219 protein-coding genes, 5 tRNA genes, 23 pseudogenes and 1 riboswitch (2 of these 248 cut by a window edge) are annotated in these 224,831 nt (G+C 67.5%); of the genes and pseudogenes, 123 read left to right on the top strand and 124 right to left on the bottom strand.

Annotated elements, in window-relative coordinates:
* Positions 1 to 249: the 5' end (the start) of a TetR/AcrR family transcriptional regulator gene (locus tag K9U37_RS07710; RefSeq protein WP_243071193.1), read on the bottom strand. Its footprint begins 399 nt before the window's first position; 249 of the gene's 648 nt are visible here — the first part of the coding sequence; the start codon lies at positions 247 to 249; its stop codon lies off the left edge, out of view.
* A 2-nt stretch (positions 250 to 251) separates the two neighbouring features.
* On the opposite strand from K9U37_RS07710, the gene K9U37_RS07705 reads away from it, so the two are divergent.
* Positions 252 to 1,151 carry an SDR family NAD(P)-dependent oxidoreductase gene (locus tag K9U37_RS07705; RefSeq protein WP_243071192.1) on the top strand — a complete coding sequence of 300 codons (900 nt, stop codon included), beginning with the start codon at positions 252 to 254 and terminating at the stop codon, positions 1,149 to 1,151.
* 176 nt (positions 1,152 to 1,327) lie between these two features.
* On the opposite strand, the pseudogene K9U37_RS07700 reads toward K9U37_RS07705, so the two are convergent.
* Positions 1,328 to 1,745: pseudogene (locus K9U37_RS07700) on the bottom strand (ExeA family protein); the annotation flags it as partial.
* Here K9U37_RS07700 and K9U37_RS07695 point away from each other — a divergent pair.
* Together K9U37_RS07695 and K9U37_RS07690 are read left to right on the top strand one after the other, a co-directional pair.
* Positions 1,725 to 2,168: a hypothetical protein gene (locus K9U37_RS07695; RefSeq protein WP_243073492.1), complete on the top strand. Its 444-nt coding sequence runs from the start codon at positions 1,725 to 1,727 to the stop codon at positions 2,166 to 2,168. The pseudogene K9U37_RS07700 and the gene K9U37_RS07695 overlap by 21 nt on opposite strands.
* Positions 2,117 to 3,363 (top strand): annotated as a pseudogene (locus K9U37_RS07690) (IS1380 family transposase); the annotation flags it as partial. The gene K9U37_RS07695 and the pseudogene K9U37_RS07690, both read left to right, overlap by 52 nt.
* A 78-nt stretch (positions 3,364 to 3,441) precedes the next feature.
* Here K9U37_RS07690 and K9U37_RS07685 read toward each other — a convergent pair.
* The 4 genes and pseudogenes from K9U37_RS07685 to K9U37_RS07670 form a co-directional block, all read right to left on the bottom strand.
* Positions 3,442 to 3,639, bottom strand: a pseudogene (locus tag K9U37_RS07685) (nitroreductase/quinone reductase family protein); the annotation flags it as partial.
* Between the two features lie 22 nt (positions 3,640 to 3,661).
* Positions 3,662 to 4,795: a YncE family protein gene (locus tag K9U37_RS07680; protein ID WP_243071191.1), complete on the bottom strand. Its 1,134-nt coding sequence runs from the start codon at positions 4,793 to 4,795 to the stop codon at positions 3,662 to 3,664.
* 703 nt (positions 4,796 to 5,498) lie between these two features.
* Positions 5,499 to 6,284 (bottom strand): superoxide dismutase[Cu-Zn], encoded by a 786-nt coding sequence (sodC, locus tag K9U37_RS07675; RefSeq protein ID WP_243071190.1) that lies wholly within the window; start codon positions 6,282 to 6,284, stop codon positions 5,499 to 5,501.
* Between the two features lie 84 nt (positions 6,285 to 6,368).
* Entirely contained in the window at positions 6,369 to 6,623 is a 255-nt protein-coding gene (locus K9U37_RS07670) for a PNPOx family protein (protein WP_243071189.1), read from the bottom strand.
* A 249-nt stretch (positions 6,624 to 6,872) separates the two neighbouring features.
* Here K9U37_RS07670 and K9U37_RS07665 point away from each other — a divergent pair, with 249 nt between their 5' ends.
* Complete coding sequence (locus K9U37_RS07665) at positions 6,873 to 7,376, top strand: DUF3060 domain-containing protein (protein WP_243071188.1); 504 nt, start codon at positions 6,873 to 6,875, stop codon at positions 7,374 to 7,376.
* A 73-nt stretch (positions 7,377 to 7,449) separates the two neighbouring features.
* Here the strand turns inward: K9U37_RS07665 and K9U37_RS07660 are convergent, their stop codons facing one another.
* On the bottom strand, positions 7,450 to 7,920 hold the full coding sequence (locus K9U37_RS07660; RefSeq protein ID WP_243071187.1) for a hypothetical protein: 471 nt from the start codon (positions 7,918 to 7,920) through the stop codon (positions 7,450 to 7,452).
* 91 nt (positions 7,921 to 8,011) lie between these two features.
* The gene (locus tag K9U37_RS07655; protein ID WP_243071186.1) at positions 8,012 to 8,785 is read right to left on the bottom strand and encodes a hypothetical protein; all 774 of its coding nucleotides are present in this window, start codon (positions 8,783 to 8,785) and stop codon (positions 8,012 to 8,014) included.
* Between the two features lie 250 nt (positions 8,786 to 9,035).
* Here K9U37_RS07655 and K9U37_RS07650 point away from each other — a divergent pair.
* Together K9U37_RS07650 and K9U37_RS07645 are read left to right on the top strand one after the other, a co-directional pair.
* Positions 9,036 to 9,470: pseudogene (locus K9U37_RS07650) on the top strand (ISAs1 family transposase); the annotation flags it as partial.
* 3 nt (positions 9,471 to 9,473) lie between these two features.
* Positions 9,474 to 10,544: pseudogene (locus K9U37_RS07645) on the top strand (IS1634 family transposase); the annotation flags it as partial.
* A 150-nt stretch (positions 10,545 to 10,694) separates the two neighbouring features.
* On the opposite strand, the gene K9U37_RS07640 reads toward K9U37_RS07645, so the two are convergent.
* A complete protein-coding gene (locus tag K9U37_RS07640) occupies positions 10,695 to 11,705 on the bottom strand; it encodes a hypothetical protein (RefSeq protein ID WP_243071183.1) in 1,011 nt (336 codons plus the stop codon).
* Positions 11,695 to 13,284 carry an Eco57I restriction-modification methylase domain-containing protein gene (locus K9U37_RS07635; protein ID WP_243073272.1) on the bottom strand — a complete coding sequence of 530 codons (1,590 nt, stop codon included), beginning with the start codon at positions 13,282 to 13,284 and terminating at the stop codon, positions 11,695 to 11,697. The genes K9U37_RS07640 and K9U37_RS07635 overlap by 11 nt, the downstream gene beginning before the upstream one ends.
* On the opposite strand from K9U37_RS07635, the gene K9U37_RS20165 reads away from it, so the two are divergent.
* Positions 13,168 to 13,464, top strand: coding sequence for a hypothetical protein (locus K9U37_RS20165; protein WP_243073491.1), 297 nt, complete (start codon positions 13,168 to 13,170; stop codon positions 13,462 to 13,464). The two genes, K9U37_RS07635 and K9U37_RS20165, sit on opposite strands and share 117 nt — an antisense overlap.
* A 337-nt stretch (positions 13,465 to 13,801) precedes the next feature.
* Positions 13,802 to 14,766 (top strand): annotated as a pseudogene (locus K9U37_RS07625) (IS256 family transposase); the annotation flags it as partial.
* Positions 14,767 to 14,779: 13 nt separating this feature from the next.
* On the opposite strand, the gene K9U37_RS07620 reads toward K9U37_RS07625, so the two are convergent.
* On the bottom strand, positions 14,780 to 16,084 hold the full coding sequence (locus K9U37_RS07620; protein ID WP_243071182.1) for an IS701 family transposase: 1,305 nt from the start codon (positions 16,082 to 16,084) through the stop codon (positions 14,780 to 14,782).
* A 127-nt stretch (positions 16,085 to 16,211) separates the two neighbouring features.
* On the opposite strand from K9U37_RS07620, the pseudogene K9U37_RS07615 reads away from it, so the two are divergent.
* The 3 genes and pseudogenes from K9U37_RS07615 to K9U37_RS07605 form a co-directional block, all read left to right on the top strand.
* Positions 16,212 to 16,457 (top strand): annotated as a pseudogene (locus K9U37_RS07615) (transposase); the annotation flags it as partial.
* 178 nt (positions 16,458 to 16,635) lie between these two features.
* Positions 16,636 to 17,223 (top strand): site-specific integrase, encoded by a 588-nt coding sequence (locus K9U37_RS07610; RefSeq protein WP_308197426.1) that lies wholly within the window; start codon positions 16,636 to 16,638, stop codon positions 17,221 to 17,223.
* Positions 17,224 to 17,243: 20 nt separating this feature from the next.
* Positions 17,244 to 17,317, top strand: a tRNA-Leu gene (locus tag K9U37_RS07605).
* 28 nt (positions 17,318 to 17,345) lie between these two features.
* Here K9U37_RS07605 and K9U37_RS07600 read toward each other — a convergent pair.
* Positions 17,346 to 18,227, bottom strand: a complete 882-nt coding sequence (locus K9U37_RS07600) for a site-specific integrase (RefSeq protein ID WP_308197354.1) — start codon at positions 18,225 to 18,227, stop codon at positions 17,346 to 17,348.
* A 308-nt stretch (positions 18,228 to 18,535) separates the two neighbouring features.
* Positions 18,536 to 19,105, bottom strand: a complete 570-nt coding sequence (locus K9U37_RS07595; RefSeq protein WP_243071179.1) for a Fic family protein — start codon at positions 19,103 to 19,105, stop codon at positions 18,536 to 18,538.
* 122 nt (positions 19,106 to 19,227) lie between these two features.
* Here K9U37_RS07595 and K9U37_RS07590 point away from each other — a divergent pair, with 122 nt between their 5' ends.
* The 4 genes from K9U37_RS07590 to K9U37_RS07575 all read left to right on the top strand — a co-directional run bounded on the left by K9U37_RS07590 (position 19,228) and on the right by K9U37_RS07575 (position 25,052).
* Complete coding sequence (locus K9U37_RS07590; RefSeq protein WP_243071178.1) at positions 19,228 to 19,452, top strand: helix-turn-helix domain-containing protein; 225 nt, start codon at positions 19,228 to 19,230, stop codon at positions 19,450 to 19,452.
* A 107-nt stretch (positions 19,453 to 19,559) separates the two neighbouring features.
* Positions 19,560 to 22,142, top strand: a complete 2,583-nt coding sequence (locus K9U37_RS07585) for an ATP-binding protein (RefSeq protein WP_243071177.1) — start codon at positions 19,560 to 19,562, stop codon at positions 22,140 to 22,142.
* 124 nt (positions 22,143 to 22,266) lie between these two features.
* Positions 22,267 to 24,546, top strand: a complete 2,280-nt coding sequence (locus tag K9U37_RS07580) for a phage/plasmid primase, P4 family (RefSeq protein WP_243071176.1) — start codon at positions 22,267 to 22,269, stop codon at positions 24,544 to 24,546.
* A gap of 125 nt (positions 24,547 to 24,671) precedes the next feature.
* The gene (locus K9U37_RS07575; protein ID WP_243071175.1) at positions 24,672 to 25,052 is read left to right on the top strand and encodes a hypothetical protein; all 381 of its coding nucleotides are present in this window, start codon (positions 24,672 to 24,674) and stop codon (positions 25,050 to 25,052) included.
* Here the strand turns inward: K9U37_RS07575 and K9U37_RS07570 are convergent.
* Positions 25,047 to 25,214, bottom strand: a complete 168-nt coding sequence (locus K9U37_RS07570; RefSeq protein WP_243071174.1) for a hypothetical protein — start codon at positions 25,212 to 25,214, stop codon at positions 25,047 to 25,049. The genes K9U37_RS07575 and K9U37_RS07570 overlap by 6 nt on opposite strands.
* Here K9U37_RS07570 and K9U37_RS20425 point away from each other — a divergent pair.
* The 5 genes and pseudogenes from K9U37_RS20425 to K9U37_RS07550 form a co-directional block, all read left to right on the top strand.
* Complete coding sequence (locus tag K9U37_RS20425) at positions 25,148 to 25,486, top strand: WhiB family transcriptional regulator (RefSeq protein WP_372489424.1); 339 nt, start codon at positions 25,148 to 25,150, stop codon at positions 25,484 to 25,486. The genes K9U37_RS07570 and K9U37_RS20425 overlap by 67 nt on opposite strands.
* A 147-nt stretch (positions 25,487 to 25,633) precedes the next feature.
* Complete coding sequence (locus K9U37_RS07565; RefSeq protein ID WP_243071173.1) at positions 25,634 to 25,930, top strand: hypothetical protein; 297 nt, start codon at positions 25,634 to 25,636, stop codon at positions 25,928 to 25,930.
* Positions 25,927 to 26,634, top strand: coding sequence for an HK97 family phage prohead protease (locus K9U37_RS07560; RefSeq protein ID WP_243071172.1), 708 nt, complete (start codon positions 25,927 to 25,929; stop codon positions 26,632 to 26,634). Before K9U37_RS07565 ends, K9U37_RS07560 begins: the two co-directional genes overlap by 4 nt.
* A 180-nt stretch (positions 26,635 to 26,814) precedes the next feature.
* Positions 26,815 to 27,186: a terminase gene (locus tag K9U37_RS07555; protein ID WP_243071171.1), complete on the top strand. Its 372-nt coding sequence runs from the start codon at positions 26,815 to 26,817 to the stop codon at positions 27,184 to 27,186.
* 741 nt (positions 27,187 to 27,927) lie between these two features.
* Positions 27,928 to 28,578: pseudogene (locus K9U37_RS07550) on the top strand (ISAzo13 family transposase); the annotation flags it as partial.
* Positions 28,579 to 28,644: 66 nt separating this feature from the next.
* On the opposite strand, the gene K9U37_RS07545 reads toward K9U37_RS07550, so the two are convergent.
* Together K9U37_RS07545 and K9U37_RS07540 are read right to left on the bottom strand one after the other, a co-directional pair.
* Positions 28,645 to 29,040, bottom strand: a complete 396-nt coding sequence (locus tag K9U37_RS07545; RefSeq protein ID WP_308197353.1) for a type II toxin-antitoxin system VapC family toxin — start codon at positions 29,038 to 29,040, stop codon at positions 28,645 to 28,647.
* Between the two features lies 1 nt (position 29,041).
* Complete coding sequence (locus tag K9U37_RS07540) at positions 29,042 to 29,410, bottom strand: type II toxin-antitoxin system Phd/YefM family antitoxin (protein WP_243071169.1); 369 nt, start codon at positions 29,408 to 29,410, stop codon at positions 29,042 to 29,044.
* Positions 29,411 to 29,526: 116 nt separating this feature from the next.
* Here K9U37_RS07540 and K9U37_RS07535 point away from each other — a divergent pair, with 116 nt between their 5' ends.
* Genes K9U37_RS07535 through K9U37_RS07510 form a run of 6 tightly spaced genes read left to right on the top strand, consistent with a single transcriptional unit; the run spans position 29,527 to position 37,641 of the window.
* The gene (locus tag K9U37_RS07535) at positions 29,527 to 29,616 is read left to right on the top strand and encodes a potassium-transporting ATPase subunit F (protein ID WP_243071168.1); all 90 of its coding nucleotides are present in this window, start codon (positions 29,527 to 29,529) and stop codon (positions 29,614 to 29,616) included.
* Positions 29,616 to 31,289 carry a potassium-transporting ATPase subunit KdpA gene (kdpA, locus tag K9U37_RS07530; RefSeq protein ID WP_243071167.1) on the top strand — a complete coding sequence of 558 codons (1,674 nt, stop codon included), beginning with the start codon at positions 29,616 to 29,618 and terminating at the stop codon, positions 31,287 to 31,289. Before K9U37_RS07535 ends, kdpA begins: the two co-directional genes overlap by 1 nt.
* Complete coding sequence (gene kdpB, locus K9U37_RS07525) at positions 31,286 to 33,469, top strand: potassium-transporting ATPase subunit KdpB (RefSeq protein WP_272888019.1); 2,184 nt, start codon at positions 31,286 to 31,288, stop codon at positions 33,467 to 33,469. Before kdpA ends, kdpB begins: the two co-directional genes overlap by 4 nt.
* 1 nt (position 33,470) lies before the next feature.
* Complete coding sequence (locus tag K9U37_RS07520; protein WP_243071166.1) at positions 33,471 to 34,346, top strand: potassium-transporting ATPase subunit C; 876 nt, start codon at positions 33,471 to 33,473, stop codon at positions 34,344 to 34,346.
* Positions 34,347 to 34,391: 45 nt separating this feature from the next.
* Positions 34,392 to 36,929 carry a DUF4118 domain-containing protein gene (locus K9U37_RS07515; protein ID WP_243073270.1) on the top strand — a complete coding sequence of 846 codons (2,538 nt, stop codon included), beginning with the start codon at positions 34,392 to 34,394 and terminating at the stop codon, positions 36,927 to 36,929.
* A gap of 25 nt (positions 36,930 to 36,954) precedes the next feature.
* On the top strand, positions 36,955 to 37,641 hold the full coding sequence (locus K9U37_RS07510) for a response regulator (RefSeq protein WP_243071165.1): 687 nt from the start codon (positions 36,955 to 36,957) through the stop codon (positions 37,639 to 37,641).
* Between the two features lie 468 nt (positions 37,642 to 38,109).
* Here K9U37_RS07510 and K9U37_RS07505 read toward each other — a convergent pair whose 3' ends face one another.
* From K9U37_RS07505 to K9U37_RS07485, 5 genes are all read right to left on the bottom strand, one after another.
* A complete protein-coding gene (locus K9U37_RS07505; RefSeq protein WP_308197352.1) occupies positions 38,110 to 39,060 on the bottom strand; it encodes a Ppx/GppA phosphatase family protein in 951 nt (316 codons plus the stop codon).
* The gene (locus tag K9U37_RS07500) at positions 39,057 to 39,548 is read right to left on the bottom strand and encodes a DUF501 domain-containing protein (RefSeq protein ID WP_243071163.1); all 492 of its coding nucleotides are present in this window, start codon (positions 39,546 to 39,548) and stop codon (positions 39,057 to 39,059) included. Before K9U37_RS07500 ends, K9U37_RS07505 begins: the two co-directional genes overlap by 4 nt.
* Positions 39,541 to 40,200 (bottom strand): FtsB family cell division protein, encoded by a 660-nt coding sequence (locus tag K9U37_RS07495; RefSeq protein ID WP_243071162.1) that lies wholly within the window; start codon positions 40,198 to 40,200, stop codon positions 39,541 to 39,543. Before K9U37_RS07495 ends, K9U37_RS07500 begins: the two co-directional genes overlap by 8 nt.
* 14 nt (positions 40,201 to 40,214) lie before the next feature.
* Positions 40,215 to 41,501 carry a phosphopyruvate hydratase gene (gene eno, locus K9U37_RS07490; RefSeq protein ID WP_243071161.1) on the bottom strand — a complete coding sequence of 429 codons (1,287 nt, stop codon included), beginning with the start codon at positions 41,499 to 41,501 and terminating at the stop codon, positions 40,215 to 40,217.
* A 106-nt stretch (positions 41,502 to 41,607) separates the two neighbouring features.
* Positions 41,608 to 42,336 (bottom strand): lytic transglycosylase domain-containing protein, encoded by a 729-nt coding sequence (locus K9U37_RS07485; protein ID WP_243071160.1) that lies wholly within the window; start codon positions 42,334 to 42,336, stop codon positions 41,608 to 41,610.
* A 179-nt stretch (positions 42,337 to 42,515) separates the two neighbouring features.
* On the opposite strand from K9U37_RS07485, the gene efeU reads away from it, so the two are divergent.
* The 3 genes from efeU to efeB are packed head-to-tail and all read left to right on the top strand — an operon-like array spanning position 42,516 to position 45,872.
* Entirely contained in the window at positions 42,516 to 43,478 is a 963-nt protein-coding gene (gene efeU, locus K9U37_RS07480; protein WP_243071159.1) for an iron uptake transporter permease EfeU, read from the top strand.
* Entirely contained in the window at positions 43,475 to 44,641 is a 1,167-nt protein-coding gene (gene efeO, locus K9U37_RS07475) for an iron uptake system protein EfeO (protein ID WP_243071158.1), read from the top strand. The genes efeU and efeO overlap by 4 nt, the downstream gene beginning before the upstream one ends.
* Positions 44,622 to 45,872 (top strand): iron uptake transporter deferrochelatase/peroxidase subunit, encoded by a 1,251-nt coding sequence (gene efeB, locus K9U37_RS07470; protein ID WP_243071157.1) that lies wholly within the window; start codon positions 44,622 to 44,624, stop codon positions 45,870 to 45,872. Before efeO ends, efeB begins: the two co-directional genes overlap by 20 nt.
* Positions 45,873 to 45,944: 72 nt before the next feature.
* Here the strand turns inward: efeB and K9U37_RS07465 are convergent, their stop codons facing one another.
* Genes K9U37_RS07465 through K9U37_RS07455 form a run of 3 tightly spaced genes read right to left on the bottom strand, consistent with a single transcriptional unit; the run spans position 45,945 to position 51,288 of the window.
* Complete coding sequence (locus K9U37_RS07465; RefSeq protein WP_243071156.1) at positions 45,945 to 46,904, bottom strand: nucleoside triphosphate pyrophosphohydrolase; 960 nt, start codon at positions 46,902 to 46,904, stop codon at positions 45,945 to 45,947.
* Positions 46,901 to 50,593, bottom strand: coding sequence for a transcription-repair coupling factor (gene mfd, locus K9U37_RS07460; RefSeq protein ID WP_243071155.1), 3,693 nt, complete (start codon positions 50,591 to 50,593; stop codon positions 46,901 to 46,903). Before mfd ends, K9U37_RS07465 begins: the two co-directional genes overlap by 4 nt.
* Before the next feature lie 59 nt (positions 50,594 to 50,652).
* Positions 50,653 to 51,288, bottom strand: a complete 636-nt coding sequence (locus tag K9U37_RS07455) for a TetR/AcrR family transcriptional regulator (RefSeq protein WP_243071154.1) — start codon at positions 51,286 to 51,288, stop codon at positions 50,653 to 50,655.
* Positions 51,289 to 51,339: 51 nt separating this feature from the next.
* On the opposite strand from K9U37_RS07455, the gene K9U37_RS07450 reads away from it, so the two are divergent.
* The 7 genes from K9U37_RS07450 to pth all read left to right on the top strand — a co-directional run bounded on the left by K9U37_RS07450 (position 51,340) and on the right by pth (position 56,577).
* Positions 51,340 to 51,411: transfer RNA gene (locus tag K9U37_RS07450), tRNA-Gln, on the top strand.
* 83 nt (positions 51,412 to 51,494) lie between these two features.
* Positions 51,495 to 52,961 carry a bifunctional UDP-N-acetylglucosamine diphosphorylase/glucosamine-1-phosphate N-acetyltransferase GlmU gene (glmU, locus tag K9U37_RS07445; protein ID WP_308197350.1) on the top strand — a complete coding sequence of 489 codons (1,467 nt, stop codon included), beginning with the start codon at positions 51,495 to 51,497 and terminating at the stop codon, positions 52,959 to 52,961.
* A 91-nt stretch (positions 52,962 to 53,052) separates the two neighbouring features.
* Positions 53,053 to 54,033: a ribose-phosphate diphosphokinase gene (locus K9U37_RS07440; protein WP_243071153.1), complete on the top strand. Its 981-nt coding sequence runs from the start codon at positions 53,053 to 53,055 to the stop codon at positions 54,031 to 54,033.
* A 9-nt stretch (positions 54,034 to 54,042) separates the two neighbouring features.
* Entirely contained in the window at positions 54,043 to 54,390 is a 348-nt protein-coding gene (gene arsC, locus K9U37_RS07435) for an arsenate reductase (glutaredoxin) (protein ID WP_243071152.1), read from the top strand.
* Positions 54,387 to 55,034 carry an LpqN/LpqT family lipoprotein gene (locus K9U37_RS07430; protein ID WP_243071151.1) on the top strand — a complete coding sequence of 216 codons (648 nt, stop codon included), beginning with the start codon at positions 54,387 to 54,389 and terminating at the stop codon, positions 55,032 to 55,034. The genes arsC and K9U37_RS07430 overlap by 4 nt, the downstream gene beginning before the upstream one ends.
* A gap of 295 nt (positions 55,035 to 55,329) precedes the next feature.
* Complete coding sequence (locus K9U37_RS07425) at positions 55,330 to 55,989, top strand: 50S ribosomal protein L25/general stress protein Ctc (RefSeq protein ID WP_243071150.1); 660 nt, start codon at positions 55,330 to 55,332, stop codon at positions 55,987 to 55,989.
* Positions 55,990 to 55,998: 9 nt separating this feature from the next.
* Positions 55,999 to 56,577 (top strand): aminoacyl-tRNA hydrolase, encoded by a 579-nt coding sequence (gene pth, locus K9U37_RS07420; RefSeq protein WP_243071149.1) that lies wholly within the window; start codon positions 55,999 to 56,001, stop codon positions 56,575 to 56,577.
* Positions 56,578 to 56,625: 48 nt separating this feature from the next.
* On the opposite strand, the gene K9U37_RS07415 is transcribed toward pth, so the two are convergent.
* The 5 genes from K9U37_RS07415 to K9U37_RS07395 form a co-directional block, all read right to left on the bottom strand.
* Positions 56,626 to 59,487, bottom strand: coding sequence for an MMPL/RND family transporter (locus tag K9U37_RS07415; RefSeq protein WP_243071148.1), 2,862 nt, complete (start codon positions 59,485 to 59,487; stop codon positions 56,626 to 56,628).
* Positions 59,484 to 59,930 (bottom strand): MmpS family transport accessory protein, encoded by a 447-nt coding sequence (locus K9U37_RS07410; RefSeq protein ID WP_243071147.1) that lies wholly within the window; start codon positions 59,928 to 59,930, stop codon positions 59,484 to 59,486. The genes K9U37_RS07415 and K9U37_RS07410 overlap by 4 nt, the downstream gene beginning before the upstream one ends.
* A gap of 211 nt (positions 59,931 to 60,141) precedes the next feature.
* Positions 60,142 to 60,273, bottom strand: a complete 132-nt coding sequence (locus K9U37_RS07405) for a TetR family transcriptional regulator C-terminal domain-containing protein (protein WP_243071146.1) — start codon at positions 60,271 to 60,273, stop codon at positions 60,142 to 60,144.
* Between the two features lie 69 nt (positions 60,274 to 60,342).
* Positions 60,343 to 61,977: a fatty acyl-AMP ligase gene (locus K9U37_RS07400; protein ID WP_243071145.1), complete on the bottom strand. Its 1,635-nt coding sequence runs from the start codon at positions 61,975 to 61,977 to the stop codon at positions 60,343 to 60,345.
* Between the two features lie 328 nt (positions 61,978 to 62,305).
* Positions 62,306 to 63,250: a 4-(cytidine 5'-diphospho)-2-C-methyl-D-erythritol kinase gene (locus tag K9U37_RS07395; protein WP_243071144.1), complete on the bottom strand. Its 945-nt coding sequence runs from the start codon at positions 63,248 to 63,250 to the stop codon at positions 62,306 to 62,308.
* Between the two features lie 37 nt (positions 63,251 to 63,287).
* On the opposite strand from K9U37_RS07395, the gene K9U37_RS07390 reads away from it, so the two are divergent.
* Entirely contained in the window at positions 63,288 to 64,163 is an 876-nt protein-coding gene (locus K9U37_RS07390; RefSeq protein WP_252393949.1) for a serine/threonine-protein kinase, read from the top strand.
* On the opposite strand, the gene rsmA is transcribed toward K9U37_RS07390, so the two are convergent.
* The 3 genes from rsmA to K9U37_RS07375 form a co-directional block, all read right to left on the bottom strand.
* Positions 64,091 to 65,002 carry a 16S rRNA (adenine(1518)-N(6)/adenine(1519)-N(6))-dimethyltransferase RsmA gene (rsmA, locus tag K9U37_RS07385; protein ID WP_243071142.1) on the bottom strand — a complete coding sequence of 304 codons (912 nt, stop codon included), beginning with the start codon at positions 65,000 to 65,002 and terminating at the stop codon, positions 64,091 to 64,093. The genes K9U37_RS07390 and rsmA overlap by 73 nt on opposite strands.
* Entirely contained in the window at positions 64,999 to 66,120 is a 1,122-nt protein-coding gene (locus tag K9U37_RS07380; protein WP_243071141.1) for a resuscitation-promoting factor, read from the bottom strand. The genes rsmA and K9U37_RS07380 overlap by 4 nt, the downstream gene beginning before the upstream one ends.
* Before the next feature lie 118 nt (positions 66,121 to 66,238).
* Positions 66,239 to 67,039 carry a TatD family hydrolase gene (locus K9U37_RS07375; RefSeq protein WP_243073268.1) on the bottom strand — a complete coding sequence of 267 codons (801 nt, stop codon included), beginning with the start codon at positions 67,037 to 67,039 and terminating at the stop codon, positions 66,239 to 66,241.
* A gap of 52 nt (positions 67,040 to 67,091) precedes the next feature.
* On the opposite strand from K9U37_RS07375, the gene metG reads away from it, so the two are divergent.
* The 4 genes from metG (at position 67,092) to K9U37_RS07355 (ending at position 72,210) form a co-directional block, all read left to right on the top strand.
* Positions 67,092 to 68,648, top strand: a complete 1,557-nt coding sequence (gene metG / locus K9U37_RS07370) for a methionine--tRNA ligase (protein WP_243071140.1) — start codon at positions 67,092 to 67,094, stop codon at positions 68,646 to 68,648.
* Positions 68,649 to 68,792: 144 nt separating this feature from the next.
* Positions 68,793 to 69,962, top strand: coding sequence for an NAD(P)/FAD-dependent oxidoreductase (locus K9U37_RS07365; RefSeq protein ID WP_243071139.1), 1,170 nt, complete (start codon positions 68,793 to 68,795; stop codon positions 69,960 to 69,962).
* The gene (locus tag K9U37_RS07360) at positions 69,959 to 70,852 is read left to right on the top strand and encodes an RNA polymerase sigma-70 factor (protein ID WP_243071138.1); all 894 of its coding nucleotides are present in this window, start codon (positions 69,959 to 69,961) and stop codon (positions 70,850 to 70,852) included. Before K9U37_RS07365 ends, K9U37_RS07360 begins: the two co-directional genes overlap by 4 nt.
* A 119-nt stretch (positions 70,853 to 70,971) precedes the next feature.
* On the top strand, positions 70,972 to 72,210 hold the full coding sequence (locus K9U37_RS07355) for an aminodeoxychorismate synthase component I (RefSeq protein WP_243071137.1): 1,239 nt from the start codon (positions 70,972 to 70,974) through the stop codon (positions 72,208 to 72,210).
* On the opposite strand, the gene rsmI is transcribed toward K9U37_RS07355, so the two are convergent.
* On the bottom strand, positions 72,177 to 73,052 hold the full coding sequence (rsmI, locus tag K9U37_RS07350; protein ID WP_243071136.1) for a 16S rRNA (cytidine(1402)-2'-O)-methyltransferase: 876 nt from the start codon (positions 73,050 to 73,052) through the stop codon (positions 72,177 to 72,179). The two genes, K9U37_RS07355 and rsmI, sit on opposite strands and share 34 nt — an antisense overlap.
* A 24-nt stretch (positions 73,053 to 73,076) precedes the next feature.
* On the opposite strand from rsmI, the gene K9U37_RS07345 reads away from it, so the two are divergent.
* Entirely contained in the window at positions 73,077 to 74,627 is a 1,551-nt protein-coding gene (locus K9U37_RS07345) for a dolichyl-phosphate-mannose--protein mannosyltransferase (RefSeq protein ID WP_243071135.1), read from the top strand.
* Between the two features lie 2 nt (positions 74,628 to 74,629).
* Entirely contained in the window at positions 74,630 to 74,767 is a 138-nt protein-coding gene (locus K9U37_RS07340; protein ID WP_243071134.1) for a hypothetical protein, read from the top strand.
* A gap of 53 nt (positions 74,768 to 74,820) precedes the next feature.
* Here K9U37_RS07340 and K9U37_RS07335 read toward each other — a convergent pair whose 3' ends face one another.
* Genes K9U37_RS07335 through K9U37_RS20420 form a run of 3 tightly spaced genes read right to left on the bottom strand, consistent with a single transcriptional unit; the run spans position 74,821 to position 76,714 of the window.
* Complete coding sequence (locus tag K9U37_RS07335; RefSeq protein WP_243071133.1) at positions 74,821 to 75,015, bottom strand: hypothetical protein; 195 nt, start codon at positions 75,013 to 75,015, stop codon at positions 74,821 to 74,823.
* Complete coding sequence (gene arcA, locus K9U37_RS07330) at positions 75,012 to 76,208, bottom strand: arginine deiminase (RefSeq protein WP_372489561.1); 1,197 nt, start codon at positions 76,206 to 76,208, stop codon at positions 75,012 to 75,014. Before arcA ends, K9U37_RS07335 begins: the two co-directional genes overlap by 4 nt.
* 14 nt (positions 76,209 to 76,222) lie before the next feature.
* Positions 76,223 to 76,714: a hypothetical protein gene (locus K9U37_RS20420; protein WP_372489560.1), complete on the bottom strand. Its 492-nt coding sequence runs from the start codon at positions 76,712 to 76,714 to the stop codon at positions 76,223 to 76,225.
* 62 nt (positions 76,715 to 76,776) lie between these two features.
* Between K9U37_RS20420 and K9U37_RS07320 the strand changes: the two genes are divergently transcribed.
* Both K9U37_RS07320 and K9U37_RS07315 read left to right on the top strand, forming a co-directional pair.
* Entirely contained in the window at positions 76,777 to 76,935 is a 159-nt protein-coding gene (locus K9U37_RS07320) for a MerR family transcriptional regulator (protein ID WP_372489417.1), read from the top strand.
* A gap of 70 nt (positions 76,936 to 77,005) precedes the next feature.
* Positions 77,006 to 77,602: an alpha-ketoglutarate-dependent dioxygenase AlkB gene (locus tag K9U37_RS07315; RefSeq protein WP_243071131.1), complete on the top strand. Its 597-nt coding sequence runs from the start codon at positions 77,006 to 77,008 to the stop codon at positions 77,600 to 77,602.
* 2 nt (positions 77,603 to 77,604) lie between these two features.
* Here the strand turns inward: K9U37_RS07315 and K9U37_RS07310 are convergent, their stop codons facing one another.
* Complete coding sequence (locus tag K9U37_RS07310) at positions 77,605 to 78,258, bottom strand: DUF5642 family protein (protein WP_243071130.1); 654 nt, start codon at positions 78,256 to 78,258, stop codon at positions 77,605 to 77,607.
* A gap of 28 nt (positions 78,259 to 78,286) precedes the next feature.
* Positions 78,287 to 78,946, bottom strand: coding sequence for a DUF5642 family protein (locus K9U37_RS07305; protein WP_243071129.1), 660 nt, complete (start codon positions 78,944 to 78,946; stop codon positions 78,287 to 78,289).
* A 62-nt stretch (positions 78,947 to 79,008) separates the two neighbouring features.
* Between K9U37_RS07305 and K9U37_RS07300 the strand changes: the two genes are divergently transcribed.
* From K9U37_RS07300 to K9U37_RS07290, 3 genes are all read left to right on the top strand, one after another.
* A complete protein-coding gene (locus K9U37_RS07300; RefSeq protein ID WP_243071128.1) occupies positions 79,009 to 79,977 on the top strand; it encodes a bile salt hydrolase in 969 nt (322 codons plus the stop codon).
* Positions 79,978 to 80,285: 308 nt separating this feature from the next.
* Entirely contained in the window at positions 80,286 to 80,972 is a 687-nt protein-coding gene (gene lpqN, locus K9U37_RS07295; RefSeq protein ID WP_243071127.1) for an envelope biogenesis lipoprotein LpqN, read from the top strand.
* Positions 80,973 to 81,119: 147 nt separating this feature from the next.
* Complete coding sequence (locus tag K9U37_RS07290; protein WP_243071126.1) at positions 81,120 to 82,028, top strand: hypothetical protein; 909 nt, start codon at positions 81,120 to 81,122, stop codon at positions 82,026 to 82,028.
* Here K9U37_RS07290 and K9U37_RS07285 read toward each other — a convergent pair.
* The 5 genes and pseudogenes from K9U37_RS07285 to K9U37_RS07270 all read right to left on the bottom strand — a co-directional run bounded on the left by K9U37_RS07285 (position 82,019) and on the right by K9U37_RS07270 (position 86,351).
* Positions 82,019 to 82,381, bottom strand: a complete 363-nt coding sequence (locus tag K9U37_RS07285) for a heme-binding protein (protein ID WP_243073267.1) — start codon at positions 82,379 to 82,381, stop codon at positions 82,019 to 82,021. The two genes, K9U37_RS07290 and K9U37_RS07285, sit on opposite strands and share 10 nt — an antisense overlap.
* A 35-nt stretch (positions 82,382 to 82,416) precedes the next feature.
* Positions 82,417 to 82,755 carry a hypothetical protein gene (locus K9U37_RS07280; RefSeq protein ID WP_243071125.1) on the bottom strand — a complete coding sequence of 113 codons (339 nt, stop codon included), beginning with the start codon at positions 82,753 to 82,755 and terminating at the stop codon, positions 82,417 to 82,419.
* Positions 82,756 to 82,804: 49 nt separating this feature from the next.
* Positions 82,805 to 82,910 (bottom strand): annotated as a pseudogene (locus tag K9U37_RS20415) (shikimate 5-dehydrogenase); the annotation flags it as partial.
* 2 nt (positions 82,911 to 82,912) lie between these two features.
* A complete protein-coding gene (pat, locus tag K9U37_RS07275) occupies positions 82,913 to 83,869 on the bottom strand; it encodes an acetyltransferase Pat (RefSeq protein ID WP_243073266.1) in 957 nt (318 codons plus the stop codon).
* A gap of 253 nt (positions 83,870 to 84,122) precedes the next feature.
* Complete coding sequence (locus tag K9U37_RS07270; RefSeq protein ID WP_243071124.1) at positions 84,123 to 86,351, bottom strand: MMPL family transporter; 2,229 nt, start codon at positions 86,349 to 86,351, stop codon at positions 84,123 to 84,125.
* A gap of 265 nt (positions 86,352 to 86,616) precedes the next feature.
* Between K9U37_RS07270 and K9U37_RS07265 the strand changes: the two genes are divergently transcribed.
* From K9U37_RS07265 to K9U37_RS20670, 3 genes are read left to right on the top strand one after another with little or no spacing between them, the layout of a single operon-like run.
* Positions 86,617 to 87,192: a hypothetical protein gene (locus K9U37_RS07265; protein WP_243071123.1), complete on the top strand. Its 576-nt coding sequence runs from the start codon at positions 86,617 to 86,619 to the stop codon at positions 87,190 to 87,192.
* A gap of 16 nt (positions 87,193 to 87,208) precedes the next feature.
* Positions 87,209 to 87,424, top strand: a complete 216-nt coding sequence (locus K9U37_RS20410; protein ID WP_372489414.1) for a hypothetical protein — start codon at positions 87,209 to 87,211, stop codon at positions 87,422 to 87,424.
* Entirely contained in the window at positions 87,403 to 87,534 is a 132-nt protein-coding gene (locus K9U37_RS20670; RefSeq protein WP_443627155.1) for a CDGP domain-containing protein, read from the top strand. Before K9U37_RS20410 ends, K9U37_RS20670 begins: the two co-directional genes overlap by 22 nt.
* Positions 87,535 to 87,657: 123 nt before the next feature.
* On the opposite strand, the gene K9U37_RS07255 is transcribed toward K9U37_RS20670, so the two are convergent.
* Positions 87,658 to 88,284: a class I SAM-dependent methyltransferase gene (locus K9U37_RS07255; RefSeq protein WP_243071122.1), complete on the bottom strand. Its 627-nt coding sequence runs from the start codon at positions 88,282 to 88,284 to the stop codon at positions 87,658 to 87,660.
* Positions 88,285 to 88,532: 248 nt separating this feature from the next.
* Between K9U37_RS07255 and K9U37_RS07250 the strand changes: the two genes are divergently transcribed.
* The 3 genes and pseudogenes from K9U37_RS07250 to K9U37_RS07240 all read left to right on the top strand — a co-directional run bounded on the left by K9U37_RS07250 (position 88,533) and on the right by K9U37_RS07240 (position 89,840).
* Entirely contained in the window at positions 88,533 to 89,204 is a 672-nt protein-coding gene (locus K9U37_RS07250; protein WP_243071121.1) for a universal stress protein, read from the top strand.
* A gap of 58 nt (positions 89,205 to 89,262) precedes the next feature.
* Positions 89,263 to 89,514 (top strand): annotated as a pseudogene (locus K9U37_RS07245) (type II toxin-antitoxin system antitoxin MazE5); the annotation flags it as partial.
* A complete protein-coding gene (locus K9U37_RS07240) occupies positions 89,511 to 89,840 on the top strand; it encodes a type II toxin-antitoxin system PemK/MazF family toxin (protein WP_243071120.1) in 330 nt (109 codons plus the stop codon). The pseudogene K9U37_RS07245 and the gene K9U37_RS07240, both read left to right, overlap by 4 nt.
* Before the next feature lie 47 nt (positions 89,841 to 89,887).
* Here the strand turns inward: K9U37_RS07240 and K9U37_RS07235 are convergent, their stop codons facing one another.
* The 7 genes from K9U37_RS07235 to K9U37_RS07205 all read right to left on the bottom strand — a co-directional run bounded on the left by K9U37_RS07235 (position 89,888) and on the right by K9U37_RS07205 (position 98,227).
* Positions 89,888 to 90,712, bottom strand: coding sequence for an SWIM zinc finger family protein (locus tag K9U37_RS07235; protein ID WP_252393947.1), 825 nt, complete (start codon positions 90,710 to 90,712; stop codon positions 89,888 to 89,890).
* A complete protein-coding gene (locus K9U37_RS07230) occupies positions 90,702 to 93,722 on the bottom strand; it encodes a DEAD/DEAH box helicase (RefSeq protein ID WP_243073265.1) in 3,021 nt (1,006 codons plus the stop codon). Before K9U37_RS07230 ends, K9U37_RS07235 begins: the two co-directional genes overlap by 11 nt.
* Positions 93,723 to 93,977: 255 nt before the next feature.
* Positions 93,978 to 94,053, bottom strand: a tRNA-Ala gene (locus K9U37_RS07225).
* Between the two features lie 47 nt (positions 94,054 to 94,100).
* On the bottom strand, positions 94,101 to 95,195 hold the full coding sequence (sepX, locus tag K9U37_RS07220; RefSeq protein ID WP_243071118.1) for a divisome protein SepX/GlpR: 1,095 nt from the start codon (positions 95,193 to 95,195) through the stop codon (positions 94,101 to 94,103).
* Between the two features lie 144 nt (positions 95,196 to 95,339).
* Positions 95,340 to 95,993, bottom strand: coding sequence for a GNAT family N-acetyltransferase (locus K9U37_RS07215; RefSeq protein ID WP_243071117.1), 654 nt, complete (start codon positions 95,991 to 95,993; stop codon positions 95,340 to 95,342).
* Positions 95,994 to 96,009: 16 nt separating this feature from the next.
* The gene (gene glp / locus K9U37_RS07210; RefSeq protein ID WP_243071116.1) at positions 96,010 to 97,257 is read right to left on the bottom strand and encodes a molybdotransferase-like divisome protein Glp; all 1,248 of its coding nucleotides are present in this window, start codon (positions 97,255 to 97,257) and stop codon (positions 96,010 to 96,012) included.
* Positions 97,258 to 97,306: 49 nt separating this feature from the next.
* Positions 97,307 to 98,227: a UTP--glucose-1-phosphate uridylyltransferase gene (locus K9U37_RS07205; protein ID WP_243073264.1), complete on the bottom strand. Its 921-nt coding sequence runs from the start codon at positions 98,225 to 98,227 to the stop codon at positions 97,307 to 97,309.
* A 24-nt stretch (positions 98,228 to 98,251) separates the two neighbouring features.
* Here K9U37_RS07205 and K9U37_RS07200 point away from each other — a divergent pair, with 24 nt between their 5' ends.
* The 4 genes from K9U37_RS07200 to mscL all read left to right on the top strand — a co-directional run bounded on the left by K9U37_RS07200 (position 98,252) and on the right by mscL (position 100,686).
* Positions 98,252 to 98,899: a 5-formyltetrahydrofolate cyclo-ligase gene (locus tag K9U37_RS07200; RefSeq protein WP_243071115.1), complete on the top strand. Its 648-nt coding sequence runs from the start codon at positions 98,252 to 98,254 to the stop codon at positions 98,897 to 98,899.
* 170 nt (positions 98,900 to 99,069) lie between these two features.
* Positions 99,070 to 99,375: an FmdB family zinc ribbon protein gene (locus K9U37_RS07195; RefSeq protein ID WP_243071114.1), complete on the top strand. Its 306-nt coding sequence runs from the start codon at positions 99,070 to 99,072 to the stop codon at positions 99,373 to 99,375.
* 64 nt (positions 99,376 to 99,439) lie between these two features.
* Positions 99,440 to 100,093, top strand: coding sequence for an SAF domain-containing protein (locus tag K9U37_RS07190; protein WP_243071113.1), 654 nt, complete (start codon positions 99,440 to 99,442; stop codon positions 100,091 to 100,093).
* Positions 100,094 to 100,242: 149 nt separating this feature from the next.
* Entirely contained in the window at positions 100,243 to 100,686 is a 444-nt protein-coding gene (gene mscL, locus K9U37_RS07185) for a large-conductance mechanosensitive channel protein MscL (protein ID WP_243071112.1), read from the top strand.
* A gap of 34 nt (positions 100,687 to 100,720) precedes the next feature.
* On the opposite strand, the gene mspA is transcribed toward mscL, so the two are convergent.
* From mspA to rpmF, 7 genes are all read right to left on the bottom strand, one after another.
* Positions 100,721 to 101,359: a porin MspA gene (mspA, locus tag K9U37_RS07180; RefSeq protein ID WP_243070720.1), complete on the bottom strand. Its 639-nt coding sequence runs from the start codon at positions 101,357 to 101,359 to the stop codon at positions 100,721 to 100,723.
* Between the two features lie 364 nt (positions 101,360 to 101,723).
* Positions 101,724 to 101,879 carry a hypothetical protein gene (locus K9U37_RS07175; protein WP_243071111.1) on the bottom strand — a complete coding sequence of 52 codons (156 nt, stop codon included), beginning with the start codon at positions 101,877 to 101,879 and terminating at the stop codon, positions 101,724 to 101,726.
* A gap of 149 nt (positions 101,880 to 102,028) precedes the next feature.
* Positions 102,029 to 102,583: a MogA/MoaB family molybdenum cofactor biosynthesis protein gene (locus K9U37_RS07170; protein WP_243073263.1), complete on the bottom strand. Its 555-nt coding sequence runs from the start codon at positions 102,581 to 102,583 to the stop codon at positions 102,029 to 102,031.
* Positions 102,584 to 102,606: 23 nt separating this feature from the next.
* The gene (locus tag K9U37_RS07165; protein WP_243071110.1) at positions 102,607 to 104,052 is read right to left on the bottom strand and encodes a S1C family serine protease; all 1,446 of its coding nucleotides are present in this window, start codon (positions 104,050 to 104,052) and stop codon (positions 102,607 to 102,609) included.
* Between the two features lie 63 nt (positions 104,053 to 104,115).
* Positions 104,116 to 105,657, bottom strand: coding sequence for a HAMP domain-containing sensor histidine kinase (locus K9U37_RS07160; protein WP_308197349.1), 1,542 nt, complete (start codon positions 105,655 to 105,657; stop codon positions 104,116 to 104,118).
* Complete coding sequence (locus tag K9U37_RS07155; protein WP_243071109.1) at positions 105,657 to 106,343, bottom strand: response regulator transcription factor; 687 nt, start codon at positions 106,341 to 106,343, stop codon at positions 105,657 to 105,659. Before K9U37_RS07155 ends, K9U37_RS07160 begins: the two co-directional genes overlap by 1 nt.
* 82 nt (positions 106,344 to 106,425) lie before the next feature.
* Complete coding sequence (rpmF, locus tag K9U37_RS07150; protein WP_243071108.1) at positions 106,426 to 106,599, bottom strand: 50S ribosomal protein L32; 174 nt, start codon at positions 106,597 to 106,599, stop codon at positions 106,426 to 106,428.
* A gap of 290 nt (positions 106,600 to 106,889) precedes the next feature.
* Between rpmF and K9U37_RS20405 the strand changes: the two are divergent.
* From K9U37_RS20405 to K9U37_RS07125, 7 genes and pseudogenes are all read left to right on the top strand, one after another.
* A pseudogene (locus K9U37_RS20405) lies at positions 106,890 to 107,078 on the top strand (acyclic terpene utilization AtuA family protein); the annotation flags it as partial.
* Positions 107,079 to 107,089: 11 nt separating this feature from the next.
* Positions 107,090 to 107,311 (top strand): annotated as a pseudogene (locus K9U37_RS20665) (AtuA-related protein); the annotation flags it as partial.
* Complete coding sequence (locus K9U37_RS07145; RefSeq protein ID WP_243071107.1) at positions 107,242 to 108,471, top strand: acyl-CoA dehydrogenase family protein; 1,230 nt, start codon at positions 107,242 to 107,244, stop codon at positions 108,469 to 108,471. The pseudogene K9U37_RS20665 and the gene K9U37_RS07145, both read left to right, overlap by 70 nt.
* A pseudogene (locus K9U37_RS07140) lies at positions 108,468 to 109,612 on the top strand (acyl-CoA carboxylase subunit beta). The gene K9U37_RS07145 and the pseudogene K9U37_RS07140 overlap by 4 nt, the downstream one beginning before the upstream one ends.
* 5 nt (positions 109,613 to 109,617) lie before the next feature.
* Positions 109,618 to 109,785, top strand: a pseudogene (locus K9U37_RS07135) (biotin carboxylase N-terminal domain-containing protein); the annotation flags it as partial.
* Positions 109,784 to 110,017 (top strand): annotated as a pseudogene (locus tag K9U37_RS07130) (enoyl-CoA hydratase family protein); the annotation flags it as partial. The pseudogenes K9U37_RS07135 and K9U37_RS07130, both read left to right, overlap by 2 nt.
* A 65-nt stretch (positions 110,018 to 110,082) precedes the next feature.
* Complete coding sequence (locus K9U37_RS07125) at positions 110,083 to 110,685, top strand: DUF1707 SHOCT-like domain-containing protein (RefSeq protein WP_243071106.1); 603 nt, start codon at positions 110,083 to 110,085, stop codon at positions 110,683 to 110,685.
* A gap of 75 nt (positions 110,686 to 110,760) precedes the next feature.
* Here the strand turns inward: K9U37_RS07125 and K9U37_RS07120 are convergent, their stop codons facing one another.
* From K9U37_RS07120 to K9U37_RS07110, 3 genes are all read right to left on the bottom strand, one after another.
* Positions 110,761 to 112,095 (bottom strand): hypothetical protein, encoded by a 1,335-nt coding sequence (locus tag K9U37_RS07120; protein WP_243071105.1) that lies wholly within the window; start codon positions 112,093 to 112,095, stop codon positions 110,761 to 110,763.
* A gap of 400 nt (positions 112,096 to 112,495) precedes the next feature.
* Positions 112,496 to 114,523 carry a vWA domain-containing protein gene (locus tag K9U37_RS07115; protein WP_243071104.1) on the bottom strand — a complete coding sequence of 676 codons (2,028 nt, stop codon included), beginning with the start codon at positions 114,521 to 114,523 and terminating at the stop codon, positions 112,496 to 112,498.
* Complete coding sequence (locus tag K9U37_RS07110; protein ID WP_243071103.1) at positions 114,516 to 115,898, bottom strand: sigma 54-interacting transcriptional regulator; 1,383 nt, start codon at positions 115,896 to 115,898, stop codon at positions 114,516 to 114,518. The genes K9U37_RS07115 and K9U37_RS07110 overlap by 8 nt, the downstream gene beginning before the upstream one ends.
* A 99-nt stretch (positions 115,899 to 115,997) precedes the next feature.
* Here K9U37_RS07110 and K9U37_RS19980 point away from each other — a divergent pair, with 99 nt between their 5' ends.
* Together K9U37_RS19980 and K9U37_RS07105 are read left to right on the top strand one after the other, a co-directional pair.
* Positions 115,998 to 116,270 carry a type II toxin-antitoxin system Phd/YefM family antitoxin gene (locus tag K9U37_RS19980; RefSeq protein WP_272888018.1) on the top strand — a complete coding sequence of 91 codons (273 nt, stop codon included), beginning with the start codon at positions 115,998 to 116,000 and terminating at the stop codon, positions 116,268 to 116,270.
* A 3-nt stretch (positions 116,271 to 116,273) separates the two neighbouring features.
* Positions 116,274 to 116,672 carry a type II toxin-antitoxin system VapC family toxin gene (locus K9U37_RS07105; RefSeq protein WP_243071102.1) on the top strand — a complete coding sequence of 133 codons (399 nt, stop codon included), beginning with the start codon at positions 116,274 to 116,276 and terminating at the stop codon, positions 116,670 to 116,672.
* A 7-nt stretch (positions 116,673 to 116,679) separates the two neighbouring features.
* On the opposite strand, the gene purH is transcribed toward K9U37_RS07105, so the two are convergent.
* The 7 genes and pseudogenes from purH to sucC all read right to left on the bottom strand — a co-directional run bounded on the left by purH (position 116,680) and on the right by sucC (position 123,715).
* Positions 116,680 to 118,263, bottom strand: a complete 1,584-nt coding sequence (gene purH / locus K9U37_RS07100; RefSeq protein ID WP_243071101.1) for a bifunctional phosphoribosylaminoimidazolecarboxamide formyltransferase/IMP cyclohydrolase — start codon at positions 118,261 to 118,263, stop codon at positions 116,680 to 116,682.
* Positions 118,260 to 118,889, bottom strand: a complete 630-nt coding sequence (gene purN / locus K9U37_RS07095) for a phosphoribosylglycinamide formyltransferase (RefSeq protein ID WP_243071100.1) — start codon at positions 118,887 to 118,889, stop codon at positions 118,260 to 118,262. Before purN ends, purH begins: the two co-directional genes overlap by 4 nt.
* Before the next feature lie 84 nt (positions 118,890 to 118,973).
* Positions 118,974 to 120,359 (bottom strand): cell division protein PerM, encoded by a 1,386-nt coding sequence (locus K9U37_RS07090; RefSeq protein ID WP_243071099.1) that lies wholly within the window; start codon positions 120,357 to 120,359, stop codon positions 118,974 to 118,976.
* Positions 120,360 to 120,405: 46 nt separating this feature from the next.
* Positions 120,406 to 121,209, bottom strand: coding sequence for a DUF5336 domain-containing protein (locus tag K9U37_RS07085; protein WP_243071098.1), 804 nt, complete (start codon positions 121,207 to 121,209; stop codon positions 120,406 to 120,408).
* A 168-nt stretch (positions 121,210 to 121,377) separates the two neighbouring features.
* Positions 121,378 to 121,604: pseudogene (locus K9U37_RS07080) on the bottom strand (dimethylsulfone monooxygenase SfnG); the annotation flags it as partial.
* Positions 121,605 to 121,634: 30 nt separating this feature from the next.
* Positions 121,635 to 122,537 (bottom strand): succinate--CoA ligase subunit alpha, encoded by a 903-nt coding sequence (gene sucD, locus K9U37_RS07075; RefSeq protein ID WP_243071097.1) that lies wholly within the window; start codon positions 122,535 to 122,537, stop codon positions 121,635 to 121,637.
* 14 nt (positions 122,538 to 122,551) lie between these two features.
* Positions 122,552 to 123,715, bottom strand: coding sequence for an ADP-forming succinate--CoA ligase subunit beta (gene sucC, locus K9U37_RS07070; protein WP_243071096.1), 1,164 nt, complete (start codon positions 123,713 to 123,715; stop codon positions 122,552 to 122,554).
* Positions 123,716 to 123,960: 245 nt separating this feature from the next.
* On the opposite strand from sucC, the gene K9U37_RS07065 reads away from it, so the two are divergent.
* A complete protein-coding gene (locus K9U37_RS07065; protein ID WP_243071095.1) occupies positions 123,961 to 124,797 on the top strand; it encodes a M23 family metallopeptidase in 837 nt (278 codons plus the stop codon).
* A gap of 76 nt (positions 124,798 to 124,873) precedes the next feature.
* Positions 124,874 to 125,422, top strand: a complete 549-nt coding sequence (locus K9U37_RS07060) for a hypothetical protein (RefSeq protein WP_243071094.1) — start codon at positions 124,874 to 124,876, stop codon at positions 125,420 to 125,422.
* Here K9U37_RS07060 and K9U37_RS07055 read toward each other — a convergent pair.
* Together K9U37_RS07055 and pcrA are read right to left on the bottom strand one after the other, a co-directional pair.
* Entirely contained in the window at positions 125,346 to 126,302 is a 957-nt protein-coding gene (locus K9U37_RS07055; RefSeq protein ID WP_243071093.1) for a phosphatase PAP2 family protein, read from the bottom strand. The two genes, K9U37_RS07060 and K9U37_RS07055, sit on opposite strands and share 77 nt — an antisense overlap.
* A 2-nt stretch (positions 126,303 to 126,304) precedes the next feature.
* A complete protein-coding gene (gene pcrA / locus K9U37_RS07050; RefSeq protein WP_243071092.1) occupies positions 126,305 to 128,635 on the bottom strand; it encodes a DNA helicase PcrA in 2,331 nt (776 codons plus the stop codon).
* A gap of 241 nt (positions 128,636 to 128,876) precedes the next feature.
* On the opposite strand from pcrA, the gene K9U37_RS20400 reads away from it, so the two are divergent.
* Positions 128,877 to 129,140 (top strand): chorismate mutase, encoded by a 264-nt coding sequence (locus K9U37_RS20400; protein ID WP_243071091.1) that lies wholly within the window; start codon positions 128,877 to 128,879, stop codon positions 129,138 to 129,140.
* A gap of 52 nt (positions 129,141 to 129,192) precedes the next feature.
* On the opposite strand, the gene K9U37_RS07040 is transcribed toward K9U37_RS20400, so the two are convergent.
* Both K9U37_RS07040 and K9U37_RS07035 read right to left on the bottom strand, forming a co-directional pair.
* Positions 129,193 to 131,226, bottom strand: a complete 2,034-nt coding sequence (locus K9U37_RS07040; RefSeq protein WP_372489412.1) for an SGNH/GDSL hydrolase family protein — start codon at positions 131,224 to 131,226, stop codon at positions 129,193 to 129,195.
* A gap of 147 nt (positions 131,227 to 131,373) precedes the next feature.
* Positions 131,374 to 132,831, bottom strand: coding sequence for an NAD-dependent succinate-semialdehyde dehydrogenase (locus tag K9U37_RS07035; RefSeq protein WP_243071090.1), 1,458 nt, complete (start codon positions 132,829 to 132,831; stop codon positions 131,374 to 131,376).
* 50 nt (positions 132,832 to 132,881) lie between these two features.
* On the opposite strand from K9U37_RS07035, the gene pgi reads away from it, so the two are divergent.
* Positions 132,882 to 134,531, top strand: a complete 1,650-nt coding sequence (pgi, locus tag K9U37_RS07030; protein WP_243071089.1) for a glucose-6-phosphate isomerase — start codon at positions 132,882 to 132,884, stop codon at positions 134,529 to 134,531.
* A gap of 60 nt (positions 134,532 to 134,591) precedes the next feature.
* Here the strand turns inward: pgi and K9U37_RS07025 are convergent, their stop codons facing one another.
* From K9U37_RS07025 to K9U37_RS07005, 5 genes and pseudogenes are all read right to left on the bottom strand, one after another.
* Positions 134,592 to 135,455, bottom strand: coding sequence for an Fpg/Nei family DNA glycosylase (locus K9U37_RS07025; RefSeq protein ID WP_243071088.1), 864 nt, complete (start codon positions 135,453 to 135,455; stop codon positions 134,592 to 134,594).
* Positions 135,456 to 135,470: 15 nt separating this feature from the next.
* Positions 135,471 to 135,872, bottom strand: coding sequence for a phage holin family protein (locus K9U37_RS07020; RefSeq protein ID WP_243071087.1), 402 nt, complete (start codon positions 135,870 to 135,872; stop codon positions 135,471 to 135,473).
* Positions 135,873 to 135,897: 25 nt separating this feature from the next.
* A complete protein-coding gene (cobF, locus tag K9U37_RS07015) occupies positions 135,898 to 136,632 on the bottom strand; it encodes a precorrin-6A synthase (deacetylating) (protein WP_243071086.1) in 735 nt (244 codons plus the stop codon).
* 10 nt (positions 136,633 to 136,642) lie between these two features.
* The gene (locus tag K9U37_RS07010) at positions 136,643 to 137,812 is read right to left on the bottom strand and encodes an MFS transporter (protein ID WP_243071085.1); all 1,170 of its coding nucleotides are present in this window, start codon (positions 137,810 to 137,812) and stop codon (positions 136,643 to 136,645) included.
* A pseudogene (locus K9U37_RS07005) lies at positions 137,809 to 140,123 on the bottom strand (heavy metal translocating P-type ATPase). The gene K9U37_RS07010 and the pseudogene K9U37_RS07005 overlap by 4 nt, the downstream one beginning before the upstream one ends.
* A gap of 30 nt (positions 140,124 to 140,153) precedes the next feature.
* Between K9U37_RS07005 and K9U37_RS07000 the strand changes: the two are divergent.
* The 5 genes from K9U37_RS07000 (at position 140,154) to K9U37_RS06980 (ending at position 145,462) form a co-directional block, all read left to right on the top strand.
* Complete coding sequence (locus tag K9U37_RS07000; RefSeq protein WP_243071084.1) at positions 140,154 to 140,648, top strand: DUF2231 domain-containing protein; 495 nt, start codon at positions 140,154 to 140,156, stop codon at positions 140,646 to 140,648.
* A gap of 199 nt (positions 140,649 to 140,847) precedes the next feature.
* Entirely contained in the window at positions 140,848 to 142,719 is a 1,872-nt protein-coding gene (locus tag K9U37_RS06995; RefSeq protein WP_243071083.1) for a propionyl-CoA synthetase, read from the top strand.
* 28 nt (positions 142,720 to 142,747) lie between these two features.
* Entirely contained in the window at positions 142,748 to 143,497 is a 750-nt protein-coding gene (locus K9U37_RS06990; RefSeq protein ID WP_243071082.1) for a phosphatase PAP2 family protein, read from the top strand.
* 102 nt (positions 143,498 to 143,599) lie between these two features.
* Positions 143,600 to 144,064 carry a ribonuclease HI gene (gene rnhA / locus K9U37_RS06985; RefSeq protein ID WP_243073261.1) on the top strand — a complete coding sequence of 155 codons (465 nt, stop codon included), beginning with the start codon at positions 143,600 to 143,602 and terminating at the stop codon, positions 144,062 to 144,064.
* A 42-nt stretch (positions 144,065 to 144,106) separates the two neighbouring features.
* Positions 144,107 to 145,462, top strand: coding sequence for an HNH endonuclease signature motif containing protein (locus K9U37_RS06980; RefSeq protein WP_243071081.1), 1,356 nt, complete (start codon positions 144,107 to 144,109; stop codon positions 145,460 to 145,462).
* 3 nt (positions 145,463 to 145,465) lie between these two features.
* Here K9U37_RS06980 and K9U37_RS06975 read toward each other — a convergent pair whose 3' ends face one another.
* Positions 145,466 to 147,745 (bottom strand): ATP-dependent DNA ligase, encoded by a 2,280-nt coding sequence (locus K9U37_RS06975; protein WP_243071080.1) that lies wholly within the window; start codon positions 147,743 to 147,745, stop codon positions 145,466 to 145,468.
* 41 nt (positions 147,746 to 147,786) lie between these two features.
* On the opposite strand from K9U37_RS06975, the gene K9U37_RS06970 reads away from it, so the two are divergent.
* The 8 genes from K9U37_RS06970 to K9U37_RS06935 all read left to right on the top strand — a co-directional run bounded on the left by K9U37_RS06970 (position 147,787) and on the right by K9U37_RS06935 (position 151,680).
* Positions 147,787 to 148,005: a hypothetical protein gene (locus K9U37_RS06970; protein ID WP_243073260.1), complete on the top strand. Its 219-nt coding sequence runs from the start codon at positions 147,787 to 147,789 to the stop codon at positions 148,003 to 148,005.
* 36 nt (positions 148,006 to 148,041) lie between these two features.
* Positions 148,042 to 148,950 carry a non-homologous end joining protein Ku gene (gene ku, locus K9U37_RS06965; protein WP_243071079.1) on the top strand — a complete coding sequence of 303 codons (909 nt, stop codon included), beginning with the start codon at positions 148,042 to 148,044 and terminating at the stop codon, positions 148,948 to 148,950.
* A gap of 123 nt (positions 148,951 to 149,073) precedes the next feature.
* Positions 149,074 to 149,391 (top strand): SDR family oxidoreductase, encoded by a 318-nt coding sequence (locus K9U37_RS06960; RefSeq protein WP_243071078.1) that lies wholly within the window; start codon positions 149,074 to 149,076, stop codon positions 149,389 to 149,391.
* Positions 149,392 to 149,399: 8 nt separating this feature from the next.
* Complete coding sequence (locus tag K9U37_RS06955) at positions 149,400 to 150,476, top strand: NAD(P)H-dependent amine dehydrogenase family protein (protein ID WP_243071077.1); 1,077 nt, start codon at positions 149,400 to 149,402, stop codon at positions 150,474 to 150,476.
* Between the two features lie 24 nt (positions 150,477 to 150,500).
* Positions 150,501 to 150,824, top strand: a complete 324-nt coding sequence (locus K9U37_RS06950; protein WP_243071076.1) for a hypothetical protein — start codon at positions 150,501 to 150,503, stop codon at positions 150,822 to 150,824.
* Positions 150,825 to 150,856: 32 nt separating this feature from the next.
* The gene (locus K9U37_RS06945) at positions 150,857 to 151,096 is read left to right on the top strand and encodes a hypothetical protein (RefSeq protein ID WP_243071075.1); all 240 of its coding nucleotides are present in this window, start codon (positions 150,857 to 150,859) and stop codon (positions 151,094 to 151,096) included.
* Between the two features lie 146 nt (positions 151,097 to 151,242).
* Positions 151,243 to 151,560 carry a hypothetical protein gene (locus K9U37_RS06940; RefSeq protein WP_243071074.1) on the top strand — a complete coding sequence of 106 codons (318 nt, stop codon included), beginning with the start codon at positions 151,243 to 151,245 and terminating at the stop codon, positions 151,558 to 151,560.
* Positions 151,561 to 151,607: 47 nt separating this feature from the next.
* Positions 151,608 to 151,680: transfer RNA gene (locus tag K9U37_RS06935), tRNA-Arg, on the top strand.
* Positions 151,681 to 151,707: 27 nt separating this feature from the next.
* Here the strand turns inward: K9U37_RS06935 and K9U37_RS20395 are convergent.
* Both K9U37_RS20395 and K9U37_RS06915 read right to left on the bottom strand, forming a co-directional pair.
* Positions 151,708 to 153,741 (bottom strand): annotated as a pseudogene (locus tag K9U37_RS20395) (glucose PTS transporter subunit IIA).
* Positions 153,742 to 153,864: 123 nt separating this feature from the next.
* A complete protein-coding gene (locus K9U37_RS06915; RefSeq protein WP_243071071.1) occupies positions 153,865 to 154,011 on the bottom strand; it encodes a hypothetical protein in 147 nt (48 codons plus the stop codon).
* A gap of 51 nt (positions 154,012 to 154,062) precedes the next feature.
* Here K9U37_RS06915 and K9U37_RS06910 point away from each other — a divergent pair, with 51 nt between their 5' ends.
* On the top strand, positions 154,063 to 154,248 hold the full coding sequence (locus K9U37_RS06910; protein ID WP_243073490.1) for a hypothetical protein: 186 nt from the start codon (positions 154,063 to 154,065) through the stop codon (positions 154,246 to 154,248).
* Between the two features lie 69 nt (positions 154,249 to 154,317).
* Positions 154,318 to 155,202, top strand: a complete 885-nt coding sequence (locus K9U37_RS06905) for a winged helix-turn-helix transcriptional regulator (RefSeq protein WP_243073259.1) — start codon at positions 154,318 to 154,320, stop codon at positions 155,200 to 155,202.
* Here K9U37_RS06905 and K9U37_RS06900 read toward each other — a convergent pair.
* The 3 genes from K9U37_RS06900 to K9U37_RS06890 all read right to left on the bottom strand — a co-directional run bounded on the left by K9U37_RS06900 (position 155,195) and on the right by K9U37_RS06890 (position 156,748).
* The gene (locus K9U37_RS06900) at positions 155,195 to 155,785 is read right to left on the bottom strand and encodes an LpqN/LpqT family lipoprotein (RefSeq protein WP_243073258.1); all 591 of its coding nucleotides are present in this window, start codon (positions 155,783 to 155,785) and stop codon (positions 155,195 to 155,197) included. The two genes, K9U37_RS06905 and K9U37_RS06900, sit on opposite strands and share 8 nt — an antisense overlap.
* Positions 155,786 to 155,920: 135 nt before the next feature.
* On the bottom strand, positions 155,921 to 156,352 hold the full coding sequence (locus tag K9U37_RS06895; protein WP_243071070.1) for a hypothetical protein: 432 nt from the start codon (positions 156,350 to 156,352) through the stop codon (positions 155,921 to 155,923).
* 9 nt (positions 156,353 to 156,361) lie between these two features.
* The gene (locus tag K9U37_RS06890) at positions 156,362 to 156,748 is read right to left on the bottom strand and encodes a hypothetical protein (protein ID WP_243071069.1); all 387 of its coding nucleotides are present in this window, start codon (positions 156,746 to 156,748) and stop codon (positions 156,362 to 156,364) included.
* Between the two features lie 238 nt (positions 156,749 to 156,986).
* On the opposite strand from K9U37_RS06890, the gene K9U37_RS06885 reads away from it, so the two are divergent.
* Entirely contained in the window at positions 156,987 to 157,433 is a 447-nt protein-coding gene (locus K9U37_RS06885; RefSeq protein WP_243071068.1) for a cupin domain-containing protein, read from the top strand.
* 194 nt (positions 157,434 to 157,627) lie between these two features.
* The gene (locus K9U37_RS06880; protein ID WP_243071067.1) at positions 157,628 to 159,352 is read left to right on the top strand and encodes an NAD-binding protein; all 1,725 of its coding nucleotides are present in this window, start codon (positions 157,628 to 157,630) and stop codon (positions 159,350 to 159,352) included.
* Here K9U37_RS06880 and K9U37_RS06875 read toward each other — a convergent pair.
* Together K9U37_RS06875 and K9U37_RS06870 are read right to left on the bottom strand one after the other, a co-directional pair.
* Positions 159,324 to 159,461: a hypothetical protein gene (locus K9U37_RS06875; protein WP_243071066.1), complete on the bottom strand. Its 138-nt coding sequence runs from the start codon at positions 159,459 to 159,461 to the stop codon at positions 159,324 to 159,326. The two genes, K9U37_RS06880 and K9U37_RS06875, sit on opposite strands and share 29 nt — an antisense overlap.
* 78 nt (positions 159,462 to 159,539) lie before the next feature.
* Positions 159,540 to 160,427: a universal stress protein gene (locus K9U37_RS06870; protein ID WP_243071065.1), complete on the bottom strand. Its 888-nt coding sequence runs from the start codon at positions 160,425 to 160,427 to the stop codon at positions 159,540 to 159,542.
* Between the two features lie 129 nt (positions 160,428 to 160,556).
* Between K9U37_RS06870 and K9U37_RS06865 the strand changes: the two genes are divergently transcribed.
* The 3 genes from K9U37_RS06865 to K9U37_RS06855 all read left to right on the top strand — a co-directional run bounded on the left by K9U37_RS06865 (position 160,557) and on the right by K9U37_RS06855 (position 162,417).
* On the top strand, positions 160,557 to 161,198 hold the full coding sequence (locus K9U37_RS06865; RefSeq protein WP_243071064.1) for a response regulator: 642 nt from the start codon (positions 160,557 to 160,559) through the stop codon (positions 161,196 to 161,198).
* 131 nt (positions 161,199 to 161,329) lie between these two features.
* On the top strand, positions 161,330 to 161,812 hold the full coding sequence (locus tag K9U37_RS06860; RefSeq protein WP_243071063.1) for a GAF domain-containing protein: 483 nt from the start codon (positions 161,330 to 161,332) through the stop codon (positions 161,810 to 161,812).
* Positions 161,773 to 162,417 (top strand): GAF domain-containing protein, encoded by a 645-nt coding sequence (locus tag K9U37_RS06855; protein ID WP_243071062.1) that lies wholly within the window; start codon positions 161,773 to 161,775, stop codon positions 162,415 to 162,417. The genes K9U37_RS06860 and K9U37_RS06855 overlap by 40 nt, the downstream gene beginning before the upstream one ends.
* Here K9U37_RS06855 and K9U37_RS06850 read toward each other — a convergent pair.
* Positions 162,383 to 162,607, bottom strand: coding sequence for a three-helix bundle dimerization domain-containing protein (locus K9U37_RS06850; RefSeq protein WP_243071061.1), 225 nt, complete (start codon positions 162,605 to 162,607; stop codon positions 162,383 to 162,385). The two genes, K9U37_RS06855 and K9U37_RS06850, sit on opposite strands and share 35 nt — an antisense overlap.
* Before the next feature lie 143 nt (positions 162,608 to 162,750).
* Here K9U37_RS06850 and K9U37_RS06845 point away from each other — a divergent pair, with 143 nt between their 5' ends.
* The gene (locus K9U37_RS06845; RefSeq protein ID WP_243071060.1) at positions 162,751 to 163,131 is read left to right on the top strand and encodes a hypothetical protein; all 381 of its coding nucleotides are present in this window, start codon (positions 162,751 to 162,753) and stop codon (positions 163,129 to 163,131) included.
* Positions 163,132 to 163,133: 2 nt separating this feature from the next.
* On the opposite strand, the gene K9U37_RS06840 is transcribed toward K9U37_RS06845, so the two are convergent.
* From K9U37_RS06840 to K9U37_RS06815, 6 genes are read right to left on the bottom strand one after another with little or no spacing between them, the layout of a single operon-like run.
* Entirely contained in the window at positions 163,134 to 163,580 is a 447-nt protein-coding gene (locus K9U37_RS06840) for a type II toxin-antitoxin system Rv0910 family toxin (protein WP_243071059.1), read from the bottom strand.
* Positions 163,581 to 163,583: 3 nt separating this feature from the next.
* The gene (locus tag K9U37_RS06835) at positions 163,584 to 163,808 is read right to left on the bottom strand and encodes an antitoxin (protein WP_243071058.1); all 225 of its coding nucleotides are present in this window, start codon (positions 163,806 to 163,808) and stop codon (positions 163,584 to 163,586) included.
* Positions 163,808 to 166,246: a cation-translocating P-type ATPase gene (locus tag K9U37_RS06830; RefSeq protein ID WP_243071057.1), complete on the bottom strand. Its 2,439-nt coding sequence runs from the start codon at positions 166,244 to 166,246 to the stop codon at positions 163,808 to 163,810. Before K9U37_RS06830 ends, K9U37_RS06835 begins: the two co-directional genes overlap by 1 nt.
* A complete protein-coding gene (locus K9U37_RS06825) occupies positions 166,243 to 167,643 on the bottom strand; it encodes a serine hydrolase (protein WP_243071056.1) in 1,401 nt (466 codons plus the stop codon). Before K9U37_RS06825 ends, K9U37_RS06830 begins: the two co-directional genes overlap by 4 nt.
* An 18-nt stretch (positions 167,644 to 167,661) precedes the next feature.
* On the bottom strand, positions 167,662 to 168,771 hold the full coding sequence (locus tag K9U37_RS06820; protein ID WP_243073257.1) for an MBL fold metallo-hydrolase: 1,110 nt from the start codon (positions 168,769 to 168,771) through the stop codon (positions 167,662 to 167,664).
* Position 168,772: 1 nt separating this feature from the next.
* Positions 168,773 to 169,504: an enoyl-CoA hydratase gene (locus K9U37_RS06815; RefSeq protein WP_243071055.1), complete on the bottom strand. Its 732-nt coding sequence runs from the start codon at positions 169,502 to 169,504 to the stop codon at positions 168,773 to 168,775.
* 34 nt (positions 169,505 to 169,538) lie between these two features.
* Between K9U37_RS06815 and K9U37_RS06810 the strand changes: the two genes are divergently transcribed.
* Complete coding sequence (locus tag K9U37_RS06810) at positions 169,539 to 171,047, top strand: carboxyl transferase domain-containing protein (RefSeq protein ID WP_243071054.1); 1,509 nt, start codon at positions 169,539 to 169,541, stop codon at positions 171,045 to 171,047.
* A gap of 28 nt (positions 171,048 to 171,075) precedes the next feature.
* Here the strand turns inward: K9U37_RS06810 and K9U37_RS06805 are convergent.
* The 3 genes and pseudogenes from K9U37_RS06805 to K9U37_RS06795 all read right to left on the bottom strand — a co-directional run.
* Positions 171,076 to 171,702: pseudogene (locus K9U37_RS06805) on the bottom strand (phosphoribosyltransferase); the annotation flags it as partial.
* Between the two features lie 103 nt (positions 171,703 to 171,805).
* Positions 171,806 to 173,626 carry an ABC transporter ATP-binding protein gene (locus K9U37_RS06800; RefSeq protein WP_243071053.1) on the bottom strand — a complete coding sequence of 607 codons (1,821 nt, stop codon included), beginning with the start codon at positions 173,624 to 173,626 and terminating at the stop codon, positions 171,806 to 171,808.
* Complete coding sequence (locus K9U37_RS06795) at positions 173,623 to 175,515, bottom strand: ABC transporter ATP-binding protein (protein WP_243073256.1); 1,893 nt, start codon at positions 175,513 to 175,515, stop codon at positions 173,623 to 173,625. Before K9U37_RS06795 ends, K9U37_RS06800 begins: the two co-directional genes overlap by 4 nt.
* Positions 175,516 to 175,793: 278 nt before the next feature.
* Between K9U37_RS06795 and prrA the strand changes: the two genes are divergently transcribed.
* Positions 175,794 to 176,495, top strand: coding sequence for a two-component system response regulator PrrA (gene prrA, locus K9U37_RS06790; protein ID WP_243071052.1), 702 nt, complete (start codon positions 175,794 to 175,796; stop codon positions 176,493 to 176,495).
* Positions 176,496 to 176,713: 218 nt separating this feature from the next.
* Positions 176,714 to 177,067: pseudogene (locus tag K9U37_RS20390) on the top strand (sensor histidine kinase); the annotation flags it as partial.
* A gap of 83 nt (positions 177,068 to 177,150) precedes the next feature.
* Here the strand turns inward: K9U37_RS20390 and K9U37_RS06780 are convergent.
* Genes K9U37_RS06780 through K9U37_RS06765 form a run of 4 tightly spaced genes read right to left on the bottom strand, consistent with a single transcriptional unit; the run spans position 177,151 to position 180,144 of the window.
* Positions 177,151 to 177,513 carry an FKBP-type peptidyl-prolyl cis-trans isomerase gene (locus K9U37_RS06780; protein ID WP_243071051.1) on the bottom strand — a complete coding sequence of 121 codons (363 nt, stop codon included), beginning with the start codon at positions 177,511 to 177,513 and terminating at the stop codon, positions 177,151 to 177,153.
* A gap of 10 nt (positions 177,514 to 177,523) precedes the next feature.
* On the bottom strand, positions 177,524 to 178,327 hold the full coding sequence (locus K9U37_RS06775) for a GntR family transcriptional regulator (RefSeq protein WP_243071050.1): 804 nt from the start codon (positions 178,325 to 178,327) through the stop codon (positions 177,524 to 177,526).
* A 3-nt stretch (positions 178,328 to 178,330) separates the two neighbouring features.
* Positions 178,331 to 179,107, bottom strand: coding sequence for a 3-oxoacyl-ACP reductase FabG (gene fabG, locus K9U37_RS06770; RefSeq protein ID WP_243071049.1), 777 nt, complete (start codon positions 179,105 to 179,107; stop codon positions 178,331 to 178,333).
* A gap of 23 nt (positions 179,108 to 179,130) precedes the next feature.
* Positions 179,131 to 180,144 carry a phosphotransferase enzyme family protein gene (locus K9U37_RS06765; protein ID WP_243071048.1) on the bottom strand — a complete coding sequence of 338 codons (1,014 nt, stop codon included), beginning with the start codon at positions 180,142 to 180,144 and terminating at the stop codon, positions 179,131 to 179,133.
* A 280-nt stretch (positions 180,145 to 180,424) separates the two neighbouring features.
* Here K9U37_RS06765 and K9U37_RS06760 point away from each other — a divergent pair, with 280 nt between their 5' ends.
* Positions 180,425 to 181,993: an APC family permease gene (locus K9U37_RS06760; protein WP_243071047.1), complete on the top strand. Its 1,569-nt coding sequence runs from the start codon at positions 180,425 to 180,427 to the stop codon at positions 181,991 to 181,993.
* 39 nt (positions 181,994 to 182,032) lie between these two features.
* On the top strand, positions 182,033 to 183,352 hold the full coding sequence (locus tag K9U37_RS06755) for an aspartate aminotransferase family protein (RefSeq protein WP_243071046.1): 1,320 nt from the start codon (positions 182,033 to 182,035) through the stop codon (positions 183,350 to 183,352).
* A 116-nt stretch (positions 183,353 to 183,468) separates the two neighbouring features.
* Here the strand turns inward: K9U37_RS06755 and K9U37_RS06750 are convergent, their stop codons facing one another.
* Positions 183,469 to 184,761, bottom strand: coding sequence for a citrate synthase (locus tag K9U37_RS06750; protein WP_243071045.1), 1,293 nt, complete (start codon positions 184,759 to 184,761; stop codon positions 183,469 to 183,471).
* Positions 184,762 to 185,058: 297 nt separating this feature from the next.
* Complete coding sequence (gene pdxH, locus K9U37_RS06745; RefSeq protein WP_372489410.1) at positions 185,059 to 185,724, bottom strand: pyridoxamine 5'-phosphate oxidase; 666 nt, start codon at positions 185,722 to 185,724, stop codon at positions 185,059 to 185,061.
* A gap of 63 nt (positions 185,725 to 185,787) precedes the next feature.
* Here pdxH and K9U37_RS06740 point away from each other — a divergent pair, with 63 nt between their 5' ends.
* Together K9U37_RS06740 and K9U37_RS06735 are read left to right on the top strand one after the other, a co-directional pair.
* The gene (locus tag K9U37_RS06740; RefSeq protein ID WP_243071044.1) at positions 185,788 to 186,912 is read left to right on the top strand and encodes a citrate synthase 2; all 1,125 of its coding nucleotides are present in this window, start codon (positions 185,788 to 185,790) and stop codon (positions 186,910 to 186,912) included.
* A gap of 81 nt (positions 186,913 to 186,993) precedes the next feature.
* A complete protein-coding gene (locus tag K9U37_RS06735; protein ID WP_243071043.1) occupies positions 186,994 to 187,443 on the top strand; it encodes a VOC family protein in 450 nt (149 codons plus the stop codon).
* 3 nt (positions 187,444 to 187,446) lie between these two features.
* Here K9U37_RS06735 and K9U37_RS06730 read toward each other — a convergent pair whose 3' ends face one another.
* Complete coding sequence (locus K9U37_RS06730; RefSeq protein ID WP_243071042.1) at positions 187,447 to 187,596, bottom strand: DUF2795 domain-containing protein; 150 nt, start codon at positions 187,594 to 187,596, stop codon at positions 187,447 to 187,449.
* 69 nt (positions 187,597 to 187,665) lie between these two features.
* Between K9U37_RS06730 and serC the strand changes: the two genes are divergently transcribed.
* Positions 187,666 to 188,784 carry a phosphoserine transaminase gene (gene serC / locus K9U37_RS06725; RefSeq protein WP_243071041.1) on the top strand — a complete coding sequence of 373 codons (1,119 nt, stop codon included), beginning with the start codon at positions 187,666 to 187,668 and terminating at the stop codon, positions 188,782 to 188,784.
* 82 nt (positions 188,785 to 188,866) lie between these two features.
* Entirely contained in the window at positions 188,867 to 189,634 is a 768-nt protein-coding gene (sepH, locus tag K9U37_RS06720) for a septation protein SepH (RefSeq protein ID WP_243071040.1), read from the top strand.
* A gap of 10 nt (positions 189,635 to 189,644) precedes the next feature.
* Here the strand turns inward: sepH and K9U37_RS06715 are convergent, their stop codons facing one another.
* The gene (locus K9U37_RS06715) at positions 189,645 to 189,914 is read right to left on the bottom strand and encodes a DUF2537 domain-containing protein (RefSeq protein ID WP_243071039.1); all 270 of its coding nucleotides are present in this window, start codon (positions 189,912 to 189,914) and stop codon (positions 189,645 to 189,647) included.
* Between the two features lie 47 nt (positions 189,915 to 189,961).
* Positions 189,962 to 190,798 carry a TrmH family RNA methyltransferase gene (locus tag K9U37_RS06710; protein ID WP_243071038.1) on the bottom strand — a complete coding sequence of 279 codons (837 nt, stop codon included), beginning with the start codon at positions 190,796 to 190,798 and terminating at the stop codon, positions 189,962 to 189,964.
* Positions 190,799 to 190,914: 116 nt separating this feature from the next.
* Between K9U37_RS06710 and K9U37_RS06705 the strand changes: the two genes are divergently transcribed.
* Both K9U37_RS06705 and K9U37_RS20385 read left to right on the top strand, forming a co-directional pair.
* Complete coding sequence (locus tag K9U37_RS06705; RefSeq protein ID WP_243071037.1) at positions 190,915 to 191,205, top strand: DUF2530 domain-containing protein; 291 nt, start codon at positions 190,915 to 190,917, stop codon at positions 191,203 to 191,205.
* 39 nt (positions 191,206 to 191,244) lie between these two features.
* Complete coding sequence (locus K9U37_RS20385) at positions 191,245 to 191,409, top strand: SRPBCC family protein (RefSeq protein ID WP_372489408.1); 165 nt, start codon at positions 191,245 to 191,247, stop codon at positions 191,407 to 191,409.
* Here the strand turns inward: K9U37_RS20385 and K9U37_RS06700 are convergent.
* A pseudogene (locus K9U37_RS06700) lies at positions 191,399 to 192,280 on the bottom strand (DUF3027 domain-containing protein); the annotation flags it as partial. The gene K9U37_RS20385 and the pseudogene K9U37_RS06700 sit on opposite strands and share 11 nt — an antisense overlap.
* 70 nt (positions 192,281 to 192,350) lie before the next feature.
* On the opposite strand from K9U37_RS06700, the gene K9U37_RS06695 reads away from it, so the two are divergent.
* Complete coding sequence (locus tag K9U37_RS06695; RefSeq protein WP_372489407.1) at positions 192,351 to 194,057, top strand: MFS transporter; 1,707 nt, start codon at positions 192,351 to 192,353, stop codon at positions 194,055 to 194,057.
* Positions 194,054 to 194,545: a DUF2771 domain-containing protein gene (locus K9U37_RS06690; RefSeq protein ID WP_243071034.1), complete on the top strand. Its 492-nt coding sequence runs from the start codon at positions 194,054 to 194,056 to the stop codon at positions 194,543 to 194,545. Before K9U37_RS06695 ends, K9U37_RS06690 begins: the two co-directional genes overlap by 4 nt.
* 99 nt (positions 194,546 to 194,644) lie before the next feature.
* Here the strand turns inward: K9U37_RS06690 and K9U37_RS06685 are convergent, their stop codons facing one another.
* Entirely contained in the window at positions 194,645 to 195,055 is a 411-nt protein-coding gene (locus K9U37_RS06685) for a cold-shock protein (RefSeq protein ID WP_243071033.1), read from the bottom strand.
* Between the two features lie 149 nt (positions 195,056 to 195,204).
* On the opposite strand from K9U37_RS06685, the gene K9U37_RS06680 reads away from it, so the two are divergent.
* The 5 genes and pseudogenes from K9U37_RS06680 (at position 195,205) to K9U37_RS20655 (ending at position 198,570) form a co-directional block, all read left to right on the top strand.
* Positions 195,205 to 195,597, top strand: a complete 393-nt coding sequence (locus K9U37_RS06680; protein WP_243071032.1) for a YccF domain-containing protein — start codon at positions 195,205 to 195,207, stop codon at positions 195,595 to 195,597.
* Positions 195,594 to 196,649, top strand: coding sequence for a GTP 3',8-cyclase MoaA (gene moaA / locus K9U37_RS06675; protein WP_243071031.1), 1,056 nt, complete (start codon positions 195,594 to 195,596; stop codon positions 196,647 to 196,649). Before K9U37_RS06680 ends, moaA begins: the two co-directional genes overlap by 4 nt.
* Positions 196,642 to 196,920: a MoaD/ThiS family protein gene (locus K9U37_RS06670; protein ID WP_243071030.1), complete on the top strand. Its 279-nt coding sequence runs from the start codon at positions 196,642 to 196,644 to the stop codon at positions 196,918 to 196,920. Before moaA ends, K9U37_RS06670 begins: the two co-directional genes overlap by 8 nt.
* Before the next feature lie 249 nt (positions 196,921 to 197,169).
* Positions 197,170 to 197,354, top strand: a riboswitch (cyclic di-AMP (ydaO/yuaA leader).
* 9 nt (positions 197,355 to 197,363) lie between these two features.
* Positions 197,364 to 197,645, top strand: a pseudogene (locus K9U37_RS20660) (transglycosylase family protein); the annotation flags it as partial.
* Between the two features lie 418 nt (positions 197,646 to 198,063).
* Entirely contained in the window at positions 198,064 to 198,570 is a 507-nt protein-coding gene (locus K9U37_RS20655) for a hypothetical protein (protein WP_243071029.1), read from the top strand.
* A 4-nt stretch (positions 198,571 to 198,574) separates the two neighbouring features.
* Here K9U37_RS20655 and K9U37_RS06655 read toward each other — a convergent pair whose 3' ends face one another.
* The 4 genes from K9U37_RS06655 to K9U37_RS06640 are packed head-to-tail and all read right to left on the bottom strand — an operon-like array spanning position 198,575 to position 200,149.
* Positions 198,575 to 199,000 (bottom strand): molybdenum cofactor biosynthesis protein MoaE, encoded by a 426-nt coding sequence (locus tag K9U37_RS06655; protein ID WP_243071028.1) that lies wholly within the window; start codon positions 198,998 to 199,000, stop codon positions 198,575 to 198,577.
* Positions 198,997 to 199,476: a MogA/MoaB family molybdenum cofactor biosynthesis protein gene (locus K9U37_RS06650; protein ID WP_243071027.1), complete on the bottom strand. Its 480-nt coding sequence runs from the start codon at positions 199,474 to 199,476 to the stop codon at positions 198,997 to 198,999. Before K9U37_RS06650 ends, K9U37_RS06655 begins: the two co-directional genes overlap by 4 nt.
* Complete coding sequence (gene moaC / locus K9U37_RS06645) at positions 199,473 to 199,904, bottom strand: cyclic pyranopterin monophosphate synthase MoaC (RefSeq protein ID WP_243073254.1); 432 nt, start codon at positions 199,902 to 199,904, stop codon at positions 199,473 to 199,475. The genes K9U37_RS06650 and moaC overlap by 4 nt, the downstream gene beginning before the upstream one ends.
* Positions 199,905 to 199,963: 59 nt before the next feature.
* The gene (locus K9U37_RS06640) at positions 199,964 to 200,149 is read right to left on the bottom strand and encodes a hypothetical protein (RefSeq protein WP_243071026.1); all 186 of its coding nucleotides are present in this window, start codon (positions 200,147 to 200,149) and stop codon (positions 199,964 to 199,966) included.
* A gap of 65 nt (positions 200,150 to 200,214) precedes the next feature.
* On the opposite strand from K9U37_RS06640, the gene K9U37_RS06635 reads away from it, so the two are divergent.
* Complete coding sequence (locus K9U37_RS06635; RefSeq protein WP_243071025.1) at positions 200,215 to 202,473, top strand: helicase-associated domain-containing protein; 2,259 nt, start codon at positions 200,215 to 200,217, stop codon at positions 202,471 to 202,473.
* Between the two features lie 7 nt (positions 202,474 to 202,480).
* Positions 202,481 to 204,133, top strand: coding sequence for a DNA repair helicase XPB (locus K9U37_RS06630; RefSeq protein ID WP_243071024.1), 1,653 nt, complete (start codon positions 202,481 to 202,483; stop codon positions 204,131 to 204,133).
* A 69-nt stretch (positions 204,134 to 204,202) separates the two neighbouring features.
* Here the strand turns inward: K9U37_RS06630 and K9U37_RS06625 are convergent, their stop codons facing one another.
* Positions 204,203 to 204,547, bottom strand: a complete 345-nt coding sequence (locus K9U37_RS06625) for a cupin domain-containing protein (protein WP_243071023.1) — start codon at positions 204,545 to 204,547, stop codon at positions 204,203 to 204,205.
* An 86-nt stretch (positions 204,548 to 204,633) separates the two neighbouring features.
* On the opposite strand from K9U37_RS06625, the gene K9U37_RS06620 reads away from it, so the two are divergent.
* Positions 204,634 to 204,858 carry a hypothetical protein gene (locus K9U37_RS06620; protein ID WP_243071022.1) on the top strand — a complete coding sequence of 75 codons (225 nt, stop codon included), beginning with the start codon at positions 204,634 to 204,636 and terminating at the stop codon, positions 204,856 to 204,858.
* On the opposite strand, the gene K9U37_RS06615 is transcribed toward K9U37_RS06620, so the two are convergent.
* Positions 204,839 to 205,828: an LLM class F420-dependent oxidoreductase gene (locus K9U37_RS06615; protein ID WP_243071021.1), complete on the bottom strand. Its 990-nt coding sequence runs from the start codon at positions 205,826 to 205,828 to the stop codon at positions 204,839 to 204,841. The genes K9U37_RS06620 and K9U37_RS06615 overlap by 20 nt on opposite strands.
* Positions 205,829 to 205,889: 61 nt before the next feature.
* Between K9U37_RS06615 and K9U37_RS20380 the strand changes: the two genes are divergently transcribed.
* From K9U37_RS20380 to K9U37_RS06600, 3 genes are read left to right on the top strand one after another with little or no spacing between them, the layout of a single operon-like run.
* Positions 205,890 to 206,249, top strand: a complete 360-nt coding sequence (locus K9U37_RS20380; RefSeq protein ID WP_372489405.1) for a hypothetical protein — start codon at positions 205,890 to 205,892, stop codon at positions 206,247 to 206,249.
* A gap of 48 nt (positions 206,250 to 206,297) precedes the next feature.
* A complete protein-coding gene (locus K9U37_RS06605; RefSeq protein WP_243071020.1) occupies positions 206,298 to 206,723 on the top strand; it encodes a pyridoxamine 5'-phosphate oxidase family protein in 426 nt (141 codons plus the stop codon).
* Positions 206,724 to 206,725: 2 nt separating this feature from the next.
* Positions 206,726 to 207,319, top strand: a complete 594-nt coding sequence (locus K9U37_RS06600; RefSeq protein WP_243071019.1) for a class I SAM-dependent methyltransferase — start codon at positions 206,726 to 206,728, stop codon at positions 207,317 to 207,319.
* 162 nt (positions 207,320 to 207,481) lie between these two features.
* Here the strand turns inward: K9U37_RS06600 and K9U37_RS06595 are convergent, their stop codons facing one another.
* Both K9U37_RS06595 and K9U37_RS06590 read right to left on the bottom strand, forming a co-directional pair.
* A complete protein-coding gene (locus K9U37_RS06595) occupies positions 207,482 to 209,617 on the bottom strand; it encodes a 3-hydroxyacyl-CoA dehydrogenase NAD-binding domain-containing protein (RefSeq protein ID WP_243071018.1) in 2,136 nt (711 codons plus the stop codon).
* A 30-nt stretch (positions 209,618 to 209,647) separates the two neighbouring features.
* Positions 209,648 to 210,859, bottom strand: coding sequence for an acetyl-CoA C-acetyltransferase (locus K9U37_RS06590; protein WP_243071017.1), 1,212 nt, complete (start codon positions 210,857 to 210,859; stop codon positions 209,648 to 209,650).
* 209 nt (positions 210,860 to 211,068) lie between these two features.
* On the opposite strand from K9U37_RS06590, the gene K9U37_RS06585 reads away from it, so the two are divergent.
* A complete protein-coding gene (locus K9U37_RS06585; RefSeq protein WP_243073253.1) occupies positions 211,069 to 212,577 on the top strand; it encodes an Hsp70 family protein in 1,509 nt (502 codons plus the stop codon).
* Positions 212,578 to 212,655: 78 nt separating this feature from the next.
* Positions 212,656 to 213,840, top strand: a complete 1,185-nt coding sequence (locus K9U37_RS06580; protein ID WP_243071016.1) for a pyridoxal phosphate-dependent aminotransferase — start codon at positions 212,656 to 212,658, stop codon at positions 213,838 to 213,840.
* On the opposite strand, the gene K9U37_RS06575 is transcribed toward K9U37_RS06580, so the two are convergent.
* From K9U37_RS06575 to fabG (K9U37_RS06540), 8 genes and pseudogenes are all read right to left on the bottom strand, one after another.
* On the bottom strand, positions 213,814 to 214,728 hold the full coding sequence (locus K9U37_RS06575) for an LLM class F420-dependent oxidoreductase (protein ID WP_243071015.1): 915 nt from the start codon (positions 214,726 to 214,728) through the stop codon (positions 213,814 to 213,816). The genes K9U37_RS06580 and K9U37_RS06575 overlap by 27 nt on opposite strands.
* Positions 214,725 to 215,030 carry a hypothetical protein gene (locus K9U37_RS06570; protein ID WP_243071014.1) on the bottom strand — a complete coding sequence of 102 codons (306 nt, stop codon included), beginning with the start codon at positions 215,028 to 215,030 and terminating at the stop codon, positions 214,725 to 214,727. Before K9U37_RS06570 ends, K9U37_RS06575 begins: the two co-directional genes overlap by 4 nt.
* Positions 215,031 to 215,104: 74 nt before the next feature.
* The gene (locus K9U37_RS06565; protein ID WP_243071013.1) at positions 215,105 to 215,497 is read right to left on the bottom strand and encodes a type II toxin-antitoxin system VapC family toxin; all 393 of its coding nucleotides are present in this window, start codon (positions 215,495 to 215,497) and stop codon (positions 215,105 to 215,107) included.
* Complete coding sequence (locus K9U37_RS06560; protein WP_243071012.1) at positions 215,484 to 215,714, bottom strand: FitA-like ribbon-helix-helix domain-containing protein; 231 nt, start codon at positions 215,712 to 215,714, stop codon at positions 215,484 to 215,486. The genes K9U37_RS06565 and K9U37_RS06560 overlap by 14 nt, the downstream gene beginning before the upstream one ends.
* A 294-nt stretch (positions 215,715 to 216,008) precedes the next feature.
* A complete protein-coding gene (locus tag K9U37_RS06555; protein WP_243071011.1) occupies positions 216,009 to 216,692 on the bottom strand; it encodes a GntR family transcriptional regulator in 684 nt (227 codons plus the stop codon).
* A 1-nt stretch (position 216,693) separates the two neighbouring features.
* On the bottom strand, positions 216,694 to 217,887 hold the full coding sequence (locus K9U37_RS06550) for an acyl-CoA dehydrogenase family protein (protein ID WP_243071010.1): 1,194 nt from the start codon (positions 217,885 to 217,887) through the stop codon (positions 216,694 to 216,696).
* Between the two features lie 67 nt (positions 217,888 to 217,954).
* Positions 217,955 to 218,053, bottom strand: a pseudogene (locus tag K9U37_RS06545) (thiolase family protein); the annotation flags it as partial.
* A gap of 18 nt (positions 218,054 to 218,071) precedes the next feature.
* Positions 218,072 to 218,812 carry a 3-oxoacyl-ACP reductase FabG gene (gene fabG / locus K9U37_RS06540; protein WP_243071009.1) on the bottom strand — a complete coding sequence of 247 codons (741 nt, stop codon included), beginning with the start codon at positions 218,810 to 218,812 and terminating at the stop codon, positions 218,072 to 218,074.
* Positions 218,813 to 218,911: 99 nt separating this feature from the next.
* On the opposite strand from fabG (K9U37_RS06540), the gene K9U37_RS06535 reads away from it, so the two are divergent.
* Together K9U37_RS06535 and K9U37_RS06530 are read left to right on the top strand one after the other, a co-directional pair.
* A complete protein-coding gene (locus K9U37_RS06535; protein ID WP_243071008.1) occupies positions 218,912 to 220,075 on the top strand; it encodes an acyl-CoA dehydrogenase family protein in 1,164 nt (387 codons plus the stop codon).
* Between the two features lie 478 nt (positions 220,076 to 220,553).
* Complete coding sequence (locus tag K9U37_RS06530) at positions 220,554 to 221,069, top strand: helix-turn-helix domain-containing protein (RefSeq protein ID WP_243071007.1); 516 nt, start codon at positions 220,554 to 220,556, stop codon at positions 221,067 to 221,069.
* 369 nt (positions 221,070 to 221,438) lie between these two features.
* Here K9U37_RS06530 and K9U37_RS06525 read toward each other — a convergent pair.
* Positions 221,439 to 221,506, bottom strand: a tRNA-Phe gene (locus K9U37_RS06525).
* 543 nt (positions 221,507 to 222,049) lie between these two features.
* On the bottom strand, positions 222,050 to 222,247 hold the full coding sequence (locus K9U37_RS06520; RefSeq protein WP_243071006.1) for a hypothetical protein: 198 nt from the start codon (positions 222,245 to 222,247) through the stop codon (positions 222,050 to 222,052).
* Positions 222,248 to 222,319: 72 nt separating this feature from the next.
* On the opposite strand from K9U37_RS06520, the gene K9U37_RS06515 reads away from it, so the two are divergent.
* From K9U37_RS06515 to K9U37_RS06505, 3 genes are all read left to right on the top strand, one after another.
* A complete protein-coding gene (locus K9U37_RS06515; protein ID WP_243071005.1) occupies positions 222,320 to 223,165 on the top strand; it encodes a rolling circle replication-associated protein in 846 nt (281 codons plus the stop codon).
* 172 nt (positions 223,166 to 223,337) lie between these two features.
* Positions 223,338 to 224,306: an AAA family ATPase gene (locus tag K9U37_RS06510; RefSeq protein WP_243071004.1), complete on the top strand. Its 969-nt coding sequence runs from the start codon at positions 223,338 to 223,340 to the stop codon at positions 224,304 to 224,306.
* Positions 224,299 to 224,831 carry the 5' portion of a S8 family peptidase gene (locus K9U37_RS06505; protein WP_243071003.1) on the top strand. 2,029 nt of this gene lie beyond the right edge of the window, so 533 of the gene's 2,562 nt are visible here — the first part of the coding sequence; it begins with the start codon at positions 224,299 to 224,301; its stop codon lies off the right edge, out of view. Before K9U37_RS06510 ends, K9U37_RS06505 begins: the two co-directional genes overlap by 8 nt.

Below are 224,831 nucleotides of genomic sequence, written 5' to 3'. Positions count from 1 at the left end.
GCGGGATTGGATCACGGCGGCCAGCAGGTCGCGTTTGTTGTCGAAGTAGTGATACAGCTGCGAGGCGCTGACGCCGGCGGCGAGCTGGATCTGCTCCATGGTCGTGCGGTCGATGCCATGCTCTAACAGCAGCTGCGCTGCCGCCTCGATGATGCGTTCCCTGGTGCGCCGCCCCTTGGCGGTCAGGTCGGTGTGTGTGGTCGGCACGTGAGTTCCCCCCATTGCCGGATTTTGGTATTGCCATTCCATTCTTGCCGACCACAATCGAATCCATGCAACCGCGCACAGAGAACGACGGCGGCCCGTTGTCGCCGACAGCGTTGGTGACTGGCGCGACGGCTGGGATTGGTGAAAGTGTCGCTCGTGGGCTGGCGCAACGAGGCTGGCGGGTGCTGGTGCATGGTCGTACACCCGAGACTGCCGCTGCTGCCGTGCGCCGGCTGGGCGCGTTCGGCGACCGCTGCGTGCCGATCGCCGCTGATTTGGAGGCGCTCGACAACGTCGCCGACCTCACTCGGCAAGTTCGCGTCCATGCCCCGTCGGGTCTGGCGGCACTGGTAAACAACGCCGGTGCCGCTTTCCCCGCGCGTCGACTGAGCTCCGACGGAGTCGAACGCACCATCGCCGTGAATCACCTTGCTGCTGCGGCACTTACCGTCATGCTCGAACCCTTGCTACGCAAGTCCGACGTCCGGGGCGAACCAGCCCGCGTGGTGATGGTGACGTCGTACCTTGAAGCGCGGGCACAACCCGTCTCGGACTGGACCTATGCGAAAGGCTGGGGCCAGCTTCGCGCCTACGCGTACAGCAAGCTGGCCAACCTCGCCTTCGCCTACCTACTTGCTCGGCAATGGTCCGACGAGATCGGCGTCTACATGGTCGATCCGGGTGGTGTCCGCAGTAATTTCCAACGCCGGGCGGGCGGCCCGCTGCGAGCTATCGGAGCGTTGGGCGGCGCGTTCATGTCGTCTCCGCAAGAGGCGGCGCGCGGCGTCGTTGACGCGGTAGCGCTTGCACCGATCGGGCCCACCGGCTCCTACATTCGGGCCGGACGCGTCCGCACCTCCTCAAAGAGGTCGCGCGATCCAGAATTTCAGAGCGACATCGCGCAGCAGACAAACCGTCTGATTGACGCGCGGCAAGCTCGATAGTGCAGCCGGTCTTAGCTTAGGACGCCCGCCAGCAGGAATTACTTCTGCTTCCTGGCTGTTGACCGGCACTCAGGATGAACACGATGGCGGCGTTGATGGTGAGGATGTGCGGGTGTGAAATGACCCCCGGGAGATGTCCGGCGGGGTCGGTGGTGTTCGGGGTGTCGGGGTGGTGTTCAGTCCGCTGTGACTTCGGCAACGGCGGTGCGGGTGGAGGATTCGTCGACGATGGCCTCGTCGGCGGCGAACGCGGCGACGAGGGCTTGCAGGGCGAGGTTGTTGACCGCGCGCGGGTAGCCGCGGCTGATCTGGTGGATCAACCCGAGGGCATCGTCGGAGAACAGGGCATCGTCGCGCCCGGCCAGCTTTAGATGGTGACGCAGGTAGCTGGCGGTCTTCTGTGTCGGTCATGGACGCCATCGTGTAGTGCAGCGCGATGCGTTGGTCGAGCGCGGCGAGCACGCCGAGTTTCATCCGCCGCCGCAGGGTGGATTGGCCGACGAACAGGCAGGCGAACGGGCTGGACGAGTCGAGGTCGTGATTTGTCAAGAGCCGCAACGCTTCTAATTGGTCGTGGCCGAGGAGGTGGGCCCTCATGAGCTCGGCGGCCCGCACGGGCTGTGCCGCAATCGCTTTGGCACCGAGCAGCACATCGAACAGCACTTTGGTGATGAAGCGGTTCGCGCCCGTCAGGCGGTAGAGCAGTGCCAGTGGATACGTTTGCGTCCAGCGTTGGCGACGGCTGACCGGGGTGAGGGGTGCGGCGATGGTCACCAGGCTGCGCAATCGGCGTGGTTGGCTGACCGCCAGCGTGATGCCCACATGCCCGCCCCACGCATTGCCCACTCAATCCACCGGCTCGGTGATACCGAGGTGATCGAGCACCTCGCCGGCGGCTTGCGCGCATTCATCGAGTGTGAAGTCGCGGTGTATAGGACTGCTGCGGCCGTATCCGGGACCGTCGATTGTCACAACGTGCCGGTGCGCGGCGAACGCGTCGACCACGTCCACGGGTGAAAGTGTCGGCCGACGGAGCGGGTGTCGTGTCGCACGCCGGGACGGCGATGCTGCGTGAGGTCGCCGACCTGACCGGCCTGACGTCGCAGGTCACCGGGGCGTTGGCCGATACCTACGGTGACCCGTGGACTCATGCCCCGGGTGCGGTGTTCGCCGATCTGGCTGCCGCGGTCGGGTGCGGGGCGGACTGCATCGACGGGGTCGGACAACGCTGCGGGGATGGTGAGCATGCCTTCGGTGCGGCGGCGTCGACGACCACGATGTGGCGGCTGGTCGACGACAAGATCGATGCCGCCCATCTGCCCGGGATCCGGGCGGCCCGTGCCCGGGCCCGGGCGGCGGCGTGGGCGGCCGGTGCCGCCCCGGCACAGGGGCAGTGGCTGCACGTCGACATCGATGCCACCATCACCATCGACCATTCCGACCGCAAGCAGCTGGCCGCGCCGACGTGGAAGAAGACCTTCGGTCATCACGGTTTGTTCGCGTTTCTGGATCGACCCGCGATCGCCGGCGGGGAGGGGTTGGCCGGGCTGCTGCGCCGCGGAAACGCGGGCTCCAACACTGCCGCTGACCATGTCAGCGTGCTGGATTCGGCGATGGAGTCGCTACCGCCAGATTGGCGGCCCACCCCACCCCCGACGATCCGGACGGGCCCAAGATCCTGGTGCGCTGCGATGCCGCTGGGGCCACCCACACCTTCGCCGAGCACTGCCGGACGGTCGGGGTGGAGTTCTCCTTCGGCTACGCCGTGGACGTCCGGGTCCGCGACGCGGCCGAGATCCTCAACGAGGGCCGATGCTGGTATCCGGCGATCGAGTCCGGTGACGGCCTGCGCGAGGGTGCCTGGGTCGCCGAGGCCACCGATCTGGTCGACATGAGCCCATGGCCAGCCGGGACTCGGTTGATCCTGCGCAAGGAACGCCCCCACCCCGGCGCACAACTGAACTTCACCGACGCCGACGGCCACCGAGTCACCGCGTTCATCACCGACACGCCACCCGGGGTCATCGCCGGTCAGCTCGCCGGACTCGAGTTACGCCACCGCCAACACGCCCGGGTGGAGGACCGCATCCGCCAGGCCAAGGCCACCGGGCTGCGCAACCTGCCCTGTCACCGCGCCGAAGCCAACGCCGCGTGGCTGGAAATCATCCTGGCCGCAACCGATCTGATCGCATGGGCACAGCTGATCGGGTACCCACCAACGACAATCAAGCCCCACAATCAACCAACACCGAAATCATCCCACCCAGCCAAGTCGCACGAAAAATCGAGGCTGAGACCGCTCGCCGAATTCGGAGACCAGCCAGAAGGTGTTGCCGTCGAGCTTGCCGCCGACCGGAGTGCGGCGCGGTTCACCGGACTTGCGGCCGGTGGTCTCGATCAGGGTCTGGATCGGCACCGCCCGCATGACCGGGTTTGCGACGTGACGCTGGACGAAGTTGACGATGCGCTGCCGGGGAGTCGTGGTCATGACTCCATGGTGGCAGGCGCACTCAGGACGCGGCGACCGCCAGCTGCGGCAGTTCGGCGCTCATCAGTTCACGCAGCGCCGAGTCCGTCGCGGAGCCGACCTGCAGCACGCTGATCACTCCCGAGAAGTCGGCCGCATAGAGGCGACCGTCGGGACCGGCGGCCAGGCAGGACAATTCGCCGCGAGCGGCGATGGTGTCGACGATCTCGTTGGCCGTGGTGCACAGCACCACTATCTGGTCACGATCGACGACGTAAGCGAGCTCGCCACCGCGACCGAGCACCAGCTGCGTGGGCATGCCGCCGATACCGATGGTGTCCGTGATCCGGGCGGCGGCCACGTCGATGACGTTGACCACACCACCGAGCTCGGCGTCCCATCCGGTGGCGAAAGCCTTGCGGCCGTTGGGCATAGCGGCAATGTCACCGATGGAGCCGGGGATCGCCACCGAACGCTCGACGGCGCGGGACCTGGTGTCGATGATCAGCAGCGTGCCGCCGGTAGCGGTGGACAGTGCCGCGAACAGCCGGGCACCGTCGGCGCTGACGCGCAGGGCCTCGACGGAGGCGCCGGGGGCCGCCGGGATGGCGATGACGCCGATGACACCACTCTCGATGTCGATGGCCGCGATGTCGGCGAGCTCATCACCGGTGCGGGCGACATACAGCACGTCGCCGACCGGGCTCACCGCGAGGGCGCGTGCGCTGGAGTCGATGTTCTTGGCCGCGAACGGGACACCGGTAGCGGTGTCGATGGCCACCACGGACTCGTCCTCGGTCTGTGCGGCACTGACGTAGGCGCGGTCGGCCACGACCACGGCGTACGGCTCGGCCACGCCGCTGGCAGTGGCCGTCACCGACATGGTGGCGGTATCGATGATCGACACCGCATCGGCCCCGTAGTGCGCGGCGACCAGACGGCGACCGTCAGGGCTGACAGCCATGTCGCTGACCGGGCCGTGCCCGGGAGTCACTGCGCCGGCAGCGGTCACCACGGGCGCCGTGATCGGCTCGGCAAGCGGCACCAGTTCGGCAGACGGTGCGCGCCGGATCGTCGGCAGCGTCGAGAGCCACAGGGAGTGCGCTGCGGCGACCCGCTCGGCCACCGCGACACCTGCGGTGCCGGAAACCTCGTTATGTCGCGCCGTGTTTGCCATGATCCTCGTACCTCCGTCAGCCTGAACCAGGCCGAACTTTGCGTTGGGCTTGCTCGCGACGCTCGGGGCGATCGCTCGTCATCGAGTGTACCGAGACAGTTAACGTCGAATTTGCTTTGTTTCGAGAGCAATTCCCTCCCGCCACGCTGGTCTCAGGTCGCACTCAGGCAGCGATCGTTATCAATTCGTTGCATGGGTTCGGGATAGCGCTTAAAAAAGCGTTTGACATGCCGTTTCATTTGGAATGAATAACGCCGTCGAGGCCTGAACGAAACGCGCTGGCTCAGAATTTCTCACCCGACGGAAGGCGAAAGAGGTCAATGTCACATTGCCCTGGTGGCGTCTAAAATTTTAAGGAAATTCCTTACTAAATTGACGGCGGCTGCGGTGCCGCAGCTCACAATGGGCGCCGATGCCGTCCTGGTCGGCCGGAATGTTCGCTGGTGGCGACCGTATTGAGCGCGGCTCGAAAATTACTGGTGGCACAAATCACAGCAGCTGTTCGACCTTGTCCCGGCAGCGGACCGGACCCTACCCAAGACGTCAGGTCGACTGGGCGTTACCGACGATGGTGCCGTTGGCCACGCGGCGACGTGCTTGCTGGAACACCGGTAGCTGACCCACGGCCGCGCGGGTTCCGTTGATGGCTGTTCACCGAAGCCCGCACCAGCCGCGCGGTGCGGCTGCTCATACCGCGCTGAGGTCAGGCTCCGGGGGCGGCCGTCGTGGTCGTGACCGGCGCAGGCGTGTACGTGGTGGTCGCGGCGCCACCGGGTGCGGGCACCGCCGTCACGGTCATCGAGGTGACCGTCGAGGTGCTCGTGGACATCGAGGTCCCACTCGCGCTGGCCGGCGCGACGACCGCGCACGCCACCCGCTCGCCGGCGTCACCGGTGGACATGGTCTGCTCGTCGGGGCCGGGCTTGCCGCTGGCGGAGTAGCGCGGCGGGATGTTGGCGAAGTTGTCCGCACCCTCGTGGATGATCAGCGCGCTGCCCTCGGGACCGCTGAGGTCGGCTTTGGTGAAGGAGCTACTCGTGGTGACCAGTTTGGCTGAGCCGTCCGAGCGGACCTCCAAAGACGTCAGGTCACCGCTGGCCGGGTGGTCCGTGTGCCCCGGCACCTGCAGGTGCCCGCCCGCCGAGTTGAAGTTGCCCGGCGCCCCACCGCTGGGCGCCACCGAGTCGGGCTCGCACTTGCCCACCGAGTGGATATGCAGTCCGTGGAACCCGGGCGACAGGATGCCCCCCGCGACGGTCTCGACCGTCACCGTCGCGTAGCCGTCGGACCAGTCGAACGTAGCATTGGCCACCGGTGTGCCGTCGGCCGTCTTCAGTTGCGTAGTAATGGTTTCCGCGCCGGACGCCGCGGTACCGGACGTGGACGACGAGCTGGTCTGATTCTTCGAACCTTGGTTGGACGAACAGCCGCTGACAAGCACGACGGGAATAAGCAACACGGCAGCGCCGACGGTCACACGAGTCAACATCTCGGCAGCGTACCCCCGGGCGCACGTCGACAAACTGTCAGTTAGCTGGGCGAAACCCGATCAGCGGGGTAGCGTTTCGCCTAGCTAGGCGGCGACGACGGCCGCAGCTTCGGCGGGGCCCAGCACCCGGTACTCGGTGGCGAAGCCGACCTTCCCGACCTCGACGTAGGCGCTGGAGCTGGCGCGCAGGTTGCGAAACCAGTCCGACGAGCGTCCCAGTCCCGCGATGACGATCACCTCCTCGCCGGTCAGGCCGACGACCCCCAGCACCGTCCGGTACGGGGGGCAGACCTGCGGCCCACATGACACGGCGCGGAGCACACAGTTGGGGCAGGCCATGCAGTTGGTGATACCCCGGGCGCGGCGGTCGCCGACGCGAGATAGTGAACCCCATGAATCCTGAGGACGACCCCGAGAAGCGGATCCAGGAACTCGAGCGCCCCCCGACCGAGGTGGCCCGGTCGACGGAACTGGGAACCACCCCGCTTCCGCCGCCGCCAGGTGGGTGGGCTCCCCCGGCCACGCCGCCGCAGGGCTACTACGGCCCGCCGATACCACCGCCCGGCCCTCCCCGTCGCCCTCCCCGGTATGCGCGTGGGCTGGATTGTGCTGGGACTGTTGGTGGTTGGGCTGGTCATCGGCGGCGGCGCGATCATGGCCAGCACCGTGTTCTCCACCCGGTCGACCACCACCACGCCGACCACGTCGGGTGTCTCCGGCGGCGGTGGTCCGTTCACCCCGTCCACCGGCCGGGCGTCCACACCGTCGGCCAGCGCGGCTCCGGAGGCACCGTCGACCTCGGCCGCGACCGTCGAGCAGCCCGCACCGGGTGAGCGTGTGAGCGTCTCCGGGGTCGGCGGGAACAGGTCCATCGCCTGCAACGGCAACGTGGTGAGCATCAGCGGCGTGAGAAACACGGTCGTGATCACAGGGCACTGCTCACGTCTGGAGGTGTCCGGCATGGACAATCAAGTGACGGTCGATTCCGCCGACACCATCAACGCGTCCGGCATCGACAACAAGATCACCTACCACTCCGGTTCGCCGAGCATCGACAAGTCCGGCTTCGACAACATCGTCGGGCAGGGCTAGGTGACCAGCCTCGGCACGTAGGCCGGCGAGATGGACAGGCGGTCGGGAAGCGTCGCTCGCGGTCGGCTGTCGGTCACCGACCATGTGAGGGTTCGTCGAGTCCGAGCAGTCGCACGTCGGTCAGTGCGCCCGCGTCTAGGCCGCGAATCCCAAACTCCCGCATCGAGACCTCCAGAACCGCGCGTACAAGGCGCCGTCGCGCAGGGTGAACCCGACGGCGCCTCGCTGCGGTTGGCGCCGACGGAGTGTCCGACGCCGCGTATGACTGCCCGATCGCCTGACGCGTGGTTGGTCCCCGACGGACCAGTTCGATTGCGTCACCGATGTCGACGCTCACGACATCCTCGAGTGAGCCTGCAAGGAATGGAATCTGGAGCAGACCGTAGAAGTCGTCGGTGATGACAAAGGTGTGCGCGCGGGCGAACAGCGGTTGCGTGTCGAACACCCGGACCCGTAGCTTCTCCCGGCTCAGTCGACCCAGGTCCCGTCCGGATTCCGGATCGGTGATCACTGGACCCGTGCTGGCTTTCACCGCGAAAACCATGCCTACCACCACCCCGGCCTCGCTGCCGCGGTTGATGACCAGTGCGTGGTCATCCTCGATCAGCGCAACCTGCCCCCTACGGTCCCTCCCGTCACGATGCCGCCAGCGAATTGCTTTCTCGCAAGGCCGATGTCGTGTCGGAGCCGGCTCGAATCCGCGGGCGCAGACCGTAGTCATCGGCACGCAATGGCACGTCGACGTAACTCTCGGTGTCCTGCTCGGTTCCCAACGTAAGTTCGACGGCCGTCTTCGCCTGGAAGAGGGCCACCACCGCCTGCTGGTGGCGGTCGGTGCCGAACGTAGTCAGGGCCAGCGCGAGCTTCTTGTCCACGTACTCGACCGACCGTTGCAGATCCGAGGCGGCGGACGCGGCCGGGTGCGCAATCGCGCGCGGCTGCACCGAGGCGCCGAGGCCGCTGTACCAGCGGTGTCCGAGAGCACCGAGGATGCTCGCGCAGACCGGGATGATCACCACGGTGCATATCAAGCCGAGGGTGTTGTGCAGGGCGATCGCCCCGATGACACCTAGGAGCATGCCGACGGCCGCGACACCTGACCCCTGCACAGCCGGGGGGACGGCCTCGACCACGCGCCAGATCCGTCTGACGACTCCCGCGCCGAATCGAGCGACGACGGCAACGGCTCTGCCGATGGCGGTCAGCGCCTTCACAACGGTGCGGCCCAACTGGTCGACTTGCTGGCGGGTGACCGGGGACTTCGGCACCGACAACGACCGCGGCGGCGTCGCGGTGGCGGTGGTGTGGGGTTCCGCCGTCGGCTCGGGCGTCACCGGTTCCGCCGTCGTGGGTGCGGCGGGTTGCCCCGCCAGCACATCCTCGCTAGTCACATTGGCATCAGTAGTCACGTTTGTATCATCGCTCCTGCTGCCTCAATCCCGGCCCTGGCGCGCCGGGGTGAGCGAGATTCGCGGGCGCAACTGCCGTCCTGCAGCGGCCCGTACCCAGGGTCCCGGAAAGGTCGGTGCGCGGCCCTTGACCTCGGGATTCATCACCGTGTGACCGGCGTGGCGGCTGTGGCGGGTGTGACCAACGGGTTTGGATGCAGGTTGCGAAGCCAGCCACCCGAACCCGAGGTCGATCACCCGCCGCCGGCCGATGGTGAAGGTACGCGTCCACATCCATGCGCCCAGCGTCCGGTCCGCCTTGGACGGAAAGACCGTTCGAGGTGCGCGCACCCGCCCCGACGGTAAGGCGCCGCACCTGGTCGCCGCATTCGACCACGGCGCCGGAGTCGTCCTGGGACAGGTGGCCGTCGATGCGAAGAGCAACGAAATACCCGCTGTCCGAACACTGTTGGGACACCTCGATCTCGACGGCGCGGTAGTCACCCTCGATGCGACACACACCCAGACCGACACCGCCACAACCATCACCGGCGCAGGCGGCGACTACGTGTTCACGGTGGAGGCGAACATGCCCACCCTGCACCAGAAACTCAAGAAGCTGCCGTGGAAGGACATGCCCGCCCACACGGAGACGGCCACCGGCCGTGGCCGGCGGATCACCCGCACGATCAAGATCACCGAGGTTCAGCGTCGGTTCGGCAAGTCCAAGGACCACCGCGACGACCTGCCCTAGGTGGTGATCGCGATGGCGGTCACTCGCGACGGAATCCCGGTGCGCTGCTGGACCTTTCCCGGCAGCGAGAGCGACCAGAAGATCATCCGCACGGTCAAAGACGACCCGGGATCGTGAAACCTGCACCGGCTGGTGTGGGTCGCCGATGCCGGCTTCGCCTCGGCCGCCAACCGCGCCTACCTCACCCGCGGCGGCGGGCACTACATCCACGCCGAGAAGCTGCGCCACACCAACGCCGAGGCCGCCGCCGCGCTGGCCCGCCCCGGCCGCTACCACGACGTGGCCGACAACCTGCGGGTCAAAGAGGTCCGGGTGGCACCCGGCGGCGGCACCGCCGAGGGGGCGCGCACCGAACGGTTCGTGGTGTGCCACAACCCCGATGCCGCCGCCCGCGACGCCGCGGTGCGCCAACGGCTTATCGAGCACCTCGAGGGCCTGATCGCCGGCTCCGACGCCTGGCCCAAACGCCGCCGTGACGAGTTCGTCGACTCCCTCAAGGGCAAGCCCGGGCTGCGCAGGCTGGTGCGGCGCACCACGACCGGGCTGCTGCGCATCGACCGCGCCGCCGCCGCGCGTGAAGCCCACCACGACGGCAAGTGGCTGCTGCGCACCTCCGATCTCACCCTGACCGCCGAGGATCTGGCCGCCGCCTACAAGCAGCTACTCGCCGTCGAACGTGGCTGGCGCGACGCCAAAACCAGCCTCGGGCTGCGCCCGGTCTACCACCACCGCGAACACCGCATCCGCGCCCACGTCCAATTGTGTTGGCTGGCACTGATTCTCATCCGAGTCGCGGAAACCCGCACCGGCCACACCTGGCGCAACCTGCGCCAGGAACTCGACCGCATGCACCTGGTCACCTTCGCCACCGCCGACGGCCGCGTCGCGCAACGCTCGGCCCTCACCGACAACCAGCAGACCATCCTGGCCGCGCTCGAGCTGCCCGAACCCCCAAATACCTCAACTTCACACCCAGCATCGCCGCCGCCGACTGACGAACCCGCCCGCATCTCCGGGGTCGTGTAGTAACACGACCCAAATCAGCTCAATTCACATCTGCGCTGGTCAACGCACAAATTCGGCGACCCGTGTGCCCACCATCTGCGGAAGTCAGGTCTGAAGTGTGCTCAGCCGGGCTAGCGGCGCGCGAGCCCACGAGTCGGGCCGATTCACCGATTACCCATCTGCCGCCGGGCCCTGGCTGGCAGCTTCGCTGCGCCGCATGCGCGCCTGCTCGTGCTGAGTGACGCTCGAGTTCGCCAGAACAATGGTCAACAGCACGGCGAAAAAGCGCGCCGGGCTGAGTTCGTCGGGCACGAGATCGTGTCGCAGGGCAACATTTGGCAGAGACGCAATCTGGTTGGCGAGGTTCGCGGTCGACTCCTCGTCGACGTCCTCGACGTCAACGTCATCGGGTTCGATGATGACATCGTCGGCCCCCGATGCGGTGTCGGGAGGTGCCTCACCTACCCATTCGGGGACGATGAGAGCGCAGGCGTCGTACGCGTCATCTTCTCGCCCGAGCTTTATGAGTAGGTCGACAATCCAATCGAACTGTCGTCGTTCTTCCGTGTACGCGGTCGAGCGTAAGGAGTAGGCGAACCCGAGCGCAGCCAAAGGATGGCGCAACGCGAGATTCTTTGCGTCGCCGTACGATTCCTCAACACGATTTGCAGCATTCTTGCCAAATGACGAATCCATGCGTTTTGTCGAGATGAGCAGTTCCGGCCCGGTCTGCCACGAAGACATGATGACGTCGACTTGTTTGAAGTAGTTCTTGCCAGCGATGTTGGCCGAGGCAGTCCCTACTCCGCCTGTGCCCCCGCCCTTCCGTAATCGCGACAACAACTTATCGCGCCCCAACGTCTTTGGGACGGCTCGAACGAAGTTGAGCACGTCGCGATCTATGACTCGGGGTGCCTCCGCTCGTGGCCAAACGGCGTCTGGGTCGAGGCCCGCGCGTCGCAGTTCGTACGCGATCCATACGTCAATGGCGAGCGCTGGAACGCCTGAACGGGTCTCGGCACCGAGGTGAAGTGGCACCGCAAGCAACTGGCGCAACGTTTCGTAGTCAGGGGCGAATGTATTGTCCGGCGTCCACGGGTTTACGTTCTTCAGCGGAGATTGGTGCACAATCGCGTCGAACAGCGGCCACGCTTGTGCCTTTGCGTTGGCTTTATTTGCCACCGTTGGTCTTTCCCCGCGCAACGCGACGGCCAGCGAGGTCCGCACGGTCTTGTCGTATGGCCCGAAGACACTTCCCGTTTAAGCCCATCGATCCAGTAAGCAGCACCTCATCGACTAACGCAACTGCGTCGAGTAGGCGCCCCGCGCGAAGCTGAGCTGCAACGGCAGTCCGAATACGGCGCAGATCGTCTGCGCATCGGCGGACCAAAGTTGGCGACGGCACTGGAAGGTGATCGGCTTCTCGGGGCTCGATCTTTAACATGCCTCCCCCGTAAGCTCGGCCCACAGTCTCAGCGCCCAGCAAGGTAATCGAATTAAGCGATGCGATCGGCAGGAGGCTCATGCCGTCTGCCTTCAGGCCGTCGCGAAGGTATACGCCGTGGACGGAGTTCAAATGGTGAGCGCGAGCTCCATTGTTTGTCAGTCGCGGCGTATCAGCATTCATGTATGTCAAGAAGAGGTCGGCTGGGCGAAGATACGGGACGCGCCACCATGGACTGCGAACTCGACATTTGTAGGCTTGGTGGACGTCTAGATCCTCGCCCGACTGGATATAGCTCCAAGCCGCCGCTGATGGTTCATCGGTCGGCCTGAAGAGATTGGTCGATTGGCCGCTCGCGCCCAGCTCGCACAACGCCTTCTCCGTCAACCCCAGACCTCGCAAGTGACGCGAGCCTGGAGGCGACAGGGAGATCAGATCAGTGGCTTCTAAGCCAAGCGCCTGTGTTTTGGCTGGGGACAAAGTGAAGAACTGGTTGCTGCCGGTGACCATCCCGAGGGTTGTGTCACCCCAGGTCTCCAACTGGGTGAACCCGTCGCTACCCACAACGGCGTCGAATGCACGCGTGCCGGCTGCAGACATCAGTCCAGCCGACCATTTTGCCCCCTTGCTCGGCGGCGTCCATCGTCGCGAGGCTGAAAGTTGCGCCAGACCTTCAGCATCTCGTACTTGCCACAGATGCATATGGCGCGGATCCCCAAAGTGACTGTCTGGGATATAACTCTCGGCGAGAAGGAGAACGACCTCCTCTAACACGCCCGGGAACACCCGCTCATGGAAAAGCACAAGACCCACCGAGCGGAAATGGTCCATCAAGTACTGCCGAACTCCGGCTGCATAGTTGACCGTCAGAAGTTCGGCCGGTAGAACGAGCCCTAACCGCCCGCCGCTCTTTAGGTGCAACGCAGCGTGGACCGCGAACGCCGCCCACGAAGATGCGAGGTTAGACAGTGCGACGCCCGCGCGGAGGGCGGCCTCTCGGGCACGTGCACGTGATTCTCCAGAAAAAGCTTGGTACCGAACGTAGGGAGGGTTTCCGACCACCGCGTCGTACGCGCCAAGTTCTGAGTGAGCGAAGAAGTCACCCGCATGGACGGTCGCATCGATTCCGCTAGCGCGCAGGGTTCGCTCCGATTCCGCGGCGGAACTCTTGTGTAGCTCGACTCCAACGAGAGGGCCAGAATGGTCACCTCGTCGGCCGACTTCGTGCAGGAAGACAGCCTCTCCGCAGGACGGCTCCAGAACGGCGTCATCCGGGCTCTGAACGGCCCAGTCGACGAGGAAACGCGCTACGGGAATTGGCGTAAAGAAGGCGCCGCGTGCCTTCCGCTGCGAAACGCTGTCACCGGGAAGCATGCGCTTATCGTGCCCGAGCGCACCGACAATCTGGAGCTGACCCGCCGCTTCGCGGTCTCGACTCAGTTAAGTGCACCGCCTGCGAGCGTGCGGGTCTTCAACCGCGCTGAAGCCGCGCCGTGATTAACGAGAGAGTTGAGGTGCATCCTTGGTAGGGCCGTGGGACCGCGAGGCAGGCCGATAGGACGGTCGAGACGTCGCGCCGCCGAACGACTGGCTTGCATGCCGCCGACGACTACCCTGCGTTAGATGCGTGCCAAGGAGGGGACCTTCCGGGATCTGATGACGCAGGACCCGCGCGTCCGTCAGGGGTAAGTCCCCTGGGGTGGTGGGGTTTCGGGACTGAGGCGGACGGCCGGGGTGTGTGCCCGGGCGTGTCGTTGCCGGTGTTGGGGTGGGCCGTCGCGTAGTGGTCAGTGAGTTACCGATGAAAGTGACTCATGAAAGGACCATCTACGCGATGACCCAGGACCATTCTGTCTTGCTCGCCCAGCTCGACGCGCTGAAGTCCGCTGATGCCGGCGCGGTGTTCGCCGAGCTGATCCGGGCCGGGCTGCAGGCGTTGATCGAGGCCGAGGCCACCGAGGCGATCGGCGCCGGCCGGTATCAACGCACCGGCGGGCGCGGCACGCACCGCAACGGGCACCGACCCAAGACGGTGTCGACCACCGCCGGCGATATCGAGGTGCAGATCCCCAAGCTGCGGGCGGGGTCGTTCTTCCCGTCGCTGCTGGAGCGGCGCCGCCGCATCGACCGCGCGTTGCATGCGGTGATCATGGAGGCCTACGTGCACGGGGTGTCGACCCGCAGTGTCGATGACCTGGTCGCGGCGATGGGGGTGGAGTCCGGGATCTCCAAATCCGAGGTCTCGCGGATCTGCGCGGGCCTGGACGCCGAGATCGAGGCGTTCCGCACCCGTAGCTTGGCTCACACGCAGTTTCCGTACGTGTTCTGCGACGCGATCTTCTGCAAGGTGCGGGTGGGTGCGCATGTGGTGTCTCAGTCGCTGGTGGTGGGGGTGACAGCGAGTCCTATGAGTTCTGGCGTGAGTTTCTGGCGTCGCTGAAAGCGCGTGGCCTCTCGGGGGTGCATCTGGTCATTTCTGACGCCCACGCCGGATTGAAAGCTGCTGTGGCACAACAGTTCACCGGATCTTCGTGGCAGCGCTGCCGGGTGCATTTCATGCGTAACCTGCACACCGCAGTGTCAGCGAAGCATGCCCCGGCGGTGACGGCGGCGCTCAAGACCATCTTCGCCCACACCGACCCCGACGAGGTCGCCGCCCAATGGGACCGCGTCGCCGACACCCTGGCCGGCAGCTTCCCGAAAGTGGCCGACATGATGGCCCAGGCCAAGGCCGACGTGCTGGCCTTCACGGCGTTCCCGACGGCGCATTGGCAGAAGATCTGGTCGAATAATCCTATCTTGAGTTTCGCAGTTACGCGGCGGCTGCCGCGCAGGCCAGTTCGTAGTCGCGGTATTTGTGTGGATCGGGCTGAGCTGCGGCAACGCCCGTAATTCGGGATGCGACCAGGGTTTTGCGGAGTTTGGCGAACATGTCTTCGAAGGCGGGCTCGTCTTTGTGGGGGTACCAGGGCTGGACCTCGCGGCGTGCGGCGAGGTCGTCTCGGTGGTATCCGTGCAGCGCGTACCAGACGATGACCAGGCTGTAGACGCAGAAGCCAAGCGGCACGGTGCGTTCCACCGCGCGCCGCAGTCGGTTGCGGGCTTGGCCGATGCCGAGTAGTTGTTTGCCGGCGGCGATGGCGGTCTCTATCGGCCAGCGGTGGGTGTAGCGTTCCACGATGGTCTGCGCGTCGCTGTCGGTGTCGGTGGTGAAGATCGCCAGGACCCTGTCGGCGGCGGGGTCGCGGACCAGGACGGTGCGGCCTGCGGTGTTGCCGAACGCGCCGTACCAGATCGTGTCGCACAGGGCGATCTCGACGGTGTTGGTGTGGCCGTAGCGGGTCAGGGTGACCGGTCGCCAGTCGGCGTGTGCGGCGAGGTCGGCGGGGTGGCCGAGCCGGTTTCCCTTGAGCCGGGGTCGGCCGCGTCGGCCGGTGTGCGGCGGGGCGGGCGCGTAGAGCGCGGCGTTGACCGGCAGCCGGGTGGTGATCGTGGTGTGCTCGACCAGCAGGGCCTTGCCGTGGTAGGCGGCGTCCCCGACGGCGTGCAAGCGGCGGTTCGGAAATGCTTGGGCCAGAAGTGAAATCATCTGCCCTGCCAGCGCCACCGGGGAGGCGGTGCCCTTGCCCCGCCACAACCGCAACAACACCGGCAGGCACACCGGGCGGGTACAGAACCGCAGCGTGACGACGATGCCGACGATCACCCACCGGTTGCCGCGGCCCAGCGCGTTGGGGTCCTGGGCGGAGCCGTCGTGGGTCCAGTACGCGGCGTGCACCTTGGGCCCCCAGCGGCGGAATAGGGTGTCGTCGACGACCACCGTGATCGGTGCCCCATCGGGCAGCAGCCGATCCACGATCAGCCGGGCCAGCACCAGCCCGATCGGGTCGACGTCCCAGGCGTGGTGGGAGAAGAACCGGCACGCCGAGTGGAACGACACCGCCGCAGCCATGCCCGCTCCGGCGAGCATCCCCACCACCGTGCGCCGGGTGGTCCGCGCCGCCAGCCCGGTAGCCAGCAGCGTGAACAACGCGAACGTCGATCCGCGGCGAAACGCGGGCCGAAACAGGTCCAACAGCGAACGCCACGATGTGGGTAGGGTCAGGCCCGGAAGCATCGGCGGAACTCCATCTCGGGGTTGACTTTTCACAACCGCCGATGCTTCGTCATGCTTGCCACCGGATCACGGCGACACGCCGGACAACGCCACAACAGCCCCAGAAATCACAGGTGTCACAGGCGTCAAACTGCGAAACTCAAGTCCTATAGAGCGTCTAAATAAAGAGATCAAGCGTCGGGCCGACGTCGTGGAGATCTTCCCCAACCCCGCGGCGTTCCTGCGCCTGGCCACCGCGGTGGTCATCGAAGCCCATGACGAATGGCAGGTCACCCGCCGCTACCTCTCCGATGTCTCCATGGACGAACTGCGCGCCGTCATCGCCATGAAACACGCCGCCGCGGCACTTGCCAAACAACACCAAATCGCATAGCGTTCAACACGACTCGTTGATCACAACGCGTGAACCACGCCAGATCCGAAGTCCACCAAACCATGGGACGCTATCGGGCAAGGTCGCCAGGAACGTCGCATTGGAGATCAAGAGGGACCAAGATCTACCCGAGCAAGCCGAGCGTGAACGGCGCTACCTGACCCATGCCGAACTGTTGATGCTGGCGAAGGCCGCAGGCCGATTCGAGACGCTGACGTTGGTCCTGGGCTACTGCGGCCTTCGGTTCGGCGAGGCTGTGGCACTGCGGCGCCGGCATGTGGGCGATCGAGTTCTCACGGTCAGAGCATCCGCGACTGCAGTCGCGGGCAAAGGCATCGTGGAGTCTACGACCAAGACGAAGCGGGATCGCCACGTGCCTGTTCCCGAACCGGTCTGGCTGAGACTCGAAGCCGACCTGCCCGCGGACCCGAACGCGCTGGTGTTTTCCAGTCGCAAAGGCGGATTCTTGCCGTTGGGTGAGTATCGCTGGGCGTTCGACAACGCGTGCGCGGAAGTCGGCATCGAAGGGTTGGTGCCTCACGGTCTGAGGCACACCACGGCGTCGCTGGCGATCAGTGCAGGCGCTAACGTCAAGGTCGTGCAGAGACTGCTGGGGCACGCGACCGCCGCGATGACACTCGACCGCTACGGCCATCTCCTCAACGAGGATTTGAGTGGTGTAGCCGCTGCACTAGGCAAGGCCATCGACAGCACTGCGGTATCACTGCGGCATTCAGGACGTGAGGGCGAACCAGAAACAGTCTGAAGTACGCTCTGAGCTGCAGAGCTCCCATAGCCCAATTGGCAGAGGCAGCGGACTTAAAATCCGCACAGTGTCGGTTCGAGTCCGACTGGGGGCACCGACCTAGCTGCCGATATGCGCTCTCATCACCGCTCCGAGCCGGGCTCGATGTCACGAGATGTCACAACACGCCCGAAACTGCTCGCAGCCGCCTTCAGCGCGTCGTCCTGGCTGTGGGCATACACCGACATGGTGAATGCCGCGCTGGCGTGCCCGAGCCACGCCGCGATCACCGCGATCGGCACACCACGCAGGTGCATCAACGTCGCACACGAGTGCCGGGCGTCATGCAGCCGGACGCGCTCGATCTTGAGGCCGTCAAGCATCTTGCCCCACCGGTAGGTGAGCAAGTTCGGATGATAGGGCCGGCCGGCCTCATCGCTGGCGACGTACTCGCCCGATCCGCAGCCCGCCCCGAACGCCAACCGCTCCTCGGCCTGCCGTTTACGCGCGGCCTTCAGCACCGCTACAACATCATCGGGCATGGGCAACGTCCGGCTACTCGCCTTCGACTTTGGTGTGCCCCCCACGATGTCCTTGCCTACCGCAACCCGGTTCTCCGTGATGGTGACCGTCTTGGCCTTCAGGTCGACGTTGGCCCACCGAAGGCCGGCGATCTCACCCCTGCGCAGCCCGTACAGCGCCAGCGTCCACAGGTGCCGGTCGCGGCATTCGCGGTCGAGGATGCGGAACATCTCGCTATCAGTCAGTGTGCGGAACTTCTCCGCATCACCGGCTACCCGGTCCACCAGACGTGCGACGTTACGGACCACGTTGCCCTGGGCTACCTGGTCGTCCAGTACGGCCGTCGCCAGGTACAGCATGTAATTACATGAGCGGGCCGACCACTTCTTGCGGCCCTCGACCTCGCCGCGCCGCAACCGGCCCACCAAGGAGTCGAGGTCGGCCTTCGACAGCTTCTGGACTTCGACCTGACCCAACTCGTCGCGTAGTGGGCCGAGCGACACCCGATGCCCGCGAAGTGTCGACGGCTTCAGCGAGTGCTTCGACGCTAGCCATCCCTCACATGCCTGGTCCACCGTCAACTTGCTGGAGGGGACATAGGTGCCTGCCCTCACACCCCCCTGCACTGATGCGAGCCCATCGCGGGCGGCAGCTTCGGTGACGAATCGCCGCCTGATCTGCCGCCGTCTCCCCGACTCCGGGTCATGACCGGCATCGACTGTGAGTTGATACCGCACAACGCTTTTCCCGGTGCTCCGGTCCTTCACCGTGATCTTCTTGATCTGGGGCGGCAATTGCTGTCGCTTGGTCATCATGCCTTCTTCTTTCCTGGTGTCGTCGCGGGCAGGAGTCCCGCGTCCCGCGCCTGTTGGACATAACGCGCGGCCGTCCTGTGTGATACGTCAAAAGCGCGTTCCACCGCCTCGGTGGGCCGGGCGTCGATGTGTTCTCGGTAGACCTCTACGACCTTCAACAGCCGTTCCCTCGACATCCGCGTGCGACCTGACCTGTAACGTCGAATGTCACTCACCGCGGTGCGGTCGTTCACCGGCTTTGACCATCCGAAGCCGTACCCCCCGACGCGGCCTATGGGCTTTACCGACGCTCGTGCAACGATCTGCTCAACGAGCCAGCCCACGCGGACTTGCGCCAGATCCTTCTCTCGCACTTCCGGTCCGTCCGGTCGGGAGCGCAGGCAGACTTCAGTGCAGACCGGGATACCTTGGCGCACTTCGATCTTCATTGACAAGTCGGGCTGTGATGCGCTGCCGGCGATCTCTACGAATATCTCCGATGGGACGACGCGGTCGCCGACCATGGCGGAATCCGCGCTGTAAGTCGCGCGTCCCTGGCCCTGCCAGAAATTGAGCCATCGCTCCATGCGGCACCCGTCCTAGTCAGATAAATCCTTGTCAGTGACGAGGACAGCCTAGTCACTATCCATTCATGCTGTCAATGGCGCTGGAACACCAGCGGAACTCAACGAATGAGAGCGGATGAGAGATGGACAGCACAGGAAAGCGATTGGTGGCGATACCCGACGCCCGACACAACCTCGGCGGAATCGGCCACACGACGATCTACGACCTGATCAACCGCGGGGAGCTGACCAAAGTGAACATCGGCCGAAGGTCGTTCATCACCGCAGAATCCATTGCGGCATACGTGGATCGCCTAAACGATGCCAACACGATGCGGCACACCGACGACCCCCGAGGTGCAGCTTGATCGACCAACGAAGAAGCCCGGGCACCCAGGCCCGGGCAACCACGTCAACCGCCACAGCCGACAGCATCGAGAATACCCGCCGCAACAGGCAGGCAGTAACGCGCACCGTGTTCGCCACGCCGCGCGCCGCCGAATTCCTGGAGCTCCGCGCACTGCAAGCCCAAACCGGTCAGCCAGCCGGCGCGTTCGGCGACGTCGTCATCAAAGAACTGCTCGACAACGCCCTCGACGCAGCCGAATCAACCGGCCGGGCACCGGCCATCACCATCACCACCCGCGAGGGTGACGACGTCACGTACATCACCGTGACCGACAACGGCGACGGGATCGCCCCCGCCACCGTCGACCACATCTGCGACTTCAACGTCCTAGTGTCCGACAAAGCAAAATACCGGGGCCCGGCGCGCGGAGCGCAAGGCAACGCACTCAAAACCCTGCTGGGTATCCCGTACGCGTTCGACATCACCAAGCCGGTGGTCATCGAATCGGCCGGCGTCCGCCACGAGCTGCAAGTGACAGTCGACCGATGCGGCGATGTGGTTGTCACCCACGAAACCACCGGCAGCGGCCGCACAGCCGGCACATCGGTCACAGTGCCGTTACCCGGGCCAGATCACCTCGATGCCGATGCGAGCTGGTGGGCGTGGCGCACGGCGCTTGTAAACCCGCACGCCACCATCACCGTGGTTGACCATGCTTACAGCGGCAGCGGAGACGACACCACCGTTTACAAGCCGTCCGATGTGGTGTGGTCGAAGTGGACCCCATCGGCGCCGTCGTCACCGCACTGGTACGACGCGACCGCGTTCACGGCGTTGGTGCATTCCCACATCCACAGCGCCCGCAACGGCCACCCCGACAAGCCGCTCGGCGAGTTCATCCGCGAGTTCGACGGACTGTCCGGCACCTCCAAGGCCAAGGCTGTGCGGGCCGCCGCACCCGATGTCACTCACCTGTCGGGGCTCGACGGCCGAGACGACCTGATCGCCGCGCTACACGCCACGATGATCGAGCACGCCAAACCCACCCCCGCCAACCGGCTCGGCCCGGTCGGCGAAGACCACTACCGCAGGATGCTCCACGACACCTACGGGGTGAACCGGTTCTGGTACAGGAACGGCTCGGCAACCGTCAACGGGGTGCCGTGGATCATCGAGGTGGCGGTCGCCGACACCGACGAGCCGGGCGACACCTGGTTCGCCTTCAACCATGCACCCGCGTTCGGTGACCCACTCGGGCGCACATACCTGCCCGCAAGCGACATCAATACCTTTGGGGCCGCATCATTCCTGGCGGCCGCGTACGCCAACAACACCAGCAGCGGCGGGAACAGGGCCGCCGTCGTGCACATCATTTGCGCCGCACCACAATTCGTGGACAAAGGCAAAGTAGCCCTGGTCGTCCCCAAGGCGGTCGCCGAGACTGCCGCCAAAACACTTGACGCGGCCACTAAAACCTTGCGGCGGGAGGCTGAGCAGCGCCGCAAAGACGCGGTCAAAGCTGAACGCGCCCACCAGCAAGCCATCAAGGCTGAACGCGAAAACTTGTGGAGCATCAAAGACGCCGTGTTCGAGGTACTCGCCGAAGCCAAGGCGTCAGCCGGTGACGTGTGCGCCGCCCGCACCCTGTTCTACAAGGTGCGACCACTGCTCCAGAACTACACCGACAAAGAACTGGGTTACGCCTACTTTTCGCAAACCCTGCTACCCGAATACGAGCGGACCGTCGCACCACTGCCCGGCCTGTACTACGAGCCGCGCGGCGAACTTCACCACCCGCACGACGATGATGTGATCCCGCTGGGCACCCGCGAAGTCGAGGCCTACACGCCGCCGCCGTGGCAGTTCGACAAGGTGCTGTACGTCGAGAAGAAAGGACTCGCCGCGCAGTTGGCGCCGTACCGGCTCGGCGAACGCTACGACATGGCAGTAATTTTCGGGCAAGGTTATGCGCCGACCGCGTGCCGGAACCTGCTGGCACGGTCCGATGTTCGGGATATGAAACTGTTCGTCGTGCACGACGCAGACCCCAGCGGCTACGACATCGCCCGCACACTCGCAGAAGCAACCCGGCGGATGCCCGACCACACCATCGACGTGATCGACCTAGGTCTCACAGTGCCGCAAGCCATCGCCCACGGTTTAGAAACCGAGAAGTTCACCCGCAAAAAAGAGCTCCCCGCCGATTTGGAACTCGACGCGGCCGCACTGGAATGGTTCACCGGCACACCAACATCAGCCGGGTACGGCAGCTTCCATCACGAATGCCGGCGCTGCGAACTGAACGCGTTCTCCGCCGACCAGCTCGCCGAATTCATCGAAGCCGGTCTGCAATCAGCCGGCGCCACCACGAAACTGGTGCCACCCGCCGAGGTGCTTGATGGGTATGTGCGGGCGGTCCGCGACGAGACGCTCACCGAACTTGTTTGGGCGGAGCTGGCGGGCATGGTCGACGTAGACGCTGTGGTGCGCCAACTGATCGACAACCATCCCGAACTGGCCGACGCTCGCGAAGCCCGCGTACGCGAAAGCTTCACCGGCGACCCATACCAGTCGTGGCGGTCGGCGACCGAACACCTCGTCCGCGACGACATCAACGCCGCCGACGACCTAGACGGGTCTGTCCGTGCCCTACTCGCCGAGCAGCTAGCCGCACCGGCCGGCGACAGCGAGACGGGAGACGACGCGTGAGCGCCACCCAATCACGTTCCGGCGCATGGTGCCCCCACCTTCTTGGAGTCTTGTGGGGAATTTCCCCACAACCGCATCCCGTACACGAATACGTCACCGAGCTGGCCGGCCGACACGGTGCGGCGTGAACCTAGAGATTCCGGTCGTCACCGGACTGGACACCCTGTCAGCGGCCCTGGCCTACGCGCAGTCCGGGTGGCACATCCTGCCAGTTCGGCTCGACACCAAACATCCGGGCAGTGTCGTGGGAAAAGCCTGGCCGTCGAAGTCGAGTCGCGAGCCGGAGCAGCTGGTCGCCTGGTTCGCCGGCACCAGCTTTGGGATCGCCCTGCATTGCGGCCGATCCGGTGCTCTGGCAGCCGACGTCGACCGGACCGAAAAGATGCCGGAGGTCCTGGCCAGGCACTGCGTGTCGGCACCCTTCCAGGCGACCCGCCCCGACACTCCCGGCCGCGGGCACTACGTGTTCGCGCAGCCGCCGGGCCGAACCATCGGAAACGGTGGCGGCCGGTTGGGTAGCTCGTTCGGCGAAATCCGCGGCTTGAACGGTGTCATCATCGTCGAACCATCCACCCATCCCAATGGGGGCGAATACCGTTGGATACGAACAGGTCCCGTGCCTGTACTGCCCGACGAGCTGGCTGTTCTGCTCGACGACGCGTCACCCGGTGAGGACGCCGCAACCGACACGCAAGTCGCCGAATTCATTGCGGCGCACACCGATTCGGTGCGTCCAGAGATCCTGCACGGATGGACTCGTGCGCTGGCGGGGAAGATTGAACGCGGAGAATCCAGCCACACAAGCCTGTCGTCAGTGCTCACCGGGGCGATGAAAGAGGCACGCGCCGGCTTCTTCCCGGCCGCCGAAGCGATCAAGCAACTCAAACCGATATTCGTGAATTCCGTTGCGCTCGGCGGATCGACAGGGGTGGTCCGTGTCGGTGCGAGGGCTGAAGCGGAATTCAACTCGATCCTCGCCTGGTCTGTCGCACAAGCCCAAGCCGCAGACCTCGACGCCATCCGTGAACGAACCCAACGAGAAATGCCGGACAACGTGACCGATACCGATCGAAGCGAATGGAAAACCGGCGACACCGGCGACCCCGGTAAGTTTTTCGACAAGCAGACAGGACTACTCGCCCTCAACCTCGCGGAAACCGTGATGGAATCCGTAACTTGCGGATTCAACGACATAACCGAACAGTTCTACACCTACAGCGGCGGCGTATGGAAAACCAACCGCGGCCATATCGAACACCACATCGCACGACTACTCGGCAACCGCTACCGAAACGCCCACGCCCGCAACACACTCGACCTGATCCGCTACAGCACCGACACCGCGCGAATCACATGCGAGCCGCAACCCGACTACATCAACGTCGAAAACGGAATGCTGAACTGGCGGACAGGGGAACTCTCAGAACACCACCCCGACCACCTATCCACCGTTCAACTCCCGACCGCATACGACCCCGACGCCGAATGCCCACGATTCGACACATTCCTTTCCGAGGTACTACCACCCGACTGCATAAACCTCATGTGGGAAATAATCGGATACACCACATACTCGGGCAATCCGCTGCACGCGGCGATCCTCCTATTCGGGAAAGGCCGCAACGGGAAAGGGACACTCATCAGAGTGTTGGAAAAACTTCTCGGCAGACACAACTGCTCGTCAGTCGGATTGCATGAACTGACCGACAACAGGTTCCGCGCCGCATCGCTCTACGGGAAACTCGCCAACCTAGCAGGCGATCTCGACTCCAAATGGATCGCCAACACAGCCATGTTCAAGTCAATCACCGGCGGTGACCTGATCCAAGCCGAACACAAATTCGGCGCCCCGTTCGACTTCACCCCGTGGGCGTTGCCGTTCTACTCCGCGAACAAAGCGTTCGGTTCGGCCGACTCGTCGGAAGGGTGGGTAGCCCGCTGGACCGTCGTCCCATTCCCCAACGACTTCTCCGACAGCAAAAACATAAAACTGGACGCCGACCTGCAAACCCCATCGGAGTTGCGTGGAGTCCTCCGGCGCGGCCTCCAATCACTGCCCGGCCTGCTGGGAAGGGCCAGATTCCTCGAACCGGATTCTGTGCACGACGCGAAAGCAGATTTCATAGCGGCGTCAGACGCGGTCCGCTCATGGATAGGCGAACAGTGTGAACTCGACTCCGATAGCTGGACTGCGCGCACCGACCTGTTCCGCGCGTATCAGAGTCATGCCTTCGCGGACGGGTCGAAGGCCCTGTCGGCGCGGGAGTTTTACAACCGCATCGAGCAGATACGAGGGCTTTGGCGTGCCACCAGGAACGGTGCACGCGGGTTCCGCGGGATACGACTACTCGAACAGGGTGCAGGTTCAGGTGCACATAAAAACTTCGAAAACGCGAGGTGGTAGCCAGTGAGGGTGCATAAGGTGCAGGTTGCCTCTACTACCTATCGCACGCGGTACACAGGGGTAGAGGTAGACAAACCTGCACCTACTGCACCCTGTGCACCCTACGGTCGCACGGAGGGCAACTCGTGACGACCATCCACATCCGCGAAACAGACGGCCGATACGAATTCCGATTCCCCTACAGTCCGGACGTCATCGGCATCATCAAGACCGCGCCGGCCTACTCACGAGAATGGGACCCGGCACGGAAACGGTGGCTCATCGACATCGGACCCGACGCCAGCGCCGTCATCGACCTACTCGTAGACCACGGACACACAGTCGTCGGACTCCCCGAGCAGCGCCGAACCGCAGACTCCGCCACATGGGCGGAGGAACTGCTCACAGCCTGCCCACCACACATCCGGGAACAGGTCTACCGCGCCCTGACGAAAGTTCTACACCCAGACGCCGGAGGCACCACGAAACTGCAGCAGGAGCTCAACGACGCAAGGCAACACCTATGACGAACGGAACTGCCGGTCCCACAAATAACGCACCGTCTCCGCCCGCTGCACCTCAGACATCGCCAAAGGATCAACGACAAGCTGCGCCGCCGAACGTGCCCAAAAAGTCGGCCCAACCGGACCCGGATCAAACGACGAGGAAGCAACGACGTGGTCGGTCATTCCGCGATCGTACGACGCGGGACGGCCGGCTGGAACCAGGCTGGCTTCACCTGCTGGCACACATCCTCTCCGGCACCACGCGGCTCCCCGAAGCGGCCTGCAAAAACCATCCACACACGTTCGACGGACACAGCGAGGAGTCCCGTAACGCCGCGCAGGCCATCTGCAGCACATGCCCAGCCCTAACGCCATGCCAGAACTGGTACACCGCCCTACGACCCACACAGCGGCCCGCAGGTGTGGTCGCAGGACAGGCAGCGAAACACCGCTGAACAACACAACAAAGAAAGGAACACACCGAATTGCCCGGAAACCGGAAGTCCCGCAGAGCCGCCACATACAAACGTGACACCACACGCCGCACCGAACACAAAGAAACCGTTAGACAATCAATGCAACACCAACACCAGGAGGAACCAATGAACACGATCCCCATCGCCACCATCAGCGCCGAAACAGGTGTTCCGATACAAACCATCGCCGAACAGCTATGCGACGCCATACGTCTCAACGAGGCAGGCCTGAGGTCGGTCCCAACCGCGGTGTCCCGCCGATACCTCGATGATCTGCGGGCCGCCAGACAAGCGCAGGCGGACCAGCATCGCACCTTCATGGCACGTATGGCTGAACTCGCAGCCCGACACCCAGCACGCGGCGGCATCCCAGCCAGCTCAGGTTCAGCGTTCGCCGACATGCTCGGAGCAGACCAACGATGAACACCGACACCCCCACCACCTGGATCGACCGACTCCCCGACTGGATCATCGACCACGAAATACGTTGGCTCACAAGACACCCCTGGATCGCAGGCTTCATCCAACCAGGCGACTACAGCATCGACCCAGCGGTCGCCCGATTCGAAAACTCCCAACGCCGCTTCACACGCCGCAACCCACCAAACGAACTCCTCGAAGTACGCGGATACGAGACAACAAGCCTCCGAAGCGGCAACGCCACCACCGACATCCGTAGAACAGTGCACGTACACACAACCGAAGCCCAGCACTTGGAAGGCTTGGCCGTCCCATACGGGCAGCCGTCGACACCTGTGGAAATCGGCGGGCTACTCGGAGTCGAACAATTCGATCGACACTCAATCACCCTCATGCCCACAACTGTGCCGTTGCATGTCGACCACGACCCTGACCACACGATCGGCCGCGCAACACCACGACACACCACGACCGGACTACGCATCGACGCCACCATCACCACCACCGACAAGCAGACGTGGCTACAACGATGGATACGCGGCGAGTACTCGAGTCTGTCCATCGCCTTCAAAGCCGCGCCACTCCACGACGACTGGTCGACTTACGACGGACTGCCACTGCGGATCGTGCGCGGCGCTGAACTCGTTGAAACGTCGGTGGTCCGCGCCGGCGCCTACACCCAAGCACGAATCGAAACCGTCACATGAACCCCGGACGTGGTTGGTGTACGAAAGTTGTTGCGGCACAAGGTGATTCTTTTTGATAGGGACTCGCGGAGACCACCGGTGGCCAGCTTTTTATCCATGTCATCCGAAACGTATCCAATTGCGGCACAACACAATTGGGTTCAACGAAAACGTAACTGATTCAACAAGATTGGAGCGATTATGACGAAGAAGTCTGCGGTACCCGCGCCGCCGTCCGGGACGGGGCCGTCCGGCCGTGCCCTGTGGAACGACGTACTCGGAAAGTACATTCTCGAAAACCACGAACTGCTGTTGCTTAAGGAAATGGTGCGCACCGTCGATTTGCTGGACAAGTTGCACGCGATTGTGCAGCGTGAGGGGTTGATGGTGGAGGGTCCGCACGGGTCGAAGCCGCATCCGGCGGTTGTGGAGGCCCGGCAGTCCAAGATCGCTTTGGCGCGTCTGGGGGCTGCGTTGCGGCTACCTGCGGGGGATGAGGATAGTGCTGGTGTGCGTCGCCCGCAGCGCCGGGCCGGTGCGCGTGGCGTATACCAGTTGCGGGATAGCGTGTGAGGTTGTGAGGCGACGAGTTGATGATGCTAGGCCGCCGTCCGCTGCGCTCTGGTTTGACGGGTCTGCGGTGGTGCCGTTCTTCCCTGGCCGGCACCGTGACGATCCGGTGGTGGTGGCGGCTGTTGAGGAGTTCGGTAGGCGGTTGGGGAGGTGGCGGGCGGCGCGGGCTGGGTGGTCGCGTGTCCATGGTTGGCCTGGTGGTGATGCGGTTCGGCTCATGGAGGAGGAGCGGATGGTCGGCGAGTTCGAGTCGCTGGATCCCACGGTGATCTGACTGGAAGGTCGCGGAGCGCCGGGGCCATCCCAGGGTCGGTAGCGCCCCGGTGTCACGTCGGTGTCACAACTCACGCAATACGCCCACGAACAACTACGGACACATACGGACGAATTGTGCTGCACCGCAAGGAAAAGCGAATGTCGGCGAACAGCCGCGAACAGGCAGCAGTGGACTTAAAATCCGCACAGTGTCGGTTCGAGTCCGACTGGGGGCACGAAAGCTTTTTGCAGGTAGAAACACCTAATGAGCCAGACCAGCAAGATGACCACCACCCGCCCTGGCTGAGTCTCAACAGCAGTCCAAGGGGTAGTACAAAATCCAGCAAACTCGGCGGTTGCTTAGCCCTCGGGCCAGTCGGACCGCGCGATACACCGGGCGAACTCAGACTCCCACCACGCTTCTCGCATGGCTCTGCGGGTGGCCGAATCCTCGGGGTGGTGGCGCCAACGCGTGCACAACGTCCGCACCGCACCGTGGGCCGGGAGTGGCAGCCCGCGGGGCATCCCGAGCAGGTCAAGGTCCATGACTTCATCGACCGGGAGCTGGGCAAGGCCAACCCCTACGGGGTGTACGACGTGGGCGCCAATACCGGGTGGGTGTCGGTGGGTACCGACCACGACACCGCAGCGTTCGCGGTCAATACCATCCGAGCATGGTGGCAGAACGCTGGAAAGAGCCTGCACCCCAACGCTTCCCGACTGTTGATTAGCGCTGATGGCGGCGGCTCCAACGGCTATCGCACCCGACAGTGGAAAACCGAACTCGCCACACTGGCCGCCGATACCGGCCTGACGATCACCGTCTGCCACCTGCCGCCGGGCACCAGCAAGTGGAACACGATCGAACATCGCTTGTTCTGCCACATCTCGATGAACTGGCGCGGCAGACCGTTGACCAGTCACGAAGTCATCGTCGAAACCATCGCCGCGACCATCACAAGCACTGGACTGACCGTCCACGCCGAACTTGACCGCGCGACCTATCCCACCGGCGTCAAGATCCCCGACCAACAAATGAAAGACCTTGAAACCAAACAGATCCTGACCCGACATGACTTCCACGGCGAATGGAACTACACCCTCCACCCGCAACCACGACACGCCGAACCGAACTAAATTAATTTATCACAATCCCTTAGTTAGTGCCGCGCGTCGGCGCCACGACACCCGGGCGAGGGGTGGTCATACGGCGATGACGCGGACGAGTTCCCCCAGCCCAGTGAAGTCATCGGCGTTTCGGGTGTAGAGATCGAGTTGATTGGCATGCGCGGTCGCGGCGATCAGCAGGTCGGCGAATCGGCTTCGAGGTGTCCTTCCCTCACCGACAACGGCGGCAACGATGAGTCCGTAGCTCCGCGCGGTGGCTCCGTCGAACTGGATCGGCTCCAGCAACGATTCAATTTCCTGCAGTCGAGCCTGCCGCTTCGCGGCCTCCATTGGGTCGGTGGCAAGGCGTGGTCCGGCCGCCAATTCTGCCGCGCTGATAGCCGATATAGCCATCTCGTCGGGCAGTGCGGCGATCACGGCCGGGTCGTACCAGTCGACGATGACGGATGTGTCGAGAAGACCAGACCTCACTTCAGAGTCCTTGGTCGATTAACCGGTCGAGGTCGGCGCGGAACTGACGATGGTCAATGCGCACGCCGGCCGCCGCCAGCGCCACTACTTCGTCGCGGGCGATAAACGTGCGGCGGTCGGCTCTGATCGGGCGAAGCTCGGCCACCGGTTCGCCGTTACGGGTGACGATGAAGGTTTCGCCCGCCGCTACCGCTTCGATCACCTTCGCGTTCTGGTTGCGCAGCTCGCGCTGCGCAATAGTCTTGGCCATCGCCCGATTGTAGCAAGGAGTGCTACAGTCAGCTACGCGCTGGGTGGAGATTCGTCTTCCGCCGCAGACGAAATCCGTCAAGACGACGAGGCGCAACCGTAAAGAAAGCGTCAACGACACCCACTATCCACCCACGACCGACTTAGCGTCGCCGACATGGGAATCATCGTCTTTCTGCTGCTGACAGTGGCGATCTTCGCCTTGCTCGGACTGGTGCAGAAGTTGGTCGAGCGGTTGTGAGCTACGAGAACATCGTCGGCCTCGTCCTCGCGGTGCTCCTGGCGCTGTTCGTCACCGCCGCACTGCTCTTCCCCGAGAGGCTCTAGTGACCACCACGACGGCGGGGATCGTGTTCCTCGCCCTACTCATCCTTGCCCTGGCTGCCGTGCACGTGCCGCTGGGCGACTACATGTACCGCGTCTACACCTCGGACAAGGACTCCCGGGTGGAGCGCGCCGTTTACCGCCTGATCGGTGCCGACCCGAAAGCCGAGCAGACGTGGGGCGCCTACGCACGCAGCGTGCTGGCGTTCTCGGCGATTAGCGTGCTGTTGCTGTTCGTCTTCCAGCTCGTGCAGGGCAGACTGCCGCTGCACCTGCACGACCCGGCCACCCCGATGACACCGGCGCTGGCCTGGAACACCGCGATCAGCTTCGTCACCAACACCAACTGGCAGGCCTACTCCGGTGAGTCCACCCAGGGCCACCTGGTGCAGATGGCCGGGCTGTCGGTGCAGAATTTCGTCTCGGCGGCGGTCGGCATGGCCGTCGCAGTCGCTTTGATGCGCGGCTTCGCCCGCCGAAACTCCTTGGAGCTGGGCAACTTCTGGGTCGACCTGGTGCGTGGCACGCTACGCATCCTGCTGCCGATCTCGGTGGTCGCCGCGATCGTCCTCGTGGCCGGCGGAACGATCCAGAACTTTCACCTGCACGACCAGGTGGTCAACACCCTGGCCGGTGCGCAGCAGACCATCACCGGCGGTCCGGTCGCCAGCCAGGAGGTCATCAAGGAACTCGGCACCAACGGCGGCGGGTTCTACAACGCCAACTCGGCGCACCCGTTCGAGAACCCGACCACCTGGACCAACTGGGTGGAGATCTTCCTGCTGCTGGTGATCAGCTTCTCGCTACCGCGCACGTTCGGCCGGATGGTCGACAGCAAGAAGCAGGGCTACGCGATCGTCGCCGTGATGGGCGTGCTGGCAGTGATCAGCGTTTCGCTGATGCTGCGGTTCCAGCTGCAGCACCACGGCACCGTGCCGACCGCGATTGGATCGGCCATGGAAGGTGTGGAACAGCGTTTCGGCGTCGCGGACTCCGCGGTGTTCGCCGACGCCACCACGCTGACCTCCACCGGCGCGGTGGACTCCTTCCACGACTCCTACACGAGCCTGGGCGGCATGATGACGTTGTTCAACATGCAACTCGGCGAGGTGGCGCCCGGCGGCGCCGGATCGGGCCTGTACGGCATGCTGATCCTCGCGGTCATCACCGTCTTCGTCGCCGGCCTCATGGTCGGGCGCACCCCGGAGTATCTCGGCAAGAAGATAACCCCCCGCGAGATCAAGCTCGCCGCAAGCTATTTCCTGGTCACCCCGCTGCTGGTGCTCACCGGTACCGCGATCGCGATGGCCCTACCGGGGCAGCGAGCGGGCATGCTCAACACCGGAGCGCACGGCTTGTCCGAGGTGCTCTATGCCTTCACCTCGGCAGCCAACAACAACGGGTCGGCCTTCGCCGGTCTGAGCGTCAACACCGACTGGTACAACACCGCACTCGGCTTGGCGATGGTGTTCGGCCGATTCCTGCCCATCATCCTGGTGCTCGCCCTCGCCGGCTCGCTGGCCCGACAGGGCCACACCCCCGAGTCGATCGGCACCCTTCCCACCCACCGTCCCCAGTTCGTCGGAATGGTCGCCGGGGTGACACTCATCCTGGTCGCCCTGACGTTCCTGCCCATGCTCGCGCTCGGACCCCTCGCCGAAGGAATCCACTCATGACCGCCGACGCATCCCCACTTCCCGCCGAAGGTCACACTGGCGCAACGCTGGTCGCCGAATGTCACTCTGGTGTGACGGCCGGCGGAAAGAAGTCCGTCAGGGGCGGCCTGCTGGACCCCAAGATGCTGTGGATGTCGCTGCCCGAGGCCCTGCGCAAACTCGACCCCCGCACGCTCTGGCGCAACCCCGTCATGTTCATCGTCGAGATCAGCGCGGTGTGGAGCACCACCCTGGCCATCGTCGACCCGAGTTGGTTCGGCTGGTTGATCGTGTTCTGGCTGTGGCTGACGGTGGTGTTCGCCAACCTCGCCGAGGCCGTCGCCGAGGGTCGCGGCAAGGCGCAGGCCGAGTCGCTGCGAAAGACCAAGGCCGACACCATGGCCCGTCGGCTGACCGGATGGTCGCCGGGCACCCCGGGCCGTGAGGAGGAAGTCGCTGCACCACTGCTGCAGCAGGGCGACATCGTCGTCGTCGAAGCCGGGCAGGTCATTCCCGGCGATGGCGACGTGCTGGAAGGCATTGCCTCGGTGGACGAGTCGGCCATCACCGGCGAGTCCGCCCCAGTGATCCGCGAATCCGGCGGCGACCGCTCCGCGGTCACCGGTGGCACCACCGTGCTGTCGGACCGCATCGTCGTCAAGATCACCCAGAAGCCCGGCGAGAGCTTCGTCGACCGGATGATCGCCTTGGTGGAAGGCGCCAACCGGCAGAAGACACCCAACGAGACCGCACTGAACATCCTGCTGGCCGCGCTGACGATCATCTTCATCTTCGCCGTCGCCACCCTGCAGCCGCTGGCGATCTACTCCAAGGCCAACAACCCCGGTGTCCCGGACTCGCTGTCGCTCACCGGCAATGGTGTATCCGGCATCGTGATGGTCTCGCTGCTGGTGTGCCTGATCCCCACCACCATCGGTGCGCTGCTGTCGGCGATCGGCATCGCCGGGATGGACCGGCTGGTGCAGCGCAACGTGCTGGCCATGTCGGGCCGCGCCGTGGAGGCCGCCGGCGACGTCAACACCCTGCTGCTGGACAAGACGGGCACCATCACGCTGGGCAACCGGCAGGCCTCGGATTTCGTTCCGCTGCCCGGGGTTACGCCCGACCAGCTCGCCGACGCAGCGCAGCTGTCCAGCCTGTCCGACGAGACGCCGGAAGGCCGCTCGATCGTGGTGTTCGCCAAGGAGAAGTTCGGCCTGCGCGCCCGCACCCCCGGTGAATTGGTCAACACGCACTGGGTCGAGTTCTCCGCCGCCACGAGGATATCCGGCGTCGACCTGGAGAACGGACACCAGTTGCGCAAGGGCGCTGCCAGTTCGGTGACGCAGTGGGTGCACGAGCAGGGCGGCAGCGTTCCCGCGGAGCTGGGCACCCTTGTCGACGGGATCTCCGCCGGCGGCGGCACTCCCCTGGTGGTCGGCCAGAAAGTCGACGGAAAAGCCGAAGTGCTCGGCGTCATCCACCTCAAGGACGTCGTCAAGCAGGGCATGCGCGAACGCTTCGACGAGATGCGCAAGATGGGCATCCGCACGGTCATGATCACTGGTGACAACCCGTTGACCGCCAAGGCCATTGCCGACGAGGCCGGGGTGGACGACTTCCTCGCCGAGGCGACCCCCGAGGACAAGCTCGCACTCATCAAGCGCGAGCAGGAGGGCGGCAAGCTGGTCGCGATGACCGGCGACGGGACCAACGACGCACCGGCGCTGGCGCAGGCCGACGTCGGGGTGGCGATGAATACCGGCACCTCGGCGGCCAAAGAGGCCGGCAACATGGTGGACCTGGACTCCGACCCGACCAAGCTCATCGAGATCGTCGAGATCGGCAAGCAGCTGCTGATCACCCGCGGCGCGCTGACCACCTTCTCGATCGCCAACGACATCGCCAAGTATTTCGCGATCATCCCTGCGATGTTCGTCGCGCTGTTCCCTGGATTGGACCTGCTCAACGTGATGCGGCTGCACAGCCCGCAGTCGGCGATCCTGTCCGCGGTGATCTTCAACGCGATCATCATCGTCGCCTTGATCCCGCTGTCGCTGCGCGGTGTCCGCTACACCCCCAGCAGTGCGTCAAAGCTCTTGAGCCGCAACCTCTACGTCTACGGTCTCGGCGGCATCGCGGCCCCGTTCATCGGGATCAAGCTCATCGACCTCGTCGTCCAATTCTTGCCGGGAATGTGACATGAACCTGTCTTCCGTACTCCGCCAACACTGGGCGGCGCTGCGCGCGTTGCTGGTGCTCACCGTCATCGTCGGCGTCGGCTATCCGCTGTTCGTCTGGCTGGTCGCGCAGCTTCCGGGACTGAGGGACAGGGCCGACGGGTCGATCGTCGAGCTCAACGGAAAACCGGTGGCCAGCAGGCTCATCGGCCAGTTGTTCACCGACGACAAGGGCAACCCGCTGCCGCAGTACTTCCAGAGCCGCCCGTCGGCCGCCGGCGCGGGATACGACCCGCTGTCAACGTCGGCGTCGAACCTGGGGCCGGAGAGCATTGCCGATGCTCCCGGCAAGCCGAGCCTGCTGACCCAGGTCTGCACCCGCAGCAAGGCGGCCGGGGAGCTCGACGGCGTGGACGGCTCGCGGCCGTTCTGCACCGGTGACGGCGTCGGTGCGGTGCTGTCGGTCATCGGGCCCCGCGACGCCCGCGGCATCGTGGTGCACCCCGTCACGGTCATCAGCGTCAACCAGCCGTGCGACACCACCAAGCGCCCCTTCCTGGACACCTACGAGGGGGTTCGGGTCGAGTGCGCCAAGTCCGGCGAGGATTACTCGATGGGGCAGATCGTGCCGATCCGCGGCGCGGCTCCGGCCGACCCGGCGGTGCCCGCCGACGCTGTGACGGCCAGCGGCAGCGGCCTGGATCCGCATATCTCACCGGCGTACGCCGACCTGCAGGTCACCCGCGTCGCCAAGGCCCGCGGCGTCAGCCTCGAGGTCGTCCGCGCGCTCGTCGCCCGATACACCGACGGCCGCACGCTGGGGTTCCTCGGCGAACCGCGGGTCAACGTGGTGGAACTCAACCTCGCACTCGACCAGAAGTACCCGCTCAAGAGCTGACCGTCGGTGAATGATGAACAGGTGGATACCGTCCAGCCGCCGCGGGTGACCAGCGGCGGTGCGCAGCCCGCCGCGCCCGGCTCGGGGCCTAAGCGCGGCGAGTTGCGCATCTACCTCGGTGCCGCCCCCGGCGTCGGCAAGACGTTCGCAATGCTAGGCGAGGCGCACCGCCGGCTCGAGCGCGGCACCGACCTGGTGGCCGCCGTGGTCGAAACGCACGGCCGCAAGAAGACCGCCGAACTGCTCGACGGCATCGAGATCATCCCGCCGCACTTCATCGACTACCGCGGTGGTCGTTTCGCGGAACTCGACGTGCCCGCTGTGCTGGCCCGCAACCCGCAAGTGGTCCTCGTCGACGAGCTCGCCCACACCAATACACCCGGCAGCAAGAACCCGAAGCGGTGGATGGACGTCGAGGAACTGCTGGACGCGGGCATCAGCGTGATCTCCACCGTCAACGTCCAGCATCTGGAGAGCCTCAACGACGTCGTCGCGCAGATCACCGGCATTGAGCAGCAGGAGACCGTGCCCGACGAGATCGTGCGCCAGGCATCCCAGCTCGAACTGGTCGACATCACCCCGGAAGCGTTGCGGCGCCGGCTGTCCCACGGCAATGTGTACGCACCCGAGAAGGTCGACGCGGCGCTGTCCAACTACTTCCGGCGCGGCAATCTCACCGCGCTGCGCGAGCTGGCACTGCTGTGGCTGGCCGACCAGGTCGACGCCGCGCTGGCGAAGTACCGCGCAGACAACAAGATCACCGCGACGTGGGAGGCCCGCGAACGCGTAGTCGTCGCCGTCACCGGCGGACCCGAGTCGGAGACGTTGGTGCGCAGGGCTTCCCGCATCGCCTCGAAGTCCAGCGCCGAGCTGATGATCGTCCACGTGGTCCGCGGTGATGCGCTGTCGGGGATCTCGGCGCCGCAGATGGGTAAGGTGCGCGAGCTGGCCACCAGCCTGGGCGCGACCGTGCACACCGTCGTCGGAGATGACCTGCCGAAGGCGCTGCTGGACTTCGCCCGCGAGATCAACGCCACCCAGCTGGTGATCGGCACCTCGCGGCGGTCGCGCTGGGCGCGGATCTTCGACGAGGGCATCGGTGCGGCGATCGTGCAGGACTCCGGCAAAATCGACGTGCACATGGTCACTCATGAGGAGGCCAGACGCGGGTTGTCCGTGCGCGCGGCGGCACCCCGCGACCGCCGTGTGATCTCGTGGGTGGCCGCGGTGGTGGTGCCGTCGGTGATCTGCGCGATCACCGCCCTGTTCCTGGACAGGTATTTGAAGATCCCCGGAGAGACCGCGATCTTCTTCGTGGGGGTGCTTCTCGTCGCGCTGCTGGGCGGCGTTGCACCGGCCGCGGTGTCGGCGGTGCTGTCCGGCTTGCTGCTGAACTACTTCCTGACCGAGCCGCGCCACACGTTCACCATCGCCGAACCTGACGCCGCGATCACCGAGGTGGTTCTGCTGGTGATGGCAGTCGCGGTGGCGGTCCTGGTGGACCGCGCCGGCAGCCGGGAGCGGGAGGCCAGGCACGCCTCGGCCGAAGCCGAGTTGCTGACGCTGTTCTCGGGGTCGGTGCTGCGTGGCGCCGACCTGGAGACGCTGCTGGAACGGGTGCGCGAGACGTACTCGCAGCGCAGTGTGAGTGTGCTGCGAGTACGCGGTGACGACGAGCAGATCGTCGCGTGCGTGGGCAAGGATCCCTGTGAGACAGTGGATTCCGCCGACACCGCCATCGAGGTCGGCGACGACGAGTTCTGGATTCTGATGGCCGGGCGCAAGCTACCCGCGCGGGACCGGCGGGTGCTGGCCGCGGTGGCAAAGCAGGCGGCCGGCTTGGTGCGTCAGCGTGAGCTGGCCGAGGACGCCGGTAAGGCCGCCGCCATCGAGAAGGCAGACGACCTGCGCCGCTCCCTTCTCTCGGCGGTCAGCCACGACTTGCGAACCCCACTAGCGGCCGCGAAAGCGGCGGTGTCCAGCCTGCGATCGGACGACATCGGCTTCTCCGAGGAGGACACCGCAGAACTGCTGGCCACCGTCGAGGAGTCGGTCGACCAACTGACCGCGCTGGTGGACAATCTGCTGGACTCGTCGCGGCTGGCGGCCGGGGTGGTGCGGCCTGAGCTCAAGCGGGTCTACCTCGAGGAGGTCGTGCAGCGCGCCCTGCTCGGCATCGGCTGCGGCGCAACCGGTTTCGTCCGCTCCGGACTGGACCGGATCAAGGTCGACGTCGGGGACACGGTGGCCCTGGCCGATGCCGGACTGCTCGAACGTGTGCTGGCCAACCTCATCGACAACGCGCTGCGCTATGCCCCGGACAGCGTGGTGCGGGTCAACGCCGGCCGGGTGGCCGACCGCATCCTGATCAACGTCGTCGACGAGGGCCCCGGTGTGCCGCGCGGGGTGGAAGACCAGATGTTCGAGGCCTTCCAGCGCCTCGGTGACCGCAACAGCAAATACGGTGTGGGTCTTGGCCTTTCGGTCGCCAAAGGATTCGTCGAGGCAATGGGCGGCACCATCTCGGCCACCGACACCCCCGGCGGTGGGCTGACCGTGATCGTCGACCTGGCGGCGCCATGACCAAGGTCGTCGACCTGGCGGCGCCATGACCAAGGTCAAGGTGTTGGTGATCGACGACGAGCCGCAGATCCTGCGCGCGCTGCGGATCAACCTCAGCGTACGCGGCTACGAGGTGATCACCGCCGCAACCGGTGCCACCGCCCTCAAAGCCGCGGCCGAGCAACGTCCGGACGTGATCGTGCTCGACCTCGGTCTGCCCGATATGGAGGGTATCGAGGTGCTGGCCGGACTGCGCGGTTGGCTGCGCGCACCGGTGATCGTGCTCTCGGCGCGCACCGACTCCACCGAGAAGGTGGAGGCGCTCGATGCCGGCGCCGACGACTACGTCACCAAACCCTTCGGTATGGACGAGTTCCTGGCCCGGCTGCGGGCGGCGGTACGCCGCGGTGCCGCGGCCTCGGAGACCGACGAGCCTGTCGTCGAAACCGGTTCATTCACAGTCGATTTGGCGTCCAAGAAGGTGACCAGGAACGGTACGGAGGTGCACCTGACGCCTACCGAGTGGGGCATGCTCGAAACGCTGGTCCGCAACCGCGGCAAGCTGGTGGGCCGTGAAGAGCTGCTCAAGGAGGTGTGGGGCCCGGCCTACGCCAAGGAGACGCACTATCTGCGGGTGTATCTGGCCCAGCTGCGCCGCAAACTCGAGGATGACCCCTCGCATCCGCGCCACCTGCTGACCGAAGCCGGGATGGGCTACCGCTTCGAGGCGTGAGGGTTGCCGAGATTGAACTCACGCAGTCACCACTCGCACGTTGCCTGCGTCGGTTCAGTCTCGCGGTGACCTACGGCGCGATGGCTGACGTCTGCGTGGTGAGCACGGACTCCGCCGAGGCGCGTACGCCGACATGCACACCGGCATCAATCTGCGTGGCCTGATCCGGTTCTGATCGCCCGCGCGTGTTTCGGCTGACGCGCCCGTCAAAAGCGCACTATCGTGGGCGCAGGGCCCTTCCGCCGGGCCGCGAAGGAGATGATCTGACATGCAAGTTCCCGAGACCAAGCACACCGGTGGCTGCACCTGTCGCTGCAATGCCTGCGACGGTGGCCACCACTGCCACAACATCAGCAGCGGCTGCCGCGTCAAGCTGTAATTCCCGAACACCGCAAGTAGGGCGCCGGGAGATCGACGGCGTCCGATTTGCCGTTTAGCGGGTACCGCCAGGTGGTCAAGGCCCACCCCTCAGCCGATCGACAGCGCGATGCCGTCCAGGATGTCGTGCTCGCTGACCACGAGTTCATCGATCCCGGCCCGCCGACCGAGCGCACCGGCCAACTCCTCGACCACGATCGAACCGCCGCCAATGACGTCGACGCGGCCCTCGTGCATCGGCCCCAGCGCCGCGCGCTGCTTGCGCGTCATGCCGATCAACTGCTCGCACACCGGCAGAAGTTCACCGAAGCCGACCCTCGACAGATGGATCGCCTCCGAGTCGTAGGTGGTCATGTTCTGCGCCAGTGCGGCCAGTGTGGTGAACGTCCCCGCGACGCCGACCCACGTCCTGGCCCGGTCGACGGGCACCACCCGCAGCGCCTCCCCGAGCCGTTCGCGGACCACCTCGCGTGCTGCCGCCACCTCGGCCGCCGTCGGCGGATCGGAGTGCAGGCAGCGCTCGGTCAACCGCACACACCCGATGTCCGCCGAGTAGCTGGCCTGCACCCGACCCTCGCCGCGGCCGTTGCCCAGCACTACCTCCGTGGAGCCACCGCCGAGGTCGACGACGACGAAAGGCGCTGCCGCAGAATCCAGTTCACCGACCGCGCCGTTGAACGAGAGTTCGGCCTCCTCGGTCCCGCTGATCACCTCGGCGATGGCGCTGGGAACCACCCGGCCCAGCACGTCGGCGGTCATGTCGAAGAACACCTGGCGGTTGGCGGCATCCCGGGTGGCCGAGGTGGCCACCATCCGCACCGCGCCGACCTCGAAGCGGTCCAGCAGGGCGGCGTAGTCGACCAACGCGGCACGGGTGCGCGCCAGCGCATCGGGCGCCAATTGCCCTGTGGCGTCGACACCCTGACCCAGACGCACGATGCGCATCTCGCGGTGGATGTCGTGCAGCCGGCCCTCAGTGAGGTCGGCGATCAGCAGGCGGATGGAGTTGGTGCCGCAGTCGATGGCCGCCACCCGATTCACGTCCACTCCTCCTTCACCAGAATGCCTGCCATCCCCGGTTCACCGGCCAGTACGGCCAGCGCCTGGTCACCGAACGGATTGACCCCGCGACCCTTGGCCAGCGAATGCGCGATCAGCACATGCAGGCACTTGACCCGATCCGGCATACCCCCGCCGGAGAAGTCCGTACCCAACGACTCGACGGCATCACGCTCGGCCAGATAGGACTCGTGGGCGCGCCGATAGGCCTCGGCCGCCGGCGGGTCGGTGTGCAGACGTTCGGTCATCCCCCGCATCAGGCCCTCGGACTCCAGCCGGCTCGCCGCGGCCGTCAGCGCCGGATGGGTGAGGTAGTACAGCGTGGGAAACGGAGTGCCGTCGGGCAGCCGCGGCGCCGTCTTCACGACTGCCGGTTCGCCATTGGGGCAGCGATAGGCGATCTCCAGGACACCGCGCGGCTCGCGCCCCAACTGCCGCGCCACCGCGTCGAGATCGGCGGGATCAACCACCGGGCGGTGCCGGGACGGGTTCGGGCGGCGACAGCGGAAGCGTGGGCGGCGCCGCGTCGGTGGTCGGCGCAGGCGGCGGCCCGTGCGGCGCATCGGCGATGGTGTGCCACAGCGAGGTGTACCAGGGGTCGTTGCTGCGCACGGCCTCGACCTTGGGCCCGGCGGTCGGCGGCGCGGCAGCACCGGGCGGCAGCTGCACCTGATAGGGGATGTCGCCGGGCATCACGAACCCGAGCCGCTCGCGCGCCTGCGCGGCGATGAACACCGGGTCGGCCAGTTTGGCCTTCTGCGACTCGAGTTCGGCGATCTGCTGCCGCAGCGCCGCCTCAGTGGCGGCGAGCTGCTTCATCTCGGTGCGCTGAGCGAAGTAGGTGCGCACCGGCCCGGCGATGGTCAGCGTCAGCACGCACACCACCGCGGCCAGGATCGCCGCCCGGCGGGCGGTGAACCCGAGCCGCTGCTCGCTACGCTGTTCCACCGAAGCCGCGATCGCCCGTCGGATCGGTTCGGTGACGCTGCGCGCGACGGGTTCGGCCTGCGGGCGGGCGTCACGCTTGGCTGCGGGTGAGGTACGCGGGCGGGTCCGCCCCGACGCCCCCGGCCGGGGGGCCGGTGCGCGTCGCTTCGGATCAGGCCGCTTACTCTCCGCCACAACAGGTTTCGCGTCTAGTCGGGAACGGCGAACCGCGGGAACGCCAGATCGCCGGCATAACGGGCGGCGTCACCGAGGGCCTCCTCGATGCGCAGCAGCTGGTTGTACTTGGCCACCCGTTCGCTGCGCGCGGGAGCGCCGCTCTTGATCTGGCCGCAGCCCATGGCCACGGCGAGGTCGGCGATCGTGGTGTCCTCGGTCTCGCCGCTGCGGTGGCTCATCATCGTTCGGTAGCCGCTGTTGTGGGCCAGAGCGACTGCGTCCAACGTCTCGGTTAGCGTGCCGATCTGGTTCACCTTCACCAGAAGGGCATTGGCCGCGCCGCGCTCGATGCCTTCCTCGAGGCGCTCGGGGTTGGTGACGAAGAGGTCGTCGCCGACGATCTGGACCCGCTCACCGATCGCAGCGGTCAGGTCCACCCAGCCGTCCCAGTCGTCTTCCGAGAGCGGGTCCTCGATGGACACCAGCGGGTAGGAATCGAGCAGTTCGACGTAGAACGCGGTCATCTGCTCGGCGGTGCGCGTCTCCTTCTCGAAGCTGTATCCCGCGCCCGCGGTGTGGAACTCGGTGGCAGCGACGTCGAGGGCCAGCGCCACGTCGGTGCCCAGCTTGAAGCCGGAGGCCTCGATGGCCGAGCTGATCAGATCCAGCGCCGCCCTGGTGCCGGCCACGTCGGGCGCGAAACCGCCCTCGTCACCCAGCCCGGTCGCCAGGCCCTGCTTCTTGAGCACTGCCTTGAGCGCGTGGTAGACCTCGGCGCCCCAGCGCAGCGCCTCCTTGAAGCTCGGCGCGCCGAACGGGGCGACCATGAACTCCTGGACGTCCACGCCGGTATCGGCGTGCGCGCCACCGTTGAGGATGTTCATCATCGGCACCGGCAGGATGTGCGCGTTCGGTCCGCCGATGTAGCGGAAGAACGGCAGTGCCGCCGAGTCCGCGGCGGCCTTGGCCACCGCCAGGGACACGCCCAGGATCGCGTTGGCGCCCAGCCGCGACTTGTCCGGCGTGCCGTCGAGGTCCAGCAACGCCTGGTCGACCAGGCGCTGGTCGTCGGCGTTGAGCCCGATCACGACCGGGGCGATCTCGTCGAGCACCGCCTCGACGGCCTTCTCGACGCCCTTGCCGCCGTAGCGGGCAGCGCCGTCGCGCAGCTCGACCGCCTCGTGTTCGCCGGTCGACGCACCGGACGGCACGGCAGCCCTGGCGAAGGTCCCGTCGATCAGGGCCACCTCGACCTCGACGGTCGGATTGCCTCGGGAATCGAGGATCTCGCGAGCCGAAACCTGCTCGATGATGGGCACTGGCTTCTCCTTGCGTCCTGGTGTGCGACGAACGTCCTCGTCCGGCGGATGGGCTGCTCGCCCGCTGACCGCTCATAGCCTAGATGGTCGCCAAGCTGCGGGCGTGTTAGAGCGGGTGTCCCTGCGCGTACGCCGTCGCCCAGTCCCGCACCGTGCGGGCGTACTGGTCGGAGTGGTTGTAGGCGTGCAGCGCGTTCATCCAGCCGCGCGGTGAGGCTAGATCCTTGCCGCGGAAGCATAGATACCCCGCCGCCGAGAGCGCCGCGTCGTCGAAGTTGTCCGGGCTGATCACGCCGTCGTTGTTGGCGTCGACGCCGTAGAGCCGCCAGGTCTCGGGGATGAACTGCATCGGGCCCATCGCCCGGGCGTAGACCGGGTCACCGTCCGTCGACTCCTCGCTGTCGACGATCTCGAGGTTGCCGTTGGTGCCGTCGAGGCGCACCCCGCGGATCGGCGGACTGACGTCGCCGTTGGGCGCGATCGTCGCGTCGCGGTACGTGCCGTGGCGGCTTTCGACCATCCCGATACCGGCCAGTGTGGTCCACGCCAGATGACACTTCGGGTTCTCCACCTCGGCCACCCGCGCGGCGTAGGCGTAGGCCTCCAGCGCCTGCACGGGAATGCCGAGCGAAGGCGCCCGTTCGCCCGCCCACTGGCGCAACTGATCGGCGGGCCGGCCCTTGGCGTGGGTGTCGATCGCCGGTACCGAGTCGCCCGCCGATGGCGGGACCCCTTCCGGAATCGGGGTGCCCAGCTGCCACGAGCAGCTGGATGCCAGCAGCACGGCGGTCGCCGCAACCACGGCGCCGGCCCGCACCCAACGCGAAGACGACACAACTACCCCTCGAACCAATAATTCGGTCTCTACATCGTCCCATGGGAGAACGGTCGTTAGCCCCTGGCAAACGCCACGAGGGGGGTGGCAACGTCGTCAGCCATCATCTGTTAAGGTGAGCCACACCTTTGTTTGGTAAGGCAACACTTTCTTCGGCTCCGGACCAGTGAGGACAGCTCATGACCGACGTAGCGGCCGTTCCGATCGGCATCCACTCGACGCTCGCCGCGGCCGCTCCGACCGTGCCCGCCCAGCTGTTCGGCAGTGGGCTGATCGGTCTGCGGGAAGGGCTCGAGGCAGGGATCGTCGTCATGGTGCTGGTGGCCTTTCTGGTCAAGTCCCAGCGCCGCGACGCTCTGAAATGGGTGTGGCTGGGCGTCGCCGCCGCGGTGGCGATGACGGTCGGCGTGTTCCTGGCCATTCAGTACGGCACCTACACCGTCAAGGACCTCGCGGCCGAAGCCATCGCCGGCGTGGCCTCGCTCGTGGCGGTGGCGATCGTCACCTCGATGGTGCTGTGGATGCGCAAGGCGTCGGCGGGCCTGTCCAGCGAATTGCGCGACGGCATGTCCCGCGCCCTGGAAACCGGTGCGCTGGCGGTGTTCATGCTGGCCTTCCTGGCGGTGGGCCGGGAAGGCTTCGAGACCGCACTGTTCATGGTTGGCTATGCCGAAGCCGAGACCGCCTGGCCACTGCTCGGGCTGTTCGCGGGGGTCATGGTGGCTGCCGTGATTGCGTGGGGGATGTACGCCGGCGCGGTGCGCATCAACCTGGCCAAGTTCTTCAAGTACACCGGCGTCTTCCTGATCGTGGTGGCCGCCGGGATCCTGTCGTACGGGATCGGCGCCCTGCAGACCGTCGGGTGGTTGCCCAACCTCGGCGGCCGGGCCTTCGACATCAGCTTCTGGTTCAACTGGTCGTCCTGGTATGGCGAGATCATCCGGGGCGTCTTCAACATCACGCCCACGCCGACGGTGCTGCAGCTGGTGTGCTGGCTGGCCTACCTGGCGATCGTGCTGACCGTGTTCCTGCGGCCCACCCAGGGCACCGGCAACAAGCCGGCCCCCTCGACCGACGTTCCTCCCGACACTGCCTCCGACGACGCGGGGCGCTCCCCCCTCACCGAAAGGTCGACCACGTGACACTCACCAACGGCATCAAGACCGGTACCGCGGCGCTCGCCGCGATCCTGGCCGGTGTCTCCCTCGCCGGCTGCACGGCCAAGGAGTCCACGTCGTCCTCGTCCTCCGCGAAGAGCTCGACGGAAGTCACCGTCGACGCCACCGATACCGGCTGCACGCTGTCGGCCACCGAGGCCGGCACTGGGCCCACCACGTTCGTCATCACCAACAATGGCACCAAGGTGACCGAGTTCTACGTCTACGGCGAGGGCGACCGGGTGCTCGGTGAAGTGGAGAACATCTCACCCGGGCTGCAGCGCAAGCTCGTCGTACAGCTGAGCGAGCCCGGCACCTACAAGACGGCCTGCAAGCCCGGCATGATCGGCGACGGCATCCGCACCGACTTCGTCGTCAAGGGCGCCTCGTTGCAGACCGACAAGACGGGCAAGTTCACGCAAGCCTCCGCGGAGTACAAGAAGTACGTGGACGGTCAGACCGACGAACTCGTCACCGCCACAACCGCTTTCGTCGCCGCGATCAAGGCCGGCGACATCGCCTCGGCCAAGGCGCAGTATCCCACCACCCGCACCTACTACGAGCGCATCGAACCGGTCGCCGAGTCGTTCCCCGACAACCTCGACCCGCGTATCGACCTGCGGGAGGCCGACATCGAGCCAGGTCAGGCGTGGACCGGATTCCACCGCCTGGAGAAGGACCTGTGGGTCAGCGGGCTGCAACCCGACACCAACGCCATCGCCGACCAACTGCTCGCCGATGTCACGGAGCTGAACCAGAAGGTGAAGTCGCCGGACTACGCTATCGACTCGACCCAGATCGCCGGTGGTGCGCAGGGTCTGCTCGACGAGATCGCGGCCAGCAAGATCACCGGTGAGGAAGACATCTTCAGCCACACCGACCTGTGGGACTTCTACGCCAACGTCGAGGGCTCCCGCACCGCGGTGGCCTCCGTGCGCCCGATCCTCGACGAGCGCAACGCCGAACTGGGCAAGCGGGTCGACCAGCGCTTCGAGGCCGTCGACGAGCTGCTGGACAAGTACCGCAAAGGTGACGGCTTCGTCTCCTATGACACGGTGAGCGAGCCTGCGCGCCGAGAGCTTTCACGGGCGATCGACGCACTGGGTAAAGACGTGAGCCAGGTGCAGGGTGTCACCGCTCCCCAGTGACCCCGACACCGTCCCGGTCGAGGCCCAGCGCCACTGCCTGTCCCGGCGCGAGCTGTTCGGCGTCGCCGGCGTCACCGCCGCCGTCGTCGGCGCGGCCAGCGCGGGCGCCCTGGCCGGACGTGCATCGGCGGCCGCCACCGCGACCGGCGGCTTGGACGAGCCCGTGCCGTTCCGCGGCGAGCGGCAGGCTGGCATCATCACCCCGGCCCAGGACCGGGTGCACTTCTGCGCGTTCGACATGACCACGGACTCCAGGGCCGACGTGGTGGCGATGCTCAAGGAGTGGACGGGCATGGCCGAGCGGATGACCGCAGGCCACGAAGCCGTGCACGACGGCGCGGTGGGCCTCAATCCCTATGCCCCGCCATCGGATACCGGTGAAGCGCTGGGCCTGGCGGCCGCCCAGCTGACGCTGACCATCGGGTTCGGGCCGGGCTTCTTCGTCAAGGACGGCAAGGACCGCTTCGGGATCGCGCGGCAGAAGCCCATGCTGCTCACCGACTTGCCGAAGTTCCCCAACGAGACGCTGGACCCAGCCCGCTGCGGCGGCGACATCGTGGTGCAGGCGTGCGCGAACGACCCGCAGGTGGCCGTGCATGCAATCCGCAACCTGGCGCGCGTGGGGTTCGGGACGGTCGCGGTGCGCTACTCGCAGCTGGGATTCGGCCGCACCTCGTCGACCACCCGCGAACAGACCACACCCCGAAACCTCTTCGGGTTCGAGGACGGCACCAACAACATCAAAGCCGAGGACACCGGCACGCTCGACGACCAGGTGTGGGTGGCCAAAGGTGACGGGCCGGACTGGATGACCGGCGGCACTTATCTGGTCAGCCGCCGGATCCGGATGCGCATCGAGGCATGGGACCGCACAACGCTTCTCGAGCAGGAGCGGGTGATCGGCCGGCAGAAGGGCAGCGGCGCCCCCAACGGGTTGATCGACGCCAACGCGCATGTACGGCTGGCCTCGCACCAGCATCAGAATGGGATCCGGATCCTTCGCCGCGGCTACAACTTCACCGACGGCAGTGATGGGTTCGGGCATCTGGACGCCGGGCTATTCTTCATCGCGTTCATGCGCAACCCGCGCACCCAGTTCATCCCGATGCAGTCCGAGCTGGCTCGGCACGACGCCCTCAACGAGTACATCACCCACACCAGCAGCGGGATCTTCGCCTGCCCGCCGGGCCTGCGCGACGGTGAGTTCTGGGGTTCGACGTTGTTCGGCTAGTCACCGGCGCCGACCGTGGGCCCTGTGCAGGTAGATTCGCCAATTCGCCTGCATAAGGCCCACAGTCGAGGGCTAGTCGTCCGGCTCGGCACTGCCGGCATGAGGCCAGTGCCGCCGCCATTCTTCCTCGCTGACGGCACACAGCGGCGCCGCGGCGTCGAGCCCGGTCGGCGCATCGGCGTCGCGCCGGCTCGCCGCAATGGCCGCCTCGGTGCGACGCACGGTGTCCATGAACTTCAACAGCGCTGTCCGTAAGTGATTTTCGGCGTCGAACTCGGCGGCGACCGTCACCGTGGTGATCGAGGCCGGAATAAGGTCAGTCGGCAAGCCGGCGTTCTGCGCCCGGGCGATCACCTTCTGGGCCAGCAGCAGCGCAGGCTGGCCGGTCGGGATGTCGTCCATGCACGACACCCGGGCGGCCTTCTCCAGCGACTTGCGCTGTTCCCACTGCGCGATCTGGTCCTCCAGCGAGATCGACTCCCCCGCCAGCACCGCGGGCACCCGATTGCCGAGCTTGCGCACCAGGGTGTCGGCGACGTCGTCGATCGAAAATGGCTGCGCCAGCGCCTCTTCGGCGATCCGCGCGTGGAACAGCACCTGCAGCAACACATCGCCGAGTTCCTCACGCAACTCGTCGGCATTGCCGCCGTGCACGGCGTCGAACAGCTCGTAGGTCTCCTCTAGCAGGTACCGCCGCAGCGAGTCGTGCGTCTGCTCGCTCTCCCACGGTCCGGCGGTGCGCAGCCGGTCCATCACCGCGACCGCGTCGACCAGCCGCTCACCGGGCTGCGGCGCGGGCACTGAGAGCAACTGTTCCCCGGCGGCCAGCCTGGCCCGCACCTCGGGATGCTCGCGGTCGGAGGACAACAGCACCGGGGCGTCCGCACCGGTGAGCACCGGGCGCGCCGACGGCAGTGACCACGGGATCTTGACCGGCATCTCCTCGGTGTACTGCACGTCGCCGCCGAGCAGTTCGACCGCCTCGACCGGGACCAGCGACGGGCGGCGCGGATCGACCAGGATGACGGTCATCGGCCCAACTTCTCGCCGGATACGGGCGTGAACGTCGTGACATCAACCTCACCCTGCGGGCGTCCGTCGAGCGCCAGAAGTAGGTCGGCAACCATCTGCACCAGTTCCAGATCGCGGATCCGCGGTGCGCCCACGCCACTGCCCGCACGCGGGATCGGCACCTGCACCGTCGAGGTCGTCGCGCGGTAACTCGCGCCCGGGTATACCCGCTTGAGCCGCAGTTGCGCCGAGTCGGGCAGCGTCAACGGTGACACGCGAAGCGTTGTGGGAGAACCGGTTCCGGTGGCGGCGAGCTCGGTGACCCCGTACTGGCGGCACAGCAGCCGCAGCCGGGCCACTGCCACCAGACGCTGCGCGGGCTCGGGCAGCGGGCCGTAGCGGTCGATCAACTCCTCGATGACCGCGGCCACGGCCGCATCGTCACTCGCGGCGGCCAGGCGCCGGTAGGCCTCCAGCCGCAGGCGGTCGCTGGCGATGTAGTCCGGCGGCAGATGGGCGTCGACGGGAAGGTCGATCCGGACGTCCTTGGGTTCCTCGGCGGTGGTCACCATCTTGCCATCGGCGGCGGCGCGATAGGCCTCGACGGCCTCACCCACCAACCGCACGTACAGGTCGAAACCCACCCCGGCGACGTGCCCGGACTGCTCGGCGCCGAGCACATTGCCCGCACCACGAATCTCCAAGTCCTTCAACGCAACTGCCATACCGGCGCCCAGCTCGTTGTTCTGCGCGATGGTGGCCAGCCGGTCGTAGGCGGTCTCGGTGAGCGGCACCTCCTTGGGATACAGGAAGTAGGCGTAGCCGCGCTCTCGGCTGCGGCCCACCCGACCGCGGAGCTGGTGCAGCTGGGACAGCCCGAAGGTGTCGGCCCGCTCGACGATCAACGTGTTGGCGTTGGAGATGTCCAGACCGGTCTCGACGATCGTGGTGCAGACCAGGATGTCGTAGTCGCGGTTCCAGAATCCCTCGACCGTGCGCTCGAGCTGTTCTTCGGGCATCTGCCCGTGTGCGACCACCACCCGGGCCTCGGGCACCAACTGCTTGACCCGCGCGGCGGCGGCGTCGATGCTGCTGACCCGGTTGTGGATGTAGAACGCCTGCCCGTCGCGCAGCAGCTCGCGGCGCAGCGCGGCGGCGACCTGCTTCTCGTCGTGCGGGCCGACGTAGGTCAGCACCGGATAGCGCTCCTCGGGCGGGGTGAGGATCGTCGACATCTCCCGGATGCCGGCCAGGCTCATCTCCAGGGTGCGCGGAATCGGGGTGGCGCTCATGGTCAGCACGTCGACGTGGGTGCGCAGGCTCTTGATGTGCTCCTTGTGCTCCACCCCGAAGCGCTGTTCCTCGTCGACGATCACCAGGCCGAGGTCCTTCCAGCGCACGGCGGTCTGCAGCAGCCGGTGCGTGCCGATGACGATGTCGACGCTGCCGTCGGCCATCCCCTCGATCACCGCCCGCGACTCGGCCGGGTCGGTGAACCGCGACAGGCCCTTGACTGTCACCGGGAAGCCGGCCATCCGCGCGGTGAACGTCTGCAGGTGCTGGTCGGCCAGCAGCGTGGTGGGCACCAGCACCGTGACCTGCTTGCCGTCCTGCACCGCCTTGAATGCCGCGCGCACCGCGATCTCGGTCTTGCCGTAGCCCACGTCACCACAGATCACCCGGTCCATCGGGACCGGCTTCTCCATGTCGTTCTTGACTTCCTGGATCGCGGTCAGCTGGTCGACGGTCTCGGTGAACCCGAACGCGTCCTCCATCTCGGCCTGCCACGGGGTGTCGGGCCCGAACGCGTGGCCCGGTGCGGCCTGCCGCTTGGCGTAGAGCGCCACCAGCTCGCTGGCGATCTCGCGAACGGCCTTGCGCGCCTTGGTTTTCGTGTTCGTCCAGTCGCTGCCGCCGAGCCGGCTCAGGCTCGGTTCCTGGCCGCCGACATAGCGGGACAGCTGATCGAGGGAGTCCATCGGCACGAACAGCTTGTCGGCCGCCTGGCCGCGCTTGGAGGAGGCGTACTCGAGCACCAGGTATTCGCGCCGGGCCCCGCCGACGGTGCGCTCCACCATCTCCACGAACCGGCCGATGCCGTGCTGGTCGTGCACCACCAGATCACCGGCTGTCAGCGCCAGCGGGTCAACGATGTTGCGGCGCTTGGCCGCCAGCCGCTTGCCGTCCGGAGCGGTGACCCGGTTACCGGTCAGGTCGGTCTCGGTGATCACCACCAGGTTGGCGCCGGGGACCACGATGCCGTCGTGCAACGGCCCCTTGAGCACGCCCACCACACCAGCCTTCGGGGCGTCGCCGGGTTCGAGCATCGCAGCCGGGGTGTCACGTTCGCCGAGCTGTTCGACGACGCGGTGGGCGGTCCCGGTGCCGGGTGCGAGAACAGCGGCGTACCCGCCGGTCAGGACGTGGGCGCGCAGCATGGCGAAGATCTCGTCGACGTTGCTCTGCTGGCCGCGGGCCGTCGGTGCCGCGCGCACGTCGAGTTCGACGGCGTCTTCGGCAGCCAGCTGGCTCAGCGTCCACCACGGGTGGTCGCCGGCCCGGGCGGCCTCGCGCACCTCGGCGAGTTCGCGGAAGCCCGAGCCGCCGAGCTGCTCGAGATCGATCGGGGCGTCACCGCCGATGGCGGCCACCGACCACGACGCCTCCAGGAACTCGCGGCCGGTCTTGATCAGGTCGGCGGCGCGAGTGCGCACCTTCTCCGGATCGCACACCAGCAGCGGGGTGCGCTCGGGCAGGTGGTCGATGAGTAGGGTCAGCTCGTCGGGACGCAGCACCGGCTGCAGCGCCTCCATGCCGTCGACGGGTATCCCCTCGGCCAGCTTGGCGAGCATGTCGCCGACGCCGCCGCTGATCCGGTTCTGGTCGTCGGTCGGCCGGTCGGCCACCAGCTTGGCGGCGCGGGCCCGCACGTCGTCGGTGAGCAGTAGCTCCCGGCAGGGCATCGCGACCACGGTCTGCACGTCGATCTCGGGGATCGAGCGCTGGTCGGCGACCGCGAACATCCGCATCTCGCTGACCTCGTCGCCCCAGAACTCCACCCGCACCGGGTGCTCGGCGGTCGGCAGGAACACGTCCAGGATGCCGCCGCGCACGGCGAACTCACCGCGCTTGCCCACCATGTCCACGCGGTTGTAGGACAGCTCGACCAGGCGCGCCGCGAGGTCGTCGAAGTCGAACTGCGCACCGGTATCTGATGTCGCCGCCGGAGCGGCTCCGACCTGCAGCGTCACCGGCTCGATGTCGGCCACGTCGGGCGCCATCGGCTGCAGCAGCGACCGCACCGTGGTGACCACCACCCGCACCGGCGGGCCCAGGCGGGCGTCGTCGGGGTGGGCGAGCCGGCGCAGCAGCATCAACCGCGCGCCGACGGTGTCCACGCCGGGGGAAAGGCGTTCATGCGGCAGCGTTTCCCAGGACGGGAACATCGCCGCCGCGTCGCCGAACACCGCCCGCAGCTCGGCGGTCAGATCGTCGGCCTCGCGGCCGGTGGCCGTCACGACCAGAAGCGGACCGCCGCGCGCCAGTGCGCACGCCGCGTAGAGCTGGGCGCTGGCCGGGCCGACGAGGGCGAGTTCGGCGGGACGCTGGGCCGCGCGCTCGGCGAGATCGGTGAACGTGGGGGCCGACAGCGCCAACTCCACCAGACCCGCGATCGGGGTCTGAACATACTGGTGCCCCGGTGCGGTCATGATGTGTCCATTCTAGGCAGCATGGCCGAAGACGTTGCGGCGGGCCACGATTCGGAGGGCTACTCGGCCCCCAGCTGCGGGTCCGCCTCGAGATGGGTCAGCCCGTTCCACATCAGGTTCACCAGGTGGGCGGCCACCACTTCCTTCTTCGGCTCGCGGGTGTCCAGCCACCACTGCGCAGTCATCGACACCGAGCCGACAAGCGCCTGCGCGTACAGCGGCGCTAGTTCCGGATCCAGACCGCGGCGGGCGAAATCGCCGGCCAGGATCGACGACACCTGGTTGACGGCGTCGTTGAGCAGGCTCGAGTAGGTCCCCGAACTGATCGCGGCGGGCGAGTCGCGGATCAGGATCCGGAAGCCGTCGGTGCGCTCCTCGACGTAGGTCAGCAGGGCCAGCGCCACCCGCTCGACGCGAACCCGGGAGCGGTTGTTGGTCAGCGACGAAGTGATGCCGTCGAGCAGGGCCGACATCTCCCGGTCGACGACCACCGCGTAGAGGCCCTCCTTGCCGCCGAAGTGCTCGTAGACCACCGGCTTGGAGACATTGGCGCGCTGGGCGATCTCCTCGATCGAGGTGCCTTCGTAACCGCGTTCGGCAAACAGCGACCGGGCGATGTCGATGAGCTGGCGGCGTCGCTCGGTGCCCGTCATGCGGGCCCGCGGCGCGCGCGGCTCCTTCTCCGGTGCTGCCATCAGGTCAGCGTACGTGCTTGCATTAGAGTCTCAGGCGAACATTTCAGCCAGTCCGTCGTGGTGTAATCGGCAGCACCTCTGATTTTGGTTCAGATAGTTCAGGTTCGAGTCCTGGCGACGGAGCTCGCAGCGAAAAGGCGCGACTGTGCGGTTCATACGGTGCGGACGGCGTGGCGCGTTTTGAAACCGCACACTGGGGAGGTCCGGTGACCACACACGACCAGGCAGCCGTCTTGGTCCTGGCAGCAGGCGCCGGAACCCGCATGCGTTCCGACATTCCCAAGGTGCTGCACACCCTGGGTGGGCGCAGCATGCTCTCGCACGCCCTGCACGCGGTGGCCAAGGTGGCCCCCGACCAGATCGTGGTGGTACTCGGCAAGGATCGCGAGCGCATCGCCCCGGTGGTCGACGAGCTGGCCGACTCGCTGGGCCGGCGCATCGAGGTCGCGGTGCAGGACCAGCAGCTGGGCACCGGACACGCGGCGCTGTGCGGCTTGTCGGCACTGCCCGAGGATTTCGACGGTGTCGTCGTCGTCACCTCGGGTGACATTCCCCTGCTCGACGCTGACACCCTCGCCGAACTCATCGAAAGCCACCGTGGCGAGCCGGCCGCCGTCACCGTGCTCACCACCACCCTGCCCGACTCGAGAGGCTACGGCCGCGTTCTGCGCACCCAGGACGGCGAGGTCATCGCGATCGTCGAGGAAACCGACGCCACTCCGCAGCAGCGCGCGATTCGCGAAGTCAACGCGGGTATCTACGCCTTCGACATCGCCGCCCTGCGCTCGGCGCTGAGCAGACTGTCGTCCGACAACGCCCAGCAGGAGCTCTACCTGACCGACGTCATCTCGATCGTGCGCGCCGACGGGCAGATCGTGCACGCCAAGCACGTCGACGACTACGCCATGGTGGCCGGCGTCAACGACCGGGTGCAGCTCTCGGATCTGGCCCGCGAACTCAACCGGCGGATCGTCGCCGCCCATCAGCGCGCCGGCGTCACCGTCGTCGACCCGCTGAGCACCTGGATCGACGTCGACGTCGTGATCGGCCGCGACACCGTCATCCGGCCCGGTACCCAGCTGCTGGGCGCCACCCGGATCGGCGGGCGCTGCGAAATCGGCCCGGACACCACGTTGACCGACGTCAGCGTCGGCGACGGCGCCTCGGTGGTGCGCACCCACGGCAGCGAGTCGGCGATTGGGGACGAGGCGACGGTCGGGCCGTTCACCTTCCTGCGGCCGGGCACCGAGCTGGGCGCCAAGGGCAAGCTGGGCACCTTCGTCGAGACCAAGAACGCCGTCATCGGCACCGGCACCAAGGTGCCGCACCTGACCTATGTCGGTGACGCCGAGATCGGCGAGCACAGCAACATCGGCGCCTCCAGCGTGTTCGTCAACTACGACGGCGAGAACAAGAACCGGACGACCATCGGCTCGCACGTGCGCACCGGCTCGGACACCATGTTCATCGCCCCGCTCACAGTGGGCGACGGTGCATACACCGGTGCGGGCACCGTGCTGCGCGAGGACGTGCCGCCCGGGGCGCTGGCGGTTTCGTCCGGAACGCAGCGCAACATCGAAGACTGGGTGCTGCACAAGCGGCCGGGCAGCGCGTCGGCCAAAGCCGCCGAGAAAGCCAAGAAGGCCCGGTCGGACGACGACTCCGGGGAGTGATCCCCGTCGCCAGATGTTGCCTTTTTGGTAACCTGGCGACCCGGCACCGTACGATTAGCCCGTATCGACCTCCGACCGGCAAGGGCGCACAGTGGGCACGGACTGGACCGACAATCGCAAAAACCTGATGCTCTTCTCGGGCCGCGCACACCCTGAACTGGCCGACCAGGTCGCCAAGGAACTCGACGTCCAGGTCACCGCGCAGACCGCACGGGACTTCGCCAACGGCGAAATCTTCGTCCGGTTCGACGAGTCCGTCCGCGGCTGCGACGCCTTCGTGCTGCAGTCCCATCCCGCACCGCTGAACAAGTGGTTGATGGAACAGCTGATCATGATCGACGCGCTCAAGCGCGGCAGCGCCAAGCGGATCACCGCGATCCTGCCGTTCTATCCCTACGCCCGCCAGGACAAGAAGCACCGCGGCCGCGAGCCGATCTCGGCCCGACTGGTGGCCGACCTGTTCAAGACCGCCGGCGCCGACCGGATCGTCTCGGTCGACCTGCACACCGATCAGATCCAGGGCTTCTTCGACGGCCCGGTGGACCACATGCGGGCACAGCCGCTGCTAACCGGCTACATCCGGGACAACTACAACTGCGAGAACGTCGTCGTGGTCTCCCCCGACTCCGGTCGCGTCCGCGTCGCCGAGAAGTGGGCCGACGCCCTGGGCGGCACCCCGCTGGCCTTCATCCACAAGACCCGCGACCCGAAGGTGCCCAACCAGGTGGTGTCCAACCGGGTCGTCGGCGACGTGGCGGGTAAGACCTGCGTGCTGACCGACGACATGATCGACACCGGCGGCACCATCGCCGGGGCGGTCAAACTGCTGCACAACGACGGCGCCAAGGACGTCATCATCGCCGCCACGCACGGTGTGCTGTCGGATCCGGCCCGCGAGCGGCTGGCAGACAGCGGTGCCCGCGAGGTGATCGTCACCAACACCCTGCCCATCGACGACGCCAAGCGCTTCCCGCAGCTGACCGTGCTGTCGATTGCCCCGCTGCTGGCCAGCACGATCCGCGCGGTGTTCGAAAATGGCTCGGTGACAGGGCTTTTCGACGGAGACGCATAGGGAGCCTCGTTGCCTGCCACACCCGTCATCTACCACAATCCCCGTTGCAGCACCTCCCGCAAGACCCTCGACCTGTTGCGCGACAACGGCATCGAGCCGACGATCGTCGAGTACCTGAAGACGCCGCCGTCCCGCGCCGAGATCGCCAAGCTGATCTCCGACGCGGGCATCGATGTGCGCACCGCCGTCCGCAAACGCGAATCCCTTTACGGTGAACTGAATCTCGCCGATGCCAGTGATGACGAGCTACTCGACGCGATGGCGGCCAACCCGATCCTGATCGAGCGTCCGTTCGTGGTGACCGCCAAGGGCACCCGCCTGGCCCGGCCGATCGACGCGGTGCACGAGATTCTGTGAAGGCACGCGCCGCAGTCCTGCCCCTTGCGCTGGTCTTGACGGCGTGCGGGTCGAATCCGCCCGACTACTCGTCGATCTGGACGTCCTCGACGACGCCCACCACCACGACCACCAGCAATTCGGACAAGCCGCAGCCCATCGCGAAGTACCTCTACGGCCTCGGCGTCACCGGCGAGCAGATCCCGCTGGACAAGCTGACCGACCTGACGGTGACGCTGCCCAAGCCGCCGGGCTGGACCAAGTACTCCAACCCGAACTTCTCCCCCGGCACCGAGATGATCGCCAAGAACAACACCTACCCGACGGCGATGGTGGTCGTGTTGCGGCTGACCGGGAACTTCGACGTGGGCGAAGCGCTCAAGCACGCCAGCGTCGACGCCGAGATGTCGAAGAACTTCACCAAGCTCAACTCCTCGAGCGACCCCTTCGACGGCTTCCCCTCGGCGATGATCGAGGGCAGCTACGACGCCGCCGACGGCGAGCGACTGCATACCTACAACCGGGTGGTGATCCCGGTGACGCCCGCGCCGAAGTTCCAGCGCTACCTGGTGCAGTTCACCGTGACCACCCTTGCCGACCAGGCCGCCGCGCAGTCCGACGACATCGAGGCAGTCATCAGAGGCTTCAGCGTCACGGTGAAGTAGGTCGTCGCCTTTCCTCCCGCGAGCAGACGCAAAGGTGTCTGAAACAACGGCGTGTCGGGGCCTTTTGTGTCTGCTCGGCAGGAGTGGACGGCCCACCGCCAGGGGACTCTGGCAGCTGTCCGAGCAGCTCACAGGCACTGAATTTCCGCTCTGAGCGCGCTATCGGCTAACCTTGAGGCCGCGTCACGGCGAGGGTGGTCCGGCCACCGTTATCGACGAGGCCTTCGCGTAAGCGATCTGGTGCCTGCCTTTGCCGTGCGGAGTGACCCACGACAGGCAACACAGGAGCACCGAAATGGCCAAAGGCCTGACCGTCAACAAACTCAGCGTCGCTGTGCGCACCAAGACTGGTAAGGGTGCTTCTCGGCGCGCGCGCCGCGAGGGCCTGGTGCCCGTGGTCCTCTACGGCCACGGCGCCGACCCTCAGCACCTCGAGCTGAACGCCCGCGACTTCGCCGCGGTGCTGCGGCATTCCGGCACCAACGCGGTGCTCACCCTCGACATCAACGGCAAGGAGCAGCTGGCGCTGACCAAGGCCATCGAGGTGCACCCGGTCCGCCGCAACATCCAGCACGCCGACCTGATCGTGGTCCGTCGCGGCGAGAAGGTGACCGTCGAGGTGAACGTCGTCCTCGAAGGTGACGCCGCTTCGGGCGCCCTGGTCACCCAGGATGCCAGCAGCATCGAGATCGAGGCCGACGCCATGTCGATCCCGCAGCAGCTGACCGTGTCGATCGAGGGCGTCGAGGAGGGCACCCAGATCACCGCCGGCCAGGTCGAGCTGCCCGCGGGCGTCACCCTGATCAGCGATCCCGACCTGCTGGTCGCCAACATCGTCGCTGCGCCGTCCGCCGAGGAACTCGAGGCCGAGGGGGGCGGCGAGTCGCTGCAGGAGCAGGCGGAGGCCGCCGAGGAGACCGCGGCCGCCGGGGGAAAGTCGGCCGAGGCCGAGTAAGCGCCCGCCATGGCCGAGCCACCACTACTGGTCGTCGGCCTGGGCAACCCGGGACCGCAGTACGCCAAGACCCGGCACAACGTCGGGTTCATGGTGGCCGACCTGCTCGCAGGCCGCATGGGTGCGGTGTTCAAGGTGCACAAGAAGTCCGGCGCCGAGATCGCCACGGGCCGGCTCGGCCACCGGCCGGTCGTGCTGGCCAAGCCCAGGACCTACATGAACGAGTCGGGCCGCCAGGTCGGACTGCTGGCGAAGTTCTACTCGGTGTCGCCGGCCGACGTGATCGTCATCCACGACGAGCTCGACATCGACTTTGGGCTGATCCGCCTGAAGCTCGGTGGCGGCGAGGGCGGCCACAACGGCCTGCGCTCGGTGGCTAATGCGTTGGGCACCAAGAACTTTCAGCGGGTACGCATCGGGATCGGCCGCCCGCCGGGGCGTAAGGACCCAGCGGCCTTCGTGCTGGAGAGCTTCTCGCCCGCCGAGCGCACCCAGGTGCCGACCATCTGCGAAATGGCCGCCGACGCTACCGAACTGCTGATCGAACTAGGCCTGGAACCGGCGCAGAACCAGGTGCACGCCTGGTGAACAAGCCGTCACCCGCGGCGCACCGCTTTGTCCTGCAACGGTCGAAGGCTAGAACAGCGACAGCTGACGGGTGGCTGCGCCGCCGAAGGTCTGCGGCGCCGGCCGCTGGCGCACCCGCACCGGCCACCAGAACCACCGGCCCAGCAACGCCGCGAGCGACGGCGTCATGAACGATCGGACGATCAGCGTGTCGAACAAGAGGCCCAGGGCGATCGTCGTTCCGATCTGGCCGAGCACCCGCAGGTCACTGAAGATGAACGACGCCATCGTGAACGCGAACACCAGTCCCGCCGCGGTCACGACCGACCCGCTGCCGGCCATGGAGCGGATGATGCCGGTGTTGACACCGGCTTGGATCTCCTCCCTGAATCGGGAGACCAGCAGAAGGTTGTAGTCCGAGCCTACCGCTAACAGCAGGATCACCGCCAAAGGCAATATCACCCAATACAATTGGATTCCCAGGAGATGCTGCCAGACCAGGACCGACAGGCCGAACGATGCCCCTAGTGACAGCGCAACGGTGCCCACGATGACGAACGCTGCGACGAGGCTTCGCGTGATGAACATCATGATCAGCAAGATCAGGCTGAGCGAGGCGATGCCGGCGATGAGCAGGTCGTAGTGTGCCATGTCCGCGATGTCCTTGTACGTCGCGGCCGTACCACCGATGAAGATCCTCGACCCAGCCAACGGCGTGCCCTTGACCGCCTCCTTAGCCGCATGCCGGATGGCGTCGATATGCGAAATACCTTCCGGCGTAGCGGGATCGCCGCTATGAGTGATGATCATGCGCGCGGCCTTGCCGTCCGGTGACAGGAACAGTAGCAAGCCGCGTTGGAACTCGGGGTTGTCGAATGCTTCCGGCGGCAGGTAGAAGGAATCATCCGTCTTCGATGCGTCGAAGGCCTGGCCCAGAGCGGTCGCATTCTGCAACGCCGCCGCGCTCTGGTCATAGATCCCCGATAACGTGGCGTAGTTCGTCATCGTCAAATCGCGGTTGGTCTGCTGATTCTCGATCTGCGGCGGAATCAGCGCCAACAACTTCGGCTGGAGTTCGTCGAGCTTGGTGATGCTGGCCGAGACGTTGGCCAGCTGATCGGTCAGTGCGTCGAGGCCGTCCAGCGCGTCGAACAGTGACCGGATCGCCCAGCAGATGGGGATGTCGAAACAGTGCGGTTCCCAGTAGAAATAGTTGCGGATCGGCCGGAAGAAGTCGTCGAAGTTCGCGATCTTGTTGCGCAGGTCCTGGGCGATGGCGACGGTGTCCCTGAACGCCTGTGCCTGCTCGTCGGTGATGGCGCTCGACTGCTGCTGCAGCACATACTGCTGTCGCAGGATGTTGATCGAATCGTTGATGACCTTCACCTGCTTGACCAGATCAGCCGCGCGGTCCTGCTGGAAGGGCAGACTGTTGATCTGTGCCGCGCTGCCGGCGCTGATCTGAAACGGAATCGAGGTGTGGTCCAACGGTGTGCCCAGTGGCCGGGTGATCGACTGCACCTGCGCGATGCCGTCGGTGTGGAAGACCGCCTTGGCCACCCGCTCCAGCAAGATCATGTCGGTGGGATTCCGTAGATCGTGATCGGATTCGATCATCAGGAGTTCGGGATTGAGCCGCGCCTTCGAGAAGTGCCGCTCCGCGGCGGCATAGCCCACGTTGGAGGGCGCGCTGGCCGGCATGTATTGACTGACGTCGTAACTGACCTTGTAGCCGGACAGTGCAGCCACCCCTACGATCGCGAGCGCGAGCGTGGCGATAAGGATTGGCCCCGGCCATCGGACGATTGCCGTGCCGATCCGTCGCCAACCTCGTTTGGCCGTCTTGCGTTTGGGGTCCAGCAAGCCGAACCGGCTGCCGATGACCAGCACCGCGGGCGCCAGCGTCAACGACGCGATCAGCGCGACGGACACCCCGATGGCGGCGGGGATCCCGAGGCTCTGGAAGTACGGCAGGCGGGTGAAGGACAGGCAGTACACCGCGCCGGCGATGGTCAGTCCGGAACCGAATATCACGTGCGAGGTCCCGCGGTACATGTCGTAGAACGCGACCTCGCGGTCGTCACCGTCGTTGCGTCTCTCGTGATAGCGACCGAGCAGGAAGATGACGTAATCGGTTCCGGCAGCGATGACCAGCAGCGTGAGGAGGTTGGTCGAATAGGTCGACAGGCCAATGAATCCAGCGTTTGCCAGGAACGCAACGATGCCGCGGGCCGCCGACATCTCGATGAGTACCGTGACGAGCGCGAGGATCATCGTGATCGGCGAGCGGTAGACGATGAGCAACATCGCCGCGATCACGCCGATCGTCAGCAGCGTGACCGTTTCCGTGCTTTGGTTTCCGACTTCGAACTGATCGGCGATCTGGGCTGCCGAGCCGGCGACGTAGGCGTGCACGCCCGGCGGTGCCGGAGTATTCGCGATGATGTGGCGCACCGCGTCCACAGACTCCAGCGACGGCGCCTCACCCTGGTTGCCGGCAAGGAACACCTGGACATAGGCGGCCCTTCCGTCCGGGCTCTGCGAGCCCGCGGCGGTGAGCGGATCACCCCAGAAGTTCTGTACGTGCTGGACGTGCTTGGTGTCGGCCTCCATCCGCTTGACCAGGTCGTCGTAGTAGCCGTGGGCGTCGGCGCCGAGCGGCTGATCGCCTTCGAGCACCACCATCGCGGCGCTGTCGGAGTTGAATTCGCCGAACACCTTGCCGATGCGCTGAAAGGCCTGCAGCGAGGGCGAGTCGGGAGAACTCAACGCCACGTTGTGTTGTTCACCGACGGCCTCGAGTTGTGGCACGAGCACGTTCGTCATTGCGGCGATCGCCACCCAGAACAAGACGATCGGCACACACAGCCGACGCACCCATCTGGCGATGTGGTCGGTGCGCGTCGGGCGTCCAGCGAGCTGGGTGCTCATCCCGACTTGTCCAGGCAGTAGGTGAAGGCGTTCAGCGTGTTGACGGTTCGTTCGTCCTTGACGACGTCGTCGATCTCGATGCGGCAGCCGATGGCGTCGCTGTCTCCCTGCGCCGAGACGTTGACGAAGACCGCGGGCTGGGTGGTGGTCGCGTCATAGGCCCACGGCAGGGCCGCTTCGTCGACCCGCTGCGGCTGGGCGTTCACGTCCGTGAAGGTGATGGTGGCGACGGTGCCGGGAGGGCCGAACACCTGCATGACGACATGCTTGGGATTGAACGGCACGATCTCGTTCGCGGCCCCGCTCGGGGTGGATGTGACGTCTTTGGAGCCGAAGATGCCGTTGAGCCGGTACACCGCGAACCCCGCCACCGCCACCACGAGCACCGCAACCAGAAGCATCCACCGCCGCATCAACCGGCTTGCGATCGAAATCCGCCGCATCCGTTGCCCTTTCGACAAGCGGTGAATCGTTGACCTACTGTGTGACCATCGACAGGTGGATATCAACTAGGTTGACGGTACGGTACGGGACCGGACCGCACAACCCGTAGCTCAGGCCTCGTGGCGGGTGAGGCTGGGATGAGCACATTGTCGACGAAGTCTGCGACAGTTTGGCGCGACGGAGCCCGACCGGTGAGCACCGAGCGGTAGATCAGGTAGCCGGCAACACGTCCCAGAGGTCATCGGTGACGGCGGAGGCGCTGATCTCCCCGCGGTCGACGGCCCTCGTCAGGAGGTGGCCCATCAGCGCTTTGCGTTGCGTCAGGAACCGTGGCTGCATCATGGCGTCGAGTGTGCTTGTAGGGCGGGAAAACTCGCGAGATCCCGCCCTGGACGCACACTCGAAGCGGAATTAGGTGACCAGCGCGACCGAGTTGGCTCGGCGCAGCTTGCCCGACGGCGTCTTCGGGATGGTACCCGGACCGAGGACCACGACGTTGCGGGGCCGCACGTCGACCTCGGCGACCACCTCGTGCGCGACCTGATGCTCGATCCGGCGCACCTCGATGGGGTCCCGCCAGGCGTTGGACTCCACGGCCACCGCGAAGGTCTCGCGGGAATGGCCGGCATCCAGGCGCACCGCCACGGCACAGCCGGGGCGCACGCCCTCGACCCGCCCGGCGGCCCGCTCGATGTCGGTCGGGTAGATGTTGCGCCCGGCCATGATGATGACGTCCTTGACGCGGCCGCAGACGACGACGTGACCGTTGTCGGTCAGGTAGCCGAGGTCACCGGTGTCATACCAGCCGTTCTCGTCCTGCGCGGGCACGAATCCGCCCATCGTGATGTAGCCCGGGGTCAGCGACTCGCCGCGCAGCTCGATGATGCCGACGCCGCGCGCGGGCAGGACGTTGCCGTCCTCGTCGACGATGCGGGCTTCCAGGTCCTTGAGCAGCGGCCCCAGGGTGGCCAGCCGGCGGGTGTTGCCCTTCGAGGCCGGGACGGCACGGCGCAGCGCGGCCAGTAGGTCGGCGTCGACCTCGTCGACCACCAGGCCCGCGCCGCACTCCGAGAACGACACCGCCAGTGTGGTTTCGGCCATGCCGTAGGCCGGCAGGATGGCCTCCGGACGCAAACCGAACGGGCGACCGGCGTCCAGCAGGTCCTCGACGTCGGCCGGCTCGACCGGCTCGGCGCCGGAGAGCGCGAAGCGCAACGTGGACAAGTCGAACTCACCGGGCTTGGCCTGCCGGCGCAGCCGCTTGGCGAGCAGCGCGTAGGCGAAGTTGGGCGCGGCGGTCATCGTGCCCTTGTACTTGTCGATGAGCTTGGCCCACAGCAGGGTGTCGCGCAGGAAGTCCATCGGCGTGACCTTGACCAGCTCGGCGCCGAAGTACATCGGGATGGTCAGGAAGCCGACCATGCCCATGTCATGGAAGCAGGGCAGCCAGCTGACCATGACGTCGCTGTCGATGTCGTACTTGGCGCCGATGAACATCGCCTCGGCGTTGGAGTGGATGTTGCGGTGCGTGATGACGACTGCCTTCGGCGAACCGGTCGAGCCGGACGTCAGCTGCATCAGCGCGACGTCGTCTTCGGTGGTCTCGACGGGGTCGATGGGTTCGGCGGCCAACAGCTCCTCGACCGTGAGAACCTTCACGCCGCGCTCCTCGAGAACCGGCGCGGCGACCAGGAACGGATCGGAGATGATGATGGCCTTGGCCTCGATCATGTCGATGACGTTGGCGGTGTCCTTGGCCCAGTGCTCCAGGTCGGTCCGCGGGGTGGGCTGGTGCAGCATCGTGAGGCTGGCGCCGCGCATCCACAGGCCCTGTGCGGTGGGGGCGATCTCCACCGGAGCGCCGGCCAGCACGCCGACCGCGTCACCGAGGCCGACTCCGGCGGCGGCCAGGCCACCCGCGATACGTCGGGCGCGTTCGTGGACTTCCAACCAGGTGTGCCGGACCGGCTCGTGCGGCTCGCCGGTCACCATGCCCTTGCTGCTGGTCATGGCGCTGTGGAACATCTTGTCGGTGAAACGGCTCACGACGACCTCCTCGGCATCCGGAGCTGGCTGGTCCCCGCCGCTGGGCACGGCGCGAAAGCCCGGAATTTCATGCTCCACCTGCACGTACGACCTGCATAGGAGGCACGCGGGTACGAGTGGGGCGCTTTTCGGTCTCGAATCGGTGATGCTTCGGGGGCGCCGGGCCACCGCCCGACCCGAATCCGGGTGGGCGATCCGCACGCGTGCAGGTCCTGGCCGCTAGTCATCACCGCCGATTATCTTAAACTTTCCTTAAGTTACCGCCAAGTTTTCATAGTAAATGAGGGCCGCGTCACACCCGACGGGGTTCGGCGTCGCGGTCGCCGCGCTACGACGGCACGACGCGGGCGCCGTGGACGGGCCCGCTGGCCACCCGGACCGTGCGGCACACGCCGGCCCCGGCCAGCTCGGTCCCGATGTCGAGGGCCGCTGCGGCCGAGTCGCACAGGAACGCGCACGTGGGTCCGGACCCGGACACGATGCCGGCCAGCGCACCGGCCTCGATCCCGGCCCGCAGTGTCCGACGCAGGTCGGGCCTCAGGCTCAGGGCGGCCGGTTGCAGGTCGTTACCGAGCAGCGGGGCCAGTTCGCGGGGATCACCGCCGGCCAGCGCGCCCAGCAGCGGCTCGGGATCCGCCAGCCGCGGTGGTGTGCCGGCTTCCCGCAGCCGGTCGATCTCGCCGTACACCGCCGCCGTCGACAGGCCGCCGGCGCCGAAGGCCAGCACCCAGTGGAAAGTGCTGCGGGCCAGTACGGTCGCCAGTTCCTCGCCGCGGCCGGTCCCCAGCGCGGTGCCGCCGTGCAGTGCGAAGGGGACGTCGCTACCCAGTTCGACAGCCAGCGCGTGCAGGTCGCGGCGCGGCGCGCCCAGTTCCCACAGCGTGTTCATGGCGACCAGCACGGCGGCCGCGTCGGCACTGCCTCCGGCCATTCCGCCGGCCACTGGGATCGACTTGTCGATGACGATCTCCACGTCGGGCGCGCGCCCGACGTGCTCGGCCATCAGCTCGGCAGCCCGCCAGGCCAGGTTGCGGGCGTCGGCGGGCAGCTCCTCGGCGCCCTCGCCGACGGTTTGCAGGGACAGCACGTCAGCATTGCGCACGGTCACCTCGTCGACTAGCGAGACGGCATGGAAGACGGTGGTGAGCTCGTGGAACCCGTCGGCACGCCGGTCGCCGACGCCGAGGTAGAGGTTGACCTTGCCCGGCACCCGCACAGTCACCGATCCAGTCGGCACCCACTCCGGGGCGACGCTGCCGTTGGACCGAGACACCGCACGAGACTATCGCGGAATCTAAGGTCGAATAGTGATGCATCCGGGGCAGTCGTTCGAGAGCTACCTCGTCGAAACCGTGCTGGGACGCGGCGGCGAGGCGGCGGTGTACCGCGCCCGCGGCGGCGGTCCCGCCCATCCGGTGGTCGCATTGAAGGTGCTCGACGACGCCCACCGCGATCAGGGCTGCACCGGCCGGCTGGCCCGTGAGTTCCGGCTCGCCGACCGGCTGCGGCACCCGCACATCGTGGAGGTCTACGACCACGGCCCGTTCTGGATCGCCATGCAGTACGTCGACGGTGGCAACGTCACCACCCTGACGACCCTCGACTACCGGCTGCAAGCGCTGGGGCAGATTGCCGCGGCGCTCGACCACGCACATCACGACGGCATCGTGCACGCCGACGTGAAGCCCACCAACATCCTTGTCCACCAACATTTTTCGCAGGACGGTGCGGTGCTCATCGATTTCGGTGTGGCATACGCGCTGGCCGAGGACGTGTGGCATCGCCCGCCCCACGTGCTGGCATCGCTGCCCTACGCCGCCCCCGAACTCCTGCAGGGCCGGCTACCGCAGGCCGCGACTGACGAATACGCGCTGGCATGCACCGCACTGGAAGTGCTCACCGGCCGCACCCCGTTCGCCGGTGACAGTCCACTAGCCCTCGTCGACGCGCACCTACACCTGCCACCACCGGAGGTCTCACACGCGATCTCCTGGCTGTCCAGGAGTTTCGACGTGGTACTGGCAAGAGCGATAGCCAAGGACCCCGACCGGCGCTATGAGTCGTGCACCGAGATGATGCGCTACGTCACCGACGCGGTACGCAGAGGGGTTCATCAGACCTCGGCCGTCCGAGTGGTGCCCTCGGAGGACTCGCTCGACGGGGTGAAATCTCCGGAGCGCTGGTAGAGCCGGACGAAGTCGGCGACGCCGAGCGTCTCACCCCGGCGCGCCGGGTCGATGCTCGCGGCCAGCAGACGCTCGGCGGACTCGTTGCCGGTACCGGCCCACTCCAGGAAGGCGTTGCGCACAGTCTTGCGCCGCTGGGCGAAGGCGATGTCGATCAGTTCGAAGACTTTGTCGCGGAAGCCGTCGGCGGTAGGCCACGGTGAGGTCTCGTAGCGGTCGATGCGGACCAGACCGGAGTACACCCGCGGAATGGGCCAGAACACCGTGGGCGACACCATCCCGTAGCGGCGCGCCTTGCCGAAGAACCGGACCTTCACGCTGGGGACGCCGTAGTCCTTGCCGCCGGGCTCGGCGGCAAGCCGCTCGGCGACCTCGGCCTGGACCATCACCATGACGGTGCGGATCGACGGGAACTCGGCCAGCAGGTGCAGCAGCGCGGGCACGGCGATGTTGTAGGGCAGGTTGGCCACCACGGCGGTCGGCAGTTCGGCCAGGTCGGACCGCTCGAGGGCGAGAATGTCCTGGTTGAGCACGGTCAGCCGGTGGATCTCGCTGTGCGAGTGCTCAGCGATGGTCCTGGGCAGCCGCTGCGCGAGGACGGGATCGATCTCCACGGCGGTCACCGTCGCGCCGCGGTCCAGCAGCGCCAGCGTCAGCGAACCCAGGCCCGGCCCAACCTCGAGGACGTGGTCGTGTTTGTTGACACCCGAGGCCGACACGATCCGGCGCACCGTGTTGGCGTCGTGGACGAAGTTCTGTCCGAGCGACTTACGGGGCCGGAAATCGAGCTCTTTGGCCAGGTTCCTAATCTCTGTGCGTCCGAGGAGACGAATTGTCATCCTGCGCCCCTTCCACACACCGGCCACGCTCCCCAGCCTTGACGCGCGCGTGTGACTTCAGCAATTGCTATTTGCTCTTCTCTGGTTGCCAGATCGGCACGGCCAGCATACCTCAGACCACCGTTTCTTTCCCAGGTGCTCTGATCAAACTGCACGCCCCCATAAAAGCCGTTCCCAGTGTTGATCGCCCAGTTGTTACCCGATTCGCACCTGGCAATGGCGTCCCAAATGGGTCCATTGCTCACCGGAGGAACCTCAGTTCCCGGTTTTGCCCCGACCCGCAGAACCGCGTCACGGGCCGGCACAATAACGGTACTGGCAACGGGCAATCGGCCAGTTTCCACTCCATTGACTTTCGCGACAGCAAAAATCACGTCCTGCACACCCGGCGTTCCCGGATCTTCGACAACCTGACGGCTCACATTCATCGTCGGGTCCTCGATCCGCTTGGCCACCGGAACCAGCGGCACCTGCTGGGTGACCTTTTCGATGCGAATCCTGGTGACCTGGATCTGCATTCCGGCGATCACCGGCGACCACGCGGTGGGAACGACGGTGTCGGCCTGCTCGAGGGGCGCGCCGGCGGCGGCGAGCAGAGCGCCCACATTGGGCGCGGCCAGGTGCACCGTGTCGACCACGCCGCCGTCGTTGATCTGCACGGTCTTCGCGCTGACCACGGGCAGTGCCATGCCCTCAAGCGGAAGGCGGCTGCCGCGGGACGCAGCCGCGGGTGCGGTGTCGGTCATCCGCAGCAGGTCGAGGGCCTCGTCGACGGTCGACGCCGTGGTCCACACCTGCTTGGGGTCCTGGCCGTCGAGCGAGATCTGCAGCGGCCGGCTGCGGCGCAGCACGATGGTGTCGGCGTCGCGCACAGCCTGGTCGGCGGCTGGGAGAAGGTCGTCACGATCGGCGACGGAGTAGCCGTTCTCCTGGACGATGTCCAAAACCCGCGACTTCATCGTGGTGACCTTGACTTGCGCGCCGTCGACGTCGAGGGTGACGGTCTTGTGCGCGGTGACCGCGAAGATGCCGGCGCCGGCGAGCGTGACCAGCAGTGCGGCGACGACGAGGCGAAGTGCGGGCGACGGCGACTGCTGGAGCTTGGTCAACGCATTCAAGTGTTTTCAGTCCCGCCTCGGCTACAACAGACAGGGGCCAGACTGGACCCTTTGATCACAAGACGGTAACGAATAGGGCTACAACGGGCAACTTCAAGATCAGGCTCTCAACAGATCCTTAGAGACCGTAGACGCGCCGCGCCGTCTGCGACGATTGCTCGGCGACCAGCTGGGCGGGGCGGTCGACGACCTCGGCCAGCGCGCGCACCGTGTACGGCAGGCAGTAGGGCTCGTTGGGTGCTCCGCGGAAGGGGTGCGGGGTCAGAAACGGCGCGTCGGTCTCGACCAGCAGCTGCTCGGGCGGAACGAGGGCGGCCGCCGCCCGCAGGTCGGTGGCGTTCTTGAAACTGACCGTGCCGGACAGGCTGATGACCCAGCCGGCGTCCACGCAGGCGCGTGCCATCTGCGGGCCCGAGGAGAAGCAGTGGAAGATCACCGTCTCGGGTGCGCCTTCGGCCCGCAGCACGTCGAGCACCTCCGCGTCAGCCTCCCGGTTGTGGATCATCAGCGGCTTGCCGGTTCGTTTGGCCAGGTCGATGTGCCAGGCGAACGACTCGCGCTGGCGGCCCGGGTCCGCGCAGCCGTCCAGCTTGCCCGGCCAATACAGATCCATCCCCGTCTCGCCGATCGCCACCACCCGCGGCTGGGTCGCCAGCCGCTCGAGTTCGGCGCGCGCAAACTCGATCAGCGCGTCGGCGCGGGTCGGGTGCAGTGCCACCGCGGCGTAGACCCTCGGGTCCCAGGTGGCGGCCTCGGCGGCCCAGCGGGCGGCGTCGAGGTCGTCGGCGACGGTGACCGCCGCGAGCACACCGGCGGCCTCGGCGCGGTCGAGCATGGCGCGGACGTCGTCGACGTCGCGGGCGCCGCAGGCGTCGAGATGAGTGTGGGCATCGATCAATGGTGTGAGGGCCTCCGGCATGGGTGGCGGCTCGCGGCGAGAACTCACGCCCACACCTTAGGGTGAACCTCAAATGAGTGAGCCCTTCTACATCACCACGGCGATCGACTACCCCAACGGTGCACCCCACATCGGGCATGCCTACGAGAAGATCGCGACCGACGCGTTGGCGCGCTTCAAGCGACTCGACGGTTTCGACGTGCGCTTCCTGACGGGCACGGACGTGCACGGCCTGAAGATGGCGGAGACCGCCGCGGCCCGGGGCATCCCCACCGCCGAGCTGGCGCGGCGCAACTCAGACGTCTTCGAGCAGATGCAGCAGCGCCTGAACATCTCGTTCGACCGGTTCATCCGGACCAGCGACGCCGACCACTACGAGTCGTCGAAGGCCATCTGGCGCCGCATGAACGACGCCGGCGACATCTACCTCGGCAGCTACCAGGGCTGGTACTCGGTGCGCGACGAGCGCTTCTTCACCGAAGACGAGACCGAGGTCCGCGACGACGGTGCGCGCTACGCGATCGAGACCGGAACCCCGGTCACCTGGACCGAGGAACAGACCTTCTTCTTCCGGTTGTCCGCCTATGCCGACCGGCTGCTCGCCCACTACGAGGCCAACCCGGATTTCATCGGCCCCGATGTCCGGCGCAACGAGGTGGTCAGCTTCGTCTCGGGGGGCCTGCGCGATCTGTCGATCTCCCGCACCACCTTCGACTGGGGCGTGCCGGTGCCCGATCATCCCGAACACGTCATGTACGTCTGGGTCGACGCCTTGACCAACTACCTCACCGGTGTCGGTTTCCCGGACACCGACTCGGCGATGTTCCAGCGCTACTGGCCGGCCGACCTGCACGTGATCGGCAAGGACATCGTGCGGTTCCACACCGTGTACTGGCCGGCGTTCCTGATGTCGGCGGGCATCGAACTGCCCAGGCGGGTGTTCGCCCACGGATTCATCAACGTCAAGGGCGAGAAGATGAGCAAGTCGGTCGGCAACGTCATCGACCCGATCGCCCTCGTCGACGAGTTCGGCACCGATCAGGTGCGCTACTTCTTCCTGCGAGAGATCCCGTTCGGGCAGGACGGCAGCTACAGCGAGGACGCCATCATCGGCCGGATCAACGCCGACCTCGCCAACGAGTTCGGCAATCTCGCGCAGCGGTCGCTGTCGATGGTGAACAAGAACCTCGACGCCCAGGTGCCCACCCCCGGCGAGTTCACCGCTGAGGACGCCGAACTGCTGGCGATTGCCGACGGCCTGTTGGCGAGGGTGCGGGCGGCGTTCGACGAGCAGGCGATGCACCAGGCGCTCGAGGCGATCTGGCTGATGCTCGGCGCGGCCAACCGCTATTTCTCAGCCCAGGAGCCGTGGGTTCTGCGCAAGTCCGAGGCGCAGGCCGACCAGGACCGCTTCCGCACGGTTCTGTACGTGAGCCTGGAGGTGGTGCGGGTGGCCGCGCTGCTGGTGCAGCCGGTGATGCCGGCGTCGGCGGCCGCGCTACTCGACCTGCTCGGCCAGCCGGAGTCGCAGCGCGACTTCACCGCCGTGACAACATCGATCGCGCCCGGCACGACGTTGCCCGCGCCCACCGGGGTCTTCCCGCGCTATCAGATCGCCGAGCAGACGTAAACGTCGCCCGACACGCCGAGGTTCGGGCACTTTTGCGTCTGCTCGCGCGGGGAAAGGGTGACCTGCGGCACGTAAGGTCACATTCAGAGCATCTGGGGTGTCTCGAGGTCGAACGGCTCAAAACGACCTCAAAGGAGAGATGTGATGACTGAGCACACGACCCGAGTCGTCGTCATCGGCGGCGGCTACGCCGGGGTGATCGCGGCCAACCATCTGCGACTGCGGCCCGACGTCCACATCACCCTGGTGAACCCGCGCCCGCAGTTCGTCGAGCGGATCCGTCTGCACCAACTGGTCGCCGGATCCGACGACGCCGTCGTGGACTACGCCGAGATCCTCGGCCCGGGCATCGAGTTAGTGGTCGACGCGGCCACCGGCATCGACACCGGCGCGCGAGAGGTGGCGCTGTTCAACGGGGCGCCGCTGTCCTACGACTACCTGATCTACGCGGTGGGCAGCGGCTCGGGCGGCCCCACAGCGCCCGGCGTCGACGAATTCGCTTATCCCATCGCCGATCTCGAGGAAGCCAAGCGCCTCAACGCCGCCCTCGACGAGCAGCACTACGCCGCGCCGGTGTGCGTGGTCGGTGCGGGCCCGACGGGCATCGAGACCGCTGCCGAACTCGCCGAGCAAGGTAGAAGGGTCACCCTGGTATGCGGACCCGTCTTGGGGCCGTACCTGAGCACCCCGGGGCGCCGGTCGGTGGCCAAGCGGCTGGGCCGCCTCGGTGTCGAGATGCTCGACGGTCCCGGCTCGATCGTCACCGCGGTCGCCGCCGACGCGATCACGCTTGACGACGGCCGACGGCTGCCGAGCTTGGTGACGATCTGGACCGCCGGGTTCGGCGTGCCGGATCTGGCGTCGAGGTCCGGGCTGCGCACCGACGCGATCGGCCGGCTGCTCACCGACGAAACCCTGACGAGCATCGACGACGGACGCGTCGTGGCCGCCGGGGACGCCGCCGCACCGTCGGGCGAGCCGTTGCGGATGAGCTGCCAGGCTGCGATCCCGCTGGGCGCCCAGGCAGCTAACACCGTGCTGTCCCGCATCGCCGGCGAGCAGCCCGCCGTCCTCGACCAGGCCTTCAACGGCCAGTGCGTCAGCCTGGGCCGCGGCGCGGGCATCATCCAGTTCGCCCACAAGGACGACACGGCGATGCCGCTGTACATCGCGGGCTGGACCGCCGCGAAGCTCAAGGAGGCGGTGTGCAAGGGCACGATCGCCGGCCTGCGCCGTGAGGCGCGCAAGCCCGGTTCGGTGTTCTGGTTCAAGGGTGGCCGCCACGTCGTCGGTGCGGCGGTGTCGACACCATGACCGCCAGCGACGAGCACGCCGAGCGATTCACCCTGCTGCGCCCACTGCTGTTCACGATCGCCTACGAGATCCTGGGCTCGGCCACGGAGGCCGACGACGTGCTGCAGGACAGCTACCTGCGGTGGGCCGGGGTCGACCTGGCCGAGGTGCGCGACACCAAGGCCTACCTGGCCCAACTGGTCACCCGGCAGGCGCTGAACACGCTGCGGGCCCAGGCTCGGCGCCGGGAGGACTACGTCGGCCCGTGGCTGCCCGAGCCGCTGCTGCTCGACGAGCACGACGGCGCCGCGGACGTGGTGCTGGCCGAGTCGGTGTCGATGGCGATGCTCGTGGTGCTCGAGACGCTGACCCCGGACGAACGCGCGGTGTTCGTCCTGCGCGAGGTGTTCGGCTTCAGCCATGACGAAATCGCCTCAGCCATAGGCAAATCCACGACCGCAGTGCGTCAGATGGCACACCGCGCCCGCGAGCATGTGCACGCACGGCGCAGGCGCTTCGAACCCGTCGACGCCCAGCAGTCCGAGCAGATCACCACCCAGTTCCTGATGGCGGCGGCCACCGGCGATCTGGAGGGGCTGATGGCGATGCTGGCGCCCGACGTGGTGTTCACCTCCGACAGCGACGGCAAGGTCAGCGCGGCCCGGCGCCCGGTGCTCGGGCCGGAGAAGGTGGCCAGGCTGCTGATCGGCCTGCTGAGCCGGGCCGGCTCCGAGTACCGCATCGAGCCCGCGACCTACAACAGCACACCGGCGATGATCGTCTACCGCGACGAGAAGCCGGACAGCGTGTTCCTGATCGAGATGAGCGACGGCAAGATCACCAACTTCTACGCGATGCGCAATCCGGAGAAGCTGGCGTCGGTCACCGTCCGCCGGGAGATCAGCCGCTAAACCCGCTCTCCTCCGCCCGCGAGCCCCCTCCTCTCCCCGCGAGCAGACGCAGAATCGCGCGATTCGGGCCTCATGCGGGCGACTTTGCGTCTGCTCGCGGCAGGCGTCAGGCTTAGGCGATGCGCATCGAGCGGCTCGGCGACGGCGGCACCGCCGCCGACGTTCTGCGCTCGCTCGCCGGCGCCACCGGCCGCTTGGGTCTGCCGCCGCCGGCCGCGTTCGTCGGCGACTGGTTCGGCTCGGCCGCGGTGGTGGCACCCAGCGTCGCCGTCCTGCCCACCGACCCCGCCGACGCGTTCGCCGTCGCACCGGGCGCACGCAGCGACGCGGTCGGCGGTGGGTGGATCGGGTACCTGTCCTACCCCGACGCCGCCGCCGACGGCGGCGGGCCGCGGATCCTGGAGGCGGCCGGCGGGTGGACCGACTGCGCGTTACGCCTGGATGCGGACGGGTGCTGGTGGTACGAAAGCGTCTCCGGCGCAACCATGCAGCCCTGGGTGAGCGCCGCCCTGGCCGCTCCGCCGCCGCGTGGTGTGTGCGACATCGACTGGAACGAACCGGATTTCGCAGCACATCAGGCCGGGGTGCTGGACTGCCTGGCCGCGATCGGTGCGGGCGAGTGCTACCAGGCCTGCGTGTGCACCCAGTTCACCGGCGCGGTCACCGGGTCACCGGTGAATTTCTTCGCCGACGCGGTGGCCCGAACCGCCCCCGCCCGGGCGGCCTACCTCGCCGGCGACTGGGGTGCGGTCGCATCGCTGTCACCGGAATTGTTCTTGCGACGCAATGGAACTCAGGTGACATCCAGTCCGATCAAGGGCACGTTGCCATTGCACGCCACACCCGCGCAACTGCGGGCGTCGGTCAAGGACGTCGCCGAGAACATCATGATCGTCGACCTGGTGCGCAACGACCTGGGGCGGGTGGCCAACACCGGAACCGTGACCGTTCCCGAACTGCTGGCGGTGCACGCCGCGCCCGGGGTGTGGCACCTGGTGTCGACCGTGTGCGCGACAGTGCCGGCCGATCTGCCCACCGCGGCGCTGCTGTCTGCGGCGTTTCCGCCCGCATCCGTCACCGGAACGCCGAAAACCCATGCCCGCAAGCTTCTCTCGCAGTGGGAGCCGCACCGGCGCGGGGTGTACTGCGGCAGTGTCGGCATGGCCTCGCCGATTGCGGGCACAGAACTCAACGTGGCTATCCGCACCGTCGAGTTCGACACCGACGGCGGCGCGGTGCTCGGCGTGGGCGGCGGCATCACCGCCGACTCTGACCCGCTGGCCGAATGGCAGGAGTGCCTGCACAAGGCCGCCACGATCGTGGGTCACGAGTCCCGGGCACGCAGCACGGCATCGTAGAGTTCGCGCCGCGACGGCGCGCCGGGATGGGCGTCCACGACCTGCGCGCAGGCGTCCTTGACCCGAAGGCCCTCGGCGACCAGCGCATCGACCTCAGCCACCAGCGTCGGCAGGTCGGCCACCGGCCGCGCACCGTCGAGGACAACGGTGATCTCACCGAGCACCTTCTCATCGGCCCACTCGGCCAGCTCGGCCAGCGACCCGCGCAGCACTTCCTCGTGGACTTTGGTCAGTTCGCGGCACACCACCGCCCTGCGCTCGCCGCCCAGTTCGCCGACCGCGTCACGCAGACACTCGGCGAGCCGGCGCGGGGACTCGAAGAACACGGTGGTTCGCGGCTCGGCGGCCAGGCCGGCCAGCCAGGCCCGGCGCGCGGACTGCTTGCGCGGCGCGAAGCCCTCGAAGCAGAACCGGTCGGACGGCAGGCCCGAGACGGCCAGCGCGGTGGTCACCGCCGATGGACCGGGCAGGCAGCTCACCGGCAGGCCGGCCTCGACACAGGCGGTCACCATGCGGTAGCCGGGGTCGTTGATCAGTGGCATGCCGGCGTCGCTGACCACCAGCACGGTGGCCCCGCCCTTGATGTCGTCGACCAGGGCCGGGACCCGAGCCGCCTCGTTCTGGTCGAAGAGGCTGACCACCCGGCCGGCGATCTTCACCCCGAGCGCTGAAGCGAGCGTGCGCACCCGCCGGGTGTCCTCGGCGGCCACGATGTCCGCGCTGGCCAACGCGTCGACCAGCCGTTTCGAGGCATCGGAAGGCTGGCCCAGCGGCGTGGCACCGAGCAGGAGTCGGCCAGTGGGCTCCGGCGGGTAGGAGCGAAGCGACTCGGGGATCGGCACAGCCACACCCTACGATCGACATCGATGACTGCTACCGCCGACGACCTCGACGCGCACCCGCGCGGGGTCCCCGTCATCAGCCCCGCGCCGCTGGTGCCGGTCGCCGACTTCGGCCCGACCGACCGCATCGAGGGCTGGGCCGCGACCGCGATCGTCGCCGCGCTGGCCGCGCTGACCCGCCTGATGAACCTCGGCTCGCCCACCGACGCGGGTACACCGATCTTCGACGAGAAGCACTACGCGCCGCAGGCCTGGCAGCTGCTGTACAACTACGGCGTCGAGGACAACCCGGGCTTCGGCCTGGTGGTGCACCCGCCGGTCGGCAAGCAGCTCATCGCGATCGGCGAGGCACTGTTCGGCTACACCGGCGTGGGCTGGCGGTTCAGCAGCGCGGTGCTGGGCGTGCTGCTGGTGGCGCTGGTAGTCCGGATCGTGCGTCGCATCAGCCGGTCGACGATGCTCGGCGCGATCGCCGGGTTGCTTCTCATCGCCGACGGCGTCAGCTTCGTCGCGGCCCGCACCGCGCTGCTGGACAGCTTCCTGACGTTCTTCGTGGTCGCGGCCTTCGGCGCGCTGATCGTCGACCGCGATCAGGTCCGCGAGCGCATGCACAACGCCCTGCTGGAGGGCCGCATCGCCGAGACGCCATGGGGTCCGCGGCTTGGCGTGCGGTGGTGGCGATTCGCGGCGGGCGTGCTGCTGGGCCTGGCTTTCGCGACCAAGTGGTCGGGGCTGTACTACATCGTGTTCTTCGGCGCGATGTCGCTGGCGTTCGACGTCGCGGCGCGCCGCGCCTACCGGGTGCCGCGGCCGTGGTTCGGGGTGCTCCGGCACGACCTCGGGCCGAGCGCGTATGTCTTCGCGGTGATCCCGTTCGCGGTGTACCTGGCGTCGTACGCGCCGTGGTTCTCCTCGGAGACGGCGGTCAACCGCTACGAGGTGGGCCAGTCGATCGGCGAGCGGCGGTGGTTCCAGCCGCCCGACGCGATCCGGTCGCTGTGGCACTACACGTACAAGGCGTATCACTTCCACTCGACGCTGACGAACTCGGCCGGCAACCATCATCCGTGGGAGTCCAAGCCGTGGACATGGCCGATGTCGCTGCGGCCGGTGCTGTACGCGATCGACAACCAGAACGTGCCCGGCTGCGGGGCGACCTCGTGTGTGAAGGCCGTCATGCTGGTGGGCACGCCCGCGATGTGGTGGCTGGCGGTACCGGTCCTGATCTACTCGGGATGGCGGGCGTTCGTGCGCCGCGACTGGCGCTTCGCGGTGGTGCTCACCGGGTATTGCGCAGGCTTCCTGCCGTGGTTCGCCGACATCGACCGGCAGATGTACTTCTTCTACGCGGTGCCGATGGCGGCATTCCTGGTGATGGCGATCGCACTGATCCTCGGTGAGATCCTGCACGCCCCGAATCAGAACACCGAGCGACGGACCCTGGGGCTGATCGTGGTCAGCGGCTACATCGCCCTGGTCATCACCAACTTCGCCTGGATGTATCCGATCCTGACCGGCATTCCGATTTCGCAGTCGACGTGGAACATGGAGATCTGGCTGCCCAGCTGGCGGTAGGCGTGCCGGAGCTGGTCGCCGACACCGCCTTGGCGCAGACCAGCTGGTCGTGGCGACCGCGCTTCACCGTGGCCGACATCTCCCGCGACGCCTGGCGCTTCCAGCAGATGAACCCGAACGGGTATCAGCCGGTCGACTGATCGCCAGGATACGATCGGGCTGATGAGGAGCGGGGAATCGGCATCGCCGCCGTTCAGGGGGCACGGATCAACGGGGCGACCACAATCATGGCCGTGGATCCCGTTGCCGCCAAACTTGATTCGGCACTGAGCTTCGGCGCCCCCACACCGCGACCTCGGCGGCCCAGGCGCTGGAGCTGATCCTCGGTGGCGAAGGTCCCCGAGCCGCCGGTGACGGCCAGCGTCCCGTCGATGAGCAGATCGGTCACAGCGCGTCCCGGGCGACCGGGCACGACATGCACCGTGGCCCGCCGCGCCCGGTACCGAGCTCAGATGCGGCGATCGGCAGCACCTCGATGCCCGAATCCTGCAGCCGCGTATTGGTTTCGGTGTTGTGCTCGTAGGCGACGACCACGCCGGGGGCGAGCGCGAGGGTGTTGTCGCCGTGGTCCCACTGCTTGCGTTCGGCGGTCACCGGGTCCAGTCCGGTGTCGATGACGCGCAGTCGGTCGACGCCCATCGCTTCGGCGGCGGCCTTGACGAACGGCGCTTCGTCGAGGATCGTCACACCGTCGGGCGTGCGCTTGATGGTGAAGGCGGACAGCGAATCCTTGATCGCCGGGCACATCACGACCGCGTCCACATCGACCATCGTGCACACCGTATCGAGGTGCATCTGGGCACGCTCCTGCGCGATCGGCACGGCCAGGACAGTGTGGGCCAGTTCGTCGTCGAACAGGCTGCGCGCCAATGCCTCCGCGCCAGCCGGGGTGGTGCGCTCCCCCACGCCGATGGCCACCACTCCAGGCGCGAGCAACAGCACGTCGCCGCCCTCGACCGGCGTGGTGTGCGACTCGTAGGCCCGGCGCACGCCGAGAAAGCGGGGATGGTGGGCGTAGATCAGGTCAGTCAGCGACGTCTCGCGGCTGCGGGCTGGAAGCGCCAGCGAGGTGATTGCGACCCGGGGGCCGAACCAGAACGACGAGTCGCGGGTGAACAGCAGATTGGGCAGCGGATCGATGACGAAGTCGCCGCCGTGGTGCATGCGGCGCACCAGCGAGGTGTCGGCCTTGGCGCTGGACGGCAGTTCGGTGAAGGTCATGCCCGCGGTCAGCAGGGGCGCCAGCTCGGGTGGCTGAAGGCCGCGCAGGTAGGCCGAAAGCTCTTGAGCCAGAGGCAGTCCAAGGCGGCGGGCGTCGACCGCGGCGGCGATTCCCTGCATTCGGGCGGCACCGCTGTCCAGCGCCTCGGTCAACAGGTCGGACATCAGCAGCACTTCCACGCCGCGCGAGCGCAGCAGGTCGGCGAACGCGTCGTGCTCCTCCTGCGCGCGCGACACCCACGGCAGGCCGTCGAACGGCAGCTTGTCGTTGGTGCGCGGAGTCAGCCGTTGCAGCTCGGCGCCGGGCCGGTGCAGGATGACGACCCGCAGCGTTCCAACCTCGGAGTTGGTGCCCAGCACGGTGGCAGTCACAGCTAGTGTCCTGAGTCATTCATTCGTCGGCAGTGGCTGGCGATCGAATCAAGGATTTGATCGGCGGTCTTGGCCCAGACGCAGGGGCGTGGGCTGTCGTTCCACGTGCTGATCATGGAGGCGTTGTCGAGCACGACATGGCAGTCAAGGTCGGCTGGGGCTGCGGCGTCGATCGTCTTCAGAAAGGCCAGAAACTCCTGGGCGCGGTGGCGGGAGTGCAGGGACCCGATGACCTTGCCGGTGGTCGAGTCGAGGGCGGCGCGCCATACCCGCGACACCATCGACTGACTCGGCCCGAGATGGTTCGCCATCGAGCGGGTCGACCACAGCGTGGCATCCGGCGAAGTGGTTTCTAAACGCTCGGCCTGATCCACATTGGAGCCCCCGTCAGCCGCAGCCAGCTCGATCTTGGCGCTCAACGCCAGACCAGCAGCACTCTTGCGTCGTCGCGTCCGCGCCTCCAACTCGGCCCGTTCAGCATCGGTCAGAACGATCTCAGCGGCAGTTGAGACACTAGCACGTTAGCCGCTCGGACGACCCCAACAATCGTCGCGGTGTGACCGAGCACCAGCTGACGCCCGGTGACGTCGCCCGCCGCGCGGGAGTGGCCATGGCCTTCATCAGAATGTCGCAGCGGCTGGGCATTCCGCTGGCGAACGTCGCCGAGGCGCCGGCGACGTTACCCGCCGACCGGGTGCCGACCAGCCGCGGCTGAGCCGGGCTGTCGGCGGGCTGGCGCAGCGAAGCCCTAGCCGATTCGAACGGGTGTGCGATAACCTGGCGGCGTGTCTGTGTCGGTTCAGGGCGCTTTGTTCGAGCACAGTGAGCGTCGCGATCTCGGTGCCGGCGCCTGGGTCGACCTGCGCTCGTCCTGGGCGGACGACGCTCATGCCCTGTTCGACGAGCTGCTGTCGGTCATCCCCTGGCGCGCCGAACGCAGGCAGATGTACGACCGGGGGCTCGACGTGCCGCGGCTGGTCAGCTTCCACGACCTGACCACCGGGCCGGCACCCCACCCGGCCATCACCAAGTTGCGTCGCCGGCTCAACGACATCTACGCCGGGGAACTGGGTGAACCGTTCACCTCGGCGGGGTTGTGCCTGTACCGCGACGGCTCCGACAGCGTCGCCTGGCACGGCGACACCGTGGGCCGCAGCAGCACCGAGGACACCATGGTCGCCATCGTCAGCCTGGGCGCCACCCGGGTGCTGGCCCTGCGGCCGCGCGGCGGCGGTCAGTCGCTGCGCCTGCCTCAGCACCATGGTGATCTGCTGGTGATGGGTGGTTCGTGCCAGCGCACCTGGGAGCACGCCGTGCCCAAGACCGCGATACCGAAGGAGCCGCGGATCAGCATCCAGTTCCGTCCGCGCGACGTGCGATGAGCTCAGCTGCGGATGGCGTTGACCCCGGCGACCAGAAGTTCGGCCGCGCGTTGGGTGTTCACCGGCACCACCGGCTTGTCGGGCACGACCAACGGGTTGGCGGTGACGATCACCTGATAGTCGCCGAAGTGGGCGGAGTAGTTGTACACCTCGCCGGTGCGGGGCGCTCCGTTGATCACGGTCTGCAGGACCCGGTGCACACCGAGGGTCTGCGCGCCCTCGATCTTCGGGGCGTCGACCGACTCGACCGCGCCGCGCACCGCGCCGCCGCCGAAGGTGACCTTCTTGCAGTCGGGCCCCGGATCGGTCACCGGCACCGCCTCGTTGGTCTCGACGGCGATCACGATGAATCGGGTGCCCTGGCCCTCTGCGGAAACCGCGGCCATGTTCCCTTTGGTGCCGGGCGGCACCAGCTGGCCGGTGGCGAACGTCGCGCACCCGGCCGGGTCGAACTTCAGCCCCTCGGGCAGCTTCTGGCCCGTCAGCAGGTTGGGGTCGATACCGGTCCTGGCCACCTCGGTGACCTTGTACTCCGGCCCGAAGCTCGCCTTCAGGCCCGTCACCCTGGCGATGTCGGCGCTCTGCGATGCCTGCGATCCGCAGGCGGCCAGCACGCCGGCGCACGCCAGGGCCGCCGCGATTCTCGGGTTCGACATCGTCGCCAATGTACCCACCACCGGGCGGTCAGCCGCGCAGTGCGGTCACCGCTTCGGTCAGCAGATCGGTGATGTAATGCGAGTTCAGCGGCGGGTAGGGCGACCCCGGGTCGGTGACGAGCGTGACGAACACGACGTGGCCATCGAGGTAGGCCTGTGCTGTGGAGGCCTGTCCGTCGGTCTCGCGGCCGGATTCGACGACGGTCCGGGTGGTCACCCTCAGCGCGACGGTCTGGGCGCCGTCGATGCGCGGCGGGTCCACCGTGGCCACCGCACCGGTGGTGTGGGTGAACGCCATGGACCACTGGGCGCATTGCGCGATGAGGCCGGCATCCGGGGCAACCCGCGTCGCTGCGACGACCACGTACACGGTGCCGCCCTGGCCGGAGGCCGAATATCCGCGTGCCCCCGCATCGGCCGGCGCCGGGTCGGCCAGTGCCGCGCACTGCGCGGGATCGGCGGTCCAGCCGAGTCCGAAACCCCACGTCCCGGCGGCACTGACCGGTCCGACCACATCGGCGATCTCGTAACCGGACGGCAGGTCCGGGCGAATTCGCTTGATGTTGGCCGTATTCACCGCCTGCGGCGCCGCCAAGGTGCTCGACGTCGGTGATGTCGCCGGGGGCGGGGGCGACCCGCAGGCAGCCGCGCACAGGACCATCCCCAGGCAGAGCGCGAACCGCCGCACGTGGCCTTGATACCACTGTTTGATTCCGCGGTGGGCGAGCCTCGCGGGCTAGCCTGATCGGCATGTGCACTCGCGTGTTGTGGAACACCAACGATCTTGCGGTCCTCACCGGCCGGACCATGGACTGGCCGGAGTCGACGCAACCGTTGATCGTCGGTTTCCCCCGCGGCCGGGAGCGCAACGGGATCAGCCCCGCCGGGCCGGTCGACGACCCGAACCCGCTGCGGTGGACGAGCCGCTACGCCAGCCTGGTCACGACGATCTACGGCGTGGGCACCGTGGACGGCCTCAACGAGGCAGGCCTGGCCGGCCACGGCCTGTACCTGGAGGCCACCGACTACGGCGCCCGGGACGACTCCAGGCCCGCGGTCCAGGCCGGGCTGTGGTTGCAGTACCTGCTGGACCAGGCCGCCACGGTGGCCGAGGCACTGGCGTTGATGGAGGACGTCGAGCTGTTGAAGATCCGCGTTCGCGGGCGCGACGCGAATATCCACGTGGCCCTCGAGGACGTCGGCGGCGACTCGGCGATCATCGAGTTCGCCGACGGACGCGCGGTGGTGCACCACGGCATGCAGTACACCCTGATGACCAACGATCCCACCTACGACGAGCAGCTGAAGTCGCTTGCCGCGCAAGATTTTTCGCATCCCAGCCGGGAGATTCCGCTGCCCGGGAACGTCAACGCCGTCGACCGGTTCCAGCGTGCCGCCTACTATTCGGCGCTGCTACCCAAGCCGACTACCGAGCGCCAGGCGATCGCGAGTGTCATGGCGATCATGCGCAACGTGTCGGTCCCGTTCGGCGCCCCCTACGCCGAATTCGGCGTGTACAACACCGAATACCGCACCGTCACCGACCTGACGAACCGGATGTACTTCTTCGAGTTGACCACCAGCCCCAGCATCATCTGGGCCGAGTTCGACCGGCTCCACCTCGACGAGGCGACCGGGCCGGTGAGCGTCGACCCGTACGACGATTCGCTGGTTGGTGATGTCACCGACCGGTTCGCTCCGGTGACGTTGGCGTTCTAGCGATTCAGGCGCCAGATGTCGGTGGACAGCGCCGCGAACGAACACCACAGCGGGGTGGGGCGCCAGCGAAAAGGGAAGCGGACTTTGCGGTTTCGCCCCGGTCCCGCTTTGCGACCATCCGCGTCCGGCATACCGCCACGGCGGGCGGCTGTGCCGGCACGCGGGGCAAACGACCACACATTAGCCATATCCATTCCCGGAAAATCCGGACAATCTGCGGTTATCGGGCACTCGGAGCACTAAGCTCCTCAATCGAATTCGGTCGCTGATTGTGCGGTCGGCCACACGAACAAGGAGACACTCGTCCGATGAAGAAAATGACGGCGGTTGCGACGGCGGGTCTGGCCGCTATCTCGGTCAGTGTCGCGCTGGTTGGCTGCGGCTCCAAGACCGAGACCAAAACGTCGACCTCCACCTCGACCTCGACGTCGACGAAGACAACCACGTCGTCGAGCCCCACCCAGGCCGCCGGACCGAACAAGACGATCCAGGACTACCTGAAAGAGAACAACATTCAGGAGGCCGCGGTGCACCGGGGCGATCCGGGGTCACCGAATATCGACCTGCCATTCCCGCCCGACTGGTCGGACGCCGGTCAGCAGACTCCCGAGTGGGCCTTCGGGGCGATCGTGTACGACAAGCCCGAGGCTCCATCCGATCCGCCGAGCATCATCACGCTGGTCTCCAGGCTGACGGGGAACGTCGACCCGGCCAAGATCCTGGAGTTCGCACCGGGCGAGTTGAAGAACCTGCCGCAGTACGAGCCGCTTGGTGACGACAACAAGAGCACGCTGAGCGGCTTCGATGCCGTCCAGCTCGGCGGCACGTACGTGAAGGACGGCAAGAAGCGCATCATCGCGCAGAAGACCGTCGTGATCCCGGGCTCCGATGGCCTCTACGTCCTGCAGATGAACGCCGACGCCCTCGACGGGCAGAAGAACGTCCTGATGGACGCCACCAACGTCATCGACGAGAAGACGACGATCACCCCCTGATCGCCCTCACGGCTGCCGGTGCCGACTTCGCGCCCCGGCAGCCGCACCCAGTTCCGGGTCAACTCGGAGGAGGCGCACCGTGACCTTGCACAATCGCCCTATCCCAACGAGCCGGCCCGAAGTCTACGCGGCGAGCCAGAGGAAGTAATGGGTCTGTTCCGTCGCTCGGCCCCGGTCGACCTGGCTGTGTCGCCGCCGCTTGCCGTACTCCGCCAGACCGTCACGGCCACGGTCACCGGCTCTGTCGACCGGGTCAGGTCGGCGAGGCTGGACTGGGGCTACACCAACTTCTTTCGCCATCGCTGGGCCGGGCACGCCGATTCGGCCGCCGCGCAGCTCAACGACGACCTGTGGCTGCTCGGCGAGGTCGGCACGAACTACGGGGGCGACCGCGACACCGAGGAGTGGGTGAGCGTAACCGCCGTCGACCTGCCGATCGCCACCGGCGAGCTGACCGGCGGCTCTTACGATTTCAAGGTTCCGTCGTGGGCTCCGGCGTCCTCGCGGGAGATCGCGCGGTGGTCGTGCCGGCTGACGGTGGACCGCGAGGGACCGGATGTGGAGGCTCGCGGGGATTTCACCGTGGTGGTACGACCCGAGGACGCCGATGCCGGTGACGAACCGATGGAGCGCTATGACGGTTCGGGTGAGACGGTAATCGAGATCACGCTGCCGTCACCGGTGTACGCGGCGGGCCAGGTGGTGCGCGGGCAGATCACGCTGACGCCGACCACCGATGTTCCGGACGGGGACCTGGGGGTGTCGTGGCAGCGCCATCGCGAGTCGCATCCGCTGACCGGTAATCCCTGCACGACGGCTCCGGTGGACGGCCCGATTGTCAAGCTGGGCCAGGGGATTCGGTTGCGGGCAGGCGTTCCGACCGTGGTGCCGTTCGATCTCGTCCTACCCGAAGACGCGGCGCCGACGGCGGCTGCCGTGCACTCGTCGATGTCGTGGTTCATCCGCGCCGAGTTGTTCTGCGCCGGGTCCACCGGCCACATGACGGAACGGGTGCGCAAGCCGATCGTCGTGGTGAATGCGGTCGGTCAGGGCTGATCCAGCAGCGGAGCGCCACAGCGCTCGCGCATGTCAGCCAGCGGCTGGCGGATGCCTTGGAGTTCGGCCTTGGTTTGCGGGTTGGCGTCCAGAAAGTTCTGCACATCGGTCGGGACCTGATCCACCGGGCGGCCCGCCAGACTGGTCATGAAGTCATTGACGTCCGGATGGGTGAACAGATAGGCCGACGTAGCGGCTTGCACTCCGGCTGTGATGCCGGCCCGATCCGCGGCGGAGCAATTGGGAGCGGGATCGGCCAGCGCCGACGGGGCCGCCGCAAGCGCACCCGCGACCGCGCCCGCACCGAGCGCACCGACAACCATGCGGCGGGCCAGACGGGAATTAACCAACATGGCGGACTCCTTCAAGTAGGCGATGAGCGTCATGGCTAGCCTCGACCGGGTCTACCGCCGCCACCGCCGGGTCTGCCGCCCGGGATGATGGGGCCGCCGCCGACGCCCGGTCTGCCGCCACCGATGCCAGGAAGGTCCAGGTAGATGTTCGGGTCCCAGTTGTCGTAGTAGTCGCAGGTCGGATCTCCGTAACAGGGGTACGGGTCGAAGGTGGCCTGCGGTGGCGCGGACCCGCCCCGGACCGTGCCGCTGGAACACAGGGTTGATCCGCCGCTGTAATTGCAGTCTGCGGCGGCCGGCGACGCGACGCCCATTCCCACCACGGTTGCGGCCACCGCGAACGCTGGTACCAGGTAGAGCTGACGTTTCTGCACGTCTCTATTCAACATCCGTCCGGCTGACTTCGCGGCGATACGAGCCCCTGAGTCGCTCGTAGAGGTAGTTGTGGAATCGGGTGCCGACGTTACTCGGCCGGGCCCGCCGGCGAGATGCGCAGCCGGGTGTCCTCGTCCAGCGCCGGGTTGCCCACCTTCAGCTGACCGCCTGGATCACCTGGCGAGCCGAGTCGCGAATCTGTAGCGCCAGCCCCGGATCGATCTTCAGGGCATCCAATTTCGGAACATCGAACACGGTGGTGACCACACCGGGCTCGTCGCGTTCCCAATGCGCGCCGAAGCGATCCAGAATGGCGCGCATCGGCAGGTTATCGGTGAGCACCCGCGCCGAGAACCGCTTCACCCCACCGACGTGCGCTGCGATGATCAGCGCATCCATCAGGAAGTTGCCGATCCCCCGGCCCTGGTAGGCGTCGCCGACGATGAACGCGATCTCGGCCTCCGAGGGGTCACTCTCGTCCCGGACGAACCGCACGTCGGCCACCACCGGGCCGTTCGCCCCGTCGACCAGCACCCACACGAAGTGGTCCACGTAGTCGACCTGGAACAGGTAGTTCATCAGCGCCAGGCTGGGCGCACGCGTCGACATGAACCGCCGGTACAGCGTTTCGGTGGAGAACTCGACGGGCCCATGCGAGGTTCGTTCGCTGTCCCCGGGCAGCACCGGGCGCAGGGTCAGCTCGGTACCGTCCTTGAGCACCACCGGGATCGGGGTGACGAACGCGGCCAGCCGCTGGCGGGCGGTCCGGACCATCCGCTCGGTGATCCCCGGCAACTCGGCCATCGTCGTGAAGGCCGCTTCGTCGCCGATGTACCCGACCAGGGGTTCGGTCGTGGTGACCGTCGCCGTGCGAGGTTTGTCGCGCAACAACGCGATCTCGCCGACGATCGCTCCCGCGCTGACCCCGTCGAGGATCACCACACCGTCGTCGCCGACGTGGCGTACCTCGGCCCGGCCGGACTGGATCACTAGGAAGGACGCCGCCCGCTCGCCCTGGCGCATCAGCACCTGCCCGGCCGCAGCCCGCAGCGGCCGCAACAGCTCGGCCAGCGGCAGCAATTCCTCGGCCGAACAGCCCGTGAAGACGTCCATCTCGGCCAGCGCATCGGCACGCAGCGCAACCACCTCGGGCGTCGCCCCCAGTGCCGAGGCCAGGCCGCGATCGCCATCCTCAGCCGCCATGCGCCGGTCCATTGCCACCGAGGTTACCGATGGGCGGGAAACACCCGCGCCGCTTAGGCCTGAGTGCACTTTCCCACCGGAACGTGACCGTCGGCACAGCGACCGCCGCCAGGCGCCCGCGTTCAGCGCTGAAACCCGTTGCCGCAGTGGGCCTGCCGCCCGGTCACGATCGCGCGGGTGACCGTGCACCCGATCGCCCAGTGCGGGGAACTCGCCGATGCACCCTGACCAGGGGTTTCGGCGCCCACCAGTTCCATTTGCCCATCACGTGCATGAATGCCGGTACCAGGATGAGGCGCACCAGGGTGGCGTCGGCCAGCACCGCCAGAGTCAGTCCGAGCCCGAACATCCGCATGAACGACACGTGGGCGGCGATCAGCGCGGCGAAGGAGATGGCCATGATCAATGCCGCCGCGGTGATCACCCGTCCGGTGTGGGCCACCCCGAGTGCCACGCTCTCGTCGTTGTCGGCGGCGGTCTGCGGGGACGCCAGCCAGAACTCGCGGATGCGGGACACCAGGAACACCTCGTAGTCCATCGACAGCCCGAACGCGATGCAGAACAGCAGAACCGGCATGTTGGCCACCAGCGTGCCGGTGGGCGTCGTCCCGAGGGCGCCGAGGTTGCCGTCCTGGAATATCCACACCATCGCGCCGAATGCGGCGGACAGCGAGAGCATGTTGAGCAGCAGTGCCTTGACGGGCAGCACCACGCTGCCGGTCAGCAGGAAAAGCAGCACCAGCATGATCGCGGCGATCAGTCCGAGCACCAGGGGCAGCCGGGAAGTGATCGCGTGCACGCTGTCGCGGTTGATCTGGGCGGTCCCGGTGAACTCGACCGTGCGCCCGCCGGGGGCGGCGATGGCGTGCAGCATCTCGAGTTGATGTTCGGAGCGGTCGGAGAACAGCGGGGCCGCGCTGTCGACGGTCAGCAGAGTGCTGCCCGATGCCTGGCCGGTCGACAAGGACGGAGGTCCGACCAGGTTTCCACCGACGAAGGTGCCGGCGGGAGCCGACACCGCCGACACATCGGGAACCCGGGAGAGGTCGGCGGCGTAACGGGAGATCTCCCCGTCGGACAGTCCGTCGGAATCGGGGATGACGACCGGCACCGCGGTCTCGAAGTTGGTCGAGAAGTCGCGGCGCAGCTGATCACCCACCTGATGCGCCGAGGCCGACTTCGGCAGCACCCGTTCGTCGGGGAAACCGGGCCGCACACCGAAGAACGGCGCACCAAGGACCGCCAGTACCGCCACCCCGATCAGACCGATCGGCACGGCTCGCTTCATCACGAATTTCGTTGAGCGATACCAGAATTGCTGATCCACCGACTTGACCGCAGGCTCCGGGCGGCTCAGCATGCGGCGGACGTCGAGTGAATCGATGCGGTCGCCGAGCGCCATGATCGCCGCGGGCGTCACCACGATCGCCGACAGCGCGGCAAAGGCCACGGTGGCCACCCCGGCATAGGCGAAGGACTGCAAGAAGTGCATCGGGAACAGCACCATCACCGCCATGGACAGCGCGACGGTGGTCGCCGAGAACAGCACGGTGCGCCCGGCGGAGGCCATGGTCGCGATCAGCGCCTCCTCCCGGGCGGCACCCGTCGCGAGTTCGTCGCGGTAGCGGCTGATCATCAGCAGGGTGTAGTCGATCGCCAGGGCCAGGCCCATCGCGGTGGTGAGGTTCAGCGCGAAGATCGAGACGTCGGTGAAGAACGTGGTCACCCGCAGCACGGCGAGCGATCCGAGGATCGCCATGACGCCGACGGCGATCGGCGGCGCGGCGGCGAAAAGACCGCCGAACACCCAGACCAGCACCACAAAGCTCACCGGAACGACGATCGACTCCATCAGCAGCAGGTCGTGCTGGGACGTTTCGGTGATCTGCAGTTCGACCGTCGCGGTACCGCCCGAGCGGATCACGATCCCGTCGCTGTCGCGGCCGATCTGCTCGGCCAGCGACTCGGTGTAGCTCTGCCGCTTGCCTTCCTCGCCGACGATCCCGGCGACGATCAGACCCGACTTCTGATCGCGGCTGACCAGGCCGGCAGCCGCCCGGGGCGGCGATGTCCACGCCGAGGTGACGGTGGCGACGTGACCCGAGCGCTGCAGCTTGTCGATGGCGTCTAGGGCGGCCGCACGTGCTTGCGGACTGTCGAAACGGTCGGGGGCGGTGACGACGACGAGCAGCTGGACGTCACCTTGGCCGAGCTTCTCGGTCAGCAGCTTGGCTGCGCGCGCGGACTCCGAGGTCGGATCCTGGAAGCCACTCGGCGACAGGCTCTTGGCGACCGGGACCCCGAAGATGCCGATGGCCACCATGACGAGCGCCGCGACGACGATCACTCGCCGTGGCGCCGTGATGGCTAGCCGGGCGATCCCTCGCAGCAATGTTTCGTCCTTCGGTCCTCAGCACCGTCCTCTGGAGATACGTGCACGGCAGGTGACCGGTTCATTGCTGCGTGCGCGCCCCGGGCAACCTCGTAGGACGCTGTCGCAGCGCCCTACGGAGGTGGTGCCGGAGCCGAAGGTGCCGGGCAGAACACCGTTCGCGCGATTCAGCGGGTCAGGCGGCGGGTTTCGGATCCCTAACGATCTCGCGCTGTTCTGGCATCGACACTCGCATCCCCAGGCCCGCCGTGGTGTCGTGGATCAAGTGACGTCCCGTCTTTGGATCCGCACCGGCCAAGTGGCAACAGTGGCGGCAGGTTCGGCGCTGCTCGCCTTCGGGCTGCCCTCGGCAGCTGCCGCGCCGGCCTTCGATTCGCAGGGCTACGTCGACTCGACGGCGCGCTGCGCCGGCACCGCCGTGCTCTTCGGCAGCACCGACACCTCACGGGTGGCCATCTGCCCGTCGTCCTCCGGCGGGTACGAGTACCGGGGTGTCCGGGTCCGTGACGGCGCCAAGCTGATCCTGACGGCCACCCCGTCCGGCAGCGGCTCCTTCGTCGCCGAGAACGACGGCATCACCTACACGGTGAACTCCCGCGCACTGACGGTGAGTTCCGGCCGGAACACGATCCGCTCCGAGTCGTGGGTCGATTTCCACGGGTCACAGGCCCCGAAATCGCCTGGGGGGTCGACCGTGACGACAACGACGACCACCACCACCACCACCACGTCCGGCACGGCCGCGCCGTCGACGTCGTCGGCACCGACGTCGACGACTCCGACCTCGACCACCCCGTTGCCACCGCCACTGCCCGCCGAGGTGGGTGGCAGCAGCCGCTAGGGGTACACCCCCTGGCATGGCTGTGCTCGGACCAGGCGTGCTCTGCGGCCGCTACGCGTTGCGTGGCGTCATAGGCCGCGGCGGAATGGGCGAGGTGCACGTTGGCTGGGACAGCCGTCTGGAGCGCCCCGTCGCGGTCAAGCTGCTGCATCCCTCGTTCGCCACCGCGCCCGACCTCGTCGAGCGCTGGCGGAGTTGTCCGTGGGGAACATGTCGGGCAACAAGCGGATAGCAGGGTTGATGGCGGCGGGCCAGTTGCGGGCTGGTGCGGATGTCGGCCAAGGAGCATGCGATGGGCCCGTCCAGCCAGACGGCAGTTTCCAGCGTTGCACGTCGGTGTAGGTGCTCGGCATCGGCTGCTGGAGTTGCGACATGGTGTAGCCGCCGCCGAATCCGTGACCGGCCCATGGAGTGTGTGACTTCCGTTCAGCAACAAGCGTTTTCATGGAGGAAGGTCCGCTCGCGCTACGGTAGGTCGGCACGAAGCGCCACCCAGGTGAACTTCTGCGTCAGCCCGGTCGGGGTGACATGGTCGAAGCCACCGGAACCGACCGGTGTGAAACCTGGCCCGATCTCGGCGATGAGCCGGATCGGGCTGTAGCGCGCGACCGGCAGCCCCGAGCATGACGTCGGACCGGCTTCGCCAAAGGTCGAGATGATCGCTGCCCCACCGGGTTCGAGCGCCCGATGCAGCAGTAGTCGGTAGGCGGCTCGATCCCGTTCTTCGGTGAGGAAATGGAAGACGGCCCTGTCATGCCAGACCTGCCAGCGCCGGTCCGGGACCCATTCGAGCAGATCGGCCTTGATCCAAGTGACGGCGCCAGGCCGATGCAGGCGCGCCTGCGCGGCGTCAAGCGCCTCCTGGGAGATATCGAGGACCGAGACGTCGCGGTAGCCCTGCTCGACGAGACACCCGGCCAGAGGTGAGGCTCCTCCCCCGATGTCGATCACCGACGACGATGGACCTGCACCCACCATCTGCAGAAGAGCCAGGGACTGGTGTGGCTCTGGCTCGAACCAACTGACTCGGTCCGCGCCCACCGTGCGGTAGCGCTCGTCCCAGTGGGCCGCCCGCGTCTGCATGTCCGTCATCGACGTACCCCTCCCAGCGTCACGCATCGTTCAAGGTTGCCCCTGCCCGGTTGACTGTCATAGAGCCGTTGGTCCCGGCCGCTTGGCCATGGTGCGGCCCACTGGGCCGCCGAGTTCGCCGCCAGACACGCGGTTCCGCTGACGCTCCTGCACGCGGCCCAAAGCTGGACTGGCATTTCGCCAGTGCCGACCCACCCGCTGAAGCCGACCGGAGCGCTGACGGCGACCGGAGCGCTGACGGCGACCGGGTGCTCGCCGCTGCGGCGGCGGCCGTGCGGTCGGCGCATCCCGACCTTGCGATCCGCACGGCGGCCGTCAAAGGCGCGGTCGCGACAGCCTTGAGCGACGCCTCGCAATCCGCGCGGCTTCTGGTGGTGGGCAGCGGTGCGACGGATCATCGCGCGCTGGGCGGGCACGCCGTCAGGATCGCGCATCGGGCGCACTGTCCCGTCGTGGTCTGGCGACAACCGGTCGCCAAGCGGACCGGCAAGCCGCTGCCCGTCGTCGTGGGCGTCGATGAGTCGGACGGGTCGACCCGCGCAGTCGCCGAAGCGTTCGACATCGCCACGATGCTGCATGCACCGCTGACGGTAGTGCACATGTGGGAGATCGGCGCCGCGGTCGGCCTCGGCTACAGCCAGGGGTACATGGACTGGCAGCTGCTCGATCTGTTGCAGTCCCAGCAGCGTCAGCGGATGGACGAGTTGGTCGAACCGTTCGCCCGCAAGTACCGAAACGCCCATGTGAGCCAGGTCTTTCAGGACGTCAGCCCGGCAAAGGGGCTCACCGACCTGTCCCGGGAGGCCCAGCTTGTGGTCGTCGGCAGCCATGGCCGCGGGAGCCTCGCCGACTCGATCCTCGGCTCGGTCAGCCAGAACCTGATCCATCACGCCGAATGCCCGGTGCTGGTGGTGCGGTAGCGAGAGTTGGCGAGCTGGATCCGGCTCGAAAGCACCTGAACCGTTTCTGGCGTGACCGTGGCATGCTAGTGGCATGAATCGCATACGCCTGAGTACCACTGTCGACGCCGGGCTGTTGAGCAGTGCACGCGGCGTGCGGGCAGGAATCACTGACGCTGCTCTCATCGATGAGGCCCTCGGGGCATTACTTGCTCGGCACCGATCGGCCGAGATCGACGCGAGCTATGCGGGCTACGACGAGCACCCGCTTGACGAGCCCGACGAGTGGGGCGACCTGGCGTCCTGGCGCCGGATGGCCGGCGCCTCGTGAGCGCACTTCCGGCACGCGGAGAGGTGTGGTGGTGTGAAATGGCCGGGATCGGCCGACGCCCAGTCGTTGTGCTCTCGCGCGACGCGGCGATCCCTCGGCTCAAACGGACACTCGTCGCACCGTGCACGACAACCATCCGGGGGCTGGCCAGCGAGGTCGTCCTCGAACCGGATTCCGACCCGATCCCGCGCCGCTCCGCGGTGAATCTGGACTCTGTCGAAAGTGTCTCGGTCGGGGTGTTGGTGAATCGGCTGGGCCGACTTGCCGAGACGCGGATGCGCGCCATCTGCACGGCTCTCGAAGTCGCGGTCGACTGCTCTGGGTGACGTTGGAACTCGCCGGGACGGCGGCGGCGGGCCGTCGAACGGGCCGATTACCGGTCACCTCCGCCTTCGCCCAGCGCGGCATACGCGGGCCGCAGGATCTCGACCAGCGGCCGGCCGCGCACCCCGACAGTGACATCGGGAAGCTGATCGAGCAATGCCGTCGACAACGTCGCCCGCGGGCCTGGCGATGGGAGGTCGGCCTGCCGAATGAAATAGGAATCAAGACAATCGGTGAGCGGCCGCCCCGGCGGCTCGGCACGATCGGCAGCCGGGCGACCCTGCGACCGGGCCGCCTGCAGATTCGCCAGCAGATCCTCACGCTCGCGTCCACGCCAGGCGAGGATGGCGAACGGATCACCGTCAAACGACTCGGCCAACAGGTAGAACGTCGCGGCAAGGTGCTTGCACGGCACCGCGGCATCCGGGCAGGAGCAGTCCAGCGACAGCTCCCGAGGGGTCGCCGGGAACAGCGGAAGCCCCAGCCCGGCGAAGACTTCTTCGATATCCTCTGGCATCTCTCCGGCGAGTAAAGCGGCGGCATACCAAGCGTTTTCGGCCAACGCACCCTCTACCTGCGCCCACTCGCTCTTGTCGAAGGCACCGATGCCGATGCGCACCCGATAGGGGCGCACCCGGCTGCCCTGCACTCGTGCGGTGACCAACCCCGGACCCACATCCATCGAGATCACCTGCCCCTTGCGGGCATAACTGCGCCCGCGTTCAAGCCGGCTGCCCATTCCGATGCCTTCGAGCACCTCGATGAACCGCTTGGACCACCAGGTCTGGGCGATTTCGCCGCGGATGCTGCGGGCTTTGAGGCCGCCGTCGACCGAGCGGGGCCGCGACGGCGGCGGGAACCAGTCACTCACCAACGGCCCCCTCGGACAGGGCGAACAGCTTGCGCAGATCGCCGGTGGACAACTCTGTCAGCCAGCCTTCCCCGTCACCGACCACAAGATCGGCCAGCGCCTTCTTTTTCTCGATCATGTCGTCGATTTTCTCTTCGAGCGTGCCGGTGCAGATGAACTTGCGCACCTGGACCTTTCGCTTCTGGCCGATGCGGAACGCGCGATCGGTGGCTTGGTTCTCCACCGCCGGGTTCCACCAGCGGTCGAGGTGGACAACGTGATTGGCCGCGGTGAGATTGAGCCCGGTGCCACCGGCCTTCAGCGACAGTAGGAAGATCGATGGCCCATCACCGGATTGGAAGCGCGCCACCATCTGGTCGCGCCGATTCTTCGGGGTGCCGCCGTGCAGGTAGGCCACGTCCTGCCCGAACCGTGCGGCCAGGTGCGGCACGAGCATCTGGGCGAATTCGGTGAATTGGGTGAAGCACAGCACCCGGTCGCCCTCGGCGAGGATCTCCTCCAGGATCTCCTCGAGCCGGATGACTTTACCCGATCGCGCACCGACCGGCGAACGGTCGTGCAGCAGTTGCGCGGGATGGTTGCAAACCTGTTTGAGCTTGGCCATCGCGGCGAGCACGTTGCCGCGCCGCTCGATGCCCTCGGTGTTCTCGATCTTCTCCATCATCTCGTCGACGATGGATTGATACAGCGATGCCTGTTCGGCGGTGAGCTGGCAGTACTGCTTGATCTCGATCTTCTCCGGCAGATCGTCGATGATCGTCGGGTCGGTCTTGAGCCGGCGCAGGACGTAGGGGCGGGTGATCTTGCGCAGCCGCTCGGCCGGCTCGGTCTGGCCGTACTTCTCGACCGGGATCGCAAACCTGGTGCGGAAGACCTCCGACGAGCCGAGCAGGCCGGGGTTGAGGAAGTCCATGATGGACCACAGCTCGGCGAGCCGGTTTTCGACCGGGGTTCCGGTGAGCGCCACCCGGTGCGCCGCCTCCAATCGCCGCACCGCCTTGGCCCCGCGGGACAGGCTGTTCTTGACCGCCTGCGCCTCATCGAGCACCACGCGGTTCCACCGGAATGCGGCGAGCTCGTCGATATCGCGGGTCGCGGTGGCGTAGGTGGTGACCACGACGTCGATGTCGGCAAGATGCTCGCGCAGCGCGTCACCGCGCAGCCGAGCCGTGCCATGGTGGGCATAAACCCGCAGTGCCGGTGCGAATTTCGCGGCTTCCCGTTGCCAGTTGCCGACCAACGACATCGGGCACAGCAGCAGTGTGGGCCCGGTACCGGGTTCGTCGTGACGTTGCGCGGACTCCAGGGCAAGCAACTGCACGGTCTTGCCCAGCCCCATATCGTCGGCCAGGCAGCTGCCCAGCCCCAGCGAGGATAGGAAGGCCAGCCAGGACAGCCCGCGCTGCTGGTAGGGACGCAGCACCGCGGCGAACTCCGGCGGGGGTGCCAGCGGCCGCAACGACTGGGCTGCCGCCCCGCTGAGCAGGTCGCCGAGCCAGCCGTCGGCGCGCACAGCGGTGACTTCCAGCGGAGTGTCGGTGTCGGCGGGATGGCTGGCGGCCAGCGCGAGGATCTCGGCCGTGGTCGCTTGGCCGGTGGGATTGCGCGCCAGGAACTCCACCCCGCGACGTAGCTGCTCAGGGTCGACTGCCACCCACTGGCCGCGCAGCCGGATCAGCGGGGCCTTGGTCTCGGCGAGCGCGGCGATCTCGTCGTCGGTCAGGGTGTCGTCGCCGACCGCGAGTTTCCACTGGAAATCGATCAGCTGATCGCGGCCGAATCTGCTTGTGCCGCGGACTATCCCATCGACCGGCGTGTGCGCCGAGACGGCGATGCCGAGCCTGCGCCGCCGGTCCCACCATGCCGGCAGCAGAACACCGAACCCCGCCTCGTCGAGCAGGGGCGCTGCGGTGGACAGGAAGTGGTAGGCGCCGTCGGTGTCCAGGAGAATTTCGGAGGGACGTGCGGTGCGCAGGGCGGGCGCCAGTTCGGGGTAGATCCGGACGGCGCGGCCCAACTCGCCGAGCAGGAGTTCCTGGGGCCGGTCCAGCCATCGGCGCAGGCTGCCGTCTTCGTCCCAGGTCTGCTCCGCCGGCACCAACAGGCTGGGGTCGGCCATAGATTGCAGCAGGAACTCCAACCGCCAGGCGGGCTGTTGGCCGTGCGGCCCCTCGGTGTCGGTGAGCCGGAACATCGCCCTGGCCGGGCCTGGCTCGTCGGCACCGATCGCGTCCCACGGCTGCAACGCCTCGGCCAGCTCGTCGAGTTCGCCTGGGTCCGAATCGAACCGCCCATCCGGAGCGGTCAGCGCGGCCAGCCAGGCTTCTTCGGCTGGAACGTGTTTCGGGCGGCGGCCGCGCCGGGGCGGCAGCAAGTCGATCCCGGCCGGCAACCGCGACCGCACCGCCGCATCGACGAATGCATTCAACGCCGAAGTGGCCAGCTCATGGCCGTCCTGGGTCTCCGGCTCGGCCCGGCACACCGGTGGCATCGCGGCGATCAGCGAGTTCAGGGTCACGATGTCGGGACCCTGAACCACCGGACGCCAGATCGCGGCCGGCCCGTGTTCATCGCAGGAGAGCGCGGGCAGGACCCGGCCGCGCTCCACCAGCTCCCGCGCGAAGAGCGCCAGGTCGGCGAGATACGCCACGGAAGCGCCGTAGCGCACGTCGGCGGCAGGCTCGTCCAGCGCGGTCAGCGCCGACGCGGCGGGCAGCGACATCACCGGAACCGTCCAAGACAGCAGGACGGCTTCGGATCTTGGTGCCGGGCGCGGCGTGACCCGGAACAGCTCCGGTGAGTCCAGCGGCGACTTCCGCAACGACGGCAGCAACAGAACCGCGGCGGCCGGCTTGCCGGCGTGGATCGCGGCGATCGCGTCAGCGGGCGCGGCGAACGGATGTGGGCGCGCCGAACGCAACGCGTCGCTGGAGCTCGTCACCGTCAGCGTGGAATCCTCGGCCCACAGGCACAACCCATTCGAGGCGGACCAGAACCCGTGCAAGACCAACATGGACATTGTCTCTTTCGTCGGATGCGGGCCAGGGTATCGAACGAAGGAAAGCCTGCCGCGGCGCCACGCGGACACCGCTACGGCAGTTCACCGAGGTCGTGACGGGTGGGGCAGATGGTGTCATCGATGCAGAACGATGACGCCAGCAGTCATGCCAGGCCTCCGCCGGCGAGACTGCAGTCGGGACTACGCCAGAAGCGCCGATCACGACCGCGGTGCAATCACAGCACCAGAACGGTCAGCTTGCGGAATACCTGGTGGAGCTAGGGAGAATCGAACTCCCGACCTACTCGATGCGAACGAGTCGCGCTACCAACTGCGCCATAGCCCCTTGGTCGCTAGCAGGCTACCAGCACGACGCCCGCCAGCTGAAACGGCCTACTGGCCGGCGGCCCGAGGCAGGTCGTATTGCCGCGCGAACGGCACCTCGTCGAGGTGCTCGAAGATGGGGTCCTCGTCGTCGATCTCCAGGACGGCGGCCCCCGGCCGGCGCAGCCGGGACGGCACCACATCGAACTCGCGGTCCTCGGTGTTTTCCACCCCGAGCCGCGAGCGCGCCCTCCGCTGCTGACGGCGTCGACGCACTCGCTCCTCGATGCGGGTCTGCCGGCGAAGATATGCCAGGTACAGGATGGTCACCACGGCGCTGCTGACGCAGGCCCACCACAGGTCCGCGCTCAGGGTGAAGGCCAGCACGGCCGTCAGGATCATGACCGCCGACATGCCCATCAGCATCCGCTTGCGGAAGCGGTACTTGCGCGCGGTCACGGCCGCGGCCGTCGACGATTCCAGGCGTCGCGAGCGGCCCGCGCCCGGCGTCACAGCCATCGGCGACTCCTCCTCGGCCTCCAAACCCGAAGTGTCCTCGACATATTCGTACTCGTCGGCGGTACCGTCCTGCGGCTGCTCGTCGTCGGCGATCGTCTGGAACTGATCGGTGGAATCGCCCTCTGCGATGGTCTCTTCTTCGTCGATGTCCTCGGACGCGTCGGCCGCAACAGCACCGACGGCCTCGACGGGCTCAGCCTCGACCACCGGGATTACGACATCGTCGAACAGGCTGGGCTGGACAACGGCGGACCTCGTCGCGCCGCCGCCTACCGGAAGCGCACCGGAATCCTCGTCGACCACGTCGACATCGAGGTAGTCGGGCTCCTCGATGATCTCCTCGGCGACCGCCGCCACGACGACGACAGCGCGGGTGCGCACGGGCGCCACCTCGTCGTCGGAGTCAAGATCGTCGAACTCGTCTTCTTCGCGCTGCCAGTCGGGATCGTGCCGGTGTCCGGCTGCCGGGCGGCCCTTGCGCTTGAGCAGCCGCGACTTGTCGCCGCCGTTGAGCACCCGGGTGGCCAGGGCGACGTCACTCGTCCGGCGCACGGCGTCGCGCTTGCTGATGAGCATGGGGACCAACACGAACAACCAGAGCACCACAAGTGAGATCCAGAGCAATGACTGGGGGATGCTTGGCATGGTGCCTGCTCCTTTCCCGTCCAGGCTAGGTCCGCGACCTACGCAACCCGCGACGGCGCGCCGGAGACAATTACACACTTGTAATTAGCGGTTGACAAGCACCAACAGCCACAAAAGTCACATTAGTAACAGATGGCGGGGGAGTCAGGACCAGTGCGCCAACCCGCGCTGCACCAAACGGGACGCCACCGAGCCCTCGATCTCCTCGATCGTCATGGCCACCAGCAGGTGATCGCGCCACGCCCCGTCGACGTCGAGATACCGCTTCAGCAGGCCCTCCTCCCGGAAGCCCACCTTGGCCAGTACCGCGCGGCTGGCCGCGTTCTCGGGACGCACGGTCGCCTCGACGCGGTGCAGTGTCACCGGCCCGAAGCAGTGGTCGAGCCCGAGCGCCAGCGCCCCGGTGGCCACCCCCGCGCCGGTGACCGCGGTGGACACCCAGTAGCCGATCCAGGCCGAGCGCAGCGCGCCATGCGTGACGTTGCCGATGGTCAGCTGACCGCAAAATTGGCCGTCCAGTTCGATGACATAGGGCAGCATGCGACCCTTGCGGGCTTCGGCACGCAATCCCGAACACACCGGCGGCCATGATGAAATGGCATGGCGCACAGTCCAATCCACCTCAGCTGTCGGTTCCCAGGGTTCCAGGTGTGGCTGGTCGGCGAGCCGGATGCGACTCCACTGTGTGGCATCGCGCATCCGGATCGGCCGCAACCGGATGACACCGGCGGCCACCCGCAACGGACCGATTGGGGTCGGCCAGCCCGGATGAAGAGAACTGTTGCGCCAGAGGTTCACAGTGCCGGTTCCGGGTTCAGCCGCGCTGAGCCAGGAAGGCGACGTCGACCATCTCGCCGGTGCGCACCTGATCGACCTCGGTGGGCACCACCACCAGGCAGTTGGCTTCGGCCAACGTCGCCAACAGATGCGACGCCCCCGGCGCGCCACCGAGCGCCTGCACCAGATACTCGCCGGTGTCCTGGTAGCGCATCAGCTGGCCCCGCAGGAAACCCTTGCGACCCGCCACCGAAACGATCGGCGACAGCGCGCGCGCCCGCACGACACGCCGCATCGGTTGCCGCTTGCCGAGCGACAGCCGGATCAACGGGCGAACCATGACCTCGAACACCACCAGCGCGCTGACCGGATTGGCCGGCAGCAGGAACGTCGGCACCAAGTCACGGCCGAGCTGGCCGAACCCCTGCACCGAGCCCGGATGCATCGCGATCCGCGAGACCTCCATCTCGCCGAGTTCGGACAGGACGTTGCGCACGCCCTCGGCGGCCGCCCCGCCGACCGCGCCGGCGATGACCACCACCTCAGCGCGGCCCAGCTGGCCCTCGACCACCTCGCGCAGTTCCTTGGGCTCGGTGCTGACGATCCCGATCCGGTTGACCTCGGCGCCCGCGTCGCGCGCCGCGGCAGCCAGCGCGTAGGAGTTGACGTCGTACACCTGACCGTTGCCCGGGGTGCGGCTGATGTCCACCAGCTCGCCGCCGACACTCATGACGGTCACCCGGGGCCGGGGGTGCACCAGCACGCGTTCGCGTCCCACCGCGGCCAGCAGTCCGACCTGCGCGGCGCCGATGATCGCCCCGGCGCGCACCGCGACGTCACCGGGCTGCACGTCGTCACCCGCGCGGCGTACGTAGGCGCCCGAGCGGACTCCGCGCAACACGCGGACCCTGGTCTGGCCGCCATCGGTCCACCGCATCGGCAGTACCGCATCGGCCAGTGTGGGCATCGGCGCACCGGTCTGCACGCGGGCGGCCTGTTTGGGTTGCAGCCGGCTCGGGGTGCGCGTGCCGGCCTCGATGACGCCCATCACGGGCAGACTGATGTCGCCGCCGCCGTCCTCGTCCTCACCACCGACTCCGAGAACGTCCACACTGCGCACCGCATAGCCGTCGATCGCGGCCTGATCGAAGCCCGGCAGGGGATGCTCGGTGATGACTTCCTCGGCGCACATCAGCCCCTGCGCCTCGGCGATCGCGACCCGAACGGGACGCGGTGCCACCGCAGCCGCGGCCACCTTGGCCTGCTGTTCCTCTACCGAACGCACAGCGCGCCTTTCTGCCTCGAGCCCCGGTCAGGCGGGCCCGCCGCAGCCTCTACTGTTCGGTCTTCTCGGCCAGGCCCAGTCGCGCTACCAACCATCGCCGCAAGTCCGGGCCATAGTCGTCACGATCCAAGGCAAAGTCAACCGCAGCCTTCAGGTAGCCGCCGGGATTTCCCAAGTCGTGTCGAGACCCGCGATGGACCACCACGTGCACCGGGTGGCCGTCCTCGATCAGCAACTCGATCGCGTCGGTCAGCTGAATCTCACCACCCACGCCGCGCTCGACCCGGCGCAGCGCATCGAAGATCACCCGATCCAAGATGTAGCGCCCGGCCGCGGCATACAACGACGGCGCGTCCTCGGCCTTGGGCTTCTCCACCATGCCCTTGACCCGCAGCACGTTCGGGTTGGTCGCATCCGGCACCGTCTCGACGTCGAACACACCGTAGGAGCTGACCTCCTCGGGCGAGACCTCGATCGCACACAGCACCGTGCCGCCCCGCTTGGCTCGCACCTTGGCCATCGTCTCCAGCACCCCGCTGGGCAGCACCAGGTCGTCCGGCAACAACACCGAGACGGCATCCTCGTCAGGCGAGAGCACCGGCTCCACGCAGCTGACCGCATGGCCCAGGCCCAGTGGCTCGGCCTGCACCACCGACTCGACCTTGATCAACGCCGGGGCGCGCCGCACCTTGGCCAGCATCGCCTTCTTGCCGCGGGCCTCCAGTGTCCCCTCCAAGACGAGGTCCTCGACGAAGTGGGCGACCACCCCGTCCTTGCCCGCAGAGGTGACGATGACCAGCCGTTCCGCACCGGCCTCGGCGGCCTCAGCGGCGACCAGTTCGATACCCGGGGTGTCGACCACGGGCAGCAATTCCTTGGGAACCGTCTTGGTTGCCGGCAGGAATCGCGTCCCCAGACCGGCCGCAGGCACGATCGCCGTGCACGGAAATGGAACCCCGACCGACGTCATCATTTTTCACACCCTAACCGCAACATGACGGCCCTTCACTCTGGCGCAATCGAGGCGCTCGCTGACATGGTGGACGGCGTGCTCGCCGGAACCAAGACCCAGCTGCGGGCCGCTCTGCTGGCGGCCCGACGTGCGGTGTCCGAGGCCGACCGGGCGGCCGAGGCGCGGGCGCTCTGCGACCACCTGCCCGCGGTCGCCGGCGCCGGCGAGGTGGTGTGCGCTTACGTGCCCGTCGGGGCCGAGCCGGGCTCGCCCGCGCTGGTGGACCGACTGCGCGAGCAGGGCGCGCGGGTGTTGCTGCCGGTCAGCCGGACCGGTGCCGGCGGAGAGGCGCTGCCGCTGCGGTGGGGCGAGTACGTCCCCGGCGCCCTGGTCCGTGGGCGGTTCGGCCTGTGGGAACCCGCCGGACCGTTGCTCGAGCCGCAGGCCGTGGCCCAGGCCGCGGCGCTGCTGGTGCCGGCGCTCGCCGTTGACCGCCGCGGGGTGCGACTGGGCCGCGGCGGCGGTTACTACGACCGCTCGCTGTGTCTGTGCGCTCCGGGGACGCGCCTGATTGCGGTGGTCCGCGACAACGAGGTGCTCGACGAACTGCCGAGTGAACCGCATGACGTCCGAATGACGCACGCGCTGACCCCGGGACGCGGATTGGTAGCGCTCGGCGTCGTGCGGTGAGGCCACCGGCTTACGATGCACCCACCCAGGCCCTCTCGGGCCGCATTTACGGCACTTCACCGCGGCCCTCCCCCAGTTCACGGCGTTCAGGGAATGATACCCACCACATAGCGGTTCTGGCACTTGAAACGGTAGAGTGCTAACAAGTTTGTTTTCTCCCGGAGGTTCATGTGCCGACATACAGCTACGCCTGCACCGAGTGCGACAACCGCTTCGATGCTGTGCAGGCGTTCACTGATGACACGCTGACCTCCTGCCCCGAATGCTCCGGTCGGCTGCGCAAGCTGTTCAACTCCGTGGGAGTGGTGTTCAAGGGCAGCGGCTTCTACCGCACCGACAGCCGCGAGTCCTCGAAGAGTTCGAGCAAGTCGGAGTCCTCGACGTCGTCGTCGAGCTCGGAGAAGTCCTCCAGCTCGTCCAGCTCCTCGACGTCGGGCTCGAGCACCTCGGCACCTGCCGCCGCAGCCTCCAGCTAGCACTTATCAACAGGCGGGTTTCGTAGCGAAGCCCGGATGCCGGCCGTCCTTCTACTGTGGCGGCATGGGTAAATCGCTCAATCCGACTCTGCTGAGCCGGGTTTCGCGCGCCCTGCGCCCGGATTTCGCCCGCACGTTGATGGCCCGACGCATCGCAGCCGGTGGCCTGGTCGTACTCGCCGGCATCGCCGCACTGCGGCCCGACCCGGCCGACTCCCGCGCCGAGGTGGTGATCGCCACCCGCGACCTGAGTCCCGGCGTGACCCTGACGCCTGATGACGTGGCAGTCGAAAAGCGTTCCGCCCCAACCGTTCCCGACGGGGCCCTGCGCGCTGTCGAACCGGCGTTGGGCGCGACGCTTGCCGGTCCGACGCGTCGCGGTGAGATCATCACCGACGCCCGCGTGCTGGGGTCGCGGCTGGCCGGTCTCGCGGCGGGCCCGGACGCCCGGGTGGTCCCGTTGCACCTGGCCGATGCCGCGGTGTTGGACCTGATCCGGCCGGGTGACGTTGTCGACGTCCTGGGCGCGGTGTCGGCCGACACCGATGCCGAACCTCGCGTGGTAGCCGCCAACGTGATCGTGGTGCTGGTCTCGGCGAAAGCGAAGTCAGCAGGCGCCGGCGACGACCGCGTGGTCCTCGTCGCCCTGCCCGCAGCGGCCGCCAACGCCCTGGCCGGGGCCACGCTGGTCCAGACCGTCACACTGACGATCCACTAGGGCCACCCGGGCGGGGTCGGCACCGGCGTCGCAGTCCTTCCGTCCGATGTCACCGGTCCTTCGCAAAACTATCAGTCGACGGCGCAGCACACTCGTTACGCTTCGAGTTCTCCAGTAAAGAGAACCCGAACAAGAAAGGTGAAGATCTCGTGTTGAAGGGCTTCAAGGAGTTTCTCTCCCGCGGCAACATCATCGACCTGTCCGTTGCCGTGGTCATCGGCACGGCGTTCACCGCGCTGGTCACCAAGTTCACCGACAGCATCCTGCAGCCCCTGATCAACCGCATCGGGGCCGACCAGAACACCGAGTACGGAATCCTCCAGATTGACATCGGCGGCGGGCAGACGATCGATCTCAACGTCGTGCTGTCGGCGTTCATCAATTTCATCCTGGTGGCGGCGGTGGTGTACTTCCTTGTTGTCGTCCCCTACAACCGGCTGCGCAAGAAGGGTGAGGTCGAGCAGGCCGACGATACCGAACTGAGCCTGCTGACCGAGATCCGCGACCTGCTCGCCGAGCCGAATGGAACGCCGAAGAAGGTCACCGGCCCCGGTACCGACACCGCCAAGCACGCCAGCGCAGACAAAGACTGAGCGCAGACACTTTGTGACGTCCTCGGGGAGTCTCTCAGTTCATGTTCCAGGGTTCGCCGTAGGTGGTGACGGAGTCACCGGCCTTGGAGATCAGCCGGGCGAAGGGGCGCAGCAGCACACCGCCGGCCGCACCGGTGACGGTGCCGTGGGCGTTGGCCACCGCCACCGAGCCGTTGGGGCCCGAAACGTCGACGGAGAAGGTGGCGACCTCCTGGATACCGGGGCCATTGCCCAGATCCGCGCTGATCGACACACCCGGGAACAGGTTCGGGGTGATGACCGAGCCCAGCGGATTGAAGTTGCCCGGGGAGATGCTGGCGTCGTCGAGCAGAATGTTGGGGGTGGTGTAGCTGAAGTTGATGCCCACACCCAGCGACCACGGGAAGCCGACCTGGTAGCCCAGCTCCAAGGTCCCCGCGAAGTCGTCGGCACCCGGGCCGACCACGCTGTAGACGGCCTTGCCGGAGTGGAACCACTCGCGGGTCAGCCGGTTGCGGTCCAGCGGGAACACACCGTCGAGGAAGGTGTCCCACTGCTGAACCGTCATCGTACGGCCACCGCCGTCAACCAGACTCAGCTGATTGTCCAAACCTGCATGCGAGGTACCTGCCCCGGCGAACAACGCCGCCACGGCCGCGACCAACGCCACCAGCACTCGACCGATGACCTTCATGTTCTCCCTAGCTGTGTCGACGGTGACCCGGGGGCTCACCGATTTGTGGTTCGTGCCGGGGCCCCAACATGCGGGCACCGCACACCGCGTCAGGCAGACAAATGAGCGTCCTCACACTCTGCTCTCACGCTTCGCTCATCGCTCTTACGCTTCGCTCATCGTTGACACGAGGAACATAACGGCACGGCATCGAGGCGGCAACGCGTACCGTCGCGCTGATCCGAACTGATCATAGCCGGGGAAAGTTTGCTGGGAACTGAACGCAGGGCTACCGGATTCCGAACACGGCCCCACCGCCAACCGAAACCACTCCCGAGTATCGCGAGTTGCCCGGCCGCGTAGCCGGTCACCACCTGCAAGTTCCTCAACGATGATGCGGGGGAACGTTATCGCGCAGCCACTCGTCGCGTTCCGAGTCTTCGTGGCCGGCATTCGGGTCCCGTTCGTCAGAAGACTCCTGCGGCAGCTCGGTGCCGAAGATCTTGTTAACTGCGTGGCGATCGTGGCGCGCGGTACTCATCACAGGCCGCCCATTTTGTGACAAAGATCACAATCGGAGCATTTGTGCAGTTCACAGGCGTGTAACACAAGAACTCCCGGCGGATTTGCGGCGCCCTTAACAAACGGTACGCCGGCACACGGCGCCCGCCGGGCCAGCAAGCAAGGCTGCTAGATCTCGAGGCTGGAGAGCTGGCCGATCACGTGGGCGGCCAGCGGGTTGAGCGTTGCCATGCCGTCACGGACGGCGTAGCGGGACCCGGCGATGTTGACCACCAGTGTGCTGCCGGAGATGCCGGCCAGGCCGCGGGACAGGCCCGCGTCGGTGATGCCGGCCGACAGCCCGGAGGCACGCAGCGCCTCGGCGATGCCGAGCAGCTCACGGTCGAGAATCGTGCGGGTGGCCTCCGGCGTGACGTCACGAGGTGTGACGCCGGTGCCGCCCACCGACACGACCAGGTCCACACCGCCGATGACCGCGGTGTTGAGCGCATTGCGGATCTCGACCTCGTCAGCCGAGACGACCACGACACCGTCGACCACGAACCCCGCCTCGGCGAGCAGCTCGGTGACCAGCGGCCCGCTGTGGTCCTCCTCATCGCCGTGCGCCATGCGGTCATCGACGACGACGACCAGAGCACGACCCACCAACTCCCCAGGCTGTTCCATGGCCCTCACCGTATATCCGGCGGCGGACAACGGCGCAGTCGCACCGGTCACGGTCATGGGTTGGTCAACCACGACGCGGATCACTGGGTCGCCTTCCCGAGGGTGACCTGCACGGTCTTGGGCGACCCCGATGGATCGGTGTAGGTCAGCGTCACCTTCTCACCAGGTGCCCGCGAGCGGACAGCCGCCACCAGTGCGTTGGCGCTGCCGATCACCCGGTCGTCGACCTTGGTGACCACCACACCGCTGGGCAGGCCAGCGGTGTCGGCCGCGCCGCCCTTGGTGACGTCGACGATCTTGGCGCCGTGCGTGGTGGCGTCGTTGCTGACCTGTACACCGAGCGAGGCGTGCGACGCGCTGCCGGTGCTGATCAGTTCGTCGGCGATGCGCTTCGCCTGATCCACGGGGATCGCGAAGCCCAGCCCGATCGAGCCGCTCTGGGCATCGGGCGAATCGCCGCCGATGGTGGCGATCGCGGAGATGACGCCCACCAACTCGCCGTTCATGTTCACCAGCGCACCACCGGAGTTGCCCGGGTTGATCGCGGCGTCGGTCTGGATGGCGTCGAGCACGGTGTTCTGGTTCTTGACGTCACCGCCGGTGGCGACCGGGCGGTTGAGAGCACTGACAATGCCGGTCGTGACGGTGCCTTCCAGGCCCAGCGGCGAGCCGATGGCCACGACGTCCTGGCCCACCCGCAGGTTCGCCGACGAACCCAGGGTGATCGGGGTCAGGCCCGACACACCCTGCGCGCGCACGACGGCAACGTCACTGGCCGGGTCGGTGCCCACGACGGTGAAGGGTACGGTGCGGCCGTCGGCGAACGTCACGGTGGTGGTCGGGGCGCCGCCGGGCGCGCCTGCACCCGGTCCGCCGGGACCACCGGGGCTGATCGGGCCACCGGGTCCGGTCGGCCCGCCGGGCAAACCGGGAATGACCGGCGGTGGGGCCGCGGGAGCGCCGCCCGGTTCCTTGTCCGCGGCGGCGGCGACGACGTGATTGTTGGTCAGGATCAGCCCGTCGGAGGTCAGGATGATTCCCGAGCCCTCCTCGGACTGGCGGCCGAGCTCCGTCTCGAGCTTGACGACGCTGGGCACCACCTTCGCCGCCACCTGCTCCACCGAGCCCACCGGCAGGTTCGCCGCAGGCACGCTGGCGGGTCCGTTGGGCCCCGCTGACGTGATGGTTGTCACACGCTGATGGTCAGGATGGGCGAGTAGCACCACCGTGCCGCCGATACCGCCGGACACCACGGCGATCGCCAGGGCACCCGCCGTCAACACGCCCGCGCGCGAACGCTGACGCGGCGGCATCCCCGGCATGGTGGGCGGATTGCCCTGGCGCGCAGCGTGATACGGGTCGTAGGGCTGCCGGTACTGCTGCGGGGGCGGCTGGGTGGCGTACCGCCAGTCGTAAGGCTTTTGGTAACCGGCCCGGGGTACTTGCGGATAGCCCGGTGCCGCTTGCTGATTCGGCGCCGAGTGGCCGGGCCGCTGCGGCGAGGAGTACCTCGGATGGTCGGTCATGGTGTCAGATCGCTCTTTCTCGGGACGAGACGCAGTGAAACGTTGGTCCCAGCTTGCCTTGTACTACTGAGAATCGACTGAGATATCACTCGGTACAGCCGATACCCCGGGTTCGGAAATCCCCACGCCACCGTTGGTTTTGGGGACTGTGGTGGTGATTTCGCAGTGGGCGGAATCGGAGCAGGACGTCGGGCCGATCGGCCGGCCCGGCAACAACACGAAAAAGGACGTTCCCGGTGGTTGACCACCGGGAACCGTGTCGGCGATGCGAATCATGCCCCCGTGTTTGACGACAACCTGTTTCACGATCGCCAAGCCGAGGCCCGACCCCGGCATCGCCCGCGCCGACGCCGACCGGTAGAACCGCTCGAACACCAGACCGCGTTCCCGCGCCGGAATTCCGGGCCCGTGGTCGGACACCACGAGTTCGGCGCGCGTGGCGTCGAGCTGGCGCAGCCGCACGCCCACATGGGCGCCGGACGGGCTCCACTTGGCGGCGTTGTCGAGCAGATTAAGTACCGCGCGGGACAATCCAGCAGCGTCGCCGAACACCTCCCAGCCGATGACCTCGACATCGAACTGAACATCGCTGCGGCGGCGGCGAGCCCGCTCGAGGCTGCGGTCGACGACCTCACTCAAGTCGATCGCCTCGTGCACCACGCCGCCGGCATCCTCGCGAGTCAGGTCGACCAGATCGCCCACCAGAGTGGACAACTCCTCGATCTGCGCGATGACATCGACACGCAACTCGGCCATCTCGCCCTCCGGCAACCGCGGGGCACCGGGTTGCATCGATGCCATCAGCAGCTCGACGTTCGTCCGCAGGGAGGTCAGCGGCGTCCGCAGTTCGTGCCCGGCGTCGGCAACCAGCCGGGCCTGCCGCTCGCGCGACTCGGCCAGCGCGCGAAGCATGGTGTTGAACGTTTCGGTGAGCCTGGCCAACTCGTCACTGCCGAACACCGGGATGGGCCGCAGATCGTCGGTGCGCGCCACCCGTTCGGCGGCTTCGGTGAGCCGCCCCACCGGTCTCAGACCCGTCCGGGCCACCATTCCACCCGCGATCGCCGCGATCACCACCCCGATCCCGCCGACCGCCAGCAGCACCCACTTGAGTTTGGTGATCACCGCGTTGGTGGGCGCCAGGCTCTTGGAGATCAGTAGCGAACTGCCGTTGGGCAGGTGTACCGCGAGCACCCGCTGGTTGGACACCGTCCGGCGGGACATGAACAACTCACCGCGGATGACTGCCTTCTCCGGCTGGCCGACCGGCAGCGTCTGGCCCTGCTGATTGGCGGTATAGATGGACCGGCCGGGATTGACCAGCATGGCATTGACGTCGGAGTACGCCGTGCCCTCGATGGCCTTGCCCGGGTCGGCGGCCAGCGACCCGCTGGCGATCAGCAACTGCGCGCGGCTCTGCAGTTGGTTGTCGATGTCGTTGTAGAGCGCGGCGGACACCACCGCATACACCGCGACCGCCATCAGCACCACGACCATCGCCACCATGGACATGGCCAGCAACATCACTCGCCATCGCAGAGACAGCGATGCGCTCGGTTCTTCGGGCGCCCGCGCTTCCCGCGAGCGCCGCCACAGTGGCGACATCAGGGCGGTGTCTCACGCAGCACGTAACCCACACCTCGCACGGTGTGGATCAGCCGCGGTTCTCCTTCAGCTTCGGTCTTACGGCGCAGGTAGCCGACATACACCTCCAGCGCATTGCCTGAGGTCGGGAAGTCGAAACCCCACACCTCTTCGAGAATGCGGCTGCGGGTGAGAACCCGGCGGGGGTTGGCGATCAGCATCTCCAGCAGGGCGAACTCGGTGCGGGTCAGGCTGATCGGACGCTTGCCCCGGTGCACCTCGCGGGTCACCGGGTCCAGCGTCAGGTCCGAGAACGTCATCACCGCCGAATCGGACCGTTCCTCGGGGCTGGTGCGGCGCAGTAGTGCGCGCACCCGGGCCAGCAGTTCCTCGAGCGCGAACGGCTTGGGCAGGTAGTCGTCGGCGCCGGCGTCGAGGCCGGCAACGCGCTCGGACACCGAGTCACGGGCAGTCAGAACCAGGATCGGCAGATCGTCGCCGGAGCTGCGCAACTGACGGCACACCTCGAGGCCGTCGAGCCGCGGCATCATCACGTCGAGCACGACGGCATCGGGTCGTTCGTTTGCGATCGCATCGAGCGCTTCGACGCCGTCCTGAGCCAAATCGACCGAGTAGCCGTTGAAGGAGAGGGACCGGCGCAGCGACTCGCGCACGGCACGATCGTCATCGACGACAAGAATTCGCACGGACACCAGTGTTAGCCCAACGCCTGAGACTGGGCTAAGAGGCACACCGTGCTAGCGGGCAATTCGCTGCCGGCGAACGATGTCAGCGCTTGTCGAGATCGACGAGACCGAGGCGCGCGGCCTTGAGCAAGCGACGCGGAACCTTGTGCAGGCGGCCGCCGACGGAAACGTTGACCAAGCCGGTGGCCTCGGCCTTCCACTGCGAACGCCGACTGCGGGTGTTCGAGCGCGACATTCTGCGCTTGGGCACAGCCATGACGTACATCTCCTCGATCAGGGGTGTCGCCGCGCAGGGACATTTGGATTGCCGGCGGCCAACAGTTGCACCTCAGGATAGCCGCTCACCTGCGTCGGGTCCAAAACAGGCCGCGATCGGCCCCCCTTCCGCCCGAGCAGACGCGGATTCACACAGGAAACGCCCGAATCGTGCGATTCCGCGTCTGCTCGCGGGTTGGGCGGCCCCGACGGGGCCGTACCCCTTGACTGTGCACCCGCGTCGACCAGTAACCTACCGGTTGGTTGGCCCGTCGAGGGGAGACAGCGCGCGTGACGACTGCGGTGCGGATCGGCAACTGTTCGGGCTTCTATGGCGACCGCGTCGCCGCCATGCGCGAGATGCTCCCCGGCGGTGACTTGGACTTCCTCACCGGGGACTACCTGGCCGAGCTGACCATGCCGATCCTGGGCCGCGACAAGATGAAGAGCCCCGAGCGGGGCTACGCCAAGACCTTCCTGAAACCCTCGAACTGGCCGACGTCGACGCTCCCGCCCTGCCGGAGCCGTGGCCGGCGGCACCCACCCGGCGGGTCCCGCTGGGCACCATCGCCGGCGCCCGAAGCGGCGACAACGGCGGCGCGGCCAACATCGGTGTGTGGGTGCGGACCGACGAGCAGTGGCGGTGGCTCGCACATCACCTCACCGTCGATGCCATTCGCCAATTGCTACCAGAGACAAACGATTTGCCGATCACTCGCGATCTTCTGCCCAAGCTGCGAGCAATGAACTTCGTGATCGAGGGCATCGCAGCTTCGCCGAACGGGAGATCCTGCCCCACGTCGCGGAATGGGAGCGCGCCGGCGAGCTGCCCCGCGACCTGCACCGGCGGGCGGCCGACACCGGCCTGCTCGGAGCCGAACTTCCGGAGTCGGTCGGCGGCGGCGGGGGTGACGCGGTCGACTCGGTGCTCATCTGCGAGGAACTCCACGAAGTGGGCACTCCCGCTGGGGTTTTCGCGTCGCTGTTCACCTGCGGCATTGCGGTCCCGCACATGGTCGCCTCCGGTGATGAGCGCCTGATCGAGAGGTTCGTCCGGCCCACGTTGCGCGGCGAGTTGATCGGATCGCTGGCCATCACCGAACCCGGCGGCGGGTCGGACGTCGGCCACCTGCGCACCACCGCGCTGCGCGACGGTGATCACTACGTCGTCAACGGCGCCAAGACCTACATCACCTCCGGGGTCCGGGCCGACTATGTCGTCACCGCCGTGCGCACCGGTGGCCCCGGCGCGGCGGGCGTGTCGCTGCTCGTCGTGGAGAAGGGCGCCCCGGGCTTCGAGGTGACCCGGAAGCTGGACAAGATGGGCTGGCGCTCCTCGGACACCGCCGAGCTGTCCTACACCGATGTCCGCGTCCCGGCCGCCAACCTGGTCGGCGCCGAGAACTCCGGTTTCGCCCAGATCGCGCAGGCCTTCGTCTCTGAGCGGATCGGCCTTGCCGCGCAGGCTTATTCGTCGGCGCAGCGCTGCCTGGACCTGACCGTTCAATGGTGCCGGGATCGCGAGACGTTCGGCCGGCCGCTGATCTCCCGGCAGGCGGTGCAGTACACGCTCGCCGAGATGGCGCGTCGGATCGACGTCGCCCGGGTCTACTCGCGCAACGTGGTGGAGCGCCAACTGGCCGGTGACACCGATCTGATCGCCGAGGTGTGCTTCGCCAAGAACACCGCCGTGGAGTCCGGCGAATGGGTGGCCAACCAGGCGGTCGCGGTGCAACTGTTCGGAGGGATGGGGTACATGACCGAATCGGAGGTCGAACGCCAGTACCGGGACATGCGGATCCTGGGCATCGGCGGCGGAACCACCGAGATCCTCACCGCACTGGCCGCCAAAGTCCTTGGCTACCAGTCATGACGGCCCTTCGCAGCACCGTCGACCCGAACTCGCCGGCCTACCTCGGAGGCGATGACCGTCAAACTCACCGAGATCGACGGTGAGCTGGCCAAGGCGCTCGGCGGCGGCGGCCCGAAGTACGTGGAACGCCATCACTCGCGGGGGAAGCTGACCGACCGCGAACGCATCGAACTGCTTGTCGACCCCGACTCGGCTTTCCTCGAACTCTGCCCGCTGGCCGCCTATGGCAGCGACTTCCAGGTGGGCGCCAGCGTGGTGAGCGGCATCGGGGTGGTCGCAGGTGTCGAATGCGTGCTGGTCTCCAACGACGCGACCGTCAGGGGCGGCACCTCAAACCCGTGGACTTTGAAGAAGATCCTGCGCGCCAACCAGATCGCCCTGGAGAACCGATTGCCGGTGATCTCGCTGGTGGAATCCGGTGGCGCCGACCTGCCCACCCAGAAGGAGATCTTCATCCCGGGCGGGCAGATGTTCCGTGACCTGACCCGGCTGTCGGCGGCGGGAATCCCGACGATCGCGCTGGTATTCGGAAACTCCACTGCCGGAGGCGCTTACGTTCCGGGAATGTCCGACCACGTCGTGATGATCAAACAACGCTCCAAGGTCTTCCTGGCCGGTCCGCCGCTAGTGAAGATGGCCACCGGCGAGGAGTCCGACGACGAGTCGCTGGGCGGTGCCGAGATGCATGCGCGGGTGTCGGGTCTCGCCGACTATCTGGCGGTCGACGAGCTCGACGCCATCCGTATCGGCCGACGCATCGTGGCCCGGTCGAACTGGGCCAAGCAGGGACCCAAGCCGCGAGCTGTGGTGCTGCCGCCGTGTCCAACTCCCGCGTTGCCGCACATCTCGCTGTTGATCGGCGCCTCCTACGGGGCAGGCCACTACGGCATGTGCGGGCGCGCCTATGACCCACGGTTTCTGTTCGCCTGGCCGAGTGCGAAGTCCGCGGTGATGGGCGGCGCCCAACTCGCCGGTGTCCTCTCGATCGTGAACCGGGGCCGCCACCGAGGCGCGCGGCGGCACCGTCAACGAGGACGCTGATGCCGCACTGCGCGCGGCTGTGGAGGCCCAGATCGAGGCAGAGTCCCTGCCCAATGGCCCGATCGAGGGGACGTCGAACTTCGACGTCGTCCGGATGTGAGCAGCATGGTCACTCGACCACTGGTCGCCAACCGCGGTGAGATCGCCCGCCGGGTCTTCGCCACCTGCCGCCGGCTCGGTATCGGCACCGTCGCGGTCTACACCGACCCCGACGCACAGTCGCCACATGTCGCCGAGGCCGATCTGCGGGTGCGGCTCGAGACCGTCACCGGTGGCTGCCGATGACGTGGAGCTGGCGCTCGCCGGGCTGGTGGCGGACCTAGGCCACGGCTCGCCGCAGGGGTTGGCGGCATCGAAGGCGCTGACCACAGCGGAGGTCCTGGCCGGCTTCGACCGGGACGCCGAGCGGCTGGCAACCGAGTCGGAGCGGTTGTTCGTCACCGAGGAGGCTCGCGAGGGGACGCTGGCGTTTCTGCAGAAGCGCCCTCCGAATTGGCAGGTGTAGACAATCTTGTGACAGTTCAGCGAACGCTCTTGCGGTTGCGAACCAGAGTCGTACCCTCGTAACCGATGAGCAACTTGACGCCCCGGGACGCATCGACGCGAGCCGCTGACAAAGACCGCATTCAGGTCGCGCAGTTGCTCGGCGAAGCCGCCGCTCAGGGGCGTTTGGATCTCAGCGAGTACGAGCGTCGGCTGGCGCAGGCCTACGCCGCCAAGACCTATGCGGAGCTCGACCGGCTCACCGACGATCTGCCGAGCGTGGCAGAGCCGTCCCGCCGGCGGGGCTCCGGCAAACCGGCACCCGCCACGCTGCTGCTGGCGATCCTCAGCGGTTTCGAGCGGCGGGGCCGCTGGAACGTGCCGGACCGGATGACCACGTTCACGCTGCTCGGCGGCGGTGTGGTCGACCTTCGGTACGCCGACTTCACTTCGGCCGATGTGGAGATCCACGCCTACGCGATCATGGGCGGGCAGACGATCCTGCTGCCGCCCGAGGTCAACGTCGAGGTCAAGGGTGTCGGCGTGATGGGCGGTTTCGACCACGACGTCGACGGCCAGGGCGCGCCCGGCGCGCCCAAGGTCACCATCCGTGGTTTCTCGTTGTGGGGTGGCGTCGGAATCAAGCGCAAGAATCGCAAGGCCGGCGGCAGCGACCAGCCGCCTCAATAACCTCTCGAACCTCTCGGCCCCCAGACAAAAACTTCGGCCCCTCCCGATGGGAGGGGCCGAAGTTGTGTGCCGTTGTCAGCTGCCGCTGCTCGAGGAGCCGGTGCGGCCGCTGCTCGAATCGCTCGAGGTCGAGCCGGAGCCCGGGCTCGTCGAGGTCGAATCCGAGCTCTTCTTGCCCGAGATGGCTTCGGAGATCTTCTTGCCGATCTTCGACAGCGGGTTGTCCGACGACCGGGTGTGCGCCCGTGCGGTTCCCGCCTTCTGCGTCTCTGTCGACGGCTTCGGGTCCGGGACGCTGTCCGAGCTGCTGCTGTCGCTGGACGAGCCGGTACCGCCGGTGGAGCTGCTGGCCCCAGCAGAGCTGCCGCCCGTCGAGCTGCTGCCCTCGGTGGAGCCACCGCCGGTCAGGCTGCCGCCCTCGGTCGAGCTGCTGGGCTCGGTCTTCGGCGTCTCGCTGCTGGTGTCGGTGGTCGACTTCTCGGTGGTCGACTTCTCGGTGGTCGACTTCTCGGTGGTCGACTTCTCGGTGACCGTCCCCGTGGTAGTCGGCGTCGAGGTCGCTGCTGGGCTCACGGACAATGGTGTCGCCGCTGCCGTCTTCGCTGCAGCAGTGGCAGACGCCGGGAACGCAGTCACGATGGAGTCGATCACGTACGCGGCGATGGCAGAAGCGCCGTAGTACTTTTTACCCAGGTAAGGGTAGCCGTTGAAGTAGGCGCGGGACAGGATGCCGCCGCCCACCTGCACCGGTCCGATGTTGAGCGTCGGCAGGACCGAGGTCGCGGAAACGAACGTCTGCGCGATGACGTACGGCAAGTCCTGGATGGTGGCCACGACCTGACCGCCGATGGGCCCGAAGATCTCACCGGCCGCGACGTAGGTCAGCGCCGAAACGCCGCCGGCCTCGAAGTAGTAGTTGTCGAGGTTGATGGGGATGCCGGTCAGCTGCGTCGCCGTGTCCAGGACTTGGTCGGTGAGGTAGTAGATGACACCGGTGCCGCCGGTGCGGTAGACGCCACGCCGGTTATACTGCCAGGTGCCGTCGCTGAGTTGATCGGCCTTGTTGATCCCGGGGAAGTACGGGTCGTTCGGGTAGGGCTGAGCGCCGCCGACGGCCGGGTAGATCCCGTTCTCGGTATCGGGGTTGGTGTCGTTGATGTAGTTCAGGCCCGGATCCACGCCCGTCACGGCGGTGGTCGTGCAGCAGCTGCCGATGTAGTCGCCGTAGCCGCCCCAGTAGGCGTCGAGGATGCCCTGCCAGGTGATGTCGGTGATCGATGTCAGCTCGTACTTCGCGTACGACAGCTTGGTCGGCGTCGGCGCGCCAACCACCGTCGCGTCGTTAGGCGAGAACAATGCCGGCGACGAGGTGACGATCGCGGTCGCGCTGGCCAGAGCCACGCCAGTCATCAGTAGCGGCCGAGCTCGTTTCGCCATTGCCGATTCCCCTTGTTGTGCGGGTTCGCCGTGGTCAAGACGAACTCGGTGCTTTGCTGATACGAATCTTAGAAGACCTCGATGAATACTAAGGTGCTGTTTGCCGTCAAGCAAGCGGGACCGTCGCGATCCGCGGCCCTCGCAATCCCCGGCGCGCAGAGAAATCGTCCTGTTCGGACGGCTGTCGAGTAGCCGACACGAGAACCTGGTACCGTACGCCGACCGTCACATGGCGCGTGTTCGCTAGGCTCGCGCCCCGTGGATCCGGGACATCAACAATATTGAGGTTTGCCACGCTCGCGCTGGTCAGCGACTCTCAGCCAAGACGGCAACGCACTATCTGGATGTTTGCTGGAAAACTGGACAATTCGCCTCAACGGCGCCGTCGACGGGACCGGAGATAGTCGCCGACGACTGCCGCGCCGAGCCCGCCGAGATCGGGAACGACGACCCGGCCCTCGACCCGCCGAGCAACCTGATCGATGAACCGGGCGTGCCCCGGATCGTTTCCCAACCTGAAAATTGTCACCTGTGCCCGCAACCGGGCCACCTCGTCGAAACCGCGCACGGTGTGGGCGATGGTGCGCGGATGCGGCGGGTAGTCAAAGAACACCGAGGAGCCCTGGCCGTCGAAGTCCTCGAGGTGCGCGGTCGGCTCGCCGTCGGTGACCACCAGCACCACCGGTTGCGCGTTGGGATGCCGGCGCAGATGACGCACGGCCAGCGCGAGCGCGTGGTGCAGGTTGGTGCCCTGCTCGTAGACGGCTTCGAGTCCGGTGAGTTCGGCCGCCGTCACGGTTCGCGCGTAGCGGCCGAACGCGACGATCTGCAGCGCGTCGGAGCGGAACCGGGTGCTGACCAGGTGGTTGAGCGCCAGGGCGGTCTGCTTCATCGGCAGCCACCGGTTCTCCATCACCATCGAGAACGAGGTGTCGACCAGCAGGGCCACCGCGGCCTGGGTGCGCGTCTCGGTCTCCGACACCTCGACATCCTCCACTGCGATCTGCAGCGGACCGTCGGTGTCCTCGGTGCCCCTGCCAATTCCCGGGTCGCTTCGCTCCTGCCCTCCGGCGCGGCGCAGCACCGCGTTGGTCAAGGTGCGGGTGACGTTCCACGGCTCGGTGTCACCGAACGCCCACGGCCGCGTCGCTCCGGTGAGCTCGCCGGCCGCGCCCGCACGGCGAGTGTCCCGCTCACCGTGACGGCCCGAAAGCTGTTGCGCCACATCACGAAGCGCGGCCTGCCCGAGCTGACGCATGGCCTTGGGCGACAGCCGCCACCGGCCGTCGGACCCGCGGTCCAGGAAGCCCTGACTCATCAGTGCGCGCTCGAGTCCGGCCAGCGTGCGGGCGTCGATCGCGGCCTGGTCACCCAGTTGACGGGCCAGCGCGTCGAGGTCGACGTCGTCCGTCGTCGCGCCCGCGTAACTCTGCGAGAGCTGTTCGGCGAGCTGCTCGAGTTCGGCGATGTCTGAGAGCGCCTGGGCGCCCTCCCCCATGCCGAGCGGGTTGTCGCCGGTGAACTCCGGGGAACCGTCCCAGTCCTCGCCCGGTCGGGCCGCCTGCAAGTGGGCGTCCAGCCGATTGAGCGCATTCATCAGCTCCGTCGAGCCGAATGCCTGCTGCGCCAAGGCATCCAGCTCGGCGCGTTGGTCGGGGGTCAGGCTGTTGCGGAATCGTTGCGCGGCAGCGGCCCGCTTGGCCAGCGAATCCAGCAGCTCCTCGATATTGCGCGGGTTCTCCGGGAAGTACTGGCCGTGCTTGCGCATGAAGTTTTGAAAGTCGTCCGGGCTGTCCGCTCCGCGAGAATGCTTGTCCAGCAAGTCGTTCAGGTCGTCGAGCATCTCGTTGACGGCCTGGCGGTCGGAGTCGGTGGCGTTCTCCAGTGCCTGCTTCATGCCGGCGAAGCGCTGATCGAGCATCTCGCGGCCCAGCAGATCCGTGATCTGGTCGTACTTCTGGCGCGCCTCGGGGCTTCGCCAGTCGTAGTCGGACAGTTCCTGAACCGCCTTGGCCGGCGACGGTGACAGCGACTCGATCTGCAGTTCGGCGAAGCGGGCGTCGTCGTCGAGGGCGCGTGCCAACTCCTTGCGCTCGGCCAGCACGGCCTCGTCGAGCAGCTTCTTGATCTCCCGCAGGGTGCCGTCAAGGTTGTTGCGGTTCAACAACTCTCGACGTCTACGGTTGGCCTCGGCGGCAAGCCGGTCCGCGCCGCGCATGTTCCTGGTGCCGCGGCGCAGCAACTCCGACAGCGCCCGGCGCGGCGATGTGCCCTCCATCACGTCCTGGCCGATCTGCTCGAGGGCCTCCCGCAGATCCACCGGCGGCGCCAGCGGATCCGGACCCCCGGTGTACGCCGAATACCGGGAGTCGTGCGCGTGCGCGCGCTTGGAATCAGCCATAGACGGTTTCGCCTTCGCCGGTCACCTTGTCGATACGCTTGGCCAGATACAGCGCCTCGAGCGCCAATTCGAGTGCGGCGGCACGCTCGCCGTCGGACTCGGCGCCGAGCCGCTCGGCGATCGCGTCGATCACCGGCAGGTCGGGCAACGCGGCCAGCACGTCCTTGGCCGACACCCGCTCGCCCGTCGTCACCGCGGAACCGCCCTCGACCGCGGCCACCACCGGGCCGACATCGATCCCACCGAGCTCCCGCTGCGCCGTGTCGGCGGTGGCGCGCCGCAGCAGGTGTTCCAGCACCGCCTGCTCACGGCCCTCTTCACCGGACTCGAACTCGAGCTTTCCGCGCAGCACGTCGATCACCGTGCCCAGGTCGACCACCCGCGCCACCGGTTGGTCCTCGCCGAGCACCGCGCCGCGATGGCGGGCCGAGGCGGCGACCGTTTCGGCCGCGGCGATCGCGAACCGCGCCGACACTCCCGAACGCTGGTCGACAGAGTTGGACTCGCGAAGATAGCGGGCGAACCGGGCGATGATATGCATCAGATAGATCGGAACCTGCGCTGACAGGTGCGCCTCCTGACCGATCACGCCGACCTCCGCGTCGAGCTCACGCGGGTAGTGGGTGCGGATCTCGGCGCCGAAGCGGTCCTTGAGCGGGGTGATGATGCGCCCGCGGTTGGTGTAGTCCTCGGGGTTCGCACTGGCCACAACGAGCACGTCCAGCGGTAGGCGCAGCGTGTAGCCGCGGACCTGGATGTCGCGCTCCTCCATGACGTTGAGCATCGAGACCTGGATGCGCTCGGCCAGGTCGGGCAGCTCATTGACGGCGACGATGCCTCGGTGCGCCCGAGGGATGAGGCCGTAGGCGATGGTCTCCGGGTCACCCAGGGTCCGGCCTTCGGCGACCTTGATCGGATCGATGTCGCCGACCAGGTCGGCCACGCTGGTATCGGGGGTCGCGAGCTTCTCGTAGTAGCGCTCACTGCGATGGCGCCAGATCACCGGCAGCGCGTCGCCGAGCTCGGCAGCCCGGCGGATCGACTCCGGGGTGATCGGTGTGTAGGGGTGCTCACCGAACTCGGCGCCGGCGATCACCGGCGTCCACTCGTCGAGCAGGTTCTGCAGCGAGCGCAGCAGGCGGGTCTTGCCCTGGCCACGCTCGCCGAGCAGGACGAAGTCGTGGCCGGCGATCAGCGCCCGCTCCAGCTGCGGCAGAACGGTGTCCTCGAAGCCGAAAATGCCTGGCCAGACACCTTTTCCTTCGGACAGCGCGGCGAGCAGGTTCTCCCGGATCTCGTCCTTGACGCCGCGCTCCCGATGGCCGGAGGCGCGCAGTTCACCGAGGGTTCGGGGGAGGGTGTCAGGTGAGGTCACCTCTCCACGCTACGACTGCCGTCGACGTGGCGTCGACGGAGCCGACGCCCACTTCCCGAACTGGTCACAGTAGTACGAGTATGTAGTACATTTCAAAGTATGAGTGAGGTACCAGTTCGCGAACTCAATCAGGACACCGCGGGCGTACTCGCCCGAGTGAAGCGTGGTGAACACCTCGACATCACCGAAAGAGGGGTGGTTATCGCCCGCATCTTGCCCGCCGAACCAAGTCCTTTCTCCGAGCTCATAGCATCGGGCAGGCTGCACCCCGCAACCCTTTCCGGTCCGCTCAAGCCGCCAACCGGGCCGATTCGGGCAGACGCGGACGCCGGCTCGCAGTTGCGCGCTGATCGGGATTCCGAGAGGTATTGAGGCGTGCTGTACTTCGACACCTCCGCAGTGGTGAAACTGGTGCGGCCGGAACGCGAGAGCGGTCAACTCGTCGAATGGCTCAGCGAGCAGACGGCTCCATGGGTGACGTCGGTCATCACCGAAGTAGAACTCGTTCGTGCGCTGCGTCGCAGCGATCCGCAACTGCTGCCTGCAGTCTCGGCGGTGACAGCGCGCCTGGCCCGCTATGACATCGACGAAACCGTGCGCGCCACCGCATCGAGCTACGCCGACCCGCAAGTGCGCACCCTCGATGCCATTCACCTTGCGACGGCGGACGCAATATTCCGACCGCACCTCACCGCGTTTCTGGTCTACGACGTGCGACTCGGCGAGGCGGCGGCCGACCTCGGCCTTCCCGTGGCCTCCCCCGGCCGAGTCTGAGCCCAAGCTAGTGCGCGAAGTGGCGTGCACCGGTCAGGTACAGCGTGATGCCGGCGTTGGCCGCGGCCTCGGTGACCAGCTCGTCGCGCATCGAGCCGCCCGGGTGCACGATCGCCTTGACCCCGGCCGCGGTCAGCGTCTCGAGTCCGTCCGGGAACGGGAAGAACGCATCGGAGGCCGCCACCGCGCCGCGGACCCGCTCACCGCCGCGCTCAACGGCCAGTCGGGCGGCGTCGACCCGATTCACCTGGCCCATGCCCACGCCCACGGTGGCGCCGTCGGCAGCGATCACGATCGCATTGGACTTGACGGCACGGCAGGTACGCCAGGCGAACGTCAGGTCGGCGAGGGTGGCGGCGTCGGCGGGCTCGCCGGCGGCCAGCGTCCAGCTGGCGGGGTCGTCGCCCGGCGCGTTGATGCTGTCGCGCTCCTGCATCAGCAGGCCACCGCTGACCTGGCGGATTTCCACTCCGTCAACCGGTGGCTCGGCGGCTACCAGGACGCGGACGTTCTTCTTTCGGGCCAGGATGCCCACCGCACCGGGCTCGTAGGCGGGCGCGATGATCACCTCGGTGAAGATCTCCGAGACGAACTCGGCCATCTCCACCGTCACCTCGGTGTTGGCGGCGATCACGCCGCCGAAGGCCGACAGCGGATCGCACTCGTGGGCCTTGCGGTGCGCGTCGGCCACCGACACCGAGGAGATCGCGATGCCGCAGGGGTTGGCGTGCTTGATGATCGCCACACAGACCTGCTCGTGGTCGAACGCCGCCCGCCACGCCGCGTCGGCATCGGTGAAGTTGTTGTAGGACATCTCTTTTCCGTGCAGCTGCTGCGCCTGGGCCAGGCCCGGCCAGCCCACGTAGTCGCTGTAGAGCGCGGCCTGTTGGTGGGGGTTCTCGCCGTAGCGCAGCAGCGAGGTGCGCCGCCAGGTCCGGCCGAACCACGGCGGCAGGAACGCCGGCGCCTCGCCCTCTTCGGGGGCCAGCGTGAAGCCCATCCAGGTGGCCACGGCCACGTCGTACTCGGCGGTGTGCCGGAACGCCAGCGCAGCCAGCTTCTGCCGCTCCACCAGTGTGAAGCCACCGGCCCCGACCGCCGCGAGCACGCCGTCGTAGCCCAGCGGGTCCACCACCACCGCGACGCTGGCATGGTTCTTGGCGGCCGCCCGCACCATCGACGGACCGCCGACGTCGATCTGCTCGACGCACTCCTCGATCTCCGCGCCGGAGTCGACCGTCTCGCTGAACGGGTAGAGGTTGACCACGACGAGGTCGAACGGCTCGATGTTGAGTTTCTCCAGCGCCTGCACGTGCTCGGGGTTGCGGGTGTCGGCCAGCAGTCCGGCGTGGATGTGCGGGTGCAGCGTCTTGACGCGGCCGTCGAGCACTTCGGGGAATCCCGTCACCAATTCCACCGGTGTCACCGGAATGCCTTGGTCGGCGATGGTTTTCGCGGTCGATCCGGTCGAGATGATGTCGACGCCGGCCTCGCGCAGGCCCTGGGCGAGCGGAATCAGGCCGCTCTTGTCGTAGACGCTGATCAGCGCCCGTCGAATCGGCCGCTTGCCGATCAATGTCCCCGACGTCATCCTATGATCGCCTTTCTGCCACTCCAGGTCACACCGCGGGTCGCCACCGCGGCCAGCACGTCCACCAGCAGTCGTCGCTCCACGACCTTGATGCGTTCGTGCAGTGAATCTTCGTCGTCGCCGTCGAGGACGGCGACCGCCTGCTGAGCCAGGATCGGACCGGTGTCCATCCCGGCGTCCACCAGGTGAACGGTGCACCCGGTGACCTTCACCCCGTAGCTCAACGCGGCCGGGACCGCGTGCGCGCCGGGAAACGACGGCAGCAGCGCGGGATGGGTGTTGACCACCCGGCCGATGAAGCGCGAAAGGAATTCGGGGCCAAGTATTTTCATGAAACCGGCCGACACGATCAAATCGGGGCTGTGGTTGGCGGTGGCATCGGCGATCGCGCTGTCCCACGCGGCGCGATCCGGGTGGTCGCCCAGGCGCTCGCAGAAGGTGGGTATCCCGGCGGCCTGTGCGATCTGTACGGCGCGGCAGTCGCGGTCCACCCCGACGGCGACGATGCGCGCGGGATACTCGCCCACCGCGGCGTCGAGCAGCGAGGCCAGCAACGACCCGGTCCCCGACGCCAGCACGACGACGCGGGCCGGCGCACTGGGCGCGACGCTGAGGGGATGGTGCACGGCGATGAGCCTAACGGTGGTTCGTCCCCGACGATCGACGGGCATCCGGCTCACATGATGATCTGCGACGCCCCCGGCTGACGGTCAGCGCGCGGGCTCGTCGGGCTCGATGTCGTCGTCGACGAACATCAGGTCCTCGACGTCCTCGAGACCGGGCGCGGGTCGCACCGGGCGCGGCGGTGGTGACGGCTCGGGCTCCGCTTCCGGCTCCGGCTCGGGTTCTGCCTGCGGCTGTTCCTGAACAGGCTCGGGCTCGGGCACACCGAAGACCATCGGCACGGTTAGTGGCTCCGCCTCGACATCGGCGACCGGCTCGGGCGCCGCGGCCACCCGGCGGGGACGACGGGTCACCCCGCCCGACATCACGACCGTCAGACCGCCGACGACGAAGAACCAGAAGAAGACTCCCGGGGCGAACGTCGTCTGGTCCACGCCGACGTCCCCGAAGTTGCCCAACTGACCGCCGCTGGCGTAGCCCAGCAGGGCCATGGTCGCCGCCGAGAGCAGCGAGGCGACCGCCAGCTTGGCGGACGCCGCAGGCAACGGCAGCGGATGCCGCGCGCACTGCTGACCCACCGCCACGCCGGAGGCCGCACCGACGATCAGCAGCGCCACCCACACCGGTCCGAGCGGCGGTGTGGGCACCGCCGCCAGAATCGGCAGTGCCGGGATGTCGCCGCCGAACACGGTGAACGAACTGAACGTCGCAAAGCCGATGTGAGCGCTGGAGCCGACGGCCACCGCCGCGGTGCCGACGATCACGTTGGGGGCATACAGCGCCGACAGCAAGGTCAAGCTCAGCTGACCGAACAACGAGTCGGTGATGGCGTACAACTCGTGCATGGTGCCCCAGTGCACGACCAGAGAGGCCGCAGTCACCGCGCCGGACAGACCGAAGAGAGCCAGCAGGCCGGCCTTCGTCGCTTGGACGGTGTCGCCCAGCCATCCGGGCAGGCCCGCCGACCTGACGGCCCGTCGCCCGACTTGCGCGCCGACACCGATAAGCGCCCCGATCGCGTGCACCACGAGGACACCTGAAAACGCCCGCAGCGCACTGGGTGTCTGCAACTCGGTGATCACCGATGAGGCGTCGTGAATGACGGCCAGTGCAATGGCCGCGATCAACAGCGGACCACCGAGGGCGGACCCGACGATCCAGCGGACCACGAACCATGACGCCCGCGGTGAGGTCGCCTGCGCAGTGGTGCGCGCCGTTCCCCACACCATCAGCAGCACCGGCAGCAGCGGCAGCACCGCCAGCTGGTGGCCGGCGATCGAAATCGGCACCTGGTGAACCGCCAGCCACATGCTGGCGACCGCCCCCAGCGTGCCGGTCATATCGCTGTTGGCGATGACCAGCTGCAGCAGCGTCACCGCCGTGATCACCGCGAGCGCAACCAGAGACGGGCCGAACGCGACCCGAACCAGGTCACGCGCCTGGTGCGCGCCGACCGGCCGCTGATCCTCCATCCGTGTCACTCGTCGCGCTGGCTATACGTGATGCGCGAAGAGCGGCTTAGGACGGGGTCGGGCCGGGGGACGGCGACGATGACGGCGCCTGCGACTGCTGACCGGGCTGCCCGGTAGCCGGCTGCTGCTGACCTGATCCAACCGATGGCGGCGGACTGAAGCTGGGGAACCCGGTGGGCGGGGTGGGCGGACCGCTCTGCGGCCCGACCGAGCCGATGCCGCCGGTGGACGGGCCTGAGGAGTAGCCGCCGCCGTACTGCGACGGGTAGTTCGGCCGCTGCGCCGGTCCCTGGCCGTAGTAGCCGCCGGGAGGCGGTCCGTACTGGCCGTACTGGTCGTAGCGGGGACGAGGTGCGGGCGGGGAGATGATTCCGGACTCGACCAGCAGCACCGCCACCGCGGCCAAGGCTTCTAACAAGGTGAACGCCAGCACCAGCCACAGCGCCCAGCCGACGGAGAAGCCGGTCGGCTTGCTGACCAGCTGTGCGATGACCAGCAGTACCGCGAGCACCGACACCGCCGCGACGACCGCGGTGTAGTTCTTGGCCTTGGGCAGCAGGCTCACCGCCGCCAGCAGCGCCGCCAGGACCGCCGCGATGACCGGGAAGCCACCGCCGCTGCCAGTGAGTTGGGCACCGGCGAAGGGGCCGAGTCCGGCGCTGACGGTGAACACCGGTCCGAAGCTGGCCAGGTAGGCCGCCAAGCCAAGCACCACTACCGCGACGGTCAGGTACATCGGCAGCCTGCTCAGACCGGCCTCGGCCGGCGCGAACGACGGTCCGGCCGCCCCGTACGGCCCGGGCGGCGGCTGTGACGGCGGGTAGTCCGGATTGGTGGGCGGGTAGCTCATGGCCTCTCCTTCAGCTTTGTGTCGCCGCGCTCCCGTGCGGCGCTGCGTCGGTTGTGGCGCGCGACCGGACCGATGGGCCCAGTTCGACCATCCACGCTAGCGCACAGCGCCGCAGGGGCGGCGACCATCGGCGTGTCACACAGGAGGTTGGCAAGCGGCCGGCGAGCCTCAGGCGGAGACCAGCAGCGGCGCGCCGATCGAATCGCTCTCGGCCGCTTCGATTTCGCGCACCAGAGGCAGAACGCGCGCACCGAAGTACTCGATCTCTTCCTGGAAGTGCAGGAAGCCGCGAGGATGAGGTCGACACCGCGCTTGCGGTAGGCGGCGATGCGCTCGGTGATCTGCTCGGGCGTTCCGATCAGCTGCGTGCGGAACCCGTCGTTGTACTGCACCAGGCCGCTTGCGGGGGACTGCTCGGCCAGCGACTACAGGCTCTTCAGAATCTCCCTGGCCAGGGCGGCGGTCGCCGACGGCGTCTTGCCGACCTTGACCCCGGCCGCCTCGAGGGCCTCCTTCTTGCCCTGCGCGGTGCCCGCTCCGTCGGACACGATGGCGCCGGCGTGGCCCATGGTCTTGCCCTCCGGCGCGGTGAAGCCGGCGACATAGCCGACGACCGGCTTGGAGACGTTGGCCTTGATGTAGGCGCCCGCCTTCTCCTCGGCGTCGCCGCCGATCTCGCCGATCATCACGATGATCTTCGTCTCGGGATCCTTCTCGAACGCCTCGATGGCGTCGATGTGGGTGGTGCCGATGACCGGGTCGCCACCGATGCCGATGGCGGTGGAGAAGCCGAGATCGCGCAGCTCGTACATCATCTGGTAGGTCAGGGTGCCGGACTTCGACACCAGGCCGATGGGGCCCTTGCCGGTGATGTTGTTGGGCGTGATGCCGACCAGTGCCTCACCGGGGGTGATGATGCCCGGGCAGTTCGGGCCGATGATCCGGGTCTTCAGACCGTGGTCGACGTTGTAGGCCCACGCATAAGCGGTGTCCTGCACCGGGATTCCCTCGGTGATGACCACCAGCAGCGGAATCTCGGCGTCGATGGCCTCGATGATCGCGTCCTTGGCGAACGCCGGCGGGACGAAGGCGATCGAGACGTCGGCGCCGGTCTCTTTGATGGCCTCGGCCACCGAGCCGAACACCGGGAGTTCGACGTCCTTGCCGCCCTTGTCCTTATGGCTGACCTTCGTGCCGGCCTTGCGGGCGTTGACGCCGCCGACCACCTGGGTGCCGGCCTTGAGCATCAGCGCGGTGTGCTTGGTGCCCTCACCGCCGGTGATGCCCTGGACGATGACCTTGGAATCCTTGTTCAGAAAGATCGACATTGATTGCGCGTCCTTTACTTGTTCGCCAGCTCGGCGGCTTTGTCGGCACCGGCGTCCATGGTCTCGGCCTGGATCACCAGCGGATGGTTGGCCCCGGCCAGAATGCGGCGGCCTTCTTCGACGTTGTTGCCGTCCAACCGGACGACGAGCGGCTTGTTGGCCTCGTCGCCGAGGATCTGCAGTGCCTTGACGATGCCGTTGGCCACCGCGTCGCAGGCGGTGATGCCGCCGAAGACGTTGACGAACACGCTCTTGACCTGCTTGTCACCCAGAATGACGTCCAGGCCGGCGGCCATGACCTCGGCCGAGGCACCGCCGCCGATGTCGAGGAAGTTGGCCGGCTTCACCCCGCCGTGCTTCTCACCGGCGTAGGCCACCACGTCGAGAGTGGACATGACCAGGCCTGCGCCATTGCCGATGATGCCGACAGCCCCGTCGAGCTTGACGTAGTTGAGGTCGTTCTGCTTGGCCTTGAGTTCGAGCGGGTCGGTGGCGTCCTTGTCCTCGAATTCGGCGTGGTCGGGGTGCCGGAAGTCGGCGTTGGCGTCCAGGGTGACCTTGCCGTCCAGCGCCAGGATCTGATCGTCGGGGGTGCGCACCAGCGGGTTGACCTCGACCAGGGTGGCGTCTTCGGCGACGAAGACCTCCCAGAGCTTGGCGATGGTCACCGCGGCCGAGTCGAGCACCTCGGCGGGTAGGTGGCCCTGCTCGGCGATCGATCGGGCGAAGGCGAGGTCCACGCCGGTGACCGCGTCGACGGGCACCTTGGCCAGCCGCTCGGGCTTGGTGGCGGCCACCTCCTCGATCTCCATACCGCCCTCGACCGAGCACATGGCCAGGTAGGTGCGGTTGGCGCGGTCGAGCAGGAAGGAGATGTAGTACTCCTCGGCGATGTCGCTGGCCTCGGCGACCAGCAACTTCTTGACGATGTGTCCCTTGATGTCCAGGCCGAGGATGTTCTTCGCGTGGGTGTAGGCGTCCTCGGGGGTCGCTGCGTACTTGACGCCGCCGGCCTTACCGCGGCCGCCGGCCTTCACCTGGGCCTTGACCATCACGGGCTTGCCGATCTCCTCGGCGATGGCCTTCGCGTCCTCCGGCGAATCGGTGACACGGCCCGGAGTGGTGGGAACGTTGTGCTTGGCGAACAGTTCCTTCGCCTGATATTCGAAAAGATCCATGGGCTCACTGTCTGGTCGGCGCTGACATTTGAATGGGGGAAGTCGCTCCGGGGGAACTGTATCTAGACCCGATCCTGGCGCCGCCCCCGCCTACCACTCCTGTGGCACATCTCACCGAGAGCCCGAAGTGATTCAACTCACAATCCACGGCGGAATACGAGCATCGGTTGCCACCTGTGTCCGATGTTGGTTACCGTCTCTGGGGTCTAGATAACGCTTTGGTCACGACTAGAGGGGCTTTTGGTTTGCGGCAGCACGGGTCGGACGCGAATCTCCCCGGAGACACTCGGACCACACGCACCGCTTCCAGGGTTTTTGACCCCGAGCGCGCCGAGCAGCCGCGGTTCGTCGACACCGAGATCACCGACATGCTGCCGCGCGCGCCGCAGCACCGCAGGCAGCCGACCAGCGCGGCCAAGGGGCGCGTGATGATCGTCGCGATGGCCGCCGGCGCCGCCGCGGCCGCCGCCTACACCGCCGTCAAGCCACCGGGCGATACGACCACCCAGACCGTCCTGGCGGCCCAGAAGATGCCGATGGACGGCGCTGCGGCCGCACCGCGCGGGATGCAGCTGATCGCGGTCAAACCTGCCGCCGACGCCGCCGTGCACAGCGAGGAGCTGTCCAAGGGCGCGGCCTTCGCGCAGGAACGCGCCGAGCGCGAAGCCCGGTTGCAGCGGCCGCTGTTCGTGATTCCCACCAAGGGCGTGTTCACCTCCGGCTTCGGTTACCGGTGGGGCGCTCTGCACGCCGGTATCGACTTGGCCGGCCCGATCGGCACCCCGATCTATGCGGTGTCGGACGGAGTGGTCACCGACGCCGGGCCCACTGCCGGCTTCGGCGCCTGGGTGAAGATCCGGCATTCCGACGGCTCGGTATCGCTGTACGGCCACGTCAACACCTGGACCGTGCGGGTCGGGCAGCGGGTCTTCGCCGGCGACCAGATCGCTACCATCGGCAACCGCGGCAACTCGACTGGACCGCACCTGCACTTCTCGATTCTTCGGAACGGCACCAACTACATCGACCCGGTGCCGTGGCTTGCCGCCCGGGGGTTGTCCCTGGGCCCGTACGTCGGCTGAGCCGGTGGCTCACCCGACCGACCCGACCCAGCCGAGTTCGCCTCCGCCGCTCATCCGGCGTCAGCCGTCCGCGCCGATGCCCCAACCCGATGACACCCGCACCGGCATCATCCGGCGCGCTCCGACGGGTCCCATCCCGCCGATCGCCGAGGGGCAGACCACCCACATTCCGCCGCTCGAGGACGTGCCGACCGGGCTGATCCGGCGGGCCGAACCGATGGCGGTGCCCGCACGGGCACCGGCAGTCATCGACATCTCGACCGGCCGCACCGCGGTAGCGGCCAGCGCCGTCAGCATCATCAGCGGCTGGGCGACGGCGGTGGTGGCCACGGATCTGATCACCGGATGGTGGCGCACCGACCGATTGTTCTGCGTCGCAGTCGGTTTCCTCACCCTGTTGTTCGCGGGAACGACGATCTCCGGCGTGATCCTGTTGCTGCTGCGTCGGTCGGTGGGGCGCTACCTCGTCACTTTCGGCGCGGTGGTGGCACTGATGACCTTCGGTAGCGTGTTCCTTGCCGGAGCGCGAATCCCCTGGCCGGTCTATCTCATCCCGGTGCTGCCGCTGGCGAGTCTTGCTCTGGCACTGCATTCTTCGACGAAGCGGTGGTGCCGCGTCCGGTGAGCCGGCGTCCGCCGCCCGAAGACGTGTCGTCCCACCAGGCGCCGACGAGCATCACCGAACCGGCCCAGGCCGCACCGAGAAACCAGCCGGCAAGCACGTCACTGACGTAGTGCACACCGAGGTAGACCCGAGAAAAGCCCACAGCGCCGGTCACGGCGACAGCCACGGCCCACGCCGCCACCCGGGCGGCCCATGAGGTGAGCACCCACCGGGTCAGCGTCCACGCGCAGATCAGCGCGACGGCCGCGGTGCCGGTGGCGTGTCCGGAGGGGAACGAGAATCCGTCTTCGGACACCACAGCGAACGGCGAACCAGGCCTGCTGCGGCCCACGATCGCCTTGGCGGCGGCGATCACCAGGCCGATCCCACAGGTGCCGACCAACGCGAGTACCGCGGGCAACCACTTCCTGGACCGCCACACGACGATTGCGGTGACCAGCACGGCCCCGCCGCCGATGAACTCCCAATTGCCCAGGCGCGTAACCAGTTTCAGGCTGGACGTGAGCCACGGGTCACGGTGCGTCGCCAGCCAGCGGGCGGCGGGCTCGTCGAGACCGTTGATGCCGTCACCGACAAGGACGTCCTCGAGCACCTCGGCGAAGGCCGTCGCCAGTGCCGCCACGACGATGAAGCCGGCAAGCAGCGCCAAGCCTGCGACGACGCTGAGCGAGTAGCGGTGCGCCAGGGACCTCGCGGGGCCGCCGAGGTGTCTCTCTGCCCAGTCCGCCATCGTCGAGCAGCGGATCCGGGTCCACAGCCGGGGAAGCAGTTGGGGCCGGCGCGCCACCCACGCCGCTATCAGAACGAAGGCGGACAGCAACGCGACGACCAGAATGCTGACCGGCCCGAAGCCGATTCCGCCGGCCCCGTAATGCTCCATGGCTACAGCTTCTGCAGCGGGGCGTGGTTATGCATCAGCTTGACCCGGCCGGCGCTACCGAAGTCGATGAGCGACATCGCCGACTCCCCCATGCCGGACACCTCTTCGACGCGGCCAAGTCCGTACTTGTCATGGTTGACCCGGTCGCCGGCTTCGAGCACCAGCAGCGGCCGCTTGCCCCCGCCGGAGGAGCTGCGCACAGGCGAGGGCCGGGGCGTGCCGAACCGGCCGGCACCGCTGACCGGGGCGCCGAGCGTCGGTGTCGCGTCGGTACGCCGCCAGTCGACGAGATGCTCGGGAATCTCATGCAGGAAACGGGATTCGGGGTTCAGCATGGGCTGACCCCACGACGAGCGGACCTTGGCGCGGGTGACATAAAGCCGTTGGCGCGCCCTGGTGATGCCGACGTAGGCGAGCCGACGTTCCTCGGAGAGTTCCGTGGGATCGCCGAGGGCCCGCATGTGCGGGAACATGCCGTCCTCCCAGCCGGTGACGAAGACGACCGGGAACTCCAGCCCCTTGGCGGTGTGCAGCGTCATCATGGTGACCACACCCGAGTCGTGCTCGGGCAGCTCGTCGGAGTCGGCGACCAGCGACACCCGTTCGAGGAACTCGGCGAGCACCCCGGTCTCGGGCACGTCCTCGTCGGTGTCGGTGTCATCGTCGAGCGCGGCAGCATTGGCCCGGTCGGTGCTGAATTCGTGTGCGACGCTGACCAATTCGTTGAGGTTGTCCAGCCGGGCCAGATCCTGCGGGTCGCTGGAGGACTCCAGTTCGGCGCGGTAGCCGGTGCGGTCTAGGACGGCTTCGACAAGATCGCCGAGCTCGTCGTCGAGGCGGCCGCGCAGGTCGTCGAGCAGGTTGACGAAACTGGCGATCGACTTCTCCGAGCGGGTGTTCAGCATCGGCACCTTGCCCTGGGCCGCGGCGGCCAGCGCGTCGGCGAAGGTGCAACCGGTGTTCTCGGCGTACACCGCGACGCAGGCCTCGGCGCGATCGCCGATGCCGCGGCGCGGGGTGTTCAGGATGCGTCGCAGGCTGACTGCGTCGCCGGGGTTGTCCAGCACACGCAGGTAGGCGACGACGTCGCGGATCTCCTTGCGCTCGTAGAACCGAACGCCGCCGACGACCTTGTAGGGGACGCCGGCCCGGATGAACACCTCCTCCAGCGAGCGCGACGAGTTGTTGGTGCGGTAGAACACCGCCACGTCGTTGTAGGTGATCTCGCCGCGGTCGGCCAGCGCGTCGATCTCACCGGCGACGAACCTGGCCTCGTCGTGCTCGTTGTCGGCGACGTAGCCGACGATCAGTTCACCCTCGCCGGCGTCGGTCCACAGCCGCTTCTCGCGGCGGTTGGCGTTGCGCGAGATCACCGAGTTGGCCGCCGACAGGATGTTCTGGGTGGAGCGGTAGTTCTGCTCGAGCAGGATCGTCGTGGCGTTCGGGAAGTCCCGCTCGAAGTCCTCGATATTGCGGATGGTCGCGCCGCGGAAGGCGTAGATGGACTGGTCCGCGTCGCCGACGACGCAGAGCTCGCTGGGCGGCACGGTGTCGGTGTCGGGCGCGCCCACACCGACGAGCTCGCGAACCAGGACGTACTGCGCGTGGTTGGTGTCCTGGTACTCGTCGACCATGATGTGCCGGAATCGGCGGCGGTAGTACTGCGCGATCTGCGGGTAGTTCTGCAACACCGCGACGGTCTCGCCGATGAGGTCGTCGAAGTCCAGCGCGTTGGCCGCGCGCAGCCGACGCTGGTACTCGTCGAAGACGCTGGCGACGGTGCGGGCTAGGTCGTCGGACCCGGGCTCCAGCGCCGCGACCGCCTGCTCGGGGGTGATCAGCTCGTTCTTGAGGTTGGAGATCGCATTGGCCAGCAGCCGCGGCGAGTACCGCTTGACGTCCAGGCCCATGTCCTTGCCGATCATCAGCAGCAGGCGGCGGGAATCATCGGCATCGTAGATCGAGAAGTTGGAGTTCAGCCCGGGCAGCAGCGAGGCCTGATTGCGCAGGATCCGCACACAGGTGGAGTGGAACGTCGACACCCACATGTTGCGGGCCCGCGGGCCCACCAGGGCGACCACCCGCTCGCGCATCTCCGCGGCGGCCTTGTTGGTGAACGTGATGGCCAGCACCTGGCCCGGCCCGACGTCCCGGGCCGCCAGCAGGTAGGCGATCCGGCGGGTCAGCACGGCAGTCTTGCCCGAACCGGCGCCGGCAACGATCAGCAGCGGGGTGCCCTCGTGCAGCACGGCCTGCCGCTGCTGCGGGTTGAGGCCGTCGAGGAGTTCGGCAGCTTCGGCCGGTGGCTTGTAATCCGTCACGTGCACACTCATGTCTGACCCAACTTACCGCTGTATGGCGACAGTTTTTTGCACAAGAGCGGCGCGTGGTGGCACACTCATTTCGTGCTCACTGCACCGCAGCGATTTTTCCACGGGTACCGGATCGCGGTACCCGTGGAGGCATAGCTGCTCGAACCCGAGAGCCCCGCGGTCCGCATTCGGATCCGGGGCTCGTCTCTTGTGTGAGGTCCGGGACCGCGATGAGACCGAAACACACGAGGAGAACAGAGCCATGACTGTAGAAGCCGAGCAGATGTCAGATATCGACGCCCTGCGCCAGGAGATCGACCGCCTCGACGCGGAGATCTTGGCGGCGGTCAAACGCCGCACCGAGGTCTCGCAGGAGATCGGCCGGGCCAGGATGGCTTCCGGCGGAACCCGCCTGGTGCACAGCCGTGAGATGAAGGTCATCGAGCGCTACCGCGAGTTGGGTCAGGACGGCAAAGATCTGGCGATGCTGCTGCTGCGCATGGGCAGGGGCCGGCTCGGGCACTGAGGCCGGCCATCAGACAGCGCCGGCTCGGGACTGAGGCGCGCCGGCTCGGACGCTAGCTGACGGCGTCCACCAGCCAAGGCGTCATCCACGTCACCGCGTTGGCGGTGGGATGCACGCCGTCGCCGCGCACGAGCACCCCGTTGATCTTGGCGGTGTAGTTGCCGTTCGGCCCCAGCTTCTTGTTCAGATCGAGCACGTCGACGCCCTTCCGCCCGGCCACGACGTCGCGCAGCATCGAGTTCCAGCGCTTGACGCGACTCGGCTGGTCCTCGGGATAAAGGCTGCCGTCGGCGCGTTCGCCGTGCCGGTTGAACGGCTCGGTGGTGACCACGATGCGCGCACCGGTCGACTGCAGGATGTCCAGTGCCCGCTTCAGCTCGCCGACCAGGTACTGGTCGAAGTCGGGGTCGCCGATGTGTGTCCACTGCCCACGCCACATCCGGTCCACCGTCTCCCACCGCCCGACCGCGAGGAGCACGACGTCGGGGCGGTCGTGGGCGATGCGCTGGGCCCAGCGTTCGGGCCAGGTGTCGCACTCCAGTTTCTGGTCCAGTTGCTGGCCGGAATAGCGGTATGGACCGCCGCGGACCACACCGCAGCCGATGGTGGTGCGGTCCAGGAAACTGATGCCTGGCGTAGGGGGCAGATACCGCATGATCGTCCAGGCAACCGAGTCGCCGAACACCGACACCGTGTTCAGCCGAGCGCCGTGCGGTGGCGGGGCCGGCCGGACGATCTCGACGGGTGAGACCAGCGCTGCCGAGGACACATCCGGCCCCCGGTCGGCGCCCCGAAGCCCGACCGGCACGACGAGCATGGTCACGGTGACCGCGGTGACGACGGTCGCACCGGCGAAGCGCAGCATCGGGACATGCACCGGCCGCCAGCGGCGGATCGGCTGCTCGATCAGCCACCACGACACGGCCGCCGCCGCCAAGGTCGCAAGGCAGCGTGCGGCGAACAGCCCGTAACCGGACCAGCCCGTACGTTCTCCGTTGAGCGCCAAGAAGATCGGCCAGTGCCAGAGGTACACGCCGTAGGAGATGACGCCCAGCCAGACCAGCGGCGGCACCGACAGCACGCGCGCCACCGGGCCGCCCTGGTCGAGTGCCACCGGCACGATCACCGCGACCGCGGCCAATGCCACGACGGTCAGCAGACCGCGCCGGAACTCGCTGGCGCTTCCAGTCGCGGCGTGGACTGCAACGCCCAGGGCCACCAACCCGATGATCGGCACGATGCGGGCGGCCCACTTCACCCACCGCGAACGGATCAGCGACCATCCAGCCAGCACCGCCGACCAGTCGCGCACCAGGAGGGCTGCCGCGGCAGCGCCGACCAACAGCGCCTGGGCGCGGGTGTCGGTCGCGAAGTAGACGCGGTTGAGCGACGCATCGGAGGACAGCAGTACCGCCTCGATCGCCGAGGCCACCGCGACAAGTCCGGCCAGGACGAGCACCGCTGCGCGTACCGCGTCGAGTGTGGCGGTCGTGCTGCGGCGCCGCGCGATCGCGGCGAGCAGCAGCGCAGTGGCGACCAGAAGCAGGGGCCAGATCAGGTAGTACTGCTCCTCCACACCCAGGGACCAGGTGTGCTGCAGGGGTGACGGGGTAGCCCCCTGGCTGAAGTAGTCGGTCTTCTGCGCGACGAAAGCCCAGTTTGCTGCCCATAGGAAGGCCGCGACGGCGTCGGAGCGCAGTGTCTCGACGGCCTCGGGGGGGAACAGTGCGCGGACGAACACCACGGCCAGCACCATGGCGAGCAACGCGGGCAACAGGCGTCGGGCCCGGCGGATCCAGAAGCCGCGCAGATTGATTCGGCCGGTGCGCCCGAGCTCGTCGAGCAGCAGTGAGGTGATGAGGAACCCGCTGAGCACGAAGAAGATGTCGACCCCGATGAACCCACCGCCGACGCCCGGAATGCCGCCGTGCCCGATGAGGACGAGCGCGACCGCGATACCACGGAGGCCGTTGAGTGCGGGAACGCCGGAGCGCGGTGATGGCACCGGGTTGCGGCGGGCGCCGCGATCAGGGGTGGGGGCAACCCATCGACGGTGCGCAGTAGATCGCGCCGGCGCCGGCGTCACGGTGAGCCCTCCCTCGGTCCGGGATTGTGACTATAGGCGCCAGCGGCCGAGGATTGGTGGCGGCGCGCGGCGCCGGCCGGCACGAACACCGCTAGTGTCACTCTTCGATGAGAAGGCCAAGGTTCGCTACATCCTCTACCGGCGGCCCTATTTGGTCAGCGCGATGTACTTAGTCTCGAGGTATTCCTCGATGCCCTCGTAGCCACCCTCGCGCCCGAAGCCCGACTCCTTGACGCCCCCGAACGGGGCGGCCGGGTCGGAGATCACGCCGCGGTTCACACCGACCATGCCCGACTCGAGTGCCTCGGCCACCCGCAGGGCCCGATCCAGCGACTCGGTGTAGATGTAGGACGCCAGTCCGTACTCGGTGTCGTTGGCGGCGGCGATGCCGTCCTCCTCGGAGTCGAACCCGATGATCGGGGCCACCGGTCCAAACACCTCCTCCTTGAGGATGCGGGCGTCCGACGGGACGTCGGTGAGCACGGTCGCCGGGTAGAAGCAGCCCGGACCGCCGGGAGCCTGGCCGCCGAGCGCCACGGTGGCCCCCTTCTCCACCGCGTCGTCGACAAGTTCCTGGACCGAGGCCACCTGCTTGGCGTTGACCAGGGGCCCCAGCTTGGCACTCGGGTCCAGCCCGTTGCCGAGGTTGACCTCACCCATGCGCTTGACGAACTTGTCGGTGAACTCGTCGATCACCGCATTGGAGACGTGGATGCGGTTGGCCGCGGTGCACGCCTCGCCGCCGTTGCGCATCTTGGCCAGCATCGCGCCGTCGACAGCCGCATCCACGTCGGCATCGTCGAACACCACGAAGGGCGCATTGCCACCGAGCTCCATGGACGTGCGCAGCAGCGCATCGGCCGACTGCTTCACCAGCGCCTTGCCCACACCGGTCGAGCCGGTGAACGTCAGCTTGCGCAGCCGGCCGTCCTCGATGAGCGCGGTGGTGACCTCACGCGGGTTGTTGGTTGGCAGCACCGACAACACGCCCTTGGGGAGACCGGCCTCGTCGATGAGCTTGGCCAGCAGGAGCATGCTCAGCGGTGTCTCCTGCGCCGGCTTGACGATCATCGTGCAGCCGGCCGCGAGTGCCGGGCCGATCTTGCGGGTGCCCATGGCCAGCGGGAAGTTCCACGGCGTGATCGCGTAGCACGGGCCGACCGGTGTCTTCGTCACGACGATGCGCCCGGTTCCGGCCGGGCTCTGGGTGTAGCGGCCCCCGATGCGGACGGCCTCCTCGGCGAACCAGCGGAAGAACTCCGCGCCGTAGCGGACCTCGCCCTGACTCTCGGCGAACACCTTGCCCATCTCCAGCGTCATCAGCGTGGCGATCTCGTCGGCGCGCTCGATGATCGTCTCGAACACCGAACGCAGGATCTCGCCCCGCTCGCGCGGCGGCGCGGCCGCCCACTCGGCCTGCACCGCGCACGCGGCGTCGAGCGCGGCGATGCCGTCCTCCGCCGTCGCGTTGGCCACCGTGGTCAGAACTTGGTCGTTCGAGGGGTCGAGCACGGCGTAGGTCGACGAACCGGGGCGCTCCTCGCCGCCGACCCACAAACCAGTTGGAACCGACGCCAACAACCGTTCAATGTCTGGGGTGCTCATACATCAATGATCTACACCTCCGTTAACCACATCGCACTAGGGTTCTTGGCATGACCGCCGACATTTCCGCCACCACCGAATGGAACGCACTGCGTCGCCACCACGACGAGATCGCCGGCAAACATCTTCGCGAGTTCTTCGCCGAAGACCCCACCCGCGGACGTGAGCTCACCATGACCGTCGGTGACCTCTACATCGACTACAGCAAGCACCGGGTGACCCGTGAAACGCTGTCGCTGCTCGTCGACCTGGCCCGGGCCGCCAAACTCGAGGAACGGCGCGACGCGATGCTCTCCGGCGAGCACATCAACACCTCGGAGAACCGCGCGGTGCTGCACACCGCGCTGCGGCTGCCGCGGGACGCCCAGCTTGTGGTCGACGGCCAGGACGTGGTCGCCGACGTGCATGGGGTGCTCGACGCGATGGGGGCCTTCACCGACCGGCTGCGCAGCGGCGAGTGGACCGGGGCCACCGGCGAGCGCATCAAAACGGTGGTCAACATCGGCATCGGCGGATCGGATCTGGGGCCGGTGATGGTCTACCAGGCGTTGCGCCACTACGCCGACGCCGGCATCTCGGCGCGCTTCGTCTCCAACGTCGACCCCGCCGACCTGGTGGCCAAACTCAACGGATTGGACCCTGCCTCAACGCTTTTCATCGTCGCGTCCAAGACATTCTCGACGCTGGAGACGCTGACCAACGCCACTGCGGCGCGACGTTGGCTCACCGACGCGCTCGGCGACGCCGCGGTGTCGAAGCACTTCGTCGCGGTATCGACCAACGAGAAGCTGGTCGACAGTTTCGGCGTCGACACCGCCAACATGTTCGGCTTCTGGGACTGGGTGGGCGGCCGCTACTCGGTGGACTCGGCGATCGGCTTGTCGTTGATGGCCGTCATCGGCAAGGGAGCGTTCGCCGACTTCCTGTCCGGATTCCACATCGTGGACCGGCACTTCGCGACCGCTCCGCTGGACCGGAACGCGCCAGCACTGCTCGGGCTGATCGGCTTGTGGTACTCCGATTTCTTCGGCGCCGAGACGCGGGCGGTGCTGCCCTACTCCAACGACCTGTCACGCTTCGCGGCGTATCTGCAGCAGCTGACGATGGAGTCCAACGGCAAGTCGGTGCGCGCCGACGGCACCCCGGTGACCACTGCTACCGGAGAGATCTTCTGGGGCGAGCCGGGGACCAACGGCCAACATGCGTTCTATCAGCTGCTGCACCAGGGCACTCGGCTGGTGCCCGCCGACTTCATCGGTTTCAGCGAGCCGACCGACGACCTGCCGACCGCCGACGGCGGCGGCAGTATGCACGACCTGCTGATGAGCAACTTCTTCGCCCAGACCCAGGTGCTGGCCTTCGGCAAGACTGCAGCCGAGATCGCCTCGGAAGGCACACCGGCGGACGTGGTGCCGCACAAGGTGATGCCGGGCAACCGGCCGAGCACGTCGATCCTGGCCAATCGCCTCACACCGTCGGTGGTCGGCCAGCTGATCGCGCTCTACGAGCACCAGGTCTTCACCGAGGGTGTGATCTGGGGTATCGACTCGTTCGACCAGTGGGGCGTCGAGCTGGGCAAGACGCAGGCCAAGGCGTTGCTCGGGGTGATCACCAGTGATGGTTCACCGGCCGAGCAGACCGACAGCTCGACCGACGAGTTGGCGCGCCGCTACCGCGAGGAGCGTGGCCGAGTTCGCTGAGCGGGACGCGCAGCGAAACTCAGGCGACGTCTCGCCAACAACTCGACGCTCGCCACTGCCCTATTTCAGCAGCCGCGACAGCCGGCGGTCGGCCAGCACCTTGCCGCCGGTCTGGCAGGTCGGGCAGTACTGAAACGACTTGTCGGCGAACGACACTTCCCGCACGGTGTCGCCGCACACCGGGCACGGCAAGCCGGTCCGGGCGTGCACCCGCAGGCCGGAGCGCTTCTCACCCTTGAGCGTCGCGGCCTGCTGGCCCACCGACCGCTGGACCGCATCGGTGAGGACCGACGCCATCGCGTCGTGTAGGGCCGAAACCTGCTGGGCGGTGAGCTTTCCCGCGGTCGCGAACGGCGACAGTTCGGCGACGTGGAGAATCTCGTCGCTGTAGGCGTTGCCGATCCCGGCGATGACCTTCTGGTCGGTGATCACCGTCTTGATGCGTCCCGACTGCGGTTTCAGAACCTCCGCCAGCTGCTCTCCGGTGAGTTCGAGGGCGTCGGGACCCAATGTCGCGATCCCGGGCACCTGCGCCGGGTCGCGCACGATCCACACCGCCAGGCGCTTCTGAGTGCCTGCCTCGGTGAGGTCGAAACCTGGTGATTCGCCCGGGGTTCCGAGATGGACCCGCAGCGCGATCGGACCCTTGCCGGGTTTGAGCGGGGGCGCGGCGAGCTTGTCCGACCACCGCAACCAACCTGCCCGGGACAGGTGAGTGATCAGGTGGAGATCGCCGGCCTGCAGACCGAGGTACTTGCCCCAGCGGTGCGCGCCGGCAACCGGCTGGCCGTGCAGCGCGGTGGGCGGTGGGTCGAAGGTTTTGAGCGCCGAGAGCGCACCGACGTCGATGCGTCCGATTGTCGTGCCGACCGCGTGCCGGCGCAGGTGGTCGGCCAGCGCCTCGACTTCGGGGAGTTCGGGCATGTCTCCAGTGTGCCGCTAGCCGCCGACGGCCCGTTCGGCGCTGCGCATCGGCAGCGAGAACAGCCAGCCCACGATCGACAGCACGATCGCCGCCCAGATCGCAGTCCACCAGAAGTGGTTGATCTGCAGTCCCCAGTGCGTGGTGTGCTCGGTGATCCACGCGGTGATCCAGAGCATCAGCGCATTGATGACGACGTGGAACAGCCCCAGAGTCAGGATGTACAGCGGGATCGACAGCAGTTGCACGACGGGCTTGATGAACCCGTTCACCAGGCCGAAGATCACCGCGACCACCAGCACGATGCCGACGCGCTGCAGTGCGGTGTCACCACCGACGAAGGAGATGCCCGGCACGACGAGCGTGACGACCCACAGCGCCAGCCCGGTCACCGCGGCGCGCAGCAGAAATGGACCCATACGCTCATCCTCCCCCAGACACGCCCTAGGCGCGCAGCAGATAGATGTCCATGATCCAGCCGTGCCGCTCGCGGGCCTCGGCACGCAGATCGGCAATCCGTCGACCGACGTCGCCAACGGTGCCGGCGACCAGGATCTCGTCGGGCGTGCCCAGATAGGCACCCCACCAGATCCGGGTCTGCGGCGGGCAGCCGAGGAACGAACACTCGCCGTCGAGCATCACCACCGCCGAGCCGGCCAGCCCGCTGCTCCGCAGCTGACGCCCGGTGGTGATCAGCACTGGCTCGCCGACGTCGTTGAGCGTGATGCGATGCCGGGCCGTCAGTGCCTGCACGGCGGTGATTCCGGGGATGACGTCGAAGCTGAACTCGATGTGTTGGGCGACCTGCTCGAGGATCCGCAACGTGCTGTCGTACAGTGACGGGTCACCCCAGGCCAGGAACGCGCCCACGCCGTCGGGCCCGAGTTCGGTTTCGATGGCCTCGGCCCACAACCGTGCCCGGGCGGTGTGCCACTGCGAGACGGCCTGGTTGTAGTCGCCGTCGGCAGCGCGCTTGGGGTCGGGCAGCTCGACGAACCGGAACCCGGGCCGGGTGACGAAGCGGCTGCAGATCTCGCGGCGCAGCCCGACGAGGTCGCTCTTGGCCTCACCCTTGTCCATCGCGAAGAACACCTCGGTGTCGTTGAGCGCGCGGACCGCCTGCGCCGTCACGTAGTCCGGATCGCCGGCGCCGATGCCGATGACGTGGATGCGGCGCATACCGGGCAGCCTAACGAGCCCGCCGGAACAGCCACGGCAGCAGCAGCACCGCCGCGAAGCACCCGCCGACGACGCCGGACACCAGCAGTGGCAACCGGCCGTCGGCACCCCACAGCAGACCGGCCCACAGCCCGGCCACCAGTACCGCCAGGCCGCTGGCGCCCTGGAAGACGCCCTGGGCGCTGGCCTGCCGGTCCGAGCCGACCAGGGACGAGATCCACGCTTTACCCACGCCGTCGGTGCACGCCGTGAACAGCCCGTAGGCGCCGATAAGCATCCACGCCGCAACCGCATTGGTGGTCAGTCCCAGACCGATGTAGCCGATCGCGAAGAACAGCAGACCGAATCCGAACACCGCCGAGCGCGGCAGCCGGTCGGCCAGCACCCCGGCCGGGAAGCTTCCCAGCGCGTAGACCAGATTGTAGCCGACGTAGGCGAGGATGACCCCGACGACACCGAACCCGATCTCGTTGAGCCGCAACAACAACAGCGCATCCGGGAAGTTGACGACGCCGAAGCCGACCAGCAGGGCGGTCACCCGCCAGTAGCGGCGCGGCAGCTCCCGCAAACCGCGGAAGATGGGCTGTCGTGGGGGGCGTGGGCCGGGGCGTCGCTGTTCACGCACCAGAAAGACGAGCAGGACCGAGAGCACGGCGGGCACGATCGCGATGTACAGCAGCGGCGGGATGCGCTGACCCAGCAGTTCATAGCCGGCCAGGCCGAGCAGCGGACCGACCACCGCGCCCAGCGTGTCCATCGTGCGGTGGAACCCGAACACCCTGCCGCGCAACGACGAATCGATACCCTCGATCAGCAGGGCATCCCGAGGCGCACCGCGGATGCCCTTGCCCAGGCGGTCGACCACCCGGCCGGCCAGCACCCCTGGCCAGGCCGCAGCCACCGCGATGATCACCTTTCCCAGCGCCGCCATGCCGTATCCCGTTGCGATCAACGGACGTTTGGCGAACCGGTCGCCGAGCGGGCCGACCGCGAGCTTGGTCAAGGAAGCAGCGCCCTCCGCAGCGCCCTCGATGGCGCCCACCACCGACGGCGGGGCTCCGAGCACGGCGGTCAGGTAGATCGGTAGCAGCGGGTACAGCAGCTCGCTCGCGGCGTCCTGCAGAAAGGACACCGCCGAGAGGACGCGAACGTTGCGGGTGAGCCAACCACGATCGCTCACGACTTGTCGGCCAGGTTGAGGAAGGCGGGCGCCAACACGAAGAAGTTCTCCTCCTCCTGCACGAAGTGCAGACACAGCAGGGCGTACAGGCCGTAGAGGCACGCGAGCAGGTCGTCGGCCTGATCCGGGCGCACCGCCCCGGCCTCGTCGGCCAGTTCGGTGTGGCTGTGCAGACGCTGCGCCAGCCGGTGGATCTCGGCGTGCATGCGGCTCATCGTCGCGGTGGCTTCGGCGCTGCCCAGCGGTCGGGCCAACTCGGGGTACAACGCGCTGTCCTCGGCGTCCTCGTGCGGCAGCAGCGTGTCCTGCAGGAAGGAGTCAGCGACGCGTAGCGACGCCAGCGCGGCATCGCGGTCGCCCTCGGCCACCCGGTGGGCGGCGTCGCGCAGGATCGACAGATCGTCGCGCATCCGGTCGTGCTCGGCGGAGAACCGCCGCACCAATTTCTCGGCATCGGCGCTCAGCGGCGGCGGGCCGGTGTGGTCGCCGCGAAGCGCACGCAGGGCGTTGAGGATGACGGCGAGGTCGATGCCTTCCTGCAACAGCGCACCCACCGCGGGCGGCAGCCAACCGACGGCCGCAAAACCCATGGCGGCCAAGGACAATCCCATTCCGATCCCGGCGCTTTGCACCGCGATCCGGCGTGAGCGCCGGGCGATCAGCTTGGCGTCGGCCACCCGGTCCAGCCGGTCGGCGGTCAGCACGATGTCGGCGGCCTCCGAACTCGCCGTCGACCCTCGTGCGCCCATCGCGATCCCGACGTCGGCGGCGGCCAGCGCGGGTGCGTCATTGACGCCGTCACCGACCATGGCCGTCACCGCCTTGGCGCGTTCGGCACGAACCCGGGCAACCTTGTCAGCCGGGGTCTGCTGGGCGGCGACCTCGTCGAGCCCCAGCACGGTGCCGATCTGCCTAGCCGGCGCGGGACGATCACCGGTCAGCATCACCAACCGTGTCATCCCGGCCGCGCGCAGCCGTCGCAGGGTGCGAGGCGCGTCCGGACGCAGCGGGTCGGTCAGCAGGACGGCCCCGACGAGTTCGTCGTCCACCGCCACCCAAGCCACCACCGCGCCGTCGAACGACGCCCGGGACAGCACGGCCGTCGCCCAGTCGGGCAAGTCGCCGTCGAGCGCGAGATTGCCGACGGCGACGCGGCGTCCGTCGACCACCGCCGCCACCCCGGTGCCAGCCTCCTCGCTGACTGCGGTCGGTACGGTGAGCGGCACACCGCGCAGCCGGGCTTCGGCGACGATCGCGGCGGCCAGGATGTGCGGGGAGAGCTGGTCGGCGGACGCGGCGAGTCCCAGGACCCGGTCGACAGTCCAGCCCGGCGCGACCGCGACGTCGGTTCCGCGCGGCCGGCCCGACGTCAACGTGCCGGTCTTGTCCAGCACCAAAGTGGTCGCACGACCTAATGTTTCGAGCGCACCACCGCCGCGGACCAGGACGCCGATCCGCGAGGTGCGCGACAAGCCCGACACGATCGCGACCGGTGCGGCCAGCAGCAGCGGGCACGGGGTGGCCACCACCAGCACCGCGACGGCACGTTCAGCGGTCCCACTCAGCAGCCAGGCAAGACCCGCGACGGCCAGCGCGACGGGCACGAACCAGGCCGCGAAGCGGTCGGCGAGGCGGACCACCGGCGCGGTCTCGGCCGCAGCCTGGCGGGCCAGCGACACGATGCCCGCATAGGTGCTGTCGGCTGCGGTGGCCGAGGCCCGCATCTCCAGACCGCCGCCCGCATTCACCCCGCCGCTGCACAGTGATTCGCCGCGGTCCCGCTGCACGTGCGCCGACTCACCGGTCAGGGCGGACTCGTCGAGCACGGCGGTCTCCGACAGCACGAGACCGTCGACCGGCAGCACCTCTCCGGGCCCGACGATGACGACGTCGTCGACCTCGATCGCTTCGACCTCGACCACCTCGACCCCGTCGGCGGTGCGCCGGCGCGCCGTGCGCGGAACCCGGTCCAGCAGCGCACGGAGGTCCTTGGTCGCGCGTCGCTCGGCGGCGGCGTCGAGTGCTTGGCCGGTGGCCAGCATGACGCCGATCAGAGCCCCGGCCAGGTACTCCCCGACTGCCAGCGCGCCGCCGAGGGACAACACCGCCAGGACGTCCACGCCGAGCCGACCTGCACCGAGGCGGCGATAACCCACCACAGCGCTGGGATCAGCGCGGCGACGGTGCCCGCGATCCAGCAGCCGTCCGCGACCGCCCGGGCACCGAGCAGCCACGCGACTCCCCCGGCCAGCAGCGCAGTCAGTGTCACCGCGAGCAGCGCCCACCGAGTCGCGTCCTTCACAGATCTCATGATCCACCTACCGGCTGTAGTATCCGCCGGGTGTCGACTTTCAACGGACTCCCGGCGCACGTGCTGTTCGTCCACTTCATCGTGGTACTGGCACCGCTGACTGCCGTCCTGGCGATCGTGTGCGCGGTGTGGCCCGCCGCCCGGGAGCGGCTGGTCTGGCTGGTGCTGGCACTTTCGCTCGTGACGGCGGTTTTGACGCCGCTGACCACCGAGGCCGGGGAATGGCTGCAGCATCGGGTGGCGCGGTCGCCGCTGGTGGACACCCACGTCGAACTCGGTGACACGATGATCTTCTTCTCGGGCGCCCTGGTCATCGCCACGGCCCTGCTCACCTTGCAGCACGTTCGAGCCGGCCGCGGAAAGGCGCTGTCGACGATGCTGTCGGCGGCGATAGCGGTGTTCGTGGTCCTGGCGGGCGTCGGAACGTTCGTGCAGGTTTACCGCATCGGTGACTCCGGCGCGAAGGCCACCTGGAGCGAGAAGCCGCTGACGTCGGTGGCGAACGGCGAGTCAGACGCCGAGTAGGGCCGCCGCGGCAAGCACCAGCCATGCCAGCACCACGATCGACCACACAGCCATCCCGAGTTTCAGTCCCGGCCTGAGTGTGTGGGCGAACCTATCGGCGCACATGTCGGTACGCTCACCGACAAATGCGCCGCCGATGAGACCTGCGCCACGCTCGCGCGCTACCATTCAACGACCCAATGACGGGAAGGAGTCCGGTATGGGCGGATATCGCGAACTGTTCGACGCCAGTGTTGCGGACCCCACGGCCTTCTGGGCGCAAGCCGCCCGGGCGGTGACGTGGACGCGTGAACCCGAGCGGATCCTCGACGACGCCAATCCCCCGTTCTACCGCTGGTTCCCCGACGCAGAACTCAACACCTGCGCCAACGCCCTGGACCGCCACGTATCCGCCGGCCGCGGCGAGGAGGCCGCGCTGATCTACGACTCCCCGGTCACAGGCGTCAAGCGCACCCTCACCTACCGCGAATTACTCTCGGAGACGGCCCGTTTCGCCGGCGTACTGCACGATCTTGGCGTCGACAAGGGCGACCGGGTGGTGCTCTACATGCCGATGATCCCCGAAGCCGCCGTGGCGATGCTGGCCTGCGCGCGGATCGGGGCGGTGCACTCGGTGGTCTTCGGCGGGTTCGCCGCCCACGAGCTCGCCACTCGCATCGACGACGCGCAGCCGAAGGTGATCGTGTCGGCGTCCTGCGGCATCGAGCCCTCCCGGGTGGTCGAGTACAAGCCGATGCTCGATCATGCCCTGGAGCTGGCGTCGCATCAGCCGGGCGCGTGCGTGATCGTCCAGCGCGATCGGCTCACCTGCTCCCTGGTCGACGGCCGTGACCTCGACTGGACCGAGGTGATGGCATCCGCGTCGCCGGTCGACCCGGTTCCGGTGGCTGCGACCGACCCGCTGTATGTCCTCTACACCTCCGGCACCACCGGCAAGCCCAAGGGCATCGTGCGCGACAACGGTGGCCACGCGGTGGCGCTGCTGTGGAGCATGCGCCACATCTACGACATCGACCCGGGCGACGTGTTCTGGGCGGCCTCCGACGTCGGCTGGGTGGTCGGTCATTCCTACATCGTCTACGGACCGCTGCTGGCCGGGGCGACGACTGTGCTCTACGAGGGAAAGCCCGTAGGCACACCGGATCCCGGGGCGTTCTGGCGGGTGGTCTCCGAGTACGGGGTCAAGGCGTTGTTCACCGCGCCGACGGCGATCCGCGCGATCCGCAAGGAGGATCCCGACGGCTCGCACATCTCGCGCTATGACCTGTCGTCGCTGAAGTACCTGTTCCAGGCCGGTGAGCGGCTCGATCCCGACACCTACGCTTGGGCTTCGGAGAAGCTCGGCATCCCTGTCGTGGACCACTGGTGGCAGACCGAGACCGGGTGGCCGATCGCGGCCAATCCCATGGGCGTGGAACATCTTCCGCTCAAGGCCGGCTCGCCTACGGTACCGATGCCCGGATACGACGTGCAGATCCTGCGGGTCGACGGCTCGCCATGCGATCCGGGTGAGGAGGGTGTGATCTGCATCAGCCTACCGCTGCCGCCCGGGACACTGCCGACGCTGTGGGGTGACGATGCGCGCTTCGAGGCGTCCTACCTGTGCGAGCATCCCGGCTACTACCTCACCGGCGACGGCGGGTACATCGACGAAGACGGGTACTTGTTCGTGATGGGGCGCATCGACGATGTGATCAACGTTGCGGGACACCGGTTGTCGACGGGGGCGATCGAAGCGGTGCTGGCATCGCATCCGGCGGTGGCCGAGTGCGCGGTGATCGGGGTGGCCGACGAGATCAAGGGTCAGGTGCCGCGCGGATTCGTGGTGCTGAAGGCAGGAGCGTCGGCCGACGGCCTGGCAGCGGGCTTGGTGGCGGCGGTGCGCGACGAGATCGGCGCGGTCGCCTGCTTCCGGTTGGTCGACGTGGTGCCGGCGCTCCCGAAGACCCGGTCGGGCAAGATCCTGCGCAAGACGATGCGCGGCATCGCCCACGGCAAGGACGAGCCGATACCGTCGACCATCGAGGATCCCAATGTTTTGGAGACACTGAAGCCGATCCTGCAGGGGTAGGTGGGTTTCCGTCATACCCTGGTCGGCGATGACCGACATCGACACCGCGAAGACCGGGCTGGTTGTTGGGGCCGTGGTTCTCGCATCGGTCGGCCGGGGTCGCCTGGCGATGATCAAGCTTGCCGCCGCGCTGTTCACCGTCCTGGCGGTTCTGGCGCTGGAGATCAATACCGCGTGGATGGCCTCACTCGACGCCTCGGTCTGGAACTGGTTCTATCGGCACCGATTCCACCAATTGCGAATCGACGCCCACGGTGTTTTCGCCAACATCGGTCAGCCGGTTCCCTTCGCGGTGGCCGGCGTGGTCAGCGGCTCTCTGCTGGCCCTGCGGGCGCGGTCGGCCCGGCCGGCTCTCGTCGTCCTCGGAGGGGTCGGGGTGGGCGTGGCCATCGAGGAGACACTCAAGGCCGTCGTCACTCGAACGCCAACGAGCCTCACGAAGCTGCAAGACGGCTCACTGCTGACCTACGCCCATTCGTTCCCGTCCGGCCACGTCACGGCTGTCGCCACGCTGCTCGGCATGATTGCGATATGCCTCGGCATCGGTCACAGCCCGATTGCGAAAGCAGCACTGGCGGTGCCCGTGGCGGCAGGTGTCCTGTTCGTCGCCTTCCTGGCCTTGTACACCCGCGCACACATTTTCACCGACGTCATCGGAGGCATGGTTCTGGGTGGCGCCATTGTGGCCGCAGGCGCCGCCGCCCTGGGACCGCCCAAGCCACGTCGGGCGCAGGCCAGTTCCGGGAGACCCAAGCATGCGCGCAGTCGACGCTGGTGAGTGAGCATTGACGATCTGCGTCCACGAACTTCACGTCGCCGACCCTGCGGAGGTTTGGCCGTCGGTCCGGACAGCGGTGATCTCAATGCCTATCCTCGGCAAATGACCGACGAGACCGTTGTCATCCACACCGACGGCGGATGCCGACCGAACCCCGGCCCCGGCGGCTGGGGAGCGGTGCTGCGCCTACGCGAACATGTTCGTGAAATGTGCGGCGGAGAGGCCGGCCGGACTAGCAACAACCGCATGGAGTTGACCGCTCCCATCATGGCGTTGGAGGCGCTCACGCGGCCAGCGATGGTGCACCTCTATACCGACAGCACCTACGTCCGCAACGGCATCACGAAGTGGGTGCACGGCTGGGAACGCAACGGGTGGCTGACGGCGGCGAAGGAGCCGGTGAAGAACGTCGACCTATGGCAGCGCCTCCAGATCGCCTGTGCACAAAACCATGTCGAGTGGTTCTGGGTGAAGGGCCACTCGGGCGTTGCCGACAACGAGCTGGCCGACCGGCTGGCCACCCGAGGCTTGCAGGCGGCGATCGCGGCCTCCATTGTTCGACTGTGACGGCGCCAGAATTTGTCGGACGGCCGGCGTAATCTTTCGAACATGAGTTCGATTGACGACGTGCTGGAGGCACTCGACACCGCCGTCGAGTCGCTGGCCGCGGTCGATCTCGATGTGCTGGCTCCCCCGCAAAGGTTCGCAGTGTTGGACCGCCTGGAGAACGCGCGCCGTCGCCAGGTCGCGGTGTCCCATGCGGTGGTCGCCCGGCTGGAGCAGTTCGAGGGTTGCCCGCCGGTCCCCGTCACCTTGGCCGATGTCCTGCGGATCAGCCCGCGCGAGGCGCGTCGCCGCATTCGGGACGCAGAGCAACTGGCACCTCGCACCACCCTGACCGGTGAGCCCGTGCCGCCGATCCTGCCGGCGACCGCCACCGCATGGCGCGACGGGTTGCTGGACGGCGAGCACCTACAGGTCATCCAGCGGTTCTTCCGCGACCTCCCCGACCATGTACCACCCGCCGAGGTGGAGAAGGCCGAGAAATCACTGGCGGAGCATGCGGCGAATCTGCGCCCCGATCAACTGGAACGGGTCGCCGCACGGTTGGCCCTGCATCTAAATCCCGACGGCAAGTTCTCCGATGACGATCGGGCCCGCAAGCGCGGATTCGTCTGGTGCGGCGGACAACGCGTCGACGGCATGAGCGTGGGCAAGCTGGTGGCCGATCCGGAGTTGCGGTCCATGCTGGACGCATGGATGGCCAAGTTCGCCGCGCCGGGAATGTGCAATCCGGCGGACGAAAGCCCCACGGTCACGCCGTCCGAGGAGGTGGCCGGGCGGGACCTACGTGGTCACGGCCAGCGCCAACACGACGCGCTCAAGGCGTTGGTGCGCGGACAACTCGGCGACCCGAAACTCGGTCAGCACAACGGATTACCGGTGACGGTGATCGTGTCGGCCAAGCTGCAGGATATCCAGGCCAAGTCCGGGCACGCCGTGACGGCCGGAGGTACGCTGCTGCCGATTCCCGACCTGATCCGGATGTCCTGCCATGCCTACCACTACCTCGCGTTGTTCGACGGGGTCGACGGGCGGGCGTTGTGGCTGGGCCGGACCAAGCGTCTGGCGTCGGCTGATCAGCGAATCATGTTGCATTCCAAGCAACGTGGCTGCACGCGGCCGGGCTGTGATGCACCCGGCTACCACAGCGCAGTCCACCACGCCGCCAAGGATTGGTCCGACGGTGGGGCCACCAACATCGACCACCTCGCCCTGGCCTGCGATCCCGACAACCAACTGGTCGAAACCGGTGGATGGGCCACCCGAATACTGCCCAGCGGCGACACCGAATGGATCCCGCCGCCGCAGCTACCGATGCTTCGCGGCGGGACCAACGACTTTCATCATCCCGAACGACTCCTCAAAGACGGCGGCGATCCACAGGAGCCCGTGGCCGGGTAGGGCTCATCCGTTCGGCGGTGCCTCGATCACAACCTCGGCGGGGTCCTTGTCAGGCCGCAGTCCGCGCCAACTCGGGTGGCGCAGCCGGCCGTCCGACGTCCACTCGCCGTAGCGCACCTCGCCCACCAACTCGGGCCGGACGTAGGTGACGCCCCTGGTCTCCGGACGGGGCAGCGGCGGGTCGAACGGTGAGTCGTCGGTGTGCAGCGGGGCCAGGATCGCCTTGAGGCGGCTCAGCTCCTTGTCGGAGAAGCCGGTGCCGACCCGGCCGACGAATTCGAGCCCGTCGTCGCCGGGTATTCCCATCAGCAGCGCGCCGATCCCGCTGGAGCGCCCACCATTTCCCTCGCGCCAGCCGCCGATCACTATTTCCTGGGTGTTCCAGTTCTTGTCCTTGATCCACGCCGACGAGCGTCGCCCCGGTTGATAGGTGGAGTCCCACTTCTTGGCGACCACACCCTCCCACTTCTTGGCGCGGGAGTGCGCCAACGCCTCGGGTCCGTCGCCCTCGATCAGCGGCGGAACGATCAAATTCGTTCCTGCTGCGAAGGCTTCCAGGACCTTTCGGCGATCCCGGTACTTCGCGCGCATCAGCGAGCGCCCGTCCAGACGCAGGATGTCGAATGCCCAGAACTCGATCCTGGTGGCGCGTACCCGGTTCTGCATCTCGCCGAAGCTGGGCACCCCGTCGGCGTCCAGCGCCACCACCTCACCGTCGAGGATGACCTCGTGGTCGGCGAGATCGGCTGCCAGTGACCGGAGTTGCGGGTATTCGGCGGTGACGTCACGCCCGCTGCGCGATTGCAGCCGAAGCCGGCCGTGGTCGACCTCGACCAGAAGCCGGTAGCCGTCGAACTTCCCCTCGAAGGCGTACTGCGCAGCGGTCAGCTTGTCGACCGAGCCCAATGTGGCAAGCATCGGCGAGTAATCCTGCAAACGCGGTTGAGGCTGCTCCTTCATCCGGTGCGCCAGCCATTGGTCGGCATTGGTCTGGATCAGCGCGTAGCGCCCTGAGATTCGCTGCCCGTAGAGGTCGACGATCACCTCGTGGTCGTTGAACTTCTCGGCCGAATAAGTTCCGGAGTCCCAGATGATCACCTTGCCGCCGCCGTACTCCCCCTTCGGAATCTCACCCTCGAAGGTCGCGTACTCCAGCGGATGGTCCTCGGTGTGCACGGCCAGGTGGTTGACGGCCGGGGTGTCGGGCAGGTTCTTGGGGATGGCCCATGACACCAGCACGCCGTCGCGCTCGAGCCGGAAGTCGTAGTGCAGCCTGCGCGCGTGGTGTTCCTGGATGACGAACCGGTCGTTGTTTCCCACCGCGGGAGAGGCTTTCGGCACCGGCTCGGGTGTCTTGGCCGCATCACGCATGCTGCGGTAGGTCGTCAGCCGGTCTTCACCCGGGACATCGGCATCGAGGTCGGCCAGCAGGTCGCCGTGCTGGGCCACCCGCGCCAGCACCTCGGAGTAATCCAGCTGCCGCAGCGCGGGATCATCGATCTCGTCCCACGTCCGCGGGGCGGCCACCGTCGGGTGCTCACGCCCGCGCAACGAATACGGCGCGATCGTGGTCTTGGCCGCGTTGTTCTGGCTCCAGTCCAGGAACACCTTTCCGGCCCGCAGACTCTTGGTCATCGTGGCGGTGACGAGCTTGGGCATGCTCTGCTCGAGCTGCTGAGCCACCCGCCGCGCCACCACCACCGCGCCGTTGCTGCTCACCGGCTCGGCCAGCCGCGCATACAGATGCAGTCCCTTACTCCCGCTGGTGACTGGGTACACCGTCAGCCCGACGTCGTCCACCAGTTCGCGCACCGCGTTGGCGACCTCACACAGCTGCGGCATGGTCACGCCCTCACCGGGATCCAGGTCGAACACTAAGCGCGTCGCCGGCCCCGGGTTTCCAGCAGCGGTGAAGCACCATTGCGGCACGTGCACCTCCAGCGAGGCCTGCTGGGCGATCCACGCCAGACCGGTCGTGCTGTCGATGATCGGGTAGGTGGTGCTGCCCGAGCGGTGCACCACCGTTGCTCGAGCCAGCCAGTCGGGAGCCGAACTGGCAAGCTGCTTTTCGAAGAACGCCGGCTCCTCGACGCCGTTGGGCCAGCGCTTCCGGGTGACCGGCCGGCCCGCGATATGCGGCAGCATGACCTCGGCGATGGTGGTGTAGTAGGTGAAGACGTCGGCCTTGGTGGTTCCGGTGGCGGGGTAGAGCACCTTGTCGGCGTTGGTCAGCACGACCCGTGGACCCTTCGTCGCTCCGGGCGGCCACACATCATTCACCATCCCAACGTATTACCCACTGCTACCGTGGACCAGTGACCAGGATGCTGGCGGCGGCCATGTTGGCGGCTGCAGCACTGATCGGCGCACCCCACGCGAGCGCCGATCCGGAGATTCACGTACCGTACTGCTCCGGCGACCAGACGCCGGTGAACAACAACTGCCAGTACGCCCCCGGTGGCCGGGGATACACGGACAGCGCACCCGGCGCCAGCCCCGACGTCCCTCTGGGCCTGACGCCCGGAGTCGAGCCGGCCGTCTGACCCCGAGGCGACCCGTCAGGCCTGCATACTGGACATATGCGTTCCATCTGGAAAGGCTCGATCGCCTTCGGGTTGGTGAACGTCCCGGTCAAGGTGTACAGCGCCACTGAGGACCACGACCTGAAGTTCCACCAGGTGCACGCCAAGGACAACGGGCGGATTCGGTACAAGCGGGTCTGCGAGGTGTGCGGCGAGGTGGTCGAGTACCGCGACATCGCCAAGGCCTACGAATCCGACAACGGCCAGACGGTGATCATCACCGACGAGGACATCGCCACTCTCCCAGAAGAACGTAGCCACGAGATCGAGGTCGTCGAGTTCGTGCCGGCCAGCGAGATCGACCCGCTGATGTACGACCGCTGCTACTTCCTGGAGCCCGACGGTAAATCGTCGAAATCCTATGTGTTGTTGGCCAAGACGCTCGCCGACACCGAGCGGGTGGCCATCGTGCACTTCGCCCTGCGCAACAAGACGCGGCTGGCCGCCCTGCGCGTTAAGGACTTCTCCAAGCGCGGCGTGATGGTGGTCCACACGCTGCTGTGGCCCGACGAGATTCGCGACCCCGACTTCCCCGTCCTCGACCAGGAGGTGGAGATCAAGCCGGCCGAGCTGAAGATGGCCGGGCAGGTCGTGGATTCGATGGCCGACGACTTCCACCCCGAGCGCTACCACGACACCTACCAGGAGCAGCTCAAGGACCTCGTCGAGGCCAAACTCGATGGTGGCGAAGCGTTCACCACCGAGGAGCAGTCGGCTCAACTCGACGAGACCGACGACGTCTCCGACCTGCTGGCCAAGCTCGAGGCCAGCGTGCGCCGCCGCCGCGAACAGTCCGGCGGCACCGACGGTCAGGAGCCGGCGATGGAGGCACCGGCCAAGAAAGCTCCGGCGAAAAAGGCCGCCGCGAAGAAGGCGCCTGCCAAGAAGGCCGCGGCCAACAAGTAGCCGCCCGGGCTGCCCCAATCCCCTTTCCGACCAAACTAGAACGTGTTTCCATTGCCTTCGCAATTCGACGCCATCCGACGGCCCTTGTTGTTACGGTGTTCGCCGACAGGGGAAGAGAGTCACGTGATCCTCGACGAGTTCCGCCTTGACGGTCAAGTTGCAGTAGTCACCGGCGCCGGGCGCGGGCTGGGCGCCGTGACCGCGGTGGCCTTCGCCGAAGTCGGAGCCGACGTGGTCATCGGCTCGCGCACCCACTCCGAACTGGAGTCGGTCGCCGAGAAGATCGAAGCCGTCGGCCGGCGGCTGGGCGATCCGCTCGACATCGCCGCCGCTGCGGTCCATCTGGCCTCGCCCGCCGCGAGCTTCCTCACCGGCAAGATGCTCGAGGTCGACGGCGGTCTCATCGTTCCCAATCTCGACCTCCCGATCCCCGACCTGTAAGGAGACCCATGGCCATCCGCGTCGCACAGATCGGCACCGGCAACGTCGGCATCCACGCGTTGACCGCGCTGATCAACAATCCCGACTTCGAGCTCACCGGTGTCTGGGTATCGTCGGATTCGAAGGCTGGCAAAGACGCTGCCGAACTCGCCGGCCTCAGCGGGTCGACGGGGGTCAAGGCCACCACCGACCTGGACGAGGTGCTGGCCACCGAGCCGCAGTGCGTGGTCTACAACGCCATGGCCGACAACCGGCTCGTCGAGGCGCTCGACGACTACCGCCGCATCCTCGCCGCCGGGGTCAACATCGTCGGCAGCGGGCCGGTGTTCCTGCAGTGGCCGTGGGAGGTGATTCCCGAGGAGACGATCAAGCTGCTGGAAGATGCTGCCCGAGAAGGCAATTCGAGCCTCTTCGTCAACGGCATCGATCCCGGTTTCGCCAACGATCTGCTGCCCCTGGCGCTGGCAGGCACGTGTCAGAGCATCGAGCAGGTGCGCTGCATGCAGATCGTGAACTACGCGACCAACCACAACGCAACGGTGATGTTCGACGTGATGGGCTTCGGCAAGCCCATGGACGAGATCCCGATGCTGCTACAGCCCGGTGTGCTGAGCATCGGATGGGGTTCGGTGGTGCGCCAACTCGCCGCCGGCCTCGGCCTGGAACTCGACGGACTCGAGGAGCTGTACGTCCGCGAGCCCGCGCCGGAGGACTTCGACATCGCGAGCGGACACATCGCCAAGGGCACCGCTGCCGCCCTGCGATTCGAGGTGATCGGGCTCGTCGGCGGCGCACCGGTCGTGGTGCTCGAGCACGTGACCCGGTTGCGCGACGACCTGTGCCCCCAGTGGCCGCAGCCCGCGCAGGCGGGCGGCAACTACCGCATCGAGATCACCGGCGAACCGTCATACGCCCTGGATCTCTGCCTGTCCAGCCCCAACGGCGATCACAACCACGCCGGTCTGGTGGCGACGGCCATGCGCATCGTCAACGCCATCCCGGCGGTCGTCGCCGCCGCACCGGGCATCTGCACGACGATCGACCTGCCTCTGGTCACCGGCAAAGGGTTGTACGCTGCTGGATAGGGGAATTCGGGGAAGGACCTACCGATGCGGCTGCAGTTGCACCTCACGCTTCCGGTCGTTGTCGCGGCCGGGGCCGTGTCGGTTGTTCTCTCTGCCGTTGCCGGCGCCGATACGACGCTGATCGCCCCGACCGTTCCGAGTTGCGTCAACGCCGGCGGCAGTTCGGTCCTCGGTGGCCAGACCACCGAATGTGCCACTCCGGGCAACGTCGAATTGAATGCGACCCCGGAGGTCCCCGAGGATTTCGCCATTCCCTGGGGAGACGAGTTCTTCGGTCCCGCATTGATCTTCGGCGGCCCCGGCCCAGCCCCCGCGTCGCATGGCGGCAGGGGCGGCGGAGGCCGCTGAGCTCAGTTCCGTGGCCACGAAGGAGGCCAATCATGCGGACCACAAGGCGGCTCGCCGCCGCGCCGGTCGCGGTGGTCGCGGCGCTGCTCCTCGCCATCCCGGCGACCGCCGCACCGCAATGCACCGACACCGGGCCCTACACCACGATCTGCCAGACCCCCGGGCACGCCCAGATCACCACGTCGCCGAACCCGGCGCTGACCAACCCGTACCCCGGCTGGGGCTTCGGCGGAATCGGCATCGGCCTGGGCGGGATCTGGATTGGTTTCTGACGTCGCCGCCATCTAACGTCGCCGCCGGTGTCCGGGGTAACAGCACCGCAGCGAGGTCACTGCTACCTGGTCGCGCTCTGCGGTTTCGATGGGGCGGCGCGCTAGACGCACGCGTAGACTCGCACCGATACACAGGGAGGTATTCGATGCGCAGATTGTTGGCCGCAGCCGCGGCCGTCGCATCGCTGGCCACCGTGCCCGCTGCGATCGCCACCATCGCAACACCGGCAACCAGCAGCGCCGACGTGTGCGCCAGCGCCGGCCGACGGATCAGCGTGAGTGGCTGCGCCGACCTGGGCGAGGTGATGGCGCCGTACGTGCCGCCGCCCGCCTACTACGCGCCGCTGCCCGAGGACTATCCGCCGCCGCTGCCACCGGCGTACGTGCCGCCTCCCCCGCCACTGCCGAACGTCAATGTGTGCGCCAACGTCGGCCGGCGCATCAGCGTCAGCGGCTGCATCTGAGCGAGCGAGGGCGACCAGTCGCGACGCGGTAAGCTACCAGCCGGTCCGCCCTCGTAGCTCAGGGGATAGAGCACGGCTCTCCTAAAGCCGGTGTCGCAGGTTCGAATCCTGCCGGGGGCACTTCGTGCCGACGTGTGGCGAGACGACCTACAGCGCCGCCTCAGCTGGCGCGGGTGCGGCCGTCACCGCCAGAAGCGACGCGCCCGCGGCGACCGTGCCGTGGGCTGTCGGCTCGACCGAACCGAACTTCTTGCCGTTGAGCACCACAATCGGGGTGACCAGCGGATAGCCGGCGGCTTCGATGACCCTACGGTCAAACGTCACCAAAGCCGTTCCCGCGCTGACCTTTTGCCCCTTGGTGACCTTGACGTCGAATCCCTCGCCCTTGAGCGCCACGGTGTCGATCCCGATGTGAATGAGGACCTCGATCCCACCGTCAAGGACCAGACCGAAGGCGTGCCCCGACGGCGGGACGGCAACGACCACACCGGATCCGGGCGCGTAGGCCGTATCGCCGGACGGCAGCACCGCGACGCCCGGGCCCATGGTGCCTTTGCTGAACACCGGGTCGGGCACGTCGGCCAGTGGCACAACCGTGCCGGCCAGTGGGGAGAGGATCTCGGTAACCGCGCCGGCCCGGTCTGCGGCCTTGGTCTCGGCAGCGGCGACCAGCGTGTCGGTACTGGCCTCCGATATCGGGCCTTCCAGATCGGCGACCGAGACACCGGCGGCCACCCGCCGCGGCGGCCTGCTCCGGCGAGCGGTAGCCGGACAGGATCACCAGGACCATCGCGGTGAAGAAGGCCGCGAGCACCGCGGTCGCGTACAGTGCCATGCTGTTGAAGGCCGGGATGGTCAGCAGCGAGGTGAACACGAACGCGCTGGTCTTGACGCCGCCGCCGAGGCCGATGATGACACCGCCGACGAGGCATCCGACCAGCATTCGCGGGTAGATGCGTTTGAACCGCAGATGGATGCCGTACAGAGACGGTTCTGAGATTCCGCCGAGCAGGCCTGCTGCGAGGGCACCGATCGCGGTCTGACGCATCTGGGCGTCGCGCTCCCGCCAGGCCAGGAACAGCACCCCGGCGGTGGCGCCGAAGCAGGCGAAGTTCCAGGCACCCATCGGGCCCTGGATGTAGTCGTAGCCCAGCGTCTGGATGTTCAGCAGCATGATGGCGTTGATCGGCCAGTGCAGACCCAACGGCACCATGAACGGGTATGCCAACGGAATCAGGATGGCGAAGATGAACGGCGAGAAGTCGTTGATGGATTTGAGGACGTTGGCCAGGCCGGCACCGGCGTAGCCGCCGATCGGGCCGATCAGGAACGCCGTCAGCGGGATCATGATCAACATCGACACGAACGGCACGAAAATCAGCTGGACGTTCTCCGGGATGATCTTCTTCAAGAACTTGTAAAGCGGCCCCAGCACCGCGGCCATCAGCAGCGGCGGGAACACCTGCGAGCTGTAGTTGAAGATCGTCAGCGGCAACCCGAAGATGTGCACCACATCCACCGTCGAGCCGAAGACGTTCTTGGGCTCGGCGAAGTCCTTGAGCGCAGCGAAGCCCGGCAACATGACCACGGCCATGATCGCGAATCCGACCCACGGGTCGGCGTTGAGTTTCTTCGACGCGTTGTAGGCGACCATCAGCGGCAGGAAGACGAACACGCTCTGCCAGCACAGGTTGATGAACTGCCAGGACGGCGGCAGGTCGGTGCGGGGGTCGGCCCAGTTCGGGATCGCCTTGAGCGTGCTCATCAACGCCATGAAAGTGATGAACAACGACGCGCCCAGCAGAGCACCCAGGATCGGCGGAACGAGTCGGACAAGAACTCGAAGAACCAGTCCAGCCAGGTGAACTTGCCGCGCGGACCCTGGGCCCGGGCGGCGGCCTTGATCGCGTCGGCGTCCGGCGCGGCGGCCCCGCTCATGCCGGGCAACGCCAGGATGTCGTTGTAGACGCTCTGCACCGCACCGCCGATGACGACCTGGTAGCGGTCGCCGGCCTGTGGGACCGCCCCCAATACCCCCGGCACCGCCTCGATGTCGGACTGTGTGACGCCCGAGGCATCACGCAGCTGGAACCGCAGCCGGGTTGCGCAATGTGAGAGGCCCGCGATGTTCGCGGCACCACCGACGCTTCTGACGATCTCGGCAGCGGTCTGTGACGACATCAGATCCCATCCTTTCCCGGCCAGTTCCGTCCATGTCCGCGATCGAGTGATGGTATCGAGGCAACGGCGGGCCGGGACCGAAATCCGCTGACCGTCCTTACTCGGTCAGGTGGGCTTCCGGCGCTACCGCTGGGTCCAGCGAGTCGTCCGGTCCTCGGTGCGCCACTCGGCCGCGGCGATCGTCTCCCTCTTCTCCAGCATGCCGATCTTGGCCAGGCGTGGCGGCGCGAGATCGTCGCCATACTGCCCTCGTCCCAGTCGGGTGGGCATCGACTCACCAATCCGGCCCGCCACTCTGTTAGCTGTAGTAGCTTCGGGCCTATGGCGGGCACCATCTGGATCCTCGGCGGCAACCAGAGCGACGCCGCGCGCATCGAGGACGGTCCGGTGTGCAAACTTCAACAACCAGAACGGATTTCCAGCGGAACCCATTCGACGTGGGTGGGCGGTGAGTCCCTGCGCCGCTGGCACACCGCGGACATGGCCGCCGAGGCGATCGGACTGTAGTTGTCCAACCTCCTCGACGCCGACGTCCCCACGATCCTGGAACCCGACAGCACCAACGCCATCGGCCGCATGCTCGGGCTGCTCGGCGACGAATGGAACCTGCTGATCATCCAGCAGGCGCTGCTGGGTGCCACCCGCTACAGCCAGTTCATGGCCAGGCTGCCGATCTCGAATTCCGTTCTGACGAAACGGCTTGCGCTCCTGGTCCGCGAAGGGCTGCTGGCCCGCCACGAGCACGCATTCACCCGTACCCGGACCGAGTACCTGATCACGCCGCGCAGCCGCTCGCTGTGGCCGGCACTGTTGTCGATCTGGGAGTGGGAACGCAACTGGGTCACCGAGCACCGCGAAGCGCTCCCGTCGATGCAGCACGAGGTATGCGGGCAGCCCTTCGCTCCACAGTTGCGGTGCAACAGCTGTCGCGCCCATGTCAGCATCGCCTCGGTGAGTTTGAGCCTAGGGCCGAGCGGCACGTGGGAACGCTCGGCCCCGGCGGCGGCCACCCGCCGCCGCTCTGACTCGGACGCGGGCAACCGTGGGGCCGGCATGTTCCCCGAGACCATGAGCGTGCTCGGAAACCGCTGGGCCGCAGCACTTCTACTGGCATCCTTCCTGGGCACCACGCGCTTTACCGAATTCCAGGGGCAGCTCGGGGCACCGCCCAGCCTGCTGGCGGAGCGGCTGCAGACGTTTTGCAGTATCGGCGTGTTCACCACATCACCGGCCGACCGGAGCGGACCGGAGCGCGCCGCCTACCTGCTGACCGACAAGGGCCGGGCGTTCTTCCCGGTATTGGTCGCCGCCCTGCAGTGGGCTCATTGGTGGTTCCAGGCGCCGGAAGGCCCGGCCATCGTGCTCACCCACCACGACTGCGGAGAGCCGTTCACCGGCGAGTTGACGTGCGATCAGTGCGCCGGGCGGCTCACCGGCGCGCAGGTCGCTGCCCTCACTTAGGCGGAATCATCTGGAACCCCTTGATGATCGTCGCCGAGTCGGCGGCGTAGGCGGGGTTGTCCTTGATCGTCTGCACCGTGACCGTGGCGACGTAGTTGACGTCGCCGGCGTGATAGACCACCGCCACCGACGTAGCCTTGCGGGCCGGGATCTTGCCCATGCCCGGCGCGGTGTACGTACTGGTCTGAGCCGGCGAACCGCACACCTGGGCCGGGGCGGAGTTGAAGTCCTTGACCTTCAGCTTGGTCTTGAGCTGCTGGTTCTGCGCATCGAGGATGGCCTGCGGCTTGCCGAGGTCGGCGCCGACCTTCTGCAGCGTGACAACGGCGTTGGGGGTGAAGCCGTCGGCGGTCAGTCCCTGGTTGCGCAGGGCGAACCGGATGGTCTCGGAGTCCAGCTTGGTGGTCCGTTCCCAGCCCTGGGGCTGCGGGATCCGCAGCCGGGGTTCCTGGTCGGTCCTGGTGGGGATGTCGGTCATCGGCGCCGACACCTCCTCACACTTGGCCGCCGCGGGCTGGTCGCCCGAACAACCGGTGGCCGTCGTCACCACGGCCACCATCGCGGCGCCGACCGCTCCCACCACCTTGTGCAATCTGATCCCCTTCGAAGCCCGCAACAGCCTACCCGTGACCACGTCAATAACGGCCAGAAAGCATTAGCGCACTCCACGATCGAGCGCTAATCCCGGTGAGAATGACCGGCTCGACGAAGCGGCGGCTCACCGCGTCGACCCCCCGCCCGGGATAGCAACCACCAGCGCCCACGCCGAACAGACCACCGCCGCCAGCGCACACGCCGCGCCGATGTACAGGCCGTAGCCGGCAGCCACCGGGGGACTGACGTTGTGGTGGTAGTACCACCACGTCAGCACGCCGATCAACACCGAGATCACCAGTGCCGCCGTCGCGGCGAGCCGCGGGGAGAGATTGCGGGCGGCCATCGCACCGGTCACGATCAGCGTCGAGGAGAACAGGACGATCAGCTGGCCCGCCCCGAACCGGGGCGGTAGTTCGAGGCTGCCGATTGTGCCGCCGATCGCACTGGCGCGCCCGCCGCCCTGCGCCGAGGTGGTCAGCCACGGCAGCCATGCGCTGCCAGCCAGCAGGGCCGCGAACAACACCACGAACCAACCCGGTCGCAGGCGTGCCATTGTCAGACCCTAACCCTCCTCCACCAAGACACCCGGCAACCGCATCGACAGCGTCCTGGTCAGTTCCAGCCGGCCCAGGAAGTCCTCGTCGTGGCTGACCACGATCACCGCGCACCAGGCCCGGTTCGATCTGCGGGGCCACGGCACTGACGGCGTCGAGAACGCTGGCCCGCTCATCCAACCCGTCGAGACGCTGCGGCGGGTAACGAGCGGCCCACGGGCGCCGGGCAATTCGGCGATCCGCCGGCTGGCCGGAACACCGGGGTCGGGCAGGTCGATGCGAATGTGGTCCTCATCGCGCAGCCGGGCCTCGGCGTCGTCAAGCGCCTCCTGAGCCGCCGCCATCTTCTCGTCGAGATCGGTGCGCAGCTTTCCAGCCGCCACCTCCGCCGACATCGCCTAGGTGCGCATGACGATCTTGGCGGCGCGCTTGAAACCGAGATCGGTCAGGGTGATTGCAGATTCGGTAGGCATGGGTCTCCGTAGCGGTTGGCAGCGGGACGGGGCCGATGCTGAAATCCACGACGAAGACTGTCCTCTCCTCGATGACTGCGGTTGCCAGGCTAGGGAGCCGCCGCTGCGGTAGGCAACCGATTTATCTCTAGAGTGGTCGCAACACCGACCGAGGACGCATATGACAGAACTCCCCGACTGGGTTCGACAGCTCGACATGGCGCCCCACCCCGAGGGTGGCTACTTTCGGGAAACATGGCGCAGCGACCTCGTGATCGGTGAGTCGGTGCTGCCACCGGACTACAACGGCCCCCGAAACGCCGGCACCGCCATCTTGTTCGTCCTCATGCCCGGACAGCAGTCGGCGTGGCACACCGTGCGCAGCGCGGAGTTGTGGCTCTACCATCGCGGCAGCCCGCTGCTGCTGGAGTTCGGCAGCGAAAGGGACAGCGCGACAACGCATGTGCTGGGCCCGGATGTTACGGCCGGACAGCATCCTCAGCTTCTGGTACCGTCGGGCCACTGGCAGCGTGCCCGGCCGTGGGAGGCCGAGCCCGCCTTGGTCAGTTGCGTGGTGGTCCCGGGCTTCGACTTCGCCGACTTCGCGCTGGGCTCCCCTACCGACTGACCGCGGCCAGGATCCCCACAGCGGCCGCCAGTAGCGAGTCCGCGCCATCGCAGTCTGGGATGCAGGTGCACCGCACGGGCTCCCGCGGCGACAGCGGCATCGGCCAGCTGCTGCGGGGTCACCGGCAGGCCGGGAATTGGGCATACCCCCATCTTCTCCCGTCATCGCGGGGCATTCCGAAGTAGCGTTTCCCCATGCGCGGCCACACCATCGTCTGCGGGGACGATGCGCTCGCGATGCGGATCATCGACGAGCTGAACAACTCCGAGATCAGCGTGGTTCCCCTGCAGTCGCCGGCGGGTCTGCAGGAGGCCGGGATCTCGGTGGCCGATGCGATCATCTGCGTCGCCGACGACGACGCGGTGAACCTGGAGATCGCGTTGCTGGCCCGGCAGTCCAATCCGCGGGTGCGGGTGGTGGCGCGGCTGGCAAACACGGTACTGCGGGAGGCAGTGACCGCCGACAACGGGCCAGGCGCCATCCTCGACGTCGCCGACCTGGCCGCCCCATCGGTGGTCGAGGCGTTGCTGGAGCTCACCACCCATACCATCAATGTGGCCGGCGTCGACTTCGTCGTGTCCGGTGCGACCGCGACCGCGGAGGGAACCCTGCGGCAGATGTACGGCGACCTCGCGCCAGTTGCCATCATCCGTTCTGAGGCCTCGGCTCACCAGGGTGAGGTGATCGCCTGCCCCGGCCGCGACGTCGCCGTCCATCCGGGTGACTGGACGGCGATGATCGGTACCGCCGACGAGCTGACCGAACGCGGCATCACGATCGCCAAGCCGATTCCGGTGGCACCGCGGGAACGTCCGCTGGTCGCTCGCATCGCCGACACGGTGCGGGCGTTCCGCGACGACATCAACCCGATGTTTTACCGCGCGCTCGGGGTGGGGGCGCTGTTATTGCTCGGTTCGACCATCACGCTCCGGTTGGCCTACAGGAACCCGCGCATGAGCTGGATGGACGCGTTGTACTTCTCCACCGAGACCATCACCACCGTCGGCTTCGGCGACTTCAACTTCCTCAACCAGCCGCTGTGGCTACGGTTGTGGGGGGTGTGCATGATGCTGGCGGGTGTGGCCACCACCGCGATCGTGGTGGCGTTCGTCGCCGACGTGCTGCTGTCCCGGCGCATCACTCAGGCCGCCAACCGGCAGAAGATCCGCCACCTGCGTCGCCACGTCGTGGTGGTCGGTCTCGGCTCGTTCGGCATCCGGGTCGCGAGCATGATCAAAGCGGCCGGACACGACGTCGCGGTGATCGAACGCAACGAGGACAACCGCTACCTGTCGGGGGCGACCGAACTCGACGTGCCGGTTATCTTCGGCGATGCCACCCTAGGCCAGACGCTGGAGGCAGCCCGGCTCGAGCAGGCCAGGGCGGTCGCGGTGCTCACACAGGACGACATGGTCAACATCGAGACCGGCATCGTGATACGCGAGATGATCGGGAATCCGCGCGTGACACCGGAGCTGCACCGCCCCCATGTACCGATCGTGCTGCGCATCTACGACCAGCAGCTCGGCCACGCGGTCGGCCACCGGTTCGGCTTCGAGTTCGTGCGCTCCACCGTCGACCTCGCCACGCCGTGGTTCATCGGCGCGGCCATGGGCCTCGAGGTGCTGGGCACTTTCTCGGTGGGTCAGCGGTCGTTCATGGTTGGCGGAGTGAAGGTCCGGCCGGGCAGCGAGCTCGACGGGATGCGGATGTTCGAGCTGTCCACCCAGACCCGGATGATCGCCATCGAGCGGGAGGGCACGCCGGTGCGCCTGCGTCCGCGCCGCGAGACCCAGTTGGCCGCGGGCGACACCGCCTACCTCGTCGGGCCCTACCGGGAGCTGATCGAAACCCTGCGCAAGGGCCAGCGGGCCTCCCAGCCCGGCAAGATCAGGCGGCGGCCAACGAGGACAGGCTGAACACCGCCGCGGTCAGCCGGCCTGCACACAGGTCACCCAGCCGGCGTCGGCGAGCTCGGCGACCGTCCACCGCCTCGATATCGAGCCCATACTCGTAGGTCGCGGTCACCGACGCAGTCTAGAAAAAGTGAGCCGGCGGACGGGGGAGAACTCCGTCCGCCGGCTCTATGGCGCGCGCCGTGGGGTGCTAGTTCCGACGCGCGACAACCAGGGGGATGGTGACGGTGTGGGCCAGTGCGGTGCTGACGGAGCCGAGCAACATGCCGGCGAATCCGCCGCGACCGTGGCTGCCCACCACCAACAGCTGCGCGCTCTGAGCCTGTTCGGCCAGATACCGCGCGGGCTGATCGCGCACCACCACGCGATGCACGGTCACGTCGGGATAGTCCTCGGACATCCCGGCCAACCGCTCAGCCAACACCTCGTCCTCCCTTACCGCTACCGCCGCCCAGACCACCCCCGGCACCGCGAACAGGCTGTCGTCGCTCCATGCATGCACGGCAACGAGATCGACCCCGCGGCGGGAAGCCTGCGCGAACGCTACGGCGGTGGCCTCTGCCGAGGCGGGAGATCCGTCGATTCCGACGACGACCGGCAGGTGCGACGGCGGGGTCGGCCCGTCGTGGATCACCGCGACCGGGCAGTGGGCGTGTTGGATGAGGCCGGTGCTGATCGATCCGAGCAGCCCGCGGCGGAAAGCGCCCATGCCGCGGCTGCCGACGACGACCATGTCGGCGCCCTTGGACAGGTCGATCAGCGTGGGAACCGGTGACGCGTGATAGACGTCGGTGTCGGCGATGCGGACCGGTGCGCCGGTCTCCGCACTGACCTGGGCGATCAGTTCGGTGGCCTCGCGCAGCACCGCGCGGGCCTGGGTGTCCTGCCATTCCTCGAACTCGGCCGGCACCGGAACCATCACGTTGGTCACCGACGGCGCCGCGGCGATGTGCACCAGGCGCAGCGCCACGTTGTGCATGCCGGCTTCGTGGGCGGCCCAGCGGACCGCCGCATTGGACGAAGCAGACCCGTCGATGCCGACGACGATCTCGCCGGATGCGTTCGGGCCGTGGACCATGGAATAGAGGCTCCCGTGCGGTGAGGCCTGCCGCCAGCGTTGCAAGACCCTTCCCAACAAGGCGTTGGTCAGGCGTTTTTGGGACCAAAGTCCCTACCAGCCGGTGACGACTTCAAGTTTCACTGCGGTGTGATCAAGGTGTTCCTGGTCGATGACCACGAGGTGGCACGGCGTCGCCTGGCCGAACTCCTGGGCAACGACCCCGAAATCTGCGTCGTCGGTGAGGCCGGCACGGTGACCGAGACGCTGTCCCGGACCTCCGCGACCCGCCCCGACGTCGCGGTGCTCGACATCCGCCTTCCCGACGGCAGCGGTATCGACCTGTGCCGCGAACTGGTCGCCACCCACGAGGAGGTGCGCTGCCTGATCCTCACCTCGTTCACCGACGAGCAATCAACGCTCGACGCGATCCTCGCCGGCGCCAGCGGATACGTCGTCAAGGACATCCGCGGTATGGAACTGGCCCAGGCCATCAAGGCCGTCGGATCGGGAAAGTCGTTGCTGGACAACCGTGCCGCGGCGGTGCTGATGTCGCGGCTGCGCAAGGACACCGAGCAGGACGAACGCCTGCGCGACCTGTCAGCCACCGAACGCGCGCTGCTCCAGCTACTCGGCGAGGGCCTGACCAACCGGGAGATCGGCCAGCGGATGTTCCTGGCCGAGAAGACGGTCAAGAACTACGTGTCGCGACTGTTGACCAAACTGGGACTGAGCGGCCGGACCCAGGCGGCGCTGTTCGCCGCGGAAACCTTGCGCCGCAGCGATGTTTGACCTCGACGTCCGCGACGGTCTGATCGACGCGATGCTGGCGGTGTCCTCCGGACTGGAGGTCGAGCGCAAGCTGCACACCATCGTGCACACCGCGATGGGGTTGGTCAACGCCCCGCTACGGGGCGCTGGGCGTGATCGGCACCGACCCGCAGCCGACGCTGGAGCGGTTCGTCTTCGAGGGCATCGACCAGCCGACAGCTCAACAGATCGGGCCGCCGCCCACCGGCGATGGCATGCTCGGCGTCCTGCTCAATACCCCGAAAGTGATTCGCGTCCAAGACCTTTCCCGTCATCCGGCGTCGATCGGCGTGCCCGCGAACCACCCACCGATGCGGACCTTCCTCGGGGTGCCGATCCGCATTCGCGACCAGGTGTTCGGCAACCTGTATCTGACCGAGAAGGCCGACGGCGCCCCCTTCACCGAGGCCGACGAGGTGCTGGTGCTCGCACTGGCCGGGCCGCGGGTATCGCGATCGACAACGCCCGGCTCTACCAATCCGCGCACACCCAGCAGCTGTGGATCGAGGCCACCCGCGACATCAGCACCGAACTGCTGGCCGGTGACGACCCCGCGGTGGTGCACCGCCGGATCACCGCCAAGGCGGTCGCGTTGACCGGCAACGAGTACAGCTTCTGCGCGACTCCCGACCAAGCGGGTGATCTGGTGATCACGGTCTCGACGCGCGGGGATCTGCTCGGTCGCCGGCTGTCGTTGACCGGGACCACCGTCGGTCTGGCCTTCTCGGACTCGGTTCCGCTGCGGCTCAACGACTTCTGCGATCTGGGCGGGGACAGCGCGGCGGCCCGGGTGCTGCCGGTGTGTGAGGCTGAGGCGTCCACCGGGGTGTTGGTGTGTGTGGCCCCGCGTGGCCGGCAGTTCACCGAGAACGAATTGGACATGGCGGCGGCCTACGCCGCACAGGCCGGGCTGGCCCTGCACCTGGCCACCGCGCAGCGCCGGATGCGCGAGCTGGACGTGCTCACCGACCGCGACCGCATCGCCCGCGATCTGCACGACCACGTGATCTCACCGACGACGGCGTCGGCATCAGCGCGGACATCACCCGCAGCGGACTGGCCAACCTGTCGGCCCGAGCAGACGAATGCGGCGGACGGTTCTCCATTGCGCCACGATCGGGCGGAGGAACCCGGTTGGCGTGGTCGGCGCCGCTGCCCTAAAGGCGCTAGGCGGAGATCTCGACGGCCGGCTGCTTGGTGAACTGGGCCCGGCAGGAGCGCTCGACGAACAATGGCACAAACTCGCGGATCCGGGCCTGCTCGAAGCGCCGATGTACAGCGTCGACGGTCTCGGTGATCACGTGGTCCGGCACGTAGGGGAACGCCTCGGTGAGGCGATCCACCACATGCGCGATCTGGCGCTGCTCTTCAGCTCGGTCCACGCGGGACATCATCGAACGAAACCTGTCGTTTGCGCAACCACCAAGGTTGTTCTCGGTGGCGTGATGTTGACCATAAGATGAACGGACGGTGTCGTGGTTCGAGGGACTGCACCCAAGGAGCGGGGGTCTGCGGGATCGGATACAGTTCGGCCGTGACCCTTCCGATCGGCCCCGGGCCTCGCGTTGAGCCACTGTCCGAGTCAGCGGACCGGCAGCAGGCCGAACATCTGCGTATGATGCTCATCGCCCAGTGCGAAGAGCTCGACGCCGACCTGGCCACCTACGGTTCGGCCCTGGAGCGCTATCAGCGGCGCGGCGAGCACGCGCAGGCCCGCAGGATCCGGAGCGTGATCCGCGCCGCCGAGCGGGAACGCCGCGCGGTGCAGGACCTGATCGCCGGGCTGGAGAAACGGTTCCTAGCCGCCGCGACGCGCCCGGAGGACGGGCGGCATCAGCAGCCGCCGGCCGCCGCCCGGCACGGCATCGTCCGTGTGCATCCCCACCCCAGCCCGCACCGGGTCATCCGGACCTGAACTCAGGACGGCGCGAAGACCGTCTTGAACTTCTCCAGTGACTCCTGGATGTCACCGCGCAGCGCGCCGGCCACCAGGATCCCGATCGGACCGAACAACGCCGGCCCGCCGAGGTGAACGTCCATGGTGACCACCGAGGAGTCCGAGTCGGACTCGTGCGGGCGCACCTTGCCGATCAGCTTCACCTTGACGCCGCCCACCCCCGCGCCGTTGAGCGTCATCGCCTCCGGCGGCTTGAAGTGCACGATGGTCCACCTGATGCGGTTGGGCATGCCCTTGACCTCGACGATGGACTCCACGACGGTGCCCTTGTCGAGCGTCTCGGGCAGCTTGGACCGCCAGACCCGGTGAATGGTCAACCATTCCTGGTACCGGGACAGGTCCGAAGCACGCTGCCACGCCTGCTCAGGTGGTAGTGGAACGTCAACGGATACAGAGAGTTTCGCCATACGTCAGGTTTGCTGGTCGCCCTTGTCGGTCGCGTTCTCGACAGCCTCGCCGGACTTTTCGGAGCCCTTCTCGACGATGTTCTTGGCAGCGTCCTGCACCTCGTCCACGGCGTCTTTGAACTTGCCCTGGGTCTTCTCATCGATGATGTCGCCGGCCTTGTCGATGGCCGCCTCCACCTTCTCGGCATTCTCGCTCAGGACTTCCTTGGCTTTGTCGAGGAATCCCATCACTGCACCTTCCTGTTCATCGCACCCGCTCCATCTTGCACCGTAGCCTCGGCTCGCCACAAAATCCGTGGTTCGCCCAGCACTCGTCCCTGAATCCACCACAGCGCCTCGATGAGCCCGGCCGCGAGCAGGCCGATTCCCGCCGCGGTCGAGGTGATGGCGAGGTTGGACGGGTCGAGCATGAACTTCTCCCGGGCCAGCGGTATGGCGAAGATCACCACGTAGGCCAGCCCGGAGACGGCCACCAGGGCAATCCGCCACCACCGGTAGGGACGGGCCACCACGGCCAGCACCCACACCGCACCCATCAGCAGGGTGATCAGGGCGGCTGTGGACGCCTGCGTCTGCTCGAGCGTGGTGGCGTTGCGGCCGTGGTAGGCGATCAGGTAGGACACGAATGTCGCCGAGCCGATCACCACACCGGAGGGCAGTGCGGAGGTCATGACCCGCCGGACGAAGCCGGTGTGCGCCCGCTCGCTGTTGGGGGCCAACGACAGGATGAACGCCGGGATCCCGATGGTGAACCAGGCCGCGATCGTGACGTGGATGGGCTGGAACGGGTACAGCAGCGAGTCGGTGCCGAACAGCTTGGAGGACAGGCCGGCAAAGCCGACCAGAAGTGCCAGCAGCACCGAGTACACCGTCTTGGTGAGGAACAGGTTGGACACCCGCTCGATGTTGCCGATCACCCGCCTGCCTTCCCCCACTACATAGGGCAGCGTGGCGAACTTGTTGTCCAGCAACACGATCTGGGCCACCGCGCGTGAAGCGGGGCTGCCCGAGCCCATCGCCACTCCGATGTCGGCGTCCTTGAGCGCCAGCACGTCGTTGACGCCGTCACCGGTCATCGCGACGGTGTGGTCGCGGGACTGCAACGCATGCACCATCGCCCGCTTCTGGTCGGGCCGTACCCGCCCGAAGGTGGTGTACTCGGCCATCGTCTCGGCCAGCTCCTCAGGCTCCGAGGGCAGGTGGCGGGCATCCATGGTCTCGCCCTCCAGCCCGAGCGAGCCAGCGACCGCCCCGACCGAGACGGCGTTGTCGCCGGAGATCACCTTCACCGAGACGTTCTGGGAGGCAAAGTATTCCAACGTGGCGCGGGCGTCGGGTCGGACACGTTGCTCGAGGACCACCAACGCGACGGGGCTCACCTCGCCGGGCGCATCCGGGCTGTCGACGCTTCGGTCCGAGCAGCCCAGCAGCAGCACCCGCAATCCGCGCGAGCCGATCTCCTCAGCGCGGGCGGCCGCGGGAGTTTCCGGGTCGAGCAGCACATCGGGCGCGCCGATCAACCAATTGCCGTGCGCCCCATAGGATGCCCCGCTCCACTTGGTCGCGGACTTGAACGGCGCGGTCGCGGTGGCGGTCCAGCCCGGCGAATTCGGGTAGGCCTCGGCGATGGCCTGCATGCTGGCGTTGGGTTTCGGGTCGTCGGCGGCCAGCGACGCCAGCACGTCGGCGATCTTGTGCTCGGTGTCGTCCTGTCCCACGGCGGCGACCTCGGACAGCCGCATGCCGTTCTCGGTGAGCGTCCCGGTCTTGTCGGCACACACCACGTCGACGCGGGCCAGGCCCTCGATGGCCGGAAGTTCCTGCACCAGGCACTGCCTGCGGCCCAGCCGGATCACGCCGACGGCGAACGCTATCGAGGTCATCAGCACCAAACCCTCGGGCACCATGGGCACCAGCGCACCGACCATCCGCAGCACCGACTCGCGCCAGCCCACGTTCGTGGTGAACAGCTGGGTGTAGATGGTCAGCAACCCGGCCGGCCACAGCAGGTAGGTGATGAACTGCAGAATCTCGTTGATGCCGGTCCGCAGTTCGGACTTCACCAGGGTGAACTTGCTGGCCTCCTCGGCCAGCCGGGCGGCATAGGCCTCGCGGCCCACCTTGGTGGCGCGGTAGGCCCCGACTCCAGCGACGACGAAGCTGCCCGACATCACCTGGTCGCCAACGTCTTTGGGCATCGGGTCGGCCTCGCCGGTCAACAGCGACTCGTCCACCTCGAGGTTGGACGCCTCGAGCAGTTCGCCGTCGACCACGATCTGGTCGCCGGGTCCGAGCTCGATGACGTCGTCGAGCACCACCTCGTTCGGTGCGAGGGGCCCGGTTCCCGACTCACGGCGCACCGTCGGTTTGGCCTGGCCCACGATGGCCAGATTGTCCAGAGTCTTCTTGGCCCGCACTTCCTGGATGATGCCGATACCGCTGTTGGCGATGATGAGCAAACCGAACAGGCCGTTGATCAGCGATCCGGTGGCGAGCACGATCAGCAGCAGTACGCCGAGGATGGCGTTGATGCGCGTGAAGACGTTGGCCCGGATGATGTCGCCGACGCTGCGCGAGGCGCGGCTGGGTACGTCGTTGGTCTTGCCTTCGGCGACGCGGGCGGCGACCTCGGCGTCACTCAGGCCGGTGGCGATGCTGACGGTCATCGGGTAAACGTCCCCATCTTGTCGTCGTCGAAGTACTCCAGTGTCAGCTTGTCGCCGGCGAACCTCGCCGTGGAAACCGTTCCCGGCTGGGCGTTTTCGGTGACGAAGCCGAACGTGAACTCATCGCCGTCCCAGTGGGTCAGCTCATAGGTGTCCGGGCGCGGGCCAAGCGACACGGTGAGCTTGCCGTCCTTCTCAGCGACGGTTGCGGGTCCCCAGTAGTCGTTCTTGTAGGTGCCGACGTAGGCCACTGCCGGCTCGGCCGGAGCCGGGTTGGCGGGCGGCTTCTGACCGACCAGCGAGCCCTCCGGCTTGTCCATGTCGGCGAAGGCGTCCCCGTAGAGCCTGCGCCAGTCCTCGCGCACCTCGCCGAACTGGACCAGGTCGGCGAACTCAGCGGTCAGCGTCTCCGGGATGCCGGCCGGGGTGGCGTTGGTGAGGGCTACGATCGCGACGTCGGCGGAGGGAATGATGACGAAGTTGGTGCCGGCACCCAGTTCGAAGGCTCCGGAGTGGCTAATCTGGGTGCGTGCGGCCGAGGTGGTCCCGACGTTGAACCCGTAGCCGTAGAAGCCCGATCGCATGGCGGGCTCGCTGGCCGGACTGGAAACGATCTGAGGTGTCAGCGCGGGAAGCAGCGCGTCGGGTTCGATGATCTTCTGCCCGTTGTAGTTTCCGTTGGCCAGCACCATGGTCAGCCAGCGGGTGAGGTCGTTGACCGACGAGCTCACCCCGCCGGCGGGCGTTTCGGGATCGGGGTCGCGTTTGTAGAGCGGCCGGTACTTCCCGTCGATCCGGATGTGGCCGAGTGCCCTGTCGGCGCGGGCCTCGAAATCGGCGAACCGTGAACTGGTCGAGGTCATGCCCAGTGGGCGATACAGGACCTGCTGGCTCAGATCCTCCCACGACATGCCTGCCGCCGCGGCAACCGCCTCGGCGGCGGCAGTGAGCCCGAAGTTGGTGTAGGCGTAGGAGATTCGGAACGGATCGAGCGGAAGCTGGCGTAACCGCTCCAGGACGTATCGGCGGTCGTAGCCGAGGTCCTCCAGCTTGTCACCGGCGTGGTCGGGCAGGCCGGAACGGTGCGAGTAGAGGTCGCCGACGGCCACCATCTTGCTCACCGCCGGGTCGGACAGCGCAAACCACGGCAGCTTGTCGACCACGGGGGTGTTCCAGCTGATCGCCTTCTGGCCGACCTGGTGGGCCACGACGGTCGAACCGTCCAGCTTGGCCACCGCGTTGTCGACGGCGTTGTCCGGCAGCGCCATCGCGGGCACGAGCGGGGGCGGCAGGGTGGAGAAAGTCTTGGCCGTCTCGGGCTTGGTGGCGGTGTTGCCACACGCGGTGAGCGTGGCCAGTAGCGCGACGATCGCGGCGCGTCTTGCCAGAGCGGTCATGGCTTGCACCGTAGTGCGTCACAGCTGCCACCACGGCTCTATCGCTGGTGACGACCCCGTCACCACCCGGCTGCCGGGTTTGGGCACCGCGACGTTCACCCCGGCGCCGTCAGCGGCGGCGAGCAGGCGTTCGACGGGCTCGGCCCATGGGTGTGGCGCGAGTCGGAAGGTGCACCAGTGGATGGGCACGAGCAGCCCGGCGTCGGTGACGTCCCGGTGGGCCTGCACGGCTTCCTCGGGGTTCATGTGGATGTCGGGCCACGCCGTGTGGTAGGCACCGATGGGCAGCAATGTCAGGTCGAAGGGGCCGTGGTCGGCGCCGATCTCGGCGAAGCTGCGGGTGTACCCGGTGTCGCCGCCGAAGTAGGCCCGGTGCCGCGGGCCGACGATCGCCCATGACGACCACAGCGTGGTGTTGCGGGACAGGAAGCGGCCGGAGAAGTGCCGCGCCGGTGTGCAGACCAGGGTCAATTCGCCGATCCGGTGTTCTTCGTTCCAGTCCAGTTCGACGATCCGGTCCTCCGGGATACCCCACTGCCGCAGGTGCGCGCCGACGCCGAGCGGAACCAGGAACGGAGCCCGCTGGGTACGGGCCAGCGCCAGCACGGTGTCCATGTCGAGGTGGTCGTAGTGGTCGTGGCTGACCACCACGGCGTCCAGCGCGGTCAGCGACTCCAGCGGGGCCGGGACCGGGTGCAGCCGCTGCGGGCCGGCGGTGCGCGACGGCGAGCAGCGCTCGCTCCAGATCGGGTCGGTCAGGACCCGGTAGCCGTCGATCTCCAGCAGCGCCGTGGAGTGGCCCAGCCAGCTGACCGCCAGTGGTTCGGATCCGGCCGGCGCGGGCGGGTCGGCGAGCGGGACGGCGGCCCGCGGCCGGCTGGCCGAGCGGCTGGAGAGCATGTCGAACAGGACCAGCCGGTTCTCCTCGGCGTCCAGGCGCAGTGCCGAGGCAGGCTCGAGGTTGTGGAAGACGCCGTCGCGGTAGTGCGGGGAGCGGTCGGCAACCGGACGGATCGCACCGCGGCCCGCCCCGAGTGAGGCGGGTGCGTCGTTCAGCGCACGCAGCACCCAACCGCCGGTAGCCAGGGAGGCGGTCCCGGCGACGAGGCGAACGGCGGCGCGCAGCAGGTCAGGCGCCCTGGAACCTCGGGGCACGCTTCTCGATCCGCGCCACCTGGGCCTCGATCACGTCCTGGCTTCCCCACGCCTTGTCGAACAGTTCCTTGTGGAGAGGTCCCTGCTCCTCGTAGGCGCCGTCGTCGTTGAGCACCCGCTTGGAGGCCTGCAGCGACAGCGGTGCGAACCCGGCGATCTCGGCCGCCCAGGCCTGCGCGTCGGCCAGGTCCCCGATGCGGTTGGCCATCCCGGTCATCAACGCCGTCTGGGCGTCCAGCTTCTCGGCGCCCAGCAGCATGCCCCGGGCCCGGCCGTACCCGGCCAGCGAGCTCAGCCGCCGCACGCTCCAGTTGTCGAGCGCGAGACCGTACTTGGCGATCGGGAACTGGAAGTAGGCACCTGCTGAGACCACGCGCAGATCGCAGATCATCGCGAGCTGCACACCGGCACCGATCGCCGGGCCGTTGATGGCCGCGATGACCGGGAACGGCACGGCGTCGATCGCCTTGTTCAGTGCGATCGCCTTGTCCGGGAAATCCGCCGCGAACACATCACCGGAGAGGTCCGCGCCCGCGCAGAACACCGTGCCCTGACCGGTCAGCACGATGGCGCGGACATCCTCGCCGGCGGCCTTCTCGACGGTCTCCCGCAGCGTGTCGACGAGTTCGGAGTTGAGTGCATTGCGCCGCTCCGGGCGCTGCATCTCGATGGTTGTCACATCCCGCACGCGGTTGATCCCGATCATGGCTGCCAGCCTACTGGCCGGATAACCTCGACCGGTGAGCCGCATCGGAGCTGCCGAATTGCGCGACGCCGTCCTGGACAGCGGGTCGTTCCGCAGCTGGGACACTGCGCCGCTGGCCGTGCCGGCAGACGCCGAATACGCCGGTGAACTTCAGCGGGCGCGTGCCGTGACCGGCTCTGACGAGGCGGTTCTCACCGGCGAGGGCACCGTGTTCGGGCGCCGGGTGGCCGTCGTCGCCTGCGAGTTCGATTTCCTGGCCGGCTCCATCGGGGTGGCCGCCGCCGAGCGGATCACCGCCGCCGTGGAACGGGCGACCGCGCAGCGGCTGCCCCTGCTGGCCTCCCCCAGCTCAGGTGGCACCCGCATGCAGGAGGGCACCGTCGCGTTCCTGCAGATGGTCAAGATCGCCGCCGCGGTCACCCGGCACAAGCAGGCCCATCTGCCCTATCTGGTTTATCTGCGACACCCCACCACCGGCGGGGTGTTCGCGTCGTGGGGGTCGCTGGGCCATATCACCGTCGCCCAGCCCGGCGCGCTGATCGGGTTCCTCGGACCCCGCGTCTACGAACAGCTCTACGGCGAGCCGTTCCCCGCCGGAGTGCAGACCGCGGAGAACCTGCTGCGCCACGGGGTCATCGACGGCGTAGTCGGTCTCGAAGCGCTGCGGCCGATGCTCCACCGGGCACTGACCGTCATCGCCGACCCGCCCGGGCCGCCACCGGCGGCTCTGGCCGTTGAGGAAATCGCCCACGTCCCGGCGTGGGACTCGGTGGTGGCCTCCCGGCGGGCCGACCGGCCCGGTGTGAGCTGGCTGCTGCGCGAAGGTGCCACCGAGCGGGTGCTGCTGTCAGGTACCCACGGCGAAGCGTCGACGACGGCGCTCGCGCTGGCCCGCTTCGGCGGACAACCCGCCGTGGTGGCCGGCCAGCAGCGCGTCATCGGCGGCCTAGATCTATTCCCGGGTCGCTTCGCTCCCGCCCTCCGGACCGGCCCCGCGGCCCTACAGGAAGCCCGCCGCGGCATGGCCCTGGCCGCGAGTCTGCAGCTGCCGTTGGTGCTCGTCATCGATACCGCCGGGCCCGCACTGTCAGCCGACGCCGAACAGAACGGGCTGGCCGGTGAGATCGCTCGCTGCCTGTCCGAGCTGGTGACGCTGGACACCCCGACGGTCTCGGTGCTGCTCGGCCAGGGCAGCGGTGGTCCCGCGCTGGCCATGGTTCCCGCCGACCGGGTGCTGGCCGCCCAGCACGGCTGGCTGGCGCCGCTGCCGCCGGAGGGCGCCAGCGCGATCGTGTTCCGCGACACCGATCATGCCCCGGAACTCGCTGCCGCCCAAGGTATTCGGTCGGTCGATCTGCTGGCGAACGGGATCGTCGACGCGATCGTGCCCGAACATCCCGACGCCGCCGACGAACCCGTGGAGTTCGCCCGCCGGCTCTCGGCGGCCATCGCACTCGAGTTGCACCATCTGCGTCGACAGCCGCCGGCCGACCGTTATGCCGCCCGCCTGGAGCGCTACCGGCGAATAGGCTTACCCGCCTAGCGGTTTCAACCGCCGCGGCTCAACGGGTTCGCTCCAGCAGATCGCACACCTCCTCGTCAGAGGTCTGCCGAAAATCCCGATAGCCCTGCCCGACTGCGTGGAAGTTGGCCGGCGCGCCCAGGCAGACGACATCGTCGGCGTAGTGCCGCAACTCGGCCACCGTGTCCGCCGAGCCGACCGGCGCCGCCAGCACCACCTTGGCGGCGCCCTGCGCGCGGGCGACCAGGCACGCAGCGCGGGCGGTGGACCCGGTGGCGAAGCCGTCGTCGACGATGAGCGCCACCCGGTCGCGCAGCGGAATCTGCTCGCGCCCGCCGCGGTAGCGCTCGACCCGGCGCTGCAGCTCGGCACGCTGCTCGGCCTCGACCCGCGCGATGTCGCCCTCACTTACCAGTACGTGGCCCAGCACGTTTTCGTTGAGCACGCGGGCACCGCCCTCGCCGATGGCCCCGAACGCCAGCTCGGGCTGCGACGGCACACCGAGCTTGCGGACGACGAGGACGTCCAGCGGTGCGTCGAGGGCCTTGGCCACCTCGTAGGCCACCGGCACCCCGCCGCGCGGCAGACCCAGGACGAGCACGTCGTGCGCGCGATAGTCCTTCACTGCCTCAGCCAGCTGCCGACCCGCGTCGGCTCGGTCTGCGAATTGCCTCACAACTGTCCAGTATCAGGCTCTGGGTCATTCTCGAGGTAGCGCTAACTGGTCGGAGGCGTGGCGGCCCTCAGGCCTGGTGAACCGAGGGCCAACATTCTGGCTGCTAGCCAAGCGATTCCAGCCACGCGCGGTGCAACGCGGCATAACGGCCCTCGCCGTGCCCGATGAGTTCCTCAGGCGTGCCGTCCTCGACGATGCGGCCGTGTTCGAGGACCAGTACCCGGTCGGCGACCTCGACCGTGGACAGCCGGTGGGCGATGATCAGCGCGGTGCGGTCGGCCAGCACCGTGCGCAGCGCCCGCTGCACCAGGCGCTCGCTGGGAATGTCGAGCGAGGAAGTGGCCTCGTCGAGGATCAGTACCGCGGGGTCGGCGAGGAACGCGCGGGCGAACGCGATCAGCTGCCGCTGCCCGGCCGACAGCCGCCCGCCGCGCTTGGCCACATCGGTGTCGTAGCCGTCGGGCAGCGAGTCGATGAAGACATCGGCGCCGACGGCGGCCGCCGCGGCGCGCACCTCGGCAGCCGAGGCCGACGGCCGGCCGAATCGAATGTTGTCCGCGACGGTCCCGGAGAACAGGAAGTTCTCCTGGGTCACCATCACGACGTGCCGGCGCAGGTCGCTCTGCGCGAGGTCTCGCAGGTCGACGCCGTCGAGGGTGACCGAGCCCGAAGTCGGGTCGTAGAAGCGGGCGATCAGCTTGGCCATGGTGGTCTTGCCCGCCCCGGTGGTGCCGACCAGGGCGACGGTCTGTCCCGATGGCACGTCCAGGGTGAGCGCGGGCAGGACGGGTCGATCCGGCCCGTAGCTGAAATGCACGTCGTTGAAGGCGATTTCACCGCGGACCCGGTCGAGGCGGACCGGGTGGGCCGGGTCGGCGATGGCGGGCTCCTCGGCGAGCACACCGGCCAGCTTCTCCAGTGCCGACGAGGCGGACTGAAAGGTGTTGAAGAACTGCGAGATCTCCTGCATCGGTTCGAAGAACATCCGCAGGTACAGCAGGAAGGCCGCGAGTGTTCCGATCGTCATCTCGCCGTGCAGGACCCGGTAGCCGCCGTAGAGCAGCACCACGCCGGTGGTGAGGTTGCCGACCAGTTTCACGGCCGGCATGAAGATCGCCAGCAACTGGAAGGTCCTCTCGTTGACCTCCCGGTACTGGTCGGCGACGTCGTCGAAGATCTCCTGGTTGCGCGGTTCGCGGCGGTAGGCCTGTACCGCCTTGATGCCCGTCATCGTCTCGACGAACTGCACGATCACCAGTGCCGCGCTCTCCCGCACCTTGCGGTAGGTCTTGGCCGACTCGGTGGAAAACCACCACACCAGGGCGACCAGGATCGGGAAGGCCGCCAGACACATCAGCCCGAGTCGGAAGTCCAATACCACCAACAGGATTGCGGTGCCGAACAGCGTGAGAACCGCGGTGATCAGGCTGTCGAAACCGGTTTCGAGCATGTCCTGGATGGCCTCGACGTCGTTGGTCAGCCGGCTGACCACCCGCCCAGAGGTGTACCGGTCGTGGAATGCGACGTCCAGTCGCTGGAAGTGCCGGAACACGCGGCGGCGCAATTCCAGTAGCACCCGCTGGCCGATCCGTCCGGAGCGGTTCAGGAAGAACATCCGGCTGATCGCCTGCAACACCACCACACCGCACAGGGTGGCCACCACGAGGATCAACTCGCGGGCCGAGCCGCCCGCCGTGAGCGGCGGTACGGCGTGGTCGATGCCACGCTGCACCAGTATGGGAACCGACAGTCGCGCTGCGTTTTCCACGATGACCACGAGCGCCAGCAGCGCGACGGTGAGGCGGAACGGCCGCAGCAGCGAGCCGAGCAGGGCGCGGGCCTCGCGCCGGCGCGGCAGCGCCTCGTCGATCGGCAGGTCGTCGGGCTGCTCGTCGAGCCGGCCACGCCAGTCGGTGGCGGTCATCGCCGGCCCCCTTCCGAGGAAGCGTAATCGGCTGGCCGGCGGGGCTTTTCGCGCTCGGCGCAGGCCTCGTCGTAGGTGTGCTCGAGTCGTTCGCGGGCGTCGTCGTGCTCCCATTCCGGCCGCGGTTCACACCCGTCGTCGAGTTCGTCGTCGGCGGCCAGCAGGTAGCGGTACCGCGGGACCGCGGCAAGCAGCTCGGCGTGAGTACCCACGTGGGTGACGGTTCCGCCGTCGAGGAGGGCGACCTTGTCGGCCAGCAGCACGGTCGAGGCGCGATGCGCCACCACCACCCCGGTCACGCCGGCCAGCGCCCGCCGAAGCGCCTCGGTGACCGCCGCCTCGGTGTGGACGTCGAGCGCGGACAGGGTGTCGTCAAGCACCAGGATGCGCGGTGCGGACAGGATCGCGCGGGCCAGCGAAAGCCGTTGCCGCTGACCGCCGGACAGGCTCATGCCCTGCTCGCCGATGCGGGTCTGCAATCCGTATGGCAGGTCGTAGACGAACTGTGCTGCGGCGATGTCGATAGCGCGGGCCAGGTCCTCGTCGTCGGCTGGATTGTCCGGGGACCGGCCCAGCGCTAGGTTCTCGGCCACCGACATGGAGAACAGCGTCGGGTCCTCGAACGCGATGGCGACCACCGTGCGAAGCGCCGAGAGCGTCAGCTCGCGGATGTCGGTGCCGTCGACGCGGATCGAACCTTCGGTAACGTCGTAGAGCCGGGGCAGCAGCGCGACGAGCACCGACTTTCCGGAGCCGGTGGCCCCGACCAGGGCCAGGGTCTCCTCCGGTTCGACGGTCAGGTTGACGTGGCGCAGTGCCCAGGTGTCGGCTGGGGCCGGCCGGTCCGACTTCTCAGCGGCGCTCGAGCCTCGCCCCGCATCGTCGTCGAAGGCCGGGAACCGGAACCCGACGTCGACGAGTTCGAGCCGTCCACCGCTGGGCGCGACGCGGCCGTGCCCGTCGGTGATCTCGCGCGGCGCGTCGAAGATTTCGGCGATCCGGTTGGCCGCTGTCATCGACTCCTGGGTCATCGACAGTAGGAATCCCAGCGAGGCGATGGGCCACACCAGCGACAGCATCATCGTGATGAACGCGACCAGGGTGCCCAGGGTGACCAGTCCGTGCCCGGCGGCATACGCGCCGAATCCCAGGACGACGATCAGCGTGAGGTTCGGGATGACCTCGAGCAGGGTCCAGAACTTCGCCGACACCGCGACCTTGCGGATCTGGGTGTCGTAGAGCATCGACGCCTGCTCGTCGAACCTGTCGTAGACGTAGTCCTCGCGTCCGAACGACTTGACCGCGCGTAAGCCCAGCGCCGACTCCTCGACGTGGGTGGCGACGTGGCCCGCCTGGTCCTGCGCCAGCCGGGACAGCCGGGTGAACTGGTGCTCGAAGTGCAGCACGATGAGCGTGATCGGCGCGATGGAGATCAGCACGACGACACCCAGCGGCCGGTACATCGCGAGCAGGATCACCGTGACGATGGCGATCTGCAGAACGTTGAGGATCAGGAACACCAAACCGAACGACAACAGTCGCCGAATAGTGTTGAGGTCGTTCATGATTCGGGACAGCAGCTGGCCGGACTGCCACCGCCCGTGAAACGACATCGGCAGGATCTGAAGCCGGGCGTAGAGATCCTTGCGGATATCGGCCTCCACCCCCATGGTCGCCCGCGCCACCAGCCACCGCCGGATGAACCACAGCAGCGCCTCGGACACACCGATGGCCAGTGCCGCCGAGCCCACCACCCACAGTCCACGCTGATCGTGGTGGCGGACCGGTCCGTCGATCACCGCCTTGGTCATCAAGGGGATGGCGACGGTGGCCCCCAGGCTGACGACCGCGACGACGAGCATCGCGATCCAGCGCGCCCGGTAGGGCATCAGATAGGGCAGCAATCGCAGCAGGTCGGACACGGCGCGAGGGTGCGGACGCGGCGGGGCGATCCCCGGTTCGGAGGTCACCTCGCCCAACAGACCGTCTCCCTTGTCATCGACCGCCGCTACCCGCTGGCAACAACACCGCGGTCGCCCCCCCGATTCCGATGATTCCACGGGCGGCAATCGGTTATCGACCACGACTGTGATCGAGGTCAATTCGGCGAAACGTGTCCACGTCCGGCCTCCCACTGCACCGGGCGGCCATCAGGCAAGATGAGTCCATGGACAGTAGTTCGGCGTCACCGCGGGTGCTCGTCGTCGACGACGACCCCGATGTGCTCGCATCGCTGGAGCGCGGGTTGCGGCTATCCGGATTCGAGGTGGCCACCGCCGTCGACGGTGCCGAAGCGCTGCGGTCGGCGACCGAGACCCGACCCGACGCGATAGTGCTCGACATCAACATGCCCGTACTCGACGGGGTGAGCGTGGTGACCGCCCTGCGCGCGATGGACAACGACGTGCCCGTATGTGTGCTCTCGGCCCGAAGCTCGGTCGACGACCGGGTGGCCGGCCTGGAGGCCGGCGCCGACGACTACCTGGTCAAGCCGTTCGTGCTGGCCGAGTTGGTGGCCCGGGTCAAGGCGCTGCTGCGCCGGCGCGGGTCGACGGCGACGTTCTCCTCGGAGACCATCCAGGTCGGCCCGCTCGAGGTCGACATCCCGGGCCGCCGGGCCCGGGTCAACGGCGTCGACGTCGACCTGACCAAACGCGAGTTCGACCTGCTGGCCGTCCTCGCCGAGCACAAGACGGCCGTCCTGAGCCGGGCGCAGCTGCTCGAGCTGGTCTGGGGTTACGACTTCGCCGCCGACACCAACGTCGTCGACGTGTTCATCGGCTACCTGCGCCGCAAGATCGAGGCCGGCGGCGCGCCCCGACTGCTGCACACCGTGCGCGGCGTCGGCTTCGTGCTGCGCACCCAGTGACTTTCCCGACCTGATGCTGGCGCGCATCTTCCGCCGAACACCGTCCCTGCGCACCCGGGTGGCGTTCGCGACGGCGATCGGCGCGGCGATCGTGGTGACCATCGTCGGCACCATCGTCTGGATCGGCATCACCAACGACCGCCTCGAACGCCTCGACCGCCGGCTCGACGAAGCCGCCGGGTTCGCCGTCCCGTTCGTGCCGCGCGGCCTGGACCAGGCCGTCGCCGACGTGCATCATCATCGGCCTGCCCGCCGGTCTTCGGCTCGCCGTGGACAACGCGATCGCCAACGCGGTCAAACACGGTGGCACGACCAGGGTGCGGCTGTCGGCGGTCAGCTCCCGCGAGGGTGTTGAGATCGCGGTCGACGACAACGGCACCGGAGTCCCCGAGGCCGAACGCACCGCAGTGTTCCAGCGGTTCGCCCGCGGGTCGACGGCGTCACACTCCGGCTCCGGTCTGGGTCTGGCGCTGGTGGCTCAACAGGCCGAAATCCACGGTGGCACCGCGTCGTTGGAGAACAGCCCGCTGGGCGGAGCACGGCTGATGCTGCGGCTGCCCGCGCCGCGTTAGTGGATCTCCTCCCGCCGCGATCAGCGGAGGATCTTGTCCCACCGACAAAGGCACAGTTCTTCGCCAAGTGCTTCAGTTGTCAACTATCGGGTGCCGAGCAGGTCGATGACAAAGATGAGCGTCTTGCCGGAGAGTTGATGGCCCGAGCCGGCCGGGCCGTAGGCCTGCTCGGGCGGGATGATCAGCTGACGCCGACCGCCGACCCTCATGCCGGGAATCCCGTCCTGCCAACCCTGGATCAGGCCCCGCAGCGGGAAACTGATGGACTCGCCGCGATTCCAGGAGCTGTCGAACTCGTCTCCGGTGTCGTAGGAGACGCCCACGTAGTGGACGTCCACCAGGTCGCCGGGCTTGGCTTCGTCGCCGTCGCCCACCACCAAATCTTGGATGACCAGCTCGGTGGGGGCCGGTCCTTCGGGAAAGTCGATCTCGGGTTTGGTCGTCACCGCACCCACCCTAGTCGGGTCGAACTCGACGTTTCGGTGTCGTCGCAGCGCCGTTTGTCGCCCATTCGTCGGCCTGGGCGACGACGGTGACGGTCGAGGCCGTCGCGGTCAGGCGCACCCGGTCGGCGCGGAAGAGGTCATAGGCGTACTCGAACGGTCGGCCCGACGCATCGTGGGTGATCCTGGTGATGGCCAGCAGTGGCTGCCGGGTCGGGATGCCCAGCCAGTCGGCCTCCCGCGGGCGTGCGCTGACCACCTCGATCATCTCGGTCGAGGTCGCCGGAACCAGACCGTAGCGCACGGCCAGCAACTCGTAGAGCGATCCGCCCAGTGGCTGCTCGAGGAGATCGTCGACCTGCTCGGCCACAAAGCAGGCGAGGTCGACCGACAGCGGCACTCCGTCGGCGAAACGCAGCCGTCGGATCGCCAAAACCTCGTCTCCTGTGCTGATTTCGAGTGCGGCCGCCTCGGCCGGCGTGGCGGTCCGCCGGTCGGTGGCCAGCACCCGGGTCGCGCTGGTGTGCCCGCCGCTGCGCAGCCGGGCCGGCAACCCGGCCAGTTCGGCGGCATTGCGCTGCACCACGTCGGCGCGGACGAAGGTGCCGCCGTTGCGGCCGGTGCGCCGCTCCAGCACGCCGGCCCGGCTCAGCGGCAGCAGCGCACTGCGCAGCGTCGACCGGGACACCGCGAACTGCTCGGCCATCTCGCGTTCGGTGCCCAGGCGTGAACCGGGCCGCAACGCGCCCTGCGCCAGCATCGACAGGACGCGCCGCCGGACGTCCTCCGCGATCGGTCCGCCCTCGGACTCCTCCACCGGTTACGGACGCACGGCGTCCGGCGACTCTGGCAGCACCTGCCCGCCGTCAGCGGCGATGGCCTGGCCGGTGATGTAGCCCGCCTCTTTGGTGGCCAGGAACGCCGCCAGGTAGCCGATGTCCTCCGGCTTGCCCAGCGCGCCGGCCGGGATCGCCCGCGTCATACCGGCGATGTAGTCCTCGCCCATGTCGGCGAGACCCTCGGTGAAGATATTGCCCGGCAGCACCGCGTTGACCGTGATGCCCTGCGACGCCAATTCGATTGCGGCGGTGCGCATGAAGCCAAGCTGAGCGGCCTTGGATGCGCCGTAGTGCGACCATCCCGGGAACCCGGTGATCGGCCCGGTGATCGACGAGGTCAGAATCACCCGACCACGCCCGGAGGCGATCAGCGCATCCAAGCAGGCCTGCACGGTATAGATGTTGCCCTTGACGTTGACGTCGAGAACCTCGGCCAGCTGGGCTGGTGTCATCGTGGCCAGCGGCGCTTCCGGGAAGATGCCGGCGTTGGCGCACACCACGTCGATGCCGCCGAAGGTGTTGATGACCTCGGCCGCCAGATTCGCACACGACATCGGATCGCAAACGTCGGCCTGCACCCCGAGAATCTTCCCGGCACCACGGGAGTCGAGGTCGGCCACCGCGGCGTCGATGTCGACGAGCGAGCGCGCCGCGATGGCGACATCGGCGCCCGCCTCGGCGAACACCGAGGCGATCCCGCGCCCGATACCCCTGCTGCCGCCGGTCACCAGAACAGCGGTCGACTGCAGATCAAACATGTGGAACCTTTCTGCCGGTGTACTTAGACGCGCGAGCCGAAAACGGCTTCCTGCAACCAAGTTCGGTCCTCGAGGTACCGCTGGGCCAGGCGCGCGGTGGCGGGAGCGAACTGCTCCCCCACCCCGATGGCGGCGTCGGCGTCGTGGTGCGAGGCGATCCATGCCGTGAGCATGATCCTGCGCATCATCACGAACGACGGGATGAGTTCCAGATGTTCGGCCGGGATAGAGCCCGCATCGAAGTAGCCGGCCAGCCAGTCGGCGATGATCCGCTCGCCGGCGGGGGTGTCCTCGATGAAGGAGACCGCCGCACCCAGATCAGCCAGATACCACGACCAGCCGCAGTCGTCGAAGTCGATGACGGTGATGCCGGCGGCGACATCGGCCGGGTCGACCATCAGGTTCGCCAACCGCAGATCGGCGTGCACCAGGCCGAATCGGTCTGGCCCGCAGCCGAACTCGGTGAGCTTGGCGGTGATGTCGTCGGCCGCCCGCTGGATCCAGCCGCGGTCGGTCTCGGTCAGACCCGGGGCCCGCCGCCAGTTACCCCAGCGGGCATGCGGACCCAGAATAGTCTCCAGATCCCACCGGAACCGCGTGAAACCGCTTGGCGCGGTCCACCTTCTGGAATGGTCGTGCATTACGGCGGTGATCCGGCCCAGCTCGTCGAACCCGACGGCATCCGGATCCTCTTCTGCGGTGCAGCCGGGCACGAACGTGACGGCATCGACGTGCAGCGCGCCGCCGGCGGCCTCGGCGACCACGACGTCGGTTCCGTCCCGCGCAGGGATCAGTTCCGGTGTGGTCACCGACGTTTCGGTCCGCAGTGCCTTCATCCAGGCCAACTCCGAGTGGATCGCTTCCAGCGAGTGATAGCCGGGGCGGTGCACCCGAAGCACGATCGGAGCGTCGTCGTCGGCGAGGTAGGTGGCGTTCTCGGACAAGCTGAGCAGTCGCAGCGCTGAATCGGGGCCTCGCCCGTAGGCCGGGAGTGCTGCGCGCGCAAACAACTCATGGGTCGGCGGCAGTCCCGGCATGCCCAACAGTGTGGACCGCAATGGGCCATCGAGCAGACCAAATCGGCACATTTAACGCGGGCGTTTCGCGGCGGGCCGATCGGAAACACCGCCTTAACAAGGGGAGGATTCCGCTGATTCTTCCTGTTGACCAGCCTATTTCGCTGGAGTAACAATGTCGGCGTCGTATCACAGCGTCGTCCTCGACATCACCAGCGCTCCCCGGACGCAGTCGCATCCCGGGCCAAACCAGACCAAAAGCAGCGCGACCACGGGTCGTGTTTGAGACGGGAAACCACATATGAGCGACATCATCGTCCCGCCGGCGGCGGAGGCCGGCACCAAACCCGACACCGTCCAGCGGCTCAAGCCCAATGCCGTCGGCCTGATCGGCGTGCTGTTCATGGCGGTCGCCACGGCGGCACCGATCACGGCGATGGTCGGCAATGTGCCGATCGCCGTCGGCTTCGGAAACGGAGCCTACGCGCCGGCCGGATACTTCGTCGCCACGATCGTGCTGACACTCTTCGCGATCGGCTACGCCGCGATGAGCAAGCACATCACCGCGACAGGCGCCTTCTACGGCTACATCTCGCACGGACTGGGCCGCATCGTCGGACTCGGCGCCGGCTTCCTGACCACCATGGCCTACATGGTGTTCGAAGCGTCCCTGATCGGTATCTTCGCGTTCTTCGCCAATGACACCTTCAACAGCCTGTTCCACCTGAACGTGTCGTGGATCGTGTTCGCGATCGGCATGCTGGTGGTCAACCTGGTGCTGACCTACTTCGACATCAATCTGGCCGCCAAGGTGCTCGGCGTGTTCCTGATCACCGAGATCATCATGCTGTCCCTGATGGCGTTCTCCGTGCTATTCACCGGTGGCGGACCGCAGGGCTGGTCGTGGGGATCGCTGAACCCGCTCGACGGTTTTACCAGCCTGTCAGGGTCGGTGACCGGACCGGACGGCAGCGTGATCGCGGTGGCCGGCTCGGCCGGAATCGGGTTGTTCTTCGCCTTCTGGTCGTGGGTCGGTTTCGAGTCGAGCGCGATGTACGGCGAGGAGTCCAAGAACCCGAAGAAGATCATCCCCATCGCGGTGATCAGCTCGGTGGTTGGTATCGGGGTGTTCTACGTCTTCATCTCCTGGATGGCGATCGTCGGCACCGGCCCGCAGAACGCCATTGCGCTGGCCCAGGATTCGACCACGGCCGGTGACATCTTCTTCGGCCCGGTCGGCAAGAACCTGGGCATGTGGGCCGTGGACATGTTCAAGATCCTGCTGATGACGGGCTCGTTCGCCTGCGGCATGGCGTTCCACAACTGCGCCGCGCGCTACATCTACGCCCTCGGCCGGGAGAACGTGGTCCCCGGTATGCGCAAGACCCTCGGCGCCACCCACTCGGCGCACGGCTCGCCGCACGTCGCCGGTCTCGCGCAGATCATCTTCGCCACCGTCGTGGTGCTGTTCTTCGCATTCACCGGCCGTGACCCCTATACCGGTCTGTACGGTCTGATGGCGCTGCTGGGCACCACGGCCATCCTGATCGTGCAGGCGCTGGCCGCGTTCGCGGTGATCGCCTACTTCCACGTCGGCAAGCACCATCCCGAGACGGCGCACTGGTTCCGCACCTTCACCGCGCCACTGCTGGGCGGTCTTGGCATGCTCTACGTCATCTATCTGCTGGGCAAGAACGCCTCGTTCGCGGCGGGCTCGGCGGCCACCGACTGGGTGTTCACCATCATCCCGTACGTCGTCGGCGTGGTGGGCATCAGCGGAATCCTGTTGGCCGTGTACCTGAAATACAAGTCACCGCAGCGATATTCCGAGCTGGGGCGGATCGTGCTCGAAGAGGCACACGAGCGCTGAGTGCACGGGCCGCGATCAACGAGGTGAAAGAGTAGCGATATGGGTTTCTCGAACATCATGGACTCCAATAGCTACTCCCCGGATCAGCCACTCGATCCCGCCACCGAATCGTTGATCGCGGCCCGCGAGCGCATGCTCGGGCGGTCCTACCGGTTGTTCTACGAACGGCCTGTTCATCTGGTTCGCGGTGTGGGCACCCGCCTTTACGACGCCGACGGCGCCTGCTACCTGGACGCCTACAACAACGTCGCCAGTGTCGGCCACTGCCACCCGCACGTGGTCGAGTCCGTCGGCCGGCAACTGGCCACCCTGAACACCCACACGCGTTACCTGCACAACGGCATCGTCGACTACAGCGAGCGCCTACTGGCCACCATGCCCGACGAGATCGGCCAGGTGATGTACGCCTGCACCGGCTCCGAGGTCAACGACCTCGCCCTTCGGGTGGCCGAAACTCACACCGGCGCAACGGGTGTGATCATCACGACCGACGCCTACCACGGCAACACCGCTGCGGTGACGGCGATCTCGCCGTCGATCGGCGGGGCGACCTCGATGGGTCCACATGTGCGCGCAGTCCCACCGCCGGACAGCTACCGGACCGCCACCGAGGAACTGGCCGGCCGGTTCGCCACCGACGTCGGCGCGGCGATCGAGGACCTGCAGGCCGCAGGCAACGGGGTGAGCTGCCTGATCGTGGACACCATCTTCTCCTCCGACGGCATCTACGCCGACCCGTCAGTGCTCGCGCCGGCGGTCGAGCTGGTGCGCCGGGCCGGCGGGGTGTTCATCGCCGACGAGGTTCAACCCGGCTTCGCCCGCACGGGTGCGGCGATGTGGGGATTCCTGCGCCACGGCGTGGTACCGGACCTCGTCACCATGGGCAAGCCGATGGGCAACGGGCTGCCGATCGCGGCGATGGCCGCCCGATCGGAGGTGCTCGAGGCGTTCGCCAACGGTGTCCCCTACTTCAACACCTTCGGCGGCAACCCGGTGACCGTGGCCGCCGCTGCGGCCGTACTCGACGTCCTCGAGGACGAGAAGCTGTTGGTCAACGCGGCCGAGGTCGGCGGTCAGCTGCGCGACGACCTGGCGGCACTGGCCGGCGATCACCCCAGAATCGGGGATGTGCGCGGAGCCGGGCTCTATATCGGTGTCGAAATCATCAGCGACACAGGGGAACCCGATCGTGCCGCCGCGCGTGCGGTGGTCAACGCCATGCGGGAGCGCCGGGTGCTGATCTCGGTGTGCGGCCACGACGGCAACGTGTTGAAGATCCGGCCGCCGCTGGTGTTCTCCGATTCCGACGTCGACTGGTTCTGCACGGAGTTCGCCGCTGTGCTGGCTTCGTCGTTTTGACGCGCACGCATCGGGCACATTGGAGGCAGCGTCGATGGTGGCGGCCAATGGCCGTGCAGCGGAAGTGAAGTCGAGCGTCGCTCCGGAGTGGAGTGACGCTCGGCGCGCACCCAAAGTCAGCGGCCGTCGATGGTGACGTAGTCGCGCTCGCCGTAGCCGATGTAGATCTGCCGCGGGCGCCCGATCTTGTTGGGCTCCTCGTGCATCTCCCGCCAGTGCGCGATCCAGCCGGGCAGCCGGCCCAGCGCGAACAGCACGGTGAACATCCGGGTCGGGAAGCCCATCGCCCGGTAGATCACGCCGGTGTAGTAGTCGACGTTCGGGTAGAGCTTGCGCTCGACGAAGAAGTTGTCGGTGAGCGCGATCTCCTCCAGCGCCTTGGCGATGTCGAGCAGCTCGTCGTCGCCGCCGAGCTTGCCGAGGATCTTGTCGGCCTGCTCCTTGACGATGCGCGCCCGCGGGTCGTAGTTCTTGTAGACCCGGTGGCCGAAGCCCATCAGCTTCACGCCGTCCTCGCGGTTCTTGACCTTGCGGACGAACTCGCGGACGTCGCCGCCCTCGAGACGGATCTTCTCCAGCATCTCCAGCACGGCCTGGTTGGCGCCGCCGTGCAGCGGGCCCCACAGCGCGTTGATACCACCCGAGATCGAAGTGAACAGGTTGGCCTGCGACGAACCGACCAGCCGCACCGTGGAGGTCGAGCAGTTCTGCTCATGGTCGGCGTGCAGGATCAACAACATGTCCAGGGCGCGTACGATCTCCGGGTCGACCTCGTACGGCTCGGCCGGGAAACCGAACGTCATCCGCAGGAAGTTCTCGACCAGGGTCAGCGAGTTGTCCGGATACAGGAAGGGCTGGCCCACCGACTTCTTGTAGGCGTAGGCGGCGATGGTCGGCAGCTTGGCCAGCAGCCGGATCGTCGCGAGCTCCACCTGCTTGTTGTCCAGCGGGTCCAGCGAGTCCTGGTAGTAGGCCGAGAGCGCATTGACCGCGCTGGACAACACCGGCATCGGATGGGCGTTGCGCGGGAAGCCGTCAAAGAACCGCTTGAGGTCCTCGTGCAGCAGGGTGTGCCGCTGGATCTGGGTGGTGAACGCCTCGAGCTGCTCGGCGGTGGGCAGCTCGCCGTAGATCAGCAGGTAGCTCACCTCGATGAAGGTGGACTTCTCGGCGAGCTGCTCGATCGGGATGCCCCGGTAGCGCAGGATGCCGGCGTCACCGTCGATGTAGGTGATGGCGCTCTTGGTCGACGCCGTATTGACGAAGCCCTGGTCAAAGGTCGTGTAGCCGGTCTCGGACAGCAGCGGTCCCAGCGCGATCCCGTCGGACCCCTCCGTCGCATGGACGATCGCCAGGTCCAACTCGCCGCCCGGATACTTCAGGGTGGCGTTGTCGTCGGTTGCGGCCACAAGAACCCCTTCTGCGGTCTTCGACTCCTGCTAAGGCAAGTCCGTACTAGGTGAAGGTAGTCGTTATTCTGCCTACTCGCTTGCGCGGGTCTGGCCGGGGGTGTGCCAGGGAGTCCACAGCCGGGCAAACATCGCATACGCGGACTCGATCCGCTCGCACAGGACCTCCACTTCGATCGGCGGCGCGCCGGGCGCACCGAGCCCCTCGCACGCGCATCCCATCGGCACCGCCCCAGGTGTCGAACACGATGCGCAGCGTGCGTAGAGCTGGACGGGCGACGAGTCGCCGCAGCACAGTTAGGGCTGCAGCCGCACGATACGGTCGCGCACTACTCGAATCCGGTTGTGGATCCGGTTCTCCCGGCCCTGCCAGAACTCGACGACCTCGGGCGCGATGCGGTAGCCGCCCCAGTGCGGCGGCACGGGCACCTGCTCGTCGGCGGCGAAGCGCTCGGTCACGTCGGCCAGCTTGGCCAGCAGCTCTGCCCGCGAGGCGATCGGGCGGGACTGGTCCGATGCCCACGCCCCCAGCTGGGAGCCCCGCGGCCGGTTGGCCCAGTACTCGGCGGTCTCCTCCGGGCGCACCTTGGTGACCGCGCCGCGGATGTGCACCTGCCGGCCGAGGGCAAACCACGGGAACGTCACCGACGCATACGGGGTGGCGGCCAGCTCGGCGCCCTTGGCGGAGTCGTAGTTGGTGTAGAAGGTGATGCCGGCCTCGTCGACGCTCTTGCACAGCACGCTTCGGCTGACCGGCTTGCCGTCCTCGACTGTCGCCAGCACCATCGCGTTGGGCTCCGCTACGCCACCCTCTTCTGCGTCGGCAATCCACCTGTGCAGCAACGCAAGCCAGCCGTCGGCCAGCCAGTCGACGTCGAGGTCGCTGCTGCCGTCCTGCTCGACCGAGCCGTACTCCACTCGCATCGCCACGAGGCGATCACCTGCTGGGAACTCCACGGGCATACGGTACGCCGCCGGTAACCGGCCGGTAGAGACACGGGCGCAGGCGAATGAAAGAATCCACTCATGACCCCGGTACCGGAAGACTTCACGCCCGGCCTGGAAGGCGTGGTGGCGTTCACCACCGAGATCGCCGAGCCGGACAGGGACGGCGGCGCGCTGCGGTATCGCGGCGTGGACATCGAGGATCTGGTCGCCAACCGCGTCACATTCGGTGACGTCTGGGCGCTGCTGGTCGACGGCCGCTTCGGCGACGGGCTGCCCCCGGCGGAGCCGTTCCCGCTGCCGATCCGCACCGGCGACGTCCGGGTGGACGTGCAGGCCGGCCTGGCGATGCTGGCGCCGATTTGGGGCTATCGGCCGCTACTGGACATCGACGGCGAGACCGCCCGCCAGCATCTGGCCCGGGCCTCGGTGATGGCCCTGTCATATGTCGCGCAGTCGGCACGCGGGATCTACCAGCCCGCCGTTCCACAGCGGATCATCGACGAATGCTCCACTGTCACAGAACGTTTCATGACTCGTTGGCAGGGTGAGCCGGATCCGCGGCACGTCGAGGCGATCGATGCCTACTGGGTGTCAGCGGCAGAACACGGCATGAATGCATCGACGTTCACCGCACGGGTGATCGCCTCCACCGGAGCCGACGTCGCTGCCGCGCTCTCCGGTGCCATCGGCGCGATGAGCGGCCCACTGCACGGCGGGGCACCCGCCCGGGTGATCCCGATGATCGAAGAGGCCGAGCGCACCGGCGATGCTCGAGCCGTGGTCAAGGGCATCCTCGACCGCAAGGACAAGCTGATGGGCTTCGGCCACCGGGTCTACCGGGCCGAGGATCCGCGGGCCCGGGTGCTGAGAGCGACCGCCAAGCGCCTCGCTGCGCCCCGCTACGAGGTGGCTGCCCAACTGGAGCAGGCCGCGCTGGCCGAGCTGCGGGAGCGCCGCCCGGACCGGGCGATCGAAACCAACGTCGAGTTCTGGGCCGCCGTGATCCTGGACTTCGCCCAGGTGAACAGCAAGATGATGCCGGCGATGTTCACCTGCGGACGCACGGCCGGCTGGTGTGCCCACATCATGGAGCAGAAGAACCTCGGCAAGCTCGTGCGCCCGTCGGCGATCTACGTCGGCCCCGCCCCCCGCACGCCGCAGGAGGTCGAGGGCTGGGACGAGATCGCCCACGCCCCGGTGTAGGCGCCGATGATTTGTCGCCGACCGGAGCGTCTATACGGGTAGCGGCCCGAGTGGGCCGTCACAAATCCCAAGGAGGCTCCCATGGCGAACGTTGTTCAACCTGCACTGTCCCCGCACCTCGTCGTCGACGACGCGAACGCGGCGATGGACTTCTACGTCAAGGCGTTCGGCGCCGTCGAACTCGGTCGCCTCGCCGGCCCGGACGGCAGGCTGGTCCACGGCGCCGTCCAGATCGACGGTGCCATCGTGATGCTCGCCGACGATTTCCCGGAAATGTCCGACGGCAAGTCGATGACACCGAAAGCCCTTGGCGGAACACCGGTCTCGATCCACCTCACCGTCACCGATGTGGAGAGCCGCTTCCAGCAGGCCCTGGATGCCGGCGCCACGGTGGTGATGCCGCTCGAGGACCAGTTCTGGGGCGACCGCTACGGCATGGTCCAGGATCCGTTCGGCCACCGGTGGTCGCTCGGGCAGCCGGTGCGTGAGGTGAGCTTCGAGGAGATGCAGCAGGCCGTCAGCCAGATGTGACCGTCAGAAGACGGCCTTCTGCACCTGGTCCGGGCCGCTGACCTGCCCGTCGGGAAGATCACCCAAGGCGTCGATGACGTCCTGGTCGGCGCCGTTCTTCTCGGCCAGATCGACCGGCTGTTGCTTGTCGGCCGGGCGGTCGGCGCCGGCCATGGCCCGGTTTCCCGCTTTGCTGAACGCCCTGGATTTCAGGGTTGGCGCGCCGACTCCTAGGCTTGAGACATGGCTGAACACCTCGTGATCCCCGAAAACCTCAAGCCCGGCGACGGCCGCTTCGGGTGCGGCCCGTCCAAGGTGCGCCCCGAACAACTGCAGGTGCTGACCACCACAGCCGCCGGGCTGTTCGGTACCTCGCACCGCCAGGCCCCGGTGAAGAACCTGGTCGGCCGGGTCCGCGACGGCCTGCGGGAGTTGTTCGCCCTGCCCGACGGCTACGAGGTGATCCTGGGCAACGGCGGCGCGACCGCATTCTGGGATGCCGCCGCCTTCGGCCTGATCGACAAGAAGTCGCTGCATCTGACCTACGGCGAGTTCTCGTCGAAGTTCGCCTCGGCCGTCGCGGCCAATCCGTTCGTCGGCGACCCGATCGTCATCAAGGCCGACGCGGGCAGCGCTCCGCAGCCGACCTCGGATCCGTCGGTCGACGCCATCGCCTGGGCGCACAACGAGACCTCGACCGGTGTGGCGGTGCCGGTGAAACGCCCCGCGGGCTCCGGTGATGCGCTGATTCTCATCGACGCCACATCGGGTGCTGGCGGACTGCCGGTCGACGTCAGCGAGGTCGACGCCTACTACTTCGCACCGCAGAAGAACTTCGCCAGCGACGGCGGACTGTGGCTGGCGCTGGTCTCCCCCGCGGCGCTGGCGCGCATCGAGTCGATCGCGGCTTCGGGCCGCTGGGTGCCCGACTTCCTGTCGTTGCCGATCGCGGTGGACAACAGCCTGAAGAACCAGACCTACAACACTCCGGCCATCGGCACCCTGGTGCTGATGGCCGAACAGATCGACTGGATGCTGGGCCACGGTGGCCTGGACTGGTCGGTCAAGCGCACCGCCGACTCCTCACAGCGGTTGTACTCCTGGGCCGAAGCCTCGTCGTACGCCACGCCCTTCGTCACCGACCCGGCACTGCGGTCCCAGGTGGTGGGCACGGTGGACTTCTCCGACGACGTCGACGCGGCCGCGGTGGCCAAGGTGCTGCGGGCGAACGGCATCGTCGACACCGAGCCGTACCGCAAGCTGGGCCGCAACCAGCTGCGCATCGCGATGTTCCCGGCCGTCGAGCCCGACGACGTCAGCGCGCTGACCGCCTGCGTCGACTGGGTGGTCGAGCGGCTCTGATCTGACCGTCGGGTGTAACTCCAGCGTGTCTTAACCGCTATTTTCGCCGCCCTGCGTTAGAGTCCCGACGAAGGAGGTCGGCATGCGGGAACTCAAGGTGATCGGGCTCGATGTCGACGGCAGGCACATCATTTGCGAAGGGCGCGACCCGGCTGACAAGTTCAGCTTGCCAGTGGACGACCGACTGCGCGCCGCGGCGCGTGGCGACCGGTCCCTGGGCCAGACCCTGAGGGACATCGAGGTCAAAACAGTGTTGCGCCCTAGAGACATTCAGGCCCGGATCCGAGCGGGCGCCTCAGTTGAACAGGTCGCCGAGTCGTCCGGCATGGACATCACCAAAGTCGAGCGCTTCGCCCACCCGGTGCTCCTCGAACGTCAGCGCGCGGCCGAACTGGCCACCGCGGCCCATCCGGTGCTCGCCGACGGGCCTGCGGTGAAGACGCTGCTGGAGAGCATCAGCAGTGCCCTGGCCGCCCGCGGGCTGAGCTCCGAGGCGACGTCGTGGGACGCCTGGCGTAACGAAGACGGCCGTTGGACCGTGCAGATGGCGTGGCAGGCTGGCCTGTCCGACAACGTCGCGCACTTCCGCTTCTCCCCCGGCGCCCACGGCGGCACCGTCACCGCCATCGACGACGCGGCGAGCGAGCTGATCGACCCAGACTTGGAGCGCCCGCTGCGGCCCGTGGCCCCGGTCGCGCAACTGCAGTTCGAGGAGCCGCCTGCCCCCATACCGGCTCCGGTCGAGGAGGAACCGGCTCCTCCGGTGCGCGCCAAGCGGGGCAAGGCCAGGCCGACGGTCCCGGCGTGGGAAGACGTGCTGCTCGGCGTGCGCTCCAGCGGTGAGCGCTGACCGGCCTGCGCTAATGCAGTGCGATCGCCAATAGGGCGATCCAGCCGCCGGCCACCCCTACCGCGGACCCGAGGACGAACCAGCGTCGCACCGGAACCCGGCGCCACCCCCACAGGGTGGGAGCCAGCCCGCCCGCCGCAATCAGATTGAGCACGACGGCGACCAACGGGTGAACGCGGATCATCCCGAGGCTGAGCACGACGATGGCGGCGCCGATGACGGCGGCGACCATCCCCGCGACCGTCAGCCCGGTCCCCCACGGCGTCGATTCCTCGCTCATCGTCAGACAGCCTAATTCCCGGGTCGCTTCGCTCCTGCCCACCGGGCCTAATCCCCTGACCGGGCCCGCTCGTAGAACGCTAGGGCTGCGGCGGTCGCGACGTTGAGCGAGTCGGTGCCCCGCGCCATCGGAATGCGCACCCGCGCATCGCTGGCCCGCATCGCCGTCTCGGTCAGCCCGGGGCCCTCGGCGCCCACCAATACCGCTACCTTCTGGCCGGCCAACCCGTCCATCACATCGGCCAGAGTCTGCGCAGCCGGATTCGGTGTCATCGCCAGCAGCCGAAAGCCGTTGTCGCGCAGACTGTTCAGATCCTGTGGCCACTGCTGCGCTCCCGCGAACGGCACCAGCAGGGCATGGCCCATCGACACCCGCACCGCGCGGCGGTACAGCGGGTCTGCACATCCGGCTCCGAAGATCACCGCATCGACGCCCAACCCGGCGGCGTTGCGGAAGATCGAGCCCAGGTTCTCGTGATCGTTCACGCCTTCGAGCACCGCAATGGTGCGCGCACCCGCCAGTACGTCGGGCACGGTGAGCTCGGGTGGTCGCCGTGCCGCACCGAGCACACCCCGGTTGAGGTGGAAACCCACCACCTCGGCCATCACCTCGGCCGAGGCGCGGTAGTACGGAACGCCGGCGTCCGCGAGGTCGTCGGCCAGCTCCAGAAGCCGACGTTCGGTGCCGAAGAAGGCGTGCGGCCGAAACCGCGAAGCGAGCATCCGCTGGGCTACCAGAACGCCCTCGGCGATGACCAGCCCCTTGCCGGTGGGCAGATCGGGTCTGCGGTCGACGCTGTTGAGGTCACGGAAGTCGTCGACCCGGGTGTCAGCCGGGTCGAGGATGTCGATGACGTCGAGGGCGCCGAAAGCCTTGCCGCTCACGCGTCTTCGTAGACGAGCACGGTCATCAGGTCCGCCGCGCGCCGCGCCCGGGCCGAAATGTGCAACTGCCGAACCGCCCGTCGCGCTGATCACCCCATCGGTTACCTTGGACGGCAATGCCTTCCGACCCCCTCGTGCCGAACCCACCGGCAGCGGACGAGCCCGAGCCGCCGCAGTTGCCGGCGGCACTTCTCGACCCGTGGCCCGTAATCGTGACCGGGGCCGCGTTGTGGGCGCTGGCCACCATCGGGGCATTCGTCGTTCCGGCTCTGGAGACGTGGCGTCCGATCGTGATCGCCGGCCTCGGTGTCGGGGTGCTCGGGACGTCGATTTTCCTGTGGCAGCGGACTGCCGCCCGGCGCGGCGCGCGGGGCGCGCAGACTGGACTCGAGCCGCGCGGACGGTAGATCACCATCCAAGTGTGCGCGAACAGCCAAGGAGAACCGATGGCAGCACCACTCCTCTTGCGGGCAGAGATCGAGATCAACGCTCCGGTGAGCAAGGTCTGGAGTCTGATCTCGGACCTGGGCAACATTCCGAAGTGGAGCCCTCAGTGCCGGCTGATGAAGTCGCTGGGCCCGCTGCGCTCGGGGACGCGCACGGAGAGCTGAGAGTCTCCGACTCGGCGGCCTCGACGGCGGGCTCGTCGACGTCGTCGACCGCCTCGACGGTCTCCACCACGTCGACTGCCTCGATGGCCGGCGCCTCGATCACGTCGAGCATGCCGTCGTCGTACGGGTCGTAGGCCGGTGAGCCGCTGCCGGGCGGCGGCGGGGTGTCGGAATGCGCGCCACAGCCGTATTCGAAGTCGACGACGTGTCCGTCGGCGGACAGCTCGTTGGCGCAGACACCGAACATCACCCCGAGCGCGCCGCCGAGCGGCACCATGAATCCGCAGTCGCGGCAGACCCGCTTCGTGGCGCGGGCCATCGGCGCAGCCGGACCGTGGTCGCCGTCGTGCCAGCGTTGCGCGGCGTCGTCGCGGCCGAAGGTGCTGAGCACCTGCTTGCGGCCCAGCCCGACCTCGACCGCGATGTCGTCGACCAGCGGGTCCCCGGTCGCGGTGTAACCCGGTGCAAGCCGCGGGTCGTAGGCCGGCGGGGCCAGCAGGTCACCGGCGCTCAGGTCGCCGGGTTTGACCCGGGTCTCCCACGGCACCCAGGGCGGCGCCAGTAGCGCGGTCGGCCCCGGCACCAGCACCACCTCGCTGACCGTGGCGTGGTCGGCGCCCAGGTAGGCCGCCACCACGACCGCCCACTGCCACCCCTGGTAGCCGGGCATCTTCGCCAAGAACCGGTGGGTCGCCGCCGTGTCGTCCTCGTACGCGACACCGAGGTACTCCCCGACGGTGTCGCCGCTGAACTCGATGACGGCCTGTCGGGCCTGCTCCGCGGCGCCGTTCAGGATTGCGGCAACCGCCTCCGACGGCTCGGCCGGGTGGGCCGGTGCCGCGGATTCGGTGGAGTCGATCTGGCTGTCCATCGTCACCAATCTTGCCTCACGGCGGGTTGTGGCAGCCACACCGGTCGCGTGTGCGCCCGGGCATGCCGCCATGGGGGAGAATCGTGACGTGTCTGGAAGGCGGCGTGAGCACCCGAACGCGGAACCGGGCCGTCGTCATCCCCCCGGACCATCCGGTGAGCACCCCGGCATGGCCAACTATCCGAGTGACGAGGAACTCGCCTACCGCGGCGCCGGCCGTCGGCCCCCGGACCCGACGCCGAGCGCCAACCGCTACCTGCCGCCGCTGGACTCCGAGCGCGGCCGCTCAGCGGGCCGATCCACACCGCCGCCGCGATCCCGCGGTGTGGGTGACAGCGCCGGCGAACGCATCACCGTCACCCGCGCTGCCGCGATGCGCAGCCGCGAGATGGGCGAGCGGATGTACTCGATGGTGCACCGTGCCGCGATCGCCGATGGGGCCGACGAATCCGGCCTGACCGCGCTGACCTGGCCCGTGGTGGCCAACTTCGCCGTCGACTCCGCGATGGCGGTGGCACTGGCCAACACACTGTTCTTCGCGGCCGCCACCGGCGAGAGCAAGGGCAAGGTGGCGCTGTACCTGCTGATCACGATCGCGCCGTTCGCGATCATCGCGCCGCTGATCGGACCCGCCCTCGACCGGGTGCAGCACGGTCGGCGCGCGGCGCTGGCCATGTCGTTCATGCTGCGGACCGCGCTGGCGATCGTGCTGATCATGAACTACGACGGCGCCACCGGCAGTTATCCGTCGTGGGTGCTCTATCCGTGCGCGCTCGGGATGATGGTGTTCTCGAAATCCTTCAGCGTGCTGCGCAGTGCGGTGACGCCACGGGTCATGCCGCCCACGATCGACCTGGTGCGGGTGAATTCGCGGCTGACGGTGTTCGGATTGATCGGCGGCACGATCGTCGGCGGCGGCATCGCCGCCGGGGTGGAGTATGTGTTCACCACGCTGTTCGAGTTGCCGGGCGCGTTGTTCGTGGTCGTGTTCGTCACGCTGGCCGGCGCCTCGCTGTCCATGCGGATACCGCGGTGGGTGGAGGTCACCGAGGGCGAGGTGCCTACCACCTTGACCTACCACGGCCACAGCGGGCCGCTGGGCGGACGGCCCGATGATGCGGCCACCGAGCCGATCAGCTCACCGCGACAACCGTTGGGCCGCAACATCATCACCTCGCTGTGGGGCAACTGCACTATCAAGGCGATGGTCGGCTTCTTGTTCCTGTACCCGGCGTTCGTCGCCAAGGCGCATCAGGCCAGCGGCTGGGTCCAGCTCGGCATGTTGGGCACCATCGGGGCGGCGGCCGGCATCGGCAACTTCGCGGGGAACTTCACCGCAGCGCGCCTGCGGCTCGGCCGGCCGGCGGTGCTGGTGGTGCGGGCCACGATCGCGGTCACGGGCGCGGCCCTGGCCGCCGCGGTGACGGGCAACCTGATCGTCGCGGCGGTGGCCACGCTGATCACCTCCGGGTCGAGCGCGATCGCCAAGGCGTCGCTGGACGCGTCGCTGCAGGACGATCTGCCCGAGGAGTCGCGGGCCTCGGCGTTCGGCCGGTCGGAATCGGTGCTGCAGCTGGCCTGGGTGATGGGCGGCGCCGTCGGCGTGCTGGTGTACACCGAACTGTGGGTCGGGTTCACCGCGATCAGCTCGCTACTGATCCTGGGCCTGGCGCAGACCATCGTCAGCAATCGCGGCGGTTCACTGATCCCCGGCTTCGGCGGAAACCGTCCGGTGCTGGCCGAGCAGGAGGGCGCATCGGCGGTGACCGACCAGTGACACGTTGGGTCCGCTGGGTTCTCGTCGTCGTCGTGGTGCTGGCGTCGGCGGGTGCGGGGGTAGCCGCCTGGGCGCTGACCCGCGGCAGTGCCGAGACGATGCCCGAGATCAGCGTCTACTCGCATGGCCACTCGGTTCGGGTGGGGCCGTATGTCTACTGCAACGTGGTCAACCTCAACGAGTGTCAGAAGTCGCAGACGCAGGGCGAGCTTGCGGTGGACGCGCGCTATCCCATTCAGCTGTCGGTGCCGGCCTCGATCGGCCGCGCACCCTGGCGTCTGCTGCAGGTCTACGAGGACGAGAGCAACTCGACCAGCACGACGTTCCGTCCCAATACCCGCCTGGCCGTGACGATTCCGACGACGGATCCGCATCGCGGCAAGCTGACCGGGATCGTGGTCCAGCTGCTCACCCTGGTGCAGGACCCCAAGGGCGAGCTGCACGACGCGCCGCATGCCGAGTGGTCGGTGCGCGCCGTCTGGAGCTAACCGGCGCCGTGACCGGCTGTCACCCGCTCGCCCTCACGGGTCGGGCCCGATCAATGTTCCCCGTTCGCCGAACGTGGAGCTACTGCTGGAAATCCACCGCTAAGCGTCGAGTTCGCGGGCGACGGCCTTGACAACCTCGGAAACCCGGCGCGCGACCTTGCGGTCGGGGTAGCGGCCCTTGCGCAACTCGGGCTGCACCGCGCCTTCGAGCAGCGTGATCATGTCCTCGACCATGCCGTGCAGCTCATCGGGGCTGTGCTTGCGCTCCGCGGCGGCCGCCTCGCGGCGGGTCCGGGTGATGCTCGGCGGAGGGTCGATCAGCTTGACGCTCAACGCCTGCGGGCCGCGACGGCCGGAGGCCACGCCGAACTCCACCTTCTGACCCGCTTTGAGACCTTCCACGCCGTCAGGCAGCGCCGAGGCACGCACGTAGACGTCCTCGCCGTCCTCCTGGGACAGGAAGCCGAAGCCCTTCTCGGCGTCGTACCACTTCACTTTGCCGGTCGGCACTGGTCTCACCTGCTTGTCTGACGGATCCGTGACAACGTGACAAAGCGCCCCACCGGTGCAGGACGCGCGTGGGAGATCCTACTCGGGAAGAAGAGACGGCCGAGCACCCCTGTTCAGTTCGGTAGGCTGGCCTAACCCCTGGAGGAGACATGCGCCTGGTCCTGAACATTATCTGGCTGCTGTTCGGCGGACTGTGGCTGGCGCTGGGCTACGCACTGGCCGCTCTGGTGTGCTTCCTTCTCATCATCACCATTCCGTTCGGGTTCGCCGCGCTGCGGATCGCCTCCTACGCGTTGTGGCCGTTCGGGCGCACCATCGTCGAGAAGCCCGGCCCCCGGCCGGGCGCGGTCATCGGTAACGTGATCTGGATTCTGCTGTTCGGCTTGTGGCTGGCGATCGGCCACATCGTCAGCGCGGTAGCGATGGCGATCACGATCGTCGGCATCCCGCTGGCCCTGGCCAACCTCAAACTGGTGCCGGTGTCGCTGGCGCCGCTCGGCAAGGAGATCGTTCCCGTCGACCAGACCAAGGCGGGCGTATGACGGTGACTGCGCTCGGGCTGCCCGCGATGCGCCGCGAGCCACCAGCGGGCATGCCCCTGGCCGGCCCGCTGGTCGACACCTTCGGACGGGTCGCCACTGATTTGCGGGTCTCCCTGACCGACCGCTGCAACCTGCGCTGCACCTATTGCATGCCCGCCGAAGGACTGGACTGGCTGCCCGGTGACGAGCTGCTCTCCCGCGACGAGCTGACCCGCCTGCTCAGCCTGGCCGTCACCCGCCTCGGTATCTCCAGCGTGCGCTTCACCGGCGGCGAGCCGCTGCTGTACAAGGCGCTCGAGGAGGTCGTGGCCGCCACCGCCGCGCTGCGACCCCGCCCTGAGATCGCGCTGACGACCAACGGCTTGGGCCTGTCCCGGCGCGCAAAAGCCTTGGCCGCAGCAGGACTGGACCGGGTCAACGTCTCCCTGGACACCTGCGACCCGCAGCGCTTCACCGCCATCACGCGTCGCGACCGCCTTTCCGACGTGCTCGACGGACTGGCCGCCGCGGGCGCCGCCGGATTGCGGCCGGTGAAGGTCAATGCCGTGCTCGACTCAGAATCCGGTCTCGACGACGCAGTGGAACTACTCAGATATTGCCTGCGGTTCGGCTATCAGCTGCGGATCATCGAGCAGATGCCGCTGGACGCCGGTCACCAGTGGCGCCGCGATGCGGCATTGCGCGCCGACGAGATCTTCGCCGCGCTGGCGTCGCACTTCGAGCTGACAGCGGACCCGGCGCCGCGCGGGTCCGCCCCGGCACAACTGTGGCGGGTCGACGGCGGCCCAGCCGCGGTGGGCATCATCGCCTCGGTGTCGCACGCGTTCTGCTCGGCATGCGACCGCACCAGGCTGACCGCCGACGGTCAGGTACGCAACTGCTTGTTCGCCACCGAGGAGACCGACCTGCGTGCGTTGTTGCGCAGCTGCGCCGACGACGACGCGCTCGAGGCGGCGTGGCGCGCCGCGATGTGGCGCAAGGCGGCCGGTCACGGCATCAACGATCCCGGCTTCGTCCAGCCCGAGCGCCCGATGAGCGCGATCGGTGGGTAACGTGACGGCGCCGTTGAAGCCCGTGGAGGTGACCGTTCGGTTCTTTGCGGCGGCACGCGCGGCCGCCGGCGCGGAATCGGATCTGCTCACCTTGGCCCCGGGTGCGACGGTCGCCGATCTGATCGGCGAACTTTGTTGCCGGGGTGACGAATTGGCACGGGTGATACAGAGGTGTTCGTATCTGTGCGATGGCGTCGCGGTCCGAAACCGGGCCATCTGCCTGCAATCCGGACAGATCGTGGATGTATTACCCCCGTTCGCCGGCGGATGAGCATGATTTGCGTCACATCACGATCAGGTCACGAGATGCCCACGGTCAGATTGACAGCCTGATCTACCAGGGACAACGTCCCCTCTTCGTGGGCCTTTAGACCTCTTTTAAGGTTTGCCGGTAGCAGAAACGCCAGATTTTGCAAAAGGTGACTGCGCTCTCGACACCCGTTACCGTCTGTCGGAGGTCGGCCCCCTCAACCAGGGCAGGCCCTCCCCGCCCCAAGCGCCGAGCTCCATCCATGGAGCGGGGAGACCGACGACAACCGTGGATGGAGGCGGGGGACCCAACCGGTCCACCGTAATCGGACTCGGAGCCCCTAGCGGCTCCTTGGGGTGAAGCCGACGTCGTTTCCATCCGGAAACAACCCGGCCGGGCAACCTCTCCAGCCCGAACCCGACAGCTGACCTCGCAGGCGCATCCAGAGAGGAATACACCGACATATGAGTGGACGGCATCGCAAGCCCACTTCTTCGTCCATCAGCGCCGCCAAGATTGCCTTCACCGGTGCCGTCATCGGCGGCGGCAGCCTTGCGCTCGCTGGCCAGGCTCAGGCGGCCCCCGACGCCGAATGGGATCAAGTGGCCCGCTGCGAGTCCGGCGGCAACTGGGCCATCAACACCGGCAACGGCTACCAGGGTGGCCTGCAGTTCTCCCCCGGCACCTGGGCCGCGCACGGCGGCACCCAGTACGCGCCGGCCGCGAACATGGCCACCAAGGACCAACAGATCGCCATCGCCGAGCACGTTCTGGCCACCCAGGGCAGGGGCGCGTGGCCTGCGTGCGGTCGCGGCCTCTCCGGTGCCACGCCGCGCAACGTCGTCAACGAGCCGGCTCCGGCCGCTCCGGCACCCGCCCAGGTCGAGAACGTCTCCAACGACGCCGTCCCACTCGACGCCCCGCTGCCCGACGCCCCGCTGCCCGACGCCCCGGCGCCCGCACCGGAGGCGCCCGCACCGGAGGCGCCCGCCCCCGCGCCCGAGGCCCCGGCTCTCGAGGCCCCGGCTCCGGAAGCTCCGGCACCGGCAGACGCGCCTGCCCCGCCGGCCGAGGCGCCGGCCCGCCCCGCAGCCTCAGATCACCGACGTCGCGACGCAGGACGCACAGCCGGCCGCCGCGCCGGTCATCGACACCGCGCTGCAGATGCCCGCTCCCCAGGCTCCCGCGTTGCCGGACGAGCAGACCGTCGTCATCGAGGCCACGTCCATCCACGCCCTCCCGCTGGCCCCGGCCGACCCGGCCGTGCCGCCGGTCCTGCCGACCACCCCGGCCCCGGTACCGGCTCCGGCGGATTCCGCCGCTGCCCCGGTCGCCGCCGGCACCAACGTCGACGCCTCGGCCCAGCCCGGTGGCGTCCAGCTGCCAGACGGAGTTCCGCACCTGTCGAGCCCAGACAACCCGCCGCCCGGCACCACCGACGTCCCGGTCGGCTCCCAGTCCGGTCCCAACGTCACCTACCTCAAAGAGCTGTGGCACGCGATCCAGACTCAGCAGGTCAGCCGCGGCGACGCCCTGCTGGCGTTGACGCAGCGTCCGCTGAACACCCCGGTGACCAACGATCCGAGCCTGGGCAGCGCCCCGGCTCCGGCCGACCCGAACGCACCGGTGCTGGTTCCGGGCGACCCCGCTCCGGCCGCTCCGGATCAGTAAGGCCTCAGGCCGAGTTCACCCACTCGTCGGTCCCATCGGCGAAGAACTGGTGCTTCCACACCGGTAACCGCTCCTTGATGGTGTCGACGAGTCGGGCACAGGTCTCGAACGCTGCCCCTCGGTGGTCAGCCGCAACGGCGGCCACCAGGGCGGCGTCCCCGACGTGTAGCGTCCCGATGCGATGGCTGGCCGCCATCGCCCGCACGCCGGTGGCCGTACCGGCCACTTCGGCGAGCACCTCGAAGAGCGTCTGCTCGGCCAGCGGGTGCGCCGAGTACTCCAGACGCACCACGTCACGACCGCCGTCGTGGTTGCGCACCACACCGGCGAAGCCGACCACCGCCCCGGCGGCGTCGCTGGCGACAAGCTCCTCGTGTTCGGTGAGCGAGATGGGGCCGTCGACAAGTGCGGCCCGCAGGATTCGGGTCATCGGGGGTGATCTCCTCCGGCCAGTTGGTCCAGGGCATGATCGAGGACGTCGGCCAGGACCGACAGGCCGTCGCGGACGCCGCCCGACGAGCCGGGCAGGTTCACGACCAGGGTGCGTCCGGCCACCCCGCACACCCCGCGGGACAGTATCGACGTAGGCACCTTCGGCAGTCCCGAACGCCGGATCGCGTCGGCGAGACCGGGAATCTGGTAGTCGAGGACACCCAAGGTGGCTTCCGGGGTGGCGTCGGTCGGCGAGATCCCGGTTCCCCCCGAAGTGATCACCACGTCGGCACCGTCGTCGATGGCCGCGCGCAACGCGTCGCCGACCGCACCACCGTCGACCACCACCGCGGCCGACGGCACCTCGAATCCGCGGTCGGTGAGCCACTCGACGACGATGGGCCCGCAGCGGTCCTCGTAGACGCCGGTAGCCGCGCGGGTGGAGGCGATGACGACGCGCGCCGACCGACTCACGTTGAACGCGTCCAGACGCCGGTCTTGCCGCCCTCCTTGCGCAGCACCCGGATGTCGTCGAGGCGCGCGGCCGGGTCGACGGCCTTGATCATGTCGAAGAGCGTGAGAGCGGCGACGCTGACAGCGGTCAGGGCCTCCATCTCGACGCCGGTGCGGTCGGTGGTGCGCACCGAGGCGGTCAGCCCGACCTCGCTCTCCCCGATCGCGAACTCGACGTCGACGCCGGTGAGCGCCAGGGGATGGCACAACGGGATCAGGTCACTGGTGCGTTTGGCCGCCAGAATCCCCGCGATGCGGGCGGTGGCGAGGGCGTCGCCCTTTGGCAGGCCGCCGGACGCGATGCGCGAGACCACCTCAGCGGTGGTGTGCACGGTCCCGGCCGCCACGGCCGTGCGGGCGGTGACAGCCTTCTCGGTAACGTCGACCATGTGCGCGGCACCGTGCTCGTCGACGTGAGAGAGGCGGCGCTGCGGCCCGCTGGTCACCGCTACCGGTTGACGACGGTAACCGGGTGCAGGTACGGCAGGTCGGAAGCCGGCAGCGGGAACGTGAGGTCGCCGAACGGGGACAGTGCGCCCACCCGGTCGGCGGCCAGTTCGCTCACCGCGTGGTCCTCGGGGTCCCTCGTCGGCCAGCCGTTGTCGACATACCTGGACTTACTCTTCTCAGCCACGGCATCATTCTGACACCAGTCACGCCGAGGTGTGAACATGGCCGCCTGTCTTAGGCTGGTCAGCAATGACCCAACCTCCCGCTCCAGCAGCCGTGCCGCTGGGCGCCTGGCTCGCTGAGCGCTCCGACGAGCGGCTGATCCGCCTGTTGGAACTTCGGCCGGACCTCGCCCAGCCCGCCCCGGGCAGCATCGCGGCCCTTGCCGCGCGGGCTGCGGCGCGCCAATCGGTGAAGGCCGCCACCGACCAGCTGGACTTCCTGCACCTGGCGGTGCTCGATGCGCTGCTGGTGCTGCACGCCGAGACCGCCCCGGTGCCGGTGGCGAAGCTGGTCACGCTCATCGGTGAGCGGGCCACCGAGCAGTCGGTGCTTGCCGCCCTCGACGACCTACGCGAGCGTGCCCTGGTGTGGGGCGAGGGCGCGCTGCGCGTTTCGGCGGAGGCGGCCGCCGGACTGCCCTGGTATCCCGGGCAGGTCATCCTCGAGGATGTCTCCCGGCCGGCGCCGGAAATCGCCGATGCCATCGACGCGCTCGACGAACCGCAGTCGGAGTTGCTCAACCGGCTGCTGATGGGTTCGCCGGTAGGCCGCACCCGAGATGCGGCGCCGGGCGCGCCGCCCGACCGGCCGGTGCCCCGACTGCTGGCCGCCGGGCTGCTGCGGCAGGTCGACGAGGACACCGTGATCCTGCCGCGCCACGTCGGACAGGTGCTGCGCGGCGAGGAGCCCGGCCCGGCACACCTGGTTCCACCGGACCCGGTGGTCAGCACCACCACGGCCGCCGACACCGACGCGTCGGCAGCGGGCGCCGTGCTGGATCTGATCCGTGAGATCGAGCTGGTGCTCGAAACCCTTTCCGCCACACCGGTTCCCGAGTTGCGCAGCGGCGGCATCGGAGTCCGCGAAGCCAAGCGGCTGAGCAAGCTCACCGGGATAGACGAACAACGGCTGGGCCTGGTTCTGGAGGTGTGCGCCGCCGCCGGGCTGATCGCCAGCGGCATGCCCGATCCCGAACCGCCGGACTCCTCGGGCCCGTACTGGGCGCCGACGGTGGCCGCCGACCGGTTCCTGGAGACCCCCACCGCGGCGCGCTGGCAACTGCTGGCCAGCACGTGGCTGGACCTGCCGGCGCGGCCGGGCCTGATCGGCAGCCGCGGCCCGGACGGCAAACCCTATGCGGCGCTGTCTGATTCGCTGCACTCCACCGCGGCACCGCTGGATCGTCGGCTGCTGCTGGAGTTGCTCGCCGAACTGCCGACCGGCTCCGGGGTCGACGCCCGGCACGCGGCACAGGCGCTCATCTGGCGACGGCCGAGGTGGGCGGCCCGGCTGCAACCCGGCCCGGTCGGGCATCTGCTCTCCGAGGCGCACGCCGTGGGCCTGATCGGCCGCGGAGCGTTGAGCACGCCGGCCCGGGTGCTGCTTGCCGACAGTCCCGACGCCGCCATCGATGCGATGACGAAGGTCCTGCCCCCGCCGATCGACCACTTCCTGGTTCAGGCCGACCTGACCGTGGTGGTACCCGGCCCGTTGCAGCGCGACCTCGCCGAGCAGCTCGCCACCGTGGCCACCGTCGAGTCGGCGGGCGCGGCGATGGTCTACCGGGTCAGCGAGCAGTCCATCCGGCATGCCCTCGACGCCGGCCGCACCGCCGGAGGGATGCACAGCTTCTTCGAGAAACACTCCAAAACCCCTGTCCCCCAAGGGCTCACTTATCTGATCAACGACGTCGCGCGGCGGCACGGCCAGCTGAGAGTGGGGATGGCGTCGTCGTTCGTCCGGTGTGAGGACCCGACGCTGCTCGCCAGCGCGATGGCCGCACCCGCACTGGAACATCTCGAGGTGCGGCTGCTGGCGCCGACGGTCGCGGTGTCGCAGGTGCCGATCGCCGAGGTGCTCGCCGCGCTGCGGAGAGCCGGCTTCGCCCCGGCCGCCGAGGACTCCTCGGGCACGATCGTCGACATCCGCCAACGCGGTGCGCGGGTGCCCGCCCCGCAGCAGCACCGGGCGTTCCGGTCGCCGCCCAAACCGAACCAGGACACGTTGGCCGCGGTGGTGTCGATGTTGCGCCGGGCGGACTTCGCGCCGTTCGCCAACCTGCGGCTGGACCCGGCCGTGGCGATGGCGCTGCTGCAGCAGGCGGCCATGGAGAACAAGGACGTGGTGATCGGTTACGTCGACGCCGCCGGGGTGGCCACCCAGCGCGTGGTGCGTCCGCTGGGAGTGAACGGTGGCCAATTGGTGGCCTGGGACGAGACGCAGGGCCGGCCGCGGGAGTTCGCCGTGCACCGGGTCACATCGGTGATGTCGGCGGACGCCGGATAATGGCCCTATGACGAGCGACGGCCCCCTGATCGTGCAGTCCGACAAGACGGTGCTGCTCGAGGTTGACCACGAGCTGGCCGGCGCCGCCCGGGCGGCCATCGCCCCGTTCGCCGAGCTGGAGCGGGCGCCCGAGCACGTGCACACCTACCGCATCACGCCGCTGGCGCTGTGGAACGCGCGCGCCGCCGGCCACGACGCCGAGCAGGTGGTCGACGCCCTGGTCAGCTTCTCCCGCTACGCCGTCCCGCAGCCGCTGCTCGTCGACATCGTCGACACCATGGCCCGCTACGGCCGCCTACAGCTGGTCAAGCACCCCGCGCACGGGCTGAGCCTGATCAGCCTCGACCGCGCGGTGCTCGAGGAGGTGCTGCGCAACAAGAAGATCACCCCGATGCTCGGCGCCCGCGTCGACGACGACACGGTGATCGTCCATCCCAGCGAGCGCGGCCGGGTCAAGCAGATGTTGCTCAAGATCGGCTGGCCGGCCGAGGACCTGGCCGGCTACGTCAACGGCGAGGCCCACCCGATCAGTCTCGAGCAGGACCGCTGGGAGCTGCGCGACTATCAGCAGATGGCCGCCGACTCCTTCTGGGCGGGTGGTTCGGGGGTGGTGGTGCTGCCCTGCGGCGCGGGCAAGACACTGGTCGGCGCGGCGGCCATGGCGAAGGCCGGCGCGACCACGCTGATCCTGGTGACCAACACCGTGGCCGGTCGGCAGTGGAAGCGCGAACTGGTAGCGCGGACGTCGCTGACCGAGGACGAGATCGGTGAGTACTCCGGCGAGCGCAAGGAGATCCGCCCCGTCACCATCGCCACCTATCAGGTGATCACCCGTCGCACCAAGGGCGAGTACAAGCACCTGGAACTCTTCGACAGCCGCGACTGGGGGCTGATCATCTACGACGAGGTGCACCTGCTACCCGCCCCGGTGTTCCGGATGACGGCGGATCTGCAGTCGCGCCGGCGCCTCGGGCTGACCGCCACCCTGATCCGGGAGGATGGCCGCGAAGGCGACGTCTTCAGCCTGATCGGGCCGAAGCGCTACGACGCACCGTGGAAGGACATTGAGGCGCAGGGCTGGATTGCACCCGCCGAATGCATCGAGGTCCGGGTCACGATGACCGACAACGAGCGGATGACGTATGCCGTCGCCGAGCCCGACGAGCGCTACAAACTGTGCTCGACCGCGCACTCGAAAATCGCCGTGGTCAAATCGATCCTGGCCCGCCATCCCGACGAGCCGACACTGGTGATCGGCGCCTACCTCGACCAGCTCGACGAACTCGGCACCGAGTTGAACGCCCCGGTGATCCAGGGCTCGACCAAAAACGCCGAGCGGGAGGCGCTCTTCGACGCGTTCCGCCGCGGCGAAGTGCGGACCCTGGTGGTGTCAAAGGTGGCGAACTTCTCCATCGATCTTCCGGAAGCCTCTGTCGCCGTTCAGGTTTCGGGTACGTTCGGCTCGCGACAGGAGGAGGCCCAGCGCCTCGGACGGCTGCTGCGGCCCAAGCACGACGGCGGCGGTGCGGTGTTCTACTCCGTCGTCTCCCGCGACAGCCTGGATGCGGAGTACGCCGCGCACCGGCAGCGGTTCCTGGCCGAGCAGGGCTACGGCTACGTAATCAAGGACGCCGACGACCTGCTGGGACCTGCGATCTAGCGCCGAGCAGCCGCAAAGTGCGCCATTTTGTCGGCGTGTCGGAGCCTTTTGCGTCTGCTCACGGAGGGACTAGACGTGCGGTCCAACGGATTTCACGACGGTCAGCAGCACGGCGGAGTCGTCCAGTGCGTGCAGGCCGTGCCGCGACTGCGGGATGACGATGTGATCGCCGGTGCTGCCCTCCCAGTGCGCCTGCGCACTGGCGACGCGGACTCTGCCGTGCAGCACCTGCAGGGTCGCCTCGCCGGGGCTTTCGTGTTCGTCCAACTCGCTGCCCGCGGTCAGCGCGATCAGGGTTTGGCGCAGCGAATGCTCGTGGCCGCCGTAGACGGTGTGCGCGCTGCGGCCACTGCTGGCTGCACGGGCGGCCTCGAGTTGCTCGCGCGCGAGTGAGGTGAGTGAAACCTTGTTCATCGTCGGTGCCCCTTCTAGACGACCGGACATGCCATCGAGCGTTTCACCGATGGATCGTCCAGCTTGCGATCCGTTGAAATCAAGCCATGACCAACAACACCATTCTCGTCATCGGCAGCACCGGCAAGACCGGAAAAGGGGTAGCAAACGAGTCGTTCCGGCTCGGCGATTTCACCCCGCAGAACGGCGTCGCACACCCGCGCCTGAGCCAGGTCTGCGGCGTGAGCGCGACGTGCGCACGCCGCGGCCGCGTCTCCGACGCGAAATCGATAGCGCCCGCACGATCGGCGATCAGAGAAGCGCCGGGATGACATCGCGCTCGAACAACTCGATTCCTGATCGGTCGTACGCGGCCTCGGGGAAGTAGCAGATCGCGTACTCGCATCCGAGCTCACGCATGCGCTGTAGCTTCTCGATGACCTGTTCGGTCGTGCCGCTCGCGGAATCGGGTGACGTGACCATCGCCAGCCTACTGTCGACAGCGGCTTCGTTCGCCTTGGCAACCTGCCTGGCGCGCAGCCGGGCCACCCGGTCGGCGACGTCGGCGTCCGATTCACCGACCACGGCGTCGAAGTTGACCGAACGCACGATCGCGCCGTAGTCGGTGCCGACATCGCGGCAGTGCTGCTCAAGCACCCGCGACTTGTGCGCGAACCCCTCGGGCTCGGATGTGAAATTTGTGTACTGCGCGTACTTGGCCGCGATGCGCAGCGTCACCTTCTCGCCGCCGCCCGCAATCCACAGCGGAATCCCGCCGTCCTGCAACGGTTTCGGCTCAACGATTGCGCCGTCGACCTGATAGTGCTTACCGTCGAAGCTGACGGTGCCGTCACGCCAGGCGTCGCGCATGATCTGCACGCCCTCGTCGAGCCGGCCCAGCCGCACCCCTGCGGACGGGAACCCGTAGCCGTAGGCGCGCCACTCGTGCTCGTACCATCCGCCGCCGATACCCATCTGGATGCGGCCGCCGGAGATGATGTCGGCGGTCGCCGCGACCTTCGCGAGGTAAACGGGGTTGCGGTAGCTCATCGCCGTGCACATCTGGCCGAGCTTGATCCGCGACGTCGTCGCCGCGTACGCCGACATCAGCGACCACGCCTCGTGGGTGGCCTCGCTCGTCGGCACCGGCACGGTGTGGAAATGGTCGTAGACCCACAGCGAATCCCATGGGCTGTCGTCGGCGTATGCCGCGAGGTCACGCATCACCGGCCACTGCTTGTCGGCGGGAATGTCCACCAGATCCAGACGCCAACCCTGCGGAATGAACAGTCCGAAGCGCATGAGGTCACTTTATGCGCAACCGTTGTCGTGCCGGGCGAAACCCCGTCGAACGGAGATCCGCATGAGCCGCAGCCGGACCGTGACCGCCGAGGCGAACCCGTATGTCTGGCCGCAAGACGGTGACATCCCCGGGGACCGAACGGCGTTGATCAACATCGGCTGGCAGGTCGACTTCTGCGGAAAGGGCGGCGACGTCGATGCGATGGGCTACGACTTGTCGCGGCCGCGTCAGGTTGTGCACCATCATGTGCGAGAAGTCGTTGATCTCCGCCAGTCCGTGGTGGTGCGGCTTGGCCGCGGTCGGCATCTCGAGGTGCCGGCGGTCAGCTTCGTCCGCCGCGGCCAGACACGCTTGCGGGTCGGTGGCTACCGATTTCTGCGACACGGTCGTGATCCCGCAACAATCACAGCCCTTCCGTAGAAATCGACGGCCGCAGTGACCTCCCCCGCCGCGACTAGCCTGGCGTACATGGCCCTCTCCAAGGAAGAACGCGAACAGTTTCTGGCCGAACCCCACATCGCCGCGTTGTCGGTGAGCGCGGGCGACAAACGCGGACCGTTGACCGTGCCGATCTGGTACCAGTACACGCCGGGCGGCGAGCCGTGGCTGATCACGGGCAACGGCTCGCGCAAGCACCGACTGATCGAGACGCAGAGGCAGTTCACGCTGATGGTCGACCGTGTCGAACCCACCGTGCGCTACGTCGCGGTCGACGGTCAGGTCAGCCGCATCGAGCCCGGCACCGACGAGCAGCTCGTCGAGTTGACCAAGCGCTATCTGCCGCCCGACAAGGTCGACGGCTATCTGGAGTTCGCGCGCCGCGAGCACGGCGAGAGCGTGGCGATCTTCCTCGAGCCCCGGCACTGGCTGTCGGCCGATCTGGGGGCGATCTGACCGTGTCGTCGAAACGCCTGCTGTTCAACGCGATGTACCGGCTCGGAATCACGCCGTGGGATGAACACCCGCTGGCCCCGCGCCTGCTGGAGCTCATCGAGGGCGACGCCGCCCTGCCCCCGGGCACCGCGCTCGACATCGGCTGCGGCACCGGCGACTCCTCCATCTACCTCGCGCGGCACGGTTGGAAGGTCACCGGTGTCGACTTCGTACCCAGGGCGTTGGACAAGGCCCGCGCGAAGGCCGCGGCCAAGCGCGCGGCGGTCGACTTCGCCCATGCCGATGCCACGCGCCTGCGCGCCGACGGCGTCGGGACGGACTTCGGTCTGATCGTCGACAACGGCTGCCTGCACGGCATGAGCGACGACGACCGCGACGCCTACGTTCGTGAGGTCACCGCGGTCGCGGCGCCGGGCGCACGGCTGCTGATCGTCGCGGTCACGCCGGGGTCGTTCCCGGTCCGCGGAATCGCGCAGGCGGACGTCGAACAGCGCTTCGGCCGCGACTGGGAGTTGCTGTCCACCGGACACGACCAAGGGCTGTCCGTGAACGACAGGTTCGACGCGCGCTCCTACCTGTTCGCGCGCCGCTCGTAGAGCGCGGTGACGTCGGGACCGCGTCCATGCGCACACCGAACCAGCGAATTCGGTTGCGGCCCTCGAACTCGATGCCCGGTCGGTCGCCGCAGCTCGTCGGGACCGCCGCGAACTTTTCGGTAAAGCTTTCGGGCACGTCGCCAATGTCGCTCGCGGCAGAAACTACAGCAGCGAGGCCGGCGGGTTGAACCGCTCGCCGTACTTGGCCGCCAGCTCCTTGGCCCGGGCCACGAACCCGGCCTTACCGCCATGCGGGTAGCCGACGATCAGCTGCGCGGCACCACCGGTCCACGGCGGGAAGCCGATGCCCATGATCGAGCCGATGTTGGCGTCGGCGGTCGAGGTGATGACGCCCTCGTCCAGGCACTTCTGGGTTTCCAGCGCCTCGGCGAACAGCATCCGGTCGATCATGTCCTGCAGCGGCGGCTGCGAGGTGCCGGACTTGAAGGTCTCCCGCAGGCCGGGCCACAGCCGGGTGCGCTTGCCGTCGACGTACTCGTAGAAGCCGGCGCCGGAAAGCCTTGAGGGACGGCCGATCTCGATCATTTTCTCGACGACGGCCTCGGCCGGGTGCGGCTCGTAGGCGCCGCCGGCGTCCTCGACACCCTTGCGGGTGGCGACGGCGATCTTGTGCATCAGTTCGAGGTTGAGCTCATCGGACAGCTGCAGCGGCGGTGCCGGGTAACCGGCCTGGGCCCCCGCATGCTCGATCGACGCCGGCTCGACACCCTCGCCGAGCATCGCCAGCGCCTCGTTGACGAAGGTGCCGATGACGCGACTGGTGTAGAAGCCGCGGCTGTCGTTGACCACGATCGGGGTCTTGCCGATCGCCAGGGTGTAGTCGAACACCCGGGCCAGCGCGTCGGCAGAAGTCTTCTCGCCCTTGATGATCTCCACCAGTGGCATCTTGTCGACCGGCGAGAAGAAGTGGATCCCGATGAAGTCCTCCTGGCGCTTCACACCGCTCGCCAGACCGGTGATCGGCAGCGTGGAGGTGTTCGAGCCGAGGATCGCGTTGGGCTCGACGATGTCCTCGATCTCCTGGAACACCTTGTGCTTGAGCTCCTGGCTCTCGAACACGGCCTCGATCACGAAGTCGACTCCCGCGAAGTCCGCGGCATCGGCCGTCGGGGTGATCCGGGCGAGCAGCGCGTCGGACTGCTCCTTGGAGGTCTTACCCCGCTCGAGGGCCTTGGCCTCGAGCTTCTCCGAGTAGCCCTTGCCCTTCTGCGCGGCCTCGCGGGTGACGTCCTTGAGCACCACGTCGAAACCGGCCTTGGCCGAGACGTAGGCGATGCCCGCTCCCATCATACCGGCGCCGAGTACACCGATCTTCTTGATCGGGGTCTTGCCGATGCTGTCGGGCCGCGAGCCACCGGAGTTGATGGTCTGCAGGTCGAAGAAGAACGCCTGGATCATGTTCTTGGCGATCGGGCCGGTGACCAGCTCGGTGAAGTAGCGGCTCTCGATGCGGCTCGCGGTGTCGAAGTCCACCTGCGCACCCTCAACCGCAGCGGCCATGATGGCCCGCGGCGCGGGCATCGGGGCACCCTTGAGCTGGCTGCGCAGCAGCGACGGGAACGACGGCAGGATCGCGGCCAGCGCCGGGCTGCTCGGGGTGCCACCGGGCATCTTATAGCCCTGGGCATCCCACGGCTGGGTGTGCACCTCGGGGTTGGCCTTGATCCACGCCTTGGCGGCAGGCACGAGTTCGTCGACGCTGCCGACGATCTCGTCGATCAGACCGAGTTCCTTGGCCTGGGCCGGCTTGAACCGGTTGCCCTGGGACAGCACGCTCATGAACGCGTTCTGGATGCCCAGCATCCGGACGGTGCGGGTGACGCCGCCGCCACCGGGCAGCAGGCCCAGGGTGACTTCGGGGAACCCGACCACAAGACCCTTCACGTCGGCGGCGATGCGGTGGTGACAGGCCAGCGCGATCTCCAGGCCGCCGCCCAGCGCCGCGCCGTTGATGGCCGCGACCACCGGCTTGCCGAAGGTCTCCAGGGTGCGCAGGTCGCGCTTGACGGCCTCGACCATCGCGAACGCATCTCCGGCATTCTCCGGGCCGAGATTGATCATGGCCTTGAGGTCACCGCCGGCGAAGAAGGTCTTCTTGCCGCTGGCGATCACCACGCCGGTGATCGAATCCTTCTCCGCGACAAGGCGTTCGACGGCCTTGTGCATCGACTCCTGGTAGTGCTCGTTCATCACGTTGGCCGAGCCGGTCGGGTCGTCCAGCGTCAGCGTGACGATGCCGTCGGCATCCTTGTCCCACTGAATAGTGTTTTCTGCCATGGTCTTTCGCTTACTCCCTTATTCCAGGCTCTAGACGCGCTCGATGATGGTGGCCACGCCCATGCCGCCGCCGATGCACAGCGTGATGAGCGCACGTTTGGCGCCGCGGCGTTCGAGCTCGTCGACCATGGTGCCGGTGATCATGGCGCCGGTGGCACCCAGCGGGTGGCCCATCGCGATGGCGCCGCCGTTGACGTTGAGCTTCTCGCTGGGGATGTTCAGGTCCTTCTGGAACTTCAGCACCACCGACGCGAACGCCTCGTTGAGCTCGAACAGGTCAATGTCGTCGACGGTCAGACCGGCGCGGTCGAGCACCTTCAGCGTGGCCGGCGTCGGGCCGGTCAGCATGATGGTCGGGTCGGCACCGGTGGTGGCGGTGGCCACGATGCGGGCGCGCGGGCTCAGATTTTGAGCCTTCCCTGCACTTTCGGAGCCCACCAGCACCAGCGCGGCGCCGTCGACGATGCCGGAGCTGTTGCCGCCGGTGTGGACGTGGTTGATCTTCTCGATCCAGTGGTACTTCTGCAGCGCCACGTCGTCGAAGCCGGCCATGGCGGCCAGCGCCTCGAAGGCGGGCTTGAGCTTGCCCAGGTTCTCCATCGTGGAGTCGGGGCGCATGTGCTCGTCATGGTCGAGGATCAGCAGACCGTTCTGGTCGCGGACCGGGACCACGCTCTTGGCGAAGTAGCCGCCCGACCAGGCCGCTGCGGCCCGCTCCTGGGACTGCAGCGCGTAGGCGTCGACGTCGTCGCGGGAGAAGCCCTCGATGGTGGCGATCAGGTCGGCACCGATGCCCTGCGGGACGATGTAGGCGTCGTAGGACGTGGCGGGGTCGGCCATCATGGCGCCGCCGTCGGAACCCATCGGGACGCGGCTCATCGACTCCACACCACCGGCCAACACCAGGTCGTCCCAGCCCGAGCGCACCTTTTGTGCGGCGATGTTCACAGCCTCCAGGCCGGAGGCGCAGAACCGGTTGAGCTGGACGCCGCCGACCGTGTCGGGCATGCCGGCCGCGATCACCGCGGCGCGGGCGATGTCGCCGCCCTGGTCACCGACCGGGGTGACGCAGCCCAGGATGACGTCGCTGATCAGGCTCTCGTCGAGATCGGGGAAGCGTGAGCGCAGCTCGTTGATCAGACCGACGACCAGATTCAGCGGCTTGACCTCGGTCAACGAGCCGTTGCGCTGCTTGCCGCGCGGAGTGCGGATGGCCTCGTAGATGAAAGCTTCTTCGGACATGATTCGTGCCCTTCCTGTCCTGTTCGGATTGTTCGGGGTCCGGCGCTTCGGAGCCTAGTCCTCTCTGAAGGCACCCTAACAGCCCACTCGGCCAACCTGTTGGTTGGGCGTCTGACGTGCTGGAACTGCGCCGCGCGGCGCGCCGATTTCATCCCCGGCGCCACACCCGGCCAGCGCCCTAGACTCAGGGCAACATGAGGCTGGGCAACATGAGGCTGGGCATCGACTTCGGCACCACGCACACGGTCGCGGCAGTGGTCGACAGAGGCAACTATCCCGTCGTGTCGTTCGACGGAGCCGACACGTGGCCGTCGTTGATCGCGGGCAGCGTCGCCGGCAAGCTGCGCTTCGGATTGGACGCCGCCGCGGTGCGCCATACCCCCGGCTGGTCGGTGCTGCGGTCGTTCAAACGCCTGCTCGACGATGCCGGACCAGACACCGAGGTGACCCTGGCCGGTCACTCCTACCCGGTGCCCGATCTGCTGACCAGATTCCTGGCCCAGCTACGCAGTGATCTGCACCGCCGCTCGAATGCCGGGCTGCCGAAGCGCGAACGAGTCGAAGCCGCCATAAGCGTGCCCGCCAACGCTTCCAGCGCGCAGCGTTTCCTGACGCTGGACGCCTTCACCCAGGCAGGCTTCGACGTGGTCGCACTGCTCAACGAGCCGTCCGCAGCAGGGTTCGAATATGCCCACCGATACCGCTCCACGATCACGGCCAAGCGCGAATACGTCTTGATATACGACCTCGGCGGCGGCACTTTCGACGCCTCGCTGCTGAGAATGACGGGGACCCTCAACGAAGTGGTGACCAGCCAGGGGATCCGCCACCTCGGTGGTGACGATTTCGACGAGGCCATCGTCGAGCTGGTTCTGAAGAATGCGGGACTGCGCGACATCGGTTCCGACGCCCGCGAGGCGATACTCGACGAATGCGTCGCCCGCAAGGAAGCGATGGGCCCCAACACCCGCCGCTTCCTGGTCGACCTCTCGATGGTGGATCATCCGACATTTTCCTGCGGCGTGGACGACGTCTACGCCGCCTGCGCGCCGTTGGTCCAAAAGACAGTCGACGCGTTGGCACGGGTCCTCCAGGACCCGGGTCGTGACAGTGTCCTGGACTGGGCTGAGGTCGCCGGCATCTACGTTGTGGGTGGCGCGGGCAGCTTCCCGCTCGTCAGCCGGATGCTGCGCGCGGCATTCGGCGACAAGCGGGTCAAGCGGTCCCCGCATCCGTTCGCCGCCACCGCCATCGGGTTGGCCGGTTTCCTCGACAAGGAAGCCGGATACACCCTGTCGGAGCGACTCTCCCGACACCTCGGGGTGTTCCGTGAAGCGCAGGCGGGCACCGATGTCGTGTTCGACCCGATCCTGCCGAAGGACACCGCTCTTCCCGCTGAGGGTGAACCGCCGCTCGTAGTGACCCGTAGCTACCGCGCCGCCCACAACATCGGACGGTTCCGCTTCGTGGAGTGCAGCCGGATCATCGACGGCCGCCCCGACGGTGACGTGACCCCGTACGCCCCGGTCTTGTTCCCGTTCGACCCTGACCTGCGGGCCGACCGGAATCTGGCGCGCCGGCCGGTCATTCGATGGAATGCCGCGCCCGACGTGGAGGAGCGTTACGTCATCAGCTCCGGCGGTGGCGTCGAGGTGTCGCTGACGACCCGGCCGGACGGTTTCACCCGCCGCTTCCGGCTGGCCCGTGGCGCTGCGTAACCACCATTCCGGTCAGCTCACCGACGATGTCGGCCACCGACATCGCACACCTCGACCCAACCGATAGGCTCGCCGGCTATGACGGTGTCGCGGCTGCAGCCCTATGCGGTGACGATTTTCGCCGAGATGTCGGCGCTCGCCGCACGCGTCGGTGCGGTGAATCTCGGCCAGGGCTTCCCGGACGAGGACGGTCCGGCAGGCATGCTCGAGGCGGCGCAGAAAGCGATCGCCGAGGGGGTCAACCAATACCCGCCGGGGCTGGGCATCGCCCCGTTGCGCGAGGCGATCGCCGCCCAACGCACGCGGCAGTACGGCGTGCAGTACGACCCGGAGACCGAAGTGCTGGTCACCGTCGGCGCCACGGAGGCGATCGCGGCCGCCGTCATAGGTCTGGTCGAACCGGGCTCGGAGGTGCTGCTGGTCGAGCCGTTCTACGACTCCTACTCCCCCGTCATCGCGATGGCCGGCTCGCAACGCGTCCCGGTGCCACTGGTGCCCGACGGCCGCGGCTTCGCCCTCGACATCGACGCGCTTCGCGCCGCGGTGACGCCCCGGACCAGGGCGCTCATCGTCAACTCACCGCACAACCCGACGGGCATGGTGCTCTCGGATCACGACCTGCGTGCCCTGGCCGCGCTGGCTGTCGAGGCCGACCTGCTGGTGATCACCGACGAGGTCTACGAACACCTGGTCTACGACGACCAGAAGCACATGCCGGTGGCCACCTACCCCGGCATGGCCGAGCGCACCGTGACGATCTCGAGTGCGGCCAAGATGTTCAACTGCACCGGCTGGAAGATCGGCTGGGCCTGTGGAGCGCCGGATCTGATCGCCGGGGTGCGCGCAGCCAAGCAGTACCTCAGCTATGTGGGAGGCGCACCTTTCCAGCCCGCGGTCGCCTACGCGCTGAACTTCGAGGAAGCGTGGGTGGGCGCGCTGCGCGATTCACTGCAGGCCAAGCGCGACCGGCTGGCCGCGGCGTTGACCGAATTAGGCTTCGGGGTGCACGACAGCGCGGGCACCTACTTCCTGTGCGCCGACCCGCGACCGCTGGGCTACTCTGACAGCACCGCGTTCTGCGCGAAGCTGCCGGGGCGGGCCGGGGTGGCGGCGATCCCGATGTCGGCGTTCTGCGATCCGGCGTCCCCACATATCGGGGCGTGGAAACACTTGGTGCGCTTCGCTTTCTGCAAGCGCGACGACACCCTTGACGAGGCGATCCGGCGGCTCGGCGCGCTACAGGGCGGCCGCGACCTCCCATAGCGCCTCCTTCGGCGCGGGAATCCCCGGCAGCGGGCTGAGCACGAGCTCGCTCGCGCCCGCGGCGAGATAGGATCGCAGCTGCTCGAGCACCGACTCGGCGGGCCCGATGGCCGCGAGGTCGGCGACGTTGTCGACCCCTTCCCTGGCGATCACCTTCCGGTAGGAGGGGATTGTCGCGTAGAAGCCGAGCGCCGCCTCCGCGGCTTCCCGTGCGGTGTCCACGTCGTCGGTGACCAGCACCGGGACCGCGGCGATGACCTGCGGCTGGGGGCGCCCGGCCTCGGCGGCCGCCCGCGAGATCGCGGGGACGATGAACTCGCGGATAGTGCGCGGACCGGCCAGATAGGGCAGCGTTCCGTCCGCCAGCTCGCCAGTGACCGCGAGCGCCTTGGGTCCCATGGCGGCCACGTAGATCGGGATCGGTGTTCCGCCGGGCACTCGCGTCGGCCACTCCGGACTCGCAGTGAACCGGGAGCCGTGGAAATCGACTGAGCCACTGTCGAATATCGAACGCAGCACGGTGAGGTGCTCGCGCAGTCGGTCGCCGGTGTTGGGCCACGACTGCCCGAACGCCGCCCGTTCGGGTCCATGCGCCCCGAGACCCAGGCCCAGGGTGAAGCCGCCGTGACTGGCGGCCTGCGCGGTCTGTGCCAGCGACGCCATGATCAGTGGGTGGCGCGGATTGATCGGCACCACGCAGGTGCCCACGCCCAGGCCGGGAACCGCCGCCCCGACCAACCCAGCCAGCGAAATGGCATCGAGGTCGAACTGCTGGGCGAACCACACCTGGCGAACTCCGCCCGCATACGCGCCGCGGGCCTGATTGATGACATCGTCGACGGCGTTCTCGGCGTCGGCGTTGGGCGAGATCACTGCTCCGGTCGTCATACCGGGGGCAACGCCAGCCGGCACGGCCCGAATTCCGAACTATTCCGGGTGACTCTAACTGTTGCCGCCCGAGCAGCGCACCGCCGCTGCGACTTCACGTCGAGGTCGACAACCCGCTTGCCGCGGTGGAACAGGTCGAAGCGGACCTTGGTCTTGTCGCCCTGCCGCGTGAGCGTGTACTTGGCGTCCTGGCATCTCAGCTGGCCGCGCGGGTCCGTGCCGGGCGGGACGTAGATCTCGTCGCTTTCGCACCCGCGGTACTCCTGTCTGACCCCGGAGTAGGCCACAGCGATCGCGGACATCACGGCGGTGCCCGACGTGCGACGGCTCCGTGACCTGCCGGCACCAGAGCAGTGCAGTCCATGGAGTTCGTATCTCAGCTGATGATCTCGACCGGGCACCGTATGCCTGGGGCCCGTGCAACACGGCGATCTGCGGTTACCAGGACAACTTCCAGCGCTTCGGCCAGCGCTACGTATGCAGCGTCATAGGCCGTGACCGACGCACGCAATTCCCAACAACGCGCCAGCAATGGCCGGTGCGCGGCGCGCTTCATCGGCAGTTCGGCCAGATCCAGCAGCGCGAGTTCCGCGCGCCGCGGGACCATGGAGCGGGCCCTCACCTGTCGACGCAACACCGACACGATCTCGAGGTCGATCAACTCCGGAGCGACAAGCGTCTGCCCGCTGAGAACCTCTCGCACCTTGACGCCATCTGGACCGTCATCAGCCAAAGCAACCGCCACGACGCTGGCGTCAACGACGATCACGATCGTCTCGGATCGCGTCGGCTGCTGCCGACAACGACAACGCCCCACCCGTTCTGTTAGCGGCCCGCTCCAGCACCTCGTCCACGGTTGGCGCGGCCGCTTCTTCAATCAACCTGCTACGCAAGTACTCCTGCAGCGACTGATGTGCACGCGCCGCACGCTGCCGCAACACCGCATGGGTCTCCTCTGGAACGTCTTTGATCTGCACACTCGGCATGGCGCCATTATGGCGCCAATGGCGCCATAATGCAAGTTCGCAGCGCGCTGGCTGGTGACCTCAGGCCAGTCAGGCCGGACTGGCGCCTTACGCAGACCCGGCGAGCGGGTGAAATCGGCGTCGTGGCCACCTGCGGACTCGATGAGCAGATCCGGCTCTATCGTCTGGCCGGGAAGCACGCGACCCGGCGAACGCGTGGGACATCCCCGCGCTCGGGTCGGGGCGACGGCCAAGTGGTGCTCCTGGCTCTCACCGCGCGCTGGACTGCCGGCCGGCTACTCGGTGGTGTGACCGCTACGGACGGACCGCCCGCTGCGCGACCCCGTGCCTGACCAGGTGCTCGATCAGCGGTGCCGCCCCGGCGGCCAGATGGTCCGACATCGCGGCGCGGGCATCGTCTCCGTCGTGGGCCTGCAGCGCCGCAAAGATGCGTCGGTGGTCGGCGACCGACCGGTCCGGCCATCCTTCGATCGCGGGGAACACCGACTCCGGTGCGTACCGGGTGATCTGCGACATCAGCTGGGCCAGCTTCGGTGAGTCTGCGGCCACGTTGATGGCGCGGTGGAATTCGTGGTTGAGCCGCACTGCCCGATCGCCGTCGTCGGCGTTGTAGGCGGCAGTCAGTTGGTGGTGGATGTCGGCCAGTTCGTGAAGTTGTTCGTCGGTGATGTTCAGCGCTGCCCGGGCCGCCAGTTCGCCGCCGACGTGTGCTTGCAGGTTGGAGACATCGGTGATGTCGCGGTCCGTGAACGGCAGCACGACGAAGCCGCGCCGCGGCAGCTGGTCCAGCAGCCCTTCGCCGCGCAGCTCGAACAGCGCCTCGCGTACCGGCGTCACACTGACACCCAGCTCGGCCGCCAGCTGGTCGAGCCGAATGTACTCACCGGCGGGATAGGTGCCGTTGAAGATTCGCCAGCGGACGAAGCGCGCCACATCCTCGGCCAGCTGCGGCCGCGGGGCGAAATCCGGTGCGCTCATGTCAGATCCGATAGTCGGCCAGCAGCCGCTTGCTGATGATGTTCTTCTGGATCTCGCTGGTGCCTTCCCCGATGAGCAGGAACGGCGCGTCCCGCATCAGGCGCTCGATCTCGTACTCCTTGGAGTAGCCGTAGCCGCCGTGGATCCGGAAGCTCTGCTGGGTGACCTCCGAGCAGAACTCGCTGGCCAGATATTTCGCCATTCCGGCGGCCACGTCGTTGCGCTCACCGGAGTCCTTCAGCCGAGCGGCGTTGACCATCATCAGATGTGCGGCTTCGACTTTGGTGGCCATCTCGGCGAGCTGGAAGGCGATGGCCTGGTGCTCGGCGATGGGCTTGCCGAAGGTGCTGCGCTGCTGGGCATAGCGGACGGCGAGCTCGAACGCCCGGATCCCGACGCCACACGCACGGGCGGCGACGTTGACGCGGCCGACCTCGACACCGTCCATCATCTGGAAGAAGCCTTGTCCCGGCTTGGCGCCCAGGACATCGTCGGCGCTGGCGCGGTAGCCGTCGAAGATCATCTCGGTTGTATCGATCCCCTTGTAGCCGAGCTTGTCGATCTTGCCGGGAATGGTCAGCCCTGGCGCGACTTCGCCGAAGCCGGAGGGCTTTTCGACCAGGAACGCGGTCAGGTTGCGGTGCGGCTTGTCCGCGCCCTCGTCGGTGCGCACCAGCGCGGCCACCAGCGTGGAGCTTCCGCCGTTGGTCAGCCACATCTTCTGGCCGTCGATGGTGTAGGTGCCGTCGCCGTTGTCGCGGGCACGGGTGCGGATCGCGGCGACGTCGGAGCCGAGTTCGGGTTCGGACATCGAGAACGCACCGCGGGTCTCGCCGGTGGCCATCCGCGGCAGGAAGCGTTGCTTCTGTTCGTCGGTGCCGTGCTGGCGGATCATGTAGGCCACGATGAAGTGGGTGTTGATCACCCCGGAGATACTCATCCAGCCGCGAGCCAGTTCTTCGACGCACAGCGCGTAGGTCAGCAGTGACTCGCCGAGCCCGCCGTACTCCTCGGGCACCATCAGCCCGAACAATCCCATCTCGCGCATCTGGTCGACGATGGCCTGCGGGTAGGTGTCGGAGTGCTCGAGTTCCTGGGCGTTCGGGATGATCTCCTTGTCGACGAATTGCCGCACAGTGGAGATGATCTCGGTCTGGAACTCGGTCAGCCCGAGCGTCTGCGCAAGTCTGGTCACGTGGTCACCCTTTCGAACACGGCGGCCAAGCCCTGGCCCCCGCCGATGCACATCGGCTCAAGTCCGTAGCCCGCTGGTGCGAGGCGACGGCCAGCTCATCCTGTTCCTCGCGGGAGATACCGTACTCGCGACGCAGGTTCTCGGCGGTCTCGAGCATGCCGCCCGGCGATCTCGGCGGTCCTCATCAGAGGTACCGTCCCCCGGTGACCTCCAGCACCGTGCCCGTCATGTACGACGAGAGATCCGAGGCCAAGAACAGCGCGACGTTGGCCACCTCCGAGGGCTCGCCGGCGCGGCCCATCGGAACCTCCGCGACCTTGGAGTCCCAAATACGTTGCGGCATAGCCTCGGTCATCGCCGAGCGGATGAGCCCGGGCTGGATGGCGTTGACCCGCACGCCCAGGTGCGCCAGTTCCTTGGAGGCGGCTTTGGTCATGCCCACGATCCCGGCCTTGGCCGCCGAGTAGTTGGTCTGGCCGATCATGCCGACCTTGCCGGAGATCGACGACATGTTCACGATTGCGCCACTCTTCTGCTCCCGCATGATCGACGCGGCCTTCTTCAGCCCGTTCCAGGTGCCCTTCAGGTGGACCGAGATGACCTGATCGAACTCGTCCTCGGTCATCTTGCGCAGGGTCGCATCGCGGGTGATGCCGGCGTTGTTGACCATGATGTCGAACCGGCCGAACTCGCCCAGCGCTGCGTCCACCAGGGCGTCGACGTCGGCATAGGCCGTCACGTCGCACTTCACCGCGCGGGCGACATCAGTACCGCCGAGCGTCTCCACCGCCGCTTTGGTGGCGTCCGGGTTGACGTCACCAAGAATGACGCGGGCGCCTTCGAAGATGAAGCGTTCGGCTATGGCATAGCCCAAACCCTGCGCTCCACCTGTGATGACCGCGGTCTGACCGGCCAGCAACGACATCTGAGCTCCCATTTCGTTCGGCGGACCCGAGAATCGGTCAACATGATATTTCATATAGGATCGCGTCCATCCACCGCCCCCCAGACAAGGAGAGCCCTGATGTCCGACGTCAACGCCGACGACTTCCGCGAGATCCTGGCTCAGACCCGGCACTTCGTGCGCACCGCGGTGGTGCCGCGTGAGGCAGAGATCGTCGCCGAGGACAAGGTTCCCGACGATCTGCGCGACCAGGCCAAGAAGATGGGGCTGTTCGGCTACGCGATCCCGCAGGAGTGGGGCGGGTTGGGCCTCGACATCACCCAGGACGTCGAGTTGGCGATGGAGCTCGGCTACACCTGCCTGGCGCTGCGGTCGATGTTCGGCACCAACAACGGCATCGCCGGGCAGGTGCTCGTCGGCTTCGGTACCGACGAGCAGAAGGCGCGTTGGCTCGAGCCGATCGCCTCCGGTGACGTGGTGGCGTCGTTCGCATTGACCGAGCCGGGGGCCGGGTCCAACCCGTCCGGATTGAAGACGAAAGCCGTTGCCGACGACAATGATTGGGTGATCAACGGCCGCAAGCAGTACATCACCAACGCCCCGGTGGCCGATCTGTTCATCGTGTTCGCCCGTACCCGGCCCGCTGACGCCGAGGGCCCGGGCATCGCCGTGTTCCTGGTGCCGGCGAACACGCCCGGTGTCGAGGTGGGTCCGAAGGACGCCAAGATGGGACAGGAGGGAGCGTGGACGTCGGATGTGAACTTCACCGATGTCCGCGTCGGCAGCGACACGTTGATCGGCGGTAGCGAGGACATTGGCTACCGGGCGGCGATGACGTCGCTGGCGCGCGGGCGCATCCACATCGCGGCACTGGCGGTGGGATCGGCGCAGCGCGCACTGGACGAGTCGGTGGCGTATGCGGCGACCGCCACCCAGGGTGGCGCGCCGATCGGGAGTTTCCAACTGGTGCAGGCGATGCTGGCTGACCAGCAGACCGGAGTGATGGCCGGCCGCGCGCTGGTGCGCGACGCCGCACAGAAGTGGCTGCATGACGAGGACCGCCGGATCGCCCCCTCGGCGGCCAAACTGTTTTGCACCGAAATGGCAGGCAAGGTGGCTGATCTCGCGGTCCAGGTGCACGGTGGGGCCGGCTACATGCGCGGTGTGCCGGTGGAACGGATCTACCGGGAGGTGCGGCTGCTGCGACTCTATGAGGGCACCAGCGAGATCCAACGCCTGATCGTCGGCGGTGGACTGGTCAAAGAAGCGCAGCGCAACCAGTGAGGCTCGCCGGCAAGGCGGCCTTCAGCACCGGTGTTGCCGTCGAAGCGCTGCTCTACGTGGACAGGCTGTGTTCGGCGACCGCAATACTGTGCTTTACACGGCAACCCTGCAGCGCGCCACCAACTGGCCGACGCCGCTCTCGACTTGAAGTCCGCTCTCGACGGTCTATATGAAGCACGGGACCAGCTGCTGAAAGCCGCTGGCGCCGAACGCGTTACTTACGATTAGCGTCGGGCAATTGTCAGTGTGGCGCAGTAGATTCCCGCTATGATGACCTACCTGCTGAGCCACTGACGGCAACCCGCGTGGCGGTCGGGATCAATGAGAAGACGGGCAAGCGCCGTCGGCGAGAAGTCCGGCGGCGTCGGCGCCTACGCGACGAGCGCATAGCCCGACGCCTCACCGTGCCTTCGTAACTTTCGTAACTTTGCTACGCTGGGCCCAGTTCCGAAGGTGGGGCGAAAGGATAGTGAGACCCATGAGCACCACCGCCGCGGAGGTCGTCAGCCCGGTTCCGGCCGATGCCGATGGGCTTGCCAATGTCCTCAGCTTCATCCAGGCGCACGAGGCGCGTCCCGGGACCTCCCCAGAGCCCGCCTTCTTCCTGTCCGGCGCGGGCGAACATGACCGCGTCGAACTGACCGAGCAGCTTCACGAGATCCTCAAGCGTGTCGTCCACGCCCTCAGCCACGGCCAGTCGGTCAGCATCCTGACTCGCGACCAGGAAATCTCCACCCAGCAGGCCGCCGAACTCCTCGGCCTGAGCCGCCCCACGGTGGTTCGCCTCATCGCGGACGGCGAGTTGCACGCGCACGTGCCCGGCGCGGTCCGGCGCAAGCTCCGACTTGCCGATGTCCTTGCCTACCGCGAGGAGCTTCGCGCCCGGCGCAACCGGTTCATCACCGAGAGCTCAGCGGAGTTCGCCGACGCCGACGCCGACGCCGACGCCGACGAGGTCACCGAGTTGCTCGCCGAGGCGAAACGCAAGCGTTGACCTATCCGCCGCGTCTGAAAGACTCGCCCCTGTGTATCGCGCCGTCCTCGACACCTGCGCCCTTGTGCCGAGCCTTCGGCGTGACTTTCTGCTGCAGCTGCCCACCGAGGAGGCGTACGCGCCCGCGCGGGGGTCCGGGATTCTCTTCGAGCTGGATTACGTACTCGGCGGCCTGCACGACAAACGCGGGATCAGCGATAGCCCTAGTCGCCGACAGTCCTGACTGACCAGCGAGCAGGCTGAGAACCTTCGTTGAAGGCGCACGAAGAAGTGTAGCGATGGCCGCTCGGATCGGACATTGGCGTGGGTGGATCGGTCACTATGGCGCACCGCATCCCGACCCGACTGCTCTCAGCACGGGTGATCCACTGGTGGCCAGGGCCGGGATCGAACCGGCGACCTTCCGCTTTTCAGGCGGACGGGATAGCCACTGACCTGCGGTTTATCTGAGTCTATGCGTCGTATGCGCCGCATTGAGCTGCGCTGACGTATTCAGTCTGTCCGACGAACGGACATAAACCGGACACGGTGCTTGCGCTCCTGACCAGGAGCTTCAGTGCTGCCGTTTGCGTTGTGGGCGGCCTCGGAGGCTCCGGGGAGCAGGCATCCCGATGCCCAGATTCGCACCATCAGCCACCGTCTCGACACCACCGGCGGACGGCTCATCGGCACCTGATGGACCGCCATTCGGGCTCGGTTCCGCGGGTGCCGCGGTGGACGGGAGGTCGCGAGCGCCCGAGGCCGCCAGGCCGCAGGGCGGAAGAGCGCCAGCGGTCGGCCGTACGTCGACCGAGGCACCCGGCCTCAACCCGGCCGCGGCCGGCGGGCTTGTTATATGTGCCGAAAATGTCCGCGAATCGATCGGTGACGGGACCGCGACCGGCGAGCTGCGGGCGGTCGATGCGTTGGGTCTTCGGTTCCCGAGTCCCGAGATGGTCGCCGCCGCTGCGGCGTTGTTCGAGCCTGCGGCTCCGTGGGCATCAGGTCCTGCGCGTCGCGGGGTCGAGCCGGAATCCGGACGGTTTCGCATCACCGTCGGTCCTGGTGTTGTGCGACTGAGCTGGACCAATCCTGTTCGTGCCGAGAAGACCGCCGAACGGGCCTTTGGACATCACCAACGTGACGTTGACGATGCAGAGCTTCGAGTCAAGAACGATCTGGCTGCCGGGGACGATCATCGGGCTACGGAAAATGACCAGCGCAGTTCCGGCGGTGTCATCACCGAATGGTCCCGGAAATCACGATCCTCGATGTGCCGCACCTTCGCCGAACTCGACTACAGCCCACTTGTCGAATCCGGCCGCGTGCCTGCGATGGTCACGCTCACCTACCCCGGGGATTGGGAAGTCGTCGCCCCCGACGGGGCCAGCGTGAAGCGGCACATGGTGCTGTGGCGCAAGCGCTTTCAACGCGAGTACGGCGAGCCGGCTCGCTACATCTGGAAGCTGGAGTTTCAGCGACGCGGCGCTCCGCATATCCACCTGTGGATGGCGCCACCAATGTCACCGGGGCGCTCAGGTCAGAGCTTCGCGCGTTGGTTGTCCGAAACCTGGGTTCAAGTTGTCGACCATCCTGACGCCGAGCAGAAGGCACGGCACCGCCTCGCCGGCACGGCGATCGACGTGCGCAACGGACTACGGGCCTGCGATCCGAAACGGTTGGCCATCTACTTCACCAAGCACTCGTCGCCAAACCTGCAAGGCGACAAGGAATACCAGCACATCGTGCCCGAAGTGTGGCGGCGGCCCGGGCGCGGGCCAGGTCGGTTCTGGGGCGTGTACGGACTGAACAAGGCGGTCGCCGTCGTGGAAGTGCCCCAGGACGCCTACCTGGCTGCGCGTCGCATCGTGCGGCGGTGGTCACGCAACCAGGCGGTGTACGGCGATTCCGCTAGCCGCTTCCCCACCGCCGTTGTGCCGCGCACGGCCACGCGCCTGGTTCCACGCGTCGACCACAACACCGGCGTCGTCGTGCATCGGCGGATGCGGCGACGACGGAGCCTGTGCAATCGAGGCGGCCTCGCCGGCGGATACGCACTGGTCAACCACGGGCCGGCCTTCGCGTCGCAGCTCGCGACAGCTTTGAACCTCGGCTGAGCATCCGAACTAGCGCCTAGTTGGATCCCAAGGAGATTGGTTGGCACGGAAAACGGCAGGTGGAGACCCTTCTGGGCCCGACACCCCCGAATCATCCGACGCCAAGTGTCGGATGGCGCTGGGACCGTACCATCAGAGACACATTATTTACCGGCGACGGAGGGGAGGCGAAATGGCTGGGCTGGGCGAACACATCACCGCGATGGTTCGAAATCACGCAGCGGGCGACGATGCAGCCTTCTATTCCGTGGCACTCCAGATCGCCGCGCGAGAAGCCCGCCAAGGACACCACGTACTTGCCGCGAACATCAAAAAGGCAGTGGACTCGTCGCGCGAACGTGCACCGTTGGCCAACGTCACCACCCTTCCTCGAGTCCGCGGTGATCTGGCTGGTCTCGTCGAGGTCTCGAATCCGCAGGTCAAACTACGAGAACTCGTTGCCCCGGCCGAGCGCATCGCCCAGATCAAGCAGATCCTTGCAGAGCAGCGTCAGCGAAAGAACCTTCTCGAACACGGCTTCGCGCCGTCACACCGTTTGCTTCTAGAAGGTCCGCCCGGCACAGGGAAGACAATGACGGCGTCGGTGCTTGCGACCGAGCTCTCCTTACCGATGTACACCGTGCGTCTCGATGGCTTGCTGAGCAAGTTCATGGGCGAAACAGCCTCAAAGTTACGTGTCGTGTTCGACGCTGTGGCTGCTGAGCGCGCCGTCTATCTTTTCGACGAGTTCGATGCGTTGGGCGCGGATCGTTCCGGAAACGATGTCGGCGAGGCCCGCCGGATACTCAACTCGTTTCTTGTCTTCCTTGAGAACTCAAGCCCGGAGTCAATCGTCATCGCGGCCACGAATCACCGCGCGATCCTAGACAAGGCGTTGTTCCGCCGGTTCGACATGGTCCTCGACTACACGCTTCCGGATGCGCGTCAGGCCGTGACGGTCATGCGGGGACGGCTCGGCTCACTGGCTGCCAAGACAGATTTGACCAAACTCGGCAGGTACACCGACGGCCTAAGCCATGCTGATCTCGTCAAAGCTGCCGAGTCGGCGGCCAAAGCTGTGCTCATGCGTGGCGAAACACAGGTGGAGCGAGAGGACGTCATCGTGGCTCTGAAGGCTCGTCGATCGGCAACCCTTGGCTGAAGGGGGCGACTCGACAGCCGGGGGAGAACAGTACGACCATCTCTACGTTCAGGGATATTCGGGTTCTGAGGAGTTCCGTCGTTACGCCGACGGAGGTGGCGGCCCTAGCAAACGGCGCAAGGTCAATCGCGCTTCGCATGGAGCTGCCCTCAACGGTGAGCTCGAAGAGTCATTCACCGCCTCTGAGGCCGCGCGCGTGGCCACCGAGTTCACCGACGACGAGCTAGGGGCGCAGGGCACAATCGTCGTGCTTGAGGGGGAAGGTGCCGCTTATCCGCTAAAACTTGATTCCCTCAACAGCCTGACCAGGCACCAGAAGGTACCCAAACAGCCGAGGTGGCTACTCCTTTCAGTGCGGCCGGCGACGGAGACAGAACCCGAGCGAGCGACGGTGTGGGTTTCGGACAAACACCGCGCAGCATTCATGAAGCTCTTCGAGGACTATCTCGCCGAGAACACGAAGAAAGGCAATCCCAAAAACCAAGACCTGGTTGCCAACATCTCACGCATCCGTTCCGCAGTCCT

Source organism: Candidatus Mycolicibacterium alkanivorans (assembly GCF_022760805.1).
GTDB classification, from domain to species: Bacteria; Actinomycetota; Actinomycetes; order Mycobacteriales; family Mycobacteriaceae; genus Mycobacterium; species Mycobacterium alkanivorans.
The sequence above is the reverse complement of the archived record's forward strand: the minus strand, read 5'-3'. Positions and strand labels throughout refer to the sequence as shown.

Bases quoted from the DNA above. Each gene is read 5' to 3' on its own strand.
- K9U37_RS07680 (WP_243071191.1), bottom strand. From the start codon at position 4,795: ATGGCAAACACGGCGCGACATAACGAGGTTTCCGGCACCGCAGGTGTC.
- sodC (WP_243071190.1), bottom strand. From the start codon at position 6,284: ATGTTGACTCGTGTGACCGTCGGCGCTGCCGTGTTGCTTATTCCCGTC.
- K9U37_RS07670 (WP_243071189.1), bottom strand. From the start codon at position 6,623: ATGGCCTGCCCCAACTGTGTGCTCCGCGCCGTGTCATGTGGGCCGCAG.
- K9U37_RS07665 (WP_243071188.1), top strand. From the start codon at position 6,873: ATGCGCGTGGGCTGGATTGTGCTGGGACTGTTGGTGGTTGGGCTGGTC.
- K9U37_RS07660 (WP_243071187.1), bottom strand. From the start codon at position 7,920: ATGGTTTTCGCGGTGAAAGCCAGCACGGGTCCAGTGATCACCGATCCG.
- K9U37_RS20165 (WP_243073491.1), top strand. From the start codon at position 13,168: ATGGTCACCTCGTCGGCCGACTTCGTGCAGGAAGACAGCCTCTCCGCA.
- K9U37_RS07620 (WP_243071182.1), bottom strand. From the start codon at position 16,084: ATGCTTCCGGGCCTGACCCTACCCACATCGTGGCGTTCGCTGTTGGAC.
- K9U37_RS07610 (WP_308197426.1), top strand. From the start codon at position 16,636: ATGCTGGCGAAGGCCGCAGGCCGATTCGAGACGCTGACGTTGGTCCTG.
- K9U37_RS07595 (WP_243071179.1), bottom strand. From the start codon at position 19,105: ATGGAGCGATGGCTCAATTTCTGGCAGGGCCAGGGACGCGCGACTTAC.
- K9U37_RS07590 (WP_243071178.1), top strand. From the start codon at position 19,228: ATGGACAGCACAGGAAAGCGATTGGTGGCGATACCCGACGCCCGACAC.
- K9U37_RS07570 (WP_243071174.1), bottom strand. From the start codon at position 25,214: ATGACCGACCACGTCGTTGCTTCCTCGTCGTTTGATCCGGGTCCGGTT.
- K9U37_RS07565 (WP_243071173.1), top strand. From the start codon at position 25,634: ATGAACACGATCCCCATCGCCACCATCAGCGCCGAAACAGGTGTTCCG.
- K9U37_RS07560 (WP_243071172.1), top strand. From the start codon at position 25,927: ATGAACACCGACACCCCCACCACCTGGATCGACCGACTCCCCGACTGG.
- K9U37_RS07555 (WP_243071171.1), top strand. From the start codon at position 26,815: ATGACGAAGAAGTCTGCGGTACCCGCGCCGCCGTCCGGGACGGGGCCG.
- kdpB (WP_272888019.1), top strand. From the start codon at position 31,286: ATGACCGCCGACGCATCCCCACTTCCCGCCGAAGGTCACACTGGCGCA.
- K9U37_RS07520 (WP_243071166.1), top strand. From the start codon at position 33,471: ATGAACCTGTCTTCCGTACTCCGCCAACACTGGGCGGCGCTGCGCGCG.
- K9U37_RS07510 (WP_243071165.1), top strand. From the start codon at position 36,955: ATGACCAAGGTCAAGGTGTTGGTGATCGACGACGAGCCGCAGATCCTG.
- efeU (WP_243071159.1), top strand. From the start codon at position 42,516: ATGACCGACGTAGCGGCCGTTCCGATCGGCATCCACTCGACGCTCGCC.
- K9U37_RS07465 (WP_243071156.1), bottom strand. From the start codon at position 46,904: ATGACCGTCATCCTGGTCGATCCGCGCCGCCCGTCGCTGGTCCCGGTC.
- mfd (WP_243071155.1), bottom strand. From the start codon at position 50,593: ATGACCGCACCGGGGCACCAGTATGTTCAGACCCCGATCGCGGGTCTG.
- K9U37_RS07455 (WP_243071154.1), bottom strand. From the start codon at position 51,288: ATGGCAGCACCGGAGAAGGAGCCGCGCGCGCCGCGGGCCCGCATGACG.
- K9U37_RS07425 (WP_243071150.1), top strand. From the start codon at position 55,330: ATGGCCAAAGGCCTGACCGTCAACAAACTCAGCGTCGCTGTGCGCACC.
- pth (WP_243071149.1), top strand. From the start codon at position 55,999: ATGGCCGAGCCACCACTACTGGTCGTCGGCCTGGGCAACCCGGGACCG.
- K9U37_RS07415 (WP_243071148.1), bottom strand. From the start codon at position 59,487: ATGAGCACCCAGCTCGCTGGACGCCCGACGCGCACCGACCACATCGCC.
- K9U37_RS07410 (WP_243071147.1), bottom strand. From the start codon at position 59,930: ATGCGGCGGATTTCGATCGCAAGCCGGTTGATGCGGCGGTGGATGCTT.
- K9U37_RS07405 (WP_243071146.1), bottom strand. From the start codon at position 60,273: ATGATGCAGCCACGGTTCCTGACGCAACGCAAAGCGCTGATGGGCCAC.
- K9U37_RS07390 (WP_252393949.1), top strand. From the start codon at position 63,288: ATGCATCCGGGGCAGTCGTTCGAGAGCTACCTCGTCGAAACCGTGCTG.
- rsmA (WP_243071142.1), bottom strand. From the start codon at position 65,002: ATGACAATTCGTCTCCTCGGACGCACAGAGATTAGGAACCTGGCCAAA.
- K9U37_RS07375 (WP_243073268.1), bottom strand. From the start codon at position 67,039: ATGCCGGAGGCCCTCACACCATTGATCGATGCCCACACTCATCTCGAC.
- metG (WP_243071140.1), top strand. From the start codon at position 67,092: ATGAGTGAGCCCTTCTACATCACCACGGCGATCGACTACCCCAACGGT.
- K9U37_RS07365 (WP_243071139.1), top strand. From the start codon at position 68,793: ATGACTGAGCACACGACCCGAGTCGTCGTCATCGGCGGCGGCTACGCC.
- K9U37_RS07360 (WP_243071138.1), top strand. From the start codon at position 69,959: ATGACCGCCAGCGACGAGCACGCCGAGCGATTCACCCTGCTGCGCCCA.
- K9U37_RS07355 (WP_243071137.1), top strand. From the start codon at position 70,972: ATGCGCATCGAGCGGCTCGGCGACGGCGGCACCGCCGCCGACGTTCTG.
- K9U37_RS07345 (WP_243071135.1), top strand. From the start codon at position 73,077: ATGACTGCTACCGCCGACGACCTCGACGCGCACCCGCGCGGGGTCCCC.
- K9U37_RS07310 (WP_243071130.1), bottom strand. From the start codon at position 78,258: ATGTCGAACCCGAGAATCGCGGCGGCCCTGGCGTGCGCCGGCGTGCTG.
- K9U37_RS07300 (WP_243071128.1), top strand. From the start codon at position 79,009: ATGTGCACTCGCGTGTTGTGGAACACCAACGATCTTGCGGTCCTCACC.
- lpqN (WP_243071127.1), top strand. From the start codon at position 80,286: ATGAAGAAAATGACGGCGGTTGCGACGGCGGGTCTGGCCGCTATCTCG.
- K9U37_RS07290 (WP_243071126.1), top strand. From the start codon at position 81,120: ATGGGTCTGTTCCGTCGCTCGGCCCCGGTCGACCTGGCTGTGTCGCCG.
- K9U37_RS07285 (WP_243073267.1), bottom strand. From the start codon at position 82,381: ATGTTGGTTAATTCCCGTCTGGCCCGCCGCATGGTTGTCGGTGCGCTC.
- pat (WP_243073266.1), bottom strand. From the start codon at position 83,869: ATGGACGTCTTCACGGGCTGTTCGGCCGAGGAATTGCTGCCGCTGGCC.
- K9U37_RS20410 (WP_372489414.1), top strand. From the start codon at position 87,209: ATGGCTGTGCTCGGACCAGGCGTGCTCTGCGGCCGCTACGCGTTGCGT.
- K9U37_RS20670 (WP_443627155.1), top strand. From the start codon at position 87,403: ATGTCGGGCAACAAGCGGATAGCAGGGTTGATGGCGGCGGGCCAGTTG.
- K9U37_RS07255 (WP_243071122.1), bottom strand. From the start codon at position 88,284: ATGACGGACATGCAGACGCGGGCGGCCCACTGGGACGAGCGCTACCGC.
- K9U37_RS07230 (WP_243073265.1), bottom strand. From the start codon at position 93,722: ATGTTGGTCTTGCACGGGTTCTGGTCCGCCTCGAATGGGTTGTGCCTG.
- sepX (WP_243071118.1), bottom strand. From the start codon at position 95,195: ATGCCAAGCATCCCCCAGTCATTGCTCTGGATCTCACTTGTGGTGCTC.
- K9U37_RS07205 (WP_243073264.1), bottom strand. From the start codon at position 98,227: ATGACGTCGGTCGGGGTTCCATTTCCGTGCACGGCGATCGTGCCTGCG.
- K9U37_RS07200 (WP_243071115.1), top strand. From the start codon at position 98,252: ATGACGGCCCTTCACTCTGGCGCAATCGAGGCGCTCGCTGACATGGTG.
- K9U37_RS07190 (WP_243071113.1), top strand. From the start codon at position 99,440: ATGGGTAAATCGCTCAATCCGACTCTGCTGAGCCGGGTTTCGCGCGCC.
- mspA (WP_243070720.1), bottom strand. From the start codon at position 101,359: ATGAAGGTCATCGGTCGAGTGCTGGTGGCGTTGGTCGCGGCCGTGGCG.
- K9U37_RS07175 (WP_243071111.1), bottom strand. From the start codon at position 101,879: ATGAGTACCGCGCGCCACGATCGCCACGCAGTTAACAAGATCTTCGGC.
- K9U37_RS07170 (WP_243073263.1), bottom strand. From the start codon at position 102,583: ATGACCGTGACCGGTGCGACTGCGCCGTTGTCCGCCGCCGGATATACG.
- K9U37_RS07165 (WP_243071110.1), bottom strand. From the start codon at position 104,052: ATGACCGACCATCCGAGGTACTCCTCGCCGCAGCGGCCCGGCCACTCG.
- K9U37_RS07160 (WP_308197349.1), bottom strand. From the start codon at position 105,657: ATGTCGCCACTGTGGCGGCGCTCGCGGGAAGCGCGGGCGCCCGAAGAA.
- rpmF (WP_243071108.1), bottom strand. From the start codon at position 106,599: ATGGCTGTGCCCAAGCGCAGAATGTCGCGCTCGAACACCCGCAGTCGG.
- K9U37_RS07125 (WP_243071106.1), top strand. From the start codon at position 110,083: ATGAGCAACTTGACGCCCCGGGACGCATCGACGCGAGCCGCTGACAAA.
- K9U37_RS07120 (WP_243071105.1), bottom strand. From the start codon at position 112,095: ATGACTGGCGTGGCTCTGGCCAGCGCGACCGCGATCGTCACCTCGTCG.
- K9U37_RS07115 (WP_243071104.1), bottom strand. From the start codon at position 114,523: ATGGCTGATTCCAAGCGCGCGCACGCGCACGACTCCCGGTATTCGGCG.
- K9U37_RS19980 (WP_272888018.1), top strand. From the start codon at position 115,998: ATGAGTGAGGTACCAGTTCGCGAACTCAATCAGGACACCGCGGGCGTA.
- purH (WP_243071101.1), bottom strand. From the start codon at position 118,263: ATGACGTCGGGGACATTGATCGGCAAGCGGCCGATTCGACGGGCGCTG.
- K9U37_RS07090 (WP_243071099.1), bottom strand. From the start codon at position 120,359: ATGGAGGATCAGCGGCCGGTCGGCGCGCACCAGGCGCGTGACCTGGTT.
- K9U37_RS07085 (WP_243071098.1), bottom strand. From the start codon at position 121,209: ATGAGCTACCCGCCCACCAATCCGGACTACCCGCCGTCACAGCCGCCG.
- sucD (WP_243071097.1), bottom strand. From the start codon at position 122,537: ATGTCGATCTTTCTGAACAAGGATTCCAAGGTCATCGTCCAGGGCATC.
- sucC (WP_243071096.1), bottom strand. From the start codon at position 123,715: ATGGATCTTTTCGAATATCAGGCGAAGGAACTGTTCGCCAAGCACAAC.
- K9U37_RS07060 (WP_243071094.1), top strand. From the start codon at position 124,874: ATGCCCCAACCCGATGACACCCGCACCGGCATCATCCGGCGCGCTCCG.
- K9U37_RS07055 (WP_243071093.1), bottom strand. From the start codon at position 126,302: ATGGAGCATTACGGGGCCGGCGGAATCGGCTTCGGGCCGGTCAGCATT.
- pcrA (WP_243071092.1), bottom strand. From the start codon at position 128,635: ATGAGTGTGCACGTGACGGATTACAAGCCACCGGCCGAAGCTGCCGAA.
- K9U37_RS20400 (WP_243071091.1), top strand. From the start codon at position 128,877: ATGACTGTAGAAGCCGAGCAGATGTCAGATATCGACGCCCTGCGCCAG.
- K9U37_RS07035 (WP_243071090.1), bottom strand. From the start codon at position 132,831: ATGAGCACCCCAGACATTGAACGGTTGTTGGCGTCGGTTCCAACTGGT.
- pgi (WP_243071089.1), top strand. From the start codon at position 132,882: ATGACCGCCGACATTTCCGCCACCACCGAATGGAACGCACTGCGTCGC.
- K9U37_RS07025 (WP_243071088.1), bottom strand. From the start codon at position 135,455: ATGCCCGAACTCCCCGAAGTCGAGGCGCTGGCCGACCACCTGCGCCGG.
- K9U37_RS07020 (WP_243071087.1), bottom strand. From the start codon at position 135,872: ATGGGTCCATTTCTGCTGCGCGCCGCGGTGACCGGGCTGGCGCTGTGG.
- cobF (WP_243071086.1), bottom strand. From the start codon at position 136,632: ATGCGCCGCATCCACGTCATCGGCATCGGCGCCGGCGATCCGGACTAC.
- K9U37_RS06995 (WP_243071083.1), top strand. From the start codon at position 140,848: ATGGGCGGATATCGCGAACTGTTCGACGCCAGTGTTGCGGACCCCACG.
- K9U37_RS06990 (WP_243071082.1), top strand. From the start codon at position 142,748: ATGACCGACATCGACACCGCGAAGACCGGGCTGGTTGTTGGGGCCGTG.
- rnhA (WP_243073261.1), top strand. From the start codon at position 143,600: ATGACCGACGAGACCGTTGTCATCCACACCGACGGCGGATGCCGACCG.
- K9U37_RS06980 (WP_243071081.1), top strand. From the start codon at position 144,107: ATGAGTTCGATTGACGACGTGCTGGAGGCACTCGACACCGCCGTCGAG.
- K9U37_RS06975 (WP_243071080.1), bottom strand. From the start codon at position 147,745: ATGGTGAATGATGTGTGGCCGCCCGGAGCGACGAAGGGTCCACGGGTC.
- K9U37_RS06970 (WP_243073260.1), top strand. From the start codon at position 147,787: ATGCTGGCGGCGGCCATGTTGGCGGCTGCAGCACTGATCGGCGCACCC.
- ku (WP_243071079.1), top strand. From the start codon at position 148,042: ATGCGTTCCATCTGGAAAGGCTCGATCGCCTTCGGGTTGGTGAACGTC.
- K9U37_RS06955 (WP_243071077.1), top strand. From the start codon at position 149,400: ATGGCCATCCGCGTCGCACAGATCGGCACCGGCAACGTCGGCATCCAC.
- K9U37_RS06950 (WP_243071076.1), top strand. From the start codon at position 150,501: ATGCGGCTGCAGTTGCACCTCACGCTTCCGGTCGTTGTCGCGGCCGGG.
- K9U37_RS06945 (WP_243071075.1), top strand. From the start codon at position 150,857: ATGCGGACCACAAGGCGGCTCGCCGCCGCGCCGGTCGCGGTGGTCGCG.
- K9U37_RS06940 (WP_243071074.1), top strand. From the start codon at position 151,243: ATGCGCAGATTGTTGGCCGCAGCCGCGGCCGTCGCATCGCTGGCCACC.
- K9U37_RS06915 (WP_243071071.1), bottom strand. From the start codon at position 154,011: ATGCCCACCCGACTGGGACGAGGGCAGTATGGCGACGATCTCGCGCCG.
- K9U37_RS06910 (WP_243073490.1), top strand. From the start codon at position 154,063: ATGGCGGGCACCATCTGGATCCTCGGCGGCAACCAGAGCGACGCCGCG.
- K9U37_RS06905 (WP_243073259.1), top strand. From the start codon at position 154,318: ATGCTCGGGCTGCTCGGCGACGAATGGAACCTGCTGATCATCCAGCAG.
- K9U37_RS06895 (WP_243071070.1), bottom strand. From the start codon at position 156,352: ATGGCACGCCTGCGACCGGGTTGGTTCGTGGTGTTGTTCGCGGCCCTG.
- K9U37_RS06890 (WP_243071069.1), bottom strand. From the start codon at position 156,748: ATGTCGGCGGAGGTGGCGGCTGGAAAGCTGCGCACCGATCTCGACGAG.
- K9U37_RS06885 (WP_243071068.1), top strand. From the start codon at position 156,987: ATGACAGAACTCCCCGACTGGGTTCGACAGCTCGACATGGCGCCCCAC.
- K9U37_RS06880 (WP_243071067.1), top strand. From the start codon at position 157,628: ATGCGCGGCCACACCATCGTCTGCGGGGACGATGCGCTCGCGATGCGG.
- K9U37_RS06870 (WP_243071065.1), bottom strand. From the start codon at position 160,427: ATGGTCCACGGCCCGAACGCATCCGGCGAGATCGTCGTCGGCATCGAC.
- K9U37_RS06850 (WP_243071061.1), bottom strand. From the start codon at position 162,607: ATGTCCCGCGTGGACCGAGCTGAAGAGCAGCGCCAGATCGCGCATGTG.
- K9U37_RS06840 (WP_243071059.1), bottom strand. From the start codon at position 163,580: ATGGCGAAACTCTCTGTATCCGTTGACGTTCCACTACCACCTGAGCAG.
- K9U37_RS06835 (WP_243071058.1), bottom strand. From the start codon at position 163,808: ATGGGATTCCTCGACAAAGCCAAGGAAGTCCTGAGCGAGAATGCCGAG.
- K9U37_RS06830 (WP_243071057.1), bottom strand. From the start codon at position 166,246: ATGACCGTCAGCATCGCCACCGGCCTGAGTGACGCCGAGGTCGCCGCC.
- K9U37_RS06825 (WP_243071056.1), bottom strand. From the start codon at position 167,643: ATGACCGCTCTGGCAAGACGCGCCGCGATCGTCGCGCTACTGGCCACG.
- K9U37_RS06815 (WP_243071055.1), bottom strand. From the start codon at position 169,504: ATGATCGGGATCAACCGCGTGCGGGATGTGACAACCATCGAGATGCAG.
- K9U37_RS06800 (WP_243071053.1), bottom strand. From the start codon at position 173,626: ATGACCGCCACCGACTGGCGTGGCCGGCTCGACGAGCAGCCCGACGAC.
- K9U37_RS06795 (WP_243073256.1), bottom strand. From the start codon at position 175,515: ATGCCCTACCGGGCGCGCTGGATCGCGATGCTCGTCGTCGCGGTCGTC.
- prrA (WP_243071052.1), top strand. From the start codon at position 175,794: ATGGACAGTAGTTCGGCGTCACCGCGGGTGCTCGTCGTCGACGACGAC.
- fabG (WP_243071049.1), bottom strand. From the start codon at position 179,107: ATGTTTGATCTGCAGTCGACCGCTGTTCTGGTGACCGGCGGCAGCAGG.
- K9U37_RS06765 (WP_243071048.1), bottom strand. From the start codon at position 180,144: ATGCCGGGACTGCCGCCGACCCATGAGTTGTTTGCGCGCGCAGCACTC.
- K9U37_RS06760 (WP_243071047.1), top strand. From the start codon at position 180,425: ATGAGCGACATCATCGTCCCGCCGGCGGCGGAGGCCGGCACCAAACCC.
- K9U37_RS06755 (WP_243071046.1), top strand. From the start codon at position 182,033: ATGGGTTTCTCGAACATCATGGACTCCAATAGCTACTCCCCGGATCAG.
- pdxH (WP_372489410.1), bottom strand. From the start codon at position 185,724: ATGCCCGTGGAGTTCCCAGCAGGTGATCGCCTCGTGGCGATGCGAGTG.
- K9U37_RS06740 (WP_243071044.1), top strand. From the start codon at position 185,788: ATGACCCCGGTACCGGAAGACTTCACGCCCGGCCTGGAAGGCGTGGTG.
- K9U37_RS06735 (WP_243071043.1), top strand. From the start codon at position 186,994: ATGGCGAACGTTGTTCAACCTGCACTGTCCCCGCACCTCGTCGTCGAC.
- K9U37_RS06730 (WP_243071042.1), bottom strand. From the start codon at position 187,596: ATGGCCGGCGCCGACCGCCCGGCCGACAAGCAACAGCCGGTCGATCTG.
- serC (WP_243071041.1), top strand. From the start codon at position 187,666: ATGGCTGAACACCTCGTGATCCCCGAAAACCTCAAGCCCGGCGACGGC.
- sepH (WP_243071040.1), top strand. From the start codon at position 188,867: ATGCGGGAACTCAAGGTGATCGGGCTCGATGTCGACGGCAGGCACATC.
- K9U37_RS06715 (WP_243071039.1), bottom strand. From the start codon at position 189,914: ATGAGCGAGGAATCGACGCCGTGGGGGACCGGGCTGACGGTCGCGGGG.
- K9U37_RS06705 (WP_243071037.1), top strand. From the start codon at position 190,915: ATGCCTTCCGACCCCCTCGTGCCGAACCCACCGGCAGCGGACGAGCCC.
- K9U37_RS20385 (WP_372489408.1), top strand. From the start codon at position 191,245: ATGGCAGCACCACTCCTCTTGCGGGCAGAGATCGAGATCAACGCTCCG.
- K9U37_RS06695 (WP_372489407.1), top strand. From the start codon at position 192,351: ATGGGGGAGAATCGTGACGTGTCTGGAAGGCGGCGTGAGCACCCGAAC.
- K9U37_RS06680 (WP_243071032.1), top strand. From the start codon at position 195,205: ATGCGCCTGGTCCTGAACATTATCTGGCTGCTGTTCGGCGGACTGTGG.
- moaA (WP_243071031.1), top strand. From the start codon at position 195,594: ATGACGGTGACTGCGCTCGGGCTGCCCGCGATGCGCCGCGAGCCACCA.
- K9U37_RS20655 (WP_243071029.1), top strand. From the start codon at position 198,064: ATGCCCGCTCCCCAGGCTCCCGCGTTGCCGGACGAGCAGACCGTCGTC.
- K9U37_RS06655 (WP_243071028.1), bottom strand. From the start codon at position 199,000: ATGACCCGAATCCTGCGGGCCGCACTTGTCGACGGCCCCATCTCGCTC.
- moaC (WP_243073254.1), bottom strand. From the start codon at position 199,904: ATGGTCGACGTTACCGAGAAGGCTGTCACCGCCCGCACGGCCGTGGCG.
- K9U37_RS06635 (WP_243071025.1), top strand. From the start codon at position 200,215: ATGACCCAACCTCCCGCTCCAGCAGCCGTGCCGCTGGGCGCCTGGCTC.
- K9U37_RS06630 (WP_243071024.1), top strand. From the start codon at position 202,481: ATGACGAGCGACGGCCCCCTGATCGTGCAGTCCGACAAGACGGTGCTG.
- K9U37_RS06625 (WP_243071023.1), bottom strand. From the start codon at position 204,547: ATGAACAAGGTTTCACTCACCTCACTCGCGCGCGAGCAACTCGAGGCC.
- K9U37_RS06620 (WP_243071022.1), top strand. From the start codon at position 204,634: ATGACCAACAACACCATTCTCGTCATCGGCAGCACCGGCAAGACCGGA.
- K9U37_RS06615 (WP_243071021.1), bottom strand. From the start codon at position 205,828: ATGCGCTTCGGACTGTTCATTCCGCAGGGTTGGCGTCTGGATCTGGTG.
- K9U37_RS20380 (WP_372489405.1), top strand. From the start codon at position 205,890: ATGAGCCGCAGCCGGACCGTGACCGCCGAGGCGAACCCGTATGTCTGG.
- K9U37_RS06605 (WP_243071020.1), top strand. From the start codon at position 206,298: ATGGCCCTCTCCAAGGAAGAACGCGAACAGTTTCTGGCCGAACCCCAC.
- K9U37_RS06595 (WP_243071018.1), bottom strand. From the start codon at position 209,617: ATGGCAGAAAACACTATTCAGTGGGACAAGGATGCCGACGGCATCGTC.
- K9U37_RS06590 (WP_243071017.1), bottom strand. From the start codon at position 210,859: ATGTCCGAAGAAGCTTTCATCTACGAGGCCATCCGCACTCCGCGCGGC.
- K9U37_RS06585 (WP_243073253.1), top strand. From the start codon at position 211,069: ATGAGGCTGGGCATCGACTTCGGCACCACGCACACGGTCGCGGCAGTG.
- K9U37_RS06580 (WP_243071016.1), top strand. From the start codon at position 212,656: ATGACGGTGTCGCGGCTGCAGCCCTATGCGGTGACGATTTTCGCCGAG.
- K9U37_RS06575 (WP_243071015.1), bottom strand. From the start codon at position 214,728: ATGACGACCGGAGCAGTGATCTCGCCCAACGCCGACGCCGAGAACGCC.
- K9U37_RS06570 (WP_243071014.1), bottom strand. From the start codon at position 215,030: ATGTCCGCGATCGCTGTGGCCTACTCCGGGGTCAGACAGGAGTACCGC.
- K9U37_RS06560 (WP_243071012.1), bottom strand. From the start codon at position 215,714: ATGCCGAGTGTGCAGATCAAAGACGTTCCAGAGGAGACCCATGCGGTG.
- K9U37_RS06555 (WP_243071011.1), bottom strand. From the start codon at position 216,692: ATGAGCGCACCGGATTTCGCCCCGCGGCCGCAGCTGGCCGAGGATGTG.
- fabG (WP_243071009.1), bottom strand. From the start codon at position 218,812: ATGTCGTTGCTGGCCGGTCAGACCGCGGTCATCACAGGTGGAGCGCAG.
- K9U37_RS06535 (WP_243071008.1), top strand. From the start codon at position 218,912: ATGTCCGACGTCAACGCCGACGACTTCCGCGAGATCCTGGCTCAGACC.
- K9U37_RS06530 (WP_243071007.1), top strand. From the start codon at position 220,554: ATGAGCACCACCGCCGCGGAGGTCGTCAGCCCGGTTCCGGCCGATGCC.
- K9U37_RS06520 (WP_243071006.1), bottom strand. From the start codon at position 222,247: ATGATCGTCCCCGGCAGCCAGATCGTTCTTGACTCGAAGCTCTGCATC.
- K9U37_RS06515 (WP_243071005.1), top strand. From the start codon at position 222,320: ATGTGCCGCACCTTCGCCGAACTCGACTACAGCCCACTTGTCGAATCC.
- K9U37_RS06510 (WP_243071004.1), top strand. From the start codon at position 223,338: ATGGCTGGGCTGGGCGAACACATCACCGCGATGGTTCGAAATCACGCA.